We start from the raw sequence: 230,686 nt of genomic DNA, 5'->3' as shown, positions 1-230,686 counted from the left end.
GCGCACATTTAAAAACCTTTGTCACCGCCCCTGCTCGCCTCTATCATTTTGCTGATGGGAGATTTTTATATATTGAACCCAAAGCTACCCACCAAGGGTCGGCTAAAGAAATGTTTGAAAAAATCAATTCTTGGGTCGAAGGTTTTCAAACTGATACTGATATTAAACGCCACATAAGAATGGGGATGGCGGAATATCCGTTTTTACCGAAAGCCTACACCGCCATTAACGATAAAGAGTTAATCGATATATTATTAATGGCCATTTATATCGGGCGTCAAATGAGTAAGCATGAAGGCGAAACCAAAAGTCAATGGATCCATTTATCGGCAATTAAAAATGCTCCAGCAGCCAGCTTTGCGTCCGATAACACTCGCTTAGCTTGCCAACAAGCGGTCAACCAAGGACTAATAAAAATTCAAACCTTAAGTGGTAATGATGAGCTAGCCAAAGAAATCATCCGCAATGAAAAGCCTGACTTCTAACTACACAACAAAGCTTGTAGTATCGCTTGACGAATCGGTGTAATGTTAAGAAAAATAAAAACAAACCCGATTCTATACCCGCTTAATTTGGCGCTAGCGTTTTAAGTTAAACGGGTATAGAAGATCAAGTTGGAAGGAATCTGTTATGATCACCCAAATAAGCCCAATGGGCAGTTTAGATTTATTATCCCAATTAGAAGTTAGCAAACTCAAAAAAGCCGCCTCTAGTGACCTCTATCAATTATATCGTAGCTGTTCTCTAGCCGTGCTCAACTCAGGCAGTCACACCGATAACTCAGAGCAATTACTCAGCCAAAATCTCTCATTTGAAGTTGAAGTTTTACGCCGTGAACGCGGGATCCAAATTGAACTCACCGATCCGCCCGAGCATGCCTTTGTCGATGGCACCATCATTAAAGGTATCCAATCGCATTTATTCTCAGTGCTGCGCGATATTGTGTTTTTGCACATGCAACTGGCAGACCGACAAGCATTAAATTTGACTGAACCGGTTCTGATCACCAATTTAGTGTTTAGTATTCTGCGGAATGCCAAAGCCTTACACGCCGGTTTTGATCCTAATCTTGTAGTGTGTTGGGGTGGACATTCGATTAACGAAATTGAATATCAATATACGCGTAAAGTGGGCAACGAGCTTGGTTTGCGTGAAATGAATATTTGTACCGGCTGTGGTCCTGGCGCAATGGAAGGCCCAATGAAAGGCGCGGCAGTTGGTCATGCCAAACAGCGTTATACTAATCAGCGTTATATTGGCTTAACCGAGCCTTCTATTATTGCCGCCGAGCCGCCAAATCCAGTGGTTAATGAGCTGATCATCATGCCAGATATCGAAAAGCGTTTAGAAAGCTTTGTGCGCATGGGACATGGGATCATTATCTTCCCCGGTGGCCCTGGCACAGCCGAAGAATTGCTTTATATACTTGGCATCTTAATGCATCCAAATAACGCCGATCAACCCTTGCCACTAGTGTTAACGGGGCCAAAAGAAAGTGAAGCTTACTTCCGCTCAATCGATCAATTTATCCATGACACACTAGGGCCTGACGCGCAGAAACATTACCAGATCGTGATTGATGATCCGGCCCAAGCCGCACGCATTATGAAAGATGCAATGGTGGAAGTAAAAGAGCACCGCAAAGCCAATGAAGATGCCTACAGTTTTAACTGGTCTTTGCATATTGAGCCAGAATTCCAAGCCCCATTTATCCCAACCCATCAATCAATGGCCGCGTTGGATTTACATTTAGAACAACCACCAGAAAAACTGGCGGCCAATCTACGCAAAGCCTTCTCTGGCATTGTAGCGGGTAATGTAAAATCGGAAGGGATCAAAGAGATCAAAAAGCATGGTCCATTTATTATTGATGGCGACCGTAATTTAATGGCCAAAATGGATACTTTGCTCAATGATTTCGTGACTCAGCAACGCATGAAATTACCTGGCTCTGAATACATTCCTTGCTATCAAATCGCCAAATGATCATCAAAGATCAACCGCAACGAATATGTTAAGCTAATACGCTTCTGGTACATGACGTGCCAGAAGCTTTTTTATACCTGTTCTATCACTTTCTATACCCAAAGTAATTGAAGTTGCAGTGAGGCGGCAAGTAAACGAAGCACCATGAGCTTAGCTTGCCTAAGTGATTGGGGTGAGTTAGCGCAGCCAACAAAGCTGCAGCTTCAAGTAAGACGGGTATATTTAATACTCAGCAAGGAAAACTATGTCGATTCATTTGGTGATCATTGATGCGCTCAACTTAATTCGCCGCGTCCATTCCGCTCAGCCCGATCCCAATGATATCGCCCGCACCATTGAGACCACTACTCGAACCTTGCATAAAATCATTAATGAATCCCAACCGACTCATATTATTGCGGTGTTTGATCATCATTTGCAAAACCGTGGCTGGCGCGCCGAAGTACTGCCAAGTTACAAAGAAAATCGAAAGCCGATGCCTGAAGCGTTACTCGCAGGTTTAGAATCGATTCAAGCGGCATGGTGGGAATTTGGGATTGATTCTCTGTTATCCGATGGTGATGAAGCCGATGATTTAGTGGCAACCTTGGCGTGTAAAGTGGCTTCTGCTGGAGAGAAAACGACTATTATTTCGACCGATAAAGGCTATTGCCAACTGCTGACGCTCAATATCCAAATTCGTGATTACTTCCAACACCGCTGGTTAGACGCACCATTTATCGAGCAAGAGTTTGGGGTACAACCACAGCAACTGGCCGATTATTGGGGATTGACTGGGATCAGTTCCAGTAAAGTACCGGGCGTCCCTGGTGTTGGCCCTAAAGCTGCCAAAGAAATATTGCAACAATATGGCGATATTGAAAGCGCTTATGCCGCTGAAGATCTAGCACCCAAATATCGAAAGAAATTGGATGAACATATTGAACTGGCCAGAACCTGCAAGCAGATCGCTGCCTTAAAAACCGATATGAAGCTTGGCTTTAATTTGCAGGATGTGAGGTTTGAGAATAAAGCGTAACAACGGAATCAAAATCGACTCACAACTGTCATTCCATGTATGAGCTTAAGCGAATAGACAGGGAATCTCGCTTGTAAGATAGCCTAATTTAATTATTTATTTTCTCTCTTGTCACAACACAAGTTAAGTTAAAAACAAGGGCGAGCTGTCCAGCTCGCCCTAAATCACTTTTTAGTATGGGGAGATATTTTTCAATACTTGCACATGGACAGTGATTTCTTCACGATCATGGTACAAATGTTTCGCTTGTAGCTTGTAAGGCACTTCATTTTCATCGAAGAACTGCTTCAAGTTTTCAATATCATCCAGCACTTCATCGTAACGGCCTTTCATTGGCAGTTTAAGGTTGAAAATCGCTTCTTTCGCCAAACCACGGATCAACCACTCACCCATTAGCTGAGCAACACGTGATGGCTTCTCGATCATGTCACACACAATCCAAGTCACGTTTTTCTTCGGTGGGATAAACTTAAAGCCATCGGCAGCGTGATACTTCACTTGGCCGGTATCCATTAAGCTTTGCGCCATCGCACCGTTATCGACGGCGTGTACAAACATCGAACGCTTCACCAATTGGTAAGTCCAACCGCCAGGGCAAGCCCCAAGGTCAACTGCCCACATGCCAGGTGCTAAACGAGTATCTAACTCATCTTTAGGAATAAACACATGGAACGCTTCTTCGAGTTTTAAAGTCGAACGACTCGGTGCATCGGATGGGAATTTTAAACGCGGGATCCCCATAAAAAACTGCGAGTTGTTTTGCGGCAATGAATAGCCCACATAACACTGGCCTGGCGCGGTAAAGCACACGTGCAAGACTGGCTTTTTGGCATTATCTTTAGCAAACAAAAAGCCTTTACCACGTAATGCCGAGCGCATTGGTACGGTAAATTTACGGCAAAACTTCAGTAGCTCTTTGGCTTCGTTGGTGTCTGGCGTTTCAATCCGGATATCACCACACATTGGAAATTTATCTTGCGCTTCCAGTGCCGCTAAAATCGGAGAAATACGATCTTCCACCGGTAAATTGGATAGCTCAGCACTGACCGCCATCATTTGACGAGCAAAGATCAGAGTTTTAAAGTCAATCTTACTGATCAGCTTATCGGCATCACCGTCTTGGTAACATTCAAACACAACATAGCCCGATTGTTTTTTAACACGCGGGAAGCCAAAAAGTTCTAGGTCATTGGCTTTGTCTTGAATTTCACCCGCACACTCTTTTTCAAAGCCAGAGCGGCAGTAAAGTAAAACGTGTTTCACGATGTCACCTTATTAAGTCTTATTACAGAAAGGGTAAAAATGATCCAGCCCAGCATAAAGAACACACCACCGAGTGGGGTAATCGGACCAAACCATTTTATGCCGGTTAGTGCCAGCGCATAAAGACTACCACTAAAGCAAAGGATGCCGATGATAAAGCAACCACCAGCATAAGCTAGCCCTTTTCGTGCTTTTTCATTATAGCGGTTTATTTGATGCTTAGGATCCGTCTGTTGATTTTGCGAATCCGCCTGTTGTTGTTTCGAGCCCATCTGTTGCTGCTGGGCCGTTATTTGCAATAAAATGCCACACGCCAACAGTGCAAAGGTATGCCACGCTTGGTATTGCACCCCGGTTTTAAATACCGCTAGCAAATACTCTGGCAACATTTTAGTTAATCCGTGAGCGGCAAATGCACCTAGCGCCACCACGATAAAGCCAGAGATACCCGCAACGGCCAGTAAACGCTGTCCTTTGCATGCAAACACTTTAGATGTTGTTGTCATTGTCATTCCTCATCGCGCCAGTATTACGCTCAATAAAATCACGCATCTTGGTCACGGCTAATTCGCGGTTGCCCGTTTCAGTAAAACCAGAACGCACTCGAGGTTTAAAACCATGATCACCATCTGGGATAAATTCAAGTGCAATAGAAGATGACAGTACAAACGCACTACACTCCTCACGGGTACCGAAAGTATCGCGCTCGCCTTGCACAATCAACATAGGTTTAGTCACACAGGCAAGATGCTCACCACGATATTTTTCAAGCTGTTTTGGCGGATGAAAAGGAAAACCTAAACACATTACGCCGCGCACGGTTTCAAGTTGAGATAGATGGCTTGCCATGCGTCCCCCCATCGACTTACCCGCTAAAAATAAGCAGGTTTTTGATTGAGTATAATGGGCAATTAACGCTTCAAACGCGGCTAATAATTTTGGTGCGCGATCCGGCGGACTCTTCTTGCCTGTGATCGCCCGCTTGGCCATGTAAGGAAAATTAAAGCGCACCACTTTGATTTGTTCGCAAGCTAAACGCTGCGCGATATCAGTCATAAACTCATGATCCATTCCCGCACCAGCGCCATGAGCCAACAAAACCGTGATAGCGGCATGTTCATTGCCATCAACTAACACGGGTATATCGATGTCATCAATCACGATTTTTTGCTCGCGATTCAGGTCTCTTTCAGGCGCAAGTTTCATGCTTGATTGCCTAAATGGTTTTCTTCTAAATCATTGTCGAGTAACACATCTTGTTCTGCTGCTGCTTTGCTTATCATCCAATCACGGAAGGTCGCCACACGGCCGCTATCGGCTTGTTTATTATCACACACTACATAGAAGGCGTTTTTACTCATCAACACTTCGTCAAACGGTTGCACCAAACGCCCAGCATCGAGATCAGGTTGCACCAATACATTATTGACAACGATCCCCTGACCATGCATTGCCGCTTGGATCACCATCATCGAGTGACTAAAGATCGGGCCATGATTCACACTAACACCATCCACTTGATGTTCTTTCATAAAGCTTTTCCAATGCTTACGCATGCTGTCATGCAACAAGGTGTGATGCTTTAAATCTTCAAGCCCAGTTAAAAGGCTTCGCCCCCAGTAATAACTGCGGTGAACACACGGGGATCAAACATTCTAAATAGAGTTTATCGGCGCGAACACCCGGCCAATTGCCACGGCCATAATAAATCGCCACATCAACATCATCTGACAAAGAACCATCATCCATATCGACCGCTTTAATACGCACATCGATATCCGGCTCTTGAGCATTAAAATCGGCCAAGCGAGGCACTAGCCATTGGATGGCAAAACTCGGCGGCAAGCTGATCGTCAACGCGCCCTTTTCACTGCGCTCTAATACTTTATCAGTGGCATCAGAGATGGCGGTGAAAATATCTTTCAGATCGAGAAAATAACTTTGGCCTTCTTCAGTCAGTAATAAGGAGCGATTTCGACGGCGGAACAGCTTCATTCCTAAAAATTCTTCTAATGCTTTGACTTGATGACTGACTGCCGCTTGGGTAACGAACAATTCTTCAGCAGCGCGTGTAAAACTCAAGTAACGTGCGGCTGCTTCAAAAACGCGCAATGAATTTAGTGGGGGTAAACGTCGTGCCATAATCAAAACCTACTCATTAATTTTTCTTATGCGAAGTATTATAAATTGTCCATTGCTGAACTACCATTAAAACTCTATATTTCATCCCACATTAATGACTTACTCGATGTATTCGCAAGGATCACCTTGTAATTTACTAATGCTAATGTTGTGTTTGCATTAACTCTTTTTGAGTTTTCAGTAAAGCGATAGTCCCTCATTGCTTTACTTTTATAGTATTTTGATTATTTATCAAACTTTGCGCACAGTCGGCTTTTTAGTCGGCTGTGCTTTTTTTTTGCTTATTGTAATAATACAAAAATGCCGACAATTGAAATAACGTCAATGTCGGCATTTTACTTTTTACTTTAGAGCGTTATTTTAAATAATTAACTTGAACCGTTTAATCATTCACTGAGTCAAAAAACTAAGGGCGATACACTTTAACATTATTAAAACCAAGATCTTGTAGATACAAAGCTTGCAAGCGACTCATGACACCACGATCGCAATACAATAAGTACTCTTTAGCTTGATCTAAATCGCCAAATTGAGTGGCCAATTTATAAAACGGCAAATGTTTCACTTCAACATCGGCGATCTTAAGTGGGCTGGTCTCTTGCTCATCTGGGCTACGGATATCCAGCACCACAGCATTTGTTGCGATTTCCGCAACTTGCTCCACTTCTGGCGCTTGCTCTTGGCTTTGTGCTTCAATATCTCGAATATCCATCACGCGCGCATTCATCACCACTTGCTCTAGAATATCGAAATCAAAATTCAATTCTTCTTTTTCAAGTTTGGCTTTGACCGCTTTAACGGTTGGTTTTTTCGAGATCACACCACAGTATTCTGGCATCACTTTGGCAAAGTCTTCGGTGCCGATATCACGCGCCACATTAATGATGTCTTCTTTATCCCAGTTGATCAGCGGGCGCAGAATTAATGTGTCGGTGACGTTATCAATCAAACGTAAGTTAGTTAAGGTTTGGCTGGATACTTGTCCAAGCGCTTCGCCTGTTACTAAAGCTTCAATGCCAAATTTTTCAGCAATCATGCCACCGGCGCGCATAAACATACGCTTAAGTACCACGCCCATCTGGCCATCATCAACTTTTTCAAGAATTTCAGCTACAACCGGTTCAAAATCGACAGCGACAAATTTCACTTTGGCTGACGAACCGTACTTATTCCAAATAAAGTGCGACACCTGTTTTACGCCAATCTCATGCGCAGGACCGCCTAAATTAAAGAAGCAGAAATGGGTTTTAGAGCCGCGTTTAATGTGTAAATAACTTGAAACGCCTGAGTCAAAACCACCAGAGATCAGGCTTAATACATCTTCTTGAGTACCAAGAGGAAAACCGCCTAAACCTTTATGACGCGCCACTACTTGATTGAGCGTATCGCCATCAATCTCAATATTAACCGTGACATCCGGCTTGTTGAGTTTCACTTTGGCCGATTCTACCGCTTGGTTTAAACCGCCACCCACGTAACGTTCTACATCAATTGAGGTAAAATCATGTTTGCCACGGCGCTTAACACGCACAACAAAGGTTTTATCAACAATAAGATCACGGCTTTGCACTAATGCTTGCTCGTAAATATTGTGCATATCGGTAAATTCTGACTGCACCACTTCAAGTGAGTGATGAATCCCCGGTGTATGGGTGAGAATTTCCAGCACTTCGGCAAAATATTTATCGCTATTAGCCGCCACTTCAATATGGTCACGACGGTTAAATACCGCAACAGAGTCCGTTCTACGTTGGATAATAGTGCGAATATTGCGCTCCAGAGCTCGGGTAAAACGTTTACGGACCGAGTCACTTTTGACAAAAATTTCTGGATGGGGCTTAACAATAAACTTCATATTATGATTCGCTTTTAATCGGGTTACGGAGCGCAATACCTTCATTCTCTATGTTTAAGTTTAAGAGCTTATTCAACTGAAGCTCATCGCTATCAACTAGGTTAAGATATCGCCAAATCTGAGGCGCAAAATTATACACTACATTATCCACCGACAAAATTGATTTCCCCTGTTACTAGATTAAAGTTAAAAATATATTGAAATGAATGTGACAAACATGAGATTAGCCCTTGTTTCAGTCTCTAGGGATAAATACAATTAACCTTCTAAAATACCCGCGTTAAGCCAAGGCTTTCACTCTCATACGGGTATCACGACCAAGCAGAAGAATATGGCCAATAAAAAACCTGAAAATATGAGTTTTGAAGAATCACTTGCTGAGCTCGATAGCTTGGTGGATCAACTTGAAAACGGTGATTTAGATCTTGAAGATGCCCTTAAAAAGTTTGAACGCGGTATATCTCTTGCCCGTGTGAGCCAAGGCAAACTGAGCGAAGCAGAACAGCGTGTCGAAATTTTATTAAACGACAGTGATGATGCTGAGTTAATTCCGTTTGATCCACAAAGCGATATTTAATATGAAAATGGCGTTAACCGAATATCAAACCCGTAATACTCAACAGCTTAATGCGTGGTTAGACCGCATTCCGCAGCAAAAACAAGCCCTCACTCAAGCGATGCGCTACGGTTTGTTATTAGGTGGTAAGCGCGCACGCCCGTATTTAGTTTATATAACGGGTCAAATGTTTGAATTAGAGCCTAATGCACTTGATACGCCGGCTGCCGCGATTGAATGTATTCACGCTTATTCATTAATCCATGACGATTTACCCGCCATGGATGATGATGAATTGCGCCGTGGTCAAGCCACTTGCCATATTGAATTTGATGAAGCGACCGCCATTTTAACCGGTGACGCACTGCAAACCTTGGCGTTTACTATTTTATCTGAAGGTTATTTAGATCCAATCAGCGAACCGCAACGTATTCGTTTAATCCAAGAACTGGCGCGTGCTTCTGGCGCACTTGGCATGTGCATGGGCCAATCGTTAGATTTAGAAGCTGAAAACCGGTCAGTTACACTCGATGAGCTTGAAAACATTCATCGCAACAAAACCGGTGCACTGATCAAATGTGCCATTCGTATGGGGGCATTATGCGCCGGTGCCAAATGTATTGAAATATTGCCACAATTAGATAAATACGCCGATGCAGTCGGTCTGGCTTTTCAAGTTCACGATGATATTTTAGATGTGACGAGTGACACTGAAACGTTAGGCAAACCCCAAGGCTCAGACCAAGAACTGAATAAAAGCACCTACCCAGCTCTGCTAGGATTAGAGGGCGCACAACAAAAAGCGCAAAACTTGCTGCAAGAAGCACTACTCGCTCTGCAAGCAATACCGTACAATACTCGATTACTCGAAGAGTTCGCACGATACGCCGTCGAGCGTAGCCATTAAAATTATAAGAACTAACATAATAAGCGCGACTACCTTATGACTCTTGATATCTCAAAATATCCAACGCTCGCACTCGCCAATACGCCGGATGAATTGCGCACGTTACCAAAAGAAAGCTTACCTCAATTATGTGATGAGCTGCGTACCTATTTGCTCAACTCTGTTAGCCAATCCAGTGGTCACTTAGCTTCTGGTCTTGGCACAGTTGAACTCACCGTCGCTTTGCATTATGTCTATCACACCCCTTTTGATCAGCTCGTGTGGGATGTGGGTCACCAAGCTTATCCGCATAAGATTTTAACCGGACGCCGCGATCGCCTTTCAACCATTCGTCAAAAAGATGGCTTGCACCCTTTCCCGTGGCGCGAAGAAAGTGAATACGACACCTTATCGGTCGGCCACTCTTCCACCTCAATCAGTGCTGCGTTAGGCATGGCGATTGGCGCACAAAAAGAAGGGAAAGATCGTAAAGTGGTTAGCGTTATCGGCGATGGTGCTATTACTGCGGGTATGGCATTTGAAGCCATGAACCACGCCGGTGATGTCCACTCTGATATGCTCGTGATCTTAAATGACAATGAGATGTCGATTTCGGAAAATGTTGGCGCGCTCAACAATCACTTAGCTCAATTATTAACCGGCAACTTTTACACTTCTATCCGTGAAGGCGGCAAAAAAGTGCTCTCTAACGTGCCACCAATCAAAGAGTTAGTACGCCGCACTGAAGAACATTTAAAAGGTATGGTGGTTCCGGGTACCATGTTTGAAGAACTTGGCTTTAACTACATTGGCCCAATTGACGGACACGATGTCAATGAACTGGTTAAAACATTAAAGAACATGCGCAACCTTAAAGGGCCGCAATTTTTGCATGTGATGACCAAAAAAGGCAAAGGCTATGAGCCTGCCGAGAAAGATCCCATTGGTTATCATGGCGTGCCAAAATTTGATCCAGAAGAAAGTTCGTTGCCAAAAAGCAGCGGCGGCAAACCGACATTCTCTAAAATCTTCGGTGACTTCTTATGTGATATGGCCGCCACCGATCCGAAACTCATGGCAATTACCCCTGCTATGCGTGAAGGCTCTGGCATGGTGCGTTTTTCTAAAGAGTTCCCAAGCCAATATTTTGATGTCGCAATTGCCGAGCAACATGCGGTTACGCTGGCCTCTGGGATGGCGATTTCAGGCCATCACCCTATCGTGGCCATTTATTCGACCTTCCTACAACGTGGTTATGATCAACTGATCCACGATGTGGCGATCATGAATTTGCCAGTGATGTTTGCAATTGATCGCGCCGGTCTGGTTGGCGCTGATGGTCAAACTCATCAAGGTGCGTTTGATCTCAGTTTTATGCGCTGCATTCCGAATATGGTGATCATGACGCCAAGCGATGAAAACGAATGTCGTCAAATGCTCTACACCGGTCATATGCACCAAGGACCAAGTGCGGTTCGTTACCCACGCGGTAGCGGTTGTGGCACAGAGATCCAACAAGATATGACCGCATTAGAAATAGGCAAAGGGCGTATTGTTCGCACGAGCCAAAAGGACGATAAAACAACACCTAAAGTGGCGATTTTATGTTTTGGTACTTTCCTGCCAGATGCAGTAAAAGCCGCTGAAGCGTTTAATGCCACCGTGGCAGATATGCGCTTTGTCAAACCGCTCGATGAAGCTCTGATCCGTGAACTGGCTAATACACACGATGTACTGGTCACGGTGGAAGAAAATGTAATTGCTGGCGGCGCAGGATCTGGTGTTATTGAGTTTATGATGCAGCAAAAACTACTCAAACCGGTATTGCAACTTGGTTTACCCGATCGCTTTGTTTCTCAAGGCACACAGCAAGAGTTATATGCTGATCTTGAGTTAGATGCAGCAGGAATAGAAAAGCAGATTAAGGCCTATTTAGCTTAAGCACTCGCCTCTATTCAAATAAAAGAACCAGCATTGAAACAAAAAAAAACGAGACTCATATTGAGGCTCGTTTTTTTATATTTTTATTCCACCACTTAAACTTTAGGTGCATCAAAATTATTCGGCTCATCACTGTAAATCGCGACATTCGATTTTTCCACTAAGCCAGTTTCTGCCACACATTGCTGCTGGAAAAAATCACCAATTTCTTTACGGTCACAATGTGCTTCAAACGCTTCATTGCTTGCCCAAATCTCATGGAACGCAATCGGATAACTTTCACCGCCCGCGTAAGGGCTGGTGCGATGACGCGTCACCACATATTGAATGCAACCATCTTCGCGTAATGTATTGGGCTCTAATGCTTGCAGCACTGCAAATAATTCATCTTCCTTGCCGGCTTTCGGTTGAAACTGAGCCACACAATAAACTTTCTTAGACATAATTCTTCCTAGCTAACTTTTAAAATAATACTATTTTAGATTAAATAACCACTGACAAAATACAATACGATTGCCGCCATAACACCGGCCAGAACATCATCAATCATAATGCCAAAACCGCCACCAACACGGCGATCTAACACGCTAATTGGCCAAGGTTTTACCATATCAAAAAAGCGAAATAGCACAAAACCCGCTACCACCATTTGCCAGTTCCAAATAGAGATCCCCATTAAAGGCACTACGAGCATGGTGATCCAAAAGCCAACAAACTCATCCCATACGATAGAGCCATGGTCATGCACTTTCATATCATCGGAGGTTTTCTGGCAAATGGTTACACCAATAAAATAAGACGCCACTACCACTACGATATAAGCGATTAACGGCAATTGAACCAAGAGGTAATAGAAAGGGATAGAAGCTAATGTTCCCATGGTTCCAGGGATGATCGGAGACAAACCACTGCCAAACCCTACCGCTAATAAGTGCCATGGATTAGAAAGTTTAATCCTCGATTTTGGGTTTACATTGCTTGCTTGATTGGACATGTTGTTGCCTTTTTATTAAGCGTTAAAGATGTTATTAAGATTTGAAATGATCAAAACCAGTTAACAGTTTACTGCTATTGTTTGAATTAAGTAATTTATCATCGAGATACAATTGAATTTCTGGTTGTTGAGTTAATTCTGGATGTGCAATAATTCGCCCAATACAATAAGCCTTAGCAAAGTTTTCATTCGACGTTGCCTCTAATTTATCAACTTCTGTTTTATATTGATCGGGGACAGTAAAACACAATTCATATTCTTCACCACTCGTTAACGCTGCTTGTTGGGCTTGTGCCATTGAGCCGTAAAAGTCACAGCTTTGGATTGAAACAGGCAACGCATCAATATTCAAGCGAGCACTAACATTTGAACGCTTGAGAATATGCAGAAGATCAGAAGTCAGCCCATCGGAAATATCAATGCAGCTTGATGCTAAACCACGCAAAGATTGCGAAAAATTGATGCGAGACTGAGCTCGAAAATGTTGTTGTACTAAATATTGCGCATGCGGCCTGTTTGATTTGCTTGGATCTAATATTACCTCTAACCCAGCCTGACTGTCACCAAGGTTACCACTGACATACAACCAATCACCCAACTTAGCGCCACTTCGTGTCATTGCTTGTCCTGATGGCACAAAACCTTGAATAGTGAAGGTGATCGTCAGTGGGCCATTGGTGGTATCACCGCCAATTAACTGCAAATTATGCTGATTGGCCAAAGTAAACATACTGTCACAAAATGCCTCTAGCCAGTTTTCAGTAAACCAATCATCCGTGCCTAGAGTAGCATTATTCTCAACCTCTTGAGCAAACTTGGGCATGCTTATCGCCATTGATAACCAAGCTGGCGTAGCACCCATCGCGGCCAAATCACTGATATTAGACATTAAAGCTTTATAGGCAATATCAGCCGGATTAGCGTCGGCTAAAAAGTGCACTCCAAGCACCACAGTATCGGTGCTGACCGCCAATTGATAGCCTGTTGGCACCGTCAGCAATGCACAATCATCCCCAAGAGCCAGTTGTACATCCGAACGATTTTCCTGACGATGAGAAAAATACCGGTCGATTAAATTAAATTCACCAGACATACGAACTCTACTTATAACAATGACAAAAGTTGAATAATACCCATTCCATTTAATATTTGATCAATTTGAATGTGCCGAAAAGACACTGATCCGTCCTTGGTCGCTTAAGAAAAGGCCATCCATTGGCTTTGACACTTTTCTGTGTACTCAATTTTCAACGACCATTAAATTTATGGAATTGGTATAAAATCAGACTAGAGCGAAAACATTGGATTGATTATACAAAAAAGGCCAGCACATGGCTGACCTTTTCATTACTTATTTTAACGCAAAATATTCTCGCGAAAAATATTCTAAATACGAATATTTTATTTTTTGCGTACGTGCGGCGCCGCTTTATCCAGCACACCGTTAATGAACTTATGGCTATCTTCGGCTGCAAAGACTTTTGCTAGCTCAATCGCTTCATTGATCACAACTTTATATGGCACATCATCACGCTTAGTCATTTCGTACATAGCAAGACGAAGTAGCGCCAGTTCCATCATATCCAAATCTTGCATAGGGCGAGATAGGTATGGACGCAACTTGCTGTCTAGTTCCATGTTAGTGTTCACAACACCAGACAATAAATCTTGGAAGTAAACCACATCGGTTTCAGGCGCTTTTAGGCTTGGTTCATTGGAATGATGTTCTTCTTCATCATACTTTTCACCGGTTAAAAACTGATGTTCAATAGTTGCCACATTTTCTTTTGTGACTTGCCAAGAATATATCGCTTGTAGTGCGAATTGACGTGCATTACGACGTGCGGCTGGTTTCACGCGAGCCCCCATTAGGAATTAGATTGCAAAAAATTAGTGAATTTCATTTAAAACGTTGATCATTTCTAGTGCGCTAAGAGCCGCTTCTTGCCCTTTATTACCAGCCTTGGTGCCTGCGCGTTCGATCGCCTGATCGATGGTATCAACGGTTAATACGCCAAATGCCACTGGAAGACTGTATTCCAAAGACACTTGAGCTAAACCTTTATTACACTCGCTGCACACGTAATCAAAATGTGGTGTACCACCACGGATCACAGTACCTAGAGAAACAATCGCGTCGTACTTACCTGTTTTTGCTACATATTGAGCAGTCAGTGGTAGTTCAACCGCGCCAGGACAACGAACAACGGTAATATTATCATCAGCCACTTGACCATGACGTTTTAACGTATCAATCGCGCCAGAAAGTAAACTTTCGTTAATAAAACTGTTGAAACGAGAAATCACGATCGCAATTTTTGCGTTCGGTGCTGAGAAATCACCTTCGATTACTTTCATAAGTTATCCTTAAACTGTTTTTCTATAGAGTGAGAATCGGCGGATTCTATCATAAATTTGTGATCAATATCCATTGGTAATTCGCATCTCGTTGCTTGAAAGCGTCTCGCTCAAATAAAAGCGTTTTCCATCAACAAGTAACGAGATGCCCTCGCTTATATTTTCAAAGTAATTGAGGTTGCAGCGAGGCGACAAGTTTATGAAGCCCCATGAGTGTAGCTTGCCTACATGATTGGGGGGAATAAACGCGGTCAACAAAGCTGCAGCTTCAAGTACGAAGAAAATAATTACTCGGTAACGTACTCGACAACATTCAAACCAAACCCAGAAAGTGCATGATAGCGTTTGGTTGCCGAAGACAATAAACGCATATCTGTCACCCCTAGATCAGCAAGAATTTGAGAGCCTACTCCTACTCGGCGTGAGGTTCCTAGCTTTTTCGCCATCACTGGCGCGGTAGCGTTATCTTGTTGCTCAAAGGCTTTTACTTTATTAATGATCGATTGAGGTGATTCTTCGTGCCCCAATACTACCAACACGCCACCATCACGGCCAATACGTTGCATCGCGCGATCTAAGCTCCAGCTGCGATCGGCGGCACGGTTTGAATGCAAAAGATCGGTAAACGTATCTTGTAAGTGAACCCGTACTAACGGTGCATCACCTTTTTTAACCGTTTCTTTTTGCAAAGCATAATGGATTTGATTATCGATGGTGTCACGGTAGGTCACTAACTCAAAATCACCAAACTCGGTGGGCAGTTGGCAACTGGCAACACGTTCAATCGTGGTTTCAGTGTTATTGCGGTATTCAATCAAATCAGCAATTGTGCCTAACTTAACCCCGTGTTTTTCAGCAAATATTTCTAGATCAGGACGGCGCGCCATGGTGCCATCTTCGTTTAATATTTCAACAATCACAGACGCAGGTTCAAGGCCAGCAAGACGTGCTAAATCGCACCCCGCTTCCGTATGGCCAGCGCGAGTTAAAACTCCGCCTTCTTGCGCCGCTAATGGGAAGATGTGTCCAGGCTGAACTAAATCGACTGCTTTGGCATTTTTTGCCACTGCCGCTTGCACGGTGACTGCGCGATCGGCGGCTGAAATACCGGTCGTCACCCCTTCTGCCGCTTCAATTGATACGGTAAAGTTGGTGGTGTATTGCGCGTTATTATCTTGCACCATTGGTGGCAGGCCAAGATTATGACAACGCTCTTTGGTTAAGGTTAGACAAATTAGACCACGCCCATGAGTGGCCATAAAGTTAACCGCTTCTGGGGTAATATGCTCGGCAGCCATAATAAGATCGCCTTCATTTTCGCGATCTTCATCATCCATAAGAATGACCATCTTACCTAAACGAATATCTTCAATAATCTGTTTTGAGCTGCTAATTGCCATGCTAAAGTCCTTTAAATTTGAGATTAAGGTCTCGCTGATTGAGAGAATTAAGCGAAACCATTCTTTTGTAATAAATCCATCGTTACCAGTGATTCAGGCGTTGATTCATCTTGCGCCTTACCTGAAATCAAACGTTCTAAATAACGTGCAATGATATCCACTTCTAAGTTCACTTTATGCCCAACCACAAAACTGTCGACCGTGGTTTCTGCCGAGGTATGCGGCACGATGGTAATTTTAAAGCTGTCTTTACGCACATCGTTCACCGTTAAGCTGATACCGTCAATGGTGATCGAGCCTTTTTCGGCAATGTAACGTGATAAATGACTGGGTACTTGCACCCAATATTCCACTGCGCGACCTACAGGTTGACGCTCAATAATCGTTCCAACTTCATCGACGTGACCAGACACAATATGACCGCCAAAACGAGTCGACGGTAGCATCGCTTTTTCAAGATTGACGTTATCGCCCACTTGATATTGGGTAAAGCCGGTGCGTTTTAATGTTTCTAAAGAGAGGTCAGCGCTATAACTATGGCTAGAAAATTGCACCACAGTTAAACATACGCCATTGGTAGCAATACTGTCGCCCAACTTCACATCGGACATATCTAATTTACCGCAGTCAACTGTAATGGTGACATCTTCCCCTTTAGGGATAATGGCAGAAATAGTGCCAACGGCTTCAACAATACCTGTAAACATACAATCTCTTTTTATTTTGAATTAAGGGTCGCAATCAAGCGAATATCGTCGCCGACCATGCGGCAATCTTTAATGGTGAGATCAATCGCTTGCTGCATTGATTCTAAACCTGTAATTTGGGTTAAACCACGTCCATCGGTGCCCATCAATTTTGGTGCAAGATACACAATCAGCTCATCAACCAAGCCCTGCTCAATAAAACTGGTGGCTAAAGTTGCCCCCGCCTCCACCCAAATATGATTGATATTATGCTCATCAGCCAACTGCTTTAATAATAAAGATAGATCAAACTGTACGGGTTGCGCGTGATTTAATTGCACTTGCTTTAATCTTGCCTGCACGGATACAACACTATCGTCAATCAGAGCTGCGCTTTCGGCAGAGGCACGATTAACAGACGTACTCTCAACAGGTCTGCTATCAGTAGGTACATTATCGATAGCCTTGATCAATAAAATATCACCCGAGGATTTAAACAGGTTTAAGTTACTTTTCGCTCGCAAGGCGGTGTTTTCTATTAGCTTGTCACTGCGATCTAAAATGACACGCAGCGGCTGGCGCAGCGAGGATTGTTCATAAACTTGAGAAACCGATGCGGGTAAATCATCCCAACGAACATTGAGCGAAGCGTTATCATCGAGCACGGTTTTACTGGTTGATAAAATAGCGCCGGCTTTGGCTCGAAACACTTGCACATCTTGACGCGCTTGAGGGCCCGTGATCCATTTGCTTTCACCGTTTTTAAATGCGGTTTTACCATCCAGACTGGCCGCTAATTTAAGCTGAACAAATGGCATACCGGTTTGCATGCGTTTAATAAAACCGCGATTAAGCGCAACAGCATCGGCTTCTAATAAGCCAACATCGACTTGGATCCCTGCATCACGCAACATTTTAATACCGCGACCTGCGACTTGAGGATTGGGATCTTGCATCGCGCACACCACTCGGCTGACTTGCGCTTTAATCAGCGCCTCTGCGCACGGCGGCGTACGGCCAAAATGGGAACACGGCTCTAACGTCACATAAGCCGTTGCGCCTTTTGCTTGCTCTGAGGCTTGCTTTAATGCGTGCACTTCTGCATGCGGTTGTCCCGCTTTTAAATGCGCCCCTTCACCAATCACTTTATCTTCAAGTGTGATAACACAACCCACATTGGGGTTTGGCGCAGTAGTAAAAACACCTTGCTTGGCTAAGGTTAAGGCTTGAGACATCATCTGGTGATCAAAATCGGAAAATGGCATATCTACCCTTTTGGATTATTCAGCATAACTCATTCATCATGTTTTTTATCATGTGGCTGTCTTGTTTGTGAGTGTTAATCTTCTAGGCGAGCGATTTCTTCACCAAACTCACGAATATCTTCAAAACTACGATACACAGATGCAAAGCGGATATAGGCCACTTTATCTAAGGTTTTTAGCTCGTTCATTACCAAGTTACCAATCATTTCGCTTGGTACTTCCCGCTCACCGGTGGCGCGTAATTGTGACTTAATGTGGCTAATAGCAAGCTCGACCGCATCGGCGCTGACCGGGCGTTTTTCTAGTGAGCGTTGCAGTCCACCTATCATTTTATCTTCATTGAACGGTTCACGATTACCATTGGTTTTTATTACTTTCGGCATCACTAATTCAGCACTTTCAAAGGTGGTGAATCGCTCACTGCACGCCAAGCATTGGCGACGACGACGCACTTGATGACCATCCGCCACTAAGCGAGAATCAATCACTTTGGTGTCATTTTCAGCACAAAATGGACAATGCATAACTTTTCCTTAAATCCTCAAATCTTATCGGGTTAGTTTATCCGAAATATTGTTGCTTAGCGACCAGCTATGCCGCTTAAATGTTGAGCTAAGTCTATTATACGGTTACACTTAGTTAACTATTTTTAAAGATAACCTTTTCGTTAGCTTTTAATATTTAAGTTGAGTTAACCTTTCTCAACCGATGCACAAAGGAAGAATATAATGAAATATTTAGGATTAGCTGGATTGCTGGTATTGGCGGTTTCTGGTTGTTCATCAACCACTCAAGAAGACAACTACTTAGATGCGTCTTTCCAACTTTGTAATACTGAAGTTAAAGTGTTCTCGACTAGCGATGACGGCAAAGTACGCATTGTTTGTGCTGACGGATCTAAGTTCGCAATGGATAACGCCAAAACGTTAGATACTATGCAAGACTTAAATGCTTCTTACTGCTCAGGCGGTGGTTTAGGTCAGTTTAACGAAAGCAGCCGCTACTACATGTTCAAATGTAAGTCAGGCTCAATGATCAGTATTAACAAGAAAGATTAGTACCTTTATTATTAATTGAACAAAAAACGCAAGCACCGTCATGGGCTTGCGTTTTTTTGTAGTAAAATTAATAATGTTATTGAAGTAAGGTTATATAGATAAACTAGTCATCCATACAACTAACCGCACTTTTTGTAATTAGACTCTAGACAGATCAGTGATAGATCTTGAGCTTTGGTCACATCAGCATTAGTCATCACTTTTGTCAGTTCTGATTTTAATTGCTTAGTATCAGCATCATTATAATCGGCAATATTCACCCACATATACGCATTAATATCGCTTTGAGTCACACCTCGACCATTTTGATACAGCACCGCTAAATAATATTGTGAACTCGCATCTCCTTGGAGTGCTGCATTCTCAAACCATATTGCCGCCTTTTGATCATTCTGATCGACACCTTGTCCATTGAGATACATTTCACCCAAGTTAGCTTGTGCATACCTATTTCCTTGCTCTGCAGATCGCTGATACAACTCGGCAGCTTTTTGTTGTTCCTCAGGAACACCTAGACCATTTTGATACATGCGGCCTAAATTAAATTGGGCATACATATACCCTTGATCGGCAGACTTTTGGTACAACTCAGCAGCCTTTTGTAGATCCTGCGATACACCTAAACCAGTTTGATACATACTGCCTAAATTAAATTGTGCATTCATATAGCCTTGAGCTGCAGATTTTTCCATCCAGATTGCCGCTTGTTGATAATTTTGTTCAACCCCATCACCATTGTAGTATCGAGTCGCGAGTTGAGCCTGCGCACTCGCATCACCTCGCTTAGCCGGTTCTAATAAATTGGCAAAAGTGTTGTTATAATTGCTGGTATTTTTCGCTGGAGTATAGGTAGAACGGGATTCAGCGCAACCCGTTAATAAGAGCGTGATACTTAGGAGTGTGATTAACAGTTTCATTGAATTACCTGAATTAATAGTATTTATTCTACAATAAGCATTTTTAAAACTTGATATGCGCTTTCATCAATACTAATTATTGATCTTCAACCGTCACAATCTTCATAGTTTGATTCAAAACATTGCGCCGACATTTCTTGAGCTTCTGCGATATCTTCCTTGCTCATTTCTTGCGTTAGTTCGACTTTTAATCTGGAAGCATCAAAGCCATTATAAGCAGCAATATCTGCCCACATATAGGCATAAATATAGCTTTGGTTAACGCCTTGCCCCTTACTATACAGTGTTCCTAAATTATATTGAGCAACCGCATAGCCTTGCTCAGCCGCTTTTTGGTACCACTTTGCCGCCACAGTGTAAACTTGAAGCACCCCACGTCCACTTCTATACATAGAGGCCAGATTAACTTGAGCTTTCTTATGCCCTTGAGCAGCGGCTTTTTGAAACCACTTGGCTGCATCTTTATCGCTTTGAATAACACCTCGCCCATCGAGGTATCTTATGGCGAGATTAAATTGAGCACTGGCATAACCTTGCTCAGCGGCTTGTTGATACCACTTTGCCGCTTCTTCATCACTTTGAATCACACCACGGCCATCGCTATACATATTGCCTAGATTAAATTGAGCACTCGCAACACCTTGATCTGCCGCTTTTTGGTACCACTTTGCCGCTTCTTCATCACTTTGAATTACACCAAGTCCATTGCTATACATGAGTCCTAAATTAAATTGCGCACTCGAATTCCCGATAGTTGATAGTGGCAAAAACTCTTTAAAAGCCTCTTTAAAATCGCCCTTTGAATACGCTTCTATGCCTTTATCAAAATCGGCGGCATTGGCTATCAAAGGTAAAAACAAGAATAAAAATATGAGCTTCTTCATGCTTAAAAATACAATCCATGCAATAAATGAAATGCCATAATAGCAATAATGACAGTATAAATAGACAAAAAAAACCAACATCAGATGACATTGGCTTTTTAGTGGTTATAACGTCAGTTCAGCTACGCGAAGAAATTAAGCGTAAACTGGCTTGCGCTTACAAATTTCTAATACTTTTGCTTTGGTTGCGGCAATCACAGACTCATCACCTAGGTTGTCTAGAATGTCACACATCCAACCAGCAAGGTTTTTGGCGTCTTCTTCAGTGAAGCCGCGACGAGTAATAGACGGCGAACCAACGCGGATACCAGAAGTAACAAACGGGCTACGAGGATCGTTTGGCACTGAGTTCTTGTTAACCGTAATGTTAGCTGAACCTAATGCGGCATCGGCTTCTTTACCTGTGATGTCTTTGTCGATTAAATCCACCAAGAACAAATGGTTTTCAGTTGAACCTGACACGATGTTGTAACCGCGCGCTAAAAATTCTGCCACCATCGCTTTAGCGTTCAGTACCACGCGTGCTTGGTACTCTTTAAACTCTGGCTCTAGTGCTTCTTTAAACGCCACCGCTTTAGCTGCGATAACATGCATTAGAGGGCCACCTTGACCACCTGGGAAAACCGCCGAGTTTAATTTCTTGTACAGGTCTTCACCGGCATTAGAAAGAATTAAACCACCGCGAGGGCCGGCTAATGTTTTATGCGTTGTTGTGGTCACAACGTGTGCATGTGGTACTGGGTTTGGATATTCACCTGCCGCAATAAGACCGGCAACGTGCGCCATATCAACAAAGAAGTAAGCACCCACTTTGTCGGCGATTTCACGCATACGCGCCCAATCACAAACTTGAGAATACGCTGAGAAACCACCGATGATCATTTTTGGTTTATGTTCAATCGCCAGCGCTTCCATTTCCTCGTAGTTAATTTGACCGGCTTCATCGATACCGTATGGAATGATGTTATAAAGTTTGCCAGAGAAATTCACTGGAGAACCATGAGTTAAGTGACCACCGTGCGCTAAGCTCATACCAAGAACAGTATCGCCTGCATTTAATAGCGCCATGTAAACCGCGTTATTGGCTTGAGAGCCAGAGTGTGGTTGTACGTTTGCGTATTCTGCGCCAAATAATTCACACGCACGCTCAATCGCCAATGTTTCGACTTTATCAACAAACTCACAACCGCCGTAGTAACGCTTACCAGGGTAGCCTTCGGCGTATTTATTGGTTAACTGAGAGCCTTGAGCTTCCATTACACGCGGGCTGGTGTAGTTTTCTGAAGCGATAAGTTCAATATGCTCTTCTTGACGAAGGGTTTCTTCCTGAATCGCAGTAAATAAATCGGCATCATAATCCGCAATATTCATGTCACGCTTAAGCATTTGTCTCTCCTAACTCAGATAATCTGAAAGTTCCCAAAAAACACCAGTCTGTTGACATTAAATGTTAACAAACTCATGCTAATAAAAATGGTCAATAATCATACTCACTTAGCTGTAGGCATGAAAATATCAAGCACTTACGCAAACGTTTTCGTCGTAGTGCTAATATGCTGGCTATTCTACCTAATTTGTTCAAAATCAGAAAGTAGCAATAGTTAATTTCTTCACGCGAAAATTTAATACATCACATAAGAAATATTCATCTTGAGCTTAAATTGCCTCAAAACTCAGGTTTTACATCATTGCGCAAAAAATCAAACCAGCAACACTTTGCAAACATAGGTTAACCATGCATTAACACCAAAATATGGTCAGGACTTATAAAAACACAAGTTAACTCTGCCATTATTGGCTCATACCTTGGATATAATTTTTAATGTGTTGAAAAAACGCACATAACTATATCCATAACCTAACTATATCCATAACCATGATTTACATCAGCGGTCACGACTGTGCTCAGTTATTTGGCTTTGCTATGCATTGTTTATAATCTTGATCGTTAATTTTGATCATCGCGCTGTCACCTTTACTCCAAAATTCTTCTGCGCCATCGGTCGAGGCATATTTTTCACCAGAAGCGGCTTGAATACGAATTAATGGATAAGAAGCTTCACGCGTCACTAACATCACTTTATCTTTGCTAAAATGCTCAACTAAGAAATGGCTTTTAAGCTTGCTGCTGGCGGTTTCACTGTTGGGTTCACTGCTGCATTGATACACCACGCTGGTCACATCCACGCCATTAACTGAAGTCGAAGTGGTCGGCTTAACCGTTGGTTCAATCACAGTGGTGCAGCCTGCCAGTAAAACCAAAGGTAAGCTAACGAGTAATACGCCCTTCATGAATCAATCCTTTTTGCATTTAATGTTATTGATATAAAAAACACGCCACTTGACGGTTATTTTTACGCTCTTTTTCAATCGATTGTTGTGAGCTAGGTTGATGGTTTGCCTCTTTCATCAAATCAATCAACTCAGGTTCGCTTTGCTGACATTGTGGCATGACTTGTGGGCAGCGTGAAGCAAAGCGGCAGCCTTGCGGAATATTGATCGGCGATGGAATATCGCCCTTGAGTAATATTCGCTCTCCAATACCTAACTCTTGTTGGCGCAATGCGGCATCACGATACTTTGGGTGGGTAATAGGGATCGCAGATAACAGTGATTGGGTATAAGGGTGTTGTGGATCGCGATAGAGAGCGTCGGCAGCACCATATTCAACGATTTTGCCAAGATACATCACCGCAATATTATCTGAGATATGCCGCACTACCGATAAATCGTGGGCGATAAAAATTAGGGTCAGTTGCATCTCTTTTTGCAACTCAAGTAACAGGTTTAAGATCTGCGCTTGCACGGACACATCCAATGCCGATACCGATTCATCGCACACCACTAATTTGGGTTTTAAAGCAATAGCGCGCGCAATGCCAATACGCTGTTTCTGGCCGCCTGAAAATTCATGTGGGTATCGCAGCGCCGCACTTTCAGGCAACCCCACTTTATTGAGTAACTCTGCCACCCATTGTTGTCGCTGTTTCGCGCAACCAATATTATGAATAACAAACGGTTCTTGTAGGATCTTACCAACCGTATGGCGCGCATTAAGGGATTCACTGGGATCTTGAAACACCATCTGCACTTGTTGTCGCAAACTGCGCATCGCTTTATTATCCAACTGACAAATATCTTGCCCTTCAAAAAAAACCTGCCCTGAGGTGGGTTGGTATAAACGCAACAAACTGCGTCCTAACGTGGTTTTTCCGCACCCAGATTCGCCTACAATACCGAGAGTTTCACCTTTGTTAACCCTAAAACTGACGCCATCAACCGCATGCACGGTATAGCTTTTTTTAAACAAGCATTTACCGGAAACAAAATGCTGGGTTAAATTTTCAACCTTCATTAACTCAGACATGTTTTTCTCCAGTGAGAGAGGGGTTGGCCGATGTCACGGTTCCTGACTGACTCAATGAATCTAGCTGCGACCAAAAATGGCAACTGACTAGGTGTAACTCAGAGACTTTCGGCTCGGAAACGGATGATAACTCTGGCTCACTTTGGTGACACAAGGCTTGTGCATATTGACAACGACTCGCAAAACGGCAACCCGTTGGCATATTACTTAACGCTGGCACCGAGCCTTCAATGGTCGGCAATAACGATTTTGGCACACCGTTAATACTGGGCATAGACGTCAATAAACCTTGAGTATAAGGATGACTTGGATGATCAAACAGCTCAAAAATATCGGCTTGCTCCACCACTTTTCCTGCGTACATCACCACCACTTGATCGCAAATTTCCGCTACGACGCCCAAATCGTGGGTAATAAAAATAATCGACATGCCCGTTTCGGCTTGCAATTCCTGCATCAAATCTAAGATCTGCGCTTGTACCGTCACATCGAGTGCGGTAGTCGGTTCATCGCAAATCAGTACATCCGGCCGACACGCCAAAGCCATGGCAATCATCACTCGCTGACGCATACCACCAGAGAGCAAATGCGGAAATTCCAACATTCGTTGTTTCGCCGAAGGAATGCCGACTTTTTCTAACATCTCTAATGCCGCCAGATAGCGCTGTTTCTTATTGAGTTCTGAGCGATGTAATTGCAAAACTTCGATTAATTGCTTGCCAATGGTGTGTACAGGGTTTAATGCGGTCATCGGATCTTGGAATATCATCGAGATCCGATTGCCACGCATGCGATACATTTGCTCGACTGGTAATTGCAATAAATCCACATCGCTTGGCGCACCGGCATCATGGTTAGAATACACGATACAGCCGGCCACCACTTGACCAAAAGGCTTAGGTAATAAACCCATGATCGACATCGCCGTCACACTTTTACCGCAGCCTGATTCACCAACAATGCCTAAAGTTTTGCCTTTCGGTACATCAAAACTCACCCCGTCGAGCACTCGCACTACCCCATCATCGGTCGTGAACTCGGTACAAAGATCGTTAATGGTCAGAACGCTTTGGTTGGTCATGTTGAACTACTTATACTTATCATCAATTATCGTGACCGGCTTAAAGGCTTTATCTGCTTTCATCGCCGCTTTGGTTTCTTTTTTAACTTGCTCATCAATCCAAAAAGTACTCATGGTGCCCATAAATCCATTGGCGAAAAATAACGACTCGGTTTGTTTAGTCGCCATTTCGGCTGGCAATTTCAACCAACGCCAATACCCTTCTCTTGCATACGGCACAATGTAGCCAGGTATGATGCTATTCGAGTCATTGATTCTGGCTTGAATTTGACGAGATAAATCGTGTTTTTTAGTTAAATCAAACTCTTCTCGATAGGCATTAATTAGCTTATCAAGCTCTGGTGATGAGAAATTTGTGAAGTTATTGGTTTGCGGTTTATTGGCGTTTTCTGAGGCAAAATACTGCCAGTAAACTGGGATTTTAGAATTACTCATATCATGGAAAGACAGCTGATGTTTTTTCTCTAACACATATTTAAACATGCTCGAACCATCAATCAGATTAAGGGTTAAATCCAACCCTGCCAGCTTGGCTTGTTCGCGTAAATAAGCTACCCGAGGCGTATGGGCGGGAGTCGAATAGGTGACTGCAAAGCTTAAGCGCTGGCCTTTATCATTGACTCGAATACCATCAGGGCCGATCTTATTAAAACCCGCATTTTTAAAATAGGTGGCGGCCAGTTGAGGGTCAAAGTTCGGCGCTTTTATATCTTGGTTGTCATACTCCCCATGCCCAGATCCCATAGGATTTGGCTTACGCACATAGTCATTACGCAAAATTTTGTTGATCATGCCATCATAATCGACGGCGTACATTAAGCCCTTACGCACCTCAAGATTATCCAAAAGCGGCATAGCAGTATTGATCCAAATTCCACCGGCTCCGGTGGGCGCTTGATTATACGCCCATGCTTTATGGATATAACCTTTATCGAACAACTCACCTTTGGCTTTGTCATGCCACAGCGTCGGGCGCACTAAAGCAAATGAATCCAATTGGCCTTTTTCAAAGTATTTAAACGCAATATCTTGATCGCGGATCACTTTGATTTGAATTTTCTCAACATTAAATCGGTGTTGGTAATACTTAATATCGTAACCCCACCAATCTTTTACATGCTTATAGGTGACCCCCTTGCCTTTATTAATTTTATCAATCGCGTAAGGACCCGCTGTCGGCTCTGATTTAAAGTTAAAGCGGCGAACAAAATCATCGGCAATACCATCGCCATTTTTATCTTTACTTGGCTTGGCATAAAAATGCGCGGGGCGAGGTTGAAGGTTAACGTAATCCATTAACTCATCAGGATTTCTTTGCTTACCCGATACCACGGCTATCGTCAGTGGATCGTAGACGATAATGTCGCTTACCTCTTTGGTGTAAAAATCATTACTCCAAGGATCGACAATGTCTTTAGAGCGCATCATTTTCATCATAAAAGTAAAATCTTGCGCGGTGATCGGCTCTCCATCACTCCATTTCGCTTTAGGATTAATTTTAAAATAAACGGTTTTATGATCATCCCCCAAGGCCCAAGAAGAAGCGATTGAAGGCAGCCATTTGTCGGTATTAGGATGTCTATCTAACAGGCCAAGTGAAGAGCGAGTCCATGAGGCAAAGCCGCCATTAGCATCTGGCCCAACGGTACGAAAAGTTTGCGGAAAACTGGTAATAAAAGTGTGGTAAGTCCCGCCAAATTTCGCGTCTGGAGAGGCAAAAATGGGCTCATTAGCATTGGTTTGCCATGTTAAATTAGTCGGTAGATTCGCCGCTTGTAACGACATCGACAGTGGTAGCGCACCGAAGCATAAGCCCAGCGTAACCAGTGGCGTCCATAACCTTTTTTTCATTATAAAATCCTTATCTCTATTTGGTGCTCACCCAAACTGATTGCCATTTCAGCGAAGCGGTAAGCTTATGATACTCATGAGCTTAACTCGCCTAACGGATCGAGGTGAAGAAACTTAACCCCAGAGCGGCAACGTCAAGTATAAAGGGTATAGCGTTTGGGATCGAAAGCCTCGCGAATCGCTTCGCCGATAAAGGTCACCATCACCAATACTGAAACAATGGAACACACCACCGACAACACAATCCATGGTGAATCTAAATTTGATTTACCTTGCTGCAATAACTCGCCCCAACTTGGTGTCGGCGGCATTAATCCTAGCCCTAAATAATCAAGCGCGGTTAATGCGGTAATATTACCAACAATGGTAAATGGCGCTAAGGTGACGATCATCACCATAGTATTAGGCAAAATATGATGGTACAAAATTCGCCAATTTGAGGCTCCTAAGGCTTGCGCGGCCATCACATATTCACGCGCTTTTTCTTTGTAGGTCATGGTGCGCATGTACCAAGTCATGCCCATCCAACCAAACAGGACATTGATAAAGCTAAACAACATAAAACTGGGTTGCATGATCGAGACTAAAATCATGATCACATACAAAAATGGCACCATCGACCAAATTTCAATAAAGCGTTGAAAGAATAAATCAAACTTACCTCCCCAAAATCCCATCGCACAACCCACGGTGACCCCAATCGCATAAGACACCATCATGGTTAGAAACGCAAAGCCCATCGCTATCCTAAAACCATACAATAAGCGTGCGAGAATATCGCGTCCTATGGTGTCGGTGCCTAAGTAATGTTTCGCCTCAGCGTTGGGCGCAGCCGGAGGGAAGTCGCCGTCAAAATCTTGCTCATACGGATTCCAAGGCACAAGTGGCATGATCACTTTATTATCGATGCTCTTTTTATTTGCCGCATGAGTGCCATTATCATCACTCACACTTTGCTTATCTTGTTGTTCAAACAAAAGCTGTAATTGGCGATAGTTGGTTTCTGATTGGTAATCTTGTCCAAAGGTGGTGCCGGGCAATACATCACCATAGGTAGGGAAATACCATCGATTATCGTATTTAACCGCCAACGCGCGGCTATTCACCAATAATTCAGCGCCAATCGCCACTACAACCAACAAGGTTAAAATGATCAGCGACCAGTAACCACGTTTGATCGCTTTAAAACGTTGGATTTTTTTATGCGTCATGGGATCAAATGTCATCATCTTTATGCTCCAAACCGAATGCGCGGATCCACCAGCGCAACACAGATATCCGACAAAATATTACCAATCAAAAGCATTAAGGCATTAATCGCAAATAGCCCCATCACCACCGGATAATCTCGCTCCATGATCGATTCATACCCCAATAAACCAATGCCATTAATATTAAAAATCACTTCAATTAAGAATGAGCCGGTCATAAAGAACATCAAGGAGTTACCAAATGAACTGGCGACAGGAATAAGGCTATTGCGCAGTGCATGACGACGCACCGCTAATTTAAAGGGCAAACCTTTGGCAATAGCGGTGCGTACATAATCGGCGGCCAAGTTTTCCATTAAGTTGTTTTTCATGGTCATGGTAAGCAGCGCAAAATCGCCAATCAAGTAACAAAATAACGGCAATACCGCATGCCACAAAACATCTTTAATTTGTTCAAAACGGGTAAAATCATCAAAGTCGTCACTGACAAAACCGCCCATAGGAAACCATTCTAAATGGAAACCAAACAAACTAATTAGCAATACCCCAATCACATAACCGGGCAGAGCAAAACCAATAAAAATGAAGATCGAACTGGAGGCATCCAACACGCTGCCATGACGCATGGCTTTAATGTATCCAAGTGGAATGGAGATAAGATAAGTGATCAAAAAAGTCATGCCACCATAAAATAGCGACACGGGTAGACGCTCGGCGATCATATCGGTCACCGGTTCGTAATAGCGGGTTGATTCGCCCAAATCGAGCTTTACCAACTTAGTAAGCCACGCCCAATAAGCTTGCGGGATTGGTTTATCTAGGCCATAAAATTCATTTAATTCTGCGATTTGATCGTCAGACAAGGCATTGCTTGAACCATTAGTGACCTGGGCTGACACCGCTTTATCGCCTTGTTGCATCTGTAAACTCAGCAACATACGCTCAACCGGCCCACCTGGCACAAAGCGCGTTAAGGTAAAGATCAGCAGGGTAATGCCAATAAAAGTTGGAACCACCAATAGCAGTCGTCTTAAAATATACGCTAGCATCCCATCCAGCCTGTCACCATTACCCAACACTCCCTATGCATCAAAATCATATCTTGCTGTTTAGATTATAGTTATTGATTGTAACGGGGAAGAGGAATTTGCGCTAGGTGTGATGAAGAGGGTGTGAGTAAGCATAGAATATATCAACCGTAGTACAGCAAAAGCATAATATGTCTGATATTCATCGCACTTTTTATTTTGTACTACCTAACTAGTTTACTAGTCTTACTTTTACCGCTATGATGTTCCTTCATTAGCATTGAAGCCGGTTGTTTTCTCCTTGAATTCAGTTTTACGGCAAGCGTCCTTCTAAGCTAGATGTTGTTGGGCAGTGGGTTACACTGTTTTATATTGTGCTTAAAGAGAATCACTATGGAAAAGAAACCATCATTATTAGGCGGCGCTTGTATTATTGCCAGTGTGTGTGTCGGTGCAGGAATGCTTGGGCTACCAAGTGCAGGCGCAGGCAGTTGGACGGTTTGGTCTATTCTTGCCATCACCTTAACCATGGCAGTGATGACCGTTTCGGGCTGGTTGCTACTTGAAGCCTTCAAACATTATGATTTATCGGTGTCTTTTAATACCGTCACTCTCGATATGCTTGGCAGCAAGGTTAACCTGTTTAATAACCTGACCGTGTATTTTGTCGGTGGGATTTTACTTTACGCATACACCACCTCTTTCGGCTTGATCCTGCAAGGGTCATTGGGACTCGACAGCAATATTGCCTCGGTGTTGTTTGTGTTTGTCGCGTCTAGTGTGGTGTGGCACTCCACTCGAGCAGTCGATCGTATCTCGATTGTGTTGATCGCGACCATGATCTTAACCTTTGTTTTCGGTGTGTTTGGTCTTACAGCCAAAATAGATGCTTCTCATTTATTTGATGCCATTAATCAGCAAGGGCAATATGCAAAATATTCGATGGCGTTATTACCAATTGCGCTGACTTCTTTTGGTTATCATCACTCAGTTGCTTCAATGCGCGCTTACTATAAAGAAGAACGCAGCGCCAAATACGCCATTTTAGGTGGCACTTTGATCGCGCTGACTTTATATGTAATTTGGGTGCTCAGTATTTTTGGCAACCTACCGCGCAGCTCTTTTGGTCCTATCATTGCGCAAGATGGTAATGTCGATGTGTTACTTAAAACCTTAGGTGGCGTGGTGGAGTCCAAAAATGTCGCTCAAGCTATTAATGCCTTTTCAATGGCGGCTATCATCTCTTCTTTTATTGGCGTTGGTTTAGGGGTGTTTGATTACTTAGCGGATTTATTCCATTTTGATCAAAGCAAAACAGGTCGTACTAAAACATGGGCCGTCACTTTTATGCCGCCTCTTGTTTTGTCGTTATTATTCCCATTCGGCTTTATTTTGGCGATTGGCTACGCTGGCGCAGCGGCAACAGTTTGGACCTGTATTATTCCAGCGTTATTAGTTTTGAAAGCGCGTAAACGTAAAGATAGCGCACAAGGTTTTGTGGTGGGTGGCGGCAACATCGTACCTTATTTTATTTTATTATTTGGCTTGGCAACAGCGGTGTTTCATATTTTAACTATGTTAGATATGTTGCCGGTATTTAAGGGCTAGTGTCGTGTATGTCCAAACTCATTGGGATTGCGTCGCGCTAGCGTAGCCAATAAAAGCAAAGTTGCAGTTTCAGGTTAGTGTCGGTGGGTAACAAAGATTGAAACTCATTTTTGGGCAGAAACGCGCCAGCTCTGCCTAAATTTTGCTTGGTGGAAATGCTCGATTTGATACGCCAATCATGGATGATTGGTGAGGTTTCTTGCGCACATGGATGTGCGGTTGAAGTCGATATCTATCCCCTTCTTACTTGAAGCTACAGCTTTGTTGGCTGCGTTCACTCACACCAAATCACTTAGTGAACTAAGCTCATGGGGCTTCGCTTACTTGCCGCCTCACTGTAACTTCAATTACTTTGGGGATAAAATTGTGAGTTGTAACCAAGGTGAACAAAATTTCTAGCCGTGGCCTTTTTGCCACCTTTTTTGGCTGTTGAAAAAAGGTTGGTCGCCGAAGGCTGTGCGATGAACTCACCACAAAATCAAGATTCAAATAAGCTACTGATAAATCAAAGCCTACAACCAGTTAAGTCTCAACACTTTGTAGGAGAGTCCCTATCTATTCGCCTCGGCTCATGTATGGGATGACGCCAATTTTCATTACGTCACAAGCTTAGTATTACTTCAAACTACATCGGGTATAACAAAGGGCTACCTAAGTAGCCCTTTGATTACAATCAACATCAAGCTTGTCATCTCGGAAGCGACGAAGGAGCTATCCGTGATCTGGCTTTCATTCTTCCAAGTGGATACTTCTATACAGATATTTCCAAGCGGATTTTTTCAAACGAATACTTCCAAGTGCCCGAGCAAGTTTTACTTTTAGCCACGCAATATTTAGTCACAAGACTCAGGCAGCGTTTAGCTAGTTATTCTCAGCCAAATACTTCGGCACATCTTTAATGCTATCGAGAACCACTGTCGCTAAGGCTTCGGCTGCATCGGTAACCGCTTTACCACTACGAACTAAAATACGCGTACCGACACCGGCACTGATCGCCGCTTGCATATCGGCTTCTTTATCACCCACCATGATTGAATTTGGCATATCGATATCGAGTTCATCTTGAGCGGATAAGAACATGCCCGGCTGCGGTTTACGGCAATCACATTCTTGTACGTATTTCTCTTCACTGCCTTCAATATGATGTGGGCAGTAATAGAAACCATCAAACTCAACACCTTGATCAACAAAGTTCCAGTCCATCCACTCGGTTAACGTGAGGAATTGTTTTTCGGTGTAGTAACCACGAGCAATGCCCGATTGATTGGTCACCAGTACTAATTGATAACCTAGATCTTTGATCGCTTTCGTTGCGTCAAAAACACCATCGATATACTCAAAATCATCAACTTTACTAACATAACCATGATCAACGTTGATTACGCCATCACGATCGATAAAAACGGCTGGTTTAGACAAAATAGCACTCTCTCTGTGAGTTCATTACTGGCACTTCATCGACAAAATGACGTGTGTTATTGCCGCTAATTATCGCACGCTTTATTTATGACTTCATCTGCTTATTCTTTTTTATACTGACATAAGCCCATTAGCATCATATTGTTATTAGATCACTGTATATAATCAATGATTTAGAAAATAGTTCTGTGCATTTATCCATCAAACCGTTCAACCCTTAACTTTTAGCCGTCTAGATGTATAAATAGCCATTGACTTGTAGCACACAAAACAATAGCATCGACTATAGATTGCAAACACGCTGTACTTTTCCACTGTATTTCGTGCATTATGCAAAAAAAATATATTGTATGGATACAATTTAGGTTGTTAAATGATTGAAATAAAAAAAGTTAACAAAATCTTTTATCAGGGAAGTAAACAAATCATCGCCCTGAAAGACATCGACCTTACCGTTCCCCAAGGTGAGATTTGCGGTGTGATCGGCTCATCGGGTGCCGGAAAAAGCACGCTTATCCGTTGTGTCAACATGCTAGAAGCTCCTACCTCAGGCAATGTAATTGTCGATGGTGTTGATCTTACTCAGCTTTCCAATACTCAATTAAGCCATGCTCGTCGTAATATTGGCATGATTTTCCAACACTTCAATTTGTTGTCATCTCGCACCGTGTTTAATAATATTGCGCTGCCGCTTGAGCTCGCAAAAGTGCCAAGCGCGCAAATTGAAACCAAAGTATCAGAGCTACTGCAACTGGTTGGTCTGGCCGATAAACGAGATACTTACCCTGCTAATTTAAGTGGCGGACAAAAACAACGTGTGGCGATTGCTCGTGCGTTAGCCTCCGACCCTAAAGTATTATTGTGTGATGAAGCCACCAGCGCGCTTGATCCTGCGACCACAAAATCAATTTTAGAACTGCTTAAAACCATCAATCAAACATTAAACTTAACCATATTGATCATTACTCACGAAATGGATGTGGTAAAAAATATCTGTGACAAAGTGGCGATCATTGGGGGCGGTTTATTGGTTGAACAAGGTTTAGTGAGTGATATTTTTGCCCACCCTAAAACCGAATTGGCACAACAATTTATCCGCTCTACTCTCGACTTATCAATCCCTGATGATTACCAAGCGCGCTTACAAAAAACGCGGGTAGAAGGGTCGATTCCTTTGGTGCGATTAGAGTTTACGGGCGCGTCAATTGATGCTCCGGTGATAAGCCAAATTTCCCGTAAGTTTGATATCGATGTCAGTATTTTAAATTCAGATATTGATTACGCTGGCGGCGTTCGTTTTGGCTTGATGGTGGCAGAATTCTTTGGCGAAAAAGAGCAAGCTGAACAAGCATTAATTTTCTTAAAAGAACACAATATTAAAGTCGAGGTACTTGGCTATGTTTTATGATCACATCATGGATTGGTATTACGATCATCGCACTTTTCGTCTGATTTGGGCAGCCACTTGGGAAACCCTTTACATGGTCGGCGTGGCTGGCTTGATTGGCTTTATGATTGGCATTCCTATGGGCGTCATTCTACATATCACCAAGAAAGGCGGCTTAACCGAAAATAGACTGGTTAACTTAGTACTTGGCGCAATCGTCAATATTGGTCGCTCTGTACCCTTCTTAGTGTTGATGGTGGCTATTATTCCCTTTACCACACTATTGATTGGTAAATTTATTGGTACCACGGCGGCGATTGTGCCGTTAACCGTTGGCGCGATCCCGTTTATTGCTCGCTTAGTGGAAAGCGCTTTAGTTGAAGTGCCGACCGGATTAATTGAAGCGGCGCAGTCGATGGGCGCACGCCCAATGCAAATTATCACCAAAGTATTGCTACCCGAGGCGCTGCCTTCTATTGTCAATACCATCACGATTACTCTTGTGACGCTCGTCAGCTATTCTGCTATGGCAGGGACGGTTGGTGGCGGCGGCTTAGGCGATGTCGCGATGCGTTATGGTTACCAACGTTACCAACCCGATATTATGTTTATTACCGTGGTGTTGTTGGTGATTGTGGTACAAATTATTCAAATGGTGGGCGATAGAGTTGCCGCTCGCGTCGATCACAGGTAATACTCTTCCACTTAACAAGTCATCTTAAGTGGGAAAGAAAACATAAAATTGACACCCAAATAGTTACAACTATAAATACTAAAATTACATGGAGTTAAGTATGAAATTAAAACAGTTTTTTAGCGCAGCCGTGATCAGTTCTTCACTAATTTTTGCTCATACTGCAGCCGCAGCCGACAGCATTAATGTCGGGGTTATCGCAGGTGCAGAAGCGCAAGTAGCAGAGGTTGCCGCACAAGTGGCAAAACAAAAATACGGTTTGGATGTAAAGCTCACCATTTTCTCGGATTATGTGATCCCAAACGCCGCGTTAGATGATGGTTCTATCGACATCAATGCATTCCAACATACGCCATATCTTGATCAACAAATCAAAGATCGCGGCTATAAAATCAAAGCGGTCGGCAATACTTTTGTTTACCCTATCGCGGGCTACTCGAAAAAAATCAAATCACTGGATGAGCTGAAAAAAGGCGACAGCATTGCCATTCCAAACGATCCAACTAACGAAGGTCGTGCCTTATTGCTGCTTCAAGAGCAAGGCTTGATCAAGCTAAGTAAAGAATCAGGTCTACAAGCAACACCGCTTGATATCATCGACAACCCTAAGAAATTGGACTTTGTTGAGCTAGAAGCACCACAACTGCCAAATGCATTACAAGATGTGGCGATTGCGATCATCAACACCACTTACGCTAGCAGCATTAACTTGTCGCCTGAAAAAGACGGCATTTTTGTTGAAGACAAAGAATCTCCATACACCAACTTAATTGTTGCGCGTGAAGATAATGCTGATAACGACAATGTGAAGAACTTTGTCAAAGCCTATCAAACAGAAGAAGTTTATGAAGCGGCTAAAAAGCTGTTTAAAGGTGGCGTTGTAAAAGGTTGGTAATCCGGCTTACTTCATTTTAAAACATTCAAAGGGTAGCTGCGGCTGCCCTTTTTTGATCGCCTTATACTCATTCCAATTCGATTTGCTCAATCATAAAATTATTGCCGTTGCTATTACCTCCATAACTCTCATTTCATGTATTCGTAGCTTGAAACAAAAATTTGCTGCAGCACAGATCGAGTTTTTAATGATCGCATCTAGACTTACACCTGTACGCTGATATTATGGCGTACAACTGTACCCTGAAATAATATGGTGATGACAATGGAACAAAAATCTCCCCCACTGATCTGGCTAAATGTGATCATATTTACCACCAGCTTTCTATTGGCCGTAGTGGTCACGCCACTGTATTTTTTGCATCATGATTTACAAGCCGCCCATTGGGTTTGGCTACTTATCACCTTTAGTTTTTGCAACCTTTGCATTACAGCCGGTTATCATCGCTTATGGTCACATCGAACTTATCAAGCCCATTGGTCACTGCGCTTTATCTTCGCGTTCGGCGGTGCCTTTGCCCTACAAAACAGTGCGCTGCATTGGTCCTCTGATCACCGAGTTCACCATCGCCATGTTGATAATAATGACAAAGATCCATACTCTGCCAAGCGCGGCTTTTGGTTCTCGCATATTGGTTGGATGCTGCGTCACTATCAAACGCCTGAAATCTACCATGACTATTCTAATTGCCGTGATTTGCAAAAAGAGAAAATCGTCATGTGGCAGCATAAATACTATGTGCCGTTAGCGTTACTGATGAACTTAGGCGTGCCAATTTTGCTTGGTATTATTTATCACGATGTGATTGGTATGCTGTTAATGGTTGGCGCTGTTCGTTTGGTGCTCAATCACCACACCACCTTCTTTATTAATTCATTAGCGCATATTTGGGGTAGCCAACCTTATACCAATAAGAATACTGCCCGCGATAACGGCATATTGGCGGTGCTGACTTTTGGTGAGGGTTATCATAACTTCCATCATATTTTTGAAAATGATTACCGCAATGGCATTTACTGGTGGCAATACGATCCCACTAAATGGTTAATTAAAACCTGTCATTGGATGAAACTGGCCGATAAACTGCGTGTCACTCCAGCAGAAAAAATCGAAAAATCTCGCGCATTACAGTTATTAAATGACACCAAGAAAAAGATCCTGCACCTGCCCGATCACACCCTTATTGCGGAACGCATGCACACTGAATACGATGCGTTGATCCTGCAAATGTCGGAATATTATGGGCTCAAAAAGCAATTGATCACGGATAGAAAAGAACGCTTAATGGAGCAATATGAGCACGCGGTTTTAAAGGTGCGCTTTGAACAAATGCAACAGCACTTCAAACAACAACAACTGCAATGGCAACTGTTAATGAAGCAATATGCTTAAACCAGAATAGCTGTAATATGTTTTAAGCTTTAATCTGTTTAGAGCTGATACTATCAAAAACGCCCAAGCATCAACTGCTTGGGCGTTTTGTTTTCTCTTACTCTACCAACTCAAATTATGGAGTGTAATAGGTTGCAGCGCCGGGTCCTACAGGGAAACCGAGGACGAATACCCAGATGTAGAACAAGATACTCCAACCGACCAAGAAGCAGAGTGTGTATGGCAACATGGTGGCGATTAAGGTACCGATCCCTAGATTCTTAACGTATCGACTGGCGACCGCTAAAATCAAACCAAAGTAGCTCATCATTGGGGTGATCAAGTTAGTCACTGAATCACCAATACGGTAAGCCGCTTGAATGGTTTCAGGGGCATAACCCACTAGCATTAACATTGGGATAAAGATAGGTGCGGTGACCGCCCATTGCGCCGATGCTGAGCCAATCATCAAGTTAATAAAGCCACACATAAAAATGAAAGCAAAGAACAGTGCTGGGCCGGTTAAACCGATGTTTTGTAGGAAGTCCGCGCCGCCGACAGCAAAGACTTGGCCAAAGTTAGTCCATTTAAAGAACGCCACAAATTGCGCGGCAAAGAAAACTAATACAATGTACATACCCATCGATGACATCGATTTTGACATCGCATTAATCACATCACGGTCATTTTTCATGGTGCCGACTATCTTGCCGTACACAAAGCCCGGAATAGCAAAGAACACAAAGATAAAGGCCACAATACTCTTTAAGAATGGTGAGCCGGCAACCGTGCCCGTTTCTGGATTTCGTAACACGCCATTTTCAGGCACTATCGTTAATGCCAGTACTGCACACACCACTAATGTTGCCAAACCCGCCATCTTAAGAGCTTTTTTCTCAACAGGGGTTAATGCGCCCATTTTATCTTGCGAGAGATCTTCTGCAGCTTGTTCTGGGTTATACACCCCCAATTTCGGCTCAACAATTTTCTCGGTCACAAATGCACCAACAATCGAAATGAAGAAAGTCGAGACAAACATGAAATACCAGTTAACTTCAGGGCCAACGGTATAATTTGGATCAATCATTTGCGCAGCGGTTTCGGTAATGCCCGACAACAAAGGATCAACCGTACCAATCAATAGGTTGGCAGAATAACCGCCGGATACACCCGCAAAAGCAGCCGCAAGACCGGCCAATGGATGGCGACCTAAAGAGTGGAACAACATCGCTGCCAATGGAATTAACACCACATAACCAAGCTCTGAGGCTGTATTTGAAATAATACCGGCGAAGATCACGGTAAAGGTAACCATGCGTTTTGACGCGCCCATCACCATGCCGCGCATTGCCGCAGATAACATACCCGAATGCTCAGCAATCGAGACCCCGAGCATCGCAACCAATACGGTTCCAAGCGGTGCAAATCCGGTGAAATTTTTGACTAAATTAGTCACGATCAGCTGTAAGCCTTCGGCATTAAATAAGCTCACTACATGAATAATACCGTCAGCAGAACGACCCGCTGCGCCTTCTGGGCGAGGATCGACAACTGAAACACCAAAGTAGCCGGCAATGCCAGACGCGACTAAAATTGCCACACAAAAAATTGCAAATAAAGTGATTGGGTGTGGCAATAAATTTCCGAGGTATTCAACCGAATCTAAAAATCGAGTAAACAGCTTTCTTTTTTGTTCGGGTTGTTTGTTTGAAATGGATGTAGTCATTTGCCCTCCTAGTCAATGACCGCAATTTGGCCCCCCCCTTATGACAAGGGAATACCGCACTGCAAAACAGATGACCGAAGATTACTCGACTATTAAAGCTATACAAAAGGTGAATATGTTAACTAATATTACAAAGTCAGCACAATAAACCATCACTTCACCACAATAACCACATAAAATTACTAGTAATTAGATAGATAGCAGCAACTAATATGATGATTAAGCTATTTCATTAAAAAATGGCACAATTGATAACTTCGATCTAAATCACAAGCCAAAGTGGTAAAAAAGCACATTTGTTCATTCAAACTAAACCCATTTTTAAAATAAAAATCTGCGTAAAATAGAGAGCTATGCTATTTTCATGCTTATCTTTTCCATCATAAACACCGACTATTATGCCTTATACCATCGAGCCTATTGGCCTTGTTCAAAGCCCTTATAAAGAAAAATTCGCCGTACCAAGGCAACCTAGACTGGCCCCAAACGCTCGCGCCAGAATTCAATTGCTCGGCGCGGCCAATAGCCCAGAAGCGGTACGCGGCATAGAGCAATTTAGTCATGTATGGTTGTTGTTTTTATTTGACCAAAATCTCGCCGCAGGATGGAAACCGACTGTGCGCCCTCCTCGCTTAGGCGGCAATGAGCGTATTGGAGTATTTGCCTCACGCGCCACTTTTCGCCCTAATGGTATTGGTATGTCGGCGGTAGAATTAAAAGGCGTGACGCAAGAGGGCAATCAAACTTGGCTAGAATTGGGGAGCGTGGATTTAGTCAATAACACCCCTATCATTGATATAAAACCCTATATCCCCTACTCCGATTCTTTGCCAAATGCTCAAGGCGGCTTTGCGGAAAAAGAGCCGGAGGTACTGAGGGTGATTTTTTCCGAAAATGCTCAACTGACATTGCAAAGACATCCTGACTATCGAAATATTCAAGCGGTGATAGAACAAGTCTTAGGGCAAGATCCTCGTCCAGCCTATAAGAAAAATAAACCCGATAATAAAGAATACGCGGTGCATCTGTTCGATTGGAACGTCAAATTTCAAGTTGAAAGCGACTTATCAGCACCAATTGACGCAATAAATCGCAATTTCATTCGAGTAACCAGCATACAAGCCTTTTGAGAACGCGCTCGGGCTGATATTATACGGGGCTAATTTGCCGCTTGGATCATTCCATGTGAGCAACGCACATCACTCAATAACTTAAGCGGGTAACATAATGCGCACCAGCAAATACCTTGTTTCAACTTTAAAAGAAACCCCAAACGATGCCGAAGTCATTAGCCATCAGTTAATGCTACGAGCAGGTATGATCCGTAAACTGGCTTCAGGTCTATACACTTGGCTTCCAACAGGTCTGCGTGTTTTGCGTAAAGTTGAAAACATTGTTCGTCAAGAAATCGACAATGCCGGTGCAGTAGAAACTTTAATGCCCGTTGTTCAGCCGTTTGAGTTATGGGAAGAAACCGGTCGCTCTGAAAAAATGGGCCCTGAGTTGCTTCGCTTTACCGATCGTCATTCTCGCCCATTTGTACTCAGCCCAACCGCCGAAGAAGTGATCACCAGCCTAGTGCGCGGTGAAGTTAATTCTTACAAGCAACTGCCGCTGAACTTATACCAAATTCAAACTAAATTCCGTGACGAACGCCGTCCTCGCTTTGGCGTTATGCGTGCTCGCGAATTTTGCATGATGGATGCGTACAGCTTTGACATCGATAAAGACGGTCTACAAAAATCTTATGACGATATGCATGACGCTTACTGCCGCGCATTTGATCGCATGGGCTTAGATTACCGCCCAGTGCTTGCCGATAGCGGCGCAATTGGTGGTAATGGCTCGCAAGAGTTCCACGTATTAGCTGAAAGCGGCGAAGATTTGATCGTATTCTCAACCGAGTCTGATTATGCTGCCAACATCGAAAAAGCCGAAGCTTTAGCTCCAACAGCAGAACGCGCTGCGCCAACCCAAGAAATGATCTTAGTTGACACGCCAAATGCCAAAACCATTGCAGAATTGGTCGAGCAACACGGTCTGCCAATCGAAAAAACGGTTAAAACATTATTTGTTCAAGCATCGGATGAAATCGATTCTCCAATCGTAGCCTTGATCATTCGTGGTGATCACGATCTCAACGAAATCAAAGCCGAAAACCTTCCACAAGTTGCCGCTCCTCTTGAAATGGCAACCGAAGAGCAAATGCAACAATTGGTCGGTGCAGGCGCAGGTTCTCTTGGACCTGTCGGCCTTGAAGTGCCTTTCATTGTTGACCGTACCGTTGCAGTAATGAGTGACTTTGGCGCAGGCGCTAACGTTGACGGCAAACACTACTTCGGCATTAACTGGGGTCGTGATGTAGAGCTGGCTCAAGTAGAAGATTTACGCAATGTAGTTGAAGGCGATCCAAGCCCATGTGGCCAGGGCACCTTAATGCTAAAACGCGGTATCGAAGTCGGTCATATTTTCCAGTTGGGTAAAAACTACTCTGAGAAAATGAACTGTGGCGTGCTTGGTCCTGACGGTAAAAATGTCATTCTTGAAATGGGCTGTTACGGTATCGGAGTTTCTCGTGTTGTGGCTTCTGCCATTGAACAAAATCACGATGATGCCGGCATTATTTGGCCAGACGCACTAGCACCATTTAAAGTGGCGATTGTGCCAATGAACATGCAAAAATCACCACGCGTGAAAGAAGCAGCAGAAAAACTGTACGCAGACTTAACCGCAATGGGAATTGAAGTGTTGTTTGATGACCGTAAAGAGCGCCCAGGTGTGATGTTTAAAGATATCGAACTTATCGGCATTCCACACACCGTTGTGATCGGTGATCGCAGTATGGATGAAGGCAACTTTGAATATAAAAATCGTCGTGAAGGCGTTAAAGAAGCCATCGCGATCGACAGTATTATTGAGCATCTCCAGTCTCAATTTAGCTAAAGTTAAGCGATTAATTAACTGAAATAAAAGAGGCAGTGATTGCAGAATCGCTGCCTTTTTTGTATTTCGCTTATTTTTGACGTATTGCTTATACCAATTCCATTTAATATTTGATCAATTTGAATACGCCGAAAAGACGCTGATCCGCCCTTGGTCGCTTGAGAAAAAGCCATCCTGAAGAGTATGGAACCATAGCGGTTTATTTGAATATTGATTGTGTGGTGAGTTCATCACACAGCCTTCGGTGACCAACCTTTTTTCAACAGCCAAAAAAGGTGGCAAAAAGGCCGCTGCTAGAACTCCGTCACAATACAGCGAATACACACCTTTACTCAGTCGACTCTGCGCCAAAGAAGAGTTTCGTGATCAGTTTATTATCTATGGTCTCGCCTTTTAAGGTTCTGACCAATAGCTCGCTACCGAGTAGTTGTAATGAGAACACCACATCTGGCTTTACTCGTCGAATTTGAGGGATATGCTTACTTGAGTTCACTAAGGCAATGGTTTTGGTATCACTGTCACCCACTTCTTTGGCAGCTAATACAATAAAGGCATTTTCGGCATCTTCATTACGAAGCGCGAGAATATATTTCGCTTTTGACGCACCCGCTTCGACTAACACATCGGCCGAACTAGGATCGCCAAAAACAATATCCGCATCGGCGGGATATTCATGCTCTGCGCCAACGGGCGCTACTACCGTAACTGCATCGCCACGTTCAACTAACCCGGCATACACACTGTGCGCAGTGGGTGACACTCCGACAATAATAAAATGATTTTTTCTCATCACGTTCGATATCCTACCTTTTACAATTTTTTTAAGATTACCACCGATCACCGGCCCAATAATGGCACTAATCGAAGTCGCGAAAACGGTGATGCCCATGACGATAATCGAGGCGGTGAACAATCTCGCCGTTGACGTCACAGGGTATAAATCGCCATAACCCACCGTTGACATACTTACAATCGAGAAATAAAACGCGGTTGGCATATCGACAATGGGGGCGCTAAATTGATCGCCTAAATATAAACTACCAAATACCGCATACAGCATTAATGCACCGGTACTGGTTAAAGCAAATAAACTACCTGCGGCAATACTCGAACTATCAAAACTCTTCCAATACATCAGCAGCAACAAGGTGACAACCAATGTATATGAAAGTAATAATAAGCCTGGTGCCGAAGATAAAAAACTGATCGCGGCCACCACTAACAACAAGATCAGCGAGAATGCCCAAGCTAAACGCGCCTGTAAAGCGAGGCCGATTGACATAATAATCAAGCCTGCGCCAAGCAGTAATCTTGGCAATTCAGCTAAGCCAATATCATTAATCAAGTCTAACCAATCTAACGACCAATTTAATACGCTTGGTAACATTTCCAATGTATGTTGAACGACGGGCTTAATAAACCAATAACCGTTAATCGCCACCAAAATAGCGAGTATCCACGATGGTTTACAGATATCTAATAACTTGTGTTTGAGTATCTTCAAAATCAGCCTTAATATCATTTAATAAAGGAGTCATGCATGGTTCTTGCTTGAAACTTGTGTGACTTTAGGTTTCACGACATTCCCTCTTATCACATCAATGTGTAATAATGAGGCATATTTTAAAATAGGTAGACCGTAATAATGAAAATCTACGATTGTTGTGAGTTAATTCGCGAACTTTACGCTCAAATTGGCAGTGGTGATCAAGGCTATATTCCTCAAGCCATCACTTGCGCTTTAAAAACCTTTAATGACATCGCTGCTGATGAATCGCTACCAAAAGAAACCCGTGAGCGCGCCGCTTTTGCTGCTGCTAATCTTTTGATTTCAGATTTTGAAGATTAACCAATTGATAGAATAAGGAACGATGCTATGGATTTAACCAACTTTGAAAAAATGGATCCAATCATGTTGATGAGCATCGTCAATATGAAGATCCGTGACGAGTTTGGCGATTTAGAAAATCTGGTCAAATTCTTCGATATCGACCAAGCGAAATTGATTGAAAAACTCAGCTCTGCTGGCTTTGATTACTTACCAGAAGTGAAGCAGTTCCGCTAAACCCCATCTATTTTATCCCCCGTCAGAGCACATATTTGACAGTTAAATTCTGGCGGGTGTTTCTTAAAACGGGTTCACATAAAGAATAATACTCCCGCCGCGTAAAGCACTGCCGTAATTAATATTGGCCCCTATTCCTACTGTTTCAATCCAGCCATCTTTACCAAATAAATCCGATAACAAAACCCCAAAACTGGCTTCATAATAACTATTGGTTTCTAAGATTTGGGTAGCATCACCGCCAATATCAATACGCTTGATACTCGAATACAGTGACGGTGTGTATGTAAAACTGTGGGATAAATCATATTGAAACTTCACTCCATTACTGATCCGCCAACCTTCAGGATTTCCAAGGTAACCATCATTTGCTTGCCCCCAGTTCTTGCCATAAAAATAATGCCATTGAGAGGAAAAGCCCCACTTACCCCAAGCTTGATGTTGTTCATAATCTAACTCAATCTGAGGCTCTATGATCGTTGACCAAGCCGAACTGTTGGTAATCGCATCATCTAAGAAAGGTTTCAATATTTGTGATTCTTGCGAGTTAAAATTATAACTATTATTGGCATACATGAGATAGCTACCAAAACCATAACCTAGCGCCCAGTTACTGGTCAGTCTGTACTTCAACAAATAGTTAAAAAAACCGCTATACACTTCCTGTTTAAAGTTATCCATTGGGGTGTCGTCAGCGAGTTGCAAGTCTTGCGATATGGAAAGGTAACCGAGCCTAAATTGCAGATTATGTTGGAACGGACTATCCGGCTCGCTCAAATTAAAGTGCAAAGGCAAGGTAAAGACGGCGATGTTTTTACGATTTTGTACCGTATCCTCGTTACCAAAATTATCGTTATCGGTATGAAACACCGAACTGGGATCAAAGCTTTGGATACCCAACGAAATGAGATCGTTATCCGACAACACCACCGTAGAGGCAAATAATTGCTCATAATAGGCTTGACCAGCCTTCCTTAGCTCTGATTGAGCATACAGCTGACTACTCATCATAAGGCTAGTAATGCCGATTACTGGTAAAATCCTTTTCACGCAATAACCTCCCTGAACACATGAAGTTTATATTAGAACACACTATTTAATTAACACCTGAAACCTTTTGTTAACGTTTGAGCAGTGTCAAACTCTGCTATACCTAAGCACTATTTCAATCAATTGACGTTGCCGTTTATTAAGCGCAACGCCAATCCCCCCTTCAACCACCTCGGTTTATCTATTTTTTGGTTATAAATCCGGCCATAATTCTACCCGATCTTTTGGCGCTCGATACATGCCATCACCCGGTTTAGTTTGATACGCCTTTTGAAACGCTGACATATTCATTAGTGTGCTATTGACTCGATAGATGCCTGGTGGATGAGGATCAGAACTGATGATCCGCACTAAGATATCTTCACGATATTTTGAACGCCAAGTTTTTGCCAATTCAATGAAAAACGTTTGGTAGGCTTGCTGTTTTTCTTTATCTCTGCCTTGTACTTCTTTTTCAAAAGCTTTAAAGCCTTAAAAAATTAAAATGAATAACTCACGCCAGTGCTCACAAGCGCATTAGAACTATCATAAAAGTCGATATTTGAATCTCCAACGATGTAGCCCACCGCAGCACCGACCCCAACGCCTTTCCAACCAAATAGGTTTTTATAAACGTAAGTCGCGATCACGCCATATTTGTTATCAGATTGAGTGTTCTCAAATACAGGGTTGCTTTCATCAAAATCAATATGGTGATACCGAATATTTAGGACTAAATTGGAACTGTGCAGCACCTTAATAAAGGATAAGTCACCACCATAGCTATTTGATGCCATTGCCGCGCCATCGGCATCTAAACGCTTATAAGATAAAGCGCTCCGTAGATAAAAACTTTGGGTGATAGGATTCACATGAGATAACTGAGCAAAATACACATTACCTTCACGTTGCAATAACGCTCTTTCTTGATCGGTGTAATTAGCTCCTGAAGCACTTTGTTCATCTTTAATCACTTGTTTGCCCGCAGCCAATTCAATCGAAAATTGTGACGCCATGATATTTTCGTATTTAAAACGTAAGCCACGAACAACCGCTTTGGTTTTATCCCGATTTTCACCGACTAAATAAGGGTCTTCCCAAGTATCACTTTTCAATAACCCTGGAACGATACCTAAACTAAAGGTGCCTGCCTGTTTAACATATTGTTTATACCCCAGCTCAAAATGCACTCGACCGATGGCCAAATCCGATTGGTCGGTACCGATGTAGAACTGTTGCTCGCCACTGTCTAAAGTGTATTGCAAAATGCCGGTACTGATCGGTAAGAAGAAGGCTTTATTCTTTTTTTCGGCTTTATCATCCAAAGAGTTGATTTTTTTATCGCCAGAATCCGCTTGATCTTGAGTTTGTACTCCACCAAACATCCCCATAATGGTGCCAGAAAAGCCGGGTTGCCACTTATTAGGTTTCACTTCCTCGGCCGCCACATTGGCAGAGAGTAAACTGGTTATAATGACCATCAATGGGATAATTGCATTCATAAATATTCTCATTAGAGTAATTAGGATATTGATTGATATACTTATCCATCAATATTGGCACTAAACGCCAATTTGTTCACCCAACCAATACCATTGTTATCAATATAAATCGGAGATAACTCAAGCTTTGTGAGTTAAATCATACTTTAACTTAAAATAAAAACAACGTCCAATTGCTTGGAGAGGTGAACTCTCCGCCTATAATTCTCTGAACCGATTGGAGATAAATTAACTCAGATGAATAAAGATCAGTAATTGATCTTATCCACTTCTCACTCAGTGCTTTTGATTCTGAGTTAGAAACTAAAATGCCAGCTTATGATTATCGATTTCACGATCGTCATAGCTGGCATTTTTATTCTTCAGATTAGAACTATTGGTTACTCAACAAACACCGAGTAATTTTTAAGCTGAGGCACTTGTTGATGTAAGGTTTTCTCTTCGCTTACGAGATCATGTAAATTACCACAATAAGCATTGGCTTCTTTTTGCAACTGTTGGGATTGAGATTGAAGACGGGTTTCGATCTGCTTTTTCATATCTGTCATTTGGGTTTGCAATTCGGTCAAATTCACACTGCCATCGGTTTTCATTTTTTCCGATAACACCGCAAAGGCACTAGAGAAAAACTCACCATTGAACTTTTGCATTGCAGCGGCCGACTCTTGCTTCCAATTGGATAGCGCATCCTTAACCGCATCTTTTTTGATCACCCACTCGCCATTAATGTAATAACGAGATTCGATATCCGCATAATAGCCATCAACGGCGGTTTTAACGTTATCAAATGCTTTGCTGTTATTAAAGCTAGCGCTAATATCATCAATCACTTGATTGGCAAGTGTCATGCCATCATCACCAATTTTTTTAGCTTTCGGGATATACTCACTCACTTTCTCACGATAGGCCTTGACCGCATTTTCTTGGGTTTGGTTAAGGGTGATTTTTTTGCCATTAATGAATAAATCATTATTTTGGTCAATCACAACCTTTGGCTTACCTTGCTGATAAACCGAAACTTGTTCGTTTTTGAGGTGTAATTCATTGTCGATATTGATATCACAACGTGGCACTTGCGCCATCGCGGAGACAGAAGTAAGGGTTAACGCTACCGAGAGTAAAGTCCGTTTCATAAAATAAAGCCTCATTAGAGATGAGTAAAAAAACATTGGAATAAAATACTAGCAAGATTTAATCCACTTAAGCCAGAATTCAGGAGTCAGTGAAAGGTCAAATTACCAATAACCTCAACCTTAACATTTATCGAATCAATAAATAGACATTACTTCGTAACATTTAATTCGGCCGGCAATGTCTACCACCACTTCATCATCTCGCATTTTTTTATTTAATGCTTTACCTAATGGCGACTCTGGCGTCACTAATGAAATGCTATGGTCTGAAAACGACACATTCAGACCACCCGCTACAGGGCTTAAGAAAAACCATTTATTGCTATTATCATTGTCATCAAACAGCTCAATTAAAGCGCCAATAGACACCGCATCTTCAACCGACCAATCTTTGACGGGGAGTGCTTTAAAGCTGTGAAGTTCACGCAAACATTGCTGCAAGCGCTGACCTTGCCCATGCGCTAAATACGATGCCTCTAAACTTAAGGTATCGTATTTATGCTGCGGCACATTCTCTTTGTCGGTCGCGGTATCAATCGCAGTTTTTGTCGCGGCTAAAGAACTGGCGTACACCGCTTCTAGTTTTTGAATGATGACCCGATGCAACATGGATTTATCGACGCTTTTCTTGTCTATCAATGTCTAACCTATTTTAATGAGTGGATGTGTCATAAATGAATGGGTAATAAGTGAATAATTTTCTCAAACTTGCCTCTGTGAGACGCGAGGAAATAACGTATTATAACAAGCAAAGTAATGAGATGATCGATCGTGACTACGGTTGGCATTATACCACTCTATCTTAATCGACAAACGGAAATTGATAATGAGCCAAATCCAGCAAGCATTAACACAATACTTTGGTTTTAATGAATTACGAGGTGGGCAATCACAAGTTATCGAGGCCATTTTAGCCGGACATTCTGCCGCCGCTATTTTCCCTACCGGCTCCGGCAAGTCTTTGTGTTATCAATTACCGGCGGTGTTATTGCCTAATCTGACCTTAGTGATATCCCCTTTACTAGCATTAATGAAAGATCAGCTTGAGTTCCTTCATTCCAAAGGCATTGCTGCCGCCTCACTCGATTCAACTCAAGACCGTGAAACCAGTAATCGCATTATGCAGCAAGTTCGTAGCGGCGAAATCAAGGTGTTGATGATTTCGGTTGAGCGATTGAAAAACGAACGCTTTCGTCAGTTTATTTCACAAGTGCCGATCTCGATGCTAGTGGTGGATGAAGCGCACTGTATTTCTGAGTGGGGACATAATTTCCGCCCTGATTATTTAAAGCTGCCTTTTTACTGCCAAAGTTTGCAGATCCCTCAAGTGTTATTATTAACCGCCACTGCGACACCTGCGGTTATTGAGGATATGAGTAATAAATTCAATATTGCTAAAGATAACATTACCATTACTGGCTTTTATCGCCCCAACCTTGATCTCAACGTTTTGCCTTGTGAAGAAGAAGATAAACCCCAAGCCTTGGTTGATTTACTGTGTTCGACTCCCGATCTTCCTACCATAGTGTATGTCACCTTACAACACACCGCAGCCCAAGTAGCGCAATACCTACAACGCCATGGGATGAATGCCCTCGCCTATCACGCAGGGTTAGATTCCGATCTTCGTCAACATATTCAGCAGCAATTTATGAGCGGAGAAGTGCCATGCATTGTCGCTACGATTGCATTTGGTATGGGGATAGATAAATCCGATATTCGCCGCGTAGTGCATTTTGACCTGCCTAAATCGATAGAAAACTACTCACAAGAAATTGGCCGCGCGGGTCGTGATGGCGAAAAATCCTATTGCACAGTACTGGCCAATACTTCTGGCATTAATGTGCTCGAAAACTTTGTTTATGGTGATACGCCCGATACTTGTTCGTTTAAACACGTATTGCAGTCGATTTATGATGACCAAAGCCAATCGGGGTTATGGGAGGTCATGCTAACGCGCTTATCTCGTGATTCAAATATTCGTCAGTTGCCGCTCAAAACGCTCTTAGTGTATCTCGAACTGCAAGGCATTATTCAAGCAAAGTACAGCTATTATGCCGATTATCGTTTTAAACATATTGTTAGCGAAGCGGATATTTTAGCTCGCTTTCCGCAACATGGCGCTCACGCTGAAAGGCATCAATTTATTCAAGCCATTTTCAGCTGCTCAAAAATTGCTAAGACTTGGCGCAGTGTCGATTTCGATGCTTTATGGATGGGTTATCAAGCCGAACGTAGCCGTGTAGTGGCGGCGTTAGATTATTTTCATGAGCAAGGTTTGATTGAATTAGAAAGCAAACAAATCACCGATGTGTATCAAGTGTTAGGGGCGGATCATCCCGAAACTCAACGTGATAATACCGAGGTAGCCAATGAGCTTAGTGCACTTTTCAAGCAAAAGGAACATGGTGATCTAAACCGAATTCAAACCTTGATAAATTTATTTGAAAGCCCGTCCTGCCTGAGCTCAAAGCTTGCAGGGTACTTTTTAGATCATGATGTACCAAATGCTTGCGGCCATTGTAGCGTGTGTCGCGGTAAAGTCGCGGTGCTACCAAAACCTTATTTAGATGATGTGCCATTAGCAAACATCGATCAGTGGGTAGCGCCATTTAAAGCCGCTTTTGAAGGCAGCCCACACCAACAAGAAATGCAATTAACTTCTGAGGCGATCACAAGATTCTTATGTGGCATTTCCACCCCACTGAGTAATAAGCTTAAAGCCAGTAAAATGGAAGGGGTCGGCAAGTTAGAGCAGTATCCATTTGCTCAAGTACAACAGTGGGTAGAACAGTTAGGTTGATAACCATGACATTGATTATTGGATCAATTTAGATACTAAGAAAAGACGCTGCTTTGGTGTTAGCACTAAATTGGATCCATAAAAAAACGGTCACCATAAGGCGACCGTTTTTTTTTATATTTGTTGCAACTTCGACTTACTCGTCGTCGTTCTTACGCTTGCCAGCTGATTTACGCTTATTGCGTTCAGTCTGGATTTTTTGGAATTCAACCAATTCTTTTTCAGCCCACTGCGTCGCTTCAGCTTCGGTTTCAAAACCTAGTTGACGCTTAGAAATGATAGTACGGCGTGAAGTTATTTGACGAACGATTTCTGCAGACCAACCGTTACGCTTCTCAACCAATTGAAAACTATATTTATTGCTCATAATACTCTTTTACCTACCCTGCCCCATGGTGAAACATTTCGCTTAGGCGCAAAGCTAAATTAGGCGCGCATTAAAACACAGTTTGATCAAAAAAGATGCATATTTAATTGAAATAACGCCAACAAAAAACGACCACCGAAGTGATCGTTTTTATTAAGTTAACAAGTTAGGCCTTTCTATCAACCGATATGCTTGCGCGCGTTACGGAACATACGCATCCATGGGCTGTCTTCACTCCAGTCCTCTGGGTGCCATGAGTTCGCTACAGTTCTAAATACACGCTCTGGGTGCGGCATCATGATGGTCACGCGGCCATCGTCGGTGGTTAAACCTGTGATAGCGTTGGGTGAACCGTTCGGGTTATTTGGATACTGCTGAGTTGGATTACCCATATTATCCACATAGCGTAGCGCCACCGTGCCAGAATTTTCAATCGCTTGTAGATGCTCATTACCACGCACTTCCACACGACCTTCACCGTGAGAAACGGCGATTGGCATGCGAGATCCAGCCATTTCACTAAAGAAAACTGAATCCGACTTTTGCACTTCAACCAAACTGAAACGCGCTTCAAAACGCTCTGATTCATTGCGTACAAAACGTGGCCATAAATCAGCACCAGGAATAAGGTCGCGCAAGTTAGATAGCATCTGACAACCATTACACACGCCAAGCGAGAAGGTATCTTGACGCTCAAAGAAACCAGCAAATTGGTCACGCGCATTATCGTTAAACAATACCGATTTCGCCCAACCTTCACCGGCACCGAGTACGTCACCGTAAGAGAAACCACCACATGCCACTAGGCCTTGGTACTCTTCTAGTGCTGCTTGTCCGGTTAGAATGTCGCTCATGTGAATATCAGTGGTAGCAAAGCCCGCACGGTCAAAGGCGGCAGCCATTTCAACGTGTGAGTTAACCCCTTGCTCGCGCAAAATCGCCATCTTAGGTTTCGCGCCAGTGTTTATCATCGAAGCCGCAATATAAGGCGCGGCAACATCTTCATTGATATCAAAGCTCAGTTTAACATTTAGGCCTGGGTCGCTGTTGTCTGCTTTAGCAGTATGCTCTTGCGCCGCACACGCTGAGTTATCTCGCATGGCTTGCATCTTGTTTGTGGTTTCAGCCCAAATCATACGTAGTTCGGTACGATTACGCTCAAGAACCACAGTGTTACCTGAAGTGATCAGCAGTGAATCCGATGCTTCTACCGAGCCAATCACATGCGAACACTCACCTAAACCATTAGCTGCAAGTGTTGCTTGAACCGATTCAAGATCATCATTACGCACTTGAATGACCGCGCCTAACTCTTCATTAAATAATGCTGCTAATTCATCATTACCTAACGCAGCAATATCCGCTTTAATACCACAGTGACCGGCAAACGCCATTTCAGCCAAGGTAATTAATAGACCACCATCACCTTTGTCGTGATAAGCCAATAACTTGCTCTCAGCGACTAAAGCTTGAATGCCAGTGTAGAAGCCTTTTAATTGCGCCGCGTTATCAACATCCGCCGGTTTATCGCCTAATTGGTTATAAACTTGAGCCAATGCGGTCGCGCCCATACGGTTTTTACCATTGCCTAAATCCACCAAAATAAGACTGGTCTCGCCTTGATTGGTTTTTAATTCAGGAGTAATGGTTTTACGCACATCTTCAACACGCGCAAAGGCGGTGATCACCAAAGATAACGGAGAGGTTACTTCGCGCTCTTCACCATCTTGTTGCCATTTGGTTTTCATCGACATTGAGTCTTTGCCGACCGGAATGGTAAGACCAAGCGCAGGACAAAGTTCTTCACCAACCGCTTTTACCGCTTCATAAAGACCGGCATCTTCGCCTGGGTGGCCTGCAGGAGACATCCAGTTTGCCGATAATTTAATGTGTTTAATATCGCCAATATCAGTCGCTGCAATGTTAGTGATGGATTCACCCACCGCTAAACGCGCAGAGGCGCCAAAGTCGAGTAAGGCAACCGGCGTGCGCTCACCTAGCGACATTGCTTCGCCATGATAAGTATCATAACTTGCTGCCGTTACTGCGCAGTTAGCCACAGGAACTTGCCAAGGACCAACCATTTGATCACGAGCCACTAATCCGGTTACCGAGCGGTCGCCAATAGTAATAAGGAAGGTTTTTTCCGCCACTGTTGGCAAGCGAAGTACGCGATCCAGCGCTTCATTAAGCTCAATTTCGCTGCGATCAATCGCTGGGTTATTGGCTTTTAATGTTTTGGCATCACGGTGCATTTTAGGCGTATTACCTAAAAGAACATCCATCGGCATATCAATCGGCGTATTGTCGAAATGTGAATCCTCTAACTTCAATTCGCGTTCTTGTGTTGCCACACCCACAACGGCATAAGGCGCGCGTTCACGCTGACAAATCGCTTCAAATGCAGCCATGTTTTCTGGCGCGACGGCCATAACATAACGTTCTTGTGATTCATTACACCAAATCTCTAATGGGCTCATTCCTGGCTCATCGTTTGGTACATCACGCAATTGGAAAATACCGCCACGCTCACCATCATCGACTAACTCAGGTAAGGCATTAGAGATACCACCGGCGCCCACATCGTGAATAAAGGCGATCGGGTTATCGTCACCCAACTGCCAACAACGGTCGATCACTTCTTGGCAACGACGTTCCATTTCTGGGTTTTCACGTTGTACTGAAGCAAAATCTAAGTCTTCTGCCGATTGACCCGATGCCATTGAAGACGCCGCTCCGCCGCCCAGACCAATATTCATCGCAGGGCCACCCAACACAATTAAGCTCGCGCCGACTGGGATCTCTTTTTTCTGAACATGCTCGTCACGAATATTACCTAAACCACCAGCCAACATGATTGGCTTGTGGTATCCACGAATTTCTTCGCCGTTATGAGAGTTAACTTTTTGTTCGTAAGTACGGAAGTAACCGAGTAGGTTTGGACGACCAAATTCATTGTTAAATGCCGCGCCGCCTAGTGGGCCTTCAAGCATAATATCCAATGCTGTGACGATACGACTTGGTTTGCCAAAATCGGTTTCCCAAGGTTGCACAAAGTTTGGAATCTTAAGGTTCGATACCGAGAAACCGACTAAACCAGCTTTTGGTTTGCCACCGATACCGGTTGCGCCTTCATCACGAATTTCGCCGCCAGAACCGGTTGAAGCGCCCGGCCAAGGCGAGATCGCAGTTGGATGGTTGTGGGTTTCAACTTTCATTAAGATATGTGCGAGCTCTTGGCTGTAGCCATATTCGCGTGTTTTTGGATCTGGGAAGAAACGACCCACATTAGAACCCACCATCACCGCCGCGTTGTCTTTATAAGCAGACAATACGTTATCCGGTGTTACTTCCATGGTGTTTTTGATCATTTTGAACAAAGACTTTTCTTGTTCAACGCCATCAATGGTCCAGCCAGCATTAAAGATTTTATGACGACAATGCTCTGAGTTCGCTTGAGCAAACATCATCAATTCAATATCCGTTGGGTTACGGCCTAACTTTTGGGTAAAGCTTTCGACTAAGTAACCAATTTCATCATCGGCTAAGGCTAAACCAAGGCTAACATTGGCCTCTTCTAGCGCAGCACGTCCACCAGTTAATAGATCAACTTCAGAGACTGGCGCAGGTTGCGCGACGTTAAACAAGGCATCTGCTTGCTCAAAATCAGAAAACACCACTTCCATCATGCGATCATGCAATAGTGCTTTAAGCTCTAATAATTGCAGTTCTGATAATTCGACTGAGGATTCAACATAATAAGCCGTACCACGCTCAAGACGTTTGATTTTGCTTAAACCACAATTATGGGCGATATCAGAGGCTTTTGATGACCAAGGCGAGATGGTGCCAGGGCGAGGAGTGGTCAATAGTAGTAGACCTTGAGGCTCGTGATCTTCAATGGTAGGACCATACGTAAGCAGCTTTTCTAACTTTTCAACTTCTTTGCTATCAAGTTCAGAAGTCAGGTCAGCAAAATGCGCAAATTCAGCATAAATGCTCGACACAGGTAGGTTTAACTCACGACAAAGCTCTAAAAGCTTGTTGACACGAAATTCGGATAAAGCGGGTGAACCACGCAAAATTCTCATGTACTTAGGTCTCTTTGGCTGTTGGTTTATAAAATACGTCATCACAACAAAGTGATATTGAAATAATTTCAACGACTTAAATCAAATATCGAAGTTATTTCAATCTCACCTTTACCTCACAGGTGGCCTTTGGCGCACATTATAGAGGAAATCCCCACTCGAAGTAACACCCAAAGCAACCGTTTGCGCAAATTATTTTCATTGCCTAATCCAAAAAATATAAATGAGATAAATTTGAATCGTATTATATCGAAAACATTATAAGTTACAGCCAGATCATAAGCTGATTCTGACAACTTTGCTGACAACCGCTGCATTTGGTATAAAGGAGGTCTAAACATTTTATGAGATCCCCTTTTTGACTAAATTTCACTCTCATTTCCAATATAAACGCTGGTTAGTGGTGCTATGTATCCTAATAGGATTAACCGCTTGCCAACCAGATACTAAGCCTTTGTCTGACTTAGAGCAGATCCAACAACGTGGTGTATTACGCGTTGGAACTTTGAACAATCAAATTTCTTATTTTATCGGCACCGATGGTCCGACCGGATTGGATTATGAACTTGCGCAAAGATTCGCCAAAGAGCTTGGAGTAAAGCTAGAAATTAAACCGGCTTATCACTCAAGTGGGCTTTTCCCAGCCTTAAAAAATCATGAAGTGGATATGATTGCCGCGGGAATTAGCCACACGCCTGAGCGATTAAAACACTTCAATGTTGGTCCGGCTTATTACTATGCTAGCCAACAAGTGGTCTACCGCAAAGGTACTTGGCGACCACGCAACCTGAAACAGTTAATCGAAAAACAAAGCAGCGAAAATAAAGAAAACTTTGTGGTGGTTAAAGGATCTGAATTCGATCAAACACTACAAAACCTCGCCAAAGACAACCCAAAATTAACCTGGGAAACCGTCGAAAATAATGATACTAACGATCTGTTAAAAAAAGTATCAACTGGAGATATCGATTTTACGGTGGTCGATTCCATTTCATTATCAATCAACCAAAGGCTACATCCCCGCTTAGCCACAGCATTTGAACTCACCGAAGATCAACCTATTTCTTGGTACATCCGCAAATCAGATAATGATTCTCTGTACGCCATGATGCTAGAGTTTTTCGGTAACATGAACCAATCAGGTAAATTAGCCCGTCTGGAAGAGAAGTATTTTGGCCATATTCAAAGTTTTGACTATGTGGATACTCGTGCTTTTATTCGCTCATTAGACAGCAAATTACCTAAATATAAAAAGCTATTTCAGACCTATTCGAAAGAATTTGATTGGCGTTTAATTGCGGCATTATCGTATCAAGAATCGCATTGGAACCCTTACGCCACCTCTCCAACTGGAGTGCGCGGCATGATGATGCTGACCCAATCAACCGCTAAAATGGTGAATGTTAAAAACCGACTGATCCCGGCTCAATCGATCCAAGGTGGTGTGACTTATTTACGCGGCATTGTGAAACGGATCCCCGATTCAATCCCTGAGCACGAAAAAATCTGGTTTGCTTTAGCATCCTATAACTTAGGTTTTGGTCATGTTATGGATGCTCGTAGACTGACTAAAGCGCAAAAGGCCAATCCTGATTCTTGGACAGATGTGAAGGCACGCTTACCGAAACTGCAACTTCCTGGTTACTACCGTTATACCCGTTATGGCTATGCCCGAGGGAGTGAAGCGAAGAACTATGTAGAAAATATCCGTCGTTATTACCAAACAATTATTGGTTATGAAGCACAAGAAAAACAAGAAATCCGTAACGACAATCTTGATGCCGATTTTACGGTGATTGATGCCCCCGTGAGTAGTGCGGTGAGCGCGGCGGTCAGTACTGCAACCAACACCGAGCAACCAGCCGCAGAATCAAAATAGAGCATCTATAGAAACAAAAAAGAGAAAACAGCATGGGCTAAGTACACACATACTTAGCCCATTCATTTAACTGTCACATTGATTATCTAGACTGAGATCGACTTAGCAAAGGAAGGCTTAAAAAGTCACTATACTTAAGATATTCACCTTTGATGTATGTAGCAATGATCTATACCAAGGTGCTTCATATAGAAAATGCTTTATACATCAATACATGACGATGACTAAGGAGATATACCAATGTTCTCTCGAAAAAAAATCACCAGTTCATTATTTTCACGCAATTCAAGCTCAACCCGTAGAAAGCGCATGTTATCGAACAACAAAAAGAAAGTGATTTGGCGACATCGTAGCTTCGTGTTTTGTGCTGAGGTCGTGTCATAGTTCACCCTACCTCTGTTATTTGAATGAATACCTTTTACCCAATAACGACTGCAATACTTCTATCACTTCTAACAGCACCATAACCAACACAACCTGCGGCAAATGGATCATTGCTAATTTGCCGAACCATCCTTTTTATTGAGCTGATTGATATTCAATGATTAACGCTCATCTTTTCTTTTTTGCTTAATTTCCTTACGGCGACGTCGGAAAAATTGTTGCAACTGCTCACGGCATTCATCGGCCAGCAACCCACCTTCTACTTCGGCGTAATGATACGATGCTTGGCTTTCAAACAGATTCAATACCGTCCCTGCCGCTCCTGCTTTTAAATCGGGCGCGCCATAAACAATACGCTTGACTCGACTATGTAACAGCGCTCCGGCGCACATAGGGCAAGGCTCTAACGTGACATATAAGGTCGTGTCGAGTAAGCGATAGTTTTCTAATGCTTGCCCAGCCTTTCGTAAGGTCGATATTTCAGCATGGGCGGTGGCGTCATGCTCACCAATAGCCGCATTCCAGCCTTCGGCGATGATGATTCCGTCTTTAACCAACAACGCCCCAACAGGCACTTCGCCATTGGCTTCAGCTTGGGATGCCAGCTCTATCGCACGGCGCATAAATTGTTCATCTTGGGGACTAAATTGGGGCATTAAAGATTCCGTCGCTATTAAATACAGTCATTTTATTCTATTGAGATTAAGTCTCCGGCACCTTAAATATTATGCTTCTTGCCGTAAAGCAAAAGCGAGATCCCGTATCTTCTTCCCTTAGGCTCATGTACGGAATGACGATCGCGGGTGCTGGTTTTTAACAGTCGATGATTATACGGGATTGAGTGATTTTCTACAGACAAAAAAATCCCCGTCTATTGCTAGACAGGGATTTCAAAAGTTTAATCAGTTAATACTTTGCCCAAAGGCAGAAGAATTAAGCTTGACCTTTAACTTCTTTAAGGCCGTTGAAAGGTGCTTTAGAACCTAGAGCTTCTTCAATACGGATTAGTTGGTTGTACTTAGCAACACGGTCAGAACGGCTCATAGAACCTGTTTTGATTTGACCTGCAGCAGTACCAACAGCAAGATCAGCAATCGTTGCATCTTCAGTTTCACCAGAACGGTGAGAGATAACTGCAGTGTAACCAGCATCTTTCGCCATTTTGATAGCCGCTAGAGTTTCAGTCAAAGAACCGATTTGGTTGAATTTGATAAGGATAGAGTTCGCTACGCCTTTCTCAATACCTTCCGCTAGGATCTTAGTGTTTGTAACGAATAGATCGTCACCAACGATTTGAAGTTTGCCACCTAGAAGTTCAGTTTGGTGCTTGAAGCCATCCCAATCTGATTCGTCTAGACCATCTTCAATCGAAACGATTGGGAATTGGTTAGCAAGGTCTTGTAGGTAGAAGTTAAATTCTTCAGAAGTGAAGATTTTGCCTTCGCCTTTCATGTTGTAGTTTCCAGCTTCTTTGTCGTAAAACTCAGACGCAGCACAGTCCATAGCAAGAGTAATGTCTTTACCAAGAACGTAACCAGCACCTTCTACAGCATCTTTGATTGCAGCAAGAGCAGCAGCGTTAGACTCAAGGTTAGGAGCGAAACCACCTTCATCACCAACTGCAGTGCTTAGGCCTTTAGCTTTAAGTACTTTAGCAAGGTTGTGGAATACTTCAGAACCCATGCGTACAGCTTCTTTGATTGTTTTAGCGCCAACAGGTTGAATCATGAATTCTTGGATATCAACGTTGTTGTCAGCGTGCTCGCCACCATTGATGATGTTCATCATTGGAAGAGGCATAGAGAATACGCCAGGAGTGCCGTTTAGTTCAGCGATGTGCTCGAACAAAGGCATGCCTTTTGCCGCTGCAGCTGCTTTTGCGTTCGCAAGAGAAACAGCAAGAATAGCGTTAGCGCCAAACTTAGATTTGTTTTCTGTGCCGTCTAAATCGATCATGATTTGGTCGATTGCAGCTTGGTCTTTCGCGTCTTTACCAACAAGAGCAGTAGCGATTTCGCCGTTTACTGCTTCGATAGCTTTAAGAACGCCTTTACCTAGGAAACGTGATTTGTCGCCGTCACGTAATTCAAGAGCTTCACGAGAACCAGTTGATGCGCCAGAAGGAGCAGCAGCCATACCTACAAAGCCACCTTCAAGATGAACTTCAGATTCTACTGTTGGGTTACCACGTGAATCAATGATTTCGCGAGCTAGAACTTTTACGATCTTAGACATGAATGTTTCCTCGTTTAATTTAAAATTTAAATGTCAAACTAATGGATAGCAGCACAAATTTTGCAACTATCCGTATCCTTTTTTACATCTTACTTTTTAAATCCTCTAAGGCTAAACATGAGCTTAACCTTAGAAGTGTTGAAACTGCTTTTACTTGTATTCGCTACGTTACTTCTGAACGTCTGCTGCTACTTCAAATTCACCGCGTTGGAATTGACCCGCCGCTTTCACAAAACCAGCGAATAATGGGTGTCCATCACGCGGCGTTGAAGTGAATTCAGGATGGAATTGAGCCGCTACAAACCAAGGATGGTTCGGGTTCTCAATCACTTCCACTAATTTTTTATCGGCAGAAAGTCCTGAAACTTTCAAACCTGCTTTCTCTAATTGAGGGCGCAAGTTGTTATTGACTTCATAACGATGGCGATGACGCTCATGAATTTGAGCATTGCCGTAAAGTTCATGTACTTTAGTGCCTTTTTCAAGGTGGCAAAGTTGTGAACCTAAACGCATAGTGCCGCCAAGGTCTGATGATTCGGTACGTTCTTCAACCTTACCTTCTTTATCGACCCATTCAGTAATAAGGCCAACCACAGGGAATTTTGTCTCTGGGTTAAACTCAGTTGAATGTGCGCCTTCAAGGCCAACAACGTTACGTGCGTATTCAATTAACGCCACTTGCATACCCAGACAAATACCTAAGTAAGGAACTTGGTTTTCGCGTGCATATTGCGCGGCCATAATTTTGCCTTCAATACCACGGTCACCAAAGCCACCAGGAACTAAGATAGCGTCTAAGCCTTCTAGTAATTCGGTACCTTTAGATTCTACGTCTTGAGAATCTACATACTTAATGGTTACGCTTAAACGGTTTTTCAACCCTGCGTGTTTTAAAGCTTCGTTAACTGACTTGTAAGCATCTGGTAATTCGATGTATTTACCTACCATACCAATGGTAATTTCACCAGTTGGATTGGCTTCTTCGTAAATAACTTGTTCCCATTCAGTCAAGTTAGCTTCAGGTGCATTGATACCAAAGCGTGTGCACACTAAGTTATCAAGACCTTGTGCGTGGATCAATTGTGGGATTTTGTAGATTGAATCTACATCCTTCATTGAAATCACGGCTTTTTCCTGCACATTACAGAACAACGCAATTTTCTTACGTTCATTGGCAGGAATGATACGATCGCTACGACAAACCAAAATATCTGGTTGAATACCGATAGATAGTAATTCTTTTACCGAGTGTTGAGTCGGTTTAGTTTTCACTTCACCCGCTGCGGCAAGGTAAGGTACTAACGTTAGGTGCATGAACATTGCGCGTTCACGGCCAACTTCAGCCGCTAACTGACGAATCGCTTCCATAAATGGTAGAGATTCGATATCACCAACGGTGCCACCCACTTCAACTAAAGCAATATCATGGCCTTCAGCACCAGCAATAACGCGATCTTTGATCGAGTTAGTGATGTGAGGAATAACCTGAATGGTTGCACCTAAATAATCACCACGGCGCTCTTTACGAAGAACATCTTCATAAACACGACCAGCAGTAAAGTTATTACGTTTAGTCATCTTGGTACGAATGAAACGTTCGTAATGACCAAGATCGAGATCGGTTTCCGCACCATCTTCCGTGACGAATACTTCACCATGTTGAGTCGGGCTCATTGTGCCTGGATCAACGTTGATGTATGGGTCAAGTTTCATCATGGTCACTTTAAGACCACGAGCTTCTAAAATAGCTGCCAGTGATGCGGCTGCAATACCTTTACCTAGCGAGGATACAACCCCACCAGTAACAAAAATGTAATTTGTTGTCATGCTTAACCTGAAATTGGGTGAATGAGGGAAAATAGGTGCTTCTGGACGGGATAAAAATATACCAGAAGCGCTTTTCCGCTACAACGTGAAATCTATCACAGTCGGTAATTTAATTTTTTGCTTCAAATCAATTTCCCTTGTACCTAAGAGGTAGTAATGTAATTCTTGGGCGCGTTCTTTGTCTAACTTAACAGCATAAACCATCATATACTCTGCTTTTCTTCTATTTTCACTTCATCCCAAGCGAGATCAAGCTCTTCCAAAGCACAATCCTCTAAAGGTTTATTTTTTCGCTGAATCTTAGTTTCCACTCCGCGAAAGCGACGTTCAAATTTATTGTTGGCTTTGCAAAGCACCATTTCAGGATCTTTTCCAAGATGCCGAACCAAGTTCACCACCGCAAACATCAGATCGCCTAACTCTTCTTCGACTCTTTGCTCGTTAATATCGACTTGCAAGGCCTCTTCCATCACCTCTGCAATTTCTTCTTGTACTTTATCAACCACAGGTCCAAGCGTGGGCCAATCAAAGCCATATTGAGCCACTTTATGTTGGATCTGATTAGCCCTTTCAAGTGCAGGCAAAGATGTTGATATTGAGTCTAGAATACTTTGTTCGATTTTGCTTACTTCGGTTTTCATCTTTTTCATCGCTCATTCTGTCACATCGTCAAAGTCATTGAAGTAACAGCGTCAAAGACTTTGGGGATAAGAAAACACCGCTAAGATAAGCGGTGTTTGATAACGGTTATTTCAAGCGCTTAACCCTAAGCACATCTTTTATCTGCTCAATCCGTGCCAGTATTCGCGCCAGCACCTCAACATTGTGAACTTCTAAGTGGAAATCCATAATGGTCATTTGACGTTTATAGTCGGTGCGGCTGTTCATGCTGTTCACTTTCAGTTTCTCGTTCGAGATCAAGGTGGTGATATCTTTTAATAGGCCCACTCGCTCTAACGCTTCCACTCTTATGGTTAAGATATAAACGCCATTTGAACCCCCACCCCACACAGTATCAATAATACGCTCTGGGGCATGATGATTGAGCTCACTTAACTGCTCACAATCACTGCGGTGGACTGAAATGCCACGACCTTGAGTAATGTAGCCACGGATCTCATCACCTGGGATCGGCTGACAACAACGCGCTAAATGACTCATTAAGTTATCCACCCCTTGCACCACAACTGCATCTTTTCTTGGGCGGCTTTCATGGGTCGCTTTCGCTTCTTGTAGTCGAGCGAGCGCTTGTTTATCTTCTTCTTCAGCGGTCGGCTTATTGACCAAGGCATTGATATGATTAACTACTTGGTTAATGCGTAAGTCACCACTGCCGATACCAACAAACAATTCATCATTGGTGTTGACGTTAAAACGCTTCAAGGCATATTTCTGCGCATCTTTTAATGTCGCGCCAATCTTTTGCAGTTCAGATTCGAGGATATCTTTCCCCGCTTCTAAGTTTTTATCGCGTCCGAGTTTTCTAAACCACGCGTTAATCTTTGCGCGCGCGCGACCAGAATGGACAAACCCTAGCGTTGGGTTTAGCCAATCTCGAGATGGATTCGGTTCTTTTTGGGTGATAATTTCAACTTGATCGCCCATCGCCAATTTATGGGTAAATGGGACAATACGCCCACCCACTTTGGCACCAATACAACGATGGCCCACTTCAGAGTGAATATGATAAGCAAAATCAAGAGGCGTAGCCCCCATAGGTAAATCAACCACATCACCTCTTGGCGTAAAGGCATACACACGGTCGTCAAATACCTGACTGCGTAACTCATCCAGCATTTCGCCAGAATCCGCCATCTCTTCTTGCCAATCGATCAGTTTACGCAACCAAGTGATTTTTTCATCGTAACCACTGCGTACCGCGCTACTGCCTTCTTTGTATTTCCAATGCGCAGCGACCCCAAGTTCGGAATCTTCATGCATTTGCTTAGTACGAATTTGGATCTCAATCGTTTTGCCTTCAGGCCCAAGTACCACAGTGTGAATCGATTGATAACCATTAGGCTTCGGATTGGCAACATAATCATCAAACTCACTTGGAAGATGCTTATATTTGGTGTGAACCATGCCAAGTGCGCCATAACAGTCTTGCAGTTGATCGGCAATAATTCGCACCGCTCGCACATCAAACAGTTCATCAAACTCAAGATTTTTTTTCTGCATCTTGCGCCAAATACTGTAGATATGCTTTGGTCGCCCGCTCACATCGGCATTGATATTTGCCGCTTTCATATCTTGCGATAAATCGGTGACAAAATCGTGAATATACTGCTCGCGCACAATGCGGCGCTCTGACAATTGTTTGGCGATTTTTTTATAGGTATCAGAACATTGATAACGGAAGGCGTAATCTTCAATTTCCCATTTTAGCTGACCAATACCTAAACGGTTCGCCAGTGGTGCGTAGATATTGGCGCACTCTTTGGCAGCCGCTTGACGAATATCATCCGGCTCATTTTTCACTTCACGCAAATTACAAATACGTTCAGCCAATTTGATGATCACACAACGAAAATCATCCACCATCGCCAATAGCATGCGGCGGACATTATCGACTTGCTCAGAGGCTTCGGAATCATTCATACTGACGTTAAGTTGGCCGATTGCCGCCATTTCATCCACGCCATCAATCAACTTAACGATTTCTTTGCCATAAATTTCGGTTAATGCTTCGCGCTCAAATAAGCCTTCCGACACAATCGGGAAAAGTTGGGCAGCAAGCAGTGTTGGGCGATCCATCGACAGGGTGATCAAAATCTCGATCATTTCACGACCGCGCCACAGTAATAATTCTTTATTGCTTTCGCCCACCAGCATTTCTTCACATTGCTGATAAACTTGCTTTAACTTATTGCTGGTTTTTCCATCTTGATGAAGGCTTTCAATCCAAGCTTCTAGCTCAAACTCTTCATGTTTATTTAAATGCGCACTTCTGACTGCGACCATTACATCTTCCTTTAAATAACGGCGAAAAATTTAGGCTGCAAGATGCTTAAAACGTATTGAGTTTCGCTTTTCGCATCTTGTCTTAGCGCCTATGTCACCGGTTATAATTTGAATTTAACTGGTTTTTTGGTGGTGTTTTTTTTCACTTTTCCGGTCTTGATAAATAACGCCATGGATTCGAGATGGCTGGTATGAGGGAACATATCTAACATCCCTAGTTTATGCAGCTCATAGCCTTGATTGAGCAGGTTTTGGCTATCGCGCGCTAACGTGGCAGGATTACAAGACACATACACAACGGCTTGCGCGCCAAGTGAAGCAATTCGCTCTATGATGCCAGATGCCCCCGCACGAGCCGGATCAAGTAGCACTTTATTAAATTGTTTTTTGGCCCAAGGCGCTTGCAACAAATCTTGTTCAAGATCAGCTTGATAGAACTCGACATTTTCAATGTTATTCAATTTGGCATTTTCAGTCGCGCGTTGCACCATCGCTTCGACCCCTTCGATGCCAACAACATGCTCCGCTTGCTTAGCCATTGAAAAGCTAAAGTTACCCAAACCACTGAATAAATCTAACACTCGGTCTTGAGAGGTTAATCCTAACCAATCTACCGCCTGCTCGACCATCGCTTGATTCACATTTTGGTTAACTTGGATAAAATCATTCGGTAAAAAAGCAATTTTACTACCGGTTTCTTGGCAAACTAACGCCTCACCCACCACACAATCTAATTCACCTTGATTTGGCGACAAGTATAAAGTCAGCGCATTGTGCTTGGCAAAATCGACTAAAGACTGATGCTCTTGCGCCGTAAGGGCTGCGGTATGACGTAGCAACATCGCTTTATTAGTACCATCAAATACCACTTCAACATGGCCTAGTTTTCTTGGTTGCTCTAAGGTATCAAGCAATGCTTTAATGCTTGGCAACAACGCATTTAATTGCGGCTCGAGTACGGGGCAGTCGGTGACATTGACAATATTTTTACTGCTTTTTTGACGAAAGCCAAATTGCAGCGATTGGGTTTTAATATCAAACATTAAGCTGATACGAGCACGACGACGATAACCGGTATCATTCGCAATAATCGGCGCAGCTAAAGGCAATTCACCTTGGTTTTCCATGCTGTTTTTTAACGCCTTGCCAGCAAATTTCGTCATCAATTGAGTTAATGACTGAGCTTTATGTGCAATCTGATCATCATGGCTCAAATGCTGCAAGTTACAACCGCCACACTCTTGATAGTGCGGGCAAAAAGCATCGATACGTTGGGTGCTTGCTTGTTCAACTTTGATCAGCTTCGCTTTAGAGAATTTACTTTTTTCTTCCACCATTTGAACTAAAACACGTTCGCTAGGCAGGGTACCTTCCACAAAGATCGGTTTTTTATTTTGATAAGCAATCCCTGCCCCTTGATGATCGAGGCGTTCGATAGTCACAAGTTGATGCTGCGCTCGACTTGCTTGTGGTTTTTTAGTTTGATAAAAATTGGCCATTACGACTCACTACCTGCTTATACTTATTAATATGGACGGTTTAAAAATGCGATGGTTCCACCAAATAGCGGCAAAACGGTAACAATCACGGTTAATCTTGCGTTTCGTTATGAATATCTAACTCTATGATTGTCGAAAAGCTTATAGTTGATTAAGCTAAGCACTTATCGAGCTTTCTTGAAAATTGAATTACGTCACCAGAGTATATACCCAAACCCATTGAAGTTGCAGTTAAGCGGTGGGTAAGACCGGTATAAATACCATATTCACAACGACATATTTTTCAGAACGCTATTTTCCCATATCCAGACAGGCTTGTAATTAAACAATCATGACAAGTTATGGCTTACGCGCCCGCGTGATCACGCTAACCTTAGCGCCAACATTAATTATTGGCTTATTGTTAAGCGGTTTCTTCACTCTAAATCGTTATAATGATTTGGAAAATCAACTTATTACAGCTGGCACCGATATTATCGAGCCATTGGCGATTGCCAGTGAATACGGTATGACCCAGCAAAGTCGTGAAGCAGTACGGCGCTTAATTAGTTATGCCCATCGCAAGCATTCTGACATTGTTCGCAGTATTGCGGTATTTGATTCGCATCATGAGTTATTTGTTACCTCCAATTTTCACCCTAACTTCCAATCTTTAACCTTTGATAAAACCAAGCCGATCCCGCTTATCAGTACCATCGAGCAATCCAAAAATAATGCCAATATATTGATATTACGCTCGCCGATTTTAGCCGAAGGTCAATTTGAAAACCCGACAGGCAAAGAAGCCACACCCAACCAAGCATTAGGTTATATTGCAATTGAGCTGGATATGTCCTCGCTGCGCTTGCAACAATACCAAGAAATTTTTGCCGCCTTGATGGTGCTTATTTTCGGTATTGGTTTATCTGGCTTTTTTGCGTATCGCTTAATGCGCGATGTGACCTTGCCTATCTCTCACATGGTGAGTGTGGTGGATAAAATTCGTCGTGGTCATTTGGATGTCCGAATTGAGGGCAAATTACATGGCGAACTCGACACTTTAAAAAGTGGTATCAATGCCATGGCGATGTCGTTGTCGGAATATCATGTTGAAATGCAACACAGTATCGACCAAGCGACCTCAGATTTGCGTGAAACCTTAGAGCAACTTGAGATCCAAAATATCGAGCTTGATATTGCCAAAAAACGCGCTCAAGAAGCGGCGCGAGTGAAATCTGAATTCTTAGCCAATATGTCACATGAATTACGCACGCCGCTTAATGGTGTGATTGGCTTTGCGCGTCAAATGCTCAAAACCGAACTCACCACAAACCAAGCCGATTACCTGCAAACCATTGAACGCTCAGCGCAAAGTTTACTTTCGATCATTAATGATATTTTAGACTTCTCCAAGCTTGAAGCGGGTAAACTGTTGCTCGAAAACATTCCGTTCGATTTACAAGAAACCTTAGATGAAGTGGTGAGTTTACAAGCCACCAGCGCCCATGAAAAAGGACTGGAGATCACGCTTAATATTGATCCAAAACTGCCACCGGCCTTAGTCGGTGATTCATTACGCATTCAGCAAGTCCTAACCAACTTAGTCGGGAACTCAATCAAATTTACCGAACGTGGCAATATTGATATTTCAGTAGAATTGCGCTCCAGCAGTGAAAATAAAGCCGAAGTGCAATTTATTGTGCGCGATACCGGTATTGGTATTTCAGAGCGTCAACAAGCTCAACTATTCCAAGCCTTTAGCCAAGCCGATGCCAGCATTTCTCGTCGTTACGGCGGTACAGGCTTAGGTCTGGTGATCACTCAAAACTTGATCGAACAAATGGGCGGCGAGATCAGCTTAACCAGTCGCTTGCACCAAGGTTCTACCTTCTGGTTTACCATTACCTTCCAAACCACCAATATGCCGCTATCTCCGGCGATTGATGTGAGTCAGCTACAAGATAAATCCGTGTTGTTGGTCGAGCCAAATCATCAATCGGCTCATATTATCGAGCAACAATTGCTTGAAAGCGGCATGACAGTGACCTACTCCGATCACCTGCCCGAGACTCAAGCTTCATTCGATATATTGCTGCTTAATATCTCACCAAGCGCCACGGTTGATCAAAATCAGATCGCCTTCTTAATTCAACAAGGCTTAGCGATTTCGACCAAAATGATTTTAGGCTTACCAAGTACCGAACTGGCATTGGCAGAAAACTTGATAAAACTGTATCCGGTACAATGTATTTCCAAGCCAATTATTCGCAAAAAACTGCTGCAAATGATGCTGCCTAATCAAGCGCAATCGATGCTACTCGCCGCCCCTGAAGCGCCGCACAATGAAAAACTACCAGTGCGAGTGATGGCGGTGGACGACAATCCTGCCAACTTAAAATTGATCAGTGCGTTACTCGATGAGCAAGTTATGCACGTCACCACCTGCTCCAATGGCGCCGAAGCCGTAGCCAAAGCCAGTCAGCAAAGCTTTGATATTATTCTGATGGACATCCAAATGCCGCACATGGATGGCGTGACCGCATGTGAGCATATTCGAGCATCGCAATTAAACAGTCATACCCCAGTAATCGCCGTTACTGCCCATGCTATCGATGGTGAGCGCGAACGCCTGCTGCAATCCGGCATGGATGATTATTTATCAAAACCAATTGAAGAGCATGTATTGCATCAGCTATTAGTACATTGGAACCCATACACGGTATCAGGAACCATTGAAAAACTAGAATCGCCGGAAGATAAGCAAGACAAAACGCATAACCCATTAAGCTTATCTGATGGTTGTATTGATTGGCTAATGGCATTAAAACAAGCGGCCAATAAAACCGACTTAGCCCAAGAAATGCTACACATGCTGGTTGAGTTTATTCCGCAAGTGGATCAACAAATCGAATCCGCATTAGCAACCCCTGCAGGCGCAGAAGCCGAATTATTGGCAATCGTGCATAAACTTCATGGCAGCTGCGCCTACTGTGGTGTGCCTAAGCTGCAAAATGTGTGCGCCACAATTGAAACCGCACTGCGAGCAGAGCAATCAATTGAAGATATCGAACCTGAGTTATTTGAATTACAAGATGAGATGGCGAAGATAGTACAAGCAGCAGATGAGTATTTAGGTTAATGCGATGGTGAAGTGAGTTGACTAAATTAGTAAAAGATTGATTAGTGCCCAATAACACGTTTGCTACTATGCAAATTAAGCCGAAATTTACCACTTAATGCGGTAAACCCAAAGAAAATCTAGAATACCGAATGTAGCAAATCGTGTTGATGCGATTATTATGTAACTTTGTCATCGCGAGAATAAACATGATCCGCAAATAATTTCCCACCAATTTCATAAGCGTCTGGAATAATGCGATCAAGCTGAAACCCACATTTAAGTAACACTTTCTCTGAACCAATATTTCCTTCAGTTACCACAGCTTTATAAGCATTAATTTCTTGAACCGACTCAGCCCAATCCAATAGCCCAGCAAGAGATTCAGAACCATAGCCATTACTATAAAATTCAGGTAATAAAAGATAACCGACTTCAGCAACATTATTTTCAACAGTAAAACCCGTGATACCAATAGCGTTTCCTGATTGTTTATTAAAAATAACAAAGCATAACCATGAACTGGAGTCCATATTCCATGGCACTAATCGGGATTCAAATTTATCTCTGACGACCTCAACATCTGGTTTATCGAAGCACAGTGAAATAACTTCAGGATTAGAATGTAGTTGTAAAAATAACGCCCAATCGTTTTCTGTAATTACTTCCATTTTCAAACGTTTAGTTTCGATCTTCATACCATCTGCCTCCTGTTACATAACAGTGTATTAGCAAGAAACGAGGGTAAACCAGTAAATTTTTCCGACACGATCGTTACTAATCGATTAAATTATTGTCATAAAATACGCCATTATTAGCTTTTTTAAAGCTTTTACTCGATTTAATGCGATGGAGAAAGCGAGAACTGGATTTAGGGAGCCAATTATTACAGTGAGTAACCTTTAGAATTAAAGCGAGATTTCAACAGCAACCCCATCCAACTTCCCCTTCTATTGATTATCATTATCAATTGACCATATCAATCAAGGGGAAGAGCTTGTTTGGTGATCGTTGAAATAGCTACGACAACCCAACCACCCCCTCCCTTTACCAGATGTATTGCCGTTAAACATCTGAATTGTCAGCCAAGGGAGGGCTGGGGCGGGTTGTTGCTTTGATATGCAGTGAAGAGCTAAATCGCTATTCGGCAGAAACGCGCCAACCCTGCCTAAATTTTGCTTGGTGGAAAGGCTCTATTTGATACCCCAATCATGGATGATTGGTGAGGCTTCTTGCGCACATGGATGTGCGGTTGAAGCCGTTAGCAAAGTAGAGTGTTGTAACCAAGGTCAACAAAATTTCTAGCAGCGGCCTTTTTACCACCTTTTTTGGCGGTTGAAAAAAGGTTGGTCGCCGAAGGCTGTGTGATGAATTCACCACTAAATCAAGATTCAAATAAGCTACTATGGTTCCACGCATTAGAACAAGATTTCAACACTTAACTCTCCAAAATCACCGTCGCCATCGCATAGCGTTTTTCATCTGAAATCGATAAATGGATATGCTTAACCCCTTTTTGCTCGGCCACGTTTTTTGCTTGCCCATGCAAGGTTAATACCGGTTTACCCAACTCATCATTGCAGATTTCAAAATCTTGAAAACTGACGCCACAGGCAATGCCGGTGCCGAGTGCTTTAGAGGCCGCTTCTTTGGCGGAAAAACGTTTGGCTAGATAACGGGCTTGAAACTTTAATGAATCGAATATCGCCCGTTCGGATGGCACCAAAATACGCTCGGCGAAAGACTCGCCAGAGCGTTGAAGGCTTTTTTCAATTCGTTCGATATCGGCGACATCGGTGCCGAGTCCAACAATCGCCATAATTAACGGCGCGCTTGCTGCATCACGGCTTTCATATCGGCGACCGCTTTATCTAAGCCATCAAATAATGCACGGCCAATAATTGAATGTCCGATATTCAATTCGTAGATTTCAGGCAGCGCGGCAATGGCGGACACGTTTTGATAAGTCAGACCATGCCCCGCATTCACCTTAATGCCTAAACCGTGTGCATAAGTTGCACCCGCCGCGATACGTTCAAATTCAGCTTGTTGCTCACTATCGGTTTCAGCATCGGCATAATGGCCAGTATGCAGTTCAATAAACGGTGCACCACAGGCTTTAGCGGCATCAATTTGGTTGGTCGATGCATCAATAAATAGGGATACTTTAATACCAGCATCAGTGAGTTTTTGGGTAGCTGCTTTCACTTTTTCAAGTTGACCGACCACATCCAAACCGCCCTCGGTGGTCAGTTCTTCACGTTTCTCAGGTACTAAACACACGTACTCTGGCTTGGTTTGCAACGCAATCTCAACCATTTCATCGGTGACGGCCATTTCAAGGTTCATACGGGTTTGCAGTGTTTCTCGCAAGATGCGTACATCACGATCTTTAATATGACGGCGATCTTCACGCAAATGAATCGTGATGCCATCTGCGCCTGCACGTTCGGCAATTTCAGCCGCATGTACCGGATCGGGATACTTAGTGCCACGCGCATTACGAACGGTTGCGATATGATCAATATTGACGCCTAAGTAAATCTCACTCATTTTCTCATTCCTTGTAATCAGCTGTTTCAGCTTGAATAAAATACCAAATATAGTAACTATTTCTTAGAAGCTATCATCACAAATAGCTCCCGACTTTTTAATGGTTTACTGCCAATATACGGCTTTAATGCCATGCGAGTAAATCGCTTTGCCGCTTGCAGTTGGGATTTGGTTAAAAAGCGGCGCTCACTGATCGCGACTAATTCATTACCAAGAAAGGATAAGTTATCCTGTCTGACGCTCGCAATAAAGCCTTTTTGTTCACGGTAGCGATAAGTCATGTTATCGGAGACAGGTTCACCACTGCCAGCGCAATGCAGGAAATCAACTCCGTAACCTAACGATGATAATAAGGCGAGTTCAAAACGGCGTAAGGCAGGCTCTGGGTTATCACATTGTGCTAGTTCAGTTAACGCCGCAAGATAATCATGGAAAAGTTCTGGGTAAGCGGTTTCGCTTTCAATCACTCGCGCAATTAATTCATTAACGTACATGGCTGAGTAAAGATTAATGCCAGAAAGTGGCAGACCAAGACTGATCGCCTCCGCTTCTCTTAGCGTGCGCATCGAGCCTTTACCAAACCATTTGAGTAACAGTGGGGTAAAAGGTTGCAGTACGCCTTTTAGGTTAGAGCGTTTACTGCGTGCGCCTTTGGCTAGAATGCTGACCCGCCCATATTCTTCACTGAACACATCCAAGATCAGGCTGGTTTCAGTATAAGGGCGACGATGGAGCACAAAACAACGTTGAAGACCCAAAGCGTCAGACATTATCGGTTCCTAGTGATAACTTACTAGAGGGAGTATAACTCACAAGCCATGAGCTAAGTTCAAATAAAAAAGCGATCCTGTCTTAGGACTAAGGATCGCTTTATTTTTTAAGATTCGCTTTATTGTCAGACTAAAGCTTATAAGTCATCAATGTAACCAAGTGAACGTAGTGCTCGTTCATCATCCGCCCAACCTGACTTCACTTTAACCCAAGTTTCTAAATACACTTTACGGTCAAATAACTCTTCCATATCTAGGCGAGCTTCACGGCCGATGGTTTTGATTTTTTCACCACCAGAGCCGACTACCATTTTCTTCTGGCCAAGACGTTCGACCAAAATTAAGGCATTGATATGGAAACCATCGGTATCTGGGTTGTAATCAAAACGTTCAATTTCAACCGTAACCGAGTAAGGCAGTTCTTCACCCGTAAAACGCATTAGCTTTTCACGAATGATTTCCGATGCCATAAAGCGCTGAGAACGATCGGTCACATACTCTTCTGGGAAATGATGAACCGCTTGTGGCAGAGCTTCGCGAACACGTTGGCGAATCGCATCAGTGTTACGACCATGCTTAGCTGAAATTGGAATGATATCGACAAAATCCATTTTTTCAGACAATTGTTGCATGTGAGTCATAACGTGCGTGCGATCTTTGACATTATCGACTTTGTTGATTAATAAAATGGTTGGGAAATTGGCTGTACGCAATTTGTTTAATACCATTTCATCATCCGGTGTCCACTGAGTACCATCCACTAAGAATAATACTAAGTTTACATCACTTAAAGAACTGTTGGCCGCACGGTTCATTAGGCGGTTGATTGCGCGTTTTTCTTCAATATGAAGCCCAGGAGTATCAATATAAATCGCCTGAAAAGCACCTTCAGTATCGACACCCATGATGCGGTGACGAGTGGTCTGAGGCTTACGCGAAGTGATCGAAAGCTTCTGACCTAATAAATGATTCAGTAAAGTTGATTTACCGACATTCGGGCGACCAACGATGGCAATAAAACCACAATGTTGTTCACTCTCATCAATGGTGGCTTCAACTTGAGAAGGTTGTGCTTCGCCAGCAAAATAGGCATCAAGATCAAACTCTGGTTGCTCATTATCTTGGGCATCAATTTGATCGTTCTGTTGATCTTTCTTATTTGTCATTGGTCAGTACTCCTAACGCAAGTTCCGCTGCAGACTGCTCCGCTTTACGGCGACTGGTGCCTTTTCCGACGACAGGATTGGCAACACCGGTAATGTCACATGAAACAGTAAACTCTTGGTTATGCGCTTCGCCTTTAATTTTTTCCACTGTGTAAAGCGGTAAAGGTTTGCGACGACCTTGCAGAAATTCCTGCAATTGAGTTTTAGGATCTTTTTGTGAAATACCCGGTTTAATGGCTTCCAAACGCGATTGATACCAATTTAATACCACGCCACGCACCACTTCAACATCACTGTCGAGGTAGCAAGCACCGATGATGGCTTCAACGGCATCAGCAAGGATTGAATCACGACGGAAACCGCCACTTTTCAATTCGCCTGGACCTAATTTTAAGTAGTCTCCTAGCTCAAACTCACGTCCAAGCTCCGCTAACGTTTGACCGCGAACCAATGTCGCGCGCATGCGGCTCATATCCCCTTCATTAATTTTAGGGAAGCGATGATACAACTCATCAGCAATGACAAAACTTAAAATTGAATCGCCCAAAAACTCTAAACGTTCATTATGTTTGCTATTCGCACTGCGGTGAGTCAGTGCGAGGTTAAGACGATCGGCGCTATTAAAGCTATAACCGATCTTCTTTTCTAACTTAGGTATCTGAGAATTCATGCTCTCTCAATTATATTAAGCCGCCGATACGATTAAATCGCACGCCGGATGGGATCCACGAAGGTAATACGCTATCCGCATCACGATCAAATTCAAAGCTAATCCAAATCGCTACTGCTTTTCCGACTAGATTGGCTTCCGGTACAAATCCCCAATAGCGACTGTCTGCACTGTTATCACGGTTATCACCCATCATAAAGTACTCGCCTTGAGGCACGACCCATTCTGCTTGATAAGGTCTTGGCTGGTAAGCCGCCACGTTATCGCGTCGAACAGGGCTAATTAAAATACTATGCGCGACATCGCCAAGTTGTTCTTTCGCTTGGATCAGCGGAACACCATCTTGGAAGAAGTCACTTTTTTTCACATCAGAGCGTGGCACTGGCTTACATTCTTGACTGCCAGGCGACTGAACACACACTTGTTTATCTTCAGTATAGCGGATCGTATCGCCAGGCATGCCAACAAGACGTTTAATGTAGTCAATATTTGGCTGTGGTGGGTAACGGAATACGATAATATCCCCACGCTTTGGCTCACCAGTTTCAACAATTTTCGATTGAAATACTGGATCTTTAAGCCCGTAAGCAAATTTTTCAACTAAGATAAAATCACCGACCAATAAGGTTGGCATCATCGAGCCTGACGGTATTTGAAATGGTTCGTAGATAAAGCTACGCAAGATCAAAACAAACGCGATCACAGGGAAGATAGACACACTGTTCTCGACCCACCAAGGTTGGCGATTGACCTTTGCCACCACTTCTTTCGGTAATGGTTCATTGGTTTTGGTTTCAATATCAGCCACGGCTTGTTGACGTTTTTTCGCCCACACCAATTTTTCAAATGCCCACACAATACCGGTAACAATGGTCACAAGTACTAAAATCAATGAAAATGTATTCGCCATTTGGCTTCCCTATAATTTTCTAATAAGAACAGTGAAAAACTAGGCTGTTCAAAAACAAGCAAAGTGAAAGAGCGCACTCTTTCACTTCTGGTTATCGAGTAAAGATATTGTCAGACCCAAGCTTTGCTAACATCAATGCTTGGAAAATTAATCTTTACCAACATGAAGGATCGCAAGGAACGCTTCTTGTGGTAATTCAACATTACCAATCTGCTTCATGCGTTTTTTACCTTCTTTTTGTTTCTTCAATAGCTTTTTCTTACGACTCACATCGCCGCCATAACATTTTGCGATTACGTTTTTACGCAATTGTTTCACGGTAGAACGGGCAATAATGTGGTTACCAATCGCCGCTTGAATCGCAATATCAAACATTTGACGAGGGATAAATTCTTTCATTTTCTCAACTAATTGACGACCACGATTTTGTGAGTTGTCTTTGTGAGTAATGATCGCCAGTGCATCAACCGTATCGCCATTAAGCAATACATCCACTCGTACCATGCTTGATAACTGGTAACGTTGGAAGTTGTAATCCAGTGATGCATAACCGCGTGAAGTTGATTTTAGACGATCGAAGAAATCCAACACTACTTCCGCCATTGGCAGATCGTAAGTTAAGGCAACTTGGTTACCGTGGTAAACCATATCCACTTGAGTACCACGTTTTTCGATACATAAAGTGATCACGTTACCTAAGTAATCGGCTGGCACTAAAATATTACAACGGGCAATTGGCTCACGAATTTCATCAATATCATTAATAGCGGGCAGTTTTGCAGGGCTATCAACATACATGATGGTTTTATCGGTTTTTACCACTTCATACACTACGGTTGGCGCCGTTGTGATCAAGTCTAAATCGTATTCACGCTCTAAACGTTCTTGAATGATTTCCATGTGCAACATGCCAAGGAAACCACAACGGAAACCAAAGCCTAATGCGGCTGAGCTTTCTGGTTCATAAAATAATGAGGCGTCGTTTAAGCTTAACTTGCCCAGTGCATCACGGAAGTTTTCATAGTCATCCGATGATACCGGGAACAAGCCAGCATAGACTTGAGGTTTTACTTTTTTAAAGCCTGGAAGACGAGTTTCACAGCCGCCTTTAGCGTGAGTTAATGTATCCCCCACTGGCGCGCCTAAAATATCTTTAATACCACATACTACCCAGCCTACTTCACCAGTGTTCAAACCATCGGTATCGATTTGCTTTGGTGTAAAGATACCAATGCGATCCACTCCCCAAACTTGGCCAGTGCTCATCACTTTGATTTTGTCATTTTTCTTCAGTGAACCATTTTTGATTCGAACCAAAGACACTACACCTAAGTAGTTATCAAACCATGAGTCAATGATCAGTGCTTGCAGTGGCCCATCTGGATCACCTTCTGGCGCGGGGATAGATTTAACAATTTCTTCTAATACCAGATCGACGCCGATACCGGTTTTGGCCGAACAACGTACCGCTTCCATCGCATCAATACCTACGATGTCTTCAATTTCTTCTGCTACGCGTTCTGGATCGGCCGCAGGTAAATCAATCTTGTTTAAGATTGGTACCACTTCCAGTTCCATTTCAATCGCGGTGTAACAGTTAGCCAAAGTTTGAGCTTCAACCCCTTGACCGGCATCAACCACCAATAACGCACCTTCACACGCCGCTAGAGAGCGAGATACTTCATATGAGAAATCAACGTGTCCTGGGGTATCGATAAAGTTCAACTGGTAGGTTTCACCATCGTTGGCTTTATAATCTAAGGTAACGCTTTGTGCTTTAATGGTAATGCCGCGCTCACGCTCAAGATCCATTGAGTCTAATACTTGAGCCGCCATTTCACGTTCAGATAGGCCTCCACAAACTTGGATGAGACGATCAGAAAGGGTCGACTTACCGTGGTCGATGTGGGCGATAATCGAAAAATTACGAATGTGCTTCATGCTAATGACGATACTCAATTTAAAAAATGAAAAATAGAAACGCACGCTCAATAAGCGGGTTTCATTAAAGTGGATGGGATTCTACCCAATTTCAAGCAAGGTAGCTATACCCTTATGACTTGAAGACGTAACTTGAAGCAACAGCGTTATCACTGTCACTGGCGTAAGAAGGGGCGATGGGATCAACAAATAGGCTGGCCTAACACTCGAATTAAACTCACTTCACGGCCAACTTTGGTCTCTAACCAATCGGTGAGAGGCTTTGCAAAGTAAATACCCACACCACCAAATAAGAAGAACATAAAGATCACAATGCCTTCTCCGCCGCCCAATAATGGTCGTAACCACACTTGCGCGATCAAACTACCAAGCATCATCGCCACTAAAGGCAACAAATAAACAGTTAACGCAGAAAGCACTAGGCTTTTTTCAGGTAGACCGATCTCGACAATTTGCCCTGCTTTCAGGCTTTTACCGGCTTGAGCTAATTGATCTGAGTCCAATTGCCATTCATGCGATTTATTACCTAGCGCTTTAGATACCATGCCAGTACCGCAACTTTTTTGCGATTTGCAATGATTGCAGCTGGTCTGTTGTTCACAACTCACTTTGACCACCAGCTTACCACTGCGACTTGCGACATCGATGACAGTTGCCAAAGCAGTCATCATTTTTGACCACCTTGGGCTGTGGTTGCTTTATTGGTATTCGAGGCGTTATTACTTGTTGCCGCTGTAAATACCACCGAATCGGCAATACGTTTCGCCGTTACCGCGGGAATGTCACCGATCACTGAAATCTCTTTATTATCTTTAACAAAGGTTTGCAACGTGCGACGACCTTGACGGTAAATTTGTGCTTTGCTATCTGGTGAATCTAGATCCGAAACATACACCGAAAAGCTAAATAAACCGTCGCTATAAAGTTGGCTTTCAACCACGCTATCGGTGATCGGAATACGGTATCGATTCAAATCATTGGCTTTAAAACCATTTGGCACCCAACTCACTTTCCAATCGGCAAGGGTTGGTTGAGGCTTAGGAATAGTTAGAACATCCGGTAATTCAATGGTATTTAAACGTTCAAGTATATTGGTGATGTGTTCGCTAACCGCATAAGAAATGGTGCGATATTGCTCTAACACTTCACCATTACGTTCCACTAAATCAGCGCGTAAAGGCAATTTAGTGCGCTCATCAATCCAAACCACATAGGAATAACGCAGCCCATCTTTTGGCACTACGCGGATCACTTGACAGGCAGCGCCAGCTTCACGAGCACGGCCCATTTTGACAAAGTCATACAACTGAGCGAGCTGATCAATATTGGTATTAATCATAGGTATGATAGGACCGACCATGCTGCCAGAGCTGATACTAAATGGCTCGATGCCAGGCTCGACATAGCTCACTTCATCCGCACGCCGGATCACTTCACGGATCGGGCCGCTTAAGTAGACTAAATGCGCCAGTTGCTTGTTCTTATCGACCGCATGACGATAAAGCAGCGGTTCAATGCTGTTTTTCTTAATCAGAATGTAAGACATTTCATAACTAAGGGTTTGACTGGCTTCGCTCATCTGATGCAACAAAGCCTCAGCAGAGACAGTATCGTCTGCTGAGGCAATTTGACTAAATAAGCTGAATAGTAATCCAATACTAATCAGTAGTTTTTTCATTATGTTACCGCTCTGGTGTTAAGCAGTTATTCACTGGTGTGATTAAGACGTAACTGCAATTCATAATCTTGCATTAAAGCATTAATGCGTCGGTGCTGTTCCATCGCTTTCGCTTCACCGGATTGAGGGCGGATTGAATCACGAGTTAAACTCACAGGCTCTGCCGATCCAGCAAAAGGAATCGTTTGTAGAACGGGTAATTGATCGGCATCAGTTGGTGCTGAGTTGCTACCAGAATATTGTTGCACTCCAAGCACTACTACCATAGACACACAAGCGGCAATACCAATCTGAGTAATATTCGATAACCACGCAGGCATCGCTTTACGTGCTTTTTGTGGTTTAGGTTGCGATTCTATCATCGGAGTTACATTGGTTAACCCTTGGTTATGGGTAGAATGCGCAGGCTCTGCATCCAGTGCCATCGCAACATTTGCTGCGATATCCCAAGCGGGCATATTCTGCGGCGCTTCTCCGCGCAACGTATCACCGATTAAATGATAATGACTCCACGATTGCTGTGCTTCAGCATCGTTTTCAATATCGCTTATCAATGATTGATCGACAAGCTCGCCATCCATTAGAGCTGAGATCTGTTGTTTACTGGTCATATTCATCACCGTATTTATAAGGCTATTGGCGCTGCATAAGTGGGGTTATTTTCTTTTCCACTGCATCACGAGCCCGGAATATCCGAGAACGAACGGTCCCAACAGGACAATCCATCACTTCAGCAATTTCTTCGTAACTTAAACCATCTAGTTCGCGTAAGGTCATTGCTGTTTTCAAATCTTCAGGCAGTGCTTCAATTGCGTGAAAAACCACCTGCTTTAATTCTTCTGACAACGTTAAGTTCTCAGGGTTCGATATTTCTTTTAATGCACTACCAGATTCGTAATATTCTGCGTCTTCTGCATCGACATCACTGGCTGGAGGTCGACGTGATTGAGCGACAATGTGGTTTTTAGCGGTATTGACCGCAATGCGATACAACCAAGTGTAAAAAGCACTTTCACCACGAAACCCCGGAATGGCTCGATAGGCTTTAATAAACGCCTCTTGAGCAACATCCGGCACATCTGCTGGGTTTTTTATGTATCGTGATATTAAGCTGCATACCTTGTTTTGGTACTTGATGACCAAAAGATTGAATGCTTGCTTATCACCATTTTGAACCCGCTCAATTAAGACTTGATCAGTCAACTGCTCGCTCATTTCGAGCACCTACCCCTGTTGTTATGCTCTTATCTTCTCAGATATGAACGCTGTTTCTGTATATTGAAAATGGACATCACAGCTTAGCCGATCACTAATTATGACTTGGGAAAACAAAAAAAGTTCCATAAATTAAAATTTTTCGCTTTTCAATTATAAAGTGTGATGTAATTATCATTCACTCAGATCACCCAATCAGCCACTGTAACGCTGATGCAGGGGAATGCTTATTCATTTATGGCCGTCATTATAAGGGCATCTATACATTAATTAGTATTTTTTTTGTTATTTATATCGCTCAAGTAACAATTATGAGTCAAATAACAAGAATGAATTATGCCGCCTAGGCTAACTTAGTGTAATTCATTGATTCAACCACATAATTAGGGATTGATACAAGCTTATGAATTCAAATAGTAATGAGCACCAATGTGATGTTCTGGTGATTGGTAGTGGCGCGGCCGGTTTATCGTTGGCGTTACGTGTTGCCGCTTTCGGCAAGGTAATGGTGCTCAGCAAAGGACCGATGTCAGAAGGCTCAACTTATTATGCCCAAGGTGGTATTGCTGCGGTTTTCGATGAAAATGACAGTATTGAATCTCATGTTGAAGATACCTTAATCGCCGGCGCTGGCATTTGTGAAAAAGACACCGTCAACTTTATTGCTAAAAATTCTAAAGAATGTGTGCAGTGGTTAATTGATGGCGGGGTGCCATTTGATTTTGATGAAAACGATAAAAGCGCCAATCCAAAGCATCACTTAACCCGTGAAGGTGGGCATAGTCATCGCCGCATTCTTCATGCAGCCGATGCAACTGGCATGGCAATGCAAACCTCACTACAAGATAATGTCGCTCGTCATCCTAATATCCATTTCCTTGAACGTTACAATGCCTTAGATTTAATTACCGAAGATAAAATTGGCGGCGATGCGAAAAAAATCGTTGGTGCCTATATCTGGAACCGTAACCAAGAACATGTTGAATCAGTACGAGCGAAATTTGTGGTATTGGCCACCGGTGGCGCATCTAAAGTGTACCAATATACCTCAAATCCTGATGTCTCTTCTGGCGATGGTATTGCGATGGCGTGGCGCGCAGGCTGTCGAGTGGCTAACTTAGAATTTAACCAATTCCACCCTACTTGCTTGTTCCACCCTGAAGCGCGTAATTTCTTACTGACCGAAGCGTTGCGCGGTGAAGGCGCTTATTTAAAACGCCCAGATGGTACGCGCTTTATGCACGATTTTGATCAGCGCGGCGAACTGGCCCCGCGCGATATTGTGGCGCGAGCGATTGATTTTGAGATGAAGCGTTTAGGCGCCGATTGCATGTATCTTGATATTAGCCATAAACCAGCTGACTTTATCGAGAAACATTTCCCGACTATTTATATGCGCTTAAAAGATCTTGGCATTGATATGACCCAAGAGCCGATCCCGATTGTACCGGCAGCGCATTATACCTGTGGCGGTGTTATGGTCAATCAGCAAGGTCAAACCGATCTTAAAAATCTTTATGCTGTTGGGGAAGTTACCTATACCGGATTACATGGTGCCAACCGTCTTGCATCTAACTCATTATTAGAGTGTGTGGTGTACGCATGGTCTGCGGCTAACGATATTATTGCCAATTTTGATAAAGCGACCTTACCAGCCTCATTACCTTATTGGGATGAAAGCCAAGTCACCAATTCGGATGAAGAAGTCATCTTGCAACATAACTGGCATGAATTACGTTTATTTATGTGGGATTACATGGGGATTGTGCGCACCGATAAACGCTTAGAACGAGCGATGCGCAGGATTCAATTATTGCAACAAGAAACCCATGAATATTACAGCCACTTCCGAGTCTCTAATAATCTACTCGAGCTGCGTAATTTATTGCAAGTAGCGGAGTTAATGGTGCGCTGCGCGATGGCAAGAAAGGAAAGTCGTGGGTTACATTACACCCTAGACTACCCAGACAAGTTAGAAAGTAGCGGCCCAACTATTTTAGAACCTGAAACCTTTAGAACCACCAATCCGTTGTTTTAATTCTTTTAATAACCATAGATTTGAGTCGTGATCTTGATAAGTTCTACGGCTCTTTTTTTATCTCTAATCGGCCTACATTGTGGGCACTTTCTTGGGTTAATAATACCAACAAACGCCGATAGTCAGGATCGCTAAATTGATGCCGCCATAAGTGGATCACTTTTCCCTCAAGTCGAATTTGTATTAACCACATTCTAAGTTCGGTTTGAACCGATTTCACAGGCACAAATAAAGACTCTAGCGGATAAGAAGCGCAATTATCCTGCCACTCAAAATCAAAGCGATCAGAATCAAAGTAAAGTTTGAATGATAGTTGTATTAATAGCAGCGATAGCAGTAGCGGAGATAGAGAAACAACAATCACCCAATTCAGCACCAGAAAGAAAATCAGTGCGATAATATGAGGGATTGCTGTGTCTTGATAGTGAAAATGATGACGGCGGTAAACCAGTTGCTCGGGATTAACGCACTTTACTGAGATTATGGGCAACGATTTTATCCACTAGCTTGGCATGACCTAAGTGTTCACTACGCCCATGTCCCATTACCCAAGTAAAGAGGTCTGGATCATCACACTCCAGTAGCGAAACAAATTGCTGTTGCTCTGATTCTGTTAAGTCATCAAAACATTCTTCAAAAAATGGCATGATCACGACATCAAGTTCTAACATACCACGGCGACAAGCCCATTTGATTCGTGCTTTTTCTTCAGGTTTATACATAATCGTTCCATCCATTATTTTAATCACTTAAGTCTACCAGTCTGACCCTTTTCTCACTAGTATCATTATCACATTGTCATAAAAAATCAGCGCTAAACTACCGTAGTTAACGACGGTGGCTTTTAAGCATAGTTCGTTTATCGACACTTCAAAGACCGACAATAAGGGAAAGGTGACAAATCTAAGCGACAGGTTTACCATAACCACAACTTTCTATCTCAGGGCTTTATGATGAATTGGACTCCTTCTGTATCACCATTATCTTTCTCTTCTACAGATACCTTACCTGATTTGATTTTGTGCCCATTACCTTCATGGTCAAGCATTACCATGGTCGGTGATGATAAAAAATCTTACTTACAAGGACAAATCACCAATAACGTGGTGACTTTGGAGGCAAATAAAAGCACATTAGGCGCGCATTGTGATGCAAAAGGAAAGATGCTGAGTGTATTTCAATTATTCCACCACAATCACGGGTATGCGTTATTTCAACGACGTTCTGCGATTGAAAAAGAACTGGTCGAAATTAAAAAATACGCGGTTTTCTCTAAAATTGAGATCCTGCAAAGTGATGATGTCTGTATTGGATTAATCGGCGAGCAAGCGGATAGCTTCATTAATGGTTTAAACGATGACGATAGCGATGTGCGAGCGATTGCCGGCGGAACCGCGGTGAGAATAGACCGTAATCGTTGGTTGTTGTTGATATCAAATGAGCAAGTAACCCCGTGCGCAGAAAGTGCATTATCAGCGGGTGCGACACTTTGCGATGAAAGTATTTGGGATTGGGCCGATGTTATCTCCGCCCGCCCTCGTCTAGATGCTGCCGAGCAATTAGAACATATTCCGCAAGCGATGAATTTGCAGGCGCTTGACGGCATCTCTTTTACTAAGGGGTGTTATACCGGTCAAGAAACTATTGCTCGTGCTAAATATCGCGGCATTAATAAGCGTGCCATGTTCTTACTTGAAGGCCAAGCGGGTAGCACATTACCCGATGATCTTAGTGTTGAGCGCCAAGTAGGAGAGAACTGGCGTAATGCAGGTAAACTTCTGGCACACTATCATTACTCAGATAACAAACTGATTGGCTTAGCGGTACTACCGAATAACTTAGACACTGACACTCGATTGCGCTTAACTCAACAGCCTGAAAGTGAACTGACGTTTGGCAGCTTGCCTTATTCTCTACAACAAGATGATTAGAGGTGTATCGATTAAGATCTCTTTTTTGTAGAAAAAAGATGTCATTATCGTCTTTTAAAAGCAATATCGCTCTCATACAACTGCCAATAATATAGAATTTATATTAACTAATTGTGAATAATTACCCATACGTATCGATATAATGTATGGTAATGACACTTGTTTTACTTTGGTGGATGCCTTTTTCCTAACCAAGTAACAAGTTAAGTGATTGATGGTTGGAACAACCGCTATAGTTGAACTCCTAACTATTCACTTTATATAATGCATCTGTGATTTTGCCCGCACCTTAAATGCGGTTTTTTTTTGTCTCTAGCAACCCGTGAAGTCTTCCATCTTTTCCACCCTATCAACTTTCCCCAACCCACACTTTCCAACCTCGATCTTAGGCAACCGACTCACAGTCCAATAAACCAGCAACTAATACTTAAAACAAATCTGTCACCATCAAAACATAAAAAATCAGAATTAACGGCTAAAAAACAAGCTTTCGACTACCACTTTAAATAATCAAAACCCAACTCTTGTCACATTTAATATCACATTGAAACACTTCTGTAACACATCATCCTGTATAATATACGCCAATTACTATAAGGATGTTAGTATGAGACTGTTTAAACGTTACACTCCAGAACAAATCGCCAAGCACATTAGCCGCCTATTTAAAGGTTATATCGAAATTGACGGTATGGGTAAGTTTGAGTTCGACAATGCCAAGTTAATGGTTCCAGCTCAGCCAGAAAATAAACACTACCAAACTGTCAAAGAAATTAATTTAGCCATCAACCGTATTCGCACCTTTGCGATGTAAGACCCATCACAGTAAGTTGCTGCTCAGGTATTGTGCATAAAAAAGGCTTGATCGTTTACCGATCAAGCCTTTTTTATGCCATTTTAATTCTATTTCTGATGTGGATATTCGCCCCATTGAAAGCGTTTAATCATAGATCAAAATTGGATACAGAGAAAAGTGTCAAAGGCCATGGATGGCCTTTTCTCAAGCGACCAAGAATGGATCAGCGTCTTTTCGGCGTATTCAAATTGATCAAAGATTAAATGATCTTATTTGACTAAGCTAGGTAACTTCCCAGTAATTCCTAATGCTCGCTTCATCATTTCTTCTTTCATGCCCGGCATATGACCAATAAATTGCATACCTAAGCCTCGAACTAACTTCTTAGCCGGATTGCCACCAGCAAACAAATCTTTAAAGCCTTGCATCGCAGCAATCATTTTGGCCGCTTCAGCTTTACGCCAACGCTCATAGCCACGCAAATTACGATGTAAACCTATATCCTCACCGCTTTGCCATAGAGAAAGCACTTCTTCCGCTAAGCTTGCTGCATCTAGAAAACCAAGGTTAACCCCTTGCCCCGCCAGTGGATGAATGGTGTGCGCGGCATCCCCGACTAACGCTACTCGATTTTGCACAAAATCACGCGCATAACGCATTTTTAATGGAAATGCGCTGCGAGTTCCTTCGACTTGGCATACACCCAAACGCACATCAAATTCAGTGGTTAAGCTTTGATTAAACGCCATTTCGGAACGCTCAACCAATGCATCGGCGCGATTAGGTTCGGTTGACCAGACTAATGAGCATAAATGAGGATCAGACAATGGCAGCAGCGCGATAGGTCCTTGCGGAGTAAACACTTGGCGTGCAACACCTTGATGCGGTTCAGTGGTACGGATATTAGCTACAATCGCACTATGGCCATAATCCCAATGGGTCAGCGGAATGTCTTGTTGTTTTCTTACCCACGAATTCGCGCCATCTGCACCCACAACTAATTTTGCCGTAAGTGAATCACCAGTCTCTAACGTGATCCAAGCTTCGCTTTCACCAACCACCATCTTGCTACAACGATTAGGCATAAATAATGAGACGTTAGCAAGGTTTTTTACTCGCTCTAATAACGCTAATTGGATCACTCGGTTTTCAACAATATGGCCGATATTCGATTGGGATAATTCATCCGCATGGAATTCAAGGCGGGCAAAGCTGTCTTTTTCCCACACTTCCATTGCAACATAAGGCGCAAGACGGCGGGCAGCGATACCATCCCAAGCTTGTAGGTTCTTTAAAAATAGCTCGCTGGCACGACTTAATGCCGACACCCGTGTATCTGGCATACTGTCGAGTTCTTGATTGGGTTCAACACCTTCAATCACGGCGACTCGCAAGTTAGAGTCGGCAAAAGACGCCGCTAAGGCAAGTCCCACCATGCCGCCACCCACAATAGCAATATCAAAACTTTGCATGTTATCGCTCCACTAATCCCATAGTTCGTTTAACTATAGGCTGTTTAATACAAGATAGATTACCCATTGCCATTAAAGCAAGGTTGCGACCCACCCGCAGGCTAAGCCAATCATTAGAAAATATATTCACTAAACTGGATGTCAGTGACATGGTTTGATTTCGGTCCTGCTCGCGAGATTGACGATATTGCGACAACACAGTATATGCGCCAATATCTTGTCCTTGTTCAAATGCCTGAGTGATGCTCTCCGCTAGGCTCATCACATCGCGGATCCCTAAATTAAACCCTTGCCCTGCAATAGGGTGTAAGGTTTGCGCGGCATTTCCCACTACCGCAAAACGATGCGAGATCACCGACTCTCGATAGCGTAACAATAATGGATAACTGGCACGCACGCCAACTTTCGTGATCGCCCCTAAACGCCAACCAAATTGTTGCTGTAACGCTTGAGTGAATGCCTGCTCATCAAGCGCTAGTATTTGCTCTGCTTGTTGCGGTGGTAAGCACCACACCACTGAACTGCGCTGATCCGACATCGGCAAAAAGGCCAAAGGGCCAGATGAAGTAAAACGCTCAAATGCTTTACCATTGGGTGGCAGTTGAGTAGAAACATTCACGATCACGGCATGTTGTTCAAAATCAACTTCATTGAGTTCAATATCCAGTAACTTGCAACTTTGAGATAGTGCCCCATCCGCGGCAACCAATAGTTTTGCCTGGAGGTGATTGCCATCGTTAAGTTCAATCACTACTTGTTCAACACTACGCTCAATGCGTTTAACTTGAGCGGGACAAAAATAGTCAATGGCGGCATGATTTAATTCGGTGTTGTTTAATTCGGTATTGTTTAATTCAGCTTGATATAATCGCCCAACATCCGCCAGTTCGACCACATAACCAAGTGCATCCACCCCTTGTGATTTAGCATCAATATCAGTGAAACCAAGGTGTCCTCGATCTGAAACTTGAATATCCGTAATGGCGGTTGTGATTGCTGAAAACTTATCCCATAACCCGAGTGTTTTTAAGATATTGGCGGTGCCATACGATAAAGCAATCGCTCTAGCATCAAAGCCTGGATGTTGCTCGCTATTAACTGGATGCGCTTCAATCACCGCAATAGAAAGCTTGCCGTGACACAAACGATGTAAAGCTAAAGCCAAGGTTGAGCCCGCCATTCCCGCGCCCACAATCACAACATCATACTGCTTCATAAGTCTCTCTGGTTATTAAAAACACACTTTTGATTAACGACTATTGTGGCTGAAAGACCCTGTCGTTAACTTGAACCCGCAAGCATTAATGTAATGTTTTACTGCTCGAAACTTCTGCGTTTATGGCCGGTTTTGCACCTAGATCAGAATGTATAGTTAAGACACACACTTTCACATGCTCAAGCACTTGCTCAAGTAAAATAGCTTGCTCTTGTAGATCGTCGTCTTCGTCGATACCCAATTTCGAAATTTCTTCTAGATCCGCTAAGGCTTCTTTGGTTTCAGTCGATAATTTGGTTAAAGTCGCGCCCGATAACCCAAGACCAGAAATAAAATGATTCACCCAGTCGGATGTACCGTCTGCGTACGCTAGTAAATCATCATCACTTGGTAATAGTAAATTGAATTCCATGTCAGTGCCGGTCAACTCTGCCACAGAAACCGCATAGACGAGCTCTGCCATTTGCATCGCTTTGCTGCCCCAACCCAAACCTTCATTGGTGTAATCTTGTAGTAAGACCTTCCAATTTTGTCCCTCTAAAGGCAAACCACCGCATAACATTCCGGCGATCAAACCTTGCAATTCAGCAGGAGTAACCGATAACGAGGCGGCAGTAAGTTCAGTTTGGGCTAAGGTGTATTCAGGCAGGCGAATTTGAGTCATGAAATATCTCACTTGGCTATAATGGTAATGAATGAATCAATAAAAAAGAAAGCGATACAAATAAGCAGGCATTCTTTAATGATAATGAGTTCGAGTATATCAATTCCCAGCGGCTACCGAAAACCATAATCGGAGTATAATTAAGTTACTTTATAATCGAATTGCTCAACAATCAGCAAAATACCCCTTCTATGCGCTGAAATGCTTGAACAATAGCAAGGGTTTAGCCTATAGTTTGCCTTTCAATGAGATCAAGTTCGTTTAGAATGTATGGATATTAACCATAATGTGAATGAGTTGATTGTTTTATCATCAGCAATAAAGAGTACACCATAGTGGAAGTCGAAATATTAGGAAAACTCACTCGTGTCAACTGCCCTTCAGGACAAGAAAAATCCTTGCAGGCTGCCGCTGATGAGCTGAATCAACGCTTGAACAAGATGACTGAACGTACTAAGGTAAGCAACATTGAACAGCTACTGATCATTGCCGCTCTTAATGCCTGTTATGAACTTAATGAACTGCAGCAACAAGTGCACAATTCGGCTCAAATCAATGAGCGCTTAGAGCATTTGACCTTAACATTAGAGCAAGCATTACCGAACAAGTCTTAAATCATTAATATTGCTTAATTTATAGTCACAACAAAAAAATTGCATCCTATTGAATGTTTCCAATAACACTCAGTAAACGGTGCAACAAAATATACCCTGGTGTGTTTGTCAGAGGATTTAAGTCCCTGAGCCGATAAGCAACAAACCAGGATTAGTATTTGAAAGCTATTGTGCAAGCTCGGCTCGTATCGAGAAGCCTACGGTTAACACTACTGATCCGCCTTGAACTCGCTGGTTCATAGGTCCATCGATTCTCAACGGCACATTGGGGTATTCTCTTTTAGAGGTCAGCTATGAACGACGCTCTCTCGCGTGACCAAATCCGCACCTCTATTCGACAAAAACGACAAACTCTCTCTGCACAAGAGCAAACCCAAGCAGGATTAGATCTGCTTAGTCACATCCAACAACTCCCCCAAATAGATCAAGCTCAAGAAATCGCACTGTATCTGTCCGTTGATGGTGAAGTCGATACCATGCCAACCATCCAATGGCTATGGCAACAAAATAAAAAAGTGCTACTTCCGGTTATTCATCCTTTCTCTAAAGGCCAACTGCTTTTTCTTAATTACACCCCGACCACACCGATGATCGCCAATCAATATGGCATATTGGAACCCAAGCTCGATCAAACTCAAATATGTCCGCTTGCCAGTGTCGATATTATTTTCACCCCCTTAGTCGCGTTTGATGATAGCGGACAACGCTTAGGCATGGGCGGCGGTTATTATGATCGCACCTTAGAAAGAGGGTTTGAGACTGGCACAGGGGCAAGCGCCATTGGCTTAGCGCATGATTGCCAAAAAGTCGCTCAGCTGCCAATCCAACTGTGGGATATTCCGCTCGCCACAATTGTGACCCCAAAACAGATTTGGCACTGGGAAAATAATTTTAACGCGTTATAATCCTGCGCAAACGTTTATATCGATCAGACTTAATCCCCCCTCTATCCATAGCTAGGAGCTACGCATGACCCAAGATGAAATGAAAAAAGCCGCCGGTTGGGCTGCATTAGATTACGTAAAACCAGGCAGCATCGTTGGTGTTGGTACTGGTTCAACGGTTAATCACTTTATTGATGCTCTAGCGACAATGAAAGGTCAAATTGAAGGGGCGGTATCAAGCTCAGTTGCTTCAACGGAAAAATTAAAAGAATTAGGCATTGAAGTGTTTGATTCAAATGAAGTGGCAGGCTTAGATGTGTATGTCGATGGCGCAGATGAAATCAACGCCCAACGCGACATGATCAAAGGTGGCGGCGCGGCACTTACGCGTGAAAAAATTGTTGCGGCGATGTCTAAAACTTTTGTTTGTATCGTGGATGGCACTAAAGCGGTCGATGTTCTCGGTAAGTTCCCTCTGCCGGTTGAGGTTATCCCAATGGCTCGCGCTTACGTGGCACGTGAACTAGTCAAACTTGGTGGCACTCCTGAATATCGTCAAGGTGTGGTGACCGATAACGGCAACATCATTCTCGATGTGCATAACCTTGCAATTGTCGATCCTAAAGGATTAGAAACCACAATAAATGGTTTAGCTGGTGTGGTTACGGTCGGTTTATTCGCTCATCGTGGCGCTGATGTCGTGATCACAGGTACCGCTGAAGGCGCAAAAATTGAAGCATAATTAAAGCCAGTTAATTCTGATTATTTATCTCCAAACTTATAACGGCATCTCATTGATGCCGTTTTTTTATACTTTATATGCGAATAGTCTTACCCAAGTTCACATTTTTTTGATACTTTAATCTACACAGACGCACATGGATCACAAAAACTCTTATACTTGCCAATTTTTGTTGGCAGTTTTGGAAAGTGCGCATCTCTTCATTGATAATTAAGGACGACGTTAAATGAGCAAAAACTCTCTCGATAAAGACAAAATAAAAATTCTTCTATTGGAAGGCTTACATCCATCTTCCGTTGAGGTACTTCAAGCGGCTGGCTACACCAACATTGAATACCATAAGGGCTCGCTACCAGAAGATGAGCTGTTAGAAGCAATTAAAGATGCACACTTCGTTGGAATCCGCTCTCGTTCAAATCTGACTCAAGAAGTATTTGATGCGGCAGAAAAACTCGTTGCCGTTGGTTGTTTCTGTATTGGTACTAACCAAGTTAATTTAAATGCGGCAGCAAAGCGCGGCATTCCTGTTTTTAACGCCCCATTCTCCAACACTCGCAGTGTGGCAGAACTCGTGCTTGGACAACTGTTATTAATGCTGCGCGGCATTCCAGAGAAAAACGCACTTGCTCATCGTGGGATTTGGAAGAAAAGCGCTGATGCCTCTTATGAAGCTCGCGGCAAGCGTCTTGGTATTATTGGTTACGGTCATATTGGTACTCAACTCAGTATTTTAGCTGAAAACCTCGGTATGCGCGTTTACTATTACGATATTGAAAATAAGCTGTCATTAGGTAACGCCACCCAAGTTCCGACCATGAGTGAACTGCTTAATAAGTGTGATGTTATTTCTTTGCACGTTCCTGAAACTGCCAGCACTCAAGAGATGATGGGCGCACAAGAATTTGCTCAAATGAAACCAGGCGCAATTTTCATTAACGCTGCCCGCGGCACTGTGGTTGATATTCCTGCATTATGTGACGCGTTAGAATCAGGGCATTTAAGTGGCGCGGCGGTGGATGTATTCCCAACAGAACCTAAAACCAATAACGACCCATTTGAGTCACCGTTAATGAAGTTTGATAATGTGATCCTGACACCTCACATTGGTGGTTCAACCCATGAAGCGCAAGAAAACATTGGGGTTGAGGTTGCAGGCAAGCTCGCTAAATATTCTGATAATGGTTCAACATTATCTTGTGTTAACTTCCCTGAAGTATCACTTCCAGAGCATACTGGCACTTCTCGTTTGCTTCATATCCATGAGAACCGTCCTGGCATCCTAACTCAACTCAACACCATTTTTGCAGATGCAGGTATTAACATTGCCGGTCAATATCTGCAAACGAATGCCGAAATGGGTTATGTAGTGATCGATGTAGAAGCGGAACGTTCTGAAGAGGCACTACTGAAAATGAAAGCAGTACCAGGCACTATCCGTGCTCGACTTCTTCATTAATTTGTCCTAGCAGCATAATCAAACGACAGTCAAAAACAGCGACTATTTCAGTCGCTGTTTTTTTATCTCTATTCCACTTACGATCGGTTCAGTTTGAATACGCCGAAAAGATGCAGCCTCACCCTTGAGCGCTTAATAAAAGGTCACACTATTGTTTGATTTTATACACCACATCGACTTGATCGCGGATCAGCATACTTTGATCTTGATAACTTTGATCGCTGGTACGACTTTTCATCATCATCACTTTAGCGCCAACAGGAGCGGTCATATCACCACGATAATGGATAGAGCGAATACCAAGTAATTGGGTATCAAACCCTTTGGCTAAGTCTTTTGCTTTTTGCTTGGCATCTTCAATCGCTGCTTGTCTCGCTTGTTGCTTATACTTGGCTTCATTTTGAGTTTTTAGTTGGATCCCATCGACTCGGTTTATCCCAGATTTCAATGCAATATCTAAATACTGATTGAGCTTGTCGAGTTGATATACCGACACCGTAATATGTCGACTCGCTTGATAACCACTCAGCTCTGGCTTTTTATCTTTCTCATATTGATACTGTGGTGCTAAGCGTAAATTACCACTCGCAATATCAGCGCGCTTGATCCCTTGCTCATCTAAAGCAGCAACAAACTGAGTCACGATTTTATCGACTGCTTGCTTAGCCGTTTTTGCTTGGCTTCGCTGGGCTTGAATCGCCACCGTAAACTCTGCCATATCAGGCTTGGCAACCACTTGACCAAAACCTGTGGTCGATAAAATGGCATGCGATACCGCACCATCGGCTAAACTCATAGCCGAAAATACACTTAAACTCAGTAATAACACCACACGACGATACATTTTCATACCTACCTCTTTATTAACAATCGTAGTAATACCAACAACATAGCTATCTGGCCAGCTAACAATACTAATTCCCTTTAATATTTGATCAATTTAATACGCCGAAAAAATGCTAATCCGTCCTTGGCCGCTTGAGAAAAGGCCATCCATGATCTTTGACACTTTTCTCTGTACTCAATTTTGAACGATCATTAAATTTATGGAATTGGTAAAATAATAAAAACAGTGTAGCAACAAAAAAGGCGCACGAGGCGCCTTTTGGTATTTTGTTACATCATAAAGAGGAAATTACGCTTCCACTTTATTCATGTGCACATCCATTTGTGGGAATGGAATTTCGATACCCTCTGCATCAAGCGCTTCTTTAATCGCTTGTAAAGAATCAAAGTATACATCCCAATACGCTTCTGTTTTCACCCATGGACGAACCACAAAGTTAACTGAAGAATCTGCAAGTGCAACCACACCAATCGTAGGGGCTGGCGTTTGCAAAATACGACTATCTGCGGCTAATACTTTACTGATAACCTCTTTGGTTTTCTTAAGATCAGAGCCATAAGAAACACCAATTACATGGTCGATACGACGAGTTGCATGGCGAGAATAGTTGACAATTGGACCACCGATAACGCCACCATTTGGCACCACAATCATTTTGTTATCTGGTGTGGTTAATACCGTTTGGAAGATTTGAATCGATTCAACACTACCTGCAACACCTGCGATTTCAACGTAATCACCAGATTTAAATGGACGGAAAGCAACAATCAATACACCGGCTGCAAAGTTAGCTAGTGAGCCTTGAAGAGCTAAACCAATGGCTAAACCTGCTGCACCAATAACCGCAACCACAGAAGCGGTTTCAACGCCTACACGGCCTAAAGCGGCAATCAAAACAATGACAAATAGAACATAACGTACAAGGGAGCTAACAAAGTCTACAACCGCTTGATCCATTTGTTTCTTTTCGAGCATTTTAGCAACACTGTTGCCGATCTTCTTAACGATAATATTACCGATAAAAAGAATAACAATTGCTGAAAGAATATTGACGCCATATTGCACCAATAAATCAGAATTGTGCGTCAACCAATCGGTTAATTTAGGGGCAATAGCAGAAGCTACTTCTGTCACATCTTGTTCATCCATCGTTACTTCCTTATTCCTGACTAAGTTTTTAAATATTCAATCTTTATGCTGCCTAATTAAGACAAATGCAAATACATTGAACATTCATTTAAATCCTAAAGCTACAACATAATATATCGACTTTTCAGTGCAATGAAAACACTTTGTTACGTCAAAGTGAACAAACTTCACAACTTCACAATCAAGATCTCATGCTATAAAAAAAGCCTTACTGATTAAAGTAAGGCTTAAATATGTTTTAATGATTAACCGTTAAAGACAAATTATAGTACGTCTTTTGCGTTAAGGTCTGAGAATGCTTTCTCAAGACGCGCAACCATAGACGCTTGACCAGCACGTAACCATACACGTGGATCGTAGTATTTTTTGTTTGGCGCAGCTTCGCCAGTTGGGTTACCGATTTGACCTTGTAGGAAATCACGGTTTTCAGCTTCGTATGCACGAACGCCATCCCAGTTTGCCCATTGTGTATCAGTATCGATGTTCATTTTGATAACACCGTAACCGATAGACTCTTGGATTTCTGCTTCAGAAGAACCAGAACCACCGTGGAATACGAAGTTTAGAGAGTTAGCTGGAAGGCCAAATTTCTCTGAAACGTATGCTTGAGAATCACGTAGGATAGTTGGAGTAAGAACAACGTTACCCGCTTGGTAAACACCGTGTACGTTACCGAAAGAAGCCGCGATAGTGAAACGCGGGCTTACTGCAATTAGTTTTTCGTAAGCGTAAGCAACATCTTCAGGAGAAGTGTAAAGCTCAGACTCGTCCATACCAGAGTTATCAACACCATCTTCTTCGCCACCAGTACAACCTAGTTCGATTTCGATAGTCATGTTCATTTTAGCCATGCGCTCAAGGTACTTAGCACAAGTTTCAACGTTCTCTTCTAGAGACTCTTCAGAAAGGTCTAGCATGTGTGAAGAGAATAGTGGCTTACCAGTTTGCGCGAAGTATTCTTCACCTGCGTCTAGTAGTCCGTCGATCCAAGGAAGAAGTTTCTTAGCTGCGTGGTCAGTATGAAGAATAACTGGAACGCCGTAAGTTTCAGCGATTGCGTGTACGTATTTTGCACCAGCAACTGCGCCAAGGATTTGTGCACCTTGACCTTCAAGTTTAATGCCTTTACCTGCGAAGAAAGCTGCGCCACCGTTAGAGAACTGAACGATTACTGGAGCTTTAACTTTAGAAGCCGCTTCTAATACTGCGTTAACAGAATCAGTGTTAACAACGTTTACCGCAGGAAGCGCAAACTTGTTTTCTTTTGCTACTGCGAAAACTTTTTGTACGTCATCACCAGAGATAACACCAGGTTTTACAAAATCAAAGATCTTAGACATGGGTTGAGTCCTATTTATTCTATCATTTAAATTATGTAGTAAACGTTTGCTTGATTAGCGCGCGGGATTGTAACAACAAGCTATCTAGACAACAAGGTATCTAAGAAAGAAGGTACGACAACAACCATAAACATCATCATAAATTGCGTAGCAAACGTAAAAAGCGAGAACACCTGTCCTCGCTTTATTCAATATTATGCTTTAGCACGCTCTTCTAGCATTGCTACTGCAGGTAACACTTTACCTTCAACAAACTCAAGGAAAGCACCGCCACCCGTTGAGATGTAAGATACGTCAGCTTTGATACCGAACTTGTCGATAGCCGCTAATGTGTCACCGCCGCCCGCAACAGAGAAACCTGCAGATTCAGCGATTGCTTTAGAAATACCTGCAGTACCTGCTTCAAAGTTTTTGAATTCAAATACGCCAACTGGGCCATTCCAAAGAATGGTTTTTGCACCCATGATGATATCAGCCAATACTTTCGTTGAATCTGGACCAAGGTCGAAGATCATGTCATCGTCTTGAACGTCAGCAACGTTTTTGATTTCAGCTTCTGCGTTTTCATCAAATGCTTTTGCACACGCAACATCAGTCGCAACGGGGATTGCACAATCGTTCATTAGTTTCTTAGCGGTTTCAACTAAGTCAGCTTCGTATAGAGATTTACCAACATTGTGGCCTTCAGCTGCGATGAAGGTATTTGCGATACCACCACCAACTACTAGCTGGTCAGCAATTTTAGATAGAGACTCAAGTACGGTTAGTTTAGTTGATACTTTAGAACCACCAACGATAGCGACTAGTGGACGCTCTGGGTTATCCATTGCTTTGCCAAGCGCTTCAAGCTCTGCAGCAAGAAGAGGACCAGCACAAGCGATTGGTGCGTTCATACCAACACCGTGAGTTGATGCTTGTGCACGGTGAGCCGTACCAAACGCATCCATCACGAAGATGTCACAAAGTGCTGCGTATTTTTTAGATAGCTCTTCTTCATTTTTCTTCTCGCCTTTGTTAAAGCGAACGTTTTCAAGAACAACCAACTCACCAGCGTTAAGCTCTAAACCGTCTAGGTAGTCTTTTGCTAGTTTAACGTCGCAGTCTAGTGCGTCGTTTAAGTAGTTAACAACAGGCGCAAGAGAAAACTCTTCGTTGTATTCACCTTCAGTAGGACGGCCAAGGTGAGAAGTAACCATCACTTTAGCACCTGCAGCTAGGCAAGTTTTAATCGTTGGAAGTGATGCAAGGATACGAGCATCAGAAGTTACTTTACCGTCTTTTACTGGCACATTTAGGTCAGCACGGATAAATACACGCTTACCTGCAAGTTCCAGGTCAGTCATCTTGATTACAGACATGTTTGTTCTCTCAATGTTAGTGAAGTTTAAATTATAAAAATAGTGAAGATTTTATCCCTTGGTTTTTACCATTTACTGCGGTAAGTAACCAAGCAATGATATTCGTGCACGCTATAAAGTGCGCGTGATCTTGGCGGCCGGAGTGACTCAACGGCGGCAGAGCATTTCACTCTCATCTTCCTTTTCTGTCAGGAAGGCGTATTTAATCTACCTCTATACTGGGGTTTAACTTTTATTATTTCAAGAGTAAAAATAATAAACCGCCTAAAATATCAGCGCAAAGCTATTTCTCATTTAACGAAGGTGCTTTTTTGTCGCACCTTATTCAAATGATGTGCAATTTTACAAAAATCGCCCCATCGCGACACTGGTATCCAGCATACGATTAGCAAACCCCCACTCGTTATCACACCACACCAGCATTTTTACTAGCCGGTGATTACTGACGCGAGTTTGAGAACCATCCACAATTGAACTGTGGGCATCGTGATTAAAATCAATCGACACTAATGGCGCTTCGGTGTAATCCAATATGCCATCCAATGTACAACGAGATGCCTCAATAATAGATTGATTTACGTCATCAACTTTTACGTTTTTGTGAACTGTGACACTTAAATCCATCGCAGAGACATTAATTGTAGGAACTCGTACCGAAATTGCCTCAAATTTATCGACAAATTTTGGGTAAATTCTGGCAATGCCTAAATGTAACTTAGTATCGACCGGAATAATTGACTGACTGGCGGCGCGAGAACGGCGTAGATCGGGGTGGTAAGCATCGATAACTTGTTGATCATTCATTGACGAGTGAATCGTGGTGATGGTGCCGGACTCAATTCCAAACGCTTCATCTAATGCTTTAATCACAGGAATAATGCAATTAGTGGTACAAGAGCCATTCGATACCACGTTATGTTCAGCTAATAAGCTGTCGTGGTTAACGCCATAAATAATGGTATTGTCGAGATCGTTACCACCTGGATGTGAAAACAATACTTTTTTGGCCCCTGCTTGGATATGCAATTGACCATCACTTTGATTACCAAACTTTCCGGTACAATCTAATACGATATCGACGTTAAGATCTTTCCACGGTAATAATTTTATGTCTTTTAAATGCAGAATACGAATGGCATCGAATGACGCATCTTGATGATGAATAAAGAGATGTTCTTGTTCATGGGTCACTTTTTTAAAAAAACGCCCGTGGCTTGAATCGTATTGCAGCAAGTGCGCCATGCTTTCAGGTTCTGCCAGTTCATTGACCGCCACCACCTGAATATCTTGGTTTTTACCACTTTCATATAAAGCGCGCAGCACACTGCGACCAATTCGGCCAAACCCATTAATGGCGACTCTTAACATCCGTATTCACTCTTCTATATACAACTGGGGGATTCACGTGCGGCTAAGTTTACCCTATCTATGATGAAATACAAAAATCCCTTTAAACCATAATCTATTTCTAGTTAAAAGGTTAAAGGGATTTGTTCGGGTTTAATTTAGCGATGCAAGTCGCTTCGATTCACCGTGATTACAATTTAATAAACAACAAGTCACATGGCATTTCGCGAACTAGCGGCTCAGAGGGAGATAATAATACCTGACGTAGTAAGCTTGATTTATGGTGTCCCATCATCACTAAATCAATATTGTAAGCTGAGACGGCTTGAATGATTTCATCTTCAATCGCCCCTGTGCTGACTAAGTATTTATCTACCATCACATTCGATTCAGCTAACATGTTTTTGATTTCAACCACAGATTCATGGTGAACACGGTCTTGAAACTCATCGGTATTAATATCAATCACGCCGTCATAAGTATCTAAGAAGTTCGGATCGATATGGATCAGGTTCAACTTAGCTTGATGTAACATGGCGATCTCTTCGGCTCTTTTTACTAATTCTTTTGAATCAGAAGTAAGATCAACCGCTAACATAATATTTTGGTATTTCATCATAAACTCCTCAAATGGATTAGCTAAACAAGCTCAATACGCCAGTCGTAATACCGTAACCACCCACAATCAACCATGCGAATAAAATCACCGCCAAGATAATAGGTTTAATACCTACACCGCGAATTTTAGAAATATTGGTATCTACACCTAGTGCGCCCATTGCCATCGTTAGTAAGAAGACTGACGCTTTCGTTAGATACGGAATGTATTCAGCTGGAATGATATTCATTGAGTTAATACCGGCAACACCAACAAACATAACCGCAAACCATGGAATGGTGATTTTGGCTTTTTCTTCACTTGCTTGACCAGTAGTTGAGACTTTTTTACCAAGATAAATACTCAATGCCACAAGGAATGGAGCCAGCATCATCACGCGGGTCAATTTAACAATCACAGAGGTTACCGCAATATCATGATTCATCGCGTTACCCGCGGCCACCACTTGTGCGACTTCGTGGATAGTCGCACCGGTATAGATACCCATGACTTTTGGATCGATATGGAATACATGGAAGATAAGTGGGTAAACGAACATTGCGGTCGTACCGAAGATCACTACGGTTGACACTGCCAATGCGGTTTGGTGAGGTTTCGCTTTTACCACTGGCTCTGCCGCCAAGATTGCCGCAGCACCACAAATAGAAGAACCTGTCGCGGTGAGCATTGCGATTTCACGGTCAAGACCTAACACTTTCATACCGATAAAAGTACCGCCAATGAAAGTCGTTGCAATGATAATGACATCGGTAACTAAGCCAGGTAAACCGACCGCAATAATTTGCTGGAAGGTAATAAAGAAACCATAAAAAATGATACCTAAACGAAGGAGTTTCTGTTGGCTAAATTTGATACCAGGCTCACTGCTTTTAGGTAAGTATTTAGGAAATACATTACCAATAATCATACCAAGCAAGATACAAATCGTTAACGAACTGATTTGATATTGCTTCATAAATTGTAAATCAGCGATTTGAAAAGACGCAATACTCATCACTAACATGATCAATAGACCTGTTGTGGATTGCTTTAATGTGGTGATGAATTTCATGACTTTACCTCTGTATGTATTTTGAATACATATTAAATATTTTTCTTGTTTAGAACAATCTAATAAAACAGAACAAAGGTAAAGTTAAACTAAACGTAATTTTAGCAAGTCACTTTTAAAAAAACATCAAAAAAAAAGCCTCGTAACATGTACGAGGCCTTAAATAGCGTGATGAGTTCTACTGTGGAATACTTATTTATACTGAAACCTATTTATACTGAAATCTCGTTATACCGGCTCTTTTCTATGGATGAAATCCGCCAGTAAACCTAGAACCAACACCCCAACCGTTACCATTAGAATCGATTGAAAAACATGATGATATTGAGTTGCTGCCATAATTAAATCGACCGCATTATCACTTTGAGGGGTATCCGATGCGGTTAAAGAAGCAATATTGGCAGCCAAGAAATTCGCAATCGAACCACCAGCCAACATATAGATGCCCGCCAACGTTCCCGTTGCACCTTGTGGGTTTAAGCGAGTGATCGCCGACAACGCCACAGGATCGATAAATAACTCTGCCACCCCAATAAAGAACAAACCAATCAACAGCCAAAAGAAGGTGGTCTTACCGGTTACCATCGCAAGTTTGGCTGACAAAGTGATCAGGCTAAAACCGGCCGTTAATAATAGCAGCCCCATATTGAGCTTAGTTAAGGTTCGAACCGAAATGCTTTTACTGGCTAACATTTTCCATAACCAGGTCACTGCGACTCCGCCAACGATCACTGCGATGGGGTTAATCGACTGGAAAAATGCGGTTGGGATCTGATAACCACCAATATTGGTATTCATATTACGCTCGATAAATAAACTGATAGAACTACCACCTTGTTGATCAAACGCCCAAAACACCATTCCGAATACCATAAAGTACAAGATTGAATTCAAATTTTTACGATCTTGTGCGTTACTTTTTTTGTACAAGCCAACGATTTGAGTAAAAGATACCACCGAAATCGCGGCTAAAATGTAACCGGCCCATAAGTCTTTAAGTATAAAGATCAAGCCAACCACACTGGCGATTAAACCAACAAGCAACCATTGCCAATGTGAAATGCCAGCACTCTTTTTTAATAAAGCGGGCATGTTACCTTTTTTAACATGGGAAAAATTTTCGCTACCTGAAATGAAAAAGCATAAACCGATAAACATGCCAATACCAGCCAAACCAAAACCGACGTGCCACCCCCAACGACTGGCAGCATAGCCACACACTAATGGTGATACAGCAGAACCGATATTGCCACCAATATAAGAAATAGAAAAACCACTTTCACGCGCATCTTCATTTTCATGATACAACTCACCCAGCAAACAACTTGAGTTGGTTTTAAAGAAACCATAACCACAAATAATCAAAGCTAACGCAGTGTATAATGTCATGTGAGCATCACTCGGTACACTCAATACCGCATGACCGATAATCATCAGCACGCTGCCTACCACTACCGACCAAAAGTTACCTAAATAGCGATCGGCAATATAACCACCAATGATCGGGGTAACATAAACTAATGAGGTGTACGCACCATAAAGGGCATAAGCATGCTGATCGCTCATCAATAATTTTTCAGTTAAGAAAAGGATAAGTAACGAACGCATTCCGTAGTAACTGAAGAATTCCCACATTTGAATGGCTATAAGGTGAAAGAGCCCTTTAGGCTGTGAAGGTAACCGCATTGTATTCCTCATCTGATTCGAATTGAGCGACAAAAGTAAGCAAATGTAACAAGTAGTGAATACTTATACACTCTAATCGCTTAATCGCCAAGTCATTTGTTGGTCAATTCTTCATTATGAACACAGTTTATTACTCACTTTCAACATTTTGTTGCGATTTAAATCACAAGAAATCACTGTAAACAGCCCTTCTCTCCCCCCTACCTATCACGATATAGCGAGTAATTCACCATCAAATCTTATTCTATCTGTAAGATAAAACTGCATAACTATTCACGTCATTGATTGACAATTAAGCAATCAGCATTTTTTTGATATGGAGACATAAAAAAACCGAGTCCCTTTGAAGGACTCGGTTTTCAATTTTCTAACTGTTTTAGCTAATTTATAATCATCTTAGCTAATCGCTACATCACGATATTAAGCCAGCAATTCTTGAGCTGTCTCAATCACGTTCTCAACCGTAAAGCCAAACATTTTAAATAGCTCACCTGCTGGTGCAGATTCGCCAAATGTTGTCATACCGATGATACGACCATCTAGGCCAACGTACTTGAACCAGAAATCCGCAATGCCCGCTTCAATTGCGATACGCGCTGTTACGTCTGATGGTAATACAGACTCACGGTATGCCGCATCTTGCTTATCAAATGCATCGGTTGATGGCATTGATACAACACGTACTTGCTTGCCTTCCGCGGTGAGTTTCGCTGCCGCTTCTACTGCAAGTTCAACTTCAGAGCCAGTGGCAATCAAGATAAGCTCAGGAGTGCCTACACAATCGTTAAGGATGTAAGCACCTTTAGCGATGTTCGCAACTTGCTCATCAGTACGGGCTTGTTGTGCTAGGTTTTGACGCGAGAAGATAAGCGCAGATGGCGCATCTTTGCGTTCAATCGCCAGTTTCCAAGCAACCGCTGATTCCACTTGGTCACATGGACGCCATGTGCTCATGTTTGGTGTCATGCGCAGTGATGCAATTTGCTCAACCGGTTGGTGAGTTGGGCCATCTTCGCCCAGACCAATAGAATCGTGAGTGTACACTTGGATGTTTTGAATTTTCATCAACGCCGCCATGCGCATTGCGTTACGTGCGTATTCCATAAACATTAGGAATGTCGCGCCGTAAGGAACAAAACCGCCGTGTAGTGCGATACCGTTGATAATTGCTGTCATAGCAAACTCACGCACACCGTAGTGGATATAGTTGCCTGAAGCATCATCAGCAGTCAGTGATTTAGAACCCGACCACATGGTTAGGTTAGACGGTGCAAGGTCAGCCGAGCCGCCCATAAATTCAGGTAGCATTGCGCCAAACGCTTCTAGTGCATTTTGTGATGCTTTACGTGAAGCGATGTTGGCAGGGTTTGCTTGAAGATCAGCAATGATGGCGTTGGCTTTCGCTTCCCAATCATTTGGCAGATCACCAGCAGTACGACGTTTAAATTCAGAAGCAAGTTCTGGGTAAGCCGCGGCATATGCTGCAAACTTCTCATTCCATGCCGCTTCTTTCGCTGCGCCTGCTTCTTTTGCATCCCACTGCGCGTAAATATCAGTTGGGATCTCGAAAGGACCGTGTGCCCAACCAAGTTGTTCTTTGGTTGCTTTGATTTCATCTGCGCCTAGTGGTGCACCGTGACAATCGTGGGTGCCTGCTTTATTAGGTGAACCAAAACCGATAACCGTTTTAGTACAAATTAAAGTAGGACGTGGATCCGCTTTCGCTGCCGCAATCGCCGCTTCGATAGCATCAGCATCGTGGCCATCAACGCCAGGAATAACATGCCAACCGTACGCTTCAAAACGCTTAGGGGTATCGTCTGCAAACCAGCCTTCAACGTGACCATCGATAGAAATACCGTTGTCATCCCAGAATGCAACCAGTTTACCAAGACCAAGAACGCCCGCTAAAGAACAAGCTTCGTGCGAGATCCCTTCCATCATACAACCGTCGCCAAGGAAGGTGTAAGTGAAGTGATCAACGATGTCGTGACCTTCTTTATTAAATTGTGCCGCTAGAGATTTTTCAGCCAACGCCATACCAACCGCGTTAGTGATACCTTGACCTAGAGGGCCGGTTGTTGTTTCAACGCCAGGTGCATAACCGTATTCTGGGTGACCTGGAGTTTTTGAATGCAATTGACGGAAGTTTTTCAGCTCAGAAATTGGTAGCTCGTAACCTGAAAGGTGAAGCAAAGAATAAATCAGCATAGAACCGTGGCCATTCGAAAGAATGAAACGGTCACGATCAGCCCACTCAGGGTTTTGTGGGTTGTGGTTTAAGTGTGAACGCCAAAGAACTTCAGCGATATCGGCCATCCCCATTGGGGCGCCTGGGTGACCCGAATTGGCTTGTTGAACACCATCCATGCTTAAAGCGCGGATTGCATTTGCTAGATCTTTACGAGACGTCATGTCTGCTCCTGAGTGCATAAGCGAAAATATTTAATATTTAAGGTTAGATAAGCGGGCTAGAATAACCTCAGCCCGCTTGGTCGCCGATATTGTCGCAAAGCCTTACTATGACTGCAAACGTTAAGATCTCGATCTGTTGATTCTGCGCTTTATTTTTTCGCTTTTTATACCTATCACACATTTCACCACATTCAACTGGATTGTAAGTAAAATATAGGGTTAGGCACGCAAACGTTGTCGTATTGGGTCTAAATTTATGCCGTAATTTTAATTTGAACTTTTTTATCGCTATGTCACTGATGTAATCGTTTTCGCAGCCTTGAATTAAAAAAAGGCTTGTAATTCGAGCAATCAAAACTAGAATAGACGTCTAGATGTAGAAACACCTACAATTTTAACGTTTATTAAAAGACGCGAGCCCTTGTCGTTAACCTCTCTTGACATGTTAACTTTCAATCATGGGCGCATCTTTTCTAACTCAATCACGCCATCAAATACTCAATGACGTGGTTTTAAGTGGAGCACACATACATGGCTAAGCATTTATTTACTTCAGAATCTGTATCTGAAGGTCATCCAGACAAAATTGCCGATCAAATTTCTGATGCGGTATTGGATGCAATCCTAGAGCAAGATCCTAAAGCACGTGTGGCGTGTGAAACTTACGTAAAAACCGGCATGGTTATGGTTGGCGGCGAAGTGACGACTTCTGCATGGGTTGATATCGAAGAAATCACTCGTGAAACCGTTCGTGAGATTGGTTACATCCATTCAGATATGGGTTTTGATGCCAACTCTTGCGCCGTATTAAATACCATTGGTAAGCAATCTCCAGACATCAACCAAGGTGTCGATAAAGCCGATCCTAAAGATCAGGGCGCGGGCGACCAAGGTATTATGTTTGGTTACGCCACCAACGAAACGCCAATTCTAATGCCTGCTCCAATCACTTATTCTCACCTATTAGTGAAGAAGCAAGCTGAAGTTCGTAAAAGCGGCAAGTTGGATTTCTTACGTCCAGATGCGAAATCTCAAGTTACCTTCCAATACGATCAAGGCAAAATTGTCGGTATTGATGCAGTGGTACTTTCAACTCAGCACAGCGATTCAATCTCAACGCCGGATCTACGTGAAGCAGTAATGGAAGAAATCATCAAACCTGTTCTTCCTGAAGAATGGTTAAATAAAGACACTAAGTACTTTATCAATCCAACCGGTCGTTTTGTTATCGGTGGCCCAATGGGTGACTGTGGTTTAACCGGTCGTAAAATTATCGTTGATACCTACGGCGGCGCAGCGCGTCACGGTGGCGGCGCATTCTCTGGTAAAGATCCATCAAAAGTAGACCGTTCAGCGGCTTATGCAGCACGTTATGTAGCAAAAAACATTGTGGCTGCTGGTCTTGCTGATCGCTGTGAAATTCAATTGTCTTACGCGATTGGTGTTGCAGAGCCGACATCTATCATGGTTGAAACCTTTGGCACTGAAAAAGTACCAGCCGACATTATTGTTGAAGCAGCACGTCAACACTTCGACCTACGTCCATACGGCCTACAAGAAATGTTGAACTTGCTACAACCTATCTACAAGAAGACCGCCGCTTATGGTCACTTTGGTCGTGAAGAGTTCCCTTGGGAAGCTACCGACAAAGCCGCTTCATTACGCGCCTTTGCTGGCCTATAAAAGCCACTAAAAATAAAAACAAGCTTAATCAAGCCCTTGCCTTTTTGGTGAGGGCTTTTTGTTTACAGCTATAAAAATAACGGATAAATAATGAGTAATAAATTTGTAATTTAAGCGGATCATGCCAATAGTTAAAGCGTGACGAATCGAGAATCCATAGGAGGATTTATGCCTCGTACCGCCAAATCATCTGATTTCAAAGTGCCTGATAACCAATATGCTCGCACCATCCCATGCAATCATATCGCCACCTTTGCCCCGCTAGGTTGGCTTAAAAAAGGTGCCACCGATTTAATTCATGCCCCTATGGTCAGCCTATTTTACGGACTCTGTTTCGCCTTAGCCGCCGCAGGTATCGAATGGCTAGTTTTCTTACAAGGCTCGCACTTAGTGGTCTTCCCCAGTTTAATTGTTTATATGCTGATCGGTCCGTTTTTAGCATTAGGGCTTTACGATGCCAGTTGGCAAATGGAAAAAAATAACCCACCTAAACTACTGCATTCCATGTTTGCCATTCGGCGTAACTCCGTATCGCAATGGAGCTTTGCAGTGATGCTGTGCGTCGCGATGATCTTTTGGATGCGTATTGCCTCTTTGCTGCATGCCATATACCCCGAAATGCAAGGCGCGCCGCTATCACACTTTATGCCCTTCTTAGTCACAGGTTCGGTGGTCGGGATCATTTTTTCTTGTTTGATTTTTTCTATCTCGGCTTTTTCGATACCTTTAATGATGGAAAGACGGGTCGATGTGATGACCGCTGTCTTTACCAGTTTTAACGCAGTAAAGCACAACTTATCAGCCATGATGGTGTGGGCTGCACTTATTGTGGTGGGGCTCTTGATCGGGTTTGCCACCGCAGGGATCGGCATGCTCATCACGATGCCAATCTTAGGTTTTGCCACTTGGCATGGTTATCGAGCCACCATTCAACGTAAACACTGATTTTTATATATCAGGTATAGCGCAACGCTTATATCTTCGATATTCTTCCCCTCCCTACTTTGATCATTAAAGTAGGGATTTTTTATTGGGTATCATTCTAAACTTAAGGTCAATGATGGCAGGTCGTGATATTCCCGCAGCGTTACTGCAACAGATAAACCAAACCGTGCAACACTGCATGCATAAAGCCGAGCAAGTATTGGACGAGAAGTTTGATCCCCCAAGTGTTCACTATAATGTTCGCGGCAAAGTGGCAGGAAAAGCATATTTGCAGAGCTGGGAAATAAGGCTGAACCCGACTTTATTATTAGAAAACCAAAGCGCTTTTTTACACCAAGTGATCCCGCATGAAATCGCCCATTTACTGACTTACCATCAATTTGGTCGAGTGCGCCCGCATGGTAAAGAGTGGCAAGCGATCATGCTTAAGGTATTTCAACTTAATCCTGATACCCGTCACCAGTTTGATGTCAGTTCAGTACAAGGTAGAACTTTCTCTTATCAATGCCAGTGTCGCCAGTACGATTTATCAATTCGTCGTCATAATAAAGTGATGCGCAACCAAGCTCAATACCACTGCCTTGAATGTAAGCAACAGCTGCAATTAAAAAGCGAGTGCAACTAAAAAACGAATGTCATTAAAAACAACTGGGTGATAACAACATTCCCCACATGAATGAGTAAAAATAAATACAAACAAAAATAGAATATAACACCTTGTTTATTTAATAATACAAAATAAATAAGATGAGTAAGCTTAAATATTATATGTAACGCCCTATCTTCATTTGTTTGAGACTACTAATATGTGCGCCTAATACCTTGTGAATTGAAATCATGACTGCTTATAAACATATCCTCGACATCCATCCTAACGCCTGTGTTGTGCATGTTAACTTCCGCCCTCTTTATGCGAATGACGCATTTGCCCGTTTTAGTGGTCTGGAAAGTGCCGAGCAAATTTTAAGCCTTGACTCATTAATGGTATTAATTGATTCAGAAGAACACGCTGACGCTCAAATTCGCTACCAACAAGCAATGAATGAAAAACAAGCCACCCCTGCCAAAATCATCCCCCATACCGATTTATTTGGTAATCCAGCCATCGTCGAAATCACCGATCGCGCAATAATATGGGACGGCCAACCGGCGCTGTGTACTTTCATTACGGTTGTGACAGATAAAATCAAAAAACAACGTCGTTTAAAAAAATTATCGGAGCAAGATGCGTTAACCAATATCCCCAATCGCCGTTACTTGATCAATACCATGAATGACCATCAACAAAATGGTGTTGCTGAGCAATATTATATGGCGTTGATCGACATTGATTTCTTTAAACGTGTCAACGACCAATACAGTCACTTAGCAGGAGATGCGGTGTTGATCCAATTCTCTGAGTTGCTTGCCGGTTTTTGTGACGAGGGCGATCATCTGGCTCGTCTTGGCGGAGAAGAGTTTGTTTTACTCATTAAATCAAATAACTTAACCAGTGTAGAACAACGAATAGAAAACCTGCGCTCTACTGTCGAGACCAATCATTTTATTATTGCCAGTAATGGTAACCATGAAGCGCCACGACTGCGTTGTACGGTTTCAATTGGCGTAACGGACATTGTGCAAGGTGAGCAAACCGACCTCCCTTATGGACGCGCCGATAAAGCCTTGTATCTGGCTAAAAATAGTGGCCGCAACCAAGTTAGAGTCCAACTGGCTCACGACCAAACCTAAACTTAACAAACCTAAACTTAACAAACCTAAGCTTAACCTAACAAATCTAAGCTTAACACTGATACGCCCAATCGATTTATCACATCTCAATCGTGCATTTTGCCCTTGTTTTTTCAGTTAAAAACACCCATGTTAAGGGGAGACTTTTAATCGAATACAGGTTACCGCATGAGAACCCCTAGAATTTACCATCCAGAAACCATTCTGGGACTGGGCGAACTCTCGCTTGCTGACGATGCCGCCGGTCATATTGGCCGCGTATTACGCATGACAGCAGGACAAGAAATTCTTCTTTTTGATGGCAGTGGCGCAGAATTTCCAGCCATTATATCCGCCGTGTCTAAAAAAAATGTTACGGTTGAATTACGCGAACGGATTGAACGCAATATTGAATCCCCACTCAATTTACATCTTGGGCAAGTGATTTCACGTGGTGATAAAATGGAGTTCACCATTCAAAAAGCAGTTGAGCTTGGCGTAAATACCATCACCCCTTTAATCTCAGAGCGTTGCGGCGTCAAATTGAATGCCGAACGATTTGAGAAAAAATTACAACAATGGCAGAAAATTGCGATTGCCGCCTGTGAGCAATGTGGCCGCAATGTAGTGCCTGAAGTTCGACCATTAATGCAACTAGAACAATGGTGCGCAGAAGATTATGATGGTCTTAAGCTTAACTTGCACCCAAGAGCCAAGTATTCGATCAACACCTTACCGACACCGGTGAGTAAAGTGCGCTTATTGATTGGGCCGGAAGGTGGATTATCCGATCCAGAAATCCAAATGACACAAGAGTATCAGTTTGAAGAAACCTTGTTAGGTCCGCGCGTTCTACGTACCGAAACGGCAGGTTTATCGGCCATCACCGCGTTACAAGTTCGTTTTGGCGATCTTGGTTAATTACATTCTTTAATTTCTACCGTTACCCTCATCGAGGTTTAAGTAACATTAGCAGGAGAAACACATGAAAATCGGCATCGTAATGGATCCTATCTCATCGATTAATATCAAAAAAGACTCTAGTTTTGCCATGATGTTAGAAGCACAGCGTCGCGGCTGGGAAATCCATTACATGGAAATGGCAGACCTACATCTAGAACAAGGCGTTGCCATTGCCGACACTAAGATTGTCACTTTGATCGACGATCCTGCCAACTGGTATCAATTTGACTCAGAGCAGACCATCGAACTGTCTGAACTTGACGCGGTATTAATGCGTAAAGATCCTCCTTTTGATACTGAGTTTATTTACGCGACTTACATTCTTGAGCGCGCCGAAAATCTTGGTACCTTGATCGTCAATAAACCGCAGAGCTTGCGTGACTGTAATGAAAAATTATTCACCGCTTGGTTCCCAGAGCTCACGCCGACCACACTGGTGACGCGTAAAGATCAAAAAATCAAAGCTTTCCATCAGCAGCATGGCGATGTGATCCTAAAACCACTTGATGGCATGGGCGGCGCGTCTATTTTCCGTGTGAAACAAGGCGATCCAAACGTTTCGGTGATCATTGAAACCTTAACCAACCACGGTCAAAACTACGCGATGGCACAAACGTTTGTACCCGATATTAGTAATGGTGATAAACGTATTTTAGTGGTCGACGGCGAACCTATGCCGTATTGCTTAGCTCGTATTCCAGCTAAAGGCGAAACCCGCGGCAACTTGGCGGCTGGTGGTCGTGGTGAAGCCCGTCCATTAAGTGAAACCGATCTTAAAATTGCTCAAGCGGTGGCGCCAACCCTAAAAGAGAAAGGCCTGATTTTTGTTGGTCTGGATGTTATCGGTGATAAGCTGACGGAAATTAATGTCACTAGTCCAACTTGTATTAAAGAAATTGAAGCGGCATTTGATATTTCAATTACCGGCAAGCTAATGGATGCGATTGAGCGTCGAGTAGCGAATAAATAAGTCGTATGGATGGGTATCATACCTGCTGGTGCTTTCTTTTGAGCTCGGCAGGTTCATTAACGACAGAGAGATACGGAGAAATAAGCGATGTCTGAAGCGAGTATCAATCAAGATAACAGCAATAATGAAATGATGGATTTAACCGATCATTTTCTTATTGCGATGCCAAGCATGGCCGATCCAAACTTCACTCGTACCGTGATCTATGTCTGCGAACATAATGATGAAGGCGCGATGGGGTTAGTCATTAATGCCCCTATTGGTATTGATGTCGGTAACATGCTAAAGCAAATTGAAGTGCAACCTGTGCATCCACAAATTTGCACCAAAAGCTTACGCACACCGGTGTTAAATGGCGGCCCTGTTGCCACCGACCGCGGCTTTATTCTGCATAGTTTAAAAGATGAGTACCAATCGAGTATTGATATTAATGGTCAATTGGCGGTCACCACTTCAAAAGATATTTTAACCGTTCTCGGCACCGAAGCGGAGCCAAAACAATACTTAGTTACCTTAGGATACTCTGGTTGGGATGCAGGCCAATTAGAGCAAGAGCTATTGGATAATGTATGGCTTACCACTCCGGCAGACGCGAGTATTATCTTTGATACTCCGGCTACTTTGCGCTGGAAAAAAGCGGTTCAGTCGCTCGGGATTGATGTTTCGCAACTTTCGATTGAATCGGGCCGCGCGTAAGCTAAACCGACAAAATTCATTTTACCTATTCATCAGAGACGTTTATGAGCAACCAAACCATTATGGCTTTTGATTACGGTACCAAAAGTATTGGCAGCGCCATCGGCCAGACCATTACAGGAACCGCCTCACCACTGAAAGCCTTTAAAGCGGTGGACGGTATTCCTAAATGGGATGAAATCGAAAAGTTGATCAAAGAATGGCAACCAAACTTAATTGTGGTTGGACTGCCGACCGATATGGAAGGTAAGGATCTGACGACTATCACCACTCGCGCTAAAAAGTTTGGTAATCGTTTATTTGGCCGCTTTGGCGTCACCGTTGAAATGCATGATGAACGTTTATCGACTCAAGAAGCGCGCGCTGAGTTATTTTCTATGGGCGGTTATAAAGCATTAACCAAGGGGAATGTCGATTGCCAATCTGCGGTGGTGATTTTAGAGAGTTGGTTTGAAGCGCAATATGGGTAACTGCTCCCATCAGGCTTTAATCTCTTAAAGCCTGATTAACCGGGTTAAAAACAAAGCGAGATTCCCTGTCTATTCGCTTAGGCTCATGCATGGAATGACGTGGTGAACGCATAGCCTCACGCATGGAATGATGATTGATTTAGTAGCTATTTAACCCATATCGATTTTAATGCCTTTGAGTTTATCACTTTCACCAATCGGTGAATCCACCATAGTTTTCAGCATCATGCGCAAGTCATTGGCAGAATCGGCGCTGTGCATGGCATCATCAAGCGTGATTTTATCTTCTTGCAGCAATTGAAATAAGGCTTGGTCAAAGGTTTGCATCCCAGCATCTTTGGAGTTGAGCATCGTGGTTTTCAATTCGTGCATTTCACCACGGCGGATCAAATCCGACATCCGCGGCGTATTAATCAAAACTTCAAACACCCCATGACGACCTTTTCCATCTTTATCACGCACTAATTGCTGCGCCACCACGCCTTTTAAGTTTAAAGATAAATCATATAAGAATTGCTCTTTTTGATCTTTTGGCACTAAATGCAATATCCGTTCAAGCGCTTGGTTGGCGTTATTGGCGTGCAGTGTTGCCATACAAAGATGCCCCGTTTCCGCAAAGGTCATGGCATATTCCATCGTTTCTCGGCTACGGATCTCACCAATCAATATCATATCAGGCGCTTGGCGTAATGAGTTTTTAAGGGCGATTTCATAGCTGTCGGTATCAAGCCCAACTTCACGCTGAGTCACAATGCATTTTTTATGTTCATGCACAAACTCAATCGGATCTTCCACCGCTAAAATATGCCCCGTCATGGTGACATTTCGATGGCCCGTCATGGCCGCCATCGAGGTCGATTTACCCGAACCGGTCGCCCCAACCACCAGCACCAAGCCACGTTTAGCCGTACAGAAATCTTTCAATATTTCGGGTAAGTGTAAATCGTCCATCGTCGGGATTTTGGTTTCAATCCGGCGGATCACCGCGCCAGGTAATTCACGTTGGAAAAAAGCACTGACACGGAAGCGTCCACTGTCACGCATTATGGCAAAGTTGGACTCGTGTTCACGTTGAAAATCACGCTGGCGATCGCTATCCATCATTTCAAACAATAAAGCCTCTACTGCGCCTTTATCGAGTGCGCCGCCGTGGGCTTTTAATTCACCATCAATCCGAAATAAACACGGCGCTCCGACGGTAAGATAAATATCCGAGGCTTTTGATCCCACCATCATTTCTAAAACTTGATCCAATTGCATCTCGATTAAATCCTTTGCTATTGCATGTAAAGTTATTGCTGTTGCCTATGTCTTATAAAATCTCAGCCAACTTAATACGGTGAATCCATACCTTCAATTTTTTGTCTTACTTCATCAGGGTCAACATCGCCTTGCGCCATCAATTGTCGCGCCGCTTGCTCCATAGTTTGCATCCCAGTCGCCGATCCGGTTTGGATCATCGACATCATTTGCGCCACTTTATCTTCACGAATAAGATTTCGAATCGCTGGCGTCGCGATCATAATTTCATGACAAGCTACTCGGCCACCGCCGGTACGCTTAAGCAGTTTTTGCGCCACAACAGCTCGCATTGATTCAGACAACATAGAGCGCACCATATTTTTGTCTGCGCCGGGAAACACATCAATAATACGGTCAATGGTTTTAGCGGCAGAGCTGGTGTGCAAAGTACCAAACACTAAGTGGCCAGTTTCCGCTGCGGTTAACGCTAAACTAATGGTTTCTTTATCACGCAACTCACCCACCAAAATAACATCGGGATCTTCACGTAATGCCGAGCGTAATGCTTCATTAAAGCCATGAGTATCGCGATGCACTTCACGTTGGTTAATTAAGCATTTATGATTGGAGTGAGTAAATTCAATTGGATCTTCAATGGTGAGAATATGTTTTTTCTGATTACGGTTAATATGATCGACCATCGCCGCCAGTGTCGTCGATTTACCCGAACCGGTAGGGCCTGTAACTAATACTAGTCCCTTTTCATAGTTCACCATTTGATGGAAGATCTCTGGTGCGCCAATATCTTCTAAGGTTGGAATTTTCATCGGAATAGTACGAAACACCGCCGCACAACCGCGCGCTTGGTTAAAAGCATTAACACGAAAACGTCCTACGTTCGGCAATTCAAAAGAAAAATCAATTTCGAGCTTTTCTTCATATTCACTGCGCTGAGCATCATTCATAATATCAAACACTAAAGTGTGCACTTCTGAATGTGAAAAAGCATCCATTTCGAGCTTTCTCATATCACCATCAATGCGCAACATCGGCGGAACGCCAGCAGAAAGATGTAGATCTGATGCATTATGCTTTACACTAAAATCCAATAACTCAGCGATATTCATTACTATTCCTTACCGAAACCAAAATTATGTCTACTATTCAAAACAATATAGAACACATTAAAGGGCTAATACGCACCGCAGAAGAAAAATTCTCACGCCAACCACATTCGGTGCAATTGCTTGCGGTCAGCAAAACCAAACCAATTGAAGCATTGGAACAGGCAATTGCATCAGGGCAGCGTCAGTTTGGCGAAAACTATGTTCAAGAGGGAGTGGATAAAATTCACCACTTCAATGAGCACTATAACCAGACTGAGCTTGAATGGCACTTTATTGGACCAATTCAATCCAATAAAACTCGACTCATCGCAGAAAACTTTGATTGGGTTCACTCAATTGACCGTGAAAAAATAGCGCAGCGTCTCAACGATCAGCGAATCAACCTCGCACCTTTGCAAGTCTTAATTCAAGTCAACACCAGTGGTGAAGCCTCTAAATCAGGGATTGACCATGCCCAAACTTTTGCACTAGCACAGTTGATAAATGACCTGCCTAACCTCACATTAAGAGGATTGATGTCGATTCCTGAAAATGTATCGGATTATGCTTCTCAATTGGCCGCTTTTGAGCATTTGAAAAACCTGCAATTACAACTGCAGCAGCATTACCCTCAAGTCGATACTTTATCAATGGGCATGAGCGGTGATATGCAAGCGGCGATTGAAGCTGGCAGCACTATGGTCAGAATTGGTACCGCTATTTTTGGTGAGCGTCATTACCCGACGGCTAAAGAATGAGTCTGCTTCTAAATTATGAACTAACGTCTACATAATGGGTTAGCCTTTAAATAATTGGTTCGCTTAATGTAACAATATTAGTCGCTAAAAATGGCATTTATCAGGCATAATTACCGTTATAAACCGAACAGCATTATCAGCAAAAAGGATGATTTTACATGGAGCAACGCAAAATTAGCTTTATTGGCTCGGGCAACATGGCTCGTTCTATTTTCGCCGGTATGCTATCGAGTGGTTACAAAGCCAAAAACATTACCGCTACTGGCCGTGATGAGGCTAAATTAAACGATCTCAGCGATTGTTATGGTATTCATACTACGACAGATAATATTAGCGCGGTTGAAACCGCAGATGTGATTATTTTAGCGGTAAAACCACAAATGATGGCCGATGTTTGCGCTGCGTTTAGCGGCATAAATTTAAGCAACAAGCTGATAATCTCGATTGCTGCTGGCATTTCAGCGCAACGATTAAATCAAATGCTTGGTCAAAGCGTTAATTTAGTACGAGTGATGCCCAATACACCATCATTAGTTGGTAAAGGTATGAGTGGTCTTTATGCTACTCCGCAAGTATCCAGTGCCGATAAGCAATTTTCTGGCGATTTAATGTCGAAGGTGGGTGAGATTTGTTGGGTAGAACAAGAGTCTGGTATTAATAATATTATTGCTGCTGCGGGTAGCGCTCCGGCATACTTCTTCTTGTTTATGGAAGCGATGCAGCAAGAAGCGATTGCCCAAGGTTTTGATCAAGATACCGCGCGCCTTTTAGTACAGCAAGCTGCATTGGGCGCCGCTGAAATGGTGGTGGCAAATCCTGAGTTAGAACTATCGACCCTGCGCGAACAAGTGACCTCTAAAGGCGGCACCACGGCCGAAGCGCTGCGCACCTTTAATGACTGTCACCTTTCGACCATTGTGGCCAAAGCGATGCAAGCGGCAGTCCGTCGCGCTGAAGAAATGGAAAAACAAATTTAAGATCGTTATTGAAAAACAGATAAAAGCGAGATCCCCTATCTACTCGCGTATCGGATGATGGCGTTCTGTTTACAATGCTCAAATATTCATCCTGGTTTAGCAACAACAAAATCAGCTAGGAAAAAAGAGAGTGCGTCATCTCGGAAACGACGAAGGAGTTATCCGTGATCTCGCTGTTAATTTTAATCTCAACCAAGGTTTTACATAAATGAACTCAGTTAACTTTTTAGTCTCAACGGCTTTTGATATTTATATCATGGTGGTGATCTTACGTGTGTGGCTACAACTGGCTCGCGCCGATTTTTATAACCCGTTCTCACAATCAATCGTCAAGGCGACTCAACCTATCATCGCCCCACTGCGCCGCATTATTCCATCGATTGGTAATGTAGACTTAGCGACGGTGATCTTTGCCTATGTTTTAAGCGTCCTCAAATTTGTAATTTTAACCATGATTGGCAGTGGTCAATTTATGTTTGATGTTGGCTTCCTTATCTTCGGCGCTATCGCATTAGTCAAAGCCGTGGGTGGATTATTATTCTGGATCTTATTATTGCGCGCAATTTTAAGCTGGGTCAGCCAAGGTCGCAGCCCAGTTGAATATGTGATGATGCAATTAACCGAACCACTATTGGCACCAATCCGCCGCATTCTTCCTCCTATGGGCGGTTTTGATCTGAGCTTACTGGTATTGTTCTTAGTTCTGCAATTTGCTAACTACTTGATGGGCGACCTTATTGGCGCTATTTGGTATCAACTATAGTGAATGCCGTTTATTACGTACAAGATGACCTTATTGTGCGTATTTACGTTCAACCCAAAGCCAGCCGCGATCAAATCGTCGGCTTGCATGGGGAAGAATTAAAAATTGCCATCACCGCGCCGCCGGTTGATGGCAAAGCAAACGCACACTTATCGAAGTATTTAGCCAAGCAATTTAAAGTATCAAAAGGTTCGATTTGTATCGAAAAAGGTGAACTCGGTCGACATAAACAAGTTCGAGTATGCTCACCAAAGCTTATACCCGACACCATTGCCGAGTTACTCAAGCAAGAAGAGTCTTAAATTTGAAATCAAAGGAAAGCACAATGAAAAAATGGATGTTATTACACCAATGGATGCTATTAACCTTATGCGCTTTGTTTTCACTTCCAAGTCATGCCGAACAATTTAAAACCATCAAGAATAGCGAAATTCATTATTCTGCGTTTAATTCGAGCTTGATCACTGCCGATGTGGCAACTCAATATCAACTCAAGCGTAATGGTCACTCCGCAATTTTAAATATCAGTGTGTTAGATAAATCTAAACTGGGCAAACCTGCCGTCGATGCTAAAATTTCTGGCAGCGCTAAAAACCTACTTGGGCAAACCAAGACACTTGAATTTAAACAAATCAAAGAAGGTAAGGCGATTTATTACTTGGCGCAGTTTGCCATTTCCGATCAAGAAAACTTAACCTTTAATATCAATATTGATGCGGGTGCTACCGGCAGCGGCCCGATTAGCTTCACGCAAAAATTTTATGTGGAAGAGTAATTCTATACCCAAAGTAATTGAAGTTGCAGTGAGTTAGCGCAGCTAACAAAGCTGCAGCTTCAAGTAAGACGGGTATAATCATATTTGGCCATCACTATGGTCGATAAAACAGACTCAGATGGCATAGATATTAACAATTAGGTATTAACGGTTAAATACTTAACCCCGTTTAATCACCACATTTATTCCATCAAATTTAATAATACGATGCAGGATCTCTCATGAAAAAACTCGTACTCGCCACTGGCAACCAAGGCAAAGTGAAAGAAATGGCCAGTTTATTAGCCGACTTTGGATTTGATGTACACGCTCAAAGCGAATTCAATCTTATCGAAGCGGAAGAGACAGGCACCACTTTTATTGAAAACGCCATTATCAAAGCGCGTCATGCCGCCAAAGAAACAGGTTTACCTGCGATTGCCGATGACTCAGGCTTAGAAGTTGATTACCTACAAGGGGCGCCAGGTATTTATTCAGCCCGTTATGCCGGAGCCGATGCCAGCGATCAGCAAAACCTTGAAAAACTATTAGCCGCGATGAAAGATGTCCCCGCCCAGCAACGCAGTGCGCGTTTTCATTGTGTCTTAGTGGTAATGAAACATGCCGATGATCCAACCCCGTTGGTTTGTCATGGGGTATGGGAAGGAAAAATCTTAACTGAAGCGATGGGCGAACACGGCTTTGGCTACGATCCAATCTTTTGGGTGCCAGAGGATCAATGCTCCTCTGCCGAACTTGAACCTATGCGTAAAAAACAATTATCCCATCGCGGAAAAGCGTTAAAATCACTCTTTACTCAAATGGCCGATCAGCCGTTTTTTAACTCATAATATCTTCTATCAAATCAACACATCCTAAAGTCATTGACGTTGTCGAGAGAAACAAACGACAACGTCAATAACCCCAAATTAAGGCGACAACGTGCTAACACCTCCTCCATTGAGCTTATATGTCCACATTCCTTGGTGTGTACAAAAATGCCCATATTGCGACTTTAACTCTCACGCCCAAAAAGGTGAGATCCCAGAAAGTCAGTACATCGACGCCTTATTAGAAGATTTACAGCTCGATATTGAGCATTATCAATTAGCGCAAGCATCGACTGCGCCGCGACGGTTGCATTCAATATTTATTGGAGGCGGCACGCCAAGTCTGATCTCGCCACCAGGCATCGGCCGATTATTACAAGGGATCGAAGCACAGATCGGTTTTGAAGATAATATAGAGATCACTATGGAAGCCAACCCCGGCACGATTGAAGCTGAGCGTTTTGCTCAATTTCAGTTACAAGGGGTGAATCGGATATCAATTGGGGTGCAAAGTTTCGAAGATGAAAAACTGCAAGCTTTAGGTCGAATTCATGGTAAGCAAGAAGCGATCAATGCCGCGCATCTCGCGCATAAAATTGGCTTAAACAGTTTTAACCTCGATTTAATGCATGGCCTTCCTAATCAAAGCCAGCAACAAGCTTTAGATGATCTCGACAAAGCGATTGAGCTCAATCCGTATCATTTGTCTTGGTACCAATTAACGATTGAACCGAACACCTTGTTTTATTCAAAGCCACCAACATTGCCCGATGATGATGATTTATGGGATATTTTTGAACAAGGCCACCAGCGCTTAACTAATGCCGGTTATGTTCAATATGAAATATCAGGCTACAGCAAGCCTGGCTATCAATGCCGTCATAACTTAAATTATTGGCACTTTGGTGACTACCTTGGTATTGGTTGTGGCTCGCACGGTAAACTCAGTTTTGCCGATGGACGCATTATTCGCACCACCAAAATTAAACACCCAAAAGGCTATTTAGCGGCTTATCAAAACTTAGTGAAACCTTACCGAGACACTGAAATTTTGGTCGAGCCCGTTGATCGCCCGTTCGAATATTTTATGAATCGTTTTCGCTTAATTGAAAGTTGCCCGAAAGCCGAATTTATTGCACGCACCGGAATGGCACTGGCGGAGATTGAAAGCGACATATCCACAGCCATTGAGCAAGGTTATCTAACTCAAACCGACACGGACTGGCAAGTGACTCAAAAAGGAAAGCTTTTCTTTAATGACTTAGTTGCGCTGTTTGTAGAAGATGAAGAATAAAAAAGCACTGAATCTCTTGGTTTAAGATAAAGAGATCCAGCGCTATTTAAATTAAAGAGAATCGCTATCTAAAAAATTGAACGACCTAATTGGTTTGATAACATTTCTAAAGCCGCGGTTCCTGCCAGTGAATTACCGGATTTATCCAACTCTGGTGACCAAACTGCGATACTCATTTCGCCAGGGATCACCGCAACGATCCCACCGCCTACACCCGATTTACCCGGCATGCCAACCCGAAAAGCAAATTCACCTGCGCCATCGTATAAACCACAAGTGGCTAATAGTGCATTTAAGCGTTTGGTTTGATTGGGTTGAATAATTTGTTTACCGGTTTGTACCGATTGACCTTTATTGGCTAGATAACTAAAAGTTTTGGCTAAATCGACACAACTCATTTTTAACGCACAGGCATGAAAATAATTATTGAGTACAGGGATCACTTCATTATCAAAATTACCAAATGAACGCATTAAATAGGCGATTGCCGCATTACGATCACTGTGCTGCATTTCAGAGAACGCCACGACTTTGTCGTACACAATATCAGTATCACCGCACAGCTTACGGGTAAAATCCAATAAGCGCTGACGCGGCGCGGCAAGACGGGTTTGCAGCATATCCGCCACCACAATCGCGCCAGCATTAATAAACGGATTGCGCGGAATACCTTGCTCAACTTCAAGCTGGATCATCGAATTAAACGCCTGCCCCGATGGCTCTTTTCCTACTCGTGACCAGATCTCTTCTGGCTGATATAACTGCATGGCAAGCGTCAAGCTCAGCGCTTTAGAAATCGATTGAATCGAGAAAGCTTCATCGGCATCACCAGCTTTGATCACTTCTCCATCGTTGGTATAGATAGCAATACCAAGCTTATCATTGGGAATACAAGCCAACGCAGGGATGTAATTGGCGACCTTTCCCTTGCCAATAAGAGGACGAACTTGATAGAGAATATTTGATAATAATTCAGGGGTGGCTTGAGGCATGGAACTCTCCTTTAAGGGCAAAAAAGCCAGCATTAGAGGCTGGCTTTTGGTTTTATTCTATATGACTTCAACTAACTGATATCAATAAGCCATTAAGCCGTGTGACGGTATTTAATATCCCACACGCCGTGACCTAAACGATGGCCGCGAGCTTCAAACTTAGTCAGTGGTCGCTCATCTGGACGAGCAATAAAATCACCATCGCTCGCGATATTTTCAAAACCTGGCGCCGCGTTCATCACTTCAACCATGTGTTCGGCGTAATTTTCCCAATCTGTCGCCATATGGAAAATGCCTTCATTCAACACTAGCTTATTGCGGATCATCTCAGCAAAGCTTAATTGAACGATGCGACGTTTATGATGACGCGCTTTATGCCAAGGATCTGGGAAGAATAGCTGCAAGGTTAGCACGCTATTATCAGGGATCATGTGTTCAAACACTTCGACTGCATCATGGCACATCACGCGTAAATTGGTGACGCCGGCTTCTTGCGCAGAAGCTAAACAAGCGCCAACACCAGGGCTGTGCACTTCAATACCTAAGAAGTTTTTCTCAGGGGCATTTTTTGCCATTTCAACCAATGATGCGCCCATACCAAAACCGATTTCAAGCACAACAGGGTTATTGTTGCCAAACACTTCATTCCAATCAAGACGTTGCTCGATAAAGTCGATGCCCATAGTTGGCCAGCAATCATTAATCGCGTTTTCTTGACCTTTGGTTAAGCGCCCTTCACGGCGAACAAAACTGCGAATTCGTCTTACAATTTTGCCATCTTCGGTTAATTGGGGTTTGGTTACTTCTGTCATGATTTCGCCTGAAGGTTTAAGTTTAAAAAAGAGAATAAAAGATGATTCAAGATAATTGGCGTTGCCGCGGCAAGTATCAAGAATATAAGTGGCGAATTATCCCAAGATACGCCCAAGGTGCAAGCTTTTATCCACAATATTGGTGATTTTATTTACATCCGGTTTACTTAATAACCTAGGTATGATGCAATCGGCGCTCAAGAATAAAACCATATAGAGCATGTTGTGACCCAATTCTCCCAAGCCATTTTGCAGTGGTATGAAAACTATGGCCGTAAAACCCTACCTTGGCAACAACACAAAACCGCTTATAAGGTCTGGTTATCGGAAATCATGTTGCAACAAACTCAAGTGACTACGGTTATTCCCTACTTTCATCGCTTTCTCGAGCGCTTCCCAACAGTAAACGATTTAGCCAACGCCCATCAAGATGAAGTATTGCACCTTTGGACTGGTCTGGGTTATTACGCTCGCGCGCGCAACTTACATAAAGCGGCAAAGATGGTACAACAGCAATATCAAGGCGAATTCCCACTCGATATTGAGCAAATGAATGCCCTACCCGGTATTGGTCGTTCGACTGCGGCAGCTATCTTATCTTCCGTTTATAAGCAGCCCCACGCAATTTTAGACGGTAATGTAAAACGCACCTTAGCGCGTTGTTTTGCGATTGAAGGTTGGCCAGGGCAAAAAATAGTTGAGAATCAATTATGGCAAATAGCGGAGCAACACACGCCAGCATTAGATGTCGACAAATACAATCAAGCCATGATGGATATGGGCGCGATAGTGTGTACTCGCTCTAAGCCTAAGTGTGACTTATGCCCTGTGGCTAATATGTGTCAAGCCAAAGCTCAATTACGCCAAACTGACTTTCCGGGTAAAAAACCTAAAAAAGTCAAACCAATCAAAGAAACTTGGTTTGTAATGTTGCATTACCAAGGAAAGGTATGGCTGGAACAAAGGCCACAATCTGGTATTTGGGGCGGATTATTTTGTTTCCCTCAACATGACACTGCCGAGGTTGAACATCAATTAGACTTGCGTTCTATTACAGAACCTATGATTAACAGTAAGCAAGTACTTACCGCATTTCGTCATACTTTTAGTCATTATCACCTCGATATTACTCCTATCTTGATTAATTTAACCCGTGAACCGAGTTTGGTGATGGAAGATAAGCAAGGTCTTTGGTATAACTTACCACAACAAAATAATGCTCCCGTGCAAGAGATCGGTTTAGCGGCACCAGTCAAGCAACTGCTGCATCTACTTTCTTTTGAATGTAACACCGCTATCTTTTGAATTTAAGATGGTTATGTCATTAAGCGAGCGCCCCCTTTATTCTATTCAAGAGGACTCATTATGAGCCGCACTGTATTTTGTAGTTTCTTAAAAAAAGACGCTGATGGTCTAGATTTTCAATTGTATCCTGGTGATTTAGGTAAACGTATTTTTGATAACATCAGTAAAGAAGCGTGGGGACAATGGCAACATAAGCAAACCATGCTGATCAATGAAAAGAAATTGAACATGATGGATCCTGAACATCGTAAATTACTTGAAACTGAAATGGTGAATTTCTTGTTTGAAGGTAAAGACATCATCATTGAAGGTTACACGCCACCAAGCGAATAGCTGATAAATATTAAGTAAGGCAAATAATGATGAGGCAAAAGTTATCGCCTCATTTTCGCTTATACCGCCCGCATCCATTTAAAATCATAAAATTAAAAATACAATGAATATTAAAACGTCGTTATTCATCTTAGTCTGCCTGATTTTATCTGGTTGTAGCCGTGAGTTTGTTGAAGGGATGTACGATGTGGATTACACCCCCTCAAATCGCTTTGCTAAAAACCTTGCTCCATTACCCGGTCAGTATCAAAAAGATACCGATGCATTAGATAATTTAATGACCCAGTTCTCAGGCGATATCGCCAAACGCTGGGGTAATGATGATATTAAAATGGCTGGGGCTAAAAATTACGTCAAATATACCGATGATTACTTAAACCGCTCAAATATTGATTTCGATAACGGCACCGTCACCATCGAGACCATTGCATCAACCGATCCCAAGCAACACTTACGCCACGCGATTGTGACCACACTGCTAACCCCAGACAAGCCAGGTAATGTCGATCTATTCTCATCTAAAGAGATCGCATTAGGGGGCAAACCTTTTCTTGCCGGTCAAGTAGTAGATCAAAACGGAAAATCAATAGAATGGTCATGGCGAGCCAGTCAGTTTGCCGACTATTTGATTGCCCATAAATTACAAAAACGCCAAGTTGATTTTAAAACCTCTTATTACGTCACCATTCCAATGGTAAAAAATCACTCCAAGTTACGCAGTTATCAATATGCTGACATCGTGCGTAAGGCGTCGAAAAAATACGATATTCCTGAAGATTTAATTTACGCCATCATCAAAACCGAAAGTAACTTTAATCCGTATGCAGTGAGTTGGGCTAAGGCTTATGGTTTGATGCAGATTATTCCAAGAACCGCCGGACACGATGTTTTCAATATTGTAAAAGGCAAATCTGGTATGCCAAGTCCAGAATATTTATACAATCCAGCCAATAATATTGATACCGGTACCGCTTACTTCTACCTTCTTGAAAAGCGTTACTTGAAAGGGATTAGTAACCCGACTTCATTACAGTACAGTATGATTTCAGCTTATAACGGTGGCGCAGGTGGTGTGTTTAATACTTTTGGTGGCGGGAAAACCAGTGCCATTAATAGCATTAACCATAATCAACCGAGTCAAGTTTACTGGGCATTGACGAAAAAACACCCGAATGCAGAGTCGAGACATTACTTAGAAAAAGTGACACGCTATAAAAAAGAATTCCATGCAATGAAGTAAAGCGTTCAAAAAACCGACCAAACGCTCAAATGCGCAGCAAACAAACACTTTTTTTAGGTTTTTTACAAAAAATAGTTGACGGTTTGGGCTAAAACTCGTTTAATAGCGCCCGTTGCCCGGATAGCTCAGTCGGTAGAGCAGAGGATTGAAAATCCTCGTGTCGGTGGTTCGATTCCGCCTCCGGGCACCACAATTTAAAATTGTTGGTGTTTGATTTTTAAAATTAAAACGGTAACATAGCAACACAGTAAAAGATATAGTGTGCCGACTTAGCTCAGTAGGTAGAGCAACTGACTTGTAATCAGTAGGTCACCAGTTCGACTCCGGTAGTCGGCACCATCTTTTGCCTCGATAGCTCAGTCGGTAGAGCAGAGGATTGAAAATCCTCGTGTCGGTGGTTCGATTCCGCCTCGAGGCACCATATATTGAATGTTGGTGTAAATCAGCATTGTAAAAGAGTAATTCCCCTTTAGTTCAGTTGGTAGAACGGCGGACTGTTAATCCGTATGTCGCAAGTTCAAGTCTTGCAAGGGGAGCCAATTTCGAAAGAAGCAATAAGCCTCATCCTTGGATGAGGCTTTTTTGTCTCTATCGCCCCAGCTCTCAGAAAAGTATAAAAAACAAAATCCTCAATTAAGCAAGAAACCGATTGTTATTTTTTTGTTGGTTATAGGTTAACTTCAATCAACACCTCAAAACCCTACGTTACTGTGCAACATTTGAACAATTAGTTCGAGCTCACTTTAAAAGTCAGCAAACTGTATTCCACATTTTTATTATTCCACTCCAGACTCAATGACTTTACGGTCAATTAGCACTATTTCTATCTAGCAAAACAATGTACTCAAGCAATATTGTTGAACCTAGTGGATATCTTTTTTATATGGAGATAAAAATGAAAACAACCCCTCTTTCAATAAGCGCCCTATTGGGTGTTATTGGTTTATCGGCACTATCGAGTAATGTGCAAGCTCATGGTTATATGGACTATCCACCTGCCAGACAGCAGATCTGTGATATAGATGGTGGCTATTGGGATTCTAGCGATGGCCATACCATTCCAAATACAGCTTGCCGTGCGGCATTTATTGAATCAAGCTGGACACCGTTTGTGCAAAAGCCGGAATTTGCCACTTTAGTCTCTAATTACAACAATCAAACAGCGGTTGAGACGGCGATCACCGACGGCAATCTTTGTTCGGCGGGTGATAAAGCCAAACATGGTATTGACCTCCCATCGCCAGATTGGCAAAAAACAAAAGTGGATTTAACCAATAATGGTAAGATCACTCTGCAATATCGCGCTAACACACCCCACAACCCAAGTTTCTGGAAAATCTACCTAAGCAAGCCAAGTTACGACTCTGCCACTATGCCGCTTGCATGGACCGATCTAGAGCTAATAGCCGATTTTGGCAACTTACCTATCGTCACCTTAAACGGTTTAAAGTATTACCAAATGGAAGTAACCCTACCAAGCGATCGCAGCGGCGATGCGGTTTTGTATAGTCGCTGGCAGCGTCAAGATCCCGCCGGTGAAGGTTTTTATAACTGTAGTGACATTTCATTTAGCGGTAATGACAAAGGCGATGGCGGCAATGATAACCCATTAGATAAATGGATAACCTCGGGGAATTATTTGGCTTCGACCGTAGATGCTAGTGTCGGCGATAGCGTATGGTTCCGCGTATTTGATGAGAATGGCAATGAAACCGTATTCGAAAAATTCACTGTCACCAATGATGATGAGCATGTATGGGGACAAGATCTAGCCAACGTGATCAATCAAAAATATGCTCAGCAAGTCCAAATTGGTTTAAAAAACAATTCAACCACAACAATTGAATATCAAATCAATGATTTATATAGCAATTTAGTTTATTTAACCCATAGCAACCACACCCAACGTCTTGAAGTCAAAACCGGCAATAATGCGCCTGTAATTAGCGCTCCAACCCAATTGAGTGTTGAAAGTGGTAAAAGTATCATCTTTGATGTTTCGGTGAGCGATGCTGATAACGATCCACTGATGTTTAGCGTCGATAAAGGCACTATCCTATCTCAAACCGCAACCAGCGTTACCATTAACTACCAAGCGGCTGTAACGGACGTTGATAGCAGTGATAGCCTTACGGTCTCCGTGGGCGACCCAGCATCAACCACTACAGCGGTCGTGACTATCGCGATTAGTGCTGAAAAAAATGATGACGGCGGTAATAGCGGTGAGACAACATGGAACGCCGATACTATCTACAACACCGGCGACACGGTTTTATTTGCAGGGATTACTTATACAGCAAAATGGTGGATTAAAGGCGAAACACCCAATACCTCTGCCGCGTGGGAAGCACAGCGTAATGCGAATGATACCCAGTGGCAATCCAACTTGGTCTACACCTCTGACGATGTAGTGAGTTATAACGGTTCAAATTATAAAGCTCAGTGGTGGACGAAAGGCAATCAACCCGATCAAGGTGGGCCTTGGAAAAAACAGTAACAGTAATGCTTTAAAATACGATAAATGATATTTCAAGTATCGTAAAGTGTGCATTAAGGGGTCTAACATTCTGTGTTAAGACCTCTTTTTTTATCCATTTATCGCCTTATTCATCGATAATTTAACCTTTCTTTTTTATCATTAATAAGCCACTTTTCATTCCAACTGACCATTTATTGGGTTTTACTGAAGTTCCTCTCATTAATAACAAGTTGATTTTTTCAATCTAAAGGCAAAAAAATACACTTTTTATCAGCAAAGGTGGCAATAAACGCACAGCGGCGATTATAAAAACAGCAAACGAATGTTTTTTTGCATTTTACTGTTGACGGCAACCTCGAAAAACCGTTTAATACCCCCCGTCGCCCGGATAGCTCAGTCGGTAGAGCAGAGGATTGAAAATCCTCGTGTCGGTGGTTCGATTCCGCCTCCGGGCACCACTATTTATAGTTGGTGTCCACGACAAGTAGACATCAGTTAAAAGAAAAGAAGAAAATTTGTGCCGACTTAGCTCAGTAGGTAGAGCAACTGACTTGTAATCAGTAGGTCACCAGTTCGACTCCGGTAGTCGGCACCATTCTTTTCTCGTTTATACTGCGACAACGCATATAAAACGAAAAATAAAAAGTATAATTCCCCTTTAGTTCAGTTGGTAGAACGGCGGACTGTTAATCCGTATGTCGCAAGTTCAAGTCTTGCAAGGGGAGCCACTTTCTGAAACTTTGATGTATATTGAAGTTTCATAAAGCCGACTTAGCTCAGTAGGTAGAGCAACTGACTTGTAATCAGTAGGTCACCAGTTCGATTCCGGTAGTCGGCACCATTCTTCTGTTTTAATAAGCAGTGAGAATAAAAAAGAATAATTCCCCTTTAGTTCAGTTGGTAGAACGGCGGACTGTTAATCCGTATGTCGCAAGTTCAAGTCTTGCAAGGGGAGCCAATTTCGAAAGAAGCAATAAGCCTCATCTTTGGATGAGGCTTTTTTGTATCTGCGCTATTTCTCTTATCTATCGCTAGCTGACGACATCCGCTTAGCTCAATAGTTTTGTTCGAATCCAAATTACACATTCACCTCATCAATGAGAAATAACTTTCCATAAAAAACAGCCCGCCTTTGATTTACCTTTATATAAAACACTGTATTATTAAATAATAACTTTAAGAGAGAGCTATCATGAAAAAAATATTACCAGTTATTACATTAGGCTTGTTAACGGCTTCAGGCGCATCATTCGCAGCAGACACATCCGGCCCATACATTGGGGCGGGTATTGGGGTAGGGATCTTTAGCGCAGGTGATTACGCTGACGACCTCGGTAGCGGTGATCCTAAATCAAGTGGTGTGGCGTATAACGTTTATACCGGCTATATGTTTAACCGTATTGTTGGGGTCGAACTTGGCTACAATGATTACTCAACCTCGACTTACGACAAAAATGATATAAAAACCAAGCCAACCTCGATTTCACTCGCGGCGAATTTAGGCTATACCTTTGATAATGGCTTGCGTCCCTTTGCATTGATTGGCTTAAGTTCAACCAACCTACATCAAACAGGTAATGCTTTAATACTAGATAAAGACAATACTGCCGCTCTGCATTACGGTCTAGGGCTTGATTACACCCCAGCTAGCCTATCGGGCGTTGGCTTCCGAATTGCCTACCAAATTGATGCTTTCAGTGTAGACAGCGATATAAATATTAAAAATGGTAAGTTAAAAAAGACTTCCTACACCATGGGGGCTGGAATGGCTTACGCTGCGGTAAGTTACCATTTCTAATAACCTAAACAACTATAATGAGTTCAGACTGAGGTTTCCCCCAGCCCCAGCCTCACCCTATACAAGGAAGTATAATCTAAAGGGGACTCGCTCAATTTGGAGCCTCCCCTTTAGATCTGAACTTTATTTTTAAGTCGCTATTTTTCCAAGCGTGCTTATCGAAAATTCGGCTAGTTAGTCAAACCACCAATACAAACATATTTGGTTTCTAGATACTCTTCTAGCCCTTCTTTACCGCCTTCTCGACCCTTGCCTGATTGCTTAACACCGCCAAAAGGAGCCACTTCCGTTGAAATGATCCCTTCATTAACGCCAACCATGCCATATTCAAGGTTATGCGCCACTCGCCAAATACGGTTCATATTTTGACTATAAAAATAGGCGGCTAAACCATAAATCGTATCATTGGCCATCTTGATCATTTCATCTTCATCGCTAAAACGAATTATCGGCAATACAGGACCAAAGATTTCCCCCTGCACTAATGGACGATCATGTTCAACATCGACCAAAACGGTAGGCGCAACAAATTGTCCATCTAACTGCACTTCTTTATTAATTTGCTTGGCCCCTCGCCCTTTCGCTTCACGGATCAGATCCGACACTCTTTGCTTGGCTTGTAGGGTAATAAGTGGGCCTATATCCGTACTGTCATCTAAACCGTTACCCACGGTCAGTTTATCAACCGCAGTGACGAGTTTTTCAACAAATTCATCATAAACGCTGTCTTGTACATAGAACCGATTGGAGCAGACACAGGTTTGCCCAGCATTACGAAATTTACTCGCGATGGCACCTTGTACCGCACTATCAATATCGGCATCATCAAACACCACAAAAGGCGCATTACCGCCAAGCTCCATCGAGGTTCGTTTAATGGTTGAAGCACATTGCATTTGCAGTTTACGCCCAACTAACGTCGACCCCGTAAACGAAAATTTTCGAACCGAAGAGTGATAAGTAAACGCTTCGCCAATATCATGCGCATCGCCAATCACCATGCGCAGTACGTCTTTCGGAATGCCCGCTTGATAAGCCAATTCCGTCACCGCAATCGCCGTTAATGGTGTTAATTCAGACGGCTTACAAATAAAGCTGCAACCAGCGGCTAATGCAGGGGCAGCCTTACGGGTGATCATCGCTAATGGGAAATTCCAGGGTGTAATCGCCGCAGCGACACCAATCGCTTGTTTAACCGTCAGCAAGGTTCGGTCACTAGAGGGCGAAGGAATGGTCGAACCATAAGCACGGCGTCCTTCTTCAGCAAACCATTCAATAAATGATGCGCCGTATCGAACTTCCCCTAATGCTTCTTTTAGTGGTTTGCCACCTTCAAGCGTAATAATGCGCGCTAAGTCGTCTATATTTTCAAGAATTAACTGATGCCAACGCTTAAGCAAATTTGAGCGATCTTGAGCGGAACGTTTTTGCCATTCAACCTGGCCGACTTCAAGCTCTAAAACTTCATCTTCAACTTGGGCTTGATTGACCGTTTTGACGATAGCCAGCAAACTATCATCAAATGGGTTGAATACTGATAGCCCTTTCCCTTCTGTTAGCATTGCAGCCAGAAGTGTTTTATTTTTTATGTGATTCATACTATTCCTTATTCTAAGACTAGGGGCTGTTGATCTTTCGTGATTAAATTTTGTTCGAGATAAAAGCCTTTTAATCGAGACAAGTCGATTGAAGCCTAGTTATTCTAAGTAAATGAGACTTAACGAAGAGTAAAAGGCTTTTAGCCGAACCCTTCGGGCTGCGTTTGTTGGTCTTTTCTGCTTCGTCATCGGCTTTTCGTGTAGCCAGCTACACCACAAAGCCTCTTCCTTGTATAAAAACCCAACAATTCGCAGCAAAAACAACCACGAAAGATCAACAGCCCCTAATCAGATTCAAGCGTTATTAAAGCTTCGTTTAAGAGTGTCACAAACTCAAGCGCTTAGATAGAAAAAAGCCCCAGTCATCACGACTAGGGCTCACTTTCTTTTGATACTAAAGTAAAATTAATCGAGAGAAATAAACAGCACTCGACCTTCTTTCTTGATCGTTGCGTCACCTTTTACGGTTAAGCGAGGATCGTTTATTACTTCAATGTTGTCATTTTTCCAACCATATTGATAGAAAAACGGCTTAATGTAGTGATAACGCAAATTCGATTCTATGTTAAATGACGTCGATTGTGTGCGATCTAACATATACTTGCTCATTTTTTCCTCATCAACACTCACCACTACTTTATCAAATAACGCTGGCTGTTTGAGGTAATTTCTACCATCGTGCTGCTCTAAGATCTGCGACATTACATCACGACTGTGGGCGTAGCTGTAGTTATAAGCATGCATTTGATATGAGAACGGAATAAACAAGGTTAACAAGGTCAGTAATCGCCACCATTTATTCGGGATCAACATCAAGAGCACCGCCATACCAATTGGGAAGGTCACTCCAGAGCGAAGTGGCACTTTCACCCCTAATGGCACTACACTGGCATACAGTGAGATCACCACAATTAACACGATGACAGTATATTTAAAGTGCTTAACCAGCGCCCATAAGGCAGTCAAAGCAATCGGGATATAAAGCCAAGGACTTAACGCGCCAAAGTAATCAACGTTACGATCAAAGTTACCAGCACTTTTAGCAATATTGGCCAGTAATGATGACAAGCTATTTGATGGTGTTTCTTGACGCCAACTGACAAAATGAATAAAGGTCGCATGATCGGTAAACATCGAGGTATACAAGTACACCAAGCCATTCGCCACGGCGTAACCTGCGACATAACCGATAATCCAAAAGCATAAAAACTTAAAGATCTCACCATAAGTTGCATTTCTTAAATTTGAAAGAAAAAGCAGTGGTATTAAGAAGTAAAAGGCCGGGTAAGTGGCAAATAATAAAATCCCCGCCACAATCAGTAAGGCTGAACGATGAATGCTCTCTTTATAACAAGCAAACAACGCTAGCATAAAGCAGCCTGGAAGCAAGGTCATCGGCCATTTCAACAACATGGTAAATGACGGAATATTGATGATTAATAAAGCCACCGCAATCGCTAACCAATAATCCTTCTTCACCCCCATCACAACTTTATAAGCAAAGATGAACAAGAAGATATTGGCTAAGCTCGCCGCCATCACCGCCGGCATTGCTCGTAAAGGATAATAAAGCGCAAAGTTAATCCAACGACCTTCAGTGGTGAACTTCTCTGCGTAGCCGTTCATATATGGCAATGCATCATGGGCAATATTCGACGACATAGCCAAATGCAAATTCAGCACCGTCACTACTGCAAATACAACCACCACTAACCATTGAATAACTTGTAGCGGATCAAGGCGACCATTTTTGTCGTAAAATCCTTGAGTTAACTTGTCCATCGAAACTCCATCTGTGAACACTTTCTTATAGCCAAAATAATTGATCCCCATTGAGACACAGACCGCTAATGCTTGGCCGATATACACATGTAAATGACCAAAATGCACCAGCAAATACAGCGAACCGGTTGAACACGCCAATGAGGTCAAGTTGACCACACAAAACGGGATAAACTGCCCGCCTTTTTTCTCGCTTTTAAATACAAAAGTACGATTAAGCGCGTAACTCACTATCATGCCAACAAAATACGATAAAACCGAGGACACCAAATAGCGCCCCGACATTTCATAAAACGCCATAAAGGCCAAGTAGGCGGTGACAGTATTCAGTCCCCCTACGATGGCAAAGCGTAACTTTTGCTGAAAATCAGAAGTAACTAAGTTACTCAGCAGTTGGGCTGGTTTCTTCAGCATCGGTTTCTCTTTGTTGTTTAATAATATATAGAGGACGATCTTTTGATTCGTTGTAAATACGCGCAATGTATTCACCGACAATACCGATGGAGATCAATTGAACCCCACCCATAAATAAAACGGCGACGAAAAGAGAAGTCCAACCCGACTCCCAATGATCAGTCATAATACGAACATAAACCGAATAAAGCAGCATTAACATCGCGATACCAGAACAAGCAAAGCCCATTAATACGGATAATTTCAATGGTTTAACCGAGAACGACAAAATGCCATCCAAACCAAATTTAATCATTTTTGTTAGTGGGTATTTAGATTCACCCGCAAAACGTGGAGAACGCTCGTATTCAATTGCCGTTTGATTAAAACCAATCCAGCTCACCATACCGCGAATAAAGCGCGATTTTTCAGGCATCGCAATCAAATGATCTACCACTTGGCGATCCATTAAACGAAAATCGCCGGTATCCAATGGGATTTCAACTTCTGACAAGTAATTCAATAAGCGATAGAAGGTTTTGGCGGTCACTAATTTAAACCAAGATTCACCATCACGACTGGCACGAGTGCCATAAACCACGTCAAAGCCTTGCTCCCACTTAACGATCATATCTTCGATGACTTTAGGTGGATCTTGTAGATCGGCATCGATCAACACCACTGCATCACCGGTGCTAACATCTAAGCCGGCACTCACTGCTTGTTGGTGACCAAAGTTACGAGAAAATGAAACTGTTCTCACATTATCATGCAGCTTACTATGAGCTAAAAGCTTAGCCTCAGTATCATCTGAACTGCCGTCATTAACGAAGATCAATTCAAATTTATAGTTAGCAATTCCCTTAGTGACCGAAAGTAACTCGTCCATCGTTGTATCAATAACTTCGCTTTCATTAAAACAAGGAACCACAATAGAAACTGTTTTCATATTTTCTCCAGGAACTTCTTTAGCTCATTCACCAGTCAAACACTCACATGTCGCTAGTTTTCAAAAATTAATGTTGCTTTCCCGCACCTTAAGTGCCGCCACATGATCGTCTCATCATTCACTAACATTGAAGTTAACAGTTCAATGTTAGAGAAATGACAAGTAAAAGTGTAAATATTTATTACTTAGTGAAATTTAAGTCAATTAACGTCTTATTGATCAAAAAATGCAAGTTGTGAGGCACCTAAAGCGTGATTTAGTTCGCATTTATTTTCTATTAATTAAACGTATTCAGCTAACCGGTCAGTCACTACGACCTAGATGATAAGTTTAGTTACAAATTGAGATTGTGCTTAGGAGTTAAGGTCTGTTTTGTGTTGAGAGGAAAAGAAACAAAATCAGTGGGGCAGAAGAAATAAAACTTTAAACGCAAAAAAGCCGACCCATGAGGATCGGCTTTTTTCTAAATAGTGGTAGCGGTAGGCGGACTTGAACCGCCACGCCCGAAGGCAACGGATTTTGAATCCGTCGTGTATACCAATTTCACCATACCGCCACTAAATTTCTCATCCGCTCGCGCTTTGAGTTGCCGCTAAGGAGTGACAGGAATTATACTTATGCTAAGACGTCATGCAAGTAATTAATTTTGAAATTGATTTGATCGCTGATATTTTCAGCATAAATTACGCTTTTATACATTTTAGTTCTTTCCAGTGCTCGGCCAACTCGCTATTCTGCTGATAAGTTTACTAATGATAGAGTGTTATGACTTCCCTACCCAATCAATCGCCTGCTGGATTCTTTCGCCGCTTTGGCGCGTTTTTTTATGATACTTTAATCATTATTGCCGTTTTGATGATCGCAGTGGGGATTATTGTCGCCACCATGGAAGCCTTGGTTTACCTCGGCGTAATGGATTATGGCGGCTATATTGATGCCAGCGACTTACTGAACCATCATCCGATTGGGCGTTGGTTGTATCATGCTTATCTTTTATTGGTTTGGTTTGGCTTTTTTAGCTTCTTCTGGCAAAAAGGACAAACGCTTGGTATGCGTGCTTGGAAGATCACTGTGATGAATCAAGATGGTAGTGCGCTCAGCTTTAAACAATCTTTAATTCGCTTTGCTACTGCCTTGCTTGGGTTAGGCAACCTACTTTCTCTCGTGACTTCTGATAAAAGAGCACTGCAAGATATCTGCGCTCAATGCCAAGTCGTGTATTCGCCACAAATTCGTTAATACCCATTCCATAAATTGAATGATCGTTCAAAATTGAGTACAGAAAAAAGTATCAAAGGCGACGGATGGACTTTTCTCAAGCGACCAAGGACGGATCAGCGTCTTTTCGGCCTATTCAAATGGATCAAATATTAAATGGAATTGGTATAAGTTAAAATAGCGCGAAATGAATACTCAAAAAAAAGGGATGCCAATCTAAAATGGCATCCCTTTTTTTTAGAACAACTGCCCCTAGGCTGGCTATAGCTTACGGCGCATGAGCATGACGGCAACGATTAAGAATAACACGCTGGGAGTCAAGGCCCCGATTACCGGTGGAATGCCGTATACCAAGCTCATAGGACCAAAAACTTCACTCGATATATAAAAGGTAAAGCCAGCTACAATGCCCGATAAGATCCGAGCGCCCATACTCACCGAGCGCAACGGTCCAAATACAAACGATAACGCCATTAACATCATAACCGCCACCGAAAGAGGCTGGAATACTTTGTGCCAAAATGCCAAATCGTAACGCGAAGCATCTTGTTTTGACTCTTTTAAGTAATTCACGTAATCGTATAAACCACTCAATGGTAACTCTTCAGGCTTGACCGTAACGACGGTTAATTTATCAGGTGTTAATGTGGTGTCCCATTCATAACTGGGTAAATTGGTTTTCGATATTTGTATTTTATTTTCCATTTTAGTGACTTGGACGTTTTTCATTATCCATTTTTGGCCTTTTTCATATTTAACGGTGTCGGACACTAAAATATTTTTAAGGTTTTTATCATGGTCGAATTGCCAAATACTGACGCCGCGTAACTCATGCTCGCCATTAACTCGTGCAATGTAGATAAAGTTATCACCATCTTTGGCCCATACCCCATCTTGTACAGAGGTGATACTGCCACCAGCAATCGCCAATGCACGGCCATCACGCGCCATTTTTTGCGCTTGAGGTGAACCCCATTGGCCCAAAATCATGATCATCAACATTAGCGGAACTGCAGTTTTTAAGACCGAAAGACCAATCTCTAGTTTGGATACGCCAGAAGCTTGCATGACAACTAACTCAGAACTGGCAGCTAACATACCTAAACCAATCAAAGCGCCCAACAAGGCCGCCATTGGAAAGAATACTTCGATATCACGTGGGATACTCAAAATCACAAAATACAATGCTTCGGTTAAATCGTAAGTCCCTTTGCCAACTTTGCGTAACTGCTCAACATATTTGATGATGGCAGACAAACCAACTAAGGTTGCTAAACACAAAGAAGAGGTCGCAATAATGGTGCGGCCAATATACCAATCGAGAATTTTAAACACGGCTTAGATTCCCTTCTTCTTTTTGAATCTATCTTTGAGTTTTCGCACAAAGATACTATCTAAACTATTGAGAATGATCCCGACCACCAATAGCCCAGCATTGATTGCCCACATCCCCACCGAAGCCGGAACGGAACCATCTTCAATACCCGATTTCATCGCACTGATCGATAAGAAATACGCTAAATACAATAAAACGGCTGGGAACAGTTTGGCAAACCGCCCTTGTCTTGGGTTAACCGAGGACAGTGGCACCACCACTAACGTTAATAAAGGCACACACACAATCAAAGTGATACGCCATTGCAATTCAGCTTTTGCCTCTAAATTAGGGTTATTCCATAACTCTTTGATCGGCAGCGCTTCCCATTTACGTTTCTTTTTCTTAGCCTCTCGCTGACCGATCAAACCAGAATATTCATCGTAACTGGTGTTCATGTAATCTAATGAGTTAGGCACACCTTCATAGCGCACCCCATCTTTTAAAGTCAAAATTTGACGACCATCGGCAAACTCTTGCGCCACACCTGAGTTAGCAAACATTACGCTAGGTCTGGTTGAGCCCCTTGGCGCAGGTTGCGCGACAAACACATTGGTCAATTTTTTATCTTTTATATCGTCAACAAACACCACAGCTTGACCATCTGGAGAGGTCTGGAATTGACCTTTTTTCAATAAATCGATACTGCTACTGGTTGAAAGGTGCTCCATGAGTTGAGCCACTTTTTCTTGGCTCCAAGGGGCAAGCCAAACCGAGTTCACCATCGCGATCCCGCCCGTAATAATGGCAAGATAAAGCGCGGCATGGATCAAGAATTTATTCCCGATACCGGTGGCGTTCATTACCGTGATCTCACTCTCGGCATACAAACGACCAAAGGTCAGCAAAATACCGACATAAATACTAAGAGGCAGCATCAGCAAGCCCATCGTCGGCATGTTTAAACCCACGACTTGTAGGATCATGCTGGCAGGGATATCCCCATCAGAGGCTTCGGCAAGCACACTTATAAATTTTTGGCTAAAAAACACGAGAAAAAGCACAAAGAATACGGCTAACTGGCTTTTGAGTGTCTCGCGGATCAAATATCTAACAATAATCACGCAGTATCACCTATACAAAACTTGTTTTTTTGACGGAATCACTATAATTTTCCGATGAGTCTATTATTTTTGATAATTTTTAACTATATTAATTTGTAAAATCTTGGTTGTTTCTGTTGAAGCACAAGATAATCCATTTATACATCAAATGTGTTTAGCTTAATTTTAGAACAAATTCTTTCTATTAAGACCATGACTAAGCATTATCCATCATTTGATTCGATTTGTCTTTAGGATGTAGGAGTAAGCATGGAGTTCAGTGTAAAAAGTGGCAGCCCTGAGAAACAGCGCAGTGCCTGTATTGTAGTCGGTGTATTTGAACCACGCCGTCTTTCTCCTGTCGCCGAGCAACTTGATAAGATCAGCGACGGCTACATTAGTTCTTTATTACGCCGTGGCGACCTTGAAGGTAGACCAGGCCAAATGCTGTTATTGCATCAAGTACCGGGTATTTTATCTGAGCGTGTGTTGCTAGTTGGCTGCGGTAAAGAGCGCGAATTAGGCGAACGTCAATATAAAGACATCATCCAAAAAACTATTGGCACACTTAATGACACCGGTTCAATGGAAGCAGTATGCTTCTTAACCGAACTGCATGTCAAAGGTCGTGATACTTATTGGAAAGTGCGCCAAGCGGTTGAATCAACCAAAGATAGCTTGTACACCTTTGATCAATTCAAGAGCAACAAACCTGAAACTCGCCGTCCTTTGCGCAAATTGGTATTTAATGTCCCAACTCGCCGTGAACTCAGTCTTGGCGAAAAAGCAATTGCTCACGGTTTAGCCATCGCATCTGGGGTTAAATCATCAAAAGATCTTGGCAACATGCCACCAAATATTGCCAATCCTGCTTACTTAGCTTCTCAAGCGCGTCGTTTAGCCGATGACTTTGAAACCATCACCACCAAAATTATTGGTGAAGAAGAGATGGATAAACTGGGAATGCATTCTTACCTAGCGGTTGGTCGTGGTTCTCGCAATGAATCCATGATGTCGGTGATTAGCTATAAAGGCAATCCTGATCCAGAAGCAAAACCAATTGTCCTAGTCGGCAAAGGCTTAACCTTTGATTCAGGCGGCATTTCATTAAAACCTGGCGAAGCTATGGATGAGATGAAATACGACATGTGCGGCGCAGCTTCTGTTTTCGGCACCATGAAAACATTAGCAAAACTGAACCTGCCAATTAATGTAGTTGCGATTCTGGCCGGTTGTGAAAACATGCCAGGCAGTAATGCGTATCGTCCGGGTGATATTCTGACCACCATGTCAGGTCAAACGGTTGAAGTATTAAATACGGATGCAGAAGGTCGCTTAGTATTATGTGACGTATTAACTTACGTTGAACGTTTTGATCCAGATTGTGTGGTGGATGTGGCAACCTTAACCGGTGCTTGTGTGATGGCGCTTGGTCATCATATTAGTGGCTTAGTGGCGAACCATAACCCACTGGCTCATGAACTAATCAATGCCTCTGAACAAGCTGGCGATCGCGCTTGGCGTCTGCCAATGGCCGATGAGTATCAAGAACAACTAAACAGTCCATTTGCTGATATGGCGAATATTGGTGGCCGTCCTGCTGGCACTATCACCGCAGGTTGTTTCTTGTCTCGTTTTACTAAAAAGTACAACTGGGCACATCTTGATGTTGCCGGTACCGCTTGGAAATCTGGCGCACAAAAAGGCTCAACCGGTCGTCCTGTTTCTTTGCTGGTGCAGTTTCTATTGAATAAGGCTTCTACTGGCCAAGTTTTATTAGAAGAATAAATAATCTTCGTAATTGAAGCTACAGCTTTGTTGGTTTCGTTCGCTCACCCCAATCACTTAGGCTAGCCTTCTTGTTATAAAAAGAAGGCTCATGGGACTGAACGAACTTACCGCCTCACTGTAACTCCACTTACTTTGATTATATATTTGTTTTACTTAAATTATTGTGTCAAGTAAAACCGATATACAAGCTAAATATAAAAGGGCCATTGTGCCCTTTTTGTGTTTTCGTCTTTCTAATTATCTTTGATGTTTTACAATTACCAATCATTTGAGAGCTTTTATCAATGAGCTTTGAGCTATGGGCCTATTATGAGCATTGCGACTTTTTACATCATTGAGCCAAATTCCGTTCAAGCGACACAAATAGGTCATATTGAATATGTGATTTTTTTAGCTCGCTATTTTGCTGAGCAAGGTGCAAAAGTTTATATTAACGCACAAGATAAAACTCAAGCAGAAACGATTGATGAGCATTTTTGGCAGCAACAAAGTGAAAATTATCAAGCGCATAACTTAGTTGGAGAAGGGCCTCATTATGGCACCCCGATCGAAATTGGTTACTCACAAGTCAGACCAAATCGTAACCGCCAGCTGGTGATCAATATGAGCCACGATAAGACAAATTTTGCCCTGAGCTTTACACAAGTGGTAGACTTCGTTGCTTGCGAAGAAAAAGGAAAGCAACAAGCCCGAGAAAGGTATAAAATCTACCGACAAGCAGGGTTTGAAATGCAGACCATAAACATTGAAAACCAAGCGGCAACTTAACCTAAAATCCTTATAGCTAAACCAATCATTTATAGGCTGTTGTTTTAGCTATAACGTTTTACATTGACACTAACCTTATTTTTCACGCTCACAGTATCGATAAAAGAAGACTATGGAAAAGACATATAACCCAACATCAATTGAACAAGCGCTATATCAGCGTTGGGAAGAAGCTGGTTACTTTAAGCCTCATGGTGACACATCAAAACAAGCTTACAGCATTGTGATCCCGCCACCGAACGTCACTGGTAGCCTACACATGGGTCATGCTTTCCAAGATACCATTATGGATACTTTTATCCGTTGTGAGCGCATGAAAGGCAAAAACACCCTTTGGCAAGTCGGTACCGATCACGCAGGTATTGCAACTCAAATGGTGGTTGAACGTAAAATTGCCGCTGAAGAAAATAAAACCAAGCATGATTATGGCCGTGAAGCTTTCATCGACAAGATCTGGGAATGGAAAGCCGAGTCTGGTGGCAACATCACTCGTCAACTTCGTCGCCTTGGTGCATCTGTTGATTGGGAACGTGAACGCTTTACGATGGATGACGGTTTATCTAACGCCACCAAAGAAGTGTTTGTTCGCCTTTATGAAGACGACCTAATCTATCGTGGTAAACGTCTGGTTAACTGGGATCCAAAACTGCACACTGCAATTTCGGATCTTGAAGTTGAAAATAAAGACAAAAAAGGCTTCATGTGGCACTTCCGCTACCCACTTGCCAACGGCGTAAAAACCGCGGATGGTAAAGACTACATTGTGGTTGCCACAACTCGCCCTGAAACCGTATTAGGTGATACTGGCGTAGCGGTTAACCCGGAAGATCCTCGTTATAAAGATCTGATCGGTAAAGAAATCTTACTTCCTTTAGTTAATCGCTTAATCCCAATCGTCGCCGATGAACACGCTGATATGGAAAAAGGCACAGGTTGTGTGAAGATCACCCCTGCGCACGATTTTAACGATTACGAAGTAGGTAAACGTCATCAACTGCCGATGATCAATATCCTGACCCTTAATGCCGACATTCGTGATAACGCCGAAGTATTTACCACGACTGGTGAGCCTTCTGATGTTTACAGCACCGAACTGCCAGGGCAATTTAAAGGCATGGAACGTTTTGCTGCGCGTAAAGCCGTGGTAGCAGAATTAGATGCTCTTGGTCTGTTAGAAGAAATAAAAGATCACGACTTAACCGTACCTTATGGTGACCGTGGCGGCGTGGTGATTGAACCAATGCTGACTGACCAATGGTATGTTCGTACTGCGCCATTAGCGGCACCAGCCGTTAAAGCAGTAGAAGATGGCGAAATCCAATTTGTACCAAAGCAATATGAAAATATGTACTTCGCGTGGATGCGTGATGTGCAAGACTGGTGTATCTCGCGTCAACTTTGGTGGGGTCATCGTATTCCAGCATGGTATGACAACGATGGTAATGTTTATGTTGGACGCGATGAAGATGAAGTTCGCGCGCAAAACAACTTAGCACCGGTTGTGGTTCTACGCCAAGATGATGACGTATTAGATACTTGGTTCTCATCGGCGTTATGGACATTCGGCACCATGGGCTGGCCTGAGAAAACTCAAGATTTGTCTACCTTCCACCCAACCGATGTGTTGGTGTCTGGTTTTGACATCATCTTCTTCTGGGTTGCTCGTATGATCATGATGACCATGCACTTTGTCAAAGACGAAGACGGAAAATCTCAAGTTCCTTTTAAAACCGTTTACATGACCGGACTTATCCGTGATGAAAACGGCGATAAAATGTCGAAATCAAAAGGTAACGTCCTTGATCCGATCGATATGATTGACGGCATCGGCCTTGAAGAATTAGTTGAAAAACGTTGTGGCAACATGATGCAGCCTAAACTGGCCGCTAAAATTGAAAAAGCCACTCGTAAGACATTTGAAAACGGGATTGAACCTTACGGCACCGACGCATTGCGCTTTACTCTGGCGGCAATGGCATCAACCGGTCGTGATATTAACTGGGATATGAAACGCCTAGAAGGTTACCGTAACTTCTGTAACAAGTTATGGAACGCCAGCCGTTATGTGTTGATGAACACCGAAGATCAAGACTGTGGTTTTGCACCGGATGCAGAGCTTGAATATTCACTCGCCGATCGTTGGATTGAATCTCAGTTTGAATTAGCAGCAAAAGATTTTAATACTCATATCGAAAACTTCCGCTTGGATATGGCGGCCAATACTTTGTACGAGTTCATCTGGAACCAATTCTGTGACTGGTACTTAGAGTTAACCAAACCAATCCTTTGGAAAGGCACCGAAGCCAAGCAACGCGCCACTCGTCGCACCTTGATCACGGTCCTTGAGAAAACGCTACGTTTAGCACACCCAGTATTGCCATTTATTACTGAGTCCATCTGGCAAAGTGTCAAGCCGCTGGTTGATGGCGTTGAGGGGGACACCATTATGACCCAGGCATTGCCTCAGTTTAATGCTGACAACCTAGACGAAACCGCAGTGGCGGATATTGAGTGGGTGAAGCAATTCATCACTTGCATCCGTAACCTACGCGCTGAATACGATATTGCGCCAAGTGTTGCGTTATCTGTGATGCTAAAAGCCGATGCTACCGACACTGCTCGCCTACAAGCCAACTTAAACGTACTGAGCTCGCTTGCGAAACTAGAAGAGATCAAAGTATTAGCAGAAGGTGATACTCAGGTCGATGGCAAAGATATTCCAGCATGTGCAACCGCATTGGTGGGTAAATCAACACTGATGATCCCAATGGCTGGTCTTATCGACAAAGACGCTGAACTGGCTCGCTTAGATAAAGAATCGGTTCGTATTCAAGGCGAAATCAAACGCATTGAAGGCAAACTCAACAACCAAGGCTTTGTAGCAAAAGCGCCAGAAGCGGTAGTGGCTGCAGAACGTGGCAAGCTTGAAGGTTACCAAGATACTTTGGTTAAACTGGAAGAGCAAAAAGCGACAATTGCCGCGCTGTAATAAATAGCGTAGTAATGTAAGCTTTTCATTCGAAACAAAAATAAAGGGTCAGCCATTGGGTTGGCCTTTTTTGTTAGCTTTAATAGCCAATACCTATTAATAAAATCGCCAAACTTAATTGATAATGATTATCATTTACATTATGATATTTTCATCAGCTCAACAAATGCCTTGGAGCAAGCTCATGAAAAAAACTCTCACTTTTGCGGTATTACATTTTAGCGTTGCCTTCTCTTTAGCTTATTTACTGACTGGCGATATTATTATTGGCAGCCTGATCGCCATGACCGAACCTATGGTCAATACCGTCGCTTTCTATTTTCATGACAAAGTATGGCAACGAAATAAGCTGTTAAGAGTTGCCCTGCAAGCACCATCAAAAAAGACTCTCAGCTTTGCGGTATTACACTTTAGTGTTGCATTTTTAGTGACTTACTTATTAACCGGCGACGCCTTTATTGGTGGCTTAATGGCGACCATTGAACCGAGCGTAAATACTGTGGTGTTTTATTTTCATGAGCGTTTTTGGCAACGTAAGCAAAATATCCAGTTTAGCTTGCAATGCCACCATCATGACTTACAGCAACACGGTCAGGAATTATCTGAAGCACCATTAGAAAAGAATGCCTTATCGGCTTAACTCGACATACGCCTTCGCATTTTCAACCTTTTAGCTCAATGAACGTCCTCTTCATTGAGCTTTTTTATTGCAGCAATACTTGTCCCTGAAAATTGAGCGTGTTATTAAAGCATTCTCATTTATCAATATGATCATCAACATGCATTCTAATTTCCAGATCCGTCCCATCCAACCAACCGATAACGCGGCCATTGCTCAAGTTATCCGCGATGTTTCTGCCGAGCATGGCTTAACCGCCGATAAAGGTTATAGCGTTGCTGATCCGACATTAGATACATTATATGACGTTTATAATGTTGTTAACGCTCAATATTGGGTACTAGTGGATAGTCACGATACCGTGGTTGGTGGTGCAGGAATTGCGCCATTAGCAGGCAAGCCCGAAGTATGCGAATTACAAAAGATGTATATTTTGCCACCAGCGCGCAGACTAGGCTTGGCTCAACAGTTGATCGCGTTATGTTCAGATAAAGCCAAACAATTGGGCTATACACAATGCTATTTAGAATCGACTGCCGAACTTAACGCTGCATTAGCTTTATATCAAAAAATCGGCTTTGAACATTTAGATGCCCCGTGGGGAAATACAGGGCATGGTGATTGTGAAGTAGTGATGGTTAAAGCGCTATAACGGATAATGGCTCACACATTGGGTTTCTGACAGCCCGATATCAAATGGAAAGTGATAACCATCTAAATGAACAAATAGTTGTGTCGCGCCAGATAACACGTCTCGACTATCGTCAGATAATAGCGCTTGTTGCGGCGCGTCGATTTGAAAAATAGCGCTCACATGATCGCTACGAATATCGAGCGGCACCGTATAAGTCATGCCGTTATATTTAATATCTGCCGCCACTAAACCCGGTTTCAATGAATGGTAATAGACATCGACTTTAAGCTCACAACCGCCACCATGATGCCAAATCTGCTCGGTGGAAACATGATGCAAACGGACGCTGCGGATCAAACGTAAAAAAGGCGCACGTTTAATTCCAACACGGTTATTGCAAGGTTCAGCTTGCTGGTGATCCAAATGACAAACCGTCGCTTGTTCATCTATAAGCCAATCCTCTTCTTGATCTAAGAATAATATCTCAATCCGATTCTTGCCTAGGTTTAAATATTCTTTAATGTCTTTTTGGTAACGATAACGACTGCCATCGCAATCATATACCGCCACCCCACCGACACGTACTTCAGCGTAATGGTTGATACCCTCAATCACTAAGTCAATCGCCGCCAAGCCAAGCATAGCTTCATCGACTTCGATATCGTGCATCAAATGCCATTCTTGTTCGGCAATCTGTTGCTCTGATACATGCACAGGAAGCACGGAGCTTAGCACCGCCGGAAATTCAAGATCGGCTTGCGGTAGGGTTAAATCGGTTAATGGTGATAACTGCCAAAAGCCTGTCAGAGGTTGATGCATAATCGTCCGTGAAAAGTAGTCATTTATAGATAAGTATAGATATAAAAAAACCAGCAACAGGCTGGTTTTTTATTGGCAGTAATAAGCGTCTCTTATTCTGCGTCGTAATCGTCATTTTCTTCATCGTAGATAGCGTCTTCGCCTTCATAGAAGGTTCCCCAGCCATCGTAAATGATGTCGTATTTTTCTGCCAAGTTAACCAGTTTTTCAACTTGCTCATCAATCAGAAGTGGATCCAATGCAGATTGCATAATGGCATCGCAGCATAAGACTTTGGTGCCGTCTTCATCTTCTGTTTCTTCCGCTTCTAATACTTCAAAGCCCATCTTGAATGCTTCAATAACCGCTTCTTGCAAAACTTCGAGATCTTCTGCAAATAAGTGGTGCTCGATATCATACAAAGCATCAGGTTCACTGCCATCTTCAATCAATGCTGCGATAATTTCGCGAGTTTCTTCTTTTTGGAATTCAATCAGCTCTTCAACTGATAAGTAATCATCTTGCATAGATTGATCATTGTTAGACATAACCGTGCTCCAATATGGGCTTAATTCAGAATCGCTATTTTGCCACGAAACGCCAACAGAGGTAAGTGAAAATGCGCGATGTTAAGATAAAATCGCATTATGTTTTAACAAAGTAGCATTGCATTGATATAAAAGCCCCTCGCGCTGCATGATGCCGCACAATTCTCAGCGTCACTTTCTGCATAAACACTAAAAACTGTTACTATCGAATTCATCATTATCGCAATTTAGTGTCACTATAGTCACTAACTTCAGCAAAAAAACCATCAACACGATAAATAAAAATTCACTTTATTCGCATTTTTATGTATAAATATCGTTTGGTATATTAATAAGGACATTATTATGGCTTTCAATCTTCGCAATCGTCATTTTCTCAAGTTACTCGACTTCACCCCGAAAGAGATCCAATTTCTATTGGCGCTGTCGGCCGATCTCAAAAAAGCCAAATATGCCGGATCGGAGCGAAAAACTTTAGTTGGAAAAAACATTGCGTTGATCTTTGAAAAGTCATCCACTCGTACTCGTTGTGCCTTTGAAGTTGCCGCGTTCGATCAAGGCGCTCAAGTATCTTATCTTGGCCCTTCTGGCTCTCAAATCGGCCATAAAGAATCCATGAAAGATACCGCTCGGGTACTTGGCCGTATGTATGATGGTATTGAATACCGTGGCTACGGACAAAGTATTGTCGAAGAGCTAGCCCAATACGCAGGTGTTCCGGTTTGGAATGGCTTAACTGATGAGTTCCACCCTACTCAAATTTTGGCCGATTTTTTAACCATGCAAGAGTATGCTTGCGGTAAACAATTGCATGACATTAGCTTTGCTTACCTAGGTGATGCGCGTAACAATATGGGCAATTCACTCATGGTTGGGGCGGCAAAAATGGGTATGGACATTCGCTTAGTTGCCCCAAAAGCCTTTTGGCCTGAAGAAGAATTAGTGAGTCAGTGTCAAGCGATTGCAGCGCAAACTGGCGCCACCATCACCTTAACCGAAGATGTGGCCAGCGGCGTGAAAGGTTGTGACTTCCTGTATACCGATGTGTGGGTATCCATGGGAGAGGCAGCACAAGCTTGGGATGAGCGCGTTGCATTAATGACACCCTATCAAATCAACCAAGCCATGCTTGAGGCGACTGGCAATCCACACGTTAAATTTATGCACTGCTTACCGGCTTTTCATAACGATGAAACCACGGTAGGCAAAGAAGTGGCGGCAAAGTACAACATGAAGGGGTTGGAAGTCACCGAAGAAGTGTTTGAGTCCGATCATTCGATTGTCTTTGATCAAGCCGAAAACCGCATGCACACCATTAAGGCGATCATGGTAGCGACACTCGGCAGTTAGGTTTCACTCGTTCACATCGGTTACGCTTTGCTGGGTGAAAGTTGAGCAACATCAACTCGGTTGGCATTAAGTGAGCAAACGCTTGCGCAAACAGAGATTGTGGGTATAATTTTCCCAAATCAATGAAGGGAAGATGAAATGCTACAGCAAGGTAAAATTACCGAGTTATGTTACAAGCGAATTAGCTTGGGTGCTGTTGTTATTCCATCTTTTCATTCATAAATAAACCTCCTGTTATCGGGAGGTTTTTTTATGTCTGGATTATTTAAACCCAGTTGCGGTATTTCATAATCGATTCATATTAATAGACTTAACAATGCAATATCGCCTCATATTCAGTTACTGTTAGCTAATGCAATAAGGAACCCACATGGCAAACTCGCTCTATCAAAAGCATATTATTTCGATTCCAGAACTTTCACGCCAAGAAATGGAATTAATCATTCAAACTGCCGCGAAGATAAAAGCAGAGCCTCAACCTGAATTGATTAAAGGTAAAGTGGTTGCCAGTTGTTTTTTTGAACCATCAACTCGTACTCGTCTTTCTTTTGAAACGGCGATCCAACGTATTGGCGGCAGTGTGATTGGCTTTGATAATGCCGGTAACACCTCTCATGCCAATAAGGGTGAAACACTGGCCGATTCGATTCAAATTATCTCATCGTATGTCGATGCGTTTGTGATGCGCCACCCACAAGAAGGCGCAGCACGTTTAGCCTCTGAATTTTCCAACAACACGCCAATCATCAATGCTGGCGATGGTTCCAATCAACATCCAACTCAAACTTTGCTCGATTTATACACCATTTATGAAACTCAAGGCACATTAGATGGCATTAGCATTGCGTTTGTCGGTGACCTTAAATATGGCCGTACCGTGCACTCGCTCACTCAAGCATTGGCTAAGTTTGATAATGTGCGTTTCTACTTTATTGCACCAGAAGCCTTGGCCATGCCAGATTACATTTGCGAAGAACTCGACGATGCAGGCATTACTTATAGCTTGCATTCAGAAGTGGAAAGCGTGATGGAAAACCTTGATATTTTGTACATGACCCGAGTGCAAAAAGAGCGTTTTGATGAATCTGAATATGCTCACATTAAATCAGCGTTTGTATTAACCGCCGCCTCACTTAAAGATGCCAAAGAGAACTTGAAAGTGCTGCACCCTCTGCCGCGCGTCGATGAAATCACGGTCGATGTCGATAAAACGCCGCACGCCTATTACTTCCAACAAGCCGAGAACGGTGTCTATGCCCGTACCGCGTTGTTAGCCCTTGTCCTTAACTCAACTTTATAAAAGGAGATCATCATGTCTAAGCAAAATCATTTGCAAGTTGAAGCAATTAAAAATGGCACCGTGATCGATCATATTCCTGCGCATGTTGGAGTAAAAGTACTGCGCCTATTTAATATGCACAACTCGAATGAACGCGTCACTATTGGCTTGAATTTGCCATCATCGGCGCTCGGGGCTAAAGATTTATTAAAAGTAGAAAACACCTTTATTAGCCAAGAACAAGCGCAGAAATTAGCCTTATATGCACCAAAAGCGACGGTAAATCAAATTGAAAACTACGCCGTGGTCAAAAAGCTTGAGCTCACTCTCCCTAAACAGGTGGTGGATGTTTTTCGTTGTGCCAATAGCAACTGCATTACACATAACGAACCGGTATCGAGTAGTTTTAGCGTGATTGAGAAAAATGATGTGATTCGATTGAAGTGCAAATACTGTGAAAAAAGCTTCTCGCGCGACATTATGACCGAAAAGTAAATCATCGCTATTGAGTTTGCTCGAAATACGGTTTAACCACTCATCAACATTCGTTATGATAAGCGTTCATATTGACGAATTAATAAATGGATATTGAAACATGACAAAAGTACTTCATACAGACGCAGCGCCAGCAGCAATCGGTCCTTATGTACAAGGTGTTGACCTTGGCAGCATGATCATGACGTCAGGTCAGATCCCAGTAAATCCAAGTACAGGTGAAGTGCCTAGTGATATTAAAGCGCAAGCTCGTCAATCGCTTGATAACGTTAAAGCGGTGGTTGAATCTTCTGGTTTAACCGTCGGCGATATTGTGAAAATGACGGTATTTGTAAAAGACTTAAATGACTTTGTCACGGTTAATGAAGTGTACGGCGCTTTCTTTGATGAGCATAAGGTTGCTAACTACCCTGCTCGTTCATGTGTTGAAGTCGCTCGTCTACCAAAAGATGTTGGCATTGAAATCGAAGCAATTGCAGTGCGTAAGTAATATTCGAATTCATATTCACACTAAGTAATACCCATTCCATAACTTTAATGATTGTTCAAAATTGAAGACAGAGAAAAGTGTTAAAGGCCATGGATGGCCTTTTCTCAAGCGACCAAGGACGGATCAGCGTCTTTTCGGCGTATTCAAATTGATCAAATATTAAATGGAATTGGTATAATATTGCTTAGAAACATAAAAAAAGGAGCGCCTATATCAGGAGCTCCTTTTTATTTTCTATCACAATGGATATGTTAGTGACCGGCGGCGGGCGCTGCAGGCCCTGCCTTAATAAATGGCCCCTTGGTAAACCAAATAAACACAATCAAGATAAAGAACAAACATCCGAGCAGATAGAAATAATCTGCGGTCGATACCATGAAAGATTGCACCGTAATAATATGGTCTACTGCGGCCAGATTCACTTGCGTCTCACCGCCCATTTTATGCAAATAGTCCACCGCTGCCGGTTGGTAATTACTCACATGTTCGGTTAAGGTCGCATGATGGAAATCGGCGCGACGATGCCAAATCCAAGTGGTTAATGATGAAGCAAAACTGCCGCCTAACACTCGTAAGAAGGTGGTTAAGCCTGACGCTTCGGCAATATCATGGCCATGCATATTGGATAGGAAAATCGTGGTTAATGGCATAAACATCAGCGCCACTCCAAGCCCCATAAACAACTGCACTAATGCGATGGTTTCGAAATCGACAAAGGTATTAAAACCCGAACGCATAAAGCATGAGGTTCCAATCACCACAAACGACATCGACGCCAATATTCGCATATCAAACTTATGCGCATAGCGGCCCATTAATGGCGTTAAGAAGAATGGAATAATCCCCATTGGCGCGGATGCTAAACCTGCCCAAATCGCGGTGTAACCCATATATATCTGCAACCATTGCGGCAAGATAATATTAATCGCAAAAAAGGCAGAGTAGCTTAGCACTAATGCCAAGGTACCAAAGGCATAGTTTCTATCTTTAAACAGGTATAAGTTTACGATTGGGTGATCGTCGGTTAATTCCCATATAACAAAGGAAATTAATGCAATCCCCGAAACAATCGCCATCACCACAATTTTAGTCGATGAGAACCAATCTGCATCATTACCTAAGTCGAGCACCACTTGTAAGAAGCCAACTCCAACCACCAGCAACGCAATACCAATATAATCGACTGGCATTTTAGCGGTAATATCAACGCGATCTTTCAGCTGTGTCCAGACCACCGAGCAACAAAACACCCCAATTGGAATATTAATGAAGAAAATCCACGGCCATGAATAGTTATCAGTGATCCAACCGCCAGTGATCGGCCCTACAATCGGTGCGACCACCGTCACCATCGAAATCAGTGCTAAGGCTACACTTCGTTTGGTGGTGGGGAATATCGCCAATAGCAAGGTTTGACACATTGGGAACATTGGGCCGGCAAAGAAGCCTTGCAACGCACGGAATACGATAAGCTCTGGCATACTGGTCGCCATTCCACATAATGCGGAGGTGACGGTAAACAAGGCAACCGAAATAATAAATAAGCGCAACTGACCAAAGCGACGAGAGAACCACCCCGTGAGCGGCAATGCAATCGCATTACACACTGCAAACGAGGTAATAACCCAAGTACTTTGCTCTGAACTCACGCCTAAATTACCGGCAATGGTCGGCAAGGCAACGTTGGCAATGGTACTGTCGAGTACCTGCATAAACGTCGCTAATGCTAAACCAATGGTCGCGATAACCAGGCTAGGAGGCGTATAGGTTTGATCTTTCATACGACCCTCTGCTACTTAGCAGACTGTGTTGATGTCATTGCTTTGTCTGATGCAGCTTCCGATTTTGCTGGCGTAACATCGGTTGGCGCATCAAGTGTTACATCTGGCATACCAAGATTATCGTGCAAAATTTTGGTCACGATAGAATCGACTTGCGATAAAGCATCGGTGTACACATCGGTGCTGTAACTTGGCGTAGTTTTAGGCTCAACCGACAACAACTTACCATCGGTATTTTTAATGCTGACTTCAGCAAGCATCGATAAACCAATACGCAATGGGTACTTATCTTGGTTGGCATCATCTAGGCGAATTTTAACCGGTAAACGTTGCACAATTTTGATCCAGTTACCGCTGGCATTTTGCGCTGGTAATAATGAGAATGCACTACCAGTACCAATACCTAAACTTTCAACTTCACCTTTGTAGACCACTTTCTCGCCGTACAAATCGGAGGTTAACGTCACTGGTTGGCCAATACGCATATCTTTCATTTGGCTTTCTTTAAAGTTGGCGTCTACCCATACTTGATGTAGAGGTACTATCACCATTAACGGCGTACCCGGTTGCACTCGGCTGCCTAATTGTACTGCGCGTTTTGCTACATAACCGCTTACAGGTGCAACGATTTTAGTACGGATATTGGTTAAGTAACTTTGACGTAGGTTCGCCACTGCCGACTTAATGCCTGGGTGGCTTTTTAGCACCGTATTATCCACTAATGCCAAGGTCATTTTTAAGGCTTCTTGAGAAGCTTTTAATTCACTTCGGGTTGCATCAACCGTATCTAAGTAGTGGTTTAGATCTTCTTTCGAGATCGCACCCTTCTCGACCAAATGCTTACGTCGATTGTAATCATTAACCGCTTGGCGGTACTTCACCTGACTAGCCGCTACTTTGGCTTTGAAGTTATCCGCCGTGGCATATAAGCTACGTACTTCACGCACTTTAGAGCCTAATTTGGCCTCTGCTTCTTGCAGCGCAATTTGAGTATCGTTTGAATCTAATTCAACCAATACTTGGCCTTTTTTAACAAAGTCGCCTTCATCCGGCATCACCGTCGTCACCGTGCCAGCAATTTCAGGCGTTAAGGTGACTAAGTTGCCATTAACGTAAGCATCGTCTGTCGACTGATAAAACTTTAAATAGGTTAGGTAATAGAAGTAACCACCAACCGCAAAGCAAATAATAACAAGCAATAAAATAAGGAAAGAAGCTTTACGTTTGCTTCTTGGTTTTGCCGCAATACTATTGTTTTTATTTTGTGTATCCATGATTCAACCATTCAAAAAATGAAAAAAGAAATGCCGTTAGCGCAATTAAACAGTGTAGCCTTCTTCTGGCAGCATCCGCTTTAATAAGTCCAGTAAGATTTCGACTTCATTAGACGATAAATTACCGGTTAAAGCCGGACCAACTTGTTTAGCGATAACGTCTAGGCATTGATCTAAAACCTCAATGCCTTGCGGAGTCAAAGTAACCAACACTCCGCGTTTATCATTAGGATTAGGCAATTTAACAATCAGTTGTTTTTTTACTAACCGTTCAATCATGCGTGTCATCGAACCACAATCAATAGAAAGTGCTTTACTGATTTCAGCCGGAGAATGTTTTTTCTCAACTTCAATCATCATCAACACTTTTATTTGTGCTGGAGTGATATCCAGAGGAGATAAATGTTCGGCCAGTAAACGATCTTTGTATTGATTAACAAAGTGGATCAACTTTCCTACGGGCAGTGCCGCAGCATAAGCATGATTGAGGGTGTATGACGTCATAATTAAATACCTGCCTAGGCAACAAACTAGAGTAGGATATTACTGCCTAGGCAAGTAAATAGCAATAAGATATTTCAAAATGTAACTATAAAATAAAGCCAAGTCTATCGGCGTCATTAAGTCGCTGGCACAAAAAAACCAACGAAGCGCTGATGTCATATTGACGGCTTCATTGGCTTTAAAGGTATTTAACTTCTGTTCTTACTTGGCGTTAAGCTCTACCACTTCGTTATCTAATTGCTCTAATTTATCTTTCATTTGATTACGACATTCTTTAAGCAATTGACGAACATTCTCTTTATCGTAACCTTCTACACTGATTGGTGGCAGCATTTCGACAATCACATGACCATTATTCCAACGGTTCAGTTTAATTTTATCGGTACTACTACATACGATAGGGACAATAGGAACTTGCGCTGCAATTGCAGCATGGAATGCGCCGGTTTTAAAAGGCAGTAAACCGCGTCCGCGCGAGCGAGTTCCTTCAGGAAACATCCATACCGACACTTTTTTCTTTTTAATTTGCTCCGCGACTTGACCAATTGTGCCCATTGCTTTGGTTCGATTAGATCGGTCGATCAATATGTTGCCAGTGATCCAATACAACTGACCAAACAATGGTAGCCACACTAAACTTTTTTTACCGACTGTTACTACATTTGGCGTTAATGCGGATGAAATGGTAAATAAATCCCAATTATTTTGATGGTTACCTAAATAAATGTGCTGATCTCGCTCATAAGCGTCATCTGGCATTCTTAGCTCAAGCGTAATACCAAACACCTTCGACATACGACCAAACATACGGCCAAAGGTAAAGACATGGCGAGGGTTGCGCGGGCTAAATAAGCAATAACCACAACCGATAATAAACATCAATACAGCAAAAATCGCTACAGCAATCATACGCAGTAAAGCAATCATTTGAGTTCTCCAATCACATTTATTTCCTAAATAAAAAAGCTGAAATCTTAAGACTTCAGCTTCTTAATCCAGAGTATAACATCGACGCTGTTTTTTATTTAAAGCGCTCGATATTAGCCCCTAATTTGTTTAATTTATTTTCAATACGATCATAACCACGATCGATATGATAAATACGGTCAACAAGAGTTTCGCCTTTAGCAATACAACCAGCAATCACAAGGCTAGCCGAAGCGCGTAGATCGGTTGCCATTACTTGAGCGCCTGTTAGGTACTCAGTATCGCCACAAATCACAGTATTACCTTCGACATCCGCTTTAGCACCCATGCGCATTAATTCTGGTACATGCATAAAACGATTTTCAAAGATGGTTTCAGTGATCACACCACCGCCTTTCGCCATCATATTCAATAAGGTGAATTGCGCTTGCATATCGGTTGGGAAGCCAGGATGAGGCGCCGTGCGAATAGTGACCGCTTTTAATTCACGCCCTGTCATATCTAAGCTAATCCAGTCTTCACCCGATTCAACTTTAGCGCCCGCTTCTTCAAGCTTAGCTAAAACCGCTTCAAGTAATGATGCTTTAGTATTTAAGCATTTCACTTTACCGCCAGAAACTGCAGCTGCTACTAGGAAAGTACCGGTTTCAATGCGGTCAGCAACAACGGTATGTTTACCACCGTTTAAGCGTTCAACCCCTTCGATGGTGATCGTGCCAGTCCCTGCGCCAGTAATTTTAGCGCCAAGTGCGTTTAGGAAAGCAGCGGTATCTTCGATTTCTGGTTCACGAGCGGCGTTTTCAAGTACCGTCGTACCTTCAGCTAATGTTGCTGCACTCATCACAGTAATGGTCGCGCCAACTGAGACTTTATCCATCACAACATGTGCGCCTTTTAAGCGACCATCGACTTCGGCTTTCACATAACCATCTTCAAGAATAATGGTTGCACCAAGTTGCTCTAAACCATGGATATGCAGATCAACTGGGCGGGCACCAATCGCACAACCACCAGGAAGTGAAACTTGACCTTTACCAAAACGTGCCACTAATGGACCTAACGCCCAAATAGAAGCTCGCATCGTTTTAACTAAGTCATAAGGCGCACAATATTCATTAATTGGACCAGAATTAACCAAGATGGTTTCGCCTTCACGCGACACCTCGGCACCTAGGCGCTTTAATAGCTCCATACTGGTGTCGATATCACGTAAAGCAGGAACATTAGACACTTCAACCAAACCTTCGGACAAAATGGCAGCAAATAAAATTGGTAGTGCGGCGTTTTTAGCGCCAGAGATAGTCACTTCGCCTTGCAGCGGGCCTGAGCCATGTACTTTAAACTTTTCCATTAAAAACCTTGATTATTTCTTATGCTTCAAAGACGTATTATAACGACATCAATTTTTTATCACGCGCCCACTCTGTAGGCGTATACGCTTTGATTGATACCGCATGAATATCATTTCTTTGGATAAACTCCATCAGCGGAGCGTAAATTAATTGTTGTTTCTTCACTCGACTCATATTTTCGAAGGTTGGATCGACGGCAACCACTTCATAATGACTGCCTTCGCCTTTCACATGGATCTCTTGTAATGCGAGCGCGTCATCTAAAATTTGTTTAACTTGAATAATGTCCATTATGTTTCCTACCGTGTTTAGTCTAACCGATTCATCTATTATTCACATAAAATTACAGTTCTGTGGTAAAGCTGGCTCTTTATGTTAAATAAGTCGGCTATCAATATTTTGTGAAAATAGGTCGTCTATATTACTCAACTCAAACAAAGTTTTCAGTTGTTCGGGCATGAAAGTCAGCATTATATGACAATTTTGTCGTTTTGCATGCTCAATTAAGTGAATTAACATGACCATACCAGCAGAGTCGACGCGTTTAACCGATTTTAAACACACTTGAAACGATGAATTGGGCGGCTGCCAGCCCTGAAATTGCTGCCACAACGCAGGAATATGGTCACGAGTCAGTTCACCGCTAAGTGACGCGCTATGATCATCATGTGGCAACCACTGTGGATGATTCATTACTTCTTAGCCTCAAAAGTAATATCTTTTTTAGCTAACTCGGTTAACTCTTTAGTTACCGCAGGAATGCCATCTTGACGAATTTTAGTATTCCATTCCGATTGTTTACTCGACAATAAACTAATGCCTTCAGCGGTCATATCATACGCTTTCCAGTCACCGTTTTTTCTATTTTTCAATAATGTGAAATCCAGTTTAATATTTGGACGTGAACGATCAATAATTTCCACCCGAACATTCACCACGCGGCGATCTTCAGCAATGGTTTGAGCTTGTTCAAATTGAATTTTTTGATCGCTGTATTGAGTGAGTACTTGAGCATAAGAGGTAATTAAATAGGCCCGAAACTCTTCAATAAATGCGCCTACTTCCTGTTTATCCGCACCGCGTAAGTTTGGCCCTAATAACTTTAATGCCGCGTATTGATAATTAACATAAGGCATCATTTCTTCATCAACAATCATTTTTAAATGATTAGGATCGTTATGAATTTGAGTTTGCTCAGCTTTTAAGCGCGCAAAAGTAATTTCTGCCACTTGATGCATCATTTGATACGGATCGCTGGTGTCGATTGCTTTAGTTTCGACAGTTTTTGCCTGTAAGTTAACACTGGCTAACGCGAATACCAGCAGCGCAATTATTTTAGTTATCCCTTTCATCATTGACTCCTTCTCTAATGACTTTATTTTTTATCTGAATCCGACCCTTTTACGCTATACAGCATTTGGCCGATCAGATCTTCTAATACTAATGCCGATTTTGTATCTTCCACAAAATCATTGTTATCAAGCATCGCAATACCGTCCATTGAAAACCCAGGAACTAAACTGATGTATTGCTCGCCAATAAGGCCTGAAGTTAAAATCTGTGCGCTCGAGGTTTCTGGATACTGACCAAATTGTCTGCCAATTGTCATGCTCACTACCGGAATATATTGCTCGGTGTCTAAACTAATATCACTGACTCGCCCCACCACAACCCCGCCCACTTTGACTGGCGAGCGCACTTTCAAGTTACCAATATTGTCAAAGTTGGCTTTTAAGGTATAGCTATCACTGGGTCCAATACTGGTCACATTGGCGACTTTAAACACCATCACTAAAATAGCCAATATTGCGCCTAACACAAAACAGCCTACCCATAACTCAATCCGACGATTTTTATCCATAATCCTTTTCCATCATTTATGTTCTATTCCTACACGGTAAAACCAAGCGATTAATTACCTAACATTAATTACCGAACATCAACGCGGTTAATATAAAGTCTAGCCCTAATACTGCTAAAGATGAATGCACCACGGTACGAGTTGTGGCGCGGCTGATCCCTTCCGAAGTCGGTACACAATCGTAGCCATTAAATAACGCGATCCAAATAATAGTGATCGCGAAAGCAATACATTTAATTACGCTATTGCCAATATCATGGCCTAAATTGACCGCCGATTGCATCGCAGACCAATAACTGCCAGCATCAATCCCTTTCCAATCCACTCCGACAATCTGACCGCCCCAAATACCGACCGCCATAAAAATCATCGCCAGTAATGGCATTGAGATCACTCCGGCCCAAAAACGTGGCGCGATCACTCGTTTTAGAGGGTCTATTGCCATCATTTCAAGGCTAGAGAGTTGCTCGGTTGCTTTCATTAAACCTATTTCAGCGGTTAAAGCTGAGCCAGCACGACCAGCAAACAATAATGCGGTCACCACAGGGCCAAGTTCACGCAATAAAGACAGCGCCACCATTTGTCCAAGATTACCTTCTGCTCCATAATCCACTAAAATTACATAACCTTGCAGGCTCAACACCATACCGATAAATAATCCCGACACCATGATAATCGCCAATGACTGCACGCCAATCACATACAATTGCTTAATCAATAGCGGAAAACTTTTTTTAAACTGAGGTCGACTGCACAATGCACCATACAGCATTAATGACGCGCGCCCTACTGACTGACAAAACTGTAGGCTGTTGGCCCCTAAATCGGCGATCCAATCAAGCTGTCGATTATTATTTTTCTTGGGTTTATTCACGCTCAAATAAATCCTTTTGTAGTGACGGGGCGGGGAAATGAAACGGAACCGGACCATCTTCTTTGCCGGTTAAAAACTGCTGAACACGTTCATCTTCCATATTTCTCAGTTGCTGCGGCGAACCTTGAGCAATCACTTTGCCATTGGCCAGTAAGTAGACATGATCGGCAATGCTCATCACTTCAGGTACATCGTGTGAGACCACCACAGAAGTAATGCCTAATGCATGATTTAAACTTTGGATCAGCGCCACCAGCACCGCCATTGCGATGGGATCTTGTCCAGCAAAAGGCTCGTCATACATGATCAGTTCAGGGTCGAGTGCAATGGCACGAGCGAGTGCGGCGCGTCTTGCCATACCGCCCGACAGCTCACTCGGCATTAATTCAGCCGCGCCACGCAAACCTACTGCTTCTAATTTCAGTAATACCAATGTTCGGATTAAATCATCGGATAATTCAGTATGCTCACGCAATGGGAAGGCCACATTGTCAAAAACGCTCATGTCGGTAAACAGCGCTCCCGATTGAAACAACATGCTCATTTTTTTGCGCACGCGATATAATTCAGAACGGGATAATTGCGGGATGTTATCGCCAGCAAAGTCGATATCACCACTTTCAGGCAACACTTGCCCGCCAATTAAACGCAATAAGGTGGTTTTACCTATACCAGAAGGCCCCATGATGGCGGTGATCTTTCCTTTGGGGATCGACAAACTAATATCATCAAAAATTACTCGCTGTTGACGACGAAAGGTCATCGACCGAATGGATATTAAATCATCTTCCATAATGACCTCTGTATAAGTAATAACAAATGCAATACACTCAAGCATCATAAGTGATTAGTGCTTGAATTCAAAGTAATCTGCACGTTTGTGTATTAACACTGCAATCTAGGTCAGCCAGTCATTTTTGCTACCGGTATCAGGTTTTAATCCCTATTTACAATAAATTATGAATAAATACCTACAAACACTTCCATTTAGAAGCGCTAAACGTCAGAATCGCGCTTTATGATTTAATCCTAATTTAATACCCCAAAACACTGCTTTTATGCTGAATTTTATTGAAGCGTAATGTCAATTAGAGTCGGTGTACCACAACATAATTCTATTTATTACAGGAAAAAACATGTTATTCACTGCGATTGGATTACTTATTTTTGGCTTAGCATTGTTAGTGTGGAGTGCTGATAAACTCGTATATGGCTCAGCGGCTGTAGCTAAAAATATGGGTATTTCACCATTGGTTATCGGTATGACCATTTTAGCTATGGGCTCTTCAGCGCCTGAAATGATGGTTTCGGGTGCGGCAGCATTAGCAGGTAAAACCGATACTGCAATTGGTAATGTACTGGGTTCGAACATTGCTAATATTGCGTTAATTTTAGGTATTACCGCACTAATCAAGCCGTTATTGATTGGTTCAACTATTTTACGTCGCGAACTGCCACTCATGATGGGCGTCACCGTTATTTCTGGCTTTATCTTATGGGATAATTACCTCAGCTTTTATGAAGGTATTGCATTAGTTGTATTATTTATTGGCTTCATTTTAATGATGTTACGGATCAGTAAAAACGAAAAGCTAACCAATGACGTATTAATTGAACAACAAGAATCAGAAATCCCTGAAGGGGTCGATAATAAAAAAGCGCTGTTCTGGGTGGTAGTCGGATTAGTCTTATTACTCGTCTCATCAAATTTAGTAGTTGATAATGCTGTGGTTATTGCTAAATATTTTGGTATGAGTGATCTGGTGATTGGTTTAACCATCATTGCGATTGGTACTAGCCTTCCTGAATTAGCAGCATCAATTGCCGGTGTGATGAAAGGTGAAGATGATATGGCGGTGGGTAACATCATCGGCTCAAATATCTTTAATATTCTTGCGGTAATGGGTATACCAGCCTTAATCCATCCTTCGGCAATCAGCGAACACATTATGAGCCGAGATTTTTGGGTTATGCTGGGTGTTTCGGTATTACTCGTGATCATGGTGCTCGGAAAATCACGTACTATTAATCGTATTGAAGGCGCAATATTGTTCACCTGCTTTTTAGCTTATCAAGGTTACCTTTTTTACAATGTTGGAGCATGATAAAGTAACAGCAATTTCTCTTGTGACAGTTTCCCCATTTTACTAGGCCTAGCTTGACGCGGCTTTAAGTAACAAAGGGATCTCCCTACTTTGAATTATTTTTAGGATTGTGTTCATGTCGACTTCATTTGATTACTGCGCTGCCGCTAACGACGTTCTTGCGATTGAACTGGCAGGGTTAACCCAACTAGCTCAATATTTTGATAGCCACTTTGCTCAGGCTTGCGAGTTAATTTTGAATAACGACGGCAAAGTTGTAGTCATGGGGATGGGAAAATCGGGTCATATCGGTAACAAGATTGCGGCCACTCTTGCCAGCACAGGCACCTCGGCGTTTTTTGTTCATCCCGGTGAAGCCAGTCACGGCGATCTCGGTATGATTGGCAGCAATGATATTGTGATCGCGATTTCAAATTCTGGTGAATCATCTGAAATTCTCTCGCTTTACCCAGTGCTGCTGCGTCGTAATATCAAAATTATCAGTATGACTGGCAAACCTGAATCTAACATGGCGAAACTGGCCGATATTAATCTGCAAATCACCGTGCCCGAAGAAGCTTGCCCGCTCGATTTAGCCCCAACCACCAGCACCACTGCCACCTTAGTGATGGGCGATGCCTTAGCCATCGCGCTCATGAAAGCGCGCGGATTTACTTCCGAAGATTTCGCCCTTTCTCACCCTGGCGGCGCGTTAGGTCGTAAGTTATTATTAAAACTCACCGATATTATGCACACTGGTAACATGTTACCAACCGTATCTAAAGACGCACTAATCCGTGATGCCTTGCTTGAAGTATCCCAAAAAGGATTAGGTATGACGGCGGTGGTTGAAGCTGATATGACCCTACTGGGTATTTTTACTGATGGGGATTTACGTCGCCTACTTGATCAACGTATCGATATTCATACTACGACCATAGATCAAGTTATGAACGCAAAACCAACCGTAGCCAATCCAAATTTACTGGCGGTTGAAGGGCTAAACATGATGCAAGAAAAAAGCATTAATGGATTAATGCTATGTCAAGATGGTAAATTAGTTGGAGCGCTGAATATGCACGACCTATTAAAAGCCGGAGTAATGTAATGAGTTCTATGACTCTCACCCCATATGGACAAGCTTCAAATCAGATCCTCGCGATCGCAAAACAGATCAAACTATTGATTTGCGATGTTGATGGCGTCTTTTCCGATGGTTTAGTGTACATGGGCAACCAAGGCGAAGAATTCAAAACTTTTCACACTCGTGATGGTTACGGGGTTAAGTCGTTAATGCAAGCGGGAATTGAAATCGCGATCATTACCGGCAGACAATCTCAAATTGTTGAAAATCGCATGCAAGCGTTAGGCATTAAACTCATCTATCAAGGGCAAGACAATAAACTCGTCGCCTATCAAGACATCATGGACAAACTAAATCTGCAGCCAGAACAAGTTGGCTACATTGGTGACGATTTGATTGATTGGCCGGTAATGGAGAAAGTAGCATTAAAAGTGAGCGTTGCTGATGGGCATCCACTATTGGTTCAACGCGCCAACTATGTGACCCATATTAATGGTGGTCATGGCGCAGTGCGTGAAGTATGCGATCTTATTTTACAAGCCAGAGATGAACTCGAAACCTACCAAGGGCAAAGCATATGAGTTTTTCGCGGCTCATGTATTTAATTTTGATCATCATTGCCTGTGGTTCCGGTTACTACCTGTATCAAAAATCCTCAAGCGATTCAACCCAGATCACTTTAGATAAAGAGCATCCATTATTTACCAGTAATGACTTAAACTCGGTCAAATATAATCTTGAAGGCACGCGGGACTATAAAATTTATGCAGTCACCCTCGAAAATTATGCCCAGAGTGGCGACACCGTATTTCATAAGCCGGTCCTCACCATTTACCAACAAGGTAAAATAGTTGAATGGGTGGTAAACTCAGATACTGCGGTATTGGATAAAGATCATAAGCTCACACTGATCGGGCATGTGGTGGCTAAAAACAATCTACCAGATTCCAGTTTTGATACCATGAACACCGAAAAAATGTTGATTGACCTGAAAAGTAAAGATTTCTCAAGCGACACTAAAGTTTTCATGATTGGACCACAATTTACTAATAGCGGCAATGCATTAGAAGGCAACTTCAAATCCAATATTGCCACGCTGTTTAACCAAGTACAGGGTAAGTATGAAACTCTCACACCTTAGTTTATTTATTTGCTTATTAATCCCAAACGCATCTTGGGCGCTGACCAGCGATCAACATCAACCCATTCATATCAAATCGGATAAGCAACATCTAGATATGAACACCAATAAAGTGACGTTTACTGGTAATGTTGAGCTTGACCAAGGCAGTATTCATTTAACCGCGGATAAGCTGATCGTGATCCGTAATAGCAAAACTCAGCAACTTGAAGAATTACAAGGCTATGGCAAACCATCGCATTTTTCACAAAAAACCGATGATGGCAAGTTACTCAAAGGACAAGCCAACACCTTAGTATATAACGTCAAGACCGATAAACTGATCATGACCACCAATGCCGAACTGCACCAAGATGATAGCGTGATTAAAGGTAAAGTGATCACTTACCTGATTAAAGCTCAAAACCTTACCGCCGATAGTGGTGATGGACAACGTGTATCCACCGTTTTGCAACCCGATCAAGTAGGTACTAAATAATATGGCAATGCTAAAAGCTGAAAAATTAGCTAAGACCTATGGCAACCGAAAAGTCGTCAGTGATGTGGGTCTTGAAGTAAAATCAGGGCAAATTGTCGGTTTACTCGGCCCTAATGGCGCGGGTAAAACCACCTCTTTTTATATGATAGTGGGATTAGTGTCTCGTGACGAAGGCACCATTAGTATTGATGGTGAAGACATCAGCATTTTACCTATGCATCAACGCTCTCGCATGGGGATTGGTTACTTACCTCAAGAAGCCTCTATTTTTCGAAAATTATCAGTTGAAGATAATATCTTAGCGGTACTTCAAACACGTAAAGAACTGACTCGCGAAGAAAAACAAGACCGACTCGAAGATCTATTAAACGAATTTAGTATTCAACATATTCGTAAAAGTGCAGGTATGGCACTCTCTGGTGGCGAACGTCGCCGTGTTGAAATTGCACGCGCATTAGCCGCTAATCCTCAATTCATCTTATTGGACGAACCCTTTGCTGGTGTCGATCCGATTTCGGTTATTGATATCAAGAAGATCATTCAGCACTTACGTGACCGTGGTCTGGGTGTATTAATCACCGACCATAACGTACGTGAAACGTTGGATGTGTGTGAGCATGCTTATATTGTGAGCCAAGGGCATTTAATCGCTAATGGTACACCAGAAGAAGTGCTAAATAACGCGCAAGTGAAAAAAGTATACTTAGGTGAAGATTTCCGCTTATAGGCGGTTTATCTCAACTCTGCTAATCAACAGCATCGCGACAACTCAAGTATCAAGGATGGTACTTTCCTTAGCTTCTTAACTTAGGTACTTAACGACTTAGCACCTAACATTTAGCTACCGAGACTCTATTATTAAGGCGCTGGACATTGTATGAAGTCTTCATTGCAGCTTAAATTTAGTCAAAGCCTCACCATGACACCTCAATTGCAGCAAGCGATCCGCTTATTGCAATTATCCACGCTCGATTTGCAACAAGAGATCCAACAAGCGCTCGACTCAAATCCGTTGCTTGAAGTGGAAGAGCCACAAGAAGACCGTAACGAAGAAAGCACACCATCAAGCCCTGAGTCAGAATCCGCTACCACCAGCGAGAGTGAATTCAACGAAGCCGAAGTGCCGGACAGTTCAGAACAATTTGAACAATCCAATATTAGCGAAGATCTTGCTATTGACGCCAGTTGGGAAGATATCTACAGCGCCAATACTGGCAGCACAGGCATAAGTTCGGAAGCTGAATTACCTATCTACCAAGGCGAAACCACCGAAACCTTGCATGATTATCTTGCTTGGCAATTAGAGCTTACCCCTTTTAGTGAAACCGATCGCACTATTGCTTACGCGATTTTAGATGGTCTCGATAATTTCGGCTATCTGACCGAGTCTCTTGAAGATATTCAACAAAGCTTAGGCGACATAGAAATTGAAATCGATGAGATCACGGCAGTATTAAAGCGGATCCAACAATTTGATCCGCTAGGTGTCGCCTCACGCAATCTACAAGAATGTTTATTATTACAACTGGCCACTTTTCCTCAAGATACCCCTTGGTTAACTCAAGCCAAGATGCTACTAGAACAGCATATCGATCAACTTGGCAATCGAGATTATCGACTGATTTATCGCGATACCAAATTAAAAGAAGATGAATTAAAACAGGTATTGCAACTGATCCAACAGCTCGATCCTCGCCCAGGTAATAGCATCACACCCGATGATACCGAATACGTTGTGCCGGATGTGTCGGTTTTTAAAGAAAAAGGTAAGTGGACGGTTTCCATAAACCCCGACAGTGTGCCACGCTTAAAGGTGAATCAGCAGTATGCGGCAATGGCTAAAGGCAATAACCCAGACAGCCAATACATTCGCGCCCATACTCAAGAAGCTAAATGGTTAATTAAAAGTTTAGAAAGCAGAAATGAGACCTTGCTCAAAGTCGCACGTTGTATTGTTGAACATCAACAAGATTTCTTTGAGTATGGTGAGGAAGCGATGAAACCTATGGTGCTTAATGATATCGCACTCGATGTTGATATGCATGAATCCACCATTTCACGCGTCACCACCCAAAAATACATGCATACCCCGCGTGGTATTTTTGAATTGAAGTATTTCTTCTCAAGCCATGTCAGTACCGAAGCGGGCGGCGAATGTTCATCGACCGCCATTCGCGCACTGATCAAAAAACTGGTGGCAGAAGAAGACACTAAGAAGCCATTAAGTGACAATAAAATTGCGACCCTATTAGTCGCGCAAGGTATTCAAGTCGCACGCCGTACCGTTGCTAAATACCGAGAATCGCTTCACATTGCCCCTTCAAGTCAACGGAAGCGACTGATGTAGATAATTAATTTCTCATAACACCGGAAAACAAAAGGAAATGTCTATGCAAATGAATATTACCGGACACCATGTCGATCTAACAGATGCACTCAACGACTACGTGAATACTAAGTTTCAAAAGCTAGAGCGATTCTTTGAACATATAAACAATACCCATGTCGTATTGCGGGTGGAGAAACAACAACAAATTGCAGAGGCGACCTTACACGTCAATGGTGGAGAAATACACGCCTCATCACAAAATGAAAACATGTATGCTTCAATTGATGAATTGGTCGATAAACTGAGCCGTCAATTAAACAAACACAAAGAGAAACTGAGTAATCACTAACTATGCAATTAAATGAAGTACTTTCTCTGGACTGCAGCAAAAGCGCAGTCCAGTGTACCAGTAAAAAACGCGCTTTAGAGTTGATCAGCGAACTGGCTGCCACTCGCACTGGCCTCGACTCTACTTACTTATTCGAGTGTATGCTAAACCGAGAAAAGGTTGGCACCACTGGCATAGGTAATGGTATCGCCATCCCGCACGGCCGTATTTTAGACAGCGATCAAGCAATTGCCGTCCTACTACAATGTGAACAACCAATTGATTTTGACGCTATAGATAACCGCCCAGTGGATATCCTTTTTGCGTTATTAGTCCCTGATGCACAATGCAAAACACATTTAAAAACATTGGCACTGATGGCAGAAAAACTTAATGACAAAGCGACGCTAAAACAACTGCGTCACGCTCAGTCCGATCAAGAACTCTACGACATAATGATGCAAGGTTAATCATGCAAAGCGAATCTCATCATCCGGATGTGAACAATGAACACAGCAGTAATATGCGTATTATTGTGGTCAGCGGTCAATCTGGTGCAGGCAAAAGTGTCGCCTTACGAGTACTGGAAGATCTTGGTTATTATTGTGTTGATAACTTGCCAGTAAACTTGCTGGATGAATTTGTTGCCTCGGTAAGAAGTAGCGAACAAAATGTCGCGGTCAGCATTGATATCCGCAACTTACCGCAAGATCCAACCGAAGTCTCTCTCACACTCCAACAACTAAAACAAACCCATGATGTTAATGTGTTGTTTTTAGATGCCAATGCCGAAACCTTATTAAAACGTTATAGTGAAACCCGACGTTTACACCCTCTTTCTATGCTCGGCGAACAGCGCTCACTCGAACAAGCGATTGAGCTAGAAAAAAACCTGTTACTTAATTTAAAAGAAGAAGCTGATTTGGTGTTAGACAGCAGTAACCTGTCTCTGCACGAACTGAGCGAAACGGTTCGGATCCGCGTTCAAGGCCGAGAATCAAAAGATCTGGTAATGGTATTTGAATCATTTGGCTTTAAATTTGGTCTGCCTAATGACGCTGATTATGTCTTTGATGTGCGCTTTTTGCCCAATCCTCATTGGGTGCCAGAGTTACGCCCCCTCACTGGCTTAGATCAACCTATCATTGAATTCCTTGAAGCTCAGCCGGACGTATTAAATCTAAACAACAGCATTGAACAATTTATTAGCCAGTGGTTACCCTTACTTGAGAAAAACAATCGCAGTTACTTAACCGTGGCTATCGGCTGTACTGGTGGCAAACATCGCTCGGTTTATATCACCCAAAAATTAGGCGAGCATTTTAAAGCCCTCGGTCATCAAGTTCAGATCCGTCATACTTCACTTGAGAAAAATCGATAATGCCGACCAATGAAACCACTCACACAAATAATTCCATTAAAATGGAGTCTTGTAGCCAAACGGTACTCATCCAAAATCGATTAGGTTTGCATGCTCGCGCGGCAATAAAATTAGTTGAACTCGCGCAAAGTTTTGATGCGCAAGTGACGATCGGCAATGGTGATAAAGAAGTGATCGCCGATGGCGTAATGGGCTTATTGTTACTCGAATCATCCCAAGGTCAGCATGTGACGATTCAAGCCAAGGGCCCACAAGCATCACAAGCACTGGAAGCGGTTTGTGGATTAATTGAACAAAAATTCGACGAAGATGAATAAACCTCGCCACGATATCTAATTCCGGTTCATTTTTTTTACCTAACAGCAGGAAAGAAATGACAATTCGACCACAATTACGCTAAGATTCAGCTCACAAGTCGCCGACTATTTGGCACCCCTCACCTTTTTATTTTTCTTTTTGGAGGACTGCATGGCTGAACAATTAGAGTTTGAACTCACCCACCAAACCCTCCAAGAAGTTAGCGAAGCGATCGAAGAAGGTCGTTTTGTCCATGTCCGTCGTCAACTACAGGATATGGAACCAGAAGATATTGCCCATCTTCTCGAAGCCTCACCACATAAAAGCCGTGATGTTTTATGGCAACTGACTGATCCAGAAGATTACGGTGAGATCCTCGACGAACTGTCGGAAGATATAAAAGATAATATCGTATCCAAAATGGCGCCAGAAAAACTGGCCGAAGCCACCGAAGGCATGGATACCGATGATGTCGCTTATGTACTGCGTAGTCTGCCAGATGATATTTCGCGTGAAGTGCTTGACCAAATGGACAGCGCCGATCGTCAACGGGTTGAAACTGCACTGTCTTACCCAGAAGACTCTGCCGGTGGGTTAATGAACACCGACGTTATTACCATTCGTAGTGACGTTGATGTCGATGTGGTATTGCGTTATTTGCGCATGAAAGGCGAATTACCTGAAAATACCGATGCACTTTATGTGGTCGACAGTGACAACAAATTATCCGGACATCTGTCTTTAACCGATCTCTTAACCGCCCAAACCGACACCCCGATCGTCGATATTATGGAAGATGCGGATGAAGCTATTTCGGTCGATACCAGTGATACCGATGTCGCCAGTTTGTTCGAACGTCGTAATTGGGTTTCTGCCCCTGTGGTCGATGCTAATGGGATCTTAGTCGGTCGTATCACCATCGATGATGTGGTCGATGTTATCCGTGAAGATGCCGAGCACTCGATGATGAGTATGGCGGGTTTGGATGATGATGAAGATACCTTTGCCCCTGTAGTAAAGTCCGTTCGTCGGCGTAGTATCTGGCTCGGTGCCAATGTACTGGCTGCACTGGCCGCCGCATCGGTATCGAATATGTTTGAAGGTACATTAGCGCAAATGGCATCGGTGGCGGTATTAATGACCATAGTGCCATCAATGGGTGGTGTGGCCGGTAATCAAACCGTCGCGCTGGTTATTCGTGGTTTAGCCTTGGGTCACATCGGTAGCACCAACCAACGCTCTTTACTGTTCAAAGAGGCCGCGATTGGTCTGCTGAATGGTATGTTATGGGCCATCATTATTGGTGGTATCGTGATGCTATGGAAAGGCAGTATTGTGCTGGGCTTAATTATGTCGGTTGCTATGCTTGCCAACCTATTAGCCGCCGGTATTGCTGGGGTAAGTATTCCAATATTACTCAAAAAGATGAACATTGATCCTGCTCTGGCCGGAGGAATGGCGCTCACGACGGTTACCGATATGGTGGGCTTGTCGGCGTTCTTAGGCTTAGCCAGTTTGATGATTAAGCTGAATTTAATTTAAACAAAACACGGGACGAGAATTTATCTAACTCGTCCCTCGTACCGAGATGACGCCGGTTTAGATTAAACCGCCAACGTTTTATTCACCCGCGACTTTCATTGATTCAATCAAAATTGACCCCGTTTGAATTTGTGAGCGCGTTTCAATATCACTGCCAACCGCAACCATATTGGTAAACATATTCTGTAAGTTACCGGCAATGGTAATTTCAGACACTGGGAATTGGATTTCGCCATTTTCAACCCAGAAACCCGCCGCGCCGCGAGAATAATCACCAGTCACCATATTGACGCCTTGGCCCATCAACTCTGTCACCACAAGGCCAGTACCTAGCATTTTAAGCATACCAGCAAAGTCTGGGCCGTTAGTTTGCACAAACCAGTTGTGAATGCCACCGGCGTGCCCTGTTGGAGTCATATTCATCTTACGCGCTGCATAACTAGTAAGTAGGTAAGTCGATAACACGCCATCAGTAATGATTTGTTTATCTTGGGTAAAGACCCCTTCACTATCAAATGCACTCGAGGCTAAACCACGCAGTACATGCGGTTTTTCAGCCACATTAAACCACTCAGGTAAAATAGTCTCACCCAGTTTATCAAGCAAAAATGATGATTTACGGTATAAATTGCCGCCGCTGATCGCCATCACTAAATGGCCAAGCAAACCGGTGGCGACATCGGCTTGAAATAACACCGGATATTGACCCGTTTTTACTCGCTGCGCATCCAAACGACTAACGGTTTTTTCTGCCGCCTCCAAACCAACTTGTTCTGGAGTCCACAGGGCACCTTTATGACGCGCCATGGTGTAACTGTAATCGCGTTCCATCTCGCCATTTTTGCCTGCGCCAATCACGCTACAGCTTAAACTGTGACGACTAGAAGCATTGCTGGCAATCAAACCGTGGCTGTTACCATAAACACGAATACCGTAATGGCTGTCATAACTTGCGCCATCACTTTGTTTGATCTTATCGCTATAAGCTAGTGCCGCTTGTTCCGCACGAATAGCCAACTCTGCCGCATGATCAGGGTTGGGCTCATCAGGGTGAAATAAATCCAAGTCTAGAATTTCTTTTACCATCAATTCTTTTGGCGCCGGTCCCGCACACGGATCTTTTGAAGTATAACGTGCAATATCTAACGCCGCTTCAACCGCTTTTTGAATCGCGGCATCACTTAAATCCGATGTCGATGCACTGCCTTTGCAATGATCGCGATACACCGTAATGCCTAATGCACCGTCACTATTAAATTCAACGTTCTCCACTTCGCAGTCGTGGCTAGAAACACTGATACCAGTCGTTTTTGTGATCGCCACTTCAACCGCATCGGCGCTGACTTTCGCCATTTCCAATGCTTTTGATACTGCGATTTCTAATTCAATTTTCTGTTGAGCGATCTGTTGTTTTGCGTCCATAACGAGTCTTATTCATCTTTTTTTGAATTAATTACGCTTAGAATAACAAGCTTTTCACTTTATCCCCATAATTCTTGCTAAAATACCCAGTAAGTTCACCAAATAAGTAGAAAATTATGGCTCGTAAGAATCAAAAAGCGCCTTGGGAAGAAGAAGAGGAAATCATCTGGGTCAGTAAAACCGAGATGAAAGAAGATATGAACGCCTTGCAAGCATTGGGCGAAGAGTTAGTTGGCTTAAAAGCATCATCGTTAGATAAGTTTCCGATCAGTGATGATTTACGCCATGCTATCGACAATGCACAACGCTTCAAAAACGAAGCGAAACGTCGTCAACTGCAATACATTGGCAAATTGATGCGTCAGATTGATCCTGCGCCAATTCAAGCTGAGCTGGATAAACTGCGTAACAAGCACTCACAAGCGACTGCAGAATTGCACAAGCTAGAGCAAACGCGTGATCGCATCGTGGTCGATGTTGATCCTGCGATTGAAGAAGTAATGGCAGAATATCCAAACGCTGATCGCCAACGCTTACGTCAATTGGCTCGCCAAGCGCAAAAAGAAAAAGGCAGCAATAAGCCGCCAAAAGCATCGCGTGAAATCTTCCAAATCCTAAAAGAATTGAAAGAAGAAGCGGCAGAGAAAAAGCTCGAACAAAACGATCTTTAGAAGGCTGGTTTTTACCGGTTTTCAGTTTTAATATTTTCGGGTTTTAAGATATCCGTAAATGCGAGCAACAAAAAAGCGATCCTACAAGGATCGCTTTTTTTATTTGATGATAGTATGTCTTTAGCTTTTACTGCGTACCACCCACGGTAATTGCATCTAGCTTCAACGTCGGTTGACCTACGCCCACTGGCACGCTTTGTCCAGCTTTACCACACACGCCAACGCCTTTATCAATCGCCAAGTCATTGCCGACCATAGATACTTGCTGCATCGCTTCAATACCCGAACCGACTAAGGTTGCGCCTTTCACTGGACGAGTGATTTTACCATCTTCAATTAAATACGCTTCTGAAGCTGAGAACACAAACTTACCAGAAGTAATATCCACTTGCCCACCGCCAAAGTTAGGCGCGTATAAGCCTTTCTTGATGGTTGAAATGATTTCTTCTGGGGTATGCTCACCTGGCAGCATGTAGGTATTGGTCATGCGCGGCATTGGTAAATGCGCATAAGATTCACGACGACCATTACCGGTTGGCGCCACTCCCATTAAACCGGCATTGTGCTTATCTTGCATATAACCTTTCAATACTCCATTTTCGATCAACGTATTGTATTGTCCAGCCACGCCTTCATCATCGATATTAATCGAGCCGCGTAGATCTTTTAAAGTACCATCATCCACAATGGTGCACAGATCTGATGTCACTTTCTGGCCAAGTTTACCCGAGAAAACCGATGACTCTTTACGGTTAAAATCCCCTTCCAAACCATGCCCTACTGCTTCATGCAATAACACCCCCGGCCAACCTGCGCCTAATACGATAGGCATGGTGCCAGCTGGCGCTTCATCAGCATCTAAATTAACCAATGCTTGGCGAATGGCTTCATCGGCAAAATGCAGCGCCACCGATTTATCACCCTCTTGTTGCAAAAACGCTTGATAACCATAACGACCACCGCCACCTGCGCTACCACGTTCACGTTTATCACCACGTTGCACTAACACGCTAATGGATAGACGTACTAAAGGACGCACATCACCAGCATAAGTCCCATCAGTAGCCGCGACTAACACTTGCTCATAAACGCCATTAATGCTGACAGAGACTTCTTGGATCAGAGGCTCTTTACTGCGAACGTACGCATCAATCTCTTTTAGTAATTCAATCTTCTGCTGCTTATCCAAGCTGTCTAATGGATTAACCGCTTGATATGTTTGCGGCGTCACCACTTTTGAAAACGCTTTCACACTGGCCGACTGACCTTGTTGAGCGATCCCGCGTGCCGCAATAGCACTTTGTTTTAAACCATTAAGATCGATTTGATCGGAATAAGCAAAACCGGTTTTTTCACCCGAGATAGCGCGAATACCCACTCCACGGTCAATATTAAATGAACCATCCTTAATGATGCTATCTTCTAGCACCAGAGACTCATGCCAGCTAGATTGAAAATAGACATCCGCATAATCAATTTGACGAGTGGCAATACTTTCTAGCGTATGTTGAATATCACTGTCGGTTAACCCTGTTGGGGCTAATAATGCTTGCTCTACTGTATTTAAAGTCATAGGTGCTCTGTTAGTTCTTTGGGTCTGTCGATGTGGCTTTTTCAGACCGAGTAATTAGCTGACAGTCGAATCGTTGATGCTGAATAACCGGCATACGGGTTCGAATATCTTCATTTAATTTGGTATCAATGTTAACGATTAAGTGTCCGGCTGTCTCGGATAAACTGGCAACAATATTGCCCCACGGATCAACCACCATTGAATGACCCCATGTTTCTCGTCCGCAAGGATGAATTCCGGTTTGCCCGACCGCCACAATCCAGCATTGGGTTTCAATCGCTCGCGCGCGTAATAATACTTGCCAGTGTGCTTGTCCGGTCGGTTTGGTAAAGGCGGCTGGCACCACAATCACTTGCGCACCTTGTTGCCTTAATGCATTAAATAATGATGGGAAACGCACGTCATAACAAATAGATAAACCGATATTGGCAAAAGGAGTTTGCGCTACCACGACTCTATTACCCGCCAAGAAAGTATCGGACTCTCGATAATTGTGATGCGCATCCGCTACATCAACATCGAACAAATGCAATTTATCATAATTAGCGTATAGACTTCCGCAAGCAGAGAATAGCAAACAAGTGGTTTTGATTTCATCTCCCTCTTGGATAGGAAACGAACCCACCACTAACCACATTTGATATTGCTTGGCCAATTGGGCTAATTGGGCTTGGATAGGGCCATTATTTAAGCGCTCTGCAAACTTGCGGTAATCAGACTTACAACCAAATACCAAGGCATTTTCAGGCACGATAGCCCAAGCCACTTGCTGTTGTTGTAATATGTTGAGTTCAGCTTCAATGCTGTTCAAATTCACCTGAGGATCGGGTCCTGAGGTCATTTGAATTAATCCTACCTTTGCCATGGTCCGCTCCTTTCCTTAGAACTCGATCGCCGTATTGCTTCTTAGATGATAATAGCAATCCCAATTCTATTTATTATTTGAACGCTCATTAAATCTATGCAATTGGGGTAACCTATGCCCAAAGTAATTGAAACTGTAACCTAGACAACAAAGCTGCGGCTTCAAGAACCAAAGGGCTTATTTCTTTTCTTCGTTTAGCTTGTACTCACCCTTACTACGCGAGATTTCTTTTACATCTGGCGCATCGAGTGGACCTTTGATTGAGTATTGCACCTTGGTAAATACATCCACCACGGGCGATAAAACTTTGGTTAAGGCAAAGACGGCTAAGGCGGTTTGTGGGGTAACCGCAAACGCTGCCACAATGGGAATACTGGAGGTTAAATCTGGATAAAAAGTGACTTCAGCATCGACTAAGCGAGTGTTTAAATCCGCTGAACCACGTAATTTTAGATCCCCTGCCGAACCATCCATCCCTAAGTCATTAGTGACGAATACCCCTTTCTTCATTTTTCCGGTGCCTTTAATCGAATCAAAGGTCATACCATCATCAAATACGCCGGTGAAATCGAGCTTCATTTTGCGAATAATAGAATCTAAGCTAAATAAGCCGAGTAGACGCGCCGCGCCATTGACATCGGTGATCACACCATCTTTAAACTCACTGGATAAATGTCCCTGTAAAGTATCAGTCTTCATTGACCAAGGCGCACCATCCCAATCGGCGGAAGTATCAATAACAAACGAGGCTTTTTGCACACCTGAGCTGATCCCAAAACGCGCCATCACCTCGGAGTTATTATCTCCGGTTAAGTTGACCTTAAAGTTAGAATGGCTTTTATCGCCGGCCAATTGCCACCAGCCGCTGGACTTCAAGTGGTTAGAGCCTGTTTTTAAATCCAACGTTTTCCACACTAACTTGTCTTTATCGTGCTGTATTTGCATATCGAGTGTGCCGACTTTGTAGCCTTGCAACCACAGATCGGAAACTTTTAAATCAAGGTTGGGCATCGACTTATGGAACTGACGGTCAAAATCACTGATCAACGGATCATCCTTACCAAGATCACTGATTAAGGTTTTCTTTTCCGATTGTTCCCATTGCGGCACAAAAATATGCGCGCTACTTAAATTGACTCGTAAATCTTTTTTATTCACAAACTGGCCGGAACCAACCGCTTCGCTACTGTTGAGGTTCATTTGCCATTGCTTGGTTTGATGTACCGCTAAAAATTTGAGGTTATGCCAATCTAAATCCGCCAACTTTAAGGTCTTAGTCGTAATGTGTACATTTTCTGGCATTGGTAGTACTGGGAAATTGATTTCAGCTTTTTCTGTTTTCTTTTCAACTTCCGTATTTACTGGCGTTTTAGCTGCTTGAGTTTTACTTAGCGACGTCTTGGCGGGTATGGTTGGTTTGGCATCGGGTACGACCGGTTTTAACGCCACGTTATGCTCACCATCCATCAAGAAATCAATCCATTTGTCAGCATCAAATTTAGGGGTATTTATTGCGAAATAATTGCCGCCAATTGGGCTAACCTTAAAGTCCCCTTTACCGACAATAAAGTTACTCGCTTTGATCACTGGCGTAGATGGACGAATATCAATATCGGCTTGATACTTAGCCGTTGGCAAGGTAATACGCGCCGAAACATGTTCTTGATCACCCGCAGCTTGCATTCTAGCCTTGCCTTTCAAACCTAAGCCTTTTCCTAATGGCGCAGGGTAGCTGCTAGTGACATATTCAAGATCCGCTTGGCTGTCTATTTGGTAAGTAAAGCCAACATCGTTAAGATTCAGATCGAGATTTAGGTTCCATGGTGCGCTACCATTAAGCGGTTTTAACCAAGGCGATGGGATAGCTTTTTGCAGCTTAGTTAAGCTGGTTTCGCCCAACACATCAACATCGACCCCATAACCACCCGCTTGATTTTGCCCAGTAAAATCGAGCGAAATTGGCTGATCCAGCAAGTTCGCTTTAATACCTTTTGCTTTAACTACATCATTATCAAAAGTAATTCGACCAGATGCTTTGGTTAAATCAATCGGTGGGCTTTGTACTGAGATCGGGCTATCCTTCAAATCTGCATAACCCCAAGCTCGAGCATTACCACCATCAAATGGAATGTTAAGTTTAAATGTTGATGTCACCGGACCACTAACTTGTACCGCCGAAAGCGCAGCGCCAACAGAATCCACTAGCGGGGTTGCCAGCATGTAATCACGCACATCCTTACCGTCAGCTTTGGCTTTAGCGGTAATTTCAATGTGGCCATCAGGTGCAAGGCTTGGGATCTTACCGGTAATGCGTTCGGCGTCCACTCCCATTAATTTAGCGGAATGAGAATCCAAATACATAGCGTCATTTTCAAATAATAAATTCAACTGTAAATTAGTGATCGCAGGCCATGCGGTATCGAAACTAAATTTGGCATTTTTAAGTCCAACCCCGATTTGAAATATTCCATCATGATTATGATAAGGGAAGGTACTTAATGGGCCATACCAAATCAGTTTTGCTGTTTTCGCGGTGCCGCCTTGGATCGCTGCGGATAAATAATCGGTCAGATCGCGCCCTAATGCTAATGTCGGCAAATAACGCCAAGTTTCACCCGCATTAAGTACATCAGCTTCAGCATAAAAAGAGAGGAATGGGGATTTTTCTTTGGGGAAGTCCAACCTAAATGCCCCGACTGCTTTTAGATCTGGCGTACTGACTTCCACTTTATCAGCCCATAACTTCCAACCACTATTATCGCTTTGCCACACTAAATTAACGGCGCTATCTTTGATACGTAACGGGGCTTGGAATACCTCACCATAAGGCAGTTCATCATCTTTGATACTGGCTTTAATTGAGGCGGTATTTTTATTACCACTAATCTTGGCACTCAGCTTATGAAAACCAGGCAGCAAATCGTGTTGCTTGATGCTGCCATCGGTCAAGGTGGCAGAATAGGTCAATTTTTTTTGATCGCGCGGAATATCAACCCGAATATCGGTTAATAATCCCGTAGGTTGAAGTTGCTTAATAAAGTCATCGTTTGATTTTTGATCGGCAAGCAAGGTAACAAAAGGCGTGAGTTTATCCACTTCTATTTGAGACACATTAATCGCAAAGGTTTTAGGTTGCCAATCAAGGGCAAACTTCGGCGCTAACCATTTTTTACTATCGGTTTGAATATCAAATTGCTGACCTTGAACCGCCCAGCCTTTATTCACTGGTTTAAGTTTTAGCACGCCATGATTAATCACTAATTGGTGAGCCGTTTTATCCTCGCCCCAGCGTAAATTAGAGGATTGCAACTCTACCAATGCATCGGTTGGCTTGCCTTGTTTTAAGGTTAGCCAGCCATTGACACTGACTCTACCTGAATGAATAGTAGTTCTCTCTTTCAAGAATTTCGTCATCCATGGGGTAATACGGATATTTTGTGCCGAGACAAAAAAATCCCCATCGAGATAGCGAAGGTCACCATGTTCGGTAAAATTGGCAATCACTGAAACTTTATTTAAATTGACCCCAGCAATACTTAACACTCCTTCAGCCTTGTGATGGTTGTTATTATTTTGGAAGCGTAAACGGTCAATATCTAACTGACGAACATCCCCACTCGGGGCTAAATAGATCACCGACGAGTCGAGCACCGAAAATGAACCTAATTGCTTTAAAAAAACATCTTTAATTTGTTTTAATAACTTAGGATTACTTGATTCAGTTTCTACCGCCTTTGATGGTTCGTCTTTATTTGGAATGATCGACCAGCGGCTAACATCGGCTTGCAGACTTTGAATGGTAACGTTATCTAATTTTGGCTGCCAATGAATCAATGAAGAATAGAGATCCAATTTAAGATCGCTTCGACCAACGGTAACAATCGGGACTTGCTCACCAGGTAAAACAACCTTTACATTTTTTAACGCTAAAGAAGGGGTCAGGTTTTCCCAATAACCTTTAATGCTTCCAACTTGTACCTGAACACCCGTAGATTGAAAGATTTTAGATTCAATTTCTCCACGGTATTGATTGAGGTTAGGCAGAAAAACACGCAAAGCTATGACGATGACCGCCAATAAAACCGCGCCAGTTAATACTATCCATAATAAAGAACGCCAAAGGCGGGTGGCAAAGGTCACAGCTTACTCCATTACATCATGACAACGTCAAATTGCTCTTGTACATACAAAGGCTCAATTTGAATTTTCACTTGTTTTCCAATAAAGACTTCTAGTTCAGCCAAGGCGTGTGATTCATCACCTTGCAATGTTTCTGCTACCGCTGGCGCTGCATACACCACAAAGTTATCTGCATCATAAGCACGGTTAACTCGAGTAATTTCACGTAATACTTCAAAACAAACCGTCTCAACCGTTTTGACTGTGCCGCGACCTTTGCAGGTTGGGCAACCACCACATAGAACATGTTCAATACTCTCGCGTGTTCTTTTACGAGTCATCTCCACTAAGCCTAATTGAGTAAAACCATTAATATTGGTCTTCACTCGATCTGTCGCTAACGCTTGCTCTAATGATAGAATAACACGTTGGCGGTGCTCATTTTCCATCATATCAATAAAATCGATAATGATGATACCGCCCAAATTGCGTAAACGAAGCTGACGAGCAATAGCCTGAGTGGCTTCAACATTGGTATTAAAAATCGTGTCTTCTAAATTACGACGCCCAACAAATGCGCCGGTATTTATATCAACCGTGGTCATGGCTTCGGTTTGATCGATGATCAAATAGCCGCCAGATTTTAGTTCGACTTTACGATCGAGCGAACGTTGAATTTCATTTTCCGCATCGTACAAGTCAAAAATCGGTTTATCACCACCGTACAACTCTAAACGCTCGGTTAACTCTGGCACATATTCAGTGGTAAACTCTTGCAGGCTTTCAAACGCTAAACGCGAATCGACCTGAATCTTAGTAATTTCAGTGCCAACGAAGTCGCGTAAAATTCGCTGAGCCAGACCAAGCTCACCATACAGCATGGTTTTACTTTTATATTTACTGCGACGCTCAATGATTTTCTGCCATAACCGTTTTAGAAATGCAGCATCTTGGGCTAATTCATCGCTGTCGGCGGCATCTGCTGCGGTACGAATAATAAAACCACCATTATCATCACAATAAGGTAAAACAATTTTCTTTAAGCGATTACGTTCAGCTTCATCATCAATACGTTGAGACACCCCAACATGTGCAGCCCCTGGCATAAATACTAGATAACGAGAAGGGAGTGTAATATCGGTGGTTAAACGTGCTCCTTTGGTACCAAGCGGATCTTTCACCACTTGCACCACAATATCTTGCCCTTGGCGTACCAGTTGCGAAATATCTAATACTTGAAATTGTTTCTTTTCGTTTTCCGCCACACATTCCGTATGCGGTACGATATCTGAGGCATGTAAGAACGCCGCTTTATCTAAACCAATATCGACAAATGCCGCTTGCATACCAGGTAATACTCGACTGACCTTGCCTTTATAAATATTGCCAACAATGCCTCGGCGAGCTTCACGCTCAATGTGTACTTCTTGCAATTGCCCAAACTCAATCATCGCAACTCGGGTTTCACTTGGGGTGACATTTATTAATAACTCTGCACTTACACTCATGTGCGCCTCATAATCTTATAGGAAATCGCTTAACAACAAATCGGTTTCCATTAAAGGTAACCCCATCACGGCGTGATAGCTACCTTCGATTCGAGAAACGAAACGTCCTCCAATACCTTGAATACCATAACTGCCCGCTTTATCACACGGCTCACCACTGTGCCAATAGGCTTGTATTTCTGCTTCTGTTAGTGGTTTGAAACACACGTCTGTGATTACGGTTGTTGTTTTAAATTTTTGCTCGGTTGCTACCGTGACCGCAGTCATAACTTGATGTTTGCGGTTGGAAAGCTGTTGCAACATACGTTTGCTATCATTGTAATCGACTGGCTTTTCTAATACTTGTTGATCTATCACAACGATAGTATCTGCCCCGAGTACAGGCAACGATAATTGAGGGTTTTGCACTTGAGATAACACTAATCCGGCTTGAGCTTTTTCACGCGACAAACGCGCCACATAATCTTGTGGACGTTCTTCTGGTTGCTGCTGCTCTTCTATATTGGGGATGATAATATCAAATTGATAACCCAGCAAAGTGAGCAGCTCTTTACGGCGTGGTGAACCTGAAGCGAGAAGAAATGAAGAAGACATACGGAGCCTCGGTGAGGTGGATTATATTTAGCTTAAAATGTGTCATTCGATACGCGAGTGGAACAATAAAAACGTCATTCCATACGCGAGTCGAACGAGCAGATAGGGAATCTGCTTTTAACGCATATGCCAATGGCGGCGGAAGCGTCTTAATAACAAGAACATCCACGGCCATAGAATTGCATTCACTAAGCCTGCCCATAAGTAGTGGGCATCAAAATGAACATCGGTTATCAAAAACTCACCAAAAAACTCAATAAATTCAGCTAATACTGTAATTAAACCAATCACGACCGCTTGTTGCCATAGCGCCATATTACGAAGAACTTGGAAGTTCAACGCCACAATATACGCCACAATTGACATCACTAAGCCATGAATACCGAGCGTAGAACCAATCACCAAATCCCACAGTAGGCCAACAATTAATGCCGATCCTACATTCACTCGATGTGGCAGGGCTAAAATCCAATAACTGATAATTAAAATAATCCAACTTGGGCGCAGCATCTCTAATGGACCAGGCCAAGGAATGGCTTGAAAAATTAAGGCTATCAGCAATGAACACCAAATAATGACTTTGGTACGGAGAATATTATTGCTCATTATTCACCGCCTGATCGGATTTCAATATGGTTTGAGCTTGCTGTTGACGGGCTTGATCGGGCCACACTAAAAGTAAATAGCGCAAACGATCAAATTCTACTACCGGTTTGGCCTTGATCTCAGCAAAGGGACGACGATTATCATTCTTAACGCTAGTGACATACCCAACAGGATAACCTTCAGGGTAACGACCACCAAGGCCAGAAGTGACTAACAAATCGCCAGTTTGAATATCAGTACTTGTAGGAACATCTTCCAATTGAATTGAATCAATATCGCCACTGCCCGATGCAATCACCCGAATATCATTTCTTAAAACTTGTACCGGGATAGAGCTATTACTGTCGGTAAGTAACAATACGCGACTGTTATGTGCTGAAACATTAATTATTTGGCCGACGATACCTTTTTCATTAATCACCGGTTGGCCTTCATAGACACCATCAGTGCGACCTTTATTGATCACTACTTGATGACTGTAAGGTGAAGAATCGACCGCCATCACTTCGGTGACGATTTTCTTTTCATCACGTACGTAAGGCGAACCTAATAACTCACGTAAACGCGTATTTTCTTCCTTATATTGCTTTAATAATAAGGCATCACTTTTTAAGATTAGTACCTCATTTTTTAACGCATTATTGTTATCTACCAACGTTTTGAGGCTATTAAAACGCTCATACATACCGTCAAACATACTGCGAGGTAAGTTAGCCGTATATTGCAGAGGCGAGACCGTACTATTGAGTAAATAACGGACGTTAGAAAAGGTATCTAAACGACTATCTGCCAGCATTAAGCTAGCAGATACAACCAATGCGAAGAATAATCGCAACTGTAAGGATGGGCCGCGGCCAAAAATCAATTTCATGCAAACAAGCCAGTCTCTTTATCAATCAGAAGATTATTCTTCACTGAAAAGATCACCACCGTGCATATCAATCATTTCTAACGCTTTACCACCACCCAATGCAACACAGGTAAGGGGTTCGTCAGCAACAACAACAGGAATACCGGTTTCTTCCATCAATAAACGATCAATATCTTTTAGTAGCGCGCCGCCACCGGTTAATACCATACCGTTTTCAGAGATATCAGAAGCAAGTTCTGGCGGACATTGCTCAAGAGCAACCATGACCGCAGAAACAATACCCGAAAGTGGCTCTTGCAATGCTTCTAGTATTTCATTTGAATTCAAGGTAAAGCTACGTGGAACACCTTCCGCTAGGTTACGACCGCGCACTTCCATTTCAAGCACTTCATCGCCAGGGTAGCCTGAACCAATTTCGTGTTTGATTTTTTCTGCTGTGGCTTCACCAATTAAGCTGCCGTAGTTACGACGAACGTAGTTAATGATCGCTTCATCAAAACGATCACCACCGATACGAACAGAAGAGGAATACACCACACCATTTAGTGAAATAACCGCAACTTCGGTCGTACCACCACCAATATCGACCACCATAGAACCGGTTGGCTCTGACACGCGCAGACCAGCGCCAATTGCCGCAGCCATTGGTTCATCGATAAGATAAACCTCTCGCGCGCCTGCACCTAATGCTGACTCACGAATAGCACGGCGTTCAACTTGGGTAGAACCACAAGGAACACATACTAATACACGTGGGCTAGGTTTTAATACACTGTTATCGTGCACTTGTTTGATGAAGTGCTGTAGCATTTTTTCAGTCACGTAGAAGTCAGCAATTACGCCATCTTTCATTGGACGAATAGCTGAGATATTGCCAGGAGTACGACCTAACATTAACTTGGCTTCATGACCGACTGCAGCAACCGTTTTAGTGGTACCGTTACGATCTTGACGGATCGCAACAACAGAAGGTTCATCAAGAACGATGCCTTGACCTTTTACATAAATGAGGGTGTTAGCAGTACCAAGATCGATAGAAAGATCATTCGAAAACATACCACGAAGTTTCTTAAACATATTCTTCGTTATCCTAAGAGCAATAGAAGGAAATAAAATTGTGCTAAATGTACCAATGCCTCGCACTGTCGGCAAGTAATAACCACCAACCACCTAACAATAGTGCGTATTCTTACAAAAAGTTAACTCAATGAGGTTAATTTTTATAATTATTAGTAAATAAAAGACCATTAATAGGCAATTAAGTTCGGCTCACCACGGTAAATTATTCGGTCGTTACCTCGGTAAGCACCAAAGTTCACCACCGTCGATGGGTCTTCATCCCCCAAGTTACGCCAGTTAAATTGTAGCCAAGGTTGAGCTTGTTCATCATCGTCTCTTTTGGCACTCCAGTCACCACACTGGGTTTGATTTAATGTAGCGTCGGGTAAAGGCAAAGCGCTGTTCATCCCTATCGAGTCATCGCCTTGACGTAAAAATATTCGCGCCATTTCACGCTGACTATTGGCTTGTTCAGCATTAACAATATCACTGCTACCAGTCACAACGCTTTCCACTCCTTCTGGATCACTGCTTAACGCTGCGCTGCTATTCTCTACATTGCTCATCACACAATAAATACTGGCATCAAAATCACTGCCGCTATCGTCTTCATTGCGAACAAAAGACTTACCATTCCAGTACTCAGCGCGCAACGGAACTTGGACCGAACCACCTTGCGGGCCACTGACATTATCCAATGTCATGCGGCCATAACGGAAATCAGGAGCAGTATCAAATGGCATAGCGCGATCATCATCTGCATCGTCTGCATCGTCTGCATCGTCTGGAACTATAAAGCTTTCATTACCATTTGTATTAGCATCAAAATCAAAATTAACATTATCCTCCGTTGGATCGGTAACTGGCTTTGTTGCGTAATTCGATGGAACTAAATGTGAAACTGACGATCAGATCGTTTACTCCCCACTAAACCATCGATATTCATGCCAAAACCTCGTTATAAGACCAAAAACTGGAAGTTATATAATCAATCACTGATTAAACGTGGTTCACTGACTTTCTGGATTGATGAAGAAGCTATCCAAGAATGGAAAGTCAGGAAACATGGAACTGATGGGAAGCGCCGGATCTGGCGTAAGTTACATATAGGTGTTGATGTCGTTACTCATGAAATTATTGCGGCAGAACTCACTTTCTCGAATGTCAGTGACGGAGACATTCTACCTAATTTACTAAAGCAAACACGTCGAAAGATCTTAAAAGTATCAGGCGATGGTGCTTACGATACTCGACAATGCTATGAAGCCATTCGTATCAAAAAAGCCACCCCACTTGTGCCTCCAAGACTTGGTGCAGTCTTTTGAGAAAAGGGACATCCACGAAATTTATCCGTCGGGTTTCAACAGTTTTATGGTTCTAATAAGCAGTGGAAAACACGGTTTGGGTATCATAAAAGGTCAATTTCAGAAACGGCAATGCATCGAGTGAAAAAGCTATTGGGCGGAACACTCAGCTTAAGAAATTATAATGCCCAAGTTGGGGAAGCTTACGCAATGATCAAAGCTTTAAATAAACTAACAGGGCTAGGTATGCCTAAAACTTACCGAATTGATTGAAATAATACCATTCTAGTGTTGTCACCTCTAAATTTGAATTACGCAACAAAGCCTTCTTTTGGTACTACAGGTTTGTCCAATTGGTAGCTTTGATAAAACTGAGAGCCCAGCGTGACGGTTGCTTTTAGGTTACTGATGTCTTCGCTATCGAGCGCTGCACCTAATTGGAATTGCCAATTATTATTTTCTAATTCAAAGAAAACGGCAGGTTCAATACCGAATTCTTCGCTCACTTTAGATACATAAATACCATCACTGAGTATTACAATACTCAGCGTCGGTTTTTCTTTCTTCTTTGCGGTCAATCTTTGTATTAATGAGTTCATACTCATAGAGTTGCTCTTTTCCTTTTTTAACACAAACAATTGGCTATCACTAACCGTTATCGCCAGCGATTTCTGCGCCCTGGCGTGACTAATTTTACTGGCTTTTCTTTTGGCAAGTCATCCAATGGAGAAAGACAAGATTCAGATGCAAAAAATCGCCCTTGACCACCATGTAAACCAAGTTTTTTTAATACTATCCATTCTTGTTCATTTTCTACACCTACGGCAATAACCTTAATATTAGTATTACTGCATGAGCCTAATAAACTGCGAATGAATAATTGATTTTCATTTCTAAGGTTAATTTGTTTAATGAGGCTTCGGTGTAATTTTAAATATGTCACTGGTAAATCTTTCGCGTAGTGCGTACTAACAATCGTTCTGCCGACTTGGTCGACAATGATTTTACAGCCAATACCCGCCAACATTTTAATAATGGGACGCATATAGTCTAAATTGTTAACTAAATTGCCTTCGACGAACTCAAAAGCAAGGCGACTTCTTAAGTCTTTTGTTAGCTGTAAAAGCTCATATTTAAGCCAGCTAGTATACGCTTTCTTCTTAAACGGTTCGACAAAAAGGTTGATGCTGTAATTCAAGTTTGTCTCATTTTTTTTAAGTTGAACCAGTATTGTTTCAAGATTTACTTGGTCTAATTTTCGTTCGTAACCAACTTGTTCAATCGCAGTTAAAAACTGTGATGCTTTAATTATAACTCCCGCCTCATCTCTTATTCTGTTGAATAATTCATAATGCACAATATATTGATTACCCACCACATCATTATTATAAGACCTATTATCATTACCACCAATTAGATAACAAGGCTGCTGATAAATTAACATCTTGTTCATATTTATAGTGAGATCAAATAAATTTCTCCAACGAACCCCACCACGATGCTCATTTTGTTGATTATGTTGCTTTTTGTATTTTCCCCAGCCGATCCCTTGTTCTATACGAACCCCTTTTAATGCAGTTTCAGCTTCATCAATAATCTTGCCTCGCCGTTCACCTTGCGTGAATAAACTCAAACCAATATGGCACCAATTGTCATTTTCCATCCCTTCTAATGGGGTTAGTTTTTTCAGTTGATTGACACATTGCGCTGCCATGGTAGTGATTTCTTTTTCGGTTTGGTGCGGGATCATTAAAGCAAATTGAGCGTCATAATAACGAGCAAAAACAGAGTTAGGATAGCGTTGACTAATATTTGACAACACTTGTCCTATTTCTACCAAAAAGGCATCGCCCGATTGGCCATTATTGCTCTCTATTACGTCTTCCCAATCATTGATTGCCACCATCAACACGCCACCCGCCACGCCATTTTCTTGCAATACAGATTCGAGTTTACTGTCAAATAAGATCCGATTAGCCGCACCGGTTAATTGATCTAAAAAGGTATGAGTACGAATAAATGTATCAAAACGGTTTCTTTCTTGGCGTGCGTCTTGCAGTTCCTCAATTAATCGGTCAAGCGCCTCACTGGCGGTATAGGGCCACTCTCTTTCATCGCCTTTAGCAAACCTCTCCACTTGACCCGCTAAGATCATTCGCCCACGCTCTTCCAATAATTCAGAGCCTGATAGCTGCTCTTTCAACCATTTAAGCCCTCGAATCAAACAAAATACCACCAGCAACACGGCGCAAGTTAACGAGAAAAAAGCTTGAAATGAGTAGCTACTATCAGAATAAGGAGGGATAACTTCAAAGACTGCGATGTAGCCTTGATTTCGATTAAGGGATATTTGCTTTTGATATAACAAGACACTTTGAGCTTGCAGTGAGGGTTGGGTTAATGCGCGATCGGTAAATTGATAGATCACACCCGCGGGTGATGAGAGTTTGAATGTCACCACGTTATTCGTTTGCAGCAATTTAGGCAGCCAGTGACGAATAGAATCAAAATCTTGTGATGAGGAAAGTTCATTGTCGACCACTTGGGTCAGGCGAGCTAAATTTTGATCAACGTAGTCATTGCCCATTTTTTGAAAGGTTAATACCCCACCAATAAATAAGATGAACATTGCTGTGATCACGATCATAGTGACAAAAGCCACCAAGCGGGTACTTAACTTTAGTGTTGGGGTGTATCTCATCAAACGCATTCCATTGAAATTGAGGATATACCCATCTTAATTTGAAGTTGCGGCTTAGTTGCCTATTGAGCTTACTACAGCTTCAATTTATGTGGATATAGCTTCCTGCTTGTTAGATTAACAGACTACTTAAAACAGCTTAAAACAGCTTAAAACAGCTTAAAACAGCTTAAAAAACCAACATTTAGTTATCATATATACAACAAAAGCCACAAAAAACTTGCGGCTTCTGATTATTCTTACACTTTTAATTTATATAAGATCTAAAATGGAATGTCGTCATCGAAATCCATCGGTGGCTCATTGTATTGAGGTTGAGCCTGTTGTGGAGCTTGCTGCGGCGCTCTTGGCGCTTGTTGTTGCTGCTGATGTTGTGGAGCTTGTTGTTGAGGCTGCTGAGGCTGCCCCCAATTACCTTGCTGCTGATTACCACCGGCTGGAGCGCCAGCACCTTGCGAGCGACCACCTAACATTTGCATCACACCGTTAAAGCCTTGTACAACCACTTCGGTAGTGTAGCGATCTTGACCACTTTGATCTTGCCATTTACGGGTTTGCAGTTGGCCTTCAACATATACTTGAGAACCTTTGCGTAAATATTCACCAGCCACTTCCGCAAGCTTTCCAAATAAAGACACACGATGCCATTCTGTTTTTTCACGTTGCTCACCGGTTGCTTTATCTCTCCAAGATTCTGAAGTCGCTATTGTGATGTTAGCCACTGCGCCACCGCTTGGTAGATAACGGATCTCAGGATCATTCCCTAAGTTTCCAACTAAAATTACTTTGTTTATTCCGCGGCTAGCCATGTGCTGCTCCGTCTTAATCTATTTAAATTCAGCCCCAAATTATAGCATAATTTTTTATGTATAGATAAAAAATTACACCCTAATAAGTCGCTCGATAACGGTGATTACAATGCTTTAAATCACAAGAAAAAAAACGCTTAAACTCATATTTCATCATTACTCATAATAAAAAATTGCATCTATTATTTTGTAAAACTGCAATCCATCTAACAACTTATCGCTTTATAAAAGACATCGAGTATCAATAGTGAGAATGGTTATCACTTAATTGTCATGCGACGTGTATTGCTCCCTGATTCAACTTAAAATCAGAGCTTATTTTTTCATGCTCTCTATTTTAAATTCCCCCTGACCTACGATGTCCTCGCTTCAGTTGCCGTTGAGTCGCATTGTTGATGTCAGCCTTAATCCACTCAGCATTTAAGCACATTTAGGGAGCGTAAATTGATGACCATATTAGCCCGTACTGCTATCTACCTTCTATCGCCTTTTGCTTTCCATACTCACCCACTCTATCGACAACTGCTCTCCACTACGGACTTTGAAGTCAATACGCTAAACCTAACCACTATCGCCAACTTAAAACAAAGCCAGAATAAATATATCATTTTCGTTGATGGTCAATTTTCTGAACAAGAGCTGTTTGACTTACAAACCCACCCGGTATGCCACCAGGCTTACGCATGTGTGCTTTTTAATGCCCCGCAACAAGCAAACTTATTGCTGCTATCTCAATGGAAAAATCTGGCTGGATACTTTCCATCAAACGCTAACACCTTCGATATGTTGCGAACATTAAAAGATATCAACCAAGGTGAAAATCGCTTACCTCGTCAATTATTGATTAATTTATTTCAATATTGGCAAGGAATTAACCAACATAATAATCAACATCTGATGTCAGCTAAGTTGTCATTAACCCGTCGTGAACTTGAAATCCTCAATCATTTACAAATAGGACAAAGTAATCTGGATATTGCCGATTCTTTATTTGTCAGTGAACACACCATCAAATCTCATCTCTATCGCATCTTTAAAAAAATCAATGTCAGTAATCGACGACAAGCGATCAATTGGGCGCAACTGTATTTATAAGCCCCCTATCCCCCTCGATTATTGTTTAAATTAAAGACATTCATTGTATCTATGGTCAAAGTAATTGGCGTTGTATTGATCTAATGCAGCCAACAAATCTGCCACTTCAACTAAAAATGCTCTATTGTGATAGTTTTATCAGGCAAGTGTCAGGTATACGTTGTTTTCCCTACCTATGTTTGTTTTTCCTGACGAATTAATGCTATGTTAGCATTAATTCTACTATTCTTATTTTTTACCCTTAAAGGTTTCAGTCATGATCAAAAAGTGCCTATTTCCCGCAGCTGGCTACGGAACTCGCTTCCTACCGGCGACTAAGTCAATGCCGAAAGAAATGATGCCTATCGTTAATAAACCATTAATCGAATATGGAGTTGAAGAAGCGATTGAAGCAGGTATGACGGGTATGTGTATTGTTACCGGTCGTGGTAAGCAATCACTGACTGATCACTTCGATAAAAACTATGAATTAGAACACCAAATCAGTGGCACTAATAAAGAAGATTTATTGATTAATATTCGTGACACCATCGACAGTGCCTACTTCACTTATATTCGCCAACGTGAAATGAAAGGTTTGGGGCATGCCATTCTGACTGGCCGAGAATTGGTCGGAGATGAACCGTTTGCCGTAGTATTAGCCGATGATTTATGTATCCATGAAGCACAAGGTGTTTTGGCTCAAATGGTGGCTTTGTATAAGCAATTTCGCTGCACGATTGTTGCGGTGCAAGAAGTACCAAAAGAAGAAGCCTACAAGTACGGCGTTATTGCGGGTGAGATGATCAAAGACGATCTTTATCGCGTCGATGACATGGTCGAAAAACCAGAACCAGGCACAGAACCAAGCAACCTTGCTATTATTGGTCGCTATATTTTAACCCCTGATATTTTTGAACTAATTGAAAATACCGAACCAGGTAAAGGCGGCGAAATTCAAATTACCGATGCGCTACTCAAACAAGCTAAATCTGGCTGTGTACTCGCTTATAAATTTAAAGGTAAGCGTTTTGATTGCGGCAGTGTTGAAGGCTACATTGAAGCGACTAACTACTGCTACCAAAATCTGTACTTAAAATCAGACGATACCAAAACCAGTAAAAAATAATTTTATTGATTGGTAGTAGATTGATTAGTGCTTGATTCAAAATCTAAACCGTAACGCGCACTGTGTCGTTACGGTTTTTTTATACTTGCAATCCAACTGTTTATTTATACAGTTCACTATTTCCACAGACCCAGAGCTATGTAATACTAGCTTCAGTAAGTTTACCTTAATAGTGAGAGCATCAAGCATGGATACCATCGAAGTTCGCGGCGCCCGAACCCATAATCTAAAAAATATTAATCTCACTATTCCGCGTGATAAATTAATTGTGATCACTGGGTTATCAGGCTCAGGTAAGTCCTCACTTGCTTTTGATACCTTATACGCCGAAGGTCAACGTCGTTATGTTGAATCGCTTTCGGCTTATGCTCGTCAATTTCTATCTTTGATGGAAAAGCCCGATGTCGATCATATTGAAGGCTTATCTCCTGCTATTTCTATCGAGCAAAAATCTACCTCGCATAACCCACGTTCCACCGTTGGAACCATCACCGAGATCTACGATTATTTGCGCTTATTATACGCTCGAGTAGGTGAGCCACGCTGCCCAGAACATGACACACCTTTAGCAGCGCAAACTATTTCTCAAATGGTGGATAAAGTACTCGAAATGCCTGAAGGCAGTAAATTAATGCTATTGGCACCAATCATTAAAGAGCGTAAAGGGGAGCATGTTAAAACCCTGCAAAACTTAGCCGCGCAAGGGTTTATTCGAGCTCGCATTGACGGTGAAACCTGTGATCTATCCGATCCTCCGACTTTAGAGTTACATAAAAAGCACACTATCGAAGTGGTGGTCGATCGCTTTAAAGTACGTTCAGGTATTGAACAACGCTTGGCAGAATCATTCGAAACCACATTGGAGCTTTCAGGCGGCACCGCCACCATTAGCTGGATGGATGATGATAGCCAGCAAGATGTTATTTTCTCGGCCAACTTTGCCTGTTCACATTGTGGTTATAGCATGCGTGAACTTGAGCCTCGTTTATTCTCTTTTAATAACCCAGCCGGTGCATGTGAAACTTGTGATGGTTTAGGTGTGCAGCAATTTTTTGATGCTGAACGGGTGATCCAAGATGACAGTTTAAGCTTAGCCGATGGTGCGATCCGTGGTTGGGATAAGAAGAATTTCTATTATTTCCAAATGCTCAATGCCTTGGCGGAACATTATCAATTCGATTTAAAGCAACCTTTTAATAAGCTGCCAAAGAAAATCAGAGAGATTGTTTTAAACGGCTCCAAACGAGAAGAAATTGAGTTTAAATACGTCAATGATCGCGGTGATATCCGAGTTAAACGCCATGCTTTTGAAGGGATTTTAAATAACCTTAATCGTCGTTACCATGAGACTGAATCCAATTCCGTCAGAGAAGATTTAGCCAAATACATTTCCAATAAAACCTGTTCAAGTTGTGGTGGTGCTCGCCTGAAAATCGAAGCCCGTCATGTGTTTATTGGTCAAACAACACTGCCACAAGTGGTAGAAATGAGCATTCATGAATCATTAGTCTTTTTCGAGCAATTAGCCTTAACCGGGCAACGCGCTCAAATCGCTGAGAAAATATTAAAAGAGATCAATGACCGTTTAAGTTTTCTGATTAATGTCGGCTTAAATTATCTTAATTTATCTCGCAGCGCCGAAACCCTGTCTGGTGGTGAAGCGCAACGTATCCGTCTCGCCAGTCAGATTGGCGCTGGATTAGTTGGGGTAATGTATGTTTTGGATGAACCTTCGATTGGCTTGCATCAACGCGATAACGAACGTTTATTAAAAACCTTGGTTCATTTACGCGACTTAGGTAATACCGTGATCGTGGTCGAGCATGATGAAGATGCTATTCGCGCCGCCGATTATGTGATTGATATTGGCCCAGGGGCGGGTATTCATGGTGGTCAAGTGATCGCCGAAGGCACAATGCAAGATATTTTAGATTGCCCAGAATCATTAACCGGACAGTATCTAAGTGGTACGCGTGAAATCGAAATCCCCAAACAACGTACCCCAATCGATAAAAAGAAAACGGTCGAGATCATTGGCGCAACCGGTAACAACTTGAAAAGTGTCGATATGTCGATTCCTGTTGGCTTATTTACTTGTGTGACAGGGGTTTCCGGCTCAGGGAAATCAACCTTAATTAACGATACTTTCTTTAAAATTGCTCATGCCCGCTTAAATGGTGCTACCACAGCCGAAGCCGCGCCTTATAAAAAGATCAACGGCTTGGAGCATTTCGATAAAGTCATCGATATTAACCAAAGCCCAATCGGCCGTACTCCACGCTCCAATCCTGCCACTTATACTGGTATTTTCACCCCGATCCGTGAGCTGTTTGCTGGTACTCAAGAATCGCGTTCGCGCGGTTATAAACCAGGTCGTTTTAGTTTTAACGTGCGCGGCGGTCGCTGTGAAGCTTGCCAAGGCGATGGCGTAATAAAAGTAGAAATGCACTTTTTACCGGATGTGTATGTACCATGTGATGCTTGTAAAGGTAAACGCTACAACCGTGAAACCTTAGATGTACGCTATAAAGGCAAGAGTATTGATGAAGTTTTAGACATGACAGTGGAAGATGCCCATCAATTTTTTGAACCCGTTCCGGTAATTGCCCGAAAACTCAAAACCTTAATGGATGTTGGTTTATCCTATATTCGCTTAGGACAAGCGGCAACCACACTATCTGGCGGGGAAGCTCAACGAGTTAAGCTTGCCAAAGAATTGTCGAAACGTGATACCGGTAAAACGCTGTATATTTTAGATGAGCCGACGACGGGTCTGCATTTTTATGATATTCAACAACTATTAACGGTATTGCACCGCCTGCGGGATCATGGCAATACCGTGGTGGTGATTGAGCATAATTTGGATGTCATCAAAACCGCCGATTGGATTATCGATTTGGGCCCTGAAGGTGGCAGTGGCGGTGGTGAGATCGTCGCTTGTGGCACCCCAGAACAAGTGGCAAAGGTGAAAGGTTCGCATACTGCGCATTTCTTACAGCCGTTGTTAACTGGTAAATAGGCGCTTAAAAACGTTAACATGGCCAAAGCAGCGAGGGGCGAGTTATCCGTAATATCGCTTTTTGAATATAAATAAAAGCGAGATCCTCTATCTACTCGTGCTACTCGCATATGGAATGACAACATATATCGAGCGACGCAGCTCGTGTTACTTACGTATAGAATAGTCATCTTTATAATTGTGGCTTCATGTTTCACAACCAAAATAATTTAATCTTCGTTTAATTAGGAACACACTCGCGATGGCGACTTTACACACCCAGGGTACCTTACTCGATACGCAACCCGCCTCTCGAACACTGATCAAACCTTTTTTATGGTCGATAGGGTTGATTTTCTGCCTCGCAATGCATTTTTTTCAACCTAATCCTGGTGGCTCTGGATTATTATTACCCTTTAATCCTGCGGTATGGTTGGCGGTGAGCTTTTGTATTGCGATTGGATTGTACGAAACTGGTGCTAAGCGTTCGTGGCGCTATTCAAGTTTAACCATCGGGTTGTTGGTGGTGTGTATTTTACTCACCATTCCTGTCTTTTATTCCGCTTCGGTACCGCAAGATGCTATCACGCGCTTAATTGGCTTATGGGGTGGTTGGCTATTTTTTTGTATGTTGCAACAATTTCAATTTAGCATCAAACAACGCCAAACCTTGCTGTGGTTTATTCTGATCGGGGTATTGATTGAAATCGTTTATGCCTATATCCAATATTTAGTCCTCCAACCTGGCAACCCACTCGGTTATAACACCGTCAGCAATCGCCCATTTGGTATTTTTCAACAACCGAATGTGATGGCCAGTTTTGTTGCCACCGGTTTAGTCATTTCAGGTTATTTGTTGGCGCGCCAACATCAAAGCAATGAGAAGTATCATCCGCTACTAAATGGATTATTGTACCTTTTCCCGATCATTAGTATGCCTTTATTATGGGTACTCGCCTCAAGAACCGGTTGGTTAGGCGGCATTGTTGGTTGTGTATTGTTACTTCCTTATTTAAAACGCTTTTTATCTGCCAAACAATTTTCACTTTGGTGCTTTGCAGTGGTTCTGGGCTTAGCAGCCGGTTATGGTATCGCGGAAGCAAATGGTGGAAATAAGCTCATTGAACAAAAATCAAACCTAGAAAGTCCACGCCGTTACACCTTTCCTCAAACCTTAGATATGGTGATAGAAAAACCATTAACCGGCTATGGTTACGGCCGTTTTGAACCGGCTTATATTGTTTATACCGCCAGACAGCATCAAATAACCCCAGATTATCATGCTGGCCTAGCCTCGATGGATCATCCACATAACGAACTATTATACTGGGCGGTAGAAGGCGGAATTGTCCCTTTAATGGGCCTATTATTGGCTACATTATTGGTATTACGAAAAATACGCAAAGTCAGCTCTGGCGCACGTTTAGCCACTGCTGCACTATTCTTTCCACTCGTCTTGCACACCCAATTAGAGTACCCTTTTTATCACTCGGCCGTGCATTGGGTGATCTTTATCATGCTGATTTATTGGCTCGACCAACTCACCTCTCAGTATCAAACAGCGGGCTTTAGCTCTATCAGCAAAAGTTTTCTTAGCATCGTGTCTTTAGTGCTGCCAATTCTCACCACGTTTTATATGATTTCAGCGCTGCAAACCAATATTGTACTGAATAAATTTGAGCGTAGTCGTCAGGTTAACCCCGAACTTTTACAGCAAGTAACCAACCCGAGTGTGTGGAAAGATCGCTTTGATTGGGATGTGTATAAAACCCAATTAAATATTGGGTTAGTAATGGAAAAACCAGAATACATTCAACCTTTTATTGATTGGGCTAACGAAATAATTAAACACAAACCTCGCCCAGCATTTTATTCTAGTTTGATTGTGGCTTATCAAGGTTTAGGTGAGATGGATAAAGCGCAAGCGATCCGTCATGAAGCTGAATTTTTATTCCCGAATCAAGATTTTTCTAAAGTGCGGTTTATTCCCAAGGCCGAACGTGCGTCACATGCCCAATCGCAAGCGACAACGGGTGAAAGCACCGAATTAACCACGAGCAAAGCAATGGAAGTTCAAGCGTTCAGCAATTCGGTTATGGCTCCGAAAGTTCCTGCTAAATAATCCAAAAAAATAAAGGGAGCCGTATCAACCGCTCCCTTTTTTGCCCTTTCATACCGTTTTTACTGCCATTGATTTTTAACCAATATTGGTCGATTTAATTCGCTATTGAGTTAAAGTCTGTTGCAGTGCTTTTAAACATAGCGCGACATTTTCTTGTTTCGCGCTGTAGCCCATCAAACCAATCCGCCATACTTTTCCTGCCAGCGCGCCTAAACCGCCACCGACCTCCAGGTTATAATTATCTAGCAGGCTAGCCCGAACCGCGCCATCATCAACACCTTCCGGTAAATACACTGAGTTTAACTGTGGTAAGCGACATGCTTCATCCACGACAAAACGAAAGCCTAATGCTTCTAAACCGACTTTGAGCTGTTGATGCATATCCGCATGCCGTTGCCACGCATTTTCAAGACCTTCTTCATGCAAGGCTAGTAATGACTCATGCAAAGCATACAGACTATTGACTGGCGCAGTATGATGATAACTACGTTTTGCGCCGCCGTTCCAATAACCTAGCACCAAGCTTTGGTCTAAAAACCAGCTTTGCACGGGTGTGGTACGTGCTTGGATTCTTTCTATGGCCTTGGGTGAAAAAGTTATTGGTGATAAACCAGGAACGCACGACAAACATTTTTGACTGCCTGAATACACCGCATCTAATCCCCATTCATCCACTTTTAATGGCACGCCACCAAGTGAGGTCACCGCATCGACAATGGTTAATGCATTAAACTGCTTCGCAACTTTTGCTAACGCTTGCGCATCACTCAACGCGCCAGTTGAGGTTTCAGCATGCACAAAAGCTAATACTTTTACATCGGGATTTTGTTCAAACGCAACTTGCACTTTATCGACACTGACCGGTTGACCCCATTCATCATCCACTAGCACGACTTGCGCGCCACAACGAATGGCATTTTCACGCATCCGCTCACCAAACACACCATTACGGCACACGATAACTTTATCACCGGGTTCTAATAAGTTAACAAAACAGGCCTCCATCCCAGCGCTGCCTGGCGCAGACACAGGAATAGTGAACTCGTTTTCAGTTTGAAAAGCATATTTTAATAGCGTTTTGACTTCATCCATCATGCCAATAAACAGCGGATCCAGATGGCCGATGGTTGGCCGACTCAGTGCTTGCAATACATAAGGAGAAATATCGGATGGGCCGGGTCCCATGAGAATACGACGTGGTGGGTAAAAGCGTTGAATCATCTTATTATCCTTAATTTGAGTGGCGTCTTGTTCCACTGTAAACAAATTTGTAACATGCCGCAATTTAACCTGACTCAACAGTCGAAAGTCATTTACCAAGATGTGAACATCCTCACTTAATATTAAAACTCATAAGCGAAGCTCTCTTGTTATTCGAGCGGGTAAAATAGCAATAAGGTGATAAGTAATAACGTTTTAAAAATAGCCATAAAGATTCACAATGCATATTGACATTTATCGTGCAAAACCGTTCAATGTAAGAGTGACAAAAATGTGACATTCAAGTACTTTTTGTAACAAGGAGAGGAGCGTAACCTAGGCAGATTTTTCGTGGTCCCCCCAAGGCCGATACGATAAATTCAGGGAGAGTTACGCCGAGGTGAATAAACATGGTGGGTGTTTCTATATTCCAATAAGACGGATATATCATCGGTTGTTTAGGCTGAATCCTAACAACTGTCATCAATGTCGAGACCCTATATTTGGCAAGATCATTGATGGTGAGCTTCTATAATTTACATGGCTATGCTGCTCAGCTATAGCTTCTATGTATCTTGTAAACTCGCTCAACCGACTTCTCTTCAACATTGGACGTTTGCTTATTCTAGTTTGGAATAGGCCATTTAGGTATTAAGGGAGACAAGGTTGTGAGCGCATTTAATGTAGCAAAATTTGGCGGAACCAGTGTAGCAAACTTCGAGGCGATGAGCCGTTGCGCGACAATTATAGAAAACAATCCAGCCACAAAACTAGTGGTCAGCAGTGCTTGTTCGGGCGTGACCAATTTATTAGTCGAGCTTTCGCTAGGTGTGACTGACGCTGAACATAGACAGCAATTATTAACCAAGATCAGCGCTATCCACGATGACATCATTGCGCAGCTATCACAATCCAAAGCGACCAATGATGCGGTCAATAAGGTGTTAGTTCGACTGGCTAGCATGGCAGAAGCGGCCTCTTTTCAAACCAGTGATAAATTAACCGATCATATTGTGGCGTGTGGCGAGTTAATGTCTACTCATATTCTGACTCAATTAATGGTTGAGCGCGGTATTGATGCGGTTCGTTTTGATATTCGTGAGATCCTGCGCACCAATTCTGAACATGGTAAAGCCGAGCCTATTATCAGTGAAATATCGCAACTTGCAGAACAACATTTAGTCCCACTATGTCAAAAGCAGCTGGTGATCACTCAAGGCTTTATTGGCAGTGACAGCGAAGGCAATACCACCACACTAGGACGTGGCGGCAGTGATTACAGCGCCGCATTAATTGCTGAAGCGGTTAAAGCGGAAGGGCTAGAGATCTGGACCGACGTACCTGGCATTTACACTACCGATCCTCGTATTGCCCCCAAAGCGGCTCCTATTGCTGAAATCAGCTTTAGTGAAGCGTCGGAAATGGCCAATTTTGGCGCGAAAATTTTACACCCTTCGACCTTATTACCTGCATTGCGCCATCAAATCCCAGTCTTTGTCGGATCGTCTCGTCAACCTGAAAATGGTGGCACTTGGATCCGTCAAAAAGTCGAGAGCGCCCCGTTGTTTAGAGCATTAACTTTGCGCGGCAATCAAACCATGGTAACGCTACGCTGCCCAGAAATGTACCAAGCGTATGGCTTTTTAGCGCAAGTGTTTGCCATTTTAGCCAAGTACCAAATCTCGGTCGACTTAATTACCACCTCTGAAGTCAGTGTCTCTTTAACATTAGATCAAACCAATACTTCTGGCGGTGCACCGCAGTTGCCGATTGAAGCACGTGCAGAACTAGAACAACTGTGTACGGTTGAAGTCGAGCATAATTTAAGCTTGGTCGCCTTAATTGGTAATAAAATGAGCGGCAAAAAAGGATATGCTAAGCAAGTCTTTAGCGCACTCGAAGAGTTTAATATCCGTATGATTTGTTATGGCGCTAGCCCGCATAATTTATGCTTTTTAGTCAGCGAAGATGAATCCAAACAAGCCATACAAGTTTTGCATCACGCCTTGTTTGAATAAGTGATATGTTCGTATTCCATCTGTCACGAATACAAACCGTGAGGTGATCTAAAACGATCACCTCATACGCGAGTAGCACGAGCTGATAGGGAATCTCGCTTTCATCCTTACTGATAGGGTTAAAAAGCGAGATCACGGATAACTCGTGCCTCGTTTGCTCAATGACGATACTTCTTATATAAAAAGAGCGCATCCATCAGGATCCGCTCTTTTTTTATACTCAGTGACAGGCCTTGGCTTTAACTCAAGTTAGGCCCTAACCATTTTTCCATCTCCACTTCATCCCAGCCTTTACGCCTAGCATATTCTTCGGCTTGATCTTGTTGGATCTGCGCAATAGCAAAATAACGAGAATCTGGATGAGAGAAATACCAACCGGAAACCGACGCTCCAGGCCACATCGCATAACTGGTGGTCAGCGACATACCAATGCTTTCTTCTACCTTTAGGATCTCCCATAGGCTGCCTTTTTCGGTATGCTCAGGACAAGCAGGATAGCCAGGCGCTGGGCGAGTACCTTGGTATTTCTCACGAATAAGATCGTTATTGGTGAGGTTTTCATCGGCAGCATAACCCCAGATTTCCTTACGCACTTTCTCGTGCATATATTCTGCAAATGCTTCGGCTAATCGATCCGCTACTGCTTGGATCATGATCGCGTTGTAATCATCGCCTGCCGCTTTATAAGCATCGGCTAAATCACGTTCGCCAATTCCGCCAGTGACCGCAAACCCACCAATCCAATCCGCTTTACCGCTGTCTTTAGGTGCAATGTAATCGGATAAACAGTAGTTAGGTCCTTTCGGTTTATCGGTTTGTTGGCGCAAGTTATGCAGCACTTTAATGACTTCGGTGCGCGACTCATCGGCGTACACTTCAATATCATCCCCCACGCTATTGGCAGGGAACATCGAACAAATACCGCTGGCTTTTAAAATGCCGTCTTTTTCTACCCTCTCAAGCAAACCAATCGCATCATCAAAAATACGTTTCGCTTCTTCGCCCACTTCTTCATGCTCAAAAATCGCAGGGTATTTGCCCATTAATCCCCAAGTCAGGAAGAAAGGGGTCCAATCGATATAATTACGCAAAACCGATACATCAATATGTTCAAACACATGGACACCAGTTTGCATAGGTGCAGGCGGAGTATAAGTTTGCCAATCAATATCAACCTTATTGGCGCGCGCCGCTTCTAATGTGATCGGCTTGGTTTTAGGCCGTTTGCGCGCGTGTTGATCACGAGTACGATCATAATCAAGACTAAGCTTTTCGATAAATGCCGGACGTAAACTGTCAGACAGTAATGCCGAACACACCCCAACCGCGCGTGAAGCATTATTCACATACACCACTGGCTGATTATAATTTTGTTCAATTTTAACCGCAGTATGTGCTTTTGAAGTGGTCGCTCCGCCAATTAACAATGGAATATCAAACCCTTGGCGCTCCATTTCTTTGGCGACATACACCATTTCATCCAGTGATGGCGTGATCAGCCCCGATAGACCGATGATATCGACGTTCTCTTCGCGTGCGACTTTAAAGATAGTTTCACAAGGCACCATTACGCCCAAATCAATGATTTCATAGTTATTACATTGCAGCACCACGCCAACAATGTTTTTACCAATATCGTGCACATCGCCTTTTACGGTGGCCAACAAAATCTTACCATTCGAGCGCTGACCTTCATCTTTTAAGGCATTGATAAAAGGTTCAAGGTAGGCTACAGCTTGCTTCATCACTCGAGCCGACTTCACCACTTGCGGCAAGAACATTTTACCTTCACCGAATAAATCCCCCACCACGTTCATGCCGTCCATTAATGGACCTTCAATCACATCAATCGGCTTATCCAGCTTTAAACGCGCTTCTTCGGTATCATCGATAATAAATTCGGTAATGCCTTTGACTAATGAGTGTTCAATTCGTTTTTCCACTTCCCAAGTACGCCAGATCAAAGCATTTGGATCTTCGACTTTACCCACTCCGTTCGAGCGATACTCTTCGGCTAATTCGAGTAGATTTTCAGTGGCATCTGAATGACGGTTAAGCACCACATCTTCAACCGCTTCACGCAATTTTTCTGGGATGTTGTCATAAATTTCAAGCTGACCGGCATTCACAATCCCCATATCCATACCGCGCTTAAAACAGTGATAGAGGAATACCGCATGGATCGCTTCACGTACATAGTTATTGCCGCGGAATGAAAATGATACGTTCGACACCCCGCCAGAAATCATGGCATAAGGCAGTGTTTTTTTGATTTCATCGACGGCTTCAATAAAATCGACCGCGTAGTTATTATGCTCATCAATACCGGTGGCAATGGCAAAAATATTGGGATCAAAAATAATATCTTCCGGCGGAAAACCAATTTCATCCACCAGAATATGATAAGCCTTAGTACAAATTTCAACTTTACGTTCGCGGGTATCGGCTTGGCCTTGTTCATCAAACGCCATCACGATCACCGCTGCACCATAGCGACGGATCAATTTCGCTTGCTCGATAAACTTATCCACTCCTTCTTTCATCGAAATGGAGTTAACAATGCCCTTACCTTGAATGCATTTTAAGCCCGCTTCAATCACTTCCCATTTTGAAGAATCGACCATAATCGGCACTTTGGAAATTTCTGGTTCTGAAGCACACAACTTTAAAAAGCGCTCCATACAAGCTTCGGCATCCAACATGCCTTCATCCATGTTGATATCAATAATCTGCGCGCCATTGGCCACTTGTTCACGAGCAACATCCAATGCTTCATCGTACTGCTCATCGACAATTAAGCGTTTAAATTTGGCCGAACCGGTGACATTGGTTCTCTCGCCCACATTAACAAATAAGGAATCTTTATCGATGGTGACCGGCTCTAAACCTGATAAACGGCAAGCTTTAGGGATATCGGGTAACTGACGAGGTTTAATGCCTTCTACCACCCGCGCCATTTGGCGAATATGCTCAGGTGTGGTACCACAACAACCACCGACAAAATTGAGAAAACCACTTTCTGCCCACTCTTGAATATGACGCGCCATTTCACGCGGTTCCAGATCATACTCACCAAATGCATTCGGTAAACCGGCATTAGGGTGAGCAGAAACAAAGGTCTCAGACACTCGCGAAAGCTCCGCCACATACTGGCGTAATTCATCCGGACCAAGAGCGCAGTTCAAACCAAATGAAATCGGCTGAATATGACGCATGGCATTATAAAAAGCTTCAGTGGTTTGACCTGAAAGCGTACGGCCCGAGGCATCAGTGATAGTCCCTGAAATCATCACTGGCAATTTATAGCCTAGCTGGTCAAACACCGCGCTAACCGCAAAGGCACACGCTTTGGCATTAAGGGTATCGAAGATGGTTTCGATCATGATCAGATCGGCGCCGCCTTCAATCATGGCTTTAGTAGATTCGGAGTAAGCAGTCACTAACTCATCAAAGCTAACATTACGAAAGCCTGGATCGTTAACATCAGGAGAAATAGAGCACGTACGGTTAGTCGGACCTAGCACCCCTGCCACAAAACGAGGCTTATCTGGCGTTTTTTCCGTCCATTCATCGGCAGCTTCACGGGCAAGTTTGGCGGCGGCAAAGTTAATCTCGGCGCTCAGGCTTTCCATGTCGTAATCGGCCATCGCAATGGTGGTCGAGTTAAAGGTATTGGTTTCAAGGATATCAGCGCCAGCGGCCAAATAATCACAATGGATTTGTTTAATCAGTTGGGGCTGAGTTAGCACCAATAAGTCATTGTTACCTTTTAAGTCACTATGCCAAGCGGCAAAGCGTTCACCACGGTAATCTTGCTCTTCGAGCTTATGCGATTGGATCATGGTACCCATACCACCATCTATCAATAAGATGCGTTGGGTTAATAGTTTTTCTAACACTACTTGAGTGTTGATCCGTTGATTTAAAGTGCTTCCCATCACAATACAACCTCTTCCTTAATCGTTTTAATCCATCCTATCATAGAAATCTAGACGTCTAAAATAAGTTTTCGTTATGGTTAATTCATCGTTTTTTTATTCTTTTTTAATCTAACCATTAATAGTCGACAAATTTCAGTTGACCTTTGTTATAATCAGCTGGAAAATTACGCAAATTACAATTTGTTACACACAGCCAAGGTTGGTCCATGTCAGTATACAATATACTCTGCTTTCTATCGTTTGCCGCGATGGTTATTGCTTTAATTAACAGTAAGTTCGGTCGCATGCAGACCACCATAGCCATTACCGCAGGAGCGATGATTTTATCATTATTTATTCTCATTGCGGGTCATAGCGGCTGGTTCAATTTATTGCATATTGCCTCACACACCATGGCGCAAATCAATTTTGAAGACTTTTTACTACAAGGGATACTGGGATTTTTGCTTTTTGCGGGTGGCTTAGGAATTAAATTACCGCACTTTGCTGATCAAAAATGGGAAATCACCATTTTAGCATTGGGTTCGACGCTTTTTTCTACCTTCTTTATTGGCTTTGCATTATACGAGATCTGCCAATTCATTCATCTCGATCTTGATTTGGTTTTCTGTTTATTATTTGGTGCGCTGATTTCACCCACCGATCCTATTGCGGTATTAGCGATCGTTAAAAAACTGAAAGCCCCACAACGGGTGTCAACTCAAGTGGAAGGCGAATCATTATTTAATGATGGCTTTGGCTTGGTTATTTTCGTCACCATCTTTACTGTGGCATTTAGTGGTAATGAACCAAGCGTTAGTGGCGTCGTCAGTTTATTCCTGCAAGAAGCGGTCGGCGGTATTGCTTATGGTCTAGTGCTTGGTTTGGTGTTCCATTATCTTATTAGCTCCACCAACGATCACTCGATGGAATTACTCTTAACCATTTGTATTCCAACCGCCGGTTATGCCTTTGCCGAAGTCTTGGAAGTATCTGGTCCATTGGCCATGGTAGTATCAAGTATCATGATTGGTAACTGGACACGTTATGTTGGGTTCTCAAAAGAGAGTACCGAGCATATGGATCATTTCTGGGAACTCGTGGATGAATTCCTCAATGGCATATTATTCTTGCTGATCGGTATGTCTTTATTATTATTTGAATTCCATATTCAAGATTTAATCATGATCTCAATCGCGATCCCATTAGTATTGTTGGCCCGTTTTTTAAGTGTCTGGATCCCATTCCAAGGCTTTAAACGCTTCCGCAAATATAACCCTTGGACGGTACCAATTTTAACTTGGGGCGGCTTACGTGGTGGCTTAGCATTAGCAATGGCATTGTCTATTCCTCACGGTAAATACTTCGTGTCTTATCATCACATTGATGTGAAAGAAATTATTATGGTGATGACTTATGCGGTGGTTCTATTTTCTATTCTTATCCAAGGCTCAACCATTATTCCTCTGATTAACAAAGCAAAAGTTGCCCAGAAGAAGATGGATGATGCGGAACTTGAATCTAAACCTGCTTCGGCCAACAAGCAGAAATAATTAGCTTGATTGAAGATCTAAAAAAGCAGCTTTAATCAGCTGCTTTTTTTTTATGACCATTTTTCCGCGATCAATACTGTTCGCCAGAAGCTCAAGCTTATGAGTTTAGGTTAATCATCTCGGGTAAATTTATCTAACGAGAAATGCTCTAAATCGTATGGGGTTTGTTGGTAGACACAGTAGTTTAACCAGTTGGCAAACAACAAGTGTCCGTGACTTCGCCAGCTCGCGATCGGTTTGTTATCTGGATTATCATTCGGGTAATAATTCAAGGGAATAGCAGGATCCATGCCTTCGGCTAAATCGCGGCTGTATTCGGTATGCAATGTTTGTGCATCGTATTCAGGGTGACCGGTCACAAATACGTGACGCTTATCTTTGGTTGAGGCCAAATACACGCCAGCATCGGCTGACGTTGCCAATAAATCAAGATCGGTATGTTCGCTTAAGTAATCCGGCGAAAAGTCAGCATATCGAGAATGTGGCGCTAAAAACGAATCATCAAACCCTCTGACTATTGGGTGAAACTCGTTAATAACGTCATGCTGATAAACACCCGAAAGCTTTTCTTTGCGGGTACGTTTTGGTAAATCATACAACAACTTGAGCCCAGCTTGCGCCGCCCAACAAACATACAAACTTGAAGTGACATGATTATTCGCCCACTCCATCACGGTTTGTAAATGCTCCCAATATGCCACATCTTCAAACTGCACCAAACCAAGTGGCGCGCCAGTAATAATCAAACCATCGAAATTACGATTCTTCACCATATCAAATTGGCGATAAAAGTTATTTAAATGCTCTTCTGGGGTGTTTTTACTTGGACGATCATCGATTCTAAGTAATTCGATATCCACTTGTAGCGGGCTATTTGAAAGCAAACGTAGAAATTGAGTTTCCGTCTCAATTTTCTTTGGCATGAGATTAAGTATCAATACTTTTAAAGGGCGGATCATCTGAGTGGTCGCCCGCGATTCTGACATGATGAAAATCCGTTCCTGACGTAATATATCGGAAGCCGGCAGTTGATCGGGGATCTTAATAGGCATTGCGCTCTCTCCATAAGCAATCTAGACGTCTAAACACCTATGAGTATAGCAATCGCAAAAAGAATGTCGAGGGTTAAAAGCAAAAGCGAGATTCCCTATCTGCTCGTGTTACTCGCGTATGGAATGACAGTTTTTGGGTGGAATTCCGTCATTGCGGAAACGAGGTACGAGTTATCCGTAATTTCGCCTTGATTTACGCGAATAAAAAAGAGCATCATACTTTTTCAAGTATTGATGCTCTTTTTCTCAACTAATCAACCGTACTAAGACGGCAGATAGTGTTTATTTTACAATCGTTAAGCTTGGACGGCCTTTCGATTTTGTCGGCGCAGCATCTTGATTTGCTTCGGCTTGAGGGGTGGTTTGTGGCTTAACCTCAGGCTCTGGATCAACGCTACTTAAAGACGACAATTGTTGCTCTTCTGCCGCTTGTGCTTTTTCGACTTCAAGTTCGTAACCATCTTCTGGTTCAAACATGGTTCCGGCACCATTTTCACGGGCATAGATAGCTTGCACCGCATACATAGGTACAATCACCGAATGAGGACGACCGCTGAAACGAGCACTAAAAGTGATCGCTTCATTGCTCATTTCTAAATTGCCCACCGCACGCGGCGCAACATTTAAAATGATTTGACCATCTTCAACAAATTCTAACGGAACACGCACACCAACCATAGTGGCATCAACCACTAGATGTGGCGTTAACTCGTTATCAGAAAGCCATTCGTAAAAAGCACGAACTAAATATGGACGTCTTGGCGTCATCTTATCCATATCCATGACTATCGAACCAATCGCATTTCTCGTTCTGCTTCTGTTAGAGAAGCCAAGAATGAATCGCGTTCAAATACACGGCTCATGTAAATTTTCAGCTCTTTTGAACCAGGGCCTGATAATTCGATACCGAATACAGGTAAGCGCCACAATAATGGAGCTAGGTAGCAATCAATTAAGCTAAACTCTTCACTCATGAAGTATTCGTATTCAGCAAACACAGGGCCAAGAGTCAGTAGGTCATTACGTAATTTATTACGTGCAGCTTCTGCTTCTTCCGCAGTGCCATTAATGATTTTTTCTACTTGAGAATACCAATTACGTTCAATACGGTACATCATCAAACGACTGTTACCACGAGCAACTGGGTAAACAGGCATCAATGGTGGATGAGGAAAACGCTCATCAAGATATTCCATGATGATTTTTGAGTTGTACAAAGCAAGTTCACGGTCAACCAAAGTTGGTACTGACTTATAAGGATTCAGTTCGATTAACTCAGCAGGAAGGTTATCTTCTTCTACTAATTCAACTTCAACACTCACGCCTTTTTCAGCAAGAACAATACGTACCTGATGGCTATACATATCTGAAGCACTTGAAAATAGAGTCATCACAGAACGTTTATTGGCAGCTACAGCCATTGAGAAGCCCTCCAGCAGGTAAATACCAATCAAAGTAATTGGTAATAAAATAAAAAGGAATGGAGGCCGACGCCTCCATTACACAAAAATTAGCATCCGATTTTAGCACAATTGTGACTGGTCGGGTGAATTTTTATTCCGCGTACAATTTACAATATCCAATGGGGTTAGCTTAAGTACTTTGCTCAACCGCATCGGAACACTCGTTAATGTACTCTGCTAATTAATGCACATCACGCCAGTACTCTTTCTTCAGTAATATGACAATAATAGTAAACAAGGCTAAAAAGGCCATAACCCACCAACCCAGTGCGTGACGCTCCAATTTAACCGGATCGCCCGAGTACTCTAAAAAGTTCACTAAATCGCGTACCGTTTGATCGTACTCTTTCGTTGTCAATTCGCCCATTTTATCCACTCGGGTAGACTCAACCACTTTATGCTCTTTACCATCAACGGTATGGGTCGCATAAACCGGCTCAGGGATCCCTTGCAAGCCTTCTAACACATGCGGCATCCCGACATTAGGGAAGGTGATATTATTCACCCCAAATGGACGATTAGGATCAGCGTAAAACGAGCGTAAATAAGTATATAACCAATCAACACCACGCACTCGCGCCACTAAAGTGAGATCCGGTGGCGGCGCACCAAACCATTTAGCAGCCGCATCTTCTGGGATCGAATTGGTCATCAGATCGCCAATTTTTGCATTAGGATCAAACATGAGGTTTTCCTTCATTAAATCTTCAGGAATACCTAAATCTGTCGCCACGCGTTGATAACGCTGGTACTGAGTCGAGTGACAACCCGAACAGTAACTCATAAAGGTTTGCGCACCACGTTGCAACGAAGCTTGATCGGTTAAGTCATTATTGGCTTTATCAAGATGAACATTGCCACCCGCTGCCATTACCGATAATGGTAACAAGGCAGATAAAATTAGAGCAAAAGCCCCTACAATCCACTTTTTCATTTGAATGTCACCCTTTCTGGTAATGGTTTGGTTGCTTCATTTTTACTGTAAACAAACAATAAAATGAAGAACATGAAATAACCTAAACTGGTTATCTGCGCCAATAGTGTATATAGAGCAGTCGCCGGTAAGGTTCCCAGAATTCCAAGTGCCACAAAACAAATAGTGAACTGAATAATATTGATCAGATGCCATTTACTACGGTAACGGAACGAGCGTACTTTACAACGATCAAACCATGGCAGTAAGAATAAGAACAATATTGATGCCCCCATCGCGGCCACACCTAATAGCTTATCGGGTACCGCACGCAAAATGGCGTAGAACGGAGTGAAGTACCACACTGGTGCAATATGCTCTGGTGTTTTCAATGGATTCGCTGCTTCAAAGTTAGGTGGTTCAAGGAAATAACCGCCCATCTCTGGGTTAAAGAACAACACATAACTAAAGAAGATAAAGAAGCCGGCGATACCCACCATATCTTTTACCGTGCCATACGGATGGAACGGGATCGAATCTCTAATATTATATTTAGAGGTGTATTGTTTATGGAATTTGAACTGGGTGGTGTGATCACCTTTATCATCCGGACCTTTTGGTATTTTAGTATCAATACCATCAGGGTTATTCGAACCCACTTCATGCAATGCAAGAACGTGTAACACCACCAATAACAACAACACAATCGGCAGTGCAATAACATGCAGAGCAAAGAAACGGTTTAGGGTTGCACCAGAGATAACATAATCACCACGGATCCAAAGAGTAAGATCATCACCAATCACAGGGATCGCCCCAAATAGCGAGATGATAACCTGCGCGCCCCAGTAAGACATTTGCCCCCAAGGTAGTAAGTAGCCCATAAAAGCTTCGGCCATTAAGACCAAGAAGATCAACATACCGAAGATCCACAATAACTCACGCGGTTTTTGGTATGAACCATAAATAAGGCCACGGAACATGTGCAGATAAACCACAACAAAGAATGCTGACGCACCAGTGGAGTGCATGTAGCGCAGTAACCAACCGTATTCAACATCACGCATGATGTATTCAACCGAGGCGAACGCTCCCTCGCCAGAAGGTACGTAGTTCATGGTGAGCCAGATCCCAGTTAAGATCTGATTAACCAACACCAGCATCGCCAGAGAACCAAAAATGTACCAAAAGTTGAAGTTCTTCGGCATAGGGTATTCAGATAAATGCTTTTTATACGCATCCATCACAGGTAGACGTTTTTCTACCCAATCTAATAAACCTTGCATTAAGCGTCTCCTTTCTGGTTGCCAGCATCAACCGCTTCACCAATAATGATGCGAGTATCAGTCAGGTATCCATGCTCTGGCACCACTAAATTTAGTGGTGCTGGAACGCCTTGGAATACCCGTCCGGCCAAATCAAATTTTGAGCCATGACATGGGCAAAAGAAACCAGATGAAACGCCTTGGACTTGTTCACTGAAAGAGTCAGGTAAATAAGTGGGTGAACAACCAAGGTGAGTACAGATCCCAACAGCAACAAAATATTCAGGTTTAATGGAGCGATAAGCGTTATGCGCATATTCAGGTTGCTGTTCTTGTTCCGAACTTGGATCGCGCAGTTTATCGTTAAGTGAATTCAATTCATCTAACGTTGCTTTAGAACGGCGCACTACCCATACAGGTTTGCCTCGCCATTCTACTCTAACGAGTTGTCCTTCTTCTAGTTTGCCGATATCCACTTCGACAGGGGCACCAGCAGCTTTTGCTCTTTCACTTGGGTTCCAAGATTTAATAAAAGGCACCGCTACTGCCACCGCTCCAATCCCACCAACAACTGCTGTTGTGGCAGTCAAAAAGCGCCGACGGCCATTATTAATAGGCGCATTGCTCATCCAACATTCTCCCACTTAAACTGTATTCATTTAATAAATACAAAAGAAATACCAAATCCCTAGTATTCTTAATATTTCTATAATTAAAGTAATTAACATGCATTTTTTTTATTTTGTATACGTCAATGCATGCACTATCTTGCTAAATGATAAAGAAATAGCGACTTATAGACAAGAGTAAGCTACTTTTTCGTAACATTTATGAAGCATATTTGTTTGTGAACTCACAAAAGCGTGATTAAGCTGGAATAAGAAAGCAAAAATGGGAGGGAAAGCAAAGAGAACAAGCCAGAAAACTTAAGGCCGTTATAAGAAGAATAATACCAATTCCATTTAATATTTTCTCAATTTGAATACGTCGAAAAGACGCTGTTCCGTCCTTGGTCGCTTGAGAAAAGGAGATATTACAGGCACAAAAAAGCCCGACCGAAGCCGAGCTTTTGAAACCACACACCAGAAAACTGGTGACGTTGATTTTGCAATACAGAGAAAACTCTGTAGAGAAAATTAACGCTTAGAGAATTGTGGTTTACGACGTGCTTTACGAAGACCAACTTTCTTACGTTCAACGCAACGTGCGTCGCGAGTAACGTAGCCAGCTGCGCGTAGTGCAGGACGTAGAGTTTCATCGTATTCCATTAGAGCACGTGTGATACCGTGACGGATCGCACCAGCTTGACCAGAAATACCACCACCTTTAACAGTGATGTATAGGTCAAGTTTCTCAACCATATCAACTAGTTCAAGAGGTTGTTTAACAACCATACGTGAAGTTGGACGACCGAAGTAGGTGTCTAGATCACGTTTGTTGATTACGATGTTGCCGCTGCCTGGTTTAATGAAAACACGAGCAGCTGAGCTTTTGCGACGGCCAGTGCCGTAGTATTGATTCTCTGCCATTTCGATAATCCTCGATTAGATGTCTAGTACTTGTGGTTGTTGAGCAACATGGTTGTGCTCAGCGCCAGCGTAAACTTTTAGCTTACGGTACATAGCACGGCCAAGAGGACCACGTGGTAGCATACCTTTAACAGCTAGTTCAATTGCCATTTCTGGTTTGTGATCAATCAACTTTTCAAAAGAGATTGATTTTAGACCACCAGGGAACTCAGTGTGACGGTAATAGATTTTACCCTTCGCTTTGTTACCTGTAACAGCTACTTTCTCAGCGTTTACAACGATGATGTAATCACCAGTATCAACGTGAGGAGTGTACTCAGCTTTATGTTTGCCACGTAGGCGAGATGCAATTTCACTTGCTAGACGGCCAAGAGTTTTACCTTCAGCGTCTACAACATACCAGTCACGTTTTACAGTTTCTGGTTTAGCAACGAAAGTTTTCATGCTAATAAATACCCGTTTAATTAAAATTCATAGTTTAAGGAACAAGTTTAACTCTTATAAAAGAGAAGCTTATTCCCACTGTCTAAGAGTCCCATTCATCACCCCTTCGAGTCGTTGGTGCTCTCGGCATAGCGCTGCTCTTTTTTAAAAAAGAGGAACAATTACGCCTGCAGTAACGGTGGGTCGCAAGATTATAGAGAAGTGTGAGCTAAAAAGCATCTATTTTCTCCAAAAAAGGTTTTTTTTTTAACTTCGCAGTAAAAAAACCTTAAAAGGGCCACTTTCTAGTGCTCAAGGCTGTATTTATTCTGTTTTTGCGTATATTCACATCCACAGATCTCCCCAATCAGGCTAACAATGGATAAGGCCCAAGCGTTAAATTTAGGACAAATGCTCATTTGCAAGATAATCGACGCTCTGCATCTCAACCAGACGAGATTGACAGCGGCGGAATTCAAATTCTAACTGACCTTGTAAATATAAATCTTCAAGCTTAACTTCAGCAGAAATAATCAAGGTAACATTGCGATCATAAAACTCATCCACCATCGCGATAAAGCGCCGAGCTGCATCATCATTGTTGCGACTCATTTGCTTAACCCCTGCTACTAATACAGTGTGATACAGACGAGAGATTTCAATATAATCTGATTGGCTACGCGCGCTTTCACACAATTGCTCAAAGCTAATCAATAACACGCCATCACACACACCCATCACCTCAATATTGCGATGATTAACCTCGATACTTTGCACTTGCTGACATTCATCTCGACTTAACTGCAAATAATAATGATTCAGGTTATGCGCCGCTTGGTTATCTAGCGGGTAATGATAGATCTCAGCTTGTTGTAAGGTTCTTAAACGGTAATCGACCCCACTATCTACATTCACTTCTATACAGTTTTTTTCAATCAACTCAATCGCGGGTAAGAAGCGCGCTCGTTGCAAACCATTACGATATAAATCTTTGGGCGGAATATTCGACGTGGCCACCAAAACCATATTACGAGCGAATAATGCTTGAAATAGCGTACCTAAAATCATCGCATCGGTAATATCGGACACGAAAAACTCATCAAAACAAATAATATCGGCTTCTTGTTTTAATCGATCGGCAACCACTTCTAATGGATCGCTAGTGTTTTGCAAACTGCCGAGTTCGTCATGCACACGTAACATAAAGCGGTGAAAATGCATGCGTGACTTTTTAGAGTGTGGCAGCGCATCAAAAAACAAATCCATTAAATAGGTTTTGCCGCGCCCAACGCCACCCCAAAAATATAAACCTTGCGGTGGCAATACCTTAGGCGCTTGACCTAAGATTTTTGCAAAAAAGTTGGGCTTTTTAACTGGGCTCGATACATACTCTAGTAACTGGTGATATAAAACATCCAGTTTGTCGACGGCAAATTGCTGAGCGGAGTCGTGTTGATAGCCACAATGCTCAAGATCGTATTGGTATTTTTGTTTTGGCGTCATTATATTCATTCAACCACTAGCTTGTTATCCATGACTAATTCGTTATTCTCAACCAATTAGCTATTCAACGACTATTGCGAATCAACCGCTCGAATGTCTAAGATCATGTTGGCGGTTTTTAGGGGCAGCTTTTGCTTTATCAAGCTGAAATGTCATAGTACCATGTAATCACAACATGCATAACAAGCTTGTAACAAACATGTTAAAAAACAACAATAAGGAACTTGTATGGATTTTCTTTACGCTGCAATAGGCTTACTGGCAGGTCTTATCATCGGCATTATTATTGCCCGCCTAATGACACCTGAATACAAAAAACATAAGCAATTACAAAAAGAGCTAGAGGCCGCTAAATTCGAATTAGAGCAGCATCGCCAAGAGCTATCCGATCACTTCTCTAGTGCGGCTGACATGCTCGATACACTAGGCAAAAGCTACACTAAGCTTTATCAACACATGGCGCAAACCTCAACCGACTTGCTGCCCAATGTGCCACAACAAGACAGTCCATTTATTTCTCAATCAACGGAAGAAACAAGTGACACTAAAGCTGATGAAATCAGTGATGTGCAACCAAAAGACTATGCTAATGGCGCAACCGGTGTGTTGAAAGAGCAGAAAAAAGCGGTACTACAATCGCCACACTTAGAAAAGGCATCCTAATTGACTAAAAGTTGAAAAGATAAAGTAACCGCCTTAGTACCAATAAAATGGGCCGTTGATTAATCTAAGCGATTCATCCCCTTACCCACACAGTAGAAAAGAGAAGTTTCTCCGTAAACTTCTCTTTTCTTTGTTTTCAATCCAATGTTATTCTTTAACTCTATATTGCCTGTTTTTGTTCTTTCCAAATCTCTGATACCCGAGGGCTACATGCTAAAATTTTTGCTGCGACCTATTCTTATTGGCCTAGCAACTGCCATCATTTTATTATTAGCGGTTCCCTCACTGCGTCCAAATCTACCTAATTTATTCAATAAACAACCTGACGTTGAAACCATTGATGCGGTTAATGTCTCTTTTAGCCATGCGGTGCACCGCGCCGGTCCTGCGGTAGCGAATATTTATAGCCGCCAATATGTCCAAGGCGATCACTTAAAATTAAAAACCCAAGGTCTAGGGTCTGGCGTTATTGTCAGTGACAAAGGCTATATTATTACCAATTACCATGTGGTGGCGAAAGCTGATCAAATCGTGGTTGCGCTGCAAGATGGCCGAGTCTCCAATGCCCAATTGGTTGGTTTAGATAAACAAACCGATATAGCCGTGCTGAAAGTGGATATGACTAACCTTCCAGTTATCCCACAAAATCCAAACTATAAAGCTAAGATTGGCGATATTGTGCTGGCAATTGGTAACCCGTATAACCTTGGTCAAACCACCACATTTGGGATTATTTCAGCCATTGGTCGCTCGTCGGTCAGCACCGATGGTCGCCAAGCCTTTATTCAGACCGATGCTGCAATTAACAAAGGCAATTCTGGTGGAGCGCTTGTGAATACTCGTGGTGAATTAGTGGGCATTAATACCGCCTCTTTCCAACAAGCCACCGATCTAGAGACCTATGGTATTTCCTTTGCCATCCCTTACGCCTTAGCCAATAAAATTATGACCAAAATTATTGCCGATGGCCGTGTGATCCGTGGTTATATTGGTATCGATGGTCAAGATATGAATGCCGTCGCGGCACGCTTACTTGGGGTAGAACATACGAACGGTATTATCGTACTGAAAGTGTCCCCTTCAGGTCCCGCCGCAGATGCCGGTTTAAAAGAAAAAGATATCATCGTCAGTATTAATAATAAGAAAGTGGTCAATAGCCAAAGCCTGATGGAACTGATAACCGAACTGCGCCCAGGTACTCATATTGAATTAGATATATTACGAGATGGTAAACCACTTAAATTACCGTTAACGGTCGGTGAAGATCCTAGAGATTAATGTAACTCTTTCCCTGCCTCCATCACACTCATGGTGGAGCCTCCTTATAAACAGATTTAGCAGGCATTTAGATGACATGGATTGCATTTACCGTTTTCGCCGCTTTTATGCAATCTTGGCGCAACGCTTTTCAAAGCCGGTTATCTTCTGAAGTCAAAACCTTAGGCGTTACCCTCGCCCGCTTTTTATGGGCAAGTCCTATCGCTGCCATTTATTTAAGCTCGCTTTATCTTTATCAACCGGCAGCATTACCCGAATTTAACCCGATCTTTCTCAGCTATATTATTGCCGCATCATTAATGCAGATCCTAGCAACTGCCTTAATGGTATTACTGTTTAAGCAAAATAATTACGCTATTGGTGCCGGGCTGGCCAAAAGTGAAGCTTTAGCCGCCGCCATTTTAGGGGTCGCCTTTTTTGGTACCAGTTTAACGTTATTAGGATGGACAGGGGTGTTTATTGGTGGGGTTGGCATTTTTCTATTGAGTACCAGCAGCGGTATAAAGAGCCTGTCGATAAAAACCGTTTTACTTGGCCTTGCTTGTGGTTGTGCGTTTGCATTAACCTCACTATGGGTAAGAGAAGCCAGTTTGGCGCTGCATTTGCCGTTTCCCTATGACGCCGCATGGGTGTTGTTTTTGGTGATAAGCTTGCAAACCATCATCTTGCTTATCTATATCGGTTCTACTGATCCGAGTACGCTTAACGCATTGTGGCAACGCCCGAAACTGACACTACTCACCAGTATTGCCAGTTGCTTAGGTTCGATTGGGTGGTTTAGCGCAATGTCTTTACAGGCGGTTCCTTATGTCAAAACCTTGGGACAAGTCGAGATATTTTTCACCATGCTGATTTCATTTTTATGGCTAAAACAAAAGGTCGCCATTAAAGATGGCGTCGGATTAACTTTAGTCGCTGTCGCCGCGATTTTAGTGATGTGGAGCTAATAACAAGCTCAATAGAATGGGGTTAAAATAATAAATGTTGCGGTGAGAACACCGCAACATCAAATCAAATCAAATCAAATCAAATCAAATCAAATCAAATCAAATCAAATCAAATCAAATCAAATCAAATCAAATCAAAATATTATTGCATCACCACATTAGCAATCATGGCTGATAAAATACTGACTAATGTTGCGCCGTACAATAAACGTAAACCAAACTTAGCCACCATATTGCCTTTCTCTTCATTCACACCTTTTACCGCACCAGCAAACTAGCAAAAAATGCCATGCCGCATACCACAATTAAACCAAACAAAAAGTGTAAATAAGCCATGAGTTCAACCTTAATGAGAGAATACTCTCTCTGTTAGCAATGAATTTGGCTGCATATTGTCCTATTGGGCAATATAGTTTCGTCATCAAGATCTCCTGTTGCTCTAGTTACAAACATTACTTACATTGAAAAACGCTAACTTGAGAACGCAAACGAATACATCTTTATACAACTCAGTTAACAAGCATAAAAAAACCAGCAACAAATGCTGGTTTTTAAAATACTCGATAATGAAAGTGAAATATTACTCTTCACTGCCTTTATCATTATTCTCGACTTCAATCCGAGTAACACGTTGTAATCCACGTGGCAGTTTCGCCCCACGACGACCCCGTTCTCCGCGGAAATTATCCAAATCAATCGGTTTCAAACCTAGTTTACGTTTACCCGCATACAAGGTTACCGTCACGCCATAAGGGATCGAGATAAGCTGAGTGACAAACTCTTCACGCGCCTTGGCTTTGGCCGAAGGAATATTGATGATCTTATTGCCTTTACCTTTACCCAATTGCGGTAAATCTTTAATTGGGAATAATAACATTCGACCTTCATTGGTGATCACTAAGATCTCATCTTGCTCAAGGTTGGAAACCTGACTCGGTGGTAATACTTCAGCCGCTTGAGGTAGATTAATCAAGGCTTTACCGCTACGGTTTTTCGACAGTAAATCCCCGCCTTTACACACAAAACCATAACCGGCATCCGAGGCAACTAACCACAGTTGCTCTTCTTCACCCATGATCACTTGGCTAACACTGGTGCCCGCATTTATATTTAAACGCCCAGTAATAGGTTCACCTTGGCTGCGCGCCGAAGGCAATGAATGCGATTCGAGCGAATAACTGCGCCCATCGGTTCCTAGGAATACCGCCGGTTGATTACTCTTACCATGCGCTTGGGCTAAATAGCCATCGCCAGATTTGTAGTTTAACGTTGAAGCATCAACATCGTGCCCTTTGGCATGACGGATCCAACCTTTCTCCGACAACACTACCGTGATCGGCTCACTTGGGATCAAATCACGCTCGGTTAATGCTTTAGCTTCGGCGCGTTCAATCAATGGAGAGCGACGATCATCTCCGTATTTTTCAGCATCGGCTTGAATCTCTTTTTTGATCAAGGTATTTAAACGACGATCAGAGCCCAGCAATAACTCAAGTTTTTGACGTTCTTTTTCAAGCTCATCTTGCTCGCCGCGTAATTTCATTTCTTCTAACTTAGCAAGATTACGTAAACGAGTATCTAAAATCGCATTAGCTTGAATTTCACTAATGCCAAAGCGCGCCATTAATACTTCTTTAGGCTCATCTTCACGACGAATGATTTCAATCACTTCATCGAGATTAAGATACGCAACCAACAAACCTTCTAAGATATGCAAGCGATCTAAGATTTTATCTAAACGGTATTGCAAACGACGACGCACCGTCATACGACGAAAATCAATCCACTCTTGCAAGATCTTAATCAAGCCTTTGACTTCAGGGCGATTATCGGTACCAATCATATTAAGATTGACGCGGAAGTTCTTCTCAAGATCGGTCGAAGCAAACAAGTGGTTCATCAACTGATCGCAATCAACGCGATTAGAACGCGGCACGATCACAATACGAGTTGGGTTTTCGTGATCCGATTCATCGCGTAAATCGTCCACCATTGGCAGCTTTTTAGCGCGCATTTGGTTGGCAATTTGTTCTAGTAATTTCGCGCCTGAGACTTGATGAGGCAGTGAAGTAATCACAATATCACTGGCTTCTTTGTGCCACACCGCGCGCATTTTAATGCTGCCACGACCGGTGCGATACATTTTTTCGATATCACTTGGCGGCGAAATAATTTCCGCTTCAGTTGGGTAATCAGGACCTTTTACAAACTCCATGACTTCGGATAATTCTGCTTTAGGATTATCGAGTAAATGTACCGTTGCGCCAGCTATTTCACGTACGTTATGCGGCGGAATATCGGTTGCCATCCCCACCGCAATACCGGTAATACCATTAAGCAAAATATGAGGAAGGCGCGCCGGTAACATTTTTGGCTCTTTCATAGTGCCATCAAAGTTTGGCGACCATTCCACCGTGCCTTGGCCTAATTCACCTAATAATACTTCGGCAAATTTAGACAGTTTTGCTTCGGTATAACGCATCGCTGCAAATGATTTAGGATCATCTGGCGCACCCCAGTTTCCTTGACCATCCACTAATGGGTAACGGTAAGAGAAAGGTTGCGCCATTAACACCATCGCTTCGTAACAAGCGGAGTCACCATGTGGATGGTATTTACCTAATACATCACCGACAGTACGAGCCGATTTTTTGTATTTTGAGGCAGCCGATAAACCTAACTCAGACATCGCATAAATAATACGACGTTGCACCGGTTTTAAACCATCCCCGACATACGGCAGGGCACGATCCATGATCACGTACATTGAATAGTTTAAGTACGCATCTTCGGTGAATTTACGTAACGTTAACTGTTCAACGCCGTCAAATGTGATTTCAGAACTCATTAATTAACCTTGTTTATTCTAACCGCTTATTTATTCTAGCGACTTATCTGTTTTAGCGAGTTATCTATTCTAAAAGCTGTTTTTTTGAAAAGCTTAAAGCTCAACGTCAGCTTTATCGCCATACGCTTGCAACCAAGCACGGCGGTCTTCAGCGCGTTTTTTACCTAATAACATGTCCATCATTTCCATCGTTTGTTGATCATCATCGATGGTCAGTTGCACTAAGCGACGAGTATTAGGATCCATAGTGGTTTCACGCAATTGAAGTGGGTTCATTTCGCCCAGTCCTTTAAATCGTTGCACGTTAATTTTTGCTTTTTTGCTGCTTAAGCGATCTAAGATGCCATCTTTTTCACTTTCATCCAGTGCGTAAAAGACTTCTTTACCGCAATCAATACGAAACAGTGGCGGCATCGCTACATAGACATGGCCTGCGCGGACTAAAGATTCAAAATGACGCATAAACAATGCACACAATAAGGTGGCAATATGCAGACCATCAGAGTCGGCATCGGCAAGGATACAAATTTTACCGTAGCGTAAACCATCAAGATTATCGGTATCCGGATCAATGCCAAGAGCTATCGAAATATTATGCACTTCATCGGAAGCCAACACTTGATCGGAAGAGACTTCCCAAGTGTTTAGAATCTTACCACGCAAAGGCATGATAGCTTGGAACTCTCGATCACGCGCTTGCTTAGCAGAGCCGCCTGCCGAGTCCCCTTCCACTAAGAAAAGTTCGGTGCGGCTAAGATCTTGCACCGTACAATCGGTTAATTTCCCTGGTAGCGCGGGGCCGGATGCTATTTTCTTACGCACTACTTTTTTGCTGGCTCGCATGCGGCGGTGAGCACTGGCAATACAAGCTTCAGCTAATAATTCAGCAATTTGTGGTTTTTCATTGAGCCACAAACTAAAGGCATCTTTAACCACGCCAGACACAAAAGCGGCGCATTGACGAGACGATAAACGTTCTTTGGTTTGCCCTGCAAATTGTGGGTCTTGCATCTTAACCGACAGTACATAAGCACAACGGTCAAACACATCATCACCGGTTAGCTTAACGCCACGCGGCAATAAATTACGGAATTCACAAAACTCACGCATCGCATCCAGCAAACCTTGGCGTAAACCATTAACGTGCGTTCCGCCTTGCGCGGTTGGGATCAAGTTAACGTAACTTTCAGTGATCAGTTCGCCACCTTCTGGCAGCCAAATGATCGCCCAATCCGCCGCTTCCGTTTGGGCGCTAAATACACCAGTAAATGGTTGTTCAGGCAGTAGGGTATACCCCTTAACCCCTTCCATAAGATAATCTTTTAGACCATCTTCATAATGCCATTGATGCGTTTTATCATTCACTTTATCGATAAATTCGACATCAAGTCCTGGACATAATACCGCTTTGGCGCGCAGATTATTGATTAAGCGACTGACCGAAAATTTGCCCGAATCAAAGTAAGAGGCGTCTGGCCAAAAATGAACGCTGGTGCCGGTATTACGACGACCACAAGTTCCGGTGACTTCAAGCTCTGACACTTTATTGCCATGCTCGAACGCAATCTCATACACTTGACCATCGCGCTTAATCGTGACTTCAACGCATTTTGATAAGGCGTTAACCACCGAAATACCCACCCCGTGCAAACCGCCAGAGAATTGATAGTTCTTATTAGAAAATTTACCACCCGCATGCAGCTTACAAAAAATCAGCTCAACACCCGAGATTTTCTCTTCTGGGTGAATATCCACTGGCATGCCGCGACCATCATCCATCACTTCAATAGATTGATCGGGGTGTAAAATCACTTGAACTTTAGAAGCATGACCCGCTAAGGCTTCATCGACACTGTTATCGATCACTTCTTGCGCTAAATGGTTTGGGCGTACGGTATCAGTGTACATTCCAGGGCGGCGGCGTACCGGCTCAAGCCCATTAAGTACTTCTATCGCACCTGCATTATATTGTTCAGTCATAATAAAAAAGCATTACTCTAGATAAATAGTGGCAATTCAACATTGCGGAATGGTTAGCTTACAACGAGTTCAATCAGAAGACTACACTCGTCTTACTGGCGGAGGCTCTTACCAAGGTAACTTAAAGCTGTAAGAATTTGATTATTTGCTCAGGGTAGCGTTCAAAATCAACAAAACTGTGATCGCCTCCCTCTTCAACGGTAACTTTACTGCTAACGTATTTAGTGACTGCTTGCTGGTAATCTAACACTTCATCTTGGGTTTGCAGTAACACCCAAAAATCTTGCGCTGATGATAACACCTCAATCTCTAAGGCTTTCAATTCTTGAATATGCTTTGCTTCCAACACATAGTTTTGTTGGGTGTAAGGGTTCACTTGCGGCCCTAAAAATCCGCTCAACAATTCATAAGGACGCACTGCAGGGTTGACCACAACCGCGCGAAAACCGTAGTGATGGTTTAACCACGTCGATAAATATCCACCCAGTGAACTACCCACTAAACCTATTTGATATTCGCTTGAATATTGCTGTACCAAATTTGATAGGTATTCTGCCGCTTGGGCTGGAAAATTAGGTAACTGTGGGATCACAAGCTTGATATCAGGTCGATGCTGCTGACAGTAGCTTTGCATGATATTGGCTTTTAAGGACAGAGGGGAACTATTAAAACCATGGAGATACAAAAGCATGGAAGGTTTAGACACGGACAACTCCTCGAAATAGATACTAGTCAAACTTGAATATATAATCCGCGTTTATTCTAGCTGATAAATTCGAGCTCAATACCCTTCTGCATCAAAGTCTGGTAGGAAATCGGTTCCGGATAGACGGTAAACTTGAGTTTCAATATCACCATTAGGCAGTAATGAAAGCGACCGCCAACCTGGTGCGATTTTATCCACCGCAAACTCATTAGAATTGGGTTTAAATTGCACACAACTAGAAGGACTGGTGATCACTTCCATTCCATTGTGCTGCTGATGAAAATCTTGATGGACATGGCCACACAACACTGCTTTAGCATTAGAATGTGGCGCGACGACTTGCCAAAACTGCTCGCTATTATGCAAACAATGTTTATCTAGCCATTCACTGCCCACCAATTTTGGGTGATGGTGCATTAAAATTAAGCTATAACGTTGTGGGTATTCGGCCAGTTTTTGCGCCAGATACTCTAATTGCTGCGCTGATAATTCGCCATAAGGACACCCTTCTACTTGGCTGTCGAGCAGAATGACTTGCCAATGCTCACCTGCAAGAAGATGGGTTGCTTGTTTAATTTGCGCCGAAGGATAGATGCTGCTCATGCTAGGCTTATAGTCATGATTACCAGGCAACCAATAGCAATCTTTATTCAGCGGTTGGATGCCTTGCTCAAAACGTTGATAGGATCCATCACTATGATCTTGCGACACATCCCCTGTCATTAACAAAGCTTGACAAGCAATGTCTTGAGTTTGAATGTCTTGCACGATTGCAGTAAAGCTATCGAATGTATTCACCCCTAACAACGCGCCTTTTTCATCAGAAAAAAGATGGGTGTCAGTGATTTGTACAAAGGTCACTACATCTTGCGTAGTGCTGATAGTTTCAATGTTATTCAATGCGTTAAACTCTTATATAGTCTGTCTTAACTTGCTAAGCATACCTTAGTTAATAAATCAGCACTTGGTTAGTAGATTGGGGCTCGGGTAATCCCATGTCTCAAGCAAAAAGTGAGCCATTCACCCAAAAATTGATTGAGTTGGAATTTTTCATCTTTTTGCATCATGTTTTTATTCGGGTAATCATACCTTGCTTGCACTCGCGAAATCTGCTCACTAGCACACACTTCCGCAACACGAGCATCATGGTAAAGGCGTACCTGCATACGTGGAAGAGGAAATACTGGGCGGACATCACATTGGAATACATCAACCAAGGTGGTGTAGCGCGTTACTTCTTTTACTTCAAGTTGATAAGCCATTTGAGAAACTTGATACGAACGGGTTTCGCCCACATCGGGATCGTGTGGGATCAAGGCGTTCATTTTGGCATAATTGGTTTCATAAACCCGCATTAAGCCAGCTAGATCAACATGATAAGGTTTTTGCATTTTGTCTCTTTAAAACACTCAAATTCATTAAAGGAAACGAACGTAGCCAACAAAGCTGAATTTTCAACCACAAGGTAAATTTACCAGCGTTGTTGTAATTCTTTATAGTTTAGCTCAAGCCACTGCAGAGCGATGATGGATGCGCCATTTTCAATCGTGCCATCACGCACCATTTGATACGCTTGATCACGGGTCACCACATGCACCAAAATATCTTCATTTTCGCCTTCAAGCCCGTGCACACCGGATGCTTGACTGGCATCCACTTGCCCTACGAATACATCTAAGGTTTCTGAACATCCGCCTGAAGAGGGGTAGTAATGACTGATCGCTTCAATATTATTCACCGCTAAACCGGCTTCTTCTTGTGCTTCACGGCGAACCACTTCGGCTGGGCTTTCACCTTCATCATTCATACCCGCGATGATCTCAAATTGCCATGGCGAAGTATGTTCGAGCGCACCAACTCGAATTTGTTCAATTAATACAACTAAATCGTGAGTTGGATCATAGGGTAACAAAGCACTGGCATGGCCTCGTTCAAACATTTCACGCTCAACAGGTTGACTCCAACCACCCGCAAACAAACGATGTCGAAAAGTATATTTCACCATTTTAAAAAAGCCGCGAAAGAGCGTTTCTTTGCTCTCGACTTTAATATCATCACGATGAAATGTACTCGAAACCGGTTTAGATTTGCTCATAATAGTAAAACTCATGTTAAGAGAATAAAATCAATAATGGTGCTTGATTTGACCGACCGATAATCTAATCACGAGTCGGCAAATTCGACAAGCTTTGCTGTCATTTTTTTTGAAAAACAGTGAGATTAGTTTAGTTTCTTCTTTTTTATTGCCCACTCGGATAGTAAATGGTAAATTAATGTAAAAGATTGCATAACATTTTAGTTACTTAGGTTACAATCAAAAGATTATTGTTTATTAATTTTATAAGCGGGAAAGAATAATGAAAAAGCTGCTTCCACTTATCATCAGTCTCGCTCTTGGTGGCGTGACTACTGCGCACGCTGATGATTTAGCTCAGATTTATAATCAAGCAAAAGAAAATGATCCTCAACTACTGCGCTCAAAAGCGGATCGTGATTCTGCCTTTGCCGCGATAGAAGCGAGCCGTGGTGACCTTTTGCCTCAGATCAATTTAACCGCGGGTTACAATATTAATCGAAATATTAACGCTCATAACAGCGACCCTTTAAATATTTCGAGTTTAGCCAATGAAGATAATGCTTTCACTGCAGGTGTGAACTTCTCTCAAGAACTTTATCGTCGTGATAGCTGGGTGAACTTAGACATCGCAGAGCAAAATGCTCGCCAACAAGATTCTGCTTACGCGGCTGAACAACAAAATCTGATTTTGCGTACTTCGCAAGCCTATTTCGGCGTATTACAAGCACAAGATAGCCTAACCTTTATCCGCGCTGAGAAAAAAGCAGTTGCTCGTCAATTAGAACAAACGAAACAACGTTTTGATGTCGGTTTGTCTGCTATTACTGATGTACATGATGCACAAGCACAATACGATAGCGTATTAGCCGATGAAATCATTGGCGAAAACAATGTCACCAACAGCTATGAAGAATTACGTGAAATCACCGGCCAAATGAATAAAGATTTAGCCTTGCTAGACACCAAACGTTTTTCAGCCAATTCGCCACAAACTAATTCAAATGCCTTAGTTGATGAAGCGCAACAAAAGAACTTGTCATTATTGACGGCCCGTATCGGTCAAGATATTGCTAAAAGTAATATCTCATTGGCAAATTCAGGTTACTCACCTTCTTTGACTTTAGATGGTGGTTACCAATATTCAGATATTGATTCCCATGATGACCATTCGGCAACGGGCAACTACACCAGTAACGATTACCACATTGGCGTTAACTTAATTGTTCCTTTGTATCAAGGTGGTACAACCAGCGCTAACGTCAAAACAGCTGAATACCAATACGTATCTGCTAGTGAGCAACTCGAATCAACCTACCGTGGCGTAGTGAAAAACGTTCGTGCTTACTACAACAATATTAATGCTTCGATCGGAACCATCCGCGCGTACGAGCAATCGGTTATTTCTGCTAAGTCTGCATTAGAAGCAACCGAAGCCGGTTATGATGTTGGTACTCGTACTATCGTTGATGTATTGGATGCAACGCGTCGTTTATACGATGCCAACAGCCAATTATCCGATGCACGTTACAACTACATTTTAAGTGTTCTTCAATTGAAAGGCGCGGTTGGTACACTGAGTGAGCAAGACGTATTAGATATTAATGCCGGCTTGATCAAGACAGCAGCGACTAAGTAATACCAGTTTTATTTAATATTGGCTCAATTTGAATACGCCGAAAAGACGCAGCCCCGCTTGAGAAAAGGCCATCCATGCCCTTTTACACTTTTCTCTGCATTCAACGTTGAAAACGATTAAATAACTAAAACTGATCAAACATAAAAAATGCCACTTCAAATGAAGTGGCATTTTTATTATTCGTATCAATGTGTTTTAGTGAAAAATTGATATCAAAATCGTCATCCCATACGCGAGTAGAACGAGCAGATAGGAGATCTCGCTTTTTCTTTTATTGGTTACCCCTTCCCACCTTTAATCGCATTAATGATCTCAGAGGTCGAGCAACCATCTTCAAAGTTCAACACTTTGACTTCACCGCCTGCCGCAATCACCTCTTCACCACCAGCGATTTCTTCGGGTTTATAATCGCCGCCTTTCACCAAAATACTCGGCAATACAGTGGAAATTAAACGCTGTGGGGTTTCTTCGCTAAACGGCACCACCCAATCAACGGAACCTAAACCGGCCAGCACCGCCATACGGCGATCGGTTGGATTCACTGGGCGGCCAGGACCTTTTAGCATTTTAACCGATTCATCGGTATTCACAGCAACAATTAGGCGGTCACCTAATTCAGCGGCATTGTTTAAATAAGACACATGACCGGCATGCAAAATATCAAAACAGCCATTGGTCATCACCACTTTTTCGCCACGCCCACGGGCTCGTTTTACCGCATCGATTAAAGCCGATTCACTGATCACACCATAATCGGTATCTTTGCTGCCATGGATTGCTTCTGCCAGCTCGATAGTCGATAAAGTGGAAGTCCCCAACTTACCCACCACCACGCCAGCCGCGGCATTGGCTAATGCACATGATTCTTTTAAGTCTTTACCAGCAGCCACTGAAGCGGCTAAAACTGAAATAACAGTATCGCCAGCGCCGGTCACATCAAACACTTCTTGCGCTTGAGTTGGCAAATGGAACGGTTGTTGTCCACGTTGCAATAACGTCATACCGTGTTCACTACGAGTGACCAACAGAGCTTCAAAATCAAATTTCTCGATTAAAGCGAGCCCTTTTTCAACCAAGTCTTGTTCATCTTTGGTTTTACCCGCCACCAATTCAAATTCAGACAAATTTGGGGTTAATAATGTCGCGCCACGGTAGCGCTCAAAATCAGCGCCTTTAGGATCGATAAATACCGGCACTTTCGCCGCGCGCGCTTTTTGGATCATCGTTTGCACACCCTCTAACGCACCTTTGCCATAGTCCGATAAAATCAACGATTGTACTTGCGGTAAGTGTTGCTCTAAGCGCTGTATCAAAAGGTTAGAATCAATGCCCGCGAAATCATCTTCAAAATCCAAACGGATCAACTGCTGACCGCGACTCATTACGCGCAATTTAGTGATGGTTGGCAGTTCAGGGATCACCACAAAATCACACAACACTTTTAATGATGAAAGCTTTTGATTTAAGACTTGCGCCGGTTCGTCATCACCGGTCAAACCGACTAACTTAGGGTTACCACCCAGCGCAGCGATATTCATTGCCACGTTTGCCGCGCCGCCTGGACGTTCTTCATTATTTTCAATCTTAACCACTGGCACTGGCGCTTCTGGAGAAATACGCGCAGTTGGGCCATACCAATAACGGTCCAGCATCACATCGCCAATAATTAACACGCCAGATTCAGCATAGTTAGGCAAAATAGGTTTCATAACGTTCTCCGCAAATTGAGTCTATTGGTGCTCAATCTAAAATATAATTATTGAATCATTTGAATACATTGGTGCGGATCATATCACATTCACCAATAACGAAAAATCAAATCAAGCTCGTCCCTGTACTCTTAACTCTAGGCGCTGTTGATCTTTCGTGGTTGTTTTTGCTGCGAATTGTTGGGTTTTTATACAAGAAAGAGGCTTTGTGGTGTAGCTGGCTACACGAAAAGCCGATGACGACGTAGAAAAGACCAACAAACGCAGCCCGAAGGGTTCGGCTAAAAGCCTTTTACTCTTCGTTAAGTCTCATTTACTTAGAATAACTAGGCTTCAATCGACTTTCCTCGATTAAAAGGCTTTTATCTCGAACAAAATTTAATCACGAAAGATCAACAGCCCCTAGAGTCTTAGCTTTAAATTAGGGTTTAGCTTTCGGGCTTTGTGGTAACCACGCTTGCCATTGCTGCTCAATGCAGGTTCGGTGCTCAATAAAGCGCGACTCATCAACATCGGCATCTTGCTTGAGTAAATTCCTATGATGGATCTCATCTCGCATGCAAGTATAGGCTTCGATTAATTGCTCAGCTTGTTGAGTATTCAATAAGTGCTCTTGCGCTGCTACGCCGATAATACGCACATTATCCGACCATTGAGTTAATGATGGGTATTGATGGCTGTATTGCAGCACCCAGTACTGCACCAAAAATTCGATATCCGTAATGCCGCCTTTGTCTTGCTTTAACATAAAGCGGCCGGCTTTTTTCGCCCCAAGGTGCTCGCGCATTTTCACTCGCATATCGGCCACGTCTTGGCTCAACTTTTCTTTTTCGCGCTCCAGCGTCAAGATAGTAAAACGGGTCTGACTAAAAGCTTGTTCCAGCGGGTCGTCACCGTAAATCATGCGCGCTCGCACTAAGGATTGATGCTCCCATGTCCAAGCCTCTTGATGCTGATACTCATCAAAGGTTTGTGCGCTGCAAACTTGTAACCCAGAGGCACCGGATGGACGTAACCGAGTGTCAATATCGTATAAAATACCCGATGGGGTACGCACTGAAAATATATGGATAATGCGTTGCGCCAAGCGTAAATAAAACTGCCTACCATCAATTTCTTTTTTGCCATCGGTGGTGATATTTTCCGGACAATCGTGCAAGAAAACCACATCTAAATCGGAATCATAACCAAGCTCCCAGCCGCCAACTTTGCCATAACCTATCACCGCAAAGCCTTTCCCTTCTCGACCTTCGAGATGACGAGGCTGACCGAACTTTTCACTCACTTGCAACCAAGCTTGCTGCACGACTGCGTCCATAATAGCTTCGGCTAAGTAAGTTAAATGATCGCTGACCTTCATCACCGGCAATACCCCTGCAATATCCCCCAGCAGCCACTTTTAAAATACAAATTTGCTTAAATTGGCGCAGCGCTTCCATTTGCTGCTCCATATCATCCTCGGGAATACGAGCTAAAAAGTCTCGTAATTCAGAGCGATAATCCGATAACGCGATCGGGTTATAAAGCTGTTGTGGATCGATCAATTCATCTAATAAGATCGGATAACGCCCCAATTTTTCCGAAATCATCGGGCTCGCAGTACACAGACGAACCAATTGTTTTAATGCGCCAGGGTGGGCTTCAAGTAATTCGAGATAAGTGGTTCGGGTAACAATCTTGGTTAACAGGCTCAACACTCTGGCTAAACCAAACTCAGCGTCTGGGTTAGCAAACACCGCCTCAAATACTTTTGGCATTAGTTGTACCAGCACTTCACGCCCACGTTGGCCTAAGGTTTTCTTAGCCAAATCTTGCTTAAATTGAGTAATTATTGCAGCCAGATCTTCCGCTGGCTCTATCTTGACGTCAGTGGTCAGGATGTTGGCGAGGACATCCGCTTGCGCCGCCATATTCCACATTTCAATAAAATGCGCGGCGATTGTTTGCTCTTGGTTTTCATCTTCACCAATAAGCTCAACAAACACTGAATGCACTTGTTGCATATGCTGATTAATTTGAGTGGTTAACTGCCCCCAATCAGTTGCGCCCATCGCACAGACTAAGCGCGCTTGATCGAGCATATCATCTGGCAAGGTTTGGGTTTGCTTGTCATGCAATGCTTGGATCAGGTTTTCTAAGCGACGTAAGAATAAATAGCTGTCACGTAAGGCCTTCACATCGCCAGCTTCAAGCAGATCCATCTCATCAATCGCGGTTAAGGTTTCCAATAATCCTCGACCACGCAGGCTGGGTTCACGACCACCTCGGATCAATTGAAATACTTGAGCAATAAACTCTACTTCTCGGATCCCACCCGCGCCTAATTTAATATTATTAGTGAGACCACGACGACGCACTTCCGAGCGGATCATCGACTTCATCCGGCGTAAAGATTGAATCGCACTAAAATCAATATAACGGCGAAACACAAACGGGCGCAGCATTTGGCGGAGCTCTTGATATTGCGGATACATTTCACTGCCCATCACCCGCGCCTTGACCATAGCGTAACGTTCCCAATCTCGCCCTTGTTCTTGATAGTAATCTTCTAACGCCGCATAACTCATCACCAATGGGCCGCTTTCACCAAAGGGACGCAAACGCATATCGACCCGATAGCAAAAACCATCATAGGTGGGTTGATCGAGTGACTTGATGATCCGCTGCCCTAAACGAGTAAAAAATTGTGAGTTATCAATACTGCGACGTTGGCCTTGAGTCTGACCATTTTCTGGATAAGTAAAAATCAAATCAATGTCAGAGGAAAAGTTCAACTCTCCACCACCGAGTTTCCCCATACCAATAATCAGCATAGGTTGAGGTATGCCTTCACTATTGCACGGTGTTCCCCACTCTTTACAGCACGCTTGATACTGCCATTGATAGGTTTCAAAAATCATCGCTTCGGCCAATAGCGACAAGTGAGATAAGCTTTTTTCTAAATTCCAGTCAGTCTTGGATATATTCGCCTTAGGATTTTGTTTGAGTAGACAATCTCTCCACGCGATAATCACCATTTCTTGACGACGAAACAGGCGCAGTTGATGCATCAATGACGCTTCATCAACACAGGCCGCTAATTTCGATGCTAATTCAGTTCGATAATGATGAGATCGATTGGTGCTCGATAATAATTGCGGTAACGCGGCAACTAATGCAGCATCTGCCAATAAAGATTCAACAATAAAATCACTGATCGCTAAAACTTGTGTTAGCTGCTGCATTACAGCCGATGGCCAATCGGTTAATATAGCCGAATGAATTTGCTGTAAAGCATCCAGAGATTTTTGTTGCTGCAGTTGCAGCTGCGCACAAATAACCATAACGTTTCCTTGTTTAATGCCTAAATATTATTAATCGATTGAGCAATATTTATGTTGAACTAACACTCTACCGTTTTTCTTACTACGACGTTAGTACCGCGTTCCATGTTAATTAAAATAGTTGTAAGGTTCCTGACTATGATTTCAAATTTAAGTTCTAAAGGAAATTCACATGTCTAATTTTTACAGTGATGCAGACTTTAAGCCATTGAGCTTAATGTCATTGTTACTTTCAATTGTATCCGTCATATTAGTTTCCTTCTTGTTGTTTGTGCCGTTACCACAAGATACTCGTCATACTATGTTGGGAATTGACACTGCAATTTGTGCTCTATTTTTATTTCAATTAAGCTTAGATTGTTATCGATCTAAGCTGCGCCTACGCTATTTAAAAGTGCATGCATTAGATTTTCTCGCCAGCTTGCCTGGCATTGAGTTTTTTCGTTATATTAGACTGCTACATATTATTCGTATTTTCTTAATGCTGAGATCTCGAAAAAAAATCGGACAACAAATCTTAGAAAACCCTAAAGAAGCCACCGTTGCCACTATATTCACCTTGTTAATTATTTTGCTCTGTTTAGGCTCAAGCTTAATGCTATTGTTTGAGGAGAACGCCCCCAACACAAACATACACACAGCTGCCGATGCACTTTGGTGGAGTATTGTCACTATTTCTACCGTAGGTTACGGTGACCATTTCCCAGTCACGTTTGCAGGCAAGGTTTTGGCTTCGGTACTAATCGTTTGCGGGGTCGGTATTTTTGGTATGATTTCAGGGCTGCTAGCATCCATTATCGCCACACCACACGATAAACAAAATGCGCAATATAAAAGTAACCTTGAACAGATTCTAAACCAGCAACAACAATTGCTTGATAAGGTTGATCGTCTAGAGAAAAAGATCCAGCGACAGGGCAATAATGAAACACCAGATAATAAAAAAGGGATCGAGTGATCCCTTTTTACTACGACTTAAAAGCCAGCGTTAATACTTAATCATGCCAATAAGGGGTGATCTCAAGACAATGCGCTCGAGTCTGCTCCATAGCATGTAAAATAGAATGCTCTTGGCGCTTAAGCCAGCGGTCGAGTTGATCTTGTTGATCCTCGTCTAATTGATCTTGTAATTGCTCTAGCGGGGTTAACGTCAATAAATCATCAATCCCTTGCATCAAATCAACCCAAGGCAAACGAAATTGGGTTCTTAATTCCAACTCAAATAACGAAGCAAACGCTAAGCCAGTATACAAATTTCGACTTAAACACAACTGCTGATCAATATAATCTTGGCAGCTGAAGCTACGTTCTGGTGGAAAAACTTCAACCAACTCCTGCCAACTGCGATTCAGTTGTTTTTTCGCAAAAGAAGCGACGTTTTTACCCATCTTTTGTTTGGCTTTATCATCTAAGAATGGTTGCCATCCACGCGATAATATCCAACGACTAAGATCAAGCAACACCGCGGTATAGCGAGCCGATTGCAACAACCCCAGCATCTCAGCACGATCAGGTAAAGCTTGTTGTAAGCTATTTAATTCATTAACCAGATATTTTTGGCTATCCAGCTTTCGTAATAAATAGCCTTTATCTTCGGTCAACTCATCTAGGTACTGATAATTTTTCAACCACAACAATTCATTTTTTAACCATTTTAATTCTTGGCGTAAAATGGCACTGGTACGACGCGGAATGATCCCACCATATACATGAAATAATTGACAAATAAAACTGATTGATTCATTAATTTCTTCAAGTGCGGCTATCGAATCTTGCTCAGCATAAATTTGCTCATGGTAAAGCCAATGCGATAGTGCATGTTCAAGCGAAGCGATAAAGCAGCCCTCAACCGTTTCATCGGCTTGAGTCTCAACTAAGGTTAAGTTCACTACCGGATCGCTTTGGTAATCTTGTGCTAAACGGTAACCTCGCGCCGCTTTACTTAAATTACCTAAGCGCATACCGCCTTTGTCTGATAATAAACGAGCTAAGGTAAATAATGATTCGGTCTGACCGGATTTTAATTCTAATTCCACTTCACAAATTGGCGTTTGTTGTTCTCCAACACTCACTACACCTTGATCAAAAGCCACTTCTATTTGGCTGCCATCCGGCATACTCAGCAACCATTGCTCACGTTCAAAGTTAGTTTCAAACAATGGCACCAGCTCATTTTGCAGATCTTGCCAATCACGGCCTTCTGGCCAAATATCGATTGGATGAAGCGATAAATCAGGTTCATTACTATTATGTTCAGCGTTAAACTCTGGGCGTTGATGTAAGCCAGCTACCACTCTGCCAGAAGTTTTAACTGTTTGAACATAGACATCATCGGTGCGACGAATCCGCATGCCAATATCATATTGTCGCAACCATTGATCCGGAGTATCAAAATAGAGGTTCATTAGAGTTCGACAACTGTGTTGAAGCACTTTCATTCCTTCTATTTTAGATTTTAAAATAGAGGAAAAATCGGGTGATACAAAAAATTTCAGTTCTATCTCAGTTTCCATGGTCAGGTCCGTTGTTGATAACCTAGAAAGGATATGGCGTAATGATGAAAGGAGCAAGCAACAAATAACCAAGAATTGATCGAGCCAATCCTCTAGAATTGATCCACCGGATGCTCTAAAAGGGTATGAATGCCGAAGATATTAAGTTAACATGCGCGACTTTATAGCGCTGTCTAGCATTTGACCGTAATCTAACGGTAAGATGTCCTATAATTTATATTTTTTTGTAGGTTGAATAACCATGCCAGTAAATACAATAATGGGCTTGTTTGCAAAGTCCCCAATTAAACCTTTGCAAGAACACGTTGTTAGTGTGAATGAATGTTGCTCACACCTTATTCCTTTCTTTGAAGCATGTGCTCAAGGTGATTGGGAAGAAGCGAAAAAACGTCGTGAAACCATTTCTCGCCTAGAACGAGAAGCGGATACACTTAAACGCGAAATCCGTCTTAAATTGCCGCGTGGTTTATTTATGCCGGTCGACCGTACTGACATGCTTGAGCTATTGACGCAACAAGACAAACTTGCCAACCTTGCTAAAGACATTGCAGGTCGAGTTATTGGACGTCAACTGCAAATACCATCTAAGCTAAATGAAGAGTTTATTGCTTATGTTGCTCGCTGTCTCGATGCAGCAGGTCAAGCGCAAAAAGTAATCCATGAACTAGATGAATTACTTGAAACTGGTTTTAAAGGTCGTGAAGTAACACTGGTTGCCGAAATGATCAATCAACTAGATGAAATTGAAGATGATACTGACATGATGCAAATTGCATTGCGCCAACAACTGATGGCAATTGAATCTAAATACAATCCTATTGATGTCATGTTTTTATACAAGATTTTAGAATGGGTTGGCGGTATTGCTGATCAAGCACAACGAGTTGGTGCTCGATTAGAAGTCATGTTGTCTCGTTCATAAGTTCGATTCAACAAAATAATCAAAATAGCAAAAATAACTGATGTGGTAAGTTCAGGGTGTGATTCCCTGTGTCTGCTTGCCCGAACTGTTGTCTAAAAAACTAGGTATTACGATGGATATCCTCGCAAACTACGGCACAACTATTATTTTAGTAGCCGCGTTATTTGGCTTCCTAATGGCAATTGGTATTGGTGCAAATGATGTTGCCAATGCCATGGGCACCTCTGTTGGCTCTAAAGCGCTAACAGTGAAACAAGCAATTTTTATTGCGATGATTTTTGAATTTGCAGGGGCTTATCTTGCTGGTGGCGAAGTGACTGACACCATTCGAAATGGCGTTATTGAAACTTCCTTTTATACCTCTCATCCCGAAATTTTAATTTACGGTATGATGTCAGCACTGTTAGCTGCAGGTACTTGGCTATTACTGGCCTCTTATATGGGCTGGCCAGTATCGACAACCCACTCAATCATTGGTGCGATTATCGGCTTTGCTTGTGTCTCAACCGGAACTGAAGCGGTTGATTGGCATTCGGTACAAGGCATTGTGGGTAGTTGGATAATTACACCATTTATCGCGGGTCTGTTTGCCTATGGTATTTTTGTCAGTGCACAACGACTGATATTTGATACCGAAACGCCAATGGCAAATGCCAAACGTTTTGTACCGGTTTATATGTTCTTGACCACTATGGTGATTGCACTTGTGACCATCAAAAAAGGTCTTAAGCACGTTGGTCTACATTTAACCCATGGCGAAGCTTGGTTATATTCTGTCATTTTCTCGACTATTGTCATGGTCGGTGGTTATATTTATATCCAGAAAAAATTTGCTAACCAGAAAGAAGAGCATGGCTTTGCTGGTGTTGAAAGTATCTTTAGTATCTTAATGGTGGTAACGGCTTGTGCGATGGCATTTGCTCATGGTTCGAATGATGTTGCCAATGCAATTGGTCCATTATCTGCCGTGGTTTCAACCGTACACAGCATGGGTGAATTAACCGCCAAAAGTGAAATAGCTTGGTGGATCTTACCTCTTGGCGGTCTTGGTATCGTGGTGGGTCTTGCAACCATGGGGCATAAAGTAATGGCTACTGTTGGTACGGGTATTACTGAACTAACCCCAAGTCGTGGTTTTGCTGCTCAACTTG

Annotated in this window: 196 protein-coding genes, 10 tRNA genes, 1 other RNA gene, 7 pseudogenes and 1 riboswitch (2 of these 215 running past the window's edge); of the genes and pseudogenes, 93 read left to right on the top strand and 121 right to left on the bottom strand. The window is 42.8% G+C overall.

Going from position 1 to position 230,686, the window contains the following annotated elements:
* From GFB47_RS02845 to xni, 3 genes are all read left to right on the top strand, one after another.
* Window positions 1-485, top strand: partial view of a tetratricopeptide repeat protein gene (locus GFB47_RS02845; protein WP_153446402.1) — the 3' portion only. It extends 1,807 nt beyond the left edge of the window; 485 of the gene's 2,292 nt are visible here — the last part of the coding sequence; the start codon falls outside the window, past its left edge; the stop codon is at window positions 483-485.
* Window positions 486-630: 145 nt separating this feature from the next.
* On the top strand, window positions 631-1,986 hold the full coding sequence (ppnN, locus tag GFB47_RS02840) for a nucleotide 5'-monophosphate nucleosidase PpnN (protein ID WP_153446401.1): 1,356 nt from the start codon (window positions 631-633) through the stop codon (window positions 1,984-1,986).
* A gap of 244 nt (window positions 1,987-2,230) precedes the next feature.
* Window positions 2,231-3,004 carry a flap endonuclease Xni gene (gene xni, locus GFB47_RS02835; protein ID WP_153446400.1) on the top strand — a complete coding sequence of 258 codons (774 nt, stop codon included), beginning with the start codon at window positions 2,231-2,233 and terminating at the stop codon, window positions 3,002-3,004.
* Window positions 3,005-3,175: 171 nt separating this feature from the next.
* Here xni and rlmM read toward each other — a convergent pair whose 3' ends face one another.
* The 5 genes and pseudogenes from rlmM to thiI form a co-directional block, all read right to left on the bottom strand.
* On the bottom strand, window positions 3,176-4,267 hold the full coding sequence (rlmM, locus tag GFB47_RS02830) for a 23S rRNA (cytidine(2498)-2'-O)-methyltransferase RlmM (protein ID WP_153446398.1): 1,092 nt from the start codon (window positions 4,265-4,267) through the stop codon (window positions 3,176-3,178).
* Window positions 4,264-4,773 carry a DUF423 domain-containing protein gene (locus GFB47_RS02825; protein ID WP_153446396.1) on the bottom strand — a complete coding sequence of 170 codons (510 nt, stop codon included), beginning with the start codon at window positions 4,771-4,773 and terminating at the stop codon, window positions 4,264-4,266. Before GFB47_RS02825 ends, rlmM begins: the two co-directional genes overlap by 4 nt.
* Window positions 4,757-5,416 (bottom strand): alpha/beta family hydrolase, encoded by a 660-nt coding sequence (locus tag GFB47_RS02820; RefSeq protein ID WP_153448121.1) that lies wholly within the window; start codon window positions 5,414-5,416, stop codon window positions 4,757-4,759. The genes GFB47_RS02825 and GFB47_RS02820 overlap by 17 nt, the downstream gene beginning before the upstream one ends.
* Window positions 5,417-5,469: 53 nt before the next feature.
* Window positions 5,470-6,409 (bottom strand): annotated as a pseudogene (locus GFB47_RS02815) (transcriptional regulator GcvA).
* A 406-nt stretch (window positions 6,410-6,815) separates the two neighbouring features.
* Window positions 6,816-8,264: a tRNA uracil 4-sulfurtransferase ThiI gene (gene thiI / locus GFB47_RS02810; RefSeq protein ID WP_153446395.1), complete on the bottom strand. Its 1,449-nt coding sequence runs from the start codon at window positions 8,262-8,264 to the stop codon at window positions 6,816-6,818.
* 331 nt (window positions 8,265-8,595) lie between these two features.
* Between thiI and xseB the strand changes: the two genes are divergently transcribed.
* From xseB to dxs, 3 genes are read left to right on the top strand one after another with little or no spacing between them, the layout of a single operon-like run.
* Window positions 8,596-8,841, top strand: a complete 246-nt coding sequence (xseB, locus tag GFB47_RS02805; RefSeq protein ID WP_153446393.1) for an exodeoxyribonuclease VII small subunit — start codon at window positions 8,596-8,598, stop codon at window positions 8,839-8,841.
* A 1-nt stretch (window position 8,842) separates the two neighbouring features.
* On the top strand, window positions 8,843-9,727 hold the full coding sequence (gene ispA / locus GFB47_RS02800) for a (2E,6E)-farnesyl diphosphate synthase (RefSeq protein WP_153446391.1): 885 nt from the start codon (window positions 8,843-8,845) through the stop codon (window positions 9,725-9,727).
* Window positions 9,728-9,763: 36 nt separating this feature from the next.
* The gene (gene dxs / locus GFB47_RS02795) at window positions 9,764-11,647 is read left to right on the top strand and encodes a 1-deoxy-D-xylulose-5-phosphate synthase (protein WP_153446390.1); all 1,884 of its coding nucleotides are present in this window, start codon (window positions 9,764-9,766) and stop codon (window positions 11,645-11,647) included.
* A gap of 95 nt (window positions 11,648-11,742) precedes the next feature.
* Here the strand turns inward: dxs and GFB47_RS02790 are convergent, their stop codons facing one another.
* From GFB47_RS02790 to nrdR, 9 genes are all read right to left on the bottom strand, one after another.
* Window positions 11,743-12,090 (bottom strand): putative quinol monooxygenase, encoded by a 348-nt coding sequence (locus tag GFB47_RS02790; protein WP_153446389.1) that lies wholly within the window; start codon window positions 12,088-12,090, stop codon window positions 11,743-11,745.
* Window positions 12,091-12,125: 35 nt separating this feature from the next.
* On the bottom strand, window positions 12,126-12,641 hold the full coding sequence (gene pgpA / locus GFB47_RS02785) for a phosphatidylglycerophosphatase A (protein WP_153446387.1): 516 nt from the start codon (window positions 12,639-12,641) through the stop codon (window positions 12,126-12,128).
* A 34-nt stretch (window positions 12,642-12,675) separates the two neighbouring features.
* Window positions 12,676-13,734, bottom strand: a complete 1,059-nt coding sequence (gene thiL, locus GFB47_RS02780) for a thiamine-phosphate kinase (RefSeq protein WP_153446385.1) — start codon at window positions 13,732-13,734, stop codon at window positions 12,676-12,678.
* A gap of 308 nt (window positions 13,735-14,042) precedes the next feature.
* Window positions 14,043-14,510 (bottom strand): transcription antitermination factor NusB, encoded by a 468-nt coding sequence (gene nusB / locus GFB47_RS02775; RefSeq protein ID WP_153446383.1) that lies wholly within the window; start codon window positions 14,508-14,510, stop codon window positions 14,043-14,045.
* Window positions 14,511-14,531: 21 nt separating this feature from the next.
* Window positions 14,532-14,999 carry a 6,7-dimethyl-8-ribityllumazine synthase gene (ribH, locus tag GFB47_RS02770; protein ID WP_153446382.1) on the bottom strand — a complete coding sequence of 156 codons (468 nt, stop codon included), beginning with the start codon at window positions 14,997-14,999 and terminating at the stop codon, window positions 14,532-14,534.
* A 287-nt stretch (window positions 15,000-15,286) separates the two neighbouring features.
* Window positions 15,287-16,399 carry a bifunctional 3,4-dihydroxy-2-butanone-4-phosphate synthase/GTP cyclohydrolase II gene (gene ribBA / locus GFB47_RS02765; RefSeq protein ID WP_153446381.1) on the bottom strand — a complete coding sequence of 371 codons (1,113 nt, stop codon included), beginning with the start codon at window positions 16,397-16,399 and terminating at the stop codon, window positions 15,287-15,289.
* Between the two features lie 47 nt (window positions 16,400-16,446).
* Entirely contained in the window at window positions 16,447-17,106 is a 660-nt protein-coding gene (locus tag GFB47_RS02760) for a riboflavin synthase (protein WP_153446379.1), read from the bottom strand.
* A gap of 11 nt (window positions 17,107-17,117) precedes the next feature.
* Window positions 17,118-18,350 (bottom strand): bifunctional diaminohydroxyphosphoribosylaminopyrimidine deaminase/5-amino-6-(5-phosphoribosylamino)uracil reductase RibD, encoded by a 1,233-nt coding sequence (gene ribD / locus GFB47_RS02755; RefSeq protein ID WP_153446377.1) that lies wholly within the window; start codon window positions 18,348-18,350, stop codon window positions 17,118-17,120.
* 74 nt (window positions 18,351-18,424) lie between these two features.
* Window positions 18,425-18,874 (bottom strand): transcriptional regulator NrdR, encoded by a 450-nt coding sequence (gene nrdR, locus GFB47_RS02750; protein WP_153446376.1) that lies wholly within the window; start codon window positions 18,872-18,874, stop codon window positions 18,425-18,427.
* A gap of 204 nt (window positions 18,875-19,078) precedes the next feature.
* On the opposite strand from nrdR, the gene GFB47_RS02745 reads away from it, so the two are divergent.
* Window positions 19,079-19,408, top strand: a complete 330-nt coding sequence (locus GFB47_RS02745; protein ID WP_153446374.1) for a hypothetical protein — start codon at window positions 19,079-19,081, stop codon at window positions 19,406-19,408.
* Between the two features lie 119 nt (window positions 19,409-19,527).
* Here GFB47_RS02745 and GFB47_RS02740 read toward each other — a convergent pair whose 3' ends face one another.
* The 9 genes from GFB47_RS02740 to GFB47_RS02700 all read right to left on the bottom strand — a co-directional run bounded on the left by GFB47_RS02740 (window position 19,528) and on the right by GFB47_RS02700 (window position 29,768).
* A complete protein-coding gene (locus GFB47_RS02740; protein WP_153446373.1) occupies window positions 19,528-20,325 on the bottom strand; it encodes a tetratricopeptide repeat protein in 798 nt (265 codons plus the stop codon).
* 86 nt (window positions 20,326-20,411) lie between these two features.
* The gene (locus GFB47_RS02735; protein ID WP_153446372.1) at window positions 20,412-21,209 is read right to left on the bottom strand and encodes a tetratricopeptide repeat protein; all 798 of its coding nucleotides are present in this window, start codon (window positions 21,207-21,209) and stop codon (window positions 20,412-20,414) included.
* A 135-nt stretch (window positions 21,210-21,344) separates the two neighbouring features.
* Window positions 21,345-22,595, bottom strand: coding sequence for a serine hydroxymethyltransferase (glyA, locus tag GFB47_RS02730; protein WP_153446370.1), 1,251 nt, complete (start codon window positions 22,593-22,595; stop codon window positions 21,345-21,347).
* Window positions 22,596-23,114: 519 nt separating this feature from the next.
* Window positions 23,115-23,501: an MliC family protein gene (locus GFB47_RS02725; protein WP_153446368.1), complete on the bottom strand. Its 387-nt coding sequence runs from the start codon at window positions 23,499-23,501 to the stop codon at window positions 23,115-23,117.
* 25 nt (window positions 23,502-23,526) lie between these two features.
* The gene (locus tag GFB47_RS02720) at window positions 23,527-24,576 is read right to left on the bottom strand and encodes an ABC transporter ATP-binding protein (protein WP_153446367.1); all 1,050 of its coding nucleotides are present in this window, start codon (window positions 24,574-24,576) and stop codon (window positions 23,527-23,529) included.
* On the bottom strand, window positions 24,569-25,657 hold the full coding sequence (locus GFB47_RS02715; RefSeq protein WP_153446365.1) for an ABC transporter ATP-binding protein: 1,089 nt from the start codon (window positions 25,655-25,657) through the stop codon (window positions 24,569-24,571). Before GFB47_RS02715 ends, GFB47_RS02720 begins: the two co-directional genes overlap by 8 nt.
* A gap of 6 nt (window positions 25,658-25,663) precedes the next feature.
* The gene (locus GFB47_RS02710; RefSeq protein ID WP_153446364.1) at window positions 25,664-27,508 is read right to left on the bottom strand and encodes an extracellular solute-binding protein; all 1,845 of its coding nucleotides are present in this window, start codon (window positions 27,506-27,508) and stop codon (window positions 25,664-25,666) included.
* Between the two features lie 134 nt (window positions 27,509-27,642).
* On the bottom strand, window positions 27,643-28,737 hold the full coding sequence (locus GFB47_RS02705; RefSeq protein WP_153446362.1) for an ABC transporter permease: 1,095 nt from the start codon (window positions 28,735-28,737) through the stop codon (window positions 27,643-27,645).
* A 2-nt stretch (window positions 28,738-28,739) separates the two neighbouring features.
* Window positions 28,740-29,768 (bottom strand): ABC transporter permease subunit, encoded by a 1,029-nt coding sequence (locus GFB47_RS02700; RefSeq protein ID WP_153446360.1) that lies wholly within the window; start codon window positions 29,766-29,768, stop codon window positions 28,740-28,742.
* A 372-nt stretch (window positions 29,769-30,140) separates the two neighbouring features.
* On the opposite strand from GFB47_RS02700, the gene GFB47_RS02695 reads away from it, so the two are divergent.
* Window positions 30,141-31,355: an aromatic amino acid transporter gene (locus tag GFB47_RS02695; protein ID WP_153446359.1), complete on the top strand. Its 1,215-nt coding sequence runs from the start codon at window positions 30,141-30,143 to the stop codon at window positions 31,353-31,355.
* Between the two features lie 861 nt (window positions 31,356-32,216).
* On the opposite strand, the gene gmhB is transcribed toward GFB47_RS02695, so the two are convergent.
* Window positions 32,217-32,774 carry a D-glycero-beta-D-manno-heptose 1,7-bisphosphate 7-phosphatase gene (gene gmhB / locus GFB47_RS02690; protein WP_153446357.1) on the bottom strand — a complete coding sequence of 186 codons (558 nt, stop codon included), beginning with the start codon at window positions 32,772-32,774 and terminating at the stop codon, window positions 32,217-32,219.
* A 373-nt stretch (window positions 32,775-33,147) separates the two neighbouring features.
* Here gmhB and metN point away from each other — a divergent pair, with 373 nt between their 5' ends.
* From metN to GFB47_RS02670, 4 genes are all read left to right on the top strand, one after another.
* Window positions 33,148-34,182: a methionine ABC transporter ATP-binding protein MetN gene (gene metN / locus GFB47_RS02685; RefSeq protein WP_153446355.1), complete on the top strand. Its 1,035-nt coding sequence runs from the start codon at window positions 33,148-33,150 to the stop codon at window positions 34,180-34,182.
* On the top strand, window positions 34,172-34,855 hold the full coding sequence (locus GFB47_RS02680; RefSeq protein ID WP_153446353.1) for a methionine ABC transporter permease: 684 nt from the start codon (window positions 34,172-34,174) through the stop codon (window positions 34,853-34,855). Before metN ends, GFB47_RS02680 begins: the two co-directional genes overlap by 11 nt.
* 88 nt (window positions 34,856-34,943) lie before the next feature.
* Window positions 34,944-35,750: a methionine ABC transporter substrate-binding lipoprotein MetQ gene (metQ, locus tag GFB47_RS02675; RefSeq protein ID WP_178306436.1), complete on the top strand. Its 807-nt coding sequence runs from the start codon at window positions 34,944-34,946 to the stop codon at window positions 35,748-35,750.
* Between the two features lie 264 nt (window positions 35,751-36,014).
* Window positions 36,015-37,142, top strand: coding sequence for an acyl-CoA desaturase (locus tag GFB47_RS02670; RefSeq protein WP_153446350.1), 1,128 nt, complete (start codon window positions 36,015-36,017; stop codon window positions 37,140-37,142).
* A gap of 115 nt (window positions 37,143-37,257) precedes the next feature.
* Here the strand turns inward: GFB47_RS02670 and GFB47_RS02665 are convergent, their stop codons facing one another.
* Entirely contained in the window at window positions 37,258-38,847 is a 1,590-nt protein-coding gene (locus GFB47_RS02665; RefSeq protein WP_153446348.1) for an AbgT family transporter, read from the bottom strand.
* A 398-nt stretch (window positions 38,848-39,245) separates the two neighbouring features.
* On the opposite strand from GFB47_RS02665, the gene tsaA reads away from it, so the two are divergent.
* Together tsaA and GFB47_RS02655 are read left to right on the top strand one after the other, a co-directional pair.
* Window positions 39,246-39,977, top strand: a complete 732-nt coding sequence (gene tsaA, locus GFB47_RS02660; RefSeq protein WP_153446347.1) for a tRNA (N6-threonylcarbamoyladenosine(37)-N6)-methyltransferase TrmO — start codon at window positions 39,246-39,248, stop codon at window positions 39,975-39,977.
* A gap of 97 nt (window positions 39,978-40,074) precedes the next feature.
* Window positions 40,075-41,790: a proline--tRNA ligase gene (locus GFB47_RS02655; protein WP_153446345.1), complete on the top strand. Its 1,716-nt coding sequence runs from the start codon at window positions 40,075-40,077 to the stop codon at window positions 41,788-41,790.
* Between the two features lie 328 nt (window positions 41,791-42,118).
* On the opposite strand, the gene kch is transcribed toward GFB47_RS02655, so the two are convergent.
* Window positions 42,119-43,294: a voltage-gated potassium channel protein gene (kch, locus tag GFB47_RS02650; protein WP_203218745.1), complete on the bottom strand. Its 1,176-nt coding sequence runs from the start codon at window positions 43,292-43,294 to the stop codon at window positions 42,119-42,121.
* Window positions 43,295-43,435: 141 nt separating this feature from the next.
* Here kch and GFB47_RS02645 point away from each other — a divergent pair, with 141 nt between their 5' ends.
* Both GFB47_RS02645 and GFB47_RS02640 read left to right on the top strand, forming a co-directional pair.
* On the top strand, window positions 43,436-43,639 hold the full coding sequence (locus GFB47_RS02645; protein WP_153446342.1) for a YaeP family protein: 204 nt from the start codon (window positions 43,436-43,438) through the stop codon (window positions 43,637-43,639).
* A gap of 27 nt (window positions 43,640-43,666) precedes the next feature.
* Entirely contained in the window at window positions 43,667-43,855 is a 189-nt protein-coding gene (locus GFB47_RS02640; RefSeq protein ID WP_153446340.1) for a DUF4250 domain-containing protein, read from the top strand.
* A gap of 63 nt (window positions 43,856-43,918) precedes the next feature.
* On the opposite strand, the gene GFB47_RS02635 is transcribed toward GFB47_RS02640, so the two are convergent.
* The 5 genes and pseudogenes from GFB47_RS02635 to GFB47_RS02615 form a co-directional block, all read right to left on the bottom strand.
* The gene (locus GFB47_RS02635) at window positions 43,919-44,905 is read right to left on the bottom strand and encodes a Solitary outer membrane autotransporter beta-barrel domain (protein ID WP_153446339.1); all 987 of its coding nucleotides are present in this window, start codon (window positions 44,903-44,905) and stop codon (window positions 43,919-43,921) included.
* A gap of 192 nt (window positions 44,906-45,097) precedes the next feature.
* Window positions 45,098-45,340, bottom strand: a pseudogene (locus GFB47_RS02630) (M13-type metalloendopeptidase); the annotation flags it as partial.
* Window positions 45,341-45,384: 44 nt separating this feature from the next.
* Window positions 45,385-46,386 carry a DUF2860 family protein gene (locus GFB47_RS02625; RefSeq protein ID WP_178306435.1) on the bottom strand — a complete coding sequence of 334 codons (1,002 nt, stop codon included), beginning with the start codon at window positions 46,384-46,386 and terminating at the stop codon, window positions 45,385-45,387.
* Window positions 46,387-46,766: 380 nt separating this feature from the next.
* Window positions 46,767-47,519, bottom strand: coding sequence for a DUF2884 family protein (locus tag GFB47_RS02620; protein ID WP_225874282.1), 753 nt, complete (start codon window positions 47,517-47,519; stop codon window positions 46,767-46,769).
* 135 nt (window positions 47,520-47,654) lie between these two features.
* Window positions 47,655-48,158, bottom strand: a complete 504-nt coding sequence (locus tag GFB47_RS02615) for a GreA/GreB family elongation factor (RefSeq protein ID WP_153446334.1) — start codon at window positions 48,156-48,158, stop codon at window positions 47,655-47,657.
* 187 nt (window positions 48,159-48,345) lie between these two features.
* Between GFB47_RS02615 and GFB47_RS02610 the strand changes: the two genes are divergently transcribed.
* On the top strand, window positions 48,346-50,322 hold the full coding sequence (locus GFB47_RS02610) for a RecQ family ATP-dependent DNA helicase (protein ID WP_153446332.1): 1,977 nt from the start codon (window positions 48,346-48,348) through the stop codon (window positions 50,320-50,322).
* A 136-nt stretch (window positions 50,323-50,458) separates the two neighbouring features.
* Here the strand turns inward: GFB47_RS02610 and GFB47_RS02605 are convergent, their stop codons facing one another.
* Window positions 50,459-50,689, bottom strand: coding sequence for a DUF3622 domain-containing protein (locus tag GFB47_RS02605; protein ID WP_153446330.1), 231 nt, complete (start codon window positions 50,687-50,689; stop codon window positions 50,459-50,461).
* A gap of 179 nt (window positions 50,690-50,868) precedes the next feature.
* Entirely contained in the window at window positions 50,869-54,780 is a 3,912-nt protein-coding gene (purL, locus tag GFB47_RS02600) for a phosphoribosylformylglycinamidine synthase (RefSeq protein WP_153446328.1), read from the bottom strand.
* A gap of 358 nt (window positions 54,781-55,138) precedes the next feature.
* On the opposite strand from purL, the gene mltF reads away from it, so the two are divergent.
* Entirely contained in the window at window positions 55,139-56,659 is a 1,521-nt protein-coding gene (mltF, locus tag GFB47_RS02595) for a membrane-bound lytic murein transglycosylase MltF (protein ID WP_153446326.1), read from the top strand.
* 545 nt (window positions 56,660-57,204) lie between these two features.
* Here the strand turns inward: mltF and tadA are convergent.
* From tadA to rlmD, 6 genes and pseudogenes are all read right to left on the bottom strand, one after another.
* Window positions 57,205-57,699 (bottom strand): tRNA adenosine(34) deaminase TadA, encoded by a 495-nt coding sequence (tadA, locus tag GFB47_RS02590; protein ID WP_153446325.1) that lies wholly within the window; start codon window positions 57,697-57,699, stop codon window positions 57,205-57,207.
* Between the two features lie 277 nt (window positions 57,700-57,976).
* Entirely contained in the window at window positions 57,977-59,278 is a 1,302-nt protein-coding gene (gene eno / locus GFB47_RS02585) for a phosphopyruvate hydratase (protein WP_153446323.1), read from the bottom strand.
* Window positions 59,279-59,446: 168 nt separating this feature from the next.
* Window positions 59,447-61,105 (bottom strand): CTP synthase, encoded by a 1,659-nt coding sequence (locus GFB47_RS02580; protein WP_153446321.1) that lies wholly within the window; start codon window positions 61,103-61,105, stop codon window positions 59,447-59,449.
* A 203-nt stretch (window positions 61,106-61,308) separates the two neighbouring features.
* Window positions 61,309-61,749: pseudogene (locus GFB47_RS02575) on the bottom strand (MazG family protein); the annotation flags it as partial.
* Between the two features lie 103 nt (window positions 61,750-61,852).
* On the bottom strand, window positions 61,853-64,069 hold the full coding sequence (gene relA / locus GFB47_RS02570) for a GTP diphosphokinase (protein WP_153446317.1): 2,217 nt from the start codon (window positions 64,067-64,069) through the stop codon (window positions 61,853-61,855).
* Window positions 64,070-64,170: 101 nt separating this feature from the next.
* Window positions 64,171-65,568, bottom strand: coding sequence for a 23S rRNA (uracil(1939)-C(5))-methyltransferase RlmD (gene rlmD / locus GFB47_RS02565; protein ID WP_153446315.1), 1,398 nt, complete (start codon window positions 65,566-65,568; stop codon window positions 64,171-64,173).
* Window positions 65,569-65,899: 331 nt separating this feature from the next.
* Here rlmD and barA point away from each other — a divergent pair, with 331 nt between their 5' ends.
* Entirely contained in the window at window positions 65,900-68,686 is a 2,787-nt protein-coding gene (gene barA / locus GFB47_RS02560; RefSeq protein WP_153446314.1) for a two-component sensor histidine kinase BarA, read from the top strand.
* Between the two features lie 158 nt (window positions 68,687-68,844).
* Here the strand turns inward: barA and GFB47_RS02555 are convergent, their stop codons facing one another.
* The 12 genes from GFB47_RS02555 to rpoE all read right to left on the bottom strand — a co-directional run bounded on the left by GFB47_RS02555 (window position 68,845) and on the right by rpoE (window position 79,568).
* Window positions 68,845-69,363 carry a GNAT family N-acetyltransferase gene (locus tag GFB47_RS02555; RefSeq protein WP_153446312.1) on the bottom strand — a complete coding sequence of 173 codons (519 nt, stop codon included), beginning with the start codon at window positions 69,361-69,363 and terminating at the stop codon, window positions 68,845-68,847.
* Between the two features lie 740 nt (window positions 69,364-70,103).
* Window positions 70,104-70,484: a holo-ACP synthase gene (gene acpS / locus GFB47_RS02550; RefSeq protein ID WP_153446310.1), complete on the bottom strand. Its 381-nt coding sequence runs from the start codon at window positions 70,482-70,484 to the stop codon at window positions 70,104-70,106.
* A 2-nt stretch (window positions 70,485-70,486) separates the two neighbouring features.
* Window positions 70,487-71,218 (bottom strand): pyridoxine 5'-phosphate synthase, encoded by a 732-nt coding sequence (gene pdxJ / locus GFB47_RS02545; protein ID WP_153446308.1) that lies wholly within the window; start codon window positions 71,216-71,218, stop codon window positions 70,487-70,489.
* 56 nt (window positions 71,219-71,274) lie between these two features.
* Complete coding sequence (gene recO / locus GFB47_RS02540; RefSeq protein ID WP_153446307.1) at window positions 71,275-71,988, bottom strand: DNA repair protein RecO; 714 nt, start codon at window positions 71,986-71,988, stop codon at window positions 71,275-71,277.
* A gap of 137 nt (window positions 71,989-72,125) precedes the next feature.
* Window positions 72,126-73,154 carry a GTPase Era gene (gene era / locus GFB47_RS02535; RefSeq protein WP_153446305.1) on the bottom strand — a complete coding sequence of 343 codons (1,029 nt, stop codon included), beginning with the start codon at window positions 73,152-73,154 and terminating at the stop codon, window positions 72,126-72,128.
* On the bottom strand, window positions 73,144-73,824 hold the full coding sequence (gene rnc, locus GFB47_RS02530) for a ribonuclease III (RefSeq protein WP_153446304.1): 681 nt from the start codon (window positions 73,822-73,824) through the stop codon (window positions 73,144-73,146). Before rnc ends, era begins: the two co-directional genes overlap by 11 nt.
* Window positions 73,825-73,834: 10 nt before the next feature.
* Window positions 73,835-74,734 (bottom strand): signal peptidase I, encoded by a 900-nt coding sequence (gene lepB, locus GFB47_RS02525; RefSeq protein ID WP_153446302.1) that lies wholly within the window; start codon window positions 74,732-74,734, stop codon window positions 73,835-73,837.
* 147 nt (window positions 74,735-74,881) lie between these two features.
* Window positions 74,882-76,675, bottom strand: a complete 1,794-nt coding sequence (lepA, locus tag GFB47_RS02520) for a translation elongation factor 4 (protein WP_153446300.1) — start codon at window positions 76,673-76,675, stop codon at window positions 74,882-74,884.
* A 182-nt stretch (window positions 76,676-76,857) separates the two neighbouring features.
* Window positions 76,858-77,346: a SoxR reducing system RseC family protein gene (locus tag GFB47_RS02515; protein ID WP_153446298.1), complete on the bottom strand. Its 489-nt coding sequence runs from the start codon at window positions 77,344-77,346 to the stop codon at window positions 76,858-76,860.
* The gene (gene rseB, locus GFB47_RS02510) at window positions 77,343-78,353 is read right to left on the bottom strand and encodes a sigma-E factor regulatory protein RseB (RefSeq protein WP_153446296.1); all 1,011 of its coding nucleotides are present in this window, start codon (window positions 78,351-78,353) and stop codon (window positions 77,343-77,345) included. Before rseB ends, GFB47_RS02515 begins: the two co-directional genes overlap by 4 nt.
* 26 nt (window positions 78,354-78,379) lie before the next feature.
* Window positions 78,380-78,964: an RseA family anti-sigma factor gene (locus tag GFB47_RS02505; RefSeq protein WP_153446294.1), complete on the bottom strand. Its 585-nt coding sequence runs from the start codon at window positions 78,962-78,964 to the stop codon at window positions 78,380-78,382.
* A 22-nt stretch (window positions 78,965-78,986) separates the two neighbouring features.
* Window positions 78,987-79,568: an RNA polymerase sigma factor RpoE gene (rpoE, locus tag GFB47_RS02500; RefSeq protein WP_153446292.1), complete on the bottom strand. Its 582-nt coding sequence runs from the start codon at window positions 79,566-79,568 to the stop codon at window positions 78,987-78,989.
* Between the two features lie 403 nt (window positions 79,569-79,971).
* On the opposite strand from rpoE, the gene nadB reads away from it, so the two are divergent.
* Complete coding sequence (nadB, locus tag GFB47_RS02495; RefSeq protein WP_153446291.1) at window positions 79,972-81,606, top strand: L-aspartate oxidase; 1,635 nt, start codon at window positions 79,972-79,974, stop codon at window positions 81,604-81,606.
* A gap of 43 nt (window positions 81,607-81,649) precedes the next feature.
* Here nadB and GFB47_RS02490 read toward each other — a convergent pair whose 3' ends face one another.
* Both GFB47_RS02490 and GFB47_RS02485 read right to left on the bottom strand, forming a co-directional pair.
* Window positions 81,650-82,096 (bottom strand): hypothetical protein, encoded by a 447-nt coding sequence (locus GFB47_RS02490; protein ID WP_153446289.1) that lies wholly within the window; start codon window positions 82,094-82,096, stop codon window positions 81,650-81,652.
* Window positions 82,068-82,328 carry an FAD assembly factor SdhE gene (locus GFB47_RS02485; protein WP_153446288.1) on the bottom strand — a complete coding sequence of 87 codons (261 nt, stop codon included), beginning with the start codon at window positions 82,326-82,328 and terminating at the stop codon, window positions 82,068-82,070. The genes GFB47_RS02490 and GFB47_RS02485 overlap by 29 nt, the downstream gene beginning before the upstream one ends.
* A 231-nt stretch (window positions 82,329-82,559) precedes the next feature.
* On the opposite strand from GFB47_RS02485, the gene ygfZ reads away from it, so the two are divergent.
* Together ygfZ and GFB47_RS02475 are read left to right on the top strand one after the other, a co-directional pair.
* Entirely contained in the window at window positions 82,560-83,537 is a 978-nt protein-coding gene (gene ygfZ / locus GFB47_RS02480; RefSeq protein ID WP_153448119.1) for a tRNA-modifying protein YgfZ, read from the top strand.
* A 607-nt stretch (window positions 83,538-84,144) separates the two neighbouring features.
* On the top strand, window positions 84,145-84,351 hold the full coding sequence (locus GFB47_RS02475) for a DUF1107 domain-containing protein (protein ID WP_153446286.1): 207 nt from the start codon (window positions 84,145-84,147) through the stop codon (window positions 84,349-84,351).
* Between the two features lie 251 nt (window positions 84,352-84,602).
* Here GFB47_RS02475 and GFB47_RS02470 read toward each other — a convergent pair whose 3' ends face one another.
* From GFB47_RS02470 to GFB47_RS02460, 3 genes are all read right to left on the bottom strand, one after another.
* On the bottom strand, window positions 84,603-85,805 hold the full coding sequence (locus GFB47_RS02470; RefSeq protein WP_153446284.1) for an FAD-dependent 2-octaprenylphenol hydroxylase: 1,203 nt from the start codon (window positions 85,803-85,805) through the stop codon (window positions 84,603-84,605).
* A 1-nt stretch (window position 85,806) separates the two neighbouring features.
* Window positions 85,807-87,021 carry a 2-octaprenyl-6-methoxyphenyl hydroxylase gene (gene ubiH / locus GFB47_RS02465; protein WP_153446283.1) on the bottom strand — a complete coding sequence of 405 codons (1,215 nt, stop codon included), beginning with the start codon at window positions 87,019-87,021 and terminating at the stop codon, window positions 85,807-85,809.
* A gap of 85 nt (window positions 87,022-87,106) precedes the next feature.
* Window positions 87,107-87,685, bottom strand: coding sequence for a UPF0149 family protein (locus GFB47_RS02460; RefSeq protein WP_153446281.1), 579 nt, complete (start codon window positions 87,683-87,685; stop codon window positions 87,107-87,109).
* A gap of 335 nt (window positions 87,686-88,020) precedes the next feature.
* On the opposite strand from GFB47_RS02460, the gene zapA reads away from it, so the two are divergent.
* The 5 genes from zapA to serA all read left to right on the top strand — a co-directional run bounded on the left by zapA (window position 88,021) and on the right by serA (window position 91,381).
* Entirely contained in the window at window positions 88,021-88,299 is a 279-nt protein-coding gene (zapA, locus tag GFB47_RS02455) for a cell division protein ZapA (protein WP_407701686.1), read from the top strand.
* A gap of 90 nt (window positions 88,300-88,389) precedes the next feature.
* A non-coding RNA gene (gene ssrS, locus GFB47_RS02450) (6S RNA) lies at window positions 88,390-88,575 on the top strand.
* Between the two features lie 17 nt (window positions 88,576-88,592).
* On the top strand, window positions 88,593-89,204 hold the full coding sequence (locus tag GFB47_RS02445; RefSeq protein WP_153446277.1) for a 5-formyltetrahydrofolate cyclo-ligase: 612 nt from the start codon (window positions 88,593-88,595) through the stop codon (window positions 89,202-89,204).
* Between the two features lie 64 nt (window positions 89,205-89,268).
* Window positions 89,269-89,925 carry a ribose-5-phosphate isomerase RpiA gene (gene rpiA / locus GFB47_RS02440; protein ID WP_153446276.1) on the top strand — a complete coding sequence of 219 codons (657 nt, stop codon included), beginning with the start codon at window positions 89,269-89,271 and terminating at the stop codon, window positions 89,923-89,925.
* Between the two features lie 226 nt (window positions 89,926-90,151).
* Complete coding sequence (serA, locus tag GFB47_RS02435; protein ID WP_153446274.1) at window positions 90,152-91,381, top strand: phosphoglycerate dehydrogenase; 1,230 nt, start codon at window positions 90,152-90,154, stop codon at window positions 91,379-91,381.
* 148 nt (window positions 91,382-91,529) lie between these two features.
* On the opposite strand, the gene GFB47_RS02430 is transcribed toward serA, so the two are convergent.
* The 9 genes from GFB47_RS02430 to tkt all read right to left on the bottom strand — a co-directional run bounded on the left by GFB47_RS02430 (window position 91,530) and on the right by tkt (window position 103,193).
* Complete coding sequence (locus GFB47_RS02430; protein ID WP_153446272.1) at window positions 91,530-92,231, bottom strand: oxidative stress defense protein; 702 nt, start codon at window positions 92,229-92,231, stop codon at window positions 91,530-91,532.
* A gap of 285 nt (window positions 92,232-92,516) precedes the next feature.
* On the bottom strand, window positions 92,517-93,377 hold the full coding sequence (mscS, locus tag GFB47_RS02425; protein ID WP_153446271.1) for a small-conductance mechanosensitive channel MscS: 861 nt from the start codon (window positions 93,375-93,377) through the stop codon (window positions 92,517-92,519).
* Window positions 93,378-93,640: 263 nt separating this feature from the next.
* Complete coding sequence (fbaA, locus tag GFB47_RS02420; protein WP_153446269.1) at window positions 93,641-94,717, bottom strand: class II fructose-bisphosphate aldolase; 1,077 nt, start codon at window positions 94,715-94,717, stop codon at window positions 93,641-93,643.
* A 194-nt stretch (window positions 94,718-94,911) separates the two neighbouring features.
* On the bottom strand, window positions 94,912-96,075 hold the full coding sequence (locus GFB47_RS02415; RefSeq protein ID WP_153446267.1) for a phosphoglycerate kinase: 1,164 nt from the start codon (window positions 96,073-96,075) through the stop codon (window positions 94,912-94,914).
* 342 nt (window positions 96,076-96,417) lie between these two features.
* Window positions 96,418-97,443, bottom strand: a complete 1,026-nt coding sequence (gene epd / locus GFB47_RS02410; protein ID WP_153446266.1) for an erythrose-4-phosphate dehydrogenase — start codon at window positions 97,441-97,443, stop codon at window positions 96,418-96,420.
* A 169-nt stretch (window positions 97,444-97,612) separates the two neighbouring features.
* Window positions 97,613-98,041, bottom strand: coding sequence for a universal stress protein (locus tag GFB47_RS02405; protein WP_153446264.1), 429 nt, complete (start codon window positions 98,039-98,041; stop codon window positions 97,613-97,615).
* Between the two features lie 16 nt (window positions 98,042-98,057).
* Window positions 98,058-99,092, bottom strand: a complete 1,035-nt coding sequence (locus tag GFB47_RS02400) for a YeiH family protein (RefSeq protein WP_153446262.1) — start codon at window positions 99,090-99,092, stop codon at window positions 98,058-98,060.
* 228 nt (window positions 99,093-99,320) lie between these two features.
* Window positions 99,321-100,778, bottom strand: coding sequence for a peptide MFS transporter (locus GFB47_RS02395; RefSeq protein ID WP_153446260.1), 1,458 nt, complete (start codon window positions 100,776-100,778; stop codon window positions 99,321-99,323).
* Between the two features lie 420 nt (window positions 100,779-101,198).
* Window positions 101,199-103,193 (bottom strand): transketolase, encoded by a 1,995-nt coding sequence (tkt, locus tag GFB47_RS02390; protein WP_153446258.1) that lies wholly within the window; start codon window positions 103,191-103,193, stop codon window positions 101,199-101,201.
* Window positions 103,194-103,724: 531 nt separating this feature from the next.
* Here tkt and metK point away from each other — a divergent pair.
* From metK to ruvX, 8 genes are all read left to right on the top strand, one after another.
* On the top strand, window positions 103,725-104,876 hold the full coding sequence (gene metK, locus GFB47_RS02385) for a methionine adenosyltransferase (RefSeq protein ID WP_153446257.1): 1,152 nt from the start codon (window positions 103,725-103,727) through the stop codon (window positions 104,874-104,876).
* A 168-nt stretch (window positions 104,877-105,044) separates the two neighbouring features.
* On the top strand, window positions 105,045-105,821 hold the full coding sequence (locus tag GFB47_RS02380) for a DUF2189 domain-containing protein (protein WP_153446255.1): 777 nt from the start codon (window positions 105,045-105,047) through the stop codon (window positions 105,819-105,821).
* Between the two features lie 115 nt (window positions 105,822-105,936).
* Window positions 105,937-106,446, top strand: a complete 510-nt coding sequence (locus GFB47_RS02375; RefSeq protein WP_153448118.1) for a SprT family zinc-dependent metalloprotease — start codon at window positions 105,937-105,939, stop codon at window positions 106,444-106,446.
* A 212-nt stretch (window positions 106,447-106,658) separates the two neighbouring features.
* Window positions 106,659-107,552, top strand: coding sequence for a GGDEF domain-containing protein (locus GFB47_RS02370; RefSeq protein WP_153446253.1), 894 nt, complete (start codon window positions 106,659-106,661; stop codon window positions 107,550-107,552).
* A 168-nt stretch (window positions 107,553-107,720) separates the two neighbouring features.
* Window positions 107,721-108,452: a 16S rRNA (uracil(1498)-N(3))-methyltransferase gene (rsmE, locus tag GFB47_RS02365; RefSeq protein ID WP_153446252.1), complete on the top strand. Its 732-nt coding sequence runs from the start codon at window positions 107,721-107,723 to the stop codon at window positions 108,450-108,452.
* A 64-nt stretch (window positions 108,453-108,516) separates the two neighbouring features.
* Window positions 108,517-109,464, top strand: coding sequence for a glutathione synthase (gshB, locus tag GFB47_RS02360; RefSeq protein ID WP_153446250.1), 948 nt, complete (start codon window positions 108,517-108,519; stop codon window positions 109,462-109,464).
* A 132-nt stretch (window positions 109,465-109,596) separates the two neighbouring features.
* Window positions 109,597-110,160, top strand: a complete 564-nt coding sequence (locus tag GFB47_RS02355; RefSeq protein WP_153448117.1) for a YqgE/AlgH family protein — start codon at window positions 109,597-109,599, stop codon at window positions 110,158-110,160.
* Between the two features lie 44 nt (window positions 110,161-110,204).
* Window positions 110,205-110,630, top strand: coding sequence for a Holliday junction resolvase RuvX (gene ruvX, locus GFB47_RS02350; protein WP_153446249.1), 426 nt, complete (start codon window positions 110,205-110,207; stop codon window positions 110,628-110,630).
* Window positions 110,631-110,780: 150 nt separating this feature from the next.
* Here ruvX and GFB47_RS02345 read toward each other — a convergent pair whose 3' ends face one another.
* Complete coding sequence (locus GFB47_RS02345) at window positions 110,781-111,890, bottom strand: PilT/PilU family type 4a pilus ATPase (protein WP_153446247.1); 1,110 nt, start codon at window positions 111,888-111,890, stop codon at window positions 110,781-110,783.
* A gap of 71 nt (window positions 111,891-111,961) precedes the next feature.
* Window positions 111,962-112,999: a type IV pilus twitching motility protein PilT gene (locus GFB47_RS02340; protein WP_153446246.1), complete on the bottom strand. Its 1,038-nt coding sequence runs from the start codon at window positions 112,997-112,999 to the stop codon at window positions 111,962-111,964.
* Between the two features lie 26 nt (window positions 113,000-113,025).
* Here GFB47_RS02340 and GFB47_RS02335 point away from each other — a divergent pair, with 26 nt between their 5' ends.
* The 7 genes from GFB47_RS02335 to hemW all read left to right on the top strand — a co-directional run bounded on the left by GFB47_RS02335 (window position 113,026) and on the right by hemW (window position 118,354).
* A complete protein-coding gene (locus GFB47_RS02335) occupies window positions 113,026-113,736 on the top strand; it encodes a YggS family pyridoxal phosphate-dependent enzyme (protein WP_153446244.1) in 711 nt (236 codons plus the stop codon).
* A 158-nt stretch (window positions 113,737-113,894) separates the two neighbouring features.
* Complete coding sequence (gene proC, locus GFB47_RS02330) at window positions 113,895-114,713, top strand: pyrroline-5-carboxylate reductase (protein WP_153446242.1); 819 nt, start codon at window positions 113,895-113,897, stop codon at window positions 114,711-114,713.
* Between the two features lie 208 nt (window positions 114,714-114,921).
* Window positions 114,922-115,476, top strand: a complete 555-nt coding sequence (locus GFB47_RS02325; RefSeq protein WP_153446241.1) for a YggT family protein — start codon at window positions 114,922-114,924, stop codon at window positions 115,474-115,476.
* On the top strand, window positions 115,476-115,778 hold the full coding sequence (gene yggU, locus GFB47_RS02320; protein WP_407701685.1) for a DUF167 family protein YggU: 303 nt from the start codon (window positions 115,476-115,478) through the stop codon (window positions 115,776-115,778). The genes GFB47_RS02325 and yggU overlap by 1 nt, the downstream gene beginning before the upstream one ends.
* A 53-nt stretch (window positions 115,779-115,831) precedes the next feature.
* Window positions 115,832-116,251 (top strand): DUF4426 domain-containing protein, encoded by a 420-nt coding sequence (locus GFB47_RS02315; RefSeq protein WP_407701693.1) that lies wholly within the window; start codon window positions 115,832-115,834, stop codon window positions 116,249-116,251.
* Window positions 116,252-116,472: 221 nt separating this feature from the next.
* On the top strand, window positions 116,473-117,081 hold the full coding sequence (locus GFB47_RS02310) for an XTP/dITP diphosphatase (RefSeq protein ID WP_153446239.1): 609 nt from the start codon (window positions 116,473-116,475) through the stop codon (window positions 117,079-117,081).
* 91 nt (window positions 117,082-117,172) lie between these two features.
* The gene (gene hemW, locus GFB47_RS02305) at window positions 117,173-118,354 is read left to right on the top strand and encodes a radical SAM family heme chaperone HemW (protein ID WP_153446237.1); all 1,182 of its coding nucleotides are present in this window, start codon (window positions 117,173-117,175) and stop codon (window positions 118,352-118,354) included.
* A gap of 68 nt (window positions 118,355-118,422) precedes the next feature.
* Here hemW and glsB read toward each other — a convergent pair whose 3' ends face one another.
* Window positions 118,423-119,346: a glutaminase B gene (gene glsB / locus GFB47_RS02300; protein WP_153446236.1), complete on the bottom strand. Its 924-nt coding sequence runs from the start codon at window positions 119,344-119,346 to the stop codon at window positions 118,423-118,425.
* Window positions 119,347-119,438: 92 nt separating this feature from the next.
* A complete protein-coding gene (trmB, locus tag GFB47_RS02295) occupies window positions 119,439-120,158 on the bottom strand; it encodes a tRNA (guanosine(46)-N7)-methyltransferase TrmB (RefSeq protein WP_153446234.1) in 720 nt (239 codons plus the stop codon).
* Window positions 120,159-120,383: 225 nt separating this feature from the next.
* On the opposite strand from trmB, the gene mutY reads away from it, so the two are divergent.
* The 14 genes from mutY to GFB47_RS02225 all read left to right on the top strand — a co-directional run bounded on the left by mutY (window position 120,384) and on the right by GFB47_RS02225 (window position 127,313).
* The gene (mutY, locus tag GFB47_RS02290; protein ID WP_153446233.1) at window positions 120,384-121,463 is read left to right on the top strand and encodes an A/G-specific adenine glycosylase; all 1,080 of its coding nucleotides are present in this window, start codon (window positions 120,384-120,386) and stop codon (window positions 121,461-121,463) included.
* 60 nt (window positions 121,464-121,523) lie between these two features.
* Complete coding sequence (locus GFB47_RS02285; protein WP_153446231.1) at window positions 121,524-121,796, top strand: oxidative damage protection protein; 273 nt, start codon at window positions 121,524-121,526, stop codon at window positions 121,794-121,796.
* A gap of 103 nt (window positions 121,797-121,899) precedes the next feature.
* Window positions 121,900-123,036, top strand: a complete 1,137-nt coding sequence (gene mltC, locus GFB47_RS02280) for a membrane-bound lytic murein transglycosylase MltC (RefSeq protein ID WP_178306434.1) — start codon at window positions 121,900-121,902, stop codon at window positions 123,034-123,036.
* 114 nt (window positions 123,037-123,150) lie between these two features.
* A tRNA-Phe gene (locus tag GFB47_RS02275) sits at window positions 123,151-123,226 on the top strand.
* A 73-nt stretch (window positions 123,227-123,299) separates the two neighbouring features.
* Window positions 123,300-123,375: transfer RNA gene (locus GFB47_RS02270), tRNA-Thr, on the top strand.
* A gap of 6 nt (window positions 123,376-123,381) precedes the next feature.
* A tRNA-Phe gene (locus GFB47_RS02265) sits at window positions 123,382-123,457 on the top strand.
* A gap of 42 nt (window positions 123,458-123,499) precedes the next feature.
* Window positions 123,500-123,575 (top strand) — tRNA-Asn (locus GFB47_RS02260).
* A 356-nt stretch (window positions 123,576-123,931) separates the two neighbouring features.
* Complete coding sequence (locus GFB47_RS02255; protein WP_153446229.1) at window positions 123,932-125,533, top strand: lytic polysaccharide monooxygenase; 1,602 nt, start codon at window positions 123,932-123,934, stop codon at window positions 125,531-125,533.
* Between the two features lie 364 nt (window positions 125,534-125,897).
* Window positions 125,898-125,973, top strand: a tRNA-Phe gene (locus tag GFB47_RS02250).
* Between the two features lie 61 nt (window positions 125,974-126,034).
* A tRNA-Thr gene (locus GFB47_RS02245) sits at window positions 126,035-126,110 on the top strand.
* Between the two features lie 57 nt (window positions 126,111-126,167).
* Window positions 126,168-126,243 (top strand) — tRNA-Asn (locus GFB47_RS02240).
* 37 nt (window positions 126,244-126,280) lie between these two features.
* Window positions 126,281-126,356 (top strand) — tRNA-Thr (locus tag GFB47_RS02235).
* Between the two features lie 41 nt (window positions 126,357-126,397).
* A tRNA-Asn gene (locus GFB47_RS02230) sits at window positions 126,398-126,473 on the top strand.
* 234 nt (window positions 126,474-126,707) lie between these two features.
* Window positions 126,708-127,313 (top strand): porin family protein, encoded by a 606-nt coding sequence (locus tag GFB47_RS02225; RefSeq protein WP_153446228.1) that lies wholly within the window; start codon window positions 126,708-126,710, stop codon window positions 127,311-127,313.
* A gap of 170 nt (window positions 127,314-127,483) precedes the next feature.
* On the opposite strand, the gene GFB47_RS02220 is transcribed toward GFB47_RS02225, so the two are convergent.
* The 4 genes from GFB47_RS02220 to GFB47_RS02205 form a co-directional block, all read right to left on the bottom strand.
* A complete protein-coding gene (locus GFB47_RS02220; RefSeq protein ID WP_153446226.1) occupies window positions 127,484-128,911 on the bottom strand; it encodes an NAD-dependent succinate-semialdehyde dehydrogenase in 1,428 nt (475 codons plus the stop codon).
* Between the two features lie 405 nt (window positions 128,912-129,316).
* On the bottom strand, window positions 129,317-131,107 hold the full coding sequence (locus GFB47_RS02215) for a GtrA family protein (RefSeq protein WP_153446224.1): 1,791 nt from the start codon (window positions 131,105-131,107) through the stop codon (window positions 129,317-129,319).
* Window positions 131,076-132,035, bottom strand: a complete 960-nt coding sequence (locus GFB47_RS02210; protein WP_153446223.1) for a glycosyltransferase family 2 protein — start codon at window positions 132,033-132,035, stop codon at window positions 131,076-131,078. Before GFB47_RS02210 ends, GFB47_RS02215 begins: the two co-directional genes overlap by 32 nt.
* Window positions 132,036-132,506: 471 nt before the next feature.
* Window positions 132,507-132,591: transfer RNA gene (locus GFB47_RS02205), tRNA-Leu, on the bottom strand.
* 209 nt (window positions 132,592-132,800) lie between these two features.
* Here GFB47_RS02205 and GFB47_RS02200 point away from each other — a divergent pair.
* The gene (locus GFB47_RS02200; RefSeq protein WP_153446221.1) at window positions 132,801-133,274 is read left to right on the top strand and encodes an RDD family protein; all 474 of its coding nucleotides are present in this window, start codon (window positions 132,801-132,803) and stop codon (window positions 133,272-133,274) included.
* Window positions 133,275-133,514: 240 nt separating this feature from the next.
* Here GFB47_RS02200 and lptG read toward each other — a convergent pair whose 3' ends face one another.
* Both lptG and lptF read right to left on the bottom strand, forming a co-directional pair.
* Window positions 133,515-134,588, bottom strand: coding sequence for an LPS export ABC transporter permease LptG (gene lptG / locus GFB47_RS02195; protein WP_153446219.1), 1,074 nt, complete (start codon window positions 134,586-134,588; stop codon window positions 133,515-133,517).
* Window positions 134,589-134,591: 3 nt separating this feature from the next.
* Window positions 134,592-135,692 (bottom strand): LPS export ABC transporter permease LptF, encoded by a 1,101-nt coding sequence (lptF, locus tag GFB47_RS02190; protein WP_153446217.1) that lies wholly within the window; start codon window positions 135,690-135,692, stop codon window positions 134,592-134,594.
* Window positions 135,693-135,941: 249 nt separating this feature from the next.
* Here lptF and pepA point away from each other — a divergent pair, with 249 nt between their 5' ends.
* From pepA to GFB47_RS02165, 5 genes are all read left to right on the top strand, one after another.
* Window positions 135,942-137,459, top strand: coding sequence for a leucyl aminopeptidase (gene pepA / locus GFB47_RS02185; protein WP_153446216.1), 1,518 nt, complete (start codon window positions 135,942-135,944; stop codon window positions 137,457-137,459).
* 312 nt (window positions 137,460-137,771) lie between these two features.
* Entirely contained in the window at window positions 137,772-138,230 is a 459-nt protein-coding gene (locus GFB47_RS02180; protein WP_153446214.1) for a DNA polymerase III subunit chi, read from the top strand.
* A gap of 112 nt (window positions 138,231-138,342) precedes the next feature.
* Window positions 138,343-141,219: a valine--tRNA ligase gene (locus GFB47_RS02175; RefSeq protein WP_153446212.1), complete on the top strand. Its 2,877-nt coding sequence runs from the start codon at window positions 138,343-138,345 to the stop codon at window positions 141,217-141,219.
* Between the two features lie 184 nt (window positions 141,220-141,403).
* Window positions 141,404-141,859, top strand: coding sequence for a DUF2061 domain-containing protein (locus GFB47_RS02170; RefSeq protein WP_153446210.1), 456 nt, complete (start codon window positions 141,404-141,406; stop codon window positions 141,857-141,859).
* Between the two features lie 139 nt (window positions 141,860-141,998).
* Window positions 141,999-142,490, top strand: coding sequence for a GNAT family N-acetyltransferase (locus GFB47_RS02165; protein WP_407701684.1), 492 nt, complete (start codon window positions 141,999-142,001; stop codon window positions 142,488-142,490).
* Here GFB47_RS02165 and GFB47_RS02160 read toward each other — a convergent pair.
* A complete protein-coding gene (locus tag GFB47_RS02160) occupies window positions 142,485-143,291 on the bottom strand; it encodes a glycosyl hydrolase 2 galactose-binding domain-containing protein (RefSeq protein WP_153446208.1) in 807 nt (268 codons plus the stop codon). The genes GFB47_RS02165 and GFB47_RS02160 overlap by 6 nt on opposite strands.
* 92 nt (window positions 143,292-143,383) lie before the next feature.
* Window positions 143,384-143,818 carry a ribonuclease E inhibitor RraB gene (gene rraB / locus GFB47_RS02155; RefSeq protein ID WP_407701683.1) on the bottom strand — a complete coding sequence of 145 codons (435 nt, stop codon included), beginning with the start codon at window positions 143,816-143,818 and terminating at the stop codon, window positions 143,384-143,386.
* Between the two features lie 345 nt (window positions 143,819-144,163).
* Here rraB and GFB47_RS02150 point away from each other — a divergent pair, with 345 nt between their 5' ends.
* The 4 genes from GFB47_RS02150 (at window position 144,164) to GFB47_RS02135 (ending at window position 147,432) form a co-directional block, all read left to right on the top strand.
* A complete protein-coding gene (locus tag GFB47_RS02150) occupies window positions 144,164-145,168 on the top strand; it encodes an ornithine carbamoyltransferase (protein WP_153446207.1) in 1,005 nt (334 codons plus the stop codon).
* Between the two features lie 370 nt (window positions 145,169-145,538).
* Window positions 145,539-146,468, top strand: coding sequence for an aspartate carbamoyltransferase (gene pyrB / locus GFB47_RS02145; protein WP_153446204.1), 930 nt, complete (start codon window positions 145,539-145,541; stop codon window positions 146,466-146,468).
* Between the two features lie 12 nt (window positions 146,469-146,480).
* Window positions 146,481-146,942 (top strand): aspartate carbamoyltransferase regulatory subunit, encoded by a 462-nt coding sequence (pyrI, locus tag GFB47_RS02140; RefSeq protein ID WP_153446202.1) that lies wholly within the window; start codon window positions 146,481-146,483, stop codon window positions 146,940-146,942.
* 100 nt (window positions 146,943-147,042) lie between these two features.
* The gene (locus tag GFB47_RS02135) at window positions 147,043-147,432 is read left to right on the top strand and encodes a Rid family detoxifying hydrolase (RefSeq protein ID WP_153446201.1); all 390 of its coding nucleotides are present in this window, start codon (window positions 147,043-147,045) and stop codon (window positions 147,430-147,432) included.
* 251 nt (window positions 147,433-147,683) lie between these two features.
* Here the strand turns inward: GFB47_RS02135 and GFB47_RS02130 are convergent, their stop codons facing one another.
* The 11 genes from GFB47_RS02130 to mlaF form a co-directional block, all read right to left on the bottom strand.
* The gene (locus GFB47_RS02130) at window positions 147,684-149,213 is read right to left on the bottom strand and encodes a DHA2 family efflux MFS transporter permease subunit (RefSeq protein WP_153446199.1); all 1,530 of its coding nucleotides are present in this window, start codon (window positions 149,211-149,213) and stop codon (window positions 147,684-147,686) included.
* An 11-nt stretch (window positions 149,214-149,224) separates the two neighbouring features.
* Entirely contained in the window at window positions 149,225-150,487 is a 1,263-nt protein-coding gene (locus tag GFB47_RS02125; RefSeq protein WP_153446198.1) for an efflux RND transporter periplasmic adaptor subunit, read from the bottom strand.
* Window positions 150,488-150,532: 45 nt separating this feature from the next.
* On the bottom strand, window positions 150,533-150,991 hold the full coding sequence (locus GFB47_RS02120; RefSeq protein WP_153446195.1) for a MarR family transcriptional regulator: 459 nt from the start codon (window positions 150,989-150,991) through the stop codon (window positions 150,533-150,535).
* Window positions 150,992-151,192: 201 nt separating this feature from the next.
* Window positions 151,193-151,918, bottom strand: coding sequence for a 1-acylglycerol-3-phosphate O-acyltransferase (locus tag GFB47_RS02115; RefSeq protein ID WP_153446194.1), 726 nt, complete (start codon window positions 151,916-151,918; stop codon window positions 151,193-151,195).
* Window positions 151,919-152,012: 94 nt separating this feature from the next.
* A complete protein-coding gene (gene murA / locus GFB47_RS02110; RefSeq protein WP_153446192.1) occupies window positions 152,013-153,269 on the bottom strand; it encodes a UDP-N-acetylglucosamine 1-carboxyvinyltransferase in 1,257 nt (418 codons plus the stop codon).
* A 37-nt stretch (window positions 153,270-153,306) separates the two neighbouring features.
* On the bottom strand, window positions 153,307-153,561 hold the full coding sequence (gene ibaG, locus GFB47_RS02105; RefSeq protein WP_153446190.1) for a BolA family iron metabolism protein IbaG: 255 nt from the start codon (window positions 153,559-153,561) through the stop codon (window positions 153,307-153,309).
* Window positions 153,562-153,645: 84 nt separating this feature from the next.
* Window positions 153,646-153,963: an STAS domain-containing protein gene (locus tag GFB47_RS02100; protein ID WP_153446188.1), complete on the bottom strand. Its 318-nt coding sequence runs from the start codon at window positions 153,961-153,963 to the stop codon at window positions 153,646-153,648.
* The gene (locus GFB47_RS02095; protein ID WP_153446186.1) at window positions 153,963-154,625 is read right to left on the bottom strand and encodes an MlaC/ttg2D family ABC transporter substrate-binding protein; all 663 of its coding nucleotides are present in this window, start codon (window positions 154,623-154,625) and stop codon (window positions 153,963-153,965) included. The genes GFB47_RS02100 and GFB47_RS02095 overlap by 1 nt, the downstream gene beginning before the upstream one ends.
* Before the next feature lie 20 nt (window positions 154,626-154,645).
* Window positions 154,646-155,131, bottom strand: coding sequence for an outer membrane lipid asymmetry maintenance protein MlaD (mlaD, locus tag GFB47_RS02090; RefSeq protein ID WP_153446185.1), 486 nt, complete (start codon window positions 155,129-155,131; stop codon window positions 154,646-154,648).
* A 64-nt stretch (window positions 155,132-155,195) separates the two neighbouring features.
* A complete protein-coding gene (gene mlaE / locus GFB47_RS02085) occupies window positions 155,196-155,963 on the bottom strand; it encodes a lipid asymmetry maintenance ABC transporter permease subunit MlaE (RefSeq protein WP_407701692.1) in 768 nt (255 codons plus the stop codon).
* Between the two features lie 34 nt (window positions 155,964-155,997).
* Window positions 155,998-156,798, bottom strand: a complete 801-nt coding sequence (gene mlaF / locus GFB47_RS02080) for a phospholipid ABC transporter ATP-binding protein MlaF (protein WP_194704506.1) — start codon at window positions 156,796-156,798, stop codon at window positions 155,998-156,000.
* A gap of 343 nt (window positions 156,799-157,141) precedes the next feature.
* Between mlaF and GFB47_RS02075 the strand changes: the two genes are divergently transcribed.
* From GFB47_RS02075 to mgtE, 12 genes are all read left to right on the top strand, one after another.
* On the top strand, window positions 157,142-158,110 hold the full coding sequence (locus GFB47_RS02075; protein ID WP_153446181.1) for a calcium/sodium antiporter: 969 nt from the start codon (window positions 157,142-157,144) through the stop codon (window positions 158,108-158,110).
* 115 nt (window positions 158,111-158,225) lie between these two features.
* Window positions 158,226-159,197, top strand: coding sequence for a KpsF/GutQ family sugar-phosphate isomerase (locus GFB47_RS02070; RefSeq protein WP_153446179.1), 972 nt, complete (start codon window positions 158,226-158,228; stop codon window positions 159,195-159,197).
* Entirely contained in the window at window positions 159,197-159,754 is a 558-nt protein-coding gene (gene kdsC / locus GFB47_RS02065) for a 3-deoxy-manno-octulosonate-8-phosphatase KdsC (protein WP_153446177.1), read from the top strand. Before GFB47_RS02070 ends, kdsC begins: the two co-directional genes overlap by 1 nt.
* Window positions 159,751-160,314, top strand: coding sequence for an LPS export ABC transporter periplasmic protein LptC (lptC, locus tag GFB47_RS02060; RefSeq protein ID WP_153446176.1), 564 nt, complete (start codon window positions 159,751-159,753; stop codon window positions 160,312-160,314). The genes kdsC and lptC overlap by 4 nt, the downstream gene beginning before the upstream one ends.
* Entirely contained in the window at window positions 160,295-160,792 is a 498-nt protein-coding gene (gene lptA / locus GFB47_RS02055; RefSeq protein ID WP_153446174.1) for a lipopolysaccharide transport periplasmic protein LptA, read from the top strand. The genes lptC and lptA overlap by 20 nt, the downstream gene beginning before the upstream one ends.
* A gap of 1 nt (window position 160,793) precedes the next feature.
* Window positions 160,794-161,519 carry an LPS export ABC transporter ATP-binding protein gene (lptB, locus tag GFB47_RS02050; RefSeq protein WP_153446173.1) on the top strand — a complete coding sequence of 242 codons (726 nt, stop codon included), beginning with the start codon at window positions 160,794-160,796 and terminating at the stop codon, window positions 161,517-161,519.
* A gap of 150 nt (window positions 161,520-161,669) precedes the next feature.
* On the top strand, window positions 161,670-163,139 hold the full coding sequence (locus GFB47_RS02045; RefSeq protein ID WP_153446171.1) for an RNA polymerase factor sigma-54: 1,470 nt from the start codon (window positions 161,670-161,672) through the stop codon (window positions 163,137-163,139).
* Between the two features lie 43 nt (window positions 163,140-163,182).
* On the top strand, window positions 163,183-163,470 hold the full coding sequence (gene hpf, locus GFB47_RS02040) for a ribosome hibernation promoting factor (RefSeq protein WP_153446169.1): 288 nt from the start codon (window positions 163,183-163,185) through the stop codon (window positions 163,468-163,470).
* Between the two features lie 2 nt (window positions 163,471-163,472).
* Window positions 163,473-163,919 (top strand): PTS IIA-like nitrogen regulatory protein PtsN, encoded by a 447-nt coding sequence (ptsN, locus tag GFB47_RS02035; RefSeq protein ID WP_153446167.1) that lies wholly within the window; start codon window positions 163,473-163,475, stop codon window positions 163,917-163,919.
* Window positions 163,920-163,972: 53 nt separating this feature from the next.
* A complete protein-coding gene (rapZ, locus tag GFB47_RS02030) occupies window positions 163,973-164,830 on the top strand; it encodes an RNase adapter RapZ (protein WP_153448110.1) in 858 nt (285 codons plus the stop codon).
* A gap of 41 nt (window positions 164,831-164,871) precedes the next feature.
* Complete coding sequence (locus GFB47_RS02025) at window positions 164,872-165,147, top strand: HPr family phosphocarrier protein (RefSeq protein ID WP_153448109.1); 276 nt, start codon at window positions 164,872-164,874, stop codon at window positions 165,145-165,147.
* 151 nt (window positions 165,148-165,298) lie between these two features.
* Window positions 165,299-166,669 carry a magnesium transporter gene (gene mgtE / locus GFB47_RS02020; protein ID WP_153446166.1) on the top strand — a complete coding sequence of 457 codons (1,371 nt, stop codon included), beginning with the start codon at window positions 165,299-165,301 and terminating at the stop codon, window positions 166,667-166,669.
* A 78-nt stretch (window positions 166,670-166,747) separates the two neighbouring features.
* Here the strand turns inward: mgtE and pmbA are convergent, their stop codons facing one another.
* Window positions 166,748-168,091, bottom strand: a complete 1,344-nt coding sequence (pmbA, locus tag GFB47_RS02015; RefSeq protein ID WP_153446165.1) for a metalloprotease PmbA — start codon at window positions 168,089-168,091, stop codon at window positions 166,748-166,750.
* A gap of 116 nt (window positions 168,092-168,207) precedes the next feature.
* Between pmbA and yjgA the strand changes: the two genes are divergently transcribed.
* On the top strand, window positions 168,208-168,762 hold the full coding sequence (gene yjgA, locus GFB47_RS02010; protein WP_153446164.1) for a ribosome biogenesis factor YjgA: 555 nt from the start codon (window positions 168,208-168,210) through the stop codon (window positions 168,760-168,762).
* A gap of 127 nt (window positions 168,763-168,889) precedes the next feature.
* On the opposite strand, the gene tldD is transcribed toward yjgA, so the two are convergent.
* The 9 genes and pseudogenes from tldD to GFB47_RS01965 form a co-directional block, all read right to left on the bottom strand.
* Entirely contained in the window at window positions 168,890-170,335 is a 1,446-nt protein-coding gene (gene tldD / locus GFB47_RS02005; protein WP_153446162.1) for a metalloprotease TldD, read from the bottom strand.
* A gap of 10 nt (window positions 170,336-170,345) precedes the next feature.
* A complete protein-coding gene (locus GFB47_RS02000) occupies window positions 170,346-171,200 on the bottom strand; it encodes a carbon-nitrogen hydrolase family protein (RefSeq protein ID WP_153446161.1) in 855 nt (284 codons plus the stop codon).
* Between the two features lie 177 nt (window positions 171,201-171,377).
* The gene (locus GFB47_RS01995; protein WP_153446159.1) at window positions 171,378-175,340 is read right to left on the bottom strand and encodes a YhdP family protein; all 3,963 of its coding nucleotides are present in this window, start codon (window positions 175,338-175,340) and stop codon (window positions 171,378-171,380) included.
* An 11-nt stretch (window positions 175,341-175,351) separates the two neighbouring features.
* The gene (gene rng, locus GFB47_RS01990; RefSeq protein ID WP_153446157.1) at window positions 175,352-176,827 is read right to left on the bottom strand and encodes a ribonuclease G; all 1,476 of its coding nucleotides are present in this window, start codon (window positions 176,825-176,827) and stop codon (window positions 175,352-175,354) included.
* A 15-nt stretch (window positions 176,828-176,842) separates the two neighbouring features.
* Window positions 176,843-177,421: a Maf family protein gene (locus tag GFB47_RS01985; protein ID WP_153446155.1), complete on the bottom strand. Its 579-nt coding sequence runs from the start codon at window positions 177,419-177,421 to the stop codon at window positions 176,843-176,845.
* Between the two features lie 117 nt (window positions 177,422-177,538).
* Window positions 177,539-178,027 carry a rod shape-determining protein MreD gene (gene mreD / locus GFB47_RS01980; protein ID WP_153446154.1) on the bottom strand — a complete coding sequence of 163 codons (489 nt, stop codon included), beginning with the start codon at window positions 178,025-178,027 and terminating at the stop codon, window positions 177,539-177,541.
* A complete protein-coding gene (gene mreC, locus GFB47_RS01975) occupies window positions 178,017-178,898 on the bottom strand; it encodes a rod shape-determining protein MreC (protein ID WP_153446152.1) in 882 nt (293 codons plus the stop codon). Before mreC ends, mreD begins: the two co-directional genes overlap by 11 nt.
* A gap of 33 nt (window positions 178,899-178,931) precedes the next feature.
* On the bottom strand, window positions 178,932-179,975 hold the full coding sequence (locus GFB47_RS01970; protein WP_153446150.1) for a rod shape-determining protein: 1,044 nt from the start codon (window positions 179,973-179,975) through the stop codon (window positions 178,932-178,934).
* Between the two features lie 170 nt (window positions 179,976-180,145).
* Window positions 180,146-180,805, bottom strand: a pseudogene (locus GFB47_RS01965) (DUF6701 domain-containing protein); the annotation flags it as partial.
* A 96-nt stretch (window positions 180,806-180,901) separates the two neighbouring features.
* On the opposite strand from GFB47_RS01965, the pseudogene GFB47_RS01960 reads away from it, so the two are divergent.
* Window positions 180,902-181,534 (top strand): annotated as a pseudogene (locus tag GFB47_RS01960) (IS5 family transposase).
* A gap of 38 nt (window positions 181,535-181,572) precedes the next feature.
* Here the strand turns inward: GFB47_RS01960 and GFB47_RS01955 are convergent.
* The 3 genes from GFB47_RS01955 to GFB47_RS01945 form a co-directional block, all read right to left on the bottom strand.
* The gene (locus tag GFB47_RS01955) at window positions 181,573-181,866 is read right to left on the bottom strand and encodes a hypothetical protein (protein WP_153446147.1); all 294 of its coding nucleotides are present in this window, start codon (window positions 181,864-181,866) and stop codon (window positions 181,573-181,575) included.
* Between the two features lie 50 nt (window positions 181,867-181,916).
* A complete protein-coding gene (csrD, locus tag GFB47_RS01950) occupies window positions 181,917-183,962 on the bottom strand; it encodes an RNase E specificity factor CsrD (RefSeq protein WP_153446145.1) in 2,046 nt (681 codons plus the stop codon).
* A gap of 263 nt (window positions 183,963-184,225) precedes the next feature.
* Window positions 184,226-184,771 carry a single-stranded DNA-binding protein gene (locus tag GFB47_RS01945; protein WP_153446144.1) on the bottom strand — a complete coding sequence of 182 codons (546 nt, stop codon included), beginning with the start codon at window positions 184,769-184,771 and terminating at the stop codon, window positions 184,226-184,228.
* Between the two features lie 447 nt (window positions 184,772-185,218).
* On the opposite strand from GFB47_RS01945, the gene GFB47_RS01940 reads away from it, so the two are divergent.
* The 4 genes and pseudogenes from GFB47_RS01940 to GFB47_RS01925 all read left to right on the top strand — a co-directional run.
* Window positions 185,219-185,866, top strand: a complete 648-nt coding sequence (locus GFB47_RS01940) for a LuxR C-terminal-related transcriptional regulator (RefSeq protein ID WP_153446142.1) — start codon at window positions 185,219-185,221, stop codon at window positions 185,864-185,866.
* A 256-nt stretch (window positions 185,867-186,122) separates the two neighbouring features.
* Entirely contained in the window at window positions 186,123-186,974 is an 852-nt protein-coding gene (galU, locus tag GFB47_RS01935; RefSeq protein WP_153446140.1) for a UTP--glucose-1-phosphate uridylyltransferase GalU, read from the top strand.
* A 187-nt stretch (window positions 186,975-187,161) separates the two neighbouring features.
* Window positions 187,162-189,993 carry an excinuclease ABC subunit UvrA gene (uvrA, locus tag GFB47_RS01930; RefSeq protein WP_153446138.1) on the top strand — a complete coding sequence of 944 codons (2,832 nt, stop codon included), beginning with the start codon at window positions 187,162-187,164 and terminating at the stop codon, window positions 189,991-189,993.
* Between the two features lie 241 nt (window positions 189,994-190,234).
* Window positions 190,235-191,998, top strand: a pseudogene (locus GFB47_RS01925) (PglL family O-oligosaccharyltransferase); the annotation flags it as partial.
* Window positions 191,999-192,196: 198 nt separating this feature from the next.
* On the opposite strand, the gene GFB47_RS01920 reads toward GFB47_RS01925, so the two are convergent.
* On the bottom strand, window positions 192,197-193,315 hold the full coding sequence (locus tag GFB47_RS01920; RefSeq protein WP_153446134.1) for a pyridoxal-phosphate-dependent aminotransferase family protein: 1,119 nt from the start codon (window positions 193,313-193,315) through the stop codon (window positions 192,197-192,199).
* Between the two features lie 293 nt (window positions 193,316-193,608).
* Window positions 193,609-193,831: riboswitch (Lysine riboswitch) on the top strand.
* A 131-nt stretch (window positions 193,832-193,962) separates the two neighbouring features.
* Here GFB47_RS01920 and lysC point away from each other — a divergent pair.
* Window positions 193,963-195,312 (top strand): lysine-sensitive aspartokinase 3, encoded by a 1,350-nt coding sequence (gene lysC, locus GFB47_RS01915; RefSeq protein WP_153446132.1) that lies wholly within the window; start codon window positions 193,963-193,965, stop codon window positions 195,310-195,312.
* A gap of 239 nt (window positions 195,313-195,551) precedes the next feature.
* Here the strand turns inward: lysC and metH are convergent, their stop codons facing one another.
* Entirely contained in the window at window positions 195,552-199,250 is a 3,699-nt protein-coding gene (gene metH, locus GFB47_RS01910; RefSeq protein WP_153448108.1) for a methionine synthase, read from the bottom strand.
* Between the two features lie 209 nt (window positions 199,251-199,459).
* Here metH and GFB47_RS01905 point away from each other — a divergent pair, with 209 nt between their 5' ends.
* On the top strand, window positions 199,460-200,785 hold the full coding sequence (locus GFB47_RS01905) for a cation:proton antiporter (RefSeq protein ID WP_153446130.1): 1,326 nt from the start codon (window positions 199,460-199,462) through the stop codon (window positions 200,783-200,785).
* Window positions 200,786-200,895: 110 nt separating this feature from the next.
* Here GFB47_RS01905 and metA read toward each other — a convergent pair whose 3' ends face one another.
* From metA to zapE, 9 genes are all read right to left on the bottom strand, one after another.
* Entirely contained in the window at window positions 200,896-201,837 is a 942-nt protein-coding gene (gene metA, locus GFB47_RS01900) for a homoserine O-acetyltransferase MetA (RefSeq protein ID WP_153446128.1), read from the bottom strand.
* Window positions 201,838-202,119: 282 nt separating this feature from the next.
* Window positions 202,120-202,620 (bottom strand): ClpXP protease specificity-enhancing factor, encoded by a 501-nt coding sequence (sspB, locus tag GFB47_RS01895; RefSeq protein ID WP_153446126.1) that lies wholly within the window; start codon window positions 202,618-202,620, stop codon window positions 202,120-202,122.
* Between the two features lie 2 nt (window positions 202,621-202,622).
* Window positions 202,623-203,258, bottom strand: a complete 636-nt coding sequence (gene sspA / locus GFB47_RS01890) for a stringent starvation protein SspA (protein ID WP_153446124.1) — start codon at window positions 203,256-203,258, stop codon at window positions 202,623-202,625.
* 223 nt (window positions 203,259-203,481) lie between these two features.
* Window positions 203,482-204,234 carry a cytochrome c1 gene (locus tag GFB47_RS01885; RefSeq protein ID WP_153446123.1) on the bottom strand — a complete coding sequence of 251 codons (753 nt, stop codon included), beginning with the start codon at window positions 204,232-204,234 and terminating at the stop codon, window positions 203,482-203,484.
* The gene (locus GFB47_RS01880) at window positions 204,231-205,499 is read right to left on the bottom strand and encodes a cytochrome b (protein WP_153446121.1); all 1,269 of its coding nucleotides are present in this window, start codon (window positions 205,497-205,499) and stop codon (window positions 204,231-204,233) included. Before GFB47_RS01880 ends, GFB47_RS01885 begins: the two co-directional genes overlap by 4 nt.
* Entirely contained in the window at window positions 205,499-206,107 is a 609-nt protein-coding gene (gene petA / locus GFB47_RS01875) for a ubiquinol-cytochrome c reductase iron-sulfur subunit (protein ID WP_153446119.1), read from the bottom strand. Before petA ends, GFB47_RS01880 begins: the two co-directional genes overlap by 1 nt.
* Window positions 206,108-206,614: 507 nt before the next feature.
* Complete coding sequence (gene rpsI / locus GFB47_RS01870) at window positions 206,615-207,007, bottom strand: 30S ribosomal protein S9 (protein ID WP_089122251.1); 393 nt, start codon at window positions 207,005-207,007, stop codon at window positions 206,615-206,617.
* Window positions 207,008-207,022: 15 nt separating this feature from the next.
* Window positions 207,023-207,451, bottom strand: a complete 429-nt coding sequence (rplM, locus tag GFB47_RS01865) for a 50S ribosomal protein L13 (protein WP_153446117.1) — start codon at window positions 207,449-207,451, stop codon at window positions 207,023-207,025.
* 381 nt (window positions 207,452-207,832) lie between these two features.
* The gene (zapE, locus tag GFB47_RS01860; protein ID WP_153446115.1) at window positions 207,833-208,933 is read right to left on the bottom strand and encodes a cell division protein ZapE; all 1,101 of its coding nucleotides are present in this window, start codon (window positions 208,931-208,933) and stop codon (window positions 207,833-207,835) included.
* Between the two features lie 228 nt (window positions 208,934-209,161).
* On the opposite strand from zapE, the gene zapG reads away from it, so the two are divergent.
* The 3 genes from zapG to GFB47_RS01845 all read left to right on the top strand — a co-directional run bounded on the left by zapG (window position 209,162) and on the right by GFB47_RS01845 (window position 211,821).
* Window positions 209,162-209,596, top strand: a complete 435-nt coding sequence (gene zapG / locus GFB47_RS01855; RefSeq protein WP_153446113.1) for a Z-ring associated protein ZapG — start codon at window positions 209,162-209,164, stop codon at window positions 209,594-209,596.
* A 210-nt stretch (window positions 209,597-209,806) separates the two neighbouring features.
* Window positions 209,807-210,874 (top strand): outer membrane-stress sensor serine endopeptidase DegS, encoded by a 1,068-nt coding sequence (degS, locus tag GFB47_RS01850; RefSeq protein ID WP_153446112.1) that lies wholly within the window; start codon window positions 209,807-209,809, stop codon window positions 210,872-210,874.
* A 71-nt stretch (window positions 210,875-210,945) separates the two neighbouring features.
* Window positions 210,946-211,821: a DMT family transporter gene (locus tag GFB47_RS01845; protein ID WP_153446110.1), complete on the top strand. Its 876-nt coding sequence runs from the start codon at window positions 210,946-210,948 to the stop codon at window positions 211,819-211,821.
* Window positions 211,822-212,401: 580 nt separating this feature from the next.
* On the opposite strand, the gene parC is transcribed toward GFB47_RS01845, so the two are convergent.
* The 6 genes from parC to nudF all read right to left on the bottom strand — a co-directional run bounded on the left by parC (window position 212,402) and on the right by nudF (window position 219,450).
* A complete protein-coding gene (parC, locus tag GFB47_RS01835; protein WP_153446108.1) occupies window positions 212,402-214,669 on the bottom strand; it encodes a DNA topoisomerase IV subunit A in 2,268 nt (755 codons plus the stop codon).
* 93 nt (window positions 214,670-214,762) lie between these two features.
* Entirely contained in the window at window positions 214,763-216,649 is a 1,887-nt protein-coding gene (parE, locus tag GFB47_RS01830; protein ID WP_153446106.1) for a DNA topoisomerase IV subunit B, read from the bottom strand.
* Window positions 216,650-216,770: 121 nt separating this feature from the next.
* Window positions 216,771-217,340 carry an esterase YqiA gene (yqiA, locus tag GFB47_RS01825; protein ID WP_153448107.1) on the bottom strand — a complete coding sequence of 190 codons (570 nt, stop codon included), beginning with the start codon at window positions 217,338-217,340 and terminating at the stop codon, window positions 216,771-216,773.
* Window positions 217,341-217,430: 90 nt separating this feature from the next.
* On the bottom strand, window positions 217,431-218,246 hold the full coding sequence (gene cpdA / locus GFB47_RS01820; protein ID WP_153448106.1) for a 3',5'-cyclic-AMP phosphodiesterase: 816 nt from the start codon (window positions 218,244-218,246) through the stop codon (window positions 217,431-217,433).
* 77 nt (window positions 218,247-218,323) lie between these two features.
* The gene (locus tag GFB47_RS01815) at window positions 218,324-218,746 is read right to left on the bottom strand and encodes a DUF1249 family protein (RefSeq protein WP_153446105.1); all 423 of its coding nucleotides are present in this window, start codon (window positions 218,744-218,746) and stop codon (window positions 218,324-218,326) included.
* Between the two features lie 80 nt (window positions 218,747-218,826).
* Window positions 218,827-219,450 carry an ADP-ribose diphosphatase gene (gene nudF / locus GFB47_RS01810; RefSeq protein WP_153446103.1) on the bottom strand — a complete coding sequence of 208 codons (624 nt, stop codon included), beginning with the start codon at window positions 219,448-219,450 and terminating at the stop codon, window positions 218,827-218,829.
* Window positions 219,451-219,712: 262 nt separating this feature from the next.
* On the opposite strand from nudF, the gene tolC reads away from it, so the two are divergent.
* Complete coding sequence (tolC, locus tag GFB47_RS01805; RefSeq protein ID WP_153446102.1) at window positions 219,713-221,068, top strand: outer membrane channel protein TolC; 1,356 nt, start codon at window positions 219,713-219,715, stop codon at window positions 221,066-221,068.
* A 278-nt stretch (window positions 221,069-221,346) separates the two neighbouring features.
* Here the strand turns inward: tolC and hldE are convergent, their stop codons facing one another.
* Both hldE and glnE read right to left on the bottom strand, forming a co-directional pair.
* A complete protein-coding gene (gene hldE / locus GFB47_RS01800) occupies window positions 221,347-222,777 on the bottom strand; it encodes a bifunctional D-glycero-beta-D-manno-heptose-7-phosphate kinase/D-glycero-beta-D-manno-heptose 1-phosphate adenylyltransferase HldE (RefSeq protein ID WP_153446100.1) in 1,431 nt (476 codons plus the stop codon).
* Between the two features lie 421 nt (window positions 222,778-223,198).
* Window positions 223,199-226,100, bottom strand: a pseudogene (glnE, locus tag GFB47_RS01795) (bifunctional [glutamate--ammonia ligase]-adenylyl-L-tyrosine phosphorylase/[glutamate--ammonia-ligase] adenylyltransferase).
* Between the two features lie 172 nt (window positions 226,101-226,272).
* On the opposite strand from glnE, the gene GFB47_RS01790 reads away from it, so the two are divergent.
* On the top strand, window positions 226,273-227,058 hold the full coding sequence (locus GFB47_RS01790; protein WP_153446098.1) for a potassium channel family protein: 786 nt from the start codon (window positions 226,273-226,275) through the stop codon (window positions 227,056-227,058).
* 37 nt (window positions 227,059-227,095) lie between these two features.
* Here the strand turns inward: GFB47_RS01790 and GFB47_RS01785 are convergent, their stop codons facing one another.
* Window positions 227,096-228,613 carry a CYTH and CHAD domain-containing protein gene (locus GFB47_RS01785; protein ID WP_153446096.1) on the bottom strand — a complete coding sequence of 506 codons (1,518 nt, stop codon included), beginning with the start codon at window positions 228,611-228,613 and terminating at the stop codon, window positions 227,096-227,098.
* A gap of 241 nt (window positions 228,614-228,854) precedes the next feature.
* On the opposite strand from GFB47_RS01785, the gene GFB47_RS01780 reads away from it, so the two are divergent.
* Together GFB47_RS01780 and GFB47_RS01775 are read left to right on the top strand one after the other, a co-directional pair.
* Window positions 228,855-229,535 carry a TIGR00153 family protein gene (locus GFB47_RS01780; protein ID WP_153446094.1) on the top strand — a complete coding sequence of 227 codons (681 nt, stop codon included), beginning with the start codon at window positions 228,855-228,857 and terminating at the stop codon, window positions 229,533-229,535.
* Window positions 229,536-229,647: 112 nt separating this feature from the next.
* Window positions 229,648-230,686, top strand: the 5' portion of a protein-coding gene (locus GFB47_RS01775) for an inorganic phosphate transporter (RefSeq protein WP_153446093.1). Its footprint extends 224 nt past the window's final position; 1,039 of the gene's 1,263 nt are visible here — the first part of the coding sequence; it begins with the start codon at window positions 229,648-229,650; its stop codon lies beyond the right edge, outside the window.

Origin of the sequence: Vibrio algicola (assembly GCF_009601765.2) — a bacterium.
GTDB lineage: Bacteria > Pseudomonadota > Gammaproteobacteria > Enterobacterales > Vibrionaceae > Vibrio > Vibrio algicola.
The sequence above is the reverse complement of the archived record's forward strand: the minus strand, read 5'-3'. Positions and strand labels throughout refer to the sequence as shown.

Excerpts from the sequence above, each read along its gene's own strand:
- acpS (WP_153446310.1), bottom strand. The coding sequence starts at position 70,484 with ATGGCGATTGTTGGACTCGGCACCGATGTCGCCGATATCGAACGAATT.
- GFB47_RS02445 (WP_153446277.1), top strand. The coding sequence starts at position 88,593 with ATGAACGACGCTCTCTCGCGTGACCAAATCCGCACCTCTATTCGACAA.
- rseB (WP_153446296.1), bottom strand. The coding sequence starts at position 78,353 with ATGAAAAAACTACTGATTAGTATTGGATTACTATTCAGCTTATTTAGT.
- GFB47_RS01815 (WP_153446105.1), bottom strand. The coding sequence starts at position 218,746 with ATGCAAAAACCTTATCATGTTGATCTAGCTGGCTTAATGCGGGTTTAT.
- rpoE (WP_153446292.1), bottom strand. The coding sequence starts at position 79,568 with ATGAGCGAGCAGTTGACTGATCAAGTCTTAATTGAGCGGGTTCAAAAT.
- GFB47_RS02255 (WP_153446229.1), top strand. The coding sequence starts at position 123,932 with ATGAAAACAACCCCTCTTTCAATAAGCGCCCTATTGGGTGTTATTGGT.
- GFB47_RS02075 (WP_153446181.1), top strand. The coding sequence starts at position 157,142 with ATGTTATTCACTGCGATTGGATTACTTATTTTTGGCTTAGCATTGTTA.
- GFB47_RS01780 (WP_153446094.1), top strand. The coding sequence starts at position 228,855 with ATGCCAGTAAATACAATAATGGGCTTGTTTGCAAAGTCCCCAATTAAA.
- GFB47_RS02000 (WP_153446161.1), bottom strand. The coding sequence starts at position 171,200 with ATGGCAAAGGTAGGATTAATTCAAATGACCTCAGGACCCGATCCTCAG.
- mlaD (WP_153446185.1), bottom strand. The coding sequence starts at position 155,131 with ATGGATAAAAATCGTCGGATTGAGTTATGGGTAGGCTGTTTTGTGTTA.
- GFB47_RS02665 (WP_153446348.1), bottom strand. The coding sequence starts at position 38,847 with ATGACTACATCCATTTCAAACAAACAACCCGAACAAAAAAGAAAGCTG.
- barA (WP_153446314.1), top strand. The coding sequence starts at position 65,900 with ATGACAAGTTATGGCTTACGCGCCCGCGTGATCACGCTAACCTTAGCG.
- GFB47_RS02475 (WP_153446286.1), top strand. The coding sequence starts at position 84,145 with ATGAGACTGTTTAAACGTTACACTCCAGAACAAATCGCCAAGCACATT.
- mltC (WP_178306434.1), top strand. The coding sequence starts at position 121,900 with ATGAATATTAAAACGTCGTTATTCATCTTAGTCTGCCTGATTTTATCT.
- lptC (WP_153446176.1), top strand. The coding sequence starts at position 159,751 with ATGAGTTTTTCGCGGCTCATGTATTTAATTTTGATCATCATTGCCTGT.
- era (WP_153446305.1), bottom strand. The coding sequence starts at position 73,154 with ATGACAAATAAGAAAGATCAACAGAACGATCAAATTGATGCCCAAGAT.
- nusB (WP_153446383.1), bottom strand. The coding sequence starts at position 14,510 with ATGGGGGCTCGCGTGAAACCAGCCGCACGTCGTAATGCACGTCAATTC.
- hldE (WP_153446100.1), bottom strand. The coding sequence starts at position 222,777 with ATGAAACCTATTTTGCCTAACTATGCTGAATCTGGCGTGTTAATTATT.
- GFB47_RS02415 (WP_153446267.1), bottom strand. The coding sequence starts at position 96,075 with ATGTCTGTAATCAAGATGACTGACCTGGAACTTGCAGGTAAGCGTGTA.
- GFB47_RS01885 (WP_153446123.1), bottom strand. The coding sequence starts at position 204,234 with ATGAAAAAGTGGATTGTAGGGGCTTTTGCTCTAATTTTATCTGCCTTG.
- GFB47_RS02125 (WP_153446198.1), bottom strand. The coding sequence starts at position 150,487 with ATGGATACACAAAATAAAAACAATAGTATTGCGGCAAAACCAAGAAGC.
- GFB47_RS02580 (WP_153446321.1), bottom strand. The coding sequence starts at position 61,105 with ATGACAACAAATTACATTTTTGTTACTGGTGGGGTTGTATCCTCGCTA.
- murA (WP_153446192.1), bottom strand. The coding sequence starts at position 153,269 with ATGGAAAAGTTTAAAGTACATGGCTCAGGCCCGCTGCAAGGCGAAGTG.
- thiI (WP_153446395.1), bottom strand. The coding sequence starts at position 8,264 with ATGAAGTTTATTGTTAAGCCCCATCCAGAAATTTTTGTCAAAAGTGAC.
- rnc (WP_153446304.1), bottom strand. The coding sequence starts at position 73,824 with ATGAATTCTCAGATACCTAAGTTAGAAAAGAAGATCGGTTATAGCTTT.
- GFB47_RS02215 (WP_153446224.1), bottom strand. The coding sequence starts at position 131,107 with ATGCTGAAGAAACCAGCCCAACTGCTGAGTAACTTAGTTACTTCTGAT.
- nudF (WP_153446103.1), bottom strand. The coding sequence starts at position 219,450 with ATGAGCAAATCTAAACCGGTTTCGAGTACATTTCATCGTGATGATATT.
- ribH (WP_153446382.1), bottom strand. The coding sequence starts at position 14,999 with ATGAAAGTAATCGAAGGTGATTTCTCAGCACCGAACGCAAAAATTGCG.
- GFB47_RS02505 (WP_153446294.1), bottom strand. The coding sequence starts at position 78,964 with ATGACCAGTAAACAACAGATCTCAGCTCTAATGGATGGCGAGCTTGTC.
- GFB47_RS01940 (WP_153446142.1), top strand. The coding sequence starts at position 185,219 with ATGACCATATTAGCCCGTACTGCTATCTACCTTCTATCGCCTTTTGCT.
- pyrB (WP_153446204.1), top strand. The coding sequence starts at position 145,539 with ATGGCAAACTCGCTCTATCAAAAGCATATTATTTCGATTCCAGAACTT.
- GFB47_RS02210 (WP_153446223.1), bottom strand. The coding sequence starts at position 132,035 with ATGAAAACAGTTTCTATTGTGGTTCCTTGTTTTAATGAAAGCGAAGTT.
- parC (WP_153446108.1), bottom strand. The coding sequence starts at position 214,669 with ATGAGTTCTGAAATCACATTTGACGGCGTTGAACAGTTAACGTTACGT.
- GFB47_RS02625 (WP_178306435.1), bottom strand. The coding sequence starts at position 46,386 with ATGAATGCAATTATCCCATTGATGGTCATTATAACCAGTTTACTCTCT.
- GFB47_RS01790 (WP_153446098.1), top strand. The coding sequence starts at position 226,273 with ATGTCTAATTTTTACAGTGATGCAGACTTTAAGCCATTGAGCTTAATG.
- GFB47_RS02700 (WP_153446360.1), bottom strand. The coding sequence starts at position 29,768 with ATGCTAGCGTATATTTTAAGACGACTGCTATTGGTGGTTCCAACTTTT.
- GFB47_RS01945 (WP_153446144.1), bottom strand. The coding sequence starts at position 184,771 with ATGGCTAGCCGCGGAATAAACAAAGTAATTTTAGTTGGAAACTTAGGG.
- rpiA (WP_153446276.1), top strand. The coding sequence starts at position 89,269 with ATGACCCAAGATGAAATGAAAAAAGCCGCCGGTTGGGCTGCATTAGAT.
- kdsC (WP_153446177.1), top strand. The coding sequence starts at position 159,197 with ATGAGTTCTATGACTCTCACCCCATATGGACAAGCTTCAAATCAGATC.
- lptB (WP_153446173.1), top strand. The coding sequence starts at position 160,794 with ATGGCAATGCTAAAAGCTGAAAAATTAGCTAAGACCTATGGCAACCGA.
- GFB47_RS02405 (WP_153446264.1), bottom strand. The coding sequence starts at position 98,041 with ATGATGAAATACCAAAATATTATGTTAGCGGTTGATCTTACTTCTGAT.
- glsB (WP_153446236.1), bottom strand. The coding sequence starts at position 119,346 with ATGCCTCAAGCCACCCCTGAATTATTATCAAATATTCTCTATCAAGTT.
- GFB47_RS02175 (WP_153446212.1), top strand. The coding sequence starts at position 138,343 with ATGGAAAAGACATATAACCCAACATCAATTGAACAAGCGCTATATCAG.
- GFB47_RS02725 (WP_153446368.1), bottom strand. The coding sequence starts at position 23,501 with ATGAAGGGCGTATTACTCGTTAGCTTACCTTTGGTTTTACTGGCAGGC.
- GFB47_RS02745 (WP_153446374.1), top strand. The coding sequence starts at position 19,079 with ATGAAATATTTAGGATTAGCTGGATTGCTGGTATTGGCGGTTTCTGGT.
- ribD (WP_153446377.1), bottom strand. The coding sequence starts at position 18,350 with ATGCCATTTTCCGATTTTGATCACCAGATGATGTCTCAAGCCTTAACC.
- GFB47_RS02460 (WP_153446281.1), bottom strand. The coding sequence starts at position 87,685 with ATGACTCAAATTCGCCTGCCTGAATACACCTTAGCCCAAACTGAACTT.
- galU (WP_153446140.1), top strand. The coding sequence starts at position 186,123 with ATGATCAAAAAGTGCCTATTTCCCGCAGCTGGCTACGGAACTCGCTTC.
- rraB (WP_407701683.1), bottom strand. The coding sequence starts at position 143,818 with ATGTCTAACAATGATCAATCTATGCAAGATGATTACTTATCAGTTGAA.
- serA (WP_153446274.1), top strand. The coding sequence starts at position 90,152 with ATGAGCAAAAACTCTCTCGATAAAGACAAAATAAAAATTCTTCTATTG.
- GFB47_RS02555 (WP_153446312.1), bottom strand. The coding sequence starts at position 69,363 with ATGAAGATCGAAACTAAACGTTTGAAAATGGAAGTAATTACAGAAAAC.
- uvrA (WP_153446138.1), top strand. The coding sequence starts at position 187,162 with ATGGATACCATCGAAGTTCGCGGCGCCCGAACCCATAATCTAAAAAAT.
- GFB47_RS02485 (WP_153446288.1), bottom strand. The coding sequence starts at position 82,328 with ATGTATAAACCTGAAGAAAAAGCACGAATCAAATGGGCTTGTCGCCGT.
- GFB47_RS02605 (WP_153446330.1), bottom strand. The coding sequence starts at position 50,689 with ATGAGCAATAAATATAGTTTTCAATTGGTTGAGAAGCGTAACGGTTGG.
- petA (WP_153446119.1), bottom strand. The coding sequence starts at position 206,107 with ATGAGCAATGCGCCTATTAATAATGGCCGTCGGCGCTTTTTGACTGCC.
- GFB47_RS02640 (WP_153446340.1), top strand. The coding sequence starts at position 43,667 with ATGGATTTAACCAACTTTGAAAAAATGGATCCAATCATGTTGATGAGC.
- GFB47_RS02515 (WP_153446298.1), bottom strand. The coding sequence starts at position 77,346 with ATGATGACTGCTTTGGCAACTGTCATCGATGTCGCAAGTCGCAGTGGT.
- zapG (WP_153446113.1), top strand. The coding sequence starts at position 209,162 with ATGGATTTTCTTTACGCTGCAATAGGCTTACTGGCAGGTCTTATCATC.
- eno (WP_153446323.1), bottom strand. The coding sequence starts at position 59,278 with ATGTCTAAGATCGTAAAAGTTCTAGCTCGCGAAATCATTGATTCACGT.
- ubiH (WP_153446283.1), bottom strand. The coding sequence starts at position 87,021 with ATGAAGCAGTATGATGTTGTGATTGTGGGCGCGGGAATGGCGGGCTCA.
- csrD (WP_153446145.1), bottom strand. The coding sequence starts at position 183,962 with ATGAGATACACCCCAACACTAAAGTTAAGTACCCGCTTGGTGGCTTTT.
- mlaF (WP_194704506.1), bottom strand. The coding sequence starts at position 156,798 with ATGGAAGATGATTTAATATCCATTCGGTCGATGACCTTTCGTCGTCAA.
- proC (WP_153446242.1), top strand. The coding sequence starts at position 113,895 with ATGGAGCAACGCAAAATTAGCTTTATTGGCTCGGGCAACATGGCTCGT.
- GFB47_RS02340 (WP_153446246.1), bottom strand. The coding sequence starts at position 112,999 with ATGAATATCGCTGAGTTATTGGATTTTAGTGTAAAGCATAATGCATCA.
- yqiA (WP_153448107.1), bottom strand. The coding sequence starts at position 217,340 with ATGCTTTTGTATCTCCATGGTTTTAATAGTTCCCCTCTGTCCTTAAAA.
- fbaA (WP_153446269.1), bottom strand. The coding sequence starts at position 94,717 with ATGTCTAAGATCTTTGATTTTGTAAAACCTGGTGTTATCTCTGGTGAT.
- hpf (WP_153446169.1), top strand. The coding sequence starts at position 163,183 with ATGCAAATGAATATTACCGGACACCATGTCGATCTAACAGATGCACTC.
- rapZ (WP_153448110.1), top strand. The coding sequence starts at position 163,973 with ATGCGTATTATTGTGGTCAGCGGTCAATCTGGTGCAGGCAAAAGTGTC.
- GFB47_RS01905 (WP_153446130.1), top strand. The coding sequence starts at position 199,460 with ATGTCAGTATACAATATACTCTGCTTTCTATCGTTTGCCGCGATGGTT.
- sspA (WP_153446124.1), bottom strand. The coding sequence starts at position 203,258 with ATGGCTGTAGCTGCCAATAAACGTTCTGTGATGACTCTATTTTCAAGT.
- GFB47_RS02165 (WP_407701684.1), top strand. The coding sequence starts at position 141,999 with ATGCATTCTAATTTCCAGATCCGTCCCATCCAACCAACCGATAACGCG.
- GFB47_RS02325 (WP_153446241.1), top strand. The coding sequence starts at position 114,922 with ATGAACTCAGTTAACTTTTTAGTCTCAACGGCTTTTGATATTTATATC.
- ptsN (WP_153446167.1), top strand. The coding sequence starts at position 163,473 with ATGCAATTAAATGAAGTACTTTCTCTGGACTGCAGCAAAAGCGCAGTC.
- tkt (WP_153446258.1), bottom strand. The coding sequence starts at position 103,193 with ATGACGTCTCGTAAAGATCTAGCAAATGCAATCCGCGCTTTAAGCATG.
- GFB47_RS02395 (WP_153446260.1), bottom strand. The coding sequence starts at position 100,778 with ATGCGGTTACCTTCACAGCCTAAAGGGCTCTTTCACCTTATAGCCATT.
- lepB (WP_153446302.1), bottom strand. The coding sequence starts at position 74,734 with ATGGCGAATACATTTTCATTGATTTTAGTACTTGTGACCATTGTTACC.
- mgtE (WP_153446166.1), top strand. The coding sequence starts at position 165,299 with ATGGCTGAACAATTAGAGTTTGAACTCACCCACCAAACCCTCCAAGAA.
- GFB47_RS02335 (WP_153446244.1), top strand. The coding sequence starts at position 113,026 with ATGTCTACTATTCAAAACAATATAGAACACATTAAAGGGCTAATACGC.
- GFB47_RS01955 (WP_153446147.1), bottom strand. The coding sequence starts at position 181,866 with ATGAGTATGAACTCATTAATACAAAGATTGACCGCAAAGAAGAAAGAA.
- GFB47_RS02025 (WP_153448109.1), top strand. The coding sequence starts at position 164,872 with ATGGAGTCTTGTAGCCAAACGGTACTCATCCAAAATCGATTAGGTTTG.
- GFB47_RS02715 (WP_153446365.1), bottom strand. The coding sequence starts at position 25,657 with ATGACCAACCAAAGCGTTCTGACCATTAACGATCTTTGTACCGAGTTC.
- GFB47_RS02740 (WP_153446373.1), bottom strand. The coding sequence starts at position 20,325 with ATGAAACTGTTAATCACACTCCTAAGTATCACGCTCTTATTAACGGGT.
- epd (WP_153446266.1), bottom strand. The coding sequence starts at position 97,443 with ATGTTAAGAGTCGCCATTAATGGGTTTGGCCGAATTGGTCGCAGTGTG.
- parE (WP_153446106.1), bottom strand. The coding sequence starts at position 216,649 with ATGACTGAACAATATAATGCAGGTGCGATAGAAGTACTTAATGGGCTT.
- GFB47_RS02760 (WP_153446379.1), bottom strand. The coding sequence starts at position 17,106 with ATGTTTACAGGTATTGTTGAAGCCGTTGGCACTATTTCTGCCATTATC.
- rplM (WP_153446117.1), bottom strand. The coding sequence starts at position 207,451 with ATGAAAACTTTCGTTGCTAAACCAGAAACTGTAAAACGTGACTGGTAT.
- GFB47_RS02825 (WP_153446396.1), bottom strand. The coding sequence starts at position 4,773 with ATGACAACAACATCTAAAGTGTTTGCATGCAAAGGACAGCGTTTACTG.
- GFB47_RS02160 (WP_153446208.1), bottom strand. The coding sequence starts at position 143,291 with ATGCATCAACCTCTGACAGGCTTTTGGCAGTTATCACCATTAACCGAT.
- GFB47_RS02430 (WP_153446272.1), bottom strand. The coding sequence starts at position 92,231 with ATGAAAATGTATCGTCGTGTGGTGTTATTACTGAGTTTAAGTGTATTT.
- pmbA (WP_153446165.1), bottom strand. The coding sequence starts at position 168,091 with ATGGACGCAAAACAACAGATCGCTCAACAGAAAATTGAATTAGAAATC.
- GFB47_RS01920 (WP_153446134.1), bottom strand. The coding sequence starts at position 193,315 with ATGATTCAACGCTTTTACCCACCACGTCGTATTCTCATGGGACCCGGC.
- GFB47_RS02355 (WP_153448117.1), top strand. The coding sequence starts at position 109,597 with ATGGATTTAACCGATCATTTTCTTATTGCGATGCCAAGCATGGCCGAT.
- metH (WP_153448108.1), bottom strand. The coding sequence starts at position 199,250 with ATGGGAAGCACTTTAAATCAACGGATCAACACTCAAGTAGTGTTAGAA.
- GFB47_RS02695 (WP_153446359.1), top strand. The coding sequence starts at position 30,141 with ATGGAAAAGAAACCATCATTATTAGGCGGCGCTTGTATTATTGCCAGT.
- GFB47_RS02400 (WP_153446262.1), bottom strand. The coding sequence starts at position 99,092 with ATGAAATTCATCACCACATTAAAGCAATCCACAACAGGTCTATTGATC.
- trmB (WP_153446234.1), bottom strand. The coding sequence starts at position 120,158 with ATGACAGAAGTAACCAAACCCCAATTAACCGAAGATGGCAAAATTGTA.
- tldD (WP_153446162.1), bottom strand. The coding sequence starts at position 170,335 with ATGACTTTAAATACAGTAGAGCAAGCATTATTAGCCCCAACAGGGTTA.
- xseB (WP_153446393.1), top strand. The coding sequence starts at position 8,596 with ATGGCCAATAAAAAACCTGAAAATATGAGTTTTGAAGAATCACTTGCT.
- recO (WP_153446307.1), bottom strand. The coding sequence starts at position 71,988 with ATGTCTGACGCTTTGGGTCTTCAACGTTGTTTTGTGCTCCATCGTCGC.
- degS (WP_153446112.1), top strand. The coding sequence starts at position 209,807 with ATGCTAAAATTTTTGCTGCGACCTATTCTTATTGGCCTAGCAACTGCC.
- GFB47_RS02620 (WP_225874282.1), bottom strand. The coding sequence starts at position 47,519 with ATGAAACGGACTTTACTCTCGGTAGCGTTAACCCTTACTTCTGTCTCC.
- pyrI (WP_153446202.1), top strand. The coding sequence starts at position 146,481 with ATGTCTAAGCAAAATCATTTGCAAGTTGAAGCAATTAAAAATGGCACC.
- purL (WP_153446328.1), bottom strand. The coding sequence starts at position 54,780 with ATGAGAATTTTGCGTGGTTCACCCGCTTTATCCGAATTTCGTGTCAAC.
- thiL (WP_153446385.1), bottom strand. The coding sequence starts at position 13,734 with ATGTCTGGTGAATTTAATTTAATCGACCGGTATTTTTCTCATCGTCAG.
- GFB47_RS02735 (WP_153446372.1), bottom strand. The coding sequence starts at position 21,209 with ATGAAGAAGCTCATATTTTTATTCTTGTTTTTACCTTTGATAGCCAAT.
- pgpA (WP_153446387.1), bottom strand. The coding sequence starts at position 12,641 with ATGTCCAATCAAGCAAGCAATGTAAACCCAAAATCGAGGATTAAACTT.
- nrdR (WP_153446376.1), bottom strand. The coding sequence starts at position 18,874 with ATGCATTGTCCATTTTGTGCTGAAAATGACACCAAAGTGATTGATTCT.
- GFB47_RS02610 (WP_153446332.1), top strand. The coding sequence starts at position 48,346 with ATGAGCCAAATCCAGCAAGCATTAACACAATACTTTGGTTTTAATGAA.
- GFB47_RS02790 (WP_153446389.1), bottom strand. The coding sequence starts at position 12,090 with ATGTCTAAGAAAGTTTATTGTGTGGCTCAGTTTCAACCGAAAGCCGGC.
- GFB47_RS02680 (WP_153446353.1), top strand. The coding sequence starts at position 34,172 with ATGTTTTATGATCACATCATGGATTGGTATTACGATCATCGCACTTTT.
- GFB47_RS02135 (WP_153446201.1), top strand. The coding sequence starts at position 147,043 with ATGACAAAAGTACTTCATACAGACGCAGCGCCAGCAGCAATCGGTCCT.
- nadB (WP_153446291.1), top strand. The coding sequence starts at position 79,972 with ATGAATTCAAATAGTAATGAGCACCAATGTGATGTTCTGGTGATTGGT.
- GFB47_RS02200 (WP_153446221.1), top strand. The coding sequence starts at position 132,801 with ATGACTTCCCTACCCAATCAATCGCCTGCTGGATTCTTTCGCCGCTTT.
- relA (WP_153446317.1), bottom strand. The coding sequence starts at position 64,069 with ATGGTCGCAGTCAGAAGTGCGCATTTAAATAAACATGAAGAGTTTGAG.
- GFB47_RS02225 (WP_153446228.1), top strand. The coding sequence starts at position 126,708 with ATGAAAAAAATATTACCAGTTATTACATTAGGCTTGTTAACGGCTTCA.
- GFB47_RS01880 (WP_153446121.1), bottom strand. The coding sequence starts at position 205,499 with ATGCAAGGTTTATTAGATTGGGTAGAAAAACGTCTACCTGTGATGGAT.
- xni (WP_153446400.1), top strand. The coding sequence starts at position 2,231 with ATGTCGATTCATTTGGTGATCATTGATGCGCTCAACTTAATTCGCCGC.
- ygfZ (WP_153448119.1), top strand. The coding sequence starts at position 82,560 with ATGAATTGGACTCCTTCTGTATCACCATTATCTTTCTCTTCTACAGAT.
- ispA (WP_153446391.1), top strand. The coding sequence starts at position 8,843 with ATGAAAATGGCGTTAACCGAATATCAAACCCGTAATACTCAACAGCTT.
- GFB47_RS02380 (WP_153446255.1), top strand. The coding sequence starts at position 105,045 with ATGCCTCGTACCGCCAAATCATCTGATTTCAAAGTGCCTGATAACCAA.
- glyA (WP_153446370.1), bottom strand. The coding sequence starts at position 22,595 with ATGCTTAAGCGTGACATGAATATTGCGGATTATGATGCCGATTTATTT.
- metQ (WP_178306436.1), top strand. The coding sequence starts at position 34,944 with ATGGAGTTAAGTATGAAATTAAAACAGTTTTTTAGCGCAGCCGTGATC.
- mscS (WP_153446271.1), bottom strand. The coding sequence starts at position 93,377 with ATGGATGAACAAGATGTGACAGAAGTAGCTTCTGCTATTGCCCCTAAA.
- GFB47_RS01785 (WP_153446096.1), bottom strand. The coding sequence starts at position 228,613 with ATGGAAACTGAGATAGAACTGAAATTTTTTGTATCACCCGATTTTTCC.
- GFB47_RS02315 (WP_407701693.1), top strand. The coding sequence starts at position 115,832 with ATGCTATTAACCTTATGCGCTTTGTTTTCACTTCCAAGTCATGCCGAA.
- rsmE (WP_153446252.1), top strand. The coding sequence starts at position 107,721 with ATGAGAACCCCTAGAATTTACCATCCAGAAACCATTCTGGGACTGGGC.
- GFB47_RS02670 (WP_153446350.1), top strand. The coding sequence starts at position 36,015 with ATGGAACAAAAATCTCCCCCACTGATCTGGCTAAATGTGATCATATTT.
- metA (WP_153446128.1), bottom strand. The coding sequence starts at position 201,837 with ATGCCTATTAAGATCCCCGATCAACTGCCGGCTTCCGATATATTACGT.
- metN (WP_153446355.1), top strand. The coding sequence starts at position 33,148 with ATGATTGAAATAAAAAAAGTTAACAAAATCTTTTATCAGGGAAGTAAA.
- yjgA (WP_153446164.1), top strand. The coding sequence starts at position 168,208 with ATGGCTCGTAAGAATCAAAAAGCGCCTTGGGAAGAAGAAGAGGAAATC.
- GFB47_RS02095 (WP_153446186.1), bottom strand. The coding sequence starts at position 154,625 with ATGATGAAAGGGATAACTAAAATAATTGCGCTGCTGGTATTCGCGTTA.
- mreD (WP_153446154.1), bottom strand. The coding sequence starts at position 178,027 with ATGAGCAATAATATTCTCCGTACCAAAGTCATTATTTGGTGTTCATTG.
- ppnN (WP_153446401.1), top strand. The coding sequence starts at position 631 with ATGATCACCCAAATAAGCCCAATGGGCAGTTTAGATTTATTATCCCAA.
- lepA (WP_153446300.1), bottom strand. The coding sequence starts at position 76,675 with ATGAAGCACATTCGTAATTTTTCGATTATCGCCCACATCGACCACGGT.
- rng (WP_153446157.1), bottom strand. The coding sequence starts at position 176,827 with ATGAGTGTAAGTGCAGAGTTATTAATAAATGTCACCCCAAGTGAAACC.
- GFB47_RS02070 (WP_153446179.1), top strand. The coding sequence starts at position 158,226 with ATGTCGACTTCATTTGATTACTGCGCTGCCGCTAACGACGTTCTTGCG.
- GFB47_RS02045 (WP_153446171.1), top strand. The coding sequence starts at position 161,670 with ATGAAGTCTTCATTGCAGCTTAAATTTAGTCAAAGCCTCACCATGACA.
- tsaA (WP_153446347.1), top strand. The coding sequence starts at position 39,246 with ATGCCTTATACCATCGAGCCTATTGGCCTTGTTCAAAGCCCTTATAAA.
- GFB47_RS02150 (WP_153446207.1), top strand. The coding sequence starts at position 144,164 with ATGGCTTTCAATCTTCGCAATCGTCATTTTCTCAAGTTACTCGACTTC.
- GFB47_RS02120 (WP_153446195.1), bottom strand. The coding sequence starts at position 150,991 with ATGACGTCATACACCCTCAATCATGCTTATGCTGCGGCACTGCCCGTA.
- GFB47_RS02655 (WP_153446345.1), top strand. The coding sequence starts at position 40,075 with ATGCGCACCAGCAAATACCTTGTTTCAACTTTAAAAGAAACCCCAAAC.
- dxs (WP_153446390.1), top strand. The coding sequence starts at position 9,764 with ATGACTCTTGATATCTCAAAATATCCAACGCTCGCACTCGCCAATACG.
- GFB47_RS02115 (WP_153446194.1), bottom strand. The coding sequence starts at position 151,918 with ATGATTGCTTTACTGCGTATGATTGCTGTAGCGATTTTTGCTGTATTG.
- sspB (WP_153446126.1), bottom strand. The coding sequence starts at position 202,620 with ATGGATATGGATAAGATGACGCCAAGACGTCCATATTTAGTTCGTGCT.
- GFB47_RS02705 (WP_153446362.1), bottom strand. The coding sequence starts at position 28,737 with ATGATGACATTTGATCCCATGACGCATAAAAAAATCCAACGTTTTAAA.
- ibaG (WP_153446190.1), bottom strand. The coding sequence starts at position 153,561 with ATGGACATTATTCAAGTTAAACAAATTTTAGATGACGCGCTCGCATTA.
- zapE (WP_153446115.1), bottom strand. The coding sequence starts at position 208,933 with ATGACGCCAAAACAAAAATACCAATACGATCTTGAGCATTGTGGCTAT.
- GFB47_RS02710 (WP_153446364.1), bottom strand. The coding sequence starts at position 27,508 with ATGAAAAAAAGGTTATGGACGCCACTGGTTACGCTGGGCTTATGCTTC.
- GFB47_RS02375 (WP_153448118.1), top strand. The coding sequence starts at position 105,937 with ATGGCAGGTCGTGATATTCCCGCAGCGTTACTGCAACAGATAAACCAA.
- GFB47_RS02170 (WP_153446210.1), top strand. The coding sequence starts at position 141,404 with ATGAAAAAAACTCTCACTTTTGCGGTATTACATTTTAGCGTTGCCTTC.
- pdxJ (WP_153446308.1), bottom strand. The coding sequence starts at position 71,218 with ATGAGTGAGATTTACTTAGGCGTCAATATTGATCATATCGCAACCGTT.
- GFB47_RS02130 (WP_153446199.1), bottom strand. The coding sequence starts at position 149,213 with ATGAAAGATCAAACCTATACGCCTCCTAGCCTGGTTATCGCGACCATT.
- rlmD (WP_153446315.1), bottom strand. The coding sequence starts at position 65,568 with ATGGCCAATTTTTATCAAACTAAAAAACCACAAGCAAGTCGAGCGCAG.
- GFB47_RS02720 (WP_153446367.1), bottom strand. The coding sequence starts at position 24,576 with ATGTCTGAGTTAATGAAGGTTGAAAATTTAACCCAGCATTTTGTTTCC.
- GFB47_RS01845 (WP_153446110.1), top strand. The coding sequence starts at position 210,946 with ATGACATGGATTGCATTTACCGTTTTCGCCGCTTTTATGCAATCTTGG.
- tolC (WP_153446102.1), top strand. The coding sequence starts at position 219,713 with ATGAAAAAGCTGCTTCCACTTATCATCAGTCTCGCTCTTGGTGGCGTG.
- lptA (WP_153446174.1), top strand. The coding sequence starts at position 160,295 with ATGAAACTCTCACACCTTAGTTTATTTATTTGCTTATTAATCCCAAAC.
- gshB (WP_153446250.1), top strand. The coding sequence starts at position 108,517 with ATGAAAATCGGCATCGTAATGGATCCTATCTCATCGATTAATATCAAA.
- GFB47_RS02370 (WP_153446253.1), top strand. The coding sequence starts at position 106,659 with ATGACTGCTTATAAACATATCCTCGACATCCATCCTAACGCCTGTGTT.
- GFB47_RS01985 (WP_153446155.1), bottom strand. The coding sequence starts at position 177,421 with ATGTCTTCTTCATTTCTTCTCGCTTCAGGTTCACCACGCCGTAAAGAG.
- pepA (WP_153446216.1), top strand. The coding sequence starts at position 135,942 with ATGGAGTTCAGTGTAAAAAGTGGCAGCCCTGAGAAACAGCGCAGTGCC.
- GFB47_RS02345 (WP_153446247.1), bottom strand. The coding sequence starts at position 111,890 with ATGCAATTGGATCAAGTTTTAGAAATGATGGTGGGATCAAAAGCCTCG.
- ribBA (WP_153446381.1), bottom strand. The coding sequence starts at position 16,399 with ATGGCAATTAGCAGCTCAAAACAGATTATTGAAGATATTCGTTTAGGT.
- GFB47_RS02285 (WP_153446231.1), top strand. The coding sequence starts at position 121,524 with ATGAGCCGCACTGTATTTTGTAGTTTCTTAAAAAAAGACGCTGATGGT.
- GFB47_RS01970 (WP_153446150.1), bottom strand. The coding sequence starts at position 179,975 with ATGTTTAAGAAACTTCGTGGTATGTTTTCGAATGATCTTTCTATCGAT.
- mreC (WP_153446152.1), bottom strand. The coding sequence starts at position 178,898 with ATGAAATTGATTTTTGGCCGCGGCCCATCCTTACAGTTGCGATTATTC.
- GFB47_RS02220 (WP_153446226.1), bottom strand. The coding sequence starts at position 128,911 with ATGAATCACATAAAAAATAAAACACTTCTGGCTGCAATGCTAACAGAA.
- rpsI (WP_089122251.1), bottom strand. The coding sequence starts at position 207,007 with ATGGCAGAGAATCAATACTACGGCACTGGCCGTCGCAAAAGCTCAGCT.
- GFB47_RS02645 (WP_153446342.1), top strand. The coding sequence starts at position 43,436 with ATGAAAATCTACGATTGTTGTGAGTTAATTCGCGAACTTTACGCTCAA.
- GFB47_RS02100 (WP_153446188.1), bottom strand. The coding sequence starts at position 153,963 with ATGAATCATCCACAGTGGTTGCCACATGATGATCATAGCGCGTCACTT.
- metK (WP_153446257.1), top strand. The coding sequence starts at position 103,725 with ATGGCTAAGCATTTATTTACTTCAGAATCTGTATCTGAAGGTCATCCA.
- GFB47_RS02180 (WP_153446214.1), top strand. The coding sequence starts at position 137,772 with ATGAGCATTGCGACTTTTTACATCATTGAGCCAAATTCCGTTCAAGCG.
- tadA (WP_153446325.1), bottom strand. The coding sequence starts at position 57,699 with ATGCCCCAATTTAGTCCCCAAGATGAACAATTTATGCGCCGTGCGATA.
- GFB47_RS02310 (WP_153446239.1), top strand. The coding sequence starts at position 116,473 with ATGAAAAAACTCGTACTCGCCACTGGCAACCAAGGCAAAGTGAAAGAA.
- GFB47_RS02470 (WP_153446284.1), bottom strand. The coding sequence starts at position 85,805 with ATGCAAAGTTTTGATATTGCTATTGTGGGTGGCGGCATGGTGGGACTT.
- ruvX (WP_153446249.1), top strand. The coding sequence starts at position 110,205 with ATGAGCAACCAAACCATTATGGCTTTTGATTACGGTACCAAAAGTATT.